Source organism: Synechococcus sp. RSCCF101, from assembly GCF_008807075.1.
Classification (GTDB): Bacteria; Cyanobacteriota; Cyanobacteriia; order PCC-6307; family Cyanobiaceae; genus RSCCF101.
Genome location: NZ_CP035632.1, coordinates 1,731,930 through 1,955,580, shown reverse-complemented (window position 1 = coordinate 1,955,580; position 223,651 = coordinate 1,731,930). Strand labels below are relative to the sequence as shown.

At 68.2% G+C, this 223,651-nt stretch carries 201 protein-coding genes, 3 tRNA genes and 16 pseudogenes (2 of these 220 only partly in view); 102 read left to right on the top strand and 118 right to left on the bottom strand.

The genetic code is table 11. The features are described from left to right. The 4 genes in view from EVJ50_RS09580 to kdsB are tightly spaced (at most 46 nt apart) and all read left to right on the top strand, a layout consistent with a single transcriptional unit that may run on beyond the window. Positions 1-707 carry the 3' portion of a GDP-L-fucose synthase gene (locus EVJ50_RS09580; protein ID WP_150883647.1) on the top strand. It extends 277 nt beyond the left edge of the window, so 707 of the gene's 984 nt are visible here — the last part of the coding sequence; the start codon falls outside the window, past its left edge; its stop codon occupies positions 705-707. Between the two features lie 46 nt (positions 708-753). Next, positions 754-3,177, top strand: coding sequence for a UvrD-helicase domain-containing protein (locus tag EVJ50_RS09575; protein WP_150883646.1), 2,424 nt, complete (start codon positions 754-756; stop codon positions 3,175-3,177). A 23-nt stretch (positions 3,178-3,200) separates the two neighbouring features. After that, positions 3,201-3,944 (top strand): hypothetical protein, encoded by a 744-nt coding sequence (locus EVJ50_RS09570; protein ID WP_150883645.1) that lies wholly within the window; start codon positions 3,201-3,203, stop codon positions 3,942-3,944. Then, complete coding sequence (gene kdsB / locus EVJ50_RS09565) at positions 3,941-4,768, top strand: 3-deoxy-manno-octulosonate cytidylyltransferase (RefSeq protein WP_150884966.1); 828 nt, start codon at positions 3,941-3,943, stop codon at positions 4,766-4,768. The genes EVJ50_RS09570 and kdsB overlap by 4 nt, the downstream gene beginning before the upstream one ends. Positions 4,769-4,797: 29 nt before the next feature. Here the strand turns inward: kdsB and EVJ50_RS09560 are convergent, their stop codons facing one another. Then, entirely contained in the window at positions 4,798-5,391 is a 594-nt protein-coding gene (locus tag EVJ50_RS09560) for an HAD family hydrolase (RefSeq protein ID WP_150883644.1), read from the bottom strand. After that, positions 5,388-6,374, bottom strand: a complete 987-nt coding sequence (locus tag EVJ50_RS09555; protein ID WP_150883643.1) for an SIS domain-containing protein — start codon at positions 6,372-6,374, stop codon at positions 5,388-5,390. Before EVJ50_RS09555 ends, EVJ50_RS09560 begins: the two co-directional genes overlap by 4 nt. A gap of 53 nt (positions 6,375-6,427) precedes the next feature. Here EVJ50_RS09555 and EVJ50_RS09550 point away from each other — a divergent pair, with 53 nt between their 5' ends. Continuing rightward, positions 6,428-7,672, top strand: a complete 1,245-nt coding sequence (locus EVJ50_RS09550; RefSeq protein ID WP_150884965.1) for a CCA tRNA nucleotidyltransferase — start codon at positions 6,428-6,430, stop codon at positions 7,670-7,672. Beyond that, positions 7,659-9,170 (top strand): hypothetical protein, encoded by a 1,512-nt coding sequence (locus EVJ50_RS09545; protein ID WP_150883642.1) that lies wholly within the window; start codon positions 7,659-7,661, stop codon positions 9,168-9,170. The genes EVJ50_RS09550 and EVJ50_RS09545 overlap by 14 nt, the downstream gene beginning before the upstream one ends. Before the next feature lie 4 nt (positions 9,171-9,174). Here EVJ50_RS09545 and selD read toward each other — a convergent pair whose 3' ends face one another. Both selD and galE read right to left on the bottom strand, forming a co-directional pair. After that, entirely contained in the window at positions 9,175-11,493 is a 2,319-nt protein-coding gene (gene selD / locus EVJ50_RS09540) for a selenide, water dikinase SelD (RefSeq protein WP_150883641.1), read from the bottom strand. Next, entirely contained in the window at positions 11,490-12,599 is a 1,110-nt protein-coding gene (galE, locus tag EVJ50_RS09535) for a UDP-glucose 4-epimerase GalE (RefSeq protein ID WP_150883640.1), read from the bottom strand. Before galE ends, selD begins: the two co-directional genes overlap by 4 nt. A gap of 85 nt (positions 12,600-12,684) precedes the next feature. Between galE and EVJ50_RS09530 the strand changes: the two genes are divergently transcribed. Together EVJ50_RS09530 and EVJ50_RS09525 are read left to right on the top strand one after the other, a co-directional pair. After that, a complete protein-coding gene (locus EVJ50_RS09530) occupies positions 12,685-14,385 on the top strand; it encodes an ATP-binding cassette domain-containing protein (RefSeq protein WP_191964739.1) in 1,701 nt (566 codons plus the stop codon). Beyond that, positions 14,382-15,203, top strand: coding sequence for an ABC transporter permease (locus EVJ50_RS09525; RefSeq protein WP_150883638.1), 822 nt, complete (start codon positions 14,382-14,384; stop codon positions 15,201-15,203). Before EVJ50_RS09530 ends, EVJ50_RS09525 begins: the two co-directional genes overlap by 4 nt. A 38-nt stretch (positions 15,204-15,241) precedes the next feature. Here the strand turns inward: EVJ50_RS09525 and EVJ50_RS09520 are convergent, their stop codons facing one another. Both EVJ50_RS09520 and EVJ50_RS09515 read right to left on the bottom strand, forming a co-directional pair. Further along, positions 15,242-16,318 carry a hypothetical protein gene (locus EVJ50_RS09520; protein WP_150883637.1) on the bottom strand — a complete coding sequence of 359 codons (1,077 nt, stop codon included), beginning with the start codon at positions 16,316-16,318 and terminating at the stop codon, positions 15,242-15,244. Between the two features lies 1 nt (position 16,319). After that, positions 16,320-17,012 (bottom strand): hypothetical protein, encoded by a 693-nt coding sequence (locus EVJ50_RS09515; RefSeq protein ID WP_150883636.1) that lies wholly within the window; start codon positions 17,010-17,012, stop codon positions 16,320-16,322. Between the two features lie 180 nt (positions 17,013-17,192). Here EVJ50_RS09515 and rfbA point away from each other — a divergent pair, with 180 nt between their 5' ends. Genes rfbA through rfbB form a run of 4 tightly spaced genes read left to right on the top strand, consistent with a single transcriptional unit; the run spans position 17,193 to position 20,823 of the window. Beyond that, a complete protein-coding gene (gene rfbA / locus EVJ50_RS09510; protein ID WP_150883635.1) occupies positions 17,193-18,140 on the top strand; it encodes a glucose-1-phosphate thymidylyltransferase RfbA in 948 nt (315 codons plus the stop codon). Continuing rightward, on the top strand, positions 18,130-18,759 hold the full coding sequence (rfbC, locus tag EVJ50_RS09505; protein WP_150883634.1) for a dTDP-4-dehydrorhamnose 3,5-epimerase: 630 nt from the start codon (positions 18,130-18,132) through the stop codon (positions 18,757-18,759). The genes rfbA and rfbC overlap by 11 nt, the downstream gene beginning before the upstream one ends. Next, entirely contained in the window at positions 18,756-19,649 is an 894-nt protein-coding gene (gene rfbD / locus EVJ50_RS09500; RefSeq protein ID WP_150883633.1) for a dTDP-4-dehydrorhamnose reductase, read from the top strand. The genes rfbC and rfbD overlap by 4 nt, the downstream gene beginning before the upstream one ends. Positions 19,650-19,692: 43 nt before the next feature. Further along, positions 19,693-20,823: a dTDP-glucose 4,6-dehydratase gene (rfbB, locus tag EVJ50_RS09495; protein WP_150883632.1), complete on the top strand. Its 1,131-nt coding sequence runs from the start codon at positions 19,693-19,695 to the stop codon at positions 20,821-20,823. Here the strand turns inward: rfbB and EVJ50_RS09490 are convergent. The 8 genes from EVJ50_RS09490 to EVJ50_RS14650 all read right to left on the bottom strand — a co-directional run bounded on the left by EVJ50_RS09490 (position 20,790) and on the right by EVJ50_RS14650 (position 31,344). Further along, positions 20,790-21,635 (bottom strand): hypothetical protein, encoded by an 846-nt coding sequence (locus EVJ50_RS09490; RefSeq protein WP_150883631.1) that lies wholly within the window; start codon positions 21,633-21,635, stop codon positions 20,790-20,792. The genes rfbB and EVJ50_RS09490 overlap by 34 nt on opposite strands. A 56-nt stretch (positions 21,636-21,691) precedes the next feature. Next, the gene (locus EVJ50_RS09485) at positions 21,692-22,819 is read right to left on the bottom strand and encodes an HlyD family efflux transporter periplasmic adaptor subunit (RefSeq protein WP_150883630.1); all 1,128 of its coding nucleotides are present in this window, start codon (positions 22,817-22,819) and stop codon (positions 21,692-21,694) included. Beyond that, the gene (locus EVJ50_RS09480; protein ID WP_150883629.1) at positions 22,816-25,827 is read right to left on the bottom strand and encodes a peptidase domain-containing ABC transporter; all 3,012 of its coding nucleotides are present in this window, start codon (positions 25,825-25,827) and stop codon (positions 22,816-22,818) included. The genes EVJ50_RS09485 and EVJ50_RS09480 overlap by 4 nt, the downstream gene beginning before the upstream one ends. After that, positions 25,827-26,474, bottom strand: coding sequence for a hypothetical protein (locus EVJ50_RS09475; RefSeq protein ID WP_150883628.1), 648 nt, complete (start codon positions 26,472-26,474; stop codon positions 25,827-25,829). The genes EVJ50_RS09480 and EVJ50_RS09475 overlap by 1 nt, the downstream gene beginning before the upstream one ends. Before the next feature lie 220 nt (positions 26,475-26,694). Further along, positions 26,695-27,300, bottom strand: coding sequence for a calcium-binding protein (locus EVJ50_RS09470; protein ID WP_150883627.1), 606 nt, complete (start codon positions 27,298-27,300; stop codon positions 26,695-26,697). Between the two features lie 159 nt (positions 27,301-27,459). Continuing rightward, the gene (locus EVJ50_RS09465; RefSeq protein WP_150883626.1) at positions 27,460-28,692 is read right to left on the bottom strand and encodes a lipopolysaccharide assembly protein LapB; all 1,233 of its coding nucleotides are present in this window, start codon (positions 28,690-28,692) and stop codon (positions 27,460-27,462) included. Positions 28,693-28,726: 34 nt separating this feature from the next. Next, the gene (locus EVJ50_RS09460; protein ID WP_150883625.1) at positions 28,727-30,346 is read right to left on the bottom strand and encodes a glycosyltransferase 61 family protein; all 1,620 of its coding nucleotides are present in this window, start codon (positions 30,344-30,346) and stop codon (positions 28,727-28,729) included. Continuing rightward, entirely contained in the window at positions 30,340-31,344 is a 1,005-nt protein-coding gene (locus EVJ50_RS14650; RefSeq protein WP_191964738.1) for a glycosyltransferase family A protein, read from the bottom strand. The genes EVJ50_RS09460 and EVJ50_RS14650 overlap by 7 nt, the downstream gene beginning before the upstream one ends. Before the next feature lie 69 nt (positions 31,345-31,413). Between EVJ50_RS14650 and EVJ50_RS14645 the strand changes: the two genes are divergently transcribed. Then, a complete protein-coding gene (locus tag EVJ50_RS14645) occupies positions 31,414-32,493 on the top strand; it encodes a hypothetical protein (protein WP_191964737.1) in 1,080 nt (359 codons plus the stop codon). Further along, a complete protein-coding gene (locus EVJ50_RS09450; protein ID WP_150883623.1) occupies positions 32,490-33,359 on the top strand; it encodes a tetratricopeptide repeat protein in 870 nt (289 codons plus the stop codon). The genes EVJ50_RS14645 and EVJ50_RS09450 overlap by 4 nt, the downstream gene beginning before the upstream one ends. Here the strand turns inward: EVJ50_RS09450 and EVJ50_RS09445 are convergent. Both EVJ50_RS09445 and EVJ50_RS09440 read right to left on the bottom strand, forming a co-directional pair. Next, on the bottom strand, positions 33,301-34,089 hold the full coding sequence (locus EVJ50_RS09445) for a hypothetical protein (RefSeq protein WP_150883622.1): 789 nt from the start codon (positions 34,087-34,089) through the stop codon (positions 33,301-33,303). The two genes, EVJ50_RS09450 and EVJ50_RS09445, sit on opposite strands and share 59 nt — an antisense overlap. A gap of 10 nt (positions 34,090-34,099) precedes the next feature. Then, entirely contained in the window at positions 34,100-35,629 is a 1,530-nt protein-coding gene (locus EVJ50_RS09440) for an exostosin family protein (protein ID WP_150883621.1), read from the bottom strand. 56 nt (positions 35,630-35,685) lie between these two features. Here EVJ50_RS09440 and EVJ50_RS15275 point away from each other — a divergent pair, with 56 nt between their 5' ends. Then, positions 35,686-38,007, top strand: a complete 2,322-nt coding sequence (locus EVJ50_RS15275; protein ID WP_150883620.1) for a glycosyltransferase — start codon at positions 35,686-35,688, stop codon at positions 38,005-38,007. Here the strand turns inward: EVJ50_RS15275 and EVJ50_RS09430 are convergent. Further along, a complete protein-coding gene (locus EVJ50_RS09430) occupies positions 37,941-38,708 on the bottom strand; it encodes a sulfotransferase family 2 domain-containing protein (protein WP_150883619.1) in 768 nt (255 codons plus the stop codon). The genes EVJ50_RS15275 and EVJ50_RS09430 overlap by 67 nt on opposite strands. Before the next feature lie 238 nt (positions 38,709-38,946). Between EVJ50_RS09430 and EVJ50_RS09425 the strand changes: the two genes are divergently transcribed. Beyond that, positions 38,947-40,077 (top strand): hypothetical protein, encoded by a 1,131-nt coding sequence (locus EVJ50_RS09425; RefSeq protein WP_150883618.1) that lies wholly within the window; start codon positions 38,947-38,949, stop codon positions 40,075-40,077. A 19-nt stretch (positions 40,078-40,096) separates the two neighbouring features. Here EVJ50_RS09425 and EVJ50_RS09420 read toward each other — a convergent pair whose 3' ends face one another. Both EVJ50_RS09420 and EVJ50_RS09415 read right to left on the bottom strand, forming a co-directional pair. Then, the gene (locus EVJ50_RS09420; protein ID WP_191964736.1) at positions 40,097-41,032 is read right to left on the bottom strand and encodes a sulfotransferase; all 936 of its coding nucleotides are present in this window, start codon (positions 41,030-41,032) and stop codon (positions 40,097-40,099) included. Positions 41,033-41,250: 218 nt separating this feature from the next. Beyond that, on the bottom strand, positions 41,251-45,021 hold the full coding sequence (locus tag EVJ50_RS09415) for a glycosyltransferase (RefSeq protein WP_150883616.1): 3,771 nt from the start codon (positions 45,019-45,021) through the stop codon (positions 41,251-41,253). Positions 45,022-45,119: 98 nt separating this feature from the next. On the opposite strand from EVJ50_RS09415, the gene EVJ50_RS09410 reads away from it, so the two are divergent. Beyond that, positions 45,120-46,766, top strand: a complete 1,647-nt coding sequence (locus EVJ50_RS09410) for a hypothetical protein (RefSeq protein ID WP_150883615.1) — start codon at positions 45,120-45,122, stop codon at positions 46,764-46,766. Here the strand turns inward: EVJ50_RS09410 and EVJ50_RS09405 are convergent. Beyond that, a complete protein-coding gene (locus tag EVJ50_RS09405) occupies positions 46,760-47,446 on the bottom strand; it encodes a hypothetical protein (RefSeq protein WP_191964735.1) in 687 nt (228 codons plus the stop codon). The genes EVJ50_RS09410 and EVJ50_RS09405 overlap by 7 nt on opposite strands. On the opposite strand from EVJ50_RS09405, the gene EVJ50_RS09400 reads away from it, so the two are divergent. Continuing rightward, positions 47,418-49,082 carry a rhamnan synthesis F family protein gene (locus tag EVJ50_RS09400; protein WP_191964734.1) on the top strand — a complete coding sequence of 555 codons (1,665 nt, stop codon included), beginning with the start codon at positions 47,418-47,420 and terminating at the stop codon, positions 49,080-49,082. The two genes, EVJ50_RS09405 and EVJ50_RS09400, sit on opposite strands and share 29 nt — an antisense overlap. 373 nt (positions 49,083-49,455) lie before the next feature. On the opposite strand, the pseudogene EVJ50_RS09395 reads toward EVJ50_RS09400, so the two are convergent. Further along, positions 49,456-49,707 (bottom strand): annotated as a pseudogene (locus tag EVJ50_RS09395) (transposase); the annotation flags it as partial. 256 nt (positions 49,708-49,963) lie between these two features. On the opposite strand from EVJ50_RS09395, the gene istA (EVJ50_RS09390) reads away from it, so the two are divergent. Both istA (EVJ50_RS09390) and istB (EVJ50_RS09385) read left to right on the top strand, forming a co-directional pair. Next, the gene (gene istA, locus EVJ50_RS09390) at positions 49,964-51,265 is read left to right on the top strand and encodes an IS21 family transposase (RefSeq protein ID WP_191964729.1); all 1,302 of its coding nucleotides are present in this window, start codon (positions 49,964-49,966) and stop codon (positions 51,263-51,265) included. Next, positions 51,262-52,101 (top strand): IS21-like element helper ATPase IstB, encoded by an 840-nt coding sequence (gene istB / locus EVJ50_RS09385; protein WP_150882038.1) that lies wholly within the window; start codon positions 51,262-51,264, stop codon positions 52,099-52,101. Before istA (EVJ50_RS09390) ends, istB (EVJ50_RS09385) begins: the two co-directional genes overlap by 4 nt. 135 nt (positions 52,102-52,236) lie before the next feature. Here istB (EVJ50_RS09385) and EVJ50_RS09380 read toward each other — a convergent pair. Further along, positions 52,237-53,420 (bottom strand): IS3 family transposase gene (locus tag EVJ50_RS09380; protein ID WP_370455481.1). Its coding sequence is split into 2 segments (ribosomal slippage): positions 52,237-53,159 and positions 53,159-53,420, totalling 1,185 coding nucleotides; the frame shifts between segments, so codons are not numbered across the junction. 114 nt (positions 53,421-53,534) lie between these two features. Here EVJ50_RS09380 and EVJ50_RS15390 point away from each other — a divergent pair. Beyond that, positions 53,535-53,876: an integrase core domain-containing protein gene (locus tag EVJ50_RS15390; protein ID WP_191964732.1), complete on the top strand. Its 342-nt coding sequence runs from the start codon at positions 53,535-53,537 to the stop codon at positions 53,874-53,876. Between the two features lie 178 nt (positions 53,877-54,054). Here the strand turns inward: EVJ50_RS15390 and EVJ50_RS09370 are convergent, their stop codons facing one another. From EVJ50_RS09370 to EVJ50_RS15385, 8 genes and pseudogenes are all read right to left on the bottom strand, one after another. Continuing rightward, entirely contained in the window at positions 54,055-54,849 is a 795-nt protein-coding gene (locus EVJ50_RS09370; protein ID WP_150883608.1) for a transposase, read from the bottom strand. A gap of 120 nt (positions 54,850-54,969) precedes the next feature. Continuing rightward, positions 54,970-56,081, bottom strand: a protein-coding gene (locus EVJ50_RS09365) for an IS3 family transposase (RefSeq protein WP_370455478.1) whose coding sequence is annotated in 2 segments (ribosomal slippage) — positions 54,970-55,820 and positions 55,820-56,081 — 1,113 coding nt in all. Because the reading frame shifts where the segments join, the coding sequence is not laid out codon by codon here. 219 nt (positions 56,082-56,300) lie between these two features. Further along, on the bottom strand, positions 56,301-56,444 hold the full coding sequence (locus tag EVJ50_RS09360; protein ID WP_225322880.1) for a hypothetical protein: 144 nt from the start codon (positions 56,442-56,444) through the stop codon (positions 56,301-56,303). Between the two features lie 64 nt (positions 56,445-56,508). Beyond that, positions 56,509-58,100 (bottom strand): IS3 family transposase gene (locus tag EVJ50_RS09355; protein WP_370455477.1). Its coding sequence is split into 2 segments (ribosomal slippage): positions 56,509-57,627 and positions 57,630-58,100, totalling 1,590 coding nucleotides; the frame shifts between segments, so codons are not numbered across the junction. A gap of 12 nt (positions 58,101-58,112) precedes the next feature. Continuing rightward, the gene (locus EVJ50_RS09345) at positions 58,113-58,502 is read right to left on the bottom strand and encodes a transposase (RefSeq protein ID WP_225322876.1); all 390 of its coding nucleotides are present in this window, start codon (positions 58,500-58,502) and stop codon (positions 58,113-58,115) included. A gap of 78 nt (positions 58,503-58,580) precedes the next feature. Beyond that, positions 58,581-59,045, bottom strand: a pseudogene (locus EVJ50_RS09340) (transposase); the annotation flags it as partial. A 511-nt stretch (positions 59,046-59,556) separates the two neighbouring features. After that, positions 59,557-60,666 (bottom strand): glycosyltransferase family 2 protein, encoded by a 1,110-nt coding sequence (locus tag EVJ50_RS09335; protein ID WP_191964733.1) that lies wholly within the window; start codon positions 60,664-60,666, stop codon positions 59,557-59,559. Positions 60,667-61,194: 528 nt separating this feature from the next. After that, positions 61,195-61,413, bottom strand: a complete 219-nt coding sequence (locus EVJ50_RS15385; protein WP_225323190.1) for a transposase — start codon at positions 61,411-61,413, stop codon at positions 61,195-61,197. 188 nt (positions 61,414-61,601) lie between these two features. On the opposite strand from EVJ50_RS15385, the pseudogene EVJ50_RS09325 reads away from it, so the two are divergent. Next, positions 61,602-61,748 (top strand): annotated as a pseudogene (locus EVJ50_RS09325) (IS5/IS1182 family transposase); the annotation flags it as partial. A gap of 51 nt (positions 61,749-61,799) precedes the next feature. Here the strand turns inward: EVJ50_RS09325 and EVJ50_RS09320 are convergent. After that, positions 61,800-62,911 (bottom strand): IS3 family transposase gene (locus EVJ50_RS09320; protein WP_370455480.1). Its coding sequence is split into 2 segments (ribosomal slippage): positions 61,800-62,650 and positions 62,650-62,911, totalling 1,113 coding nucleotides; the frame shifts between segments, so codons are not numbered across the junction. A gap of 219 nt (positions 62,912-63,130) precedes the next feature. Here EVJ50_RS09320 and EVJ50_RS15080 point away from each other — a divergent pair. From EVJ50_RS15080 to EVJ50_RS09305, 3 genes are all read left to right on the top strand, one after another. Then, positions 63,131-63,415 carry a DDE-type integrase/transposase/recombinase gene (locus tag EVJ50_RS15080; RefSeq protein WP_225322879.1) on the top strand — a complete coding sequence of 95 codons (285 nt, stop codon included), beginning with the start codon at positions 63,131-63,133 and terminating at the stop codon, positions 63,413-63,415. A gap of 459 nt (positions 63,416-63,874) precedes the next feature. Beyond that, positions 63,875-65,308: a hypothetical protein gene (locus tag EVJ50_RS09310; protein ID WP_150883609.1), complete on the top strand. Its 1,434-nt coding sequence runs from the start codon at positions 63,875-63,877 to the stop codon at positions 65,306-65,308. Between the two features lie 335 nt (positions 65,309-65,643). Further along, on the top strand, positions 65,644-66,438 hold the full coding sequence (locus EVJ50_RS09305; RefSeq protein WP_150883608.1) for a transposase: 795 nt from the start codon (positions 65,644-65,646) through the stop codon (positions 66,436-66,438). A gap of 178 nt (positions 66,439-66,616) precedes the next feature. Here the strand turns inward: EVJ50_RS09305 and EVJ50_RS15380 are convergent, their stop codons facing one another. Continuing rightward, complete coding sequence (locus EVJ50_RS15380) at positions 66,617-66,958, bottom strand: integrase core domain-containing protein (RefSeq protein ID WP_191964732.1); 342 nt, start codon at positions 66,956-66,958, stop codon at positions 66,617-66,619. A gap of 114 nt (positions 66,959-67,072) precedes the next feature. On the opposite strand from EVJ50_RS15380, the gene EVJ50_RS09295 reads away from it, so the two are divergent. Next, positions 67,073-68,184 (top strand): IS3 family transposase gene (locus EVJ50_RS09295; protein ID WP_370455479.1). Its coding sequence is split into 2 segments (ribosomal slippage): positions 67,073-67,334 and positions 67,334-68,184, totalling 1,113 coding nucleotides; the frame shifts between segments, so codons are not numbered across the junction. Positions 68,185-68,232: 48 nt separating this feature from the next. Here the strand turns inward: EVJ50_RS09295 and EVJ50_RS15070 are convergent. The 8 genes and pseudogenes from EVJ50_RS15070 to EVJ50_RS09255 form a co-directional block, all read right to left on the bottom strand. Further along, the gene (locus EVJ50_RS15070; RefSeq protein WP_225322878.1) at positions 68,233-68,916 is read right to left on the bottom strand and encodes a DDE-type integrase/transposase/recombinase; all 684 of its coding nucleotides are present in this window, start codon (positions 68,914-68,916) and stop codon (positions 68,233-68,235) included. A gap of 32 nt (positions 68,917-68,948) precedes the next feature. Continuing rightward, a complete protein-coding gene (locus EVJ50_RS15065) occupies positions 68,949-69,455 on the bottom strand; it encodes a transposase (RefSeq protein ID WP_150882165.1) in 507 nt (168 codons plus the stop codon). 71 nt (positions 69,456-69,526) lie between these two features. Continuing rightward, positions 69,527-69,912, bottom strand: a pseudogene (locus EVJ50_RS09280) (transposase); the annotation flags it as partial. Positions 69,913-69,954: 42 nt separating this feature from the next. Further along, entirely contained in the window at positions 69,955-70,578 is a 624-nt protein-coding gene (locus EVJ50_RS09275) for a helix-turn-helix domain-containing protein (RefSeq protein ID WP_191964730.1), read from the bottom strand. 450 nt (positions 70,579-71,028) lie between these two features. After that, positions 71,029-71,382: pseudogene (locus EVJ50_RS09270) on the bottom strand (transposase); the annotation flags it as partial. A gap of 363 nt (positions 71,383-71,745) precedes the next feature. Further along, a complete protein-coding gene (locus tag EVJ50_RS09265; RefSeq protein WP_150883603.1) occupies positions 71,746-72,201 on the bottom strand; it encodes a hypothetical protein in 456 nt (151 codons plus the stop codon). A gap of 571 nt (positions 72,202-72,772) precedes the next feature. After that, complete coding sequence (locus tag EVJ50_RS09260; protein ID WP_150883602.1) at positions 72,773-73,387, bottom strand: hypothetical protein; 615 nt, start codon at positions 73,385-73,387, stop codon at positions 72,773-72,775. Positions 73,388-73,581: 194 nt separating this feature from the next. Then, positions 73,582-75,399 (bottom strand): glycosyltransferase, encoded by a 1,818-nt coding sequence (locus EVJ50_RS09255; protein WP_150883601.1) that lies wholly within the window; start codon positions 75,397-75,399, stop codon positions 73,582-73,584. Positions 75,400-75,818: 419 nt separating this feature from the next. On the opposite strand from EVJ50_RS09255, the gene EVJ50_RS15230 reads away from it, so the two are divergent. The 3 genes from EVJ50_RS15230 (at position 75,819) to EVJ50_RS09240 (ending at position 78,291) form a co-directional block, all read left to right on the top strand. Continuing rightward, complete coding sequence (locus tag EVJ50_RS15230; RefSeq protein ID WP_150883600.1) at positions 75,819-76,436, top strand: ISAs1 family transposase; 618 nt, start codon at positions 75,819-75,821, stop codon at positions 76,434-76,436. Next, entirely contained in the window at positions 76,391-76,960 is a 570-nt protein-coding gene (locus EVJ50_RS15225; RefSeq protein WP_150883599.1) for an ISAs1 family transposase, read from the top strand. The genes EVJ50_RS15230 and EVJ50_RS15225 overlap by 46 nt, the downstream gene beginning before the upstream one ends. A gap of 219 nt (positions 76,961-77,179) precedes the next feature. Beyond that, positions 77,180-78,291 (top strand): IS3 family transposase gene (locus EVJ50_RS09240; RefSeq protein WP_370455478.1). Its coding sequence is split into 2 segments (ribosomal slippage): positions 77,180-77,441 and positions 77,441-78,291, totalling 1,113 coding nucleotides; the frame shifts between segments, so codons are not numbered across the junction. 48 nt (positions 78,292-78,339) lie between these two features. On the opposite strand, the gene EVJ50_RS09235 is transcribed toward EVJ50_RS09240, so the two are convergent. The 6 genes and pseudogenes from EVJ50_RS09235 to EVJ50_RS09205 all read right to left on the bottom strand — a co-directional run. After that, positions 78,340-78,792 (bottom strand): hypothetical protein, encoded by a 453-nt coding sequence (locus tag EVJ50_RS09235; RefSeq protein ID WP_150883597.1) that lies wholly within the window; start codon positions 78,790-78,792, stop codon positions 78,340-78,342. Next, on the bottom strand, positions 78,793-79,257 hold the full coding sequence (locus EVJ50_RS09230; RefSeq protein ID WP_150883596.1) for a DDE-type integrase/transposase/recombinase: 465 nt from the start codon (positions 79,255-79,257) through the stop codon (positions 78,793-78,795). A gap of 96 nt (positions 79,258-79,353) precedes the next feature. Next, positions 79,354-80,945 (bottom strand): IS3 family transposase gene (locus tag EVJ50_RS09225; RefSeq protein WP_370455477.1). Its coding sequence is split into 2 segments (ribosomal slippage): positions 79,354-80,472 and positions 80,475-80,945, totalling 1,590 coding nucleotides; the frame shifts between segments, so codons are not numbered across the junction. A 12-nt stretch (positions 80,946-80,957) separates the two neighbouring features. Further along, positions 80,958-81,347 carry a transposase gene (locus tag EVJ50_RS09215; RefSeq protein WP_225322876.1) on the bottom strand — a complete coding sequence of 130 codons (390 nt, stop codon included), beginning with the start codon at positions 81,345-81,347 and terminating at the stop codon, positions 80,958-80,960. Between the two features lie 12 nt (positions 81,348-81,359). Continuing rightward, the gene (locus EVJ50_RS09210) at positions 81,360-81,692 is read right to left on the bottom strand and encodes a hypothetical protein (RefSeq protein WP_191964931.1); all 333 of its coding nucleotides are present in this window, start codon (positions 81,690-81,692) and stop codon (positions 81,360-81,362) included. Positions 81,693-81,993: 301 nt separating this feature from the next. Next, positions 81,994-82,239, bottom strand: a pseudogene (locus tag EVJ50_RS09205) (leucine zipper domain-containing protein); the annotation flags it as partial. 326 nt (positions 82,240-82,565) lie between these two features. Between EVJ50_RS09205 and EVJ50_RS09200 the strand changes: the two are divergent. Beyond that, complete coding sequence (locus EVJ50_RS09200) at positions 82,566-83,591, top strand: FAD-dependent oxidoreductase (protein ID WP_150883594.1); 1,026 nt, start codon at positions 82,566-82,568, stop codon at positions 83,589-83,591. After that, positions 83,588-84,361: an NAD-dependent epimerase/dehydratase family protein gene (locus EVJ50_RS09195; RefSeq protein WP_150883593.1), complete on the top strand. Its 774-nt coding sequence runs from the start codon at positions 83,588-83,590 to the stop codon at positions 84,359-84,361. Before EVJ50_RS09200 ends, EVJ50_RS09195 begins: the two co-directional genes overlap by 4 nt. Positions 84,362-85,447: 1,086 nt before the next feature. Here the strand turns inward: EVJ50_RS09195 and EVJ50_RS09190 are convergent. After that, positions 85,448-85,735 (bottom strand): annotated as a pseudogene (locus EVJ50_RS09190) (transposase); the annotation flags it as partial. After that, positions 85,716-86,264, bottom strand: a complete 549-nt coding sequence (locus tag EVJ50_RS09185; RefSeq protein WP_255452552.1) for an IS3 family transposase — start codon at positions 86,262-86,264, stop codon at positions 85,716-85,718. The pseudogene EVJ50_RS09190 and the gene EVJ50_RS09185, both read right to left, overlap by 20 nt. A 234-nt stretch (positions 86,265-86,498) precedes the next feature. Here EVJ50_RS09185 and istA (EVJ50_RS09180) point away from each other — a divergent pair, with 234 nt between their 5' ends. Both istA (EVJ50_RS09180) and istB (EVJ50_RS09175) read left to right on the top strand, forming a co-directional pair. Beyond that, positions 86,499-87,800 (top strand): IS21 family transposase, encoded by a 1,302-nt coding sequence (gene istA / locus EVJ50_RS09180; protein WP_191964729.1) that lies wholly within the window; start codon positions 86,499-86,501, stop codon positions 87,798-87,800. Then, entirely contained in the window at positions 87,797-88,636 is an 840-nt protein-coding gene (gene istB, locus EVJ50_RS09175) for an IS21-like element helper ATPase IstB (protein ID WP_150882038.1), read from the top strand. Before istA (EVJ50_RS09180) ends, istB (EVJ50_RS09175) begins: the two co-directional genes overlap by 4 nt. Positions 88,637-88,682: 46 nt before the next feature. Here istB (EVJ50_RS09175) and EVJ50_RS15050 read toward each other — a convergent pair whose 3' ends face one another. The 3 genes and pseudogenes from EVJ50_RS15050 to EVJ50_RS09165 all read right to left on the bottom strand — a co-directional run. After that, the gene (locus EVJ50_RS15050) at positions 88,683-89,012 is read right to left on the bottom strand and encodes an IS3 family transposase (RefSeq protein ID WP_225322875.1); all 330 of its coding nucleotides are present in this window, start codon (positions 89,010-89,012) and stop codon (positions 88,683-88,685) included. Positions 89,013-89,147: 135 nt separating this feature from the next. Then, the gene (locus EVJ50_RS15045; protein WP_225322874.1) at positions 89,148-89,435 is read right to left on the bottom strand and encodes a transposase; all 288 of its coding nucleotides are present in this window, start codon (positions 89,433-89,435) and stop codon (positions 89,148-89,150) included. Positions 89,436-89,515: 80 nt separating this feature from the next. Beyond that, positions 89,516-90,735, bottom strand: a pseudogene (locus tag EVJ50_RS09165) (IS5 family transposase); the annotation flags it as partial. Between the two features lie 153 nt (positions 90,736-90,888). On the opposite strand from EVJ50_RS09165, the gene EVJ50_RS09160 reads away from it, so the two are divergent. Further along, positions 90,889-91,098, top strand: coding sequence for a hypothetical protein (locus EVJ50_RS09160; RefSeq protein ID WP_150883591.1), 210 nt, complete (start codon positions 90,889-90,891; stop codon positions 91,096-91,098). 169 nt (positions 91,099-91,267) lie between these two features. Here EVJ50_RS09160 and EVJ50_RS15375 read toward each other — a convergent pair. The 7 genes and pseudogenes from EVJ50_RS15375 to EVJ50_RS09135 all read right to left on the bottom strand — a co-directional run. Beyond that, a pseudogene (locus EVJ50_RS15375) lies at positions 91,268-91,498 on the bottom strand (transposase); the annotation flags it as partial. Positions 91,499-91,572: 74 nt separating this feature from the next. Further along, positions 91,573-91,710: pseudogene (locus tag EVJ50_RS15370) on the bottom strand (IS5/IS1182 family transposase); the annotation flags it as partial. Between the two features lie 522 nt (positions 91,711-92,232). Further along, positions 92,233-93,344 (bottom strand): IS3 family transposase gene (locus EVJ50_RS09150; RefSeq protein ID WP_370455476.1). Its coding sequence is split into 2 segments (ribosomal slippage): positions 92,233-93,083 and positions 93,083-93,344, totalling 1,113 coding nucleotides; the frame shifts between segments, so codons are not numbered across the junction. A gap of 74 nt (positions 93,345-93,418) precedes the next feature. Beyond that, a pseudogene (locus tag EVJ50_RS09145) lies at positions 93,419-93,673 on the bottom strand (transposase); the annotation flags it as partial. A 161-nt stretch (positions 93,674-93,834) separates the two neighbouring features. Further along, complete coding sequence (locus tag EVJ50_RS09140; protein WP_191964917.1) at positions 93,835-95,076, bottom strand: IS256 family transposase; 1,242 nt, start codon at positions 95,074-95,076, stop codon at positions 93,835-93,837. A gap of 230 nt (positions 95,077-95,306) precedes the next feature. Further along, a complete protein-coding gene (locus tag EVJ50_RS14625) occupies positions 95,307-95,474 on the bottom strand; it encodes a hypothetical protein (RefSeq protein WP_191964728.1) in 168 nt (55 codons plus the stop codon). A 63-nt stretch (positions 95,475-95,537) separates the two neighbouring features. Beyond that, positions 95,538-95,885 carry a nucleotidyltransferase family protein gene (locus EVJ50_RS09135; RefSeq protein WP_150883588.1) on the bottom strand — a complete coding sequence of 116 codons (348 nt, stop codon included), beginning with the start codon at positions 95,883-95,885 and terminating at the stop codon, positions 95,538-95,540. Between the two features lie 38 nt (positions 95,886-95,923). Here EVJ50_RS09135 and EVJ50_RS09130 point away from each other — a divergent pair. The 4 genes and pseudogenes from EVJ50_RS09130 (at position 95,924) to EVJ50_RS09120 (ending at position 97,916) form a co-directional block, all read left to right on the top strand. Further along, positions 95,924-96,340, top strand: a pseudogene (locus tag EVJ50_RS09130) (HEPN domain-containing protein). An 84-nt stretch (positions 96,341-96,424) separates the two neighbouring features. Beyond that, the gene (locus EVJ50_RS15040; protein WP_225322874.1) at positions 96,425-96,712 is read left to right on the top strand and encodes a transposase; all 288 of its coding nucleotides are present in this window, start codon (positions 96,425-96,427) and stop codon (positions 96,710-96,712) included. Between the two features lie 18 nt (positions 96,713-96,730). Further along, positions 96,731-97,594, top strand: coding sequence for an IS3 family transposase (locus EVJ50_RS09125; RefSeq protein ID WP_225323187.1), 864 nt, complete (start codon positions 96,731-96,733; stop codon positions 97,592-97,594). A 19-nt stretch (positions 97,595-97,613) separates the two neighbouring features. After that, the gene (locus tag EVJ50_RS09120) at positions 97,614-97,916 is read left to right on the top strand and encodes a nucleotidyltransferase domain-containing protein (RefSeq protein WP_150883587.1); all 303 of its coding nucleotides are present in this window, start codon (positions 97,614-97,616) and stop codon (positions 97,914-97,916) included. Positions 97,917-97,923: 7 nt separating this feature from the next. Here EVJ50_RS09120 and EVJ50_RS09115 read toward each other — a convergent pair whose 3' ends face one another. Together EVJ50_RS09115 and EVJ50_RS09110 are read right to left on the bottom strand one after the other, a co-directional pair. Then, a complete protein-coding gene (locus EVJ50_RS09115) occupies positions 97,924-98,319 on the bottom strand; it encodes a HEPN domain-containing protein (protein WP_150883586.1) in 396 nt (131 codons plus the stop codon). After that, positions 98,316-98,678, bottom strand: coding sequence for a nucleotidyltransferase domain-containing protein (locus tag EVJ50_RS09110; protein WP_225322873.1), 363 nt, complete (start codon positions 98,676-98,678; stop codon positions 98,316-98,318). Before EVJ50_RS09110 ends, EVJ50_RS09115 begins: the two co-directional genes overlap by 4 nt. A 128-nt stretch (positions 98,679-98,806) precedes the next feature. Here EVJ50_RS09110 and EVJ50_RS09105 point away from each other — a divergent pair, with 128 nt between their 5' ends. The 9 genes from EVJ50_RS09105 to EVJ50_RS09065 all read left to right on the top strand — a co-directional run bounded on the left by EVJ50_RS09105 (position 98,807) and on the right by EVJ50_RS09065 (position 107,044). After that, positions 98,807-99,436, top strand: a complete 630-nt coding sequence (locus EVJ50_RS09105) for a Uma2 family endonuclease (RefSeq protein ID WP_150883585.1) — start codon at positions 98,807-98,809, stop codon at positions 99,434-99,436. Between the two features lie 63 nt (positions 99,437-99,499). After that, the gene (locus EVJ50_RS09100; protein ID WP_150883584.1) at positions 99,500-99,907 is read left to right on the top strand and encodes a HEPN domain-containing protein; all 408 of its coding nucleotides are present in this window, start codon (positions 99,500-99,502) and stop codon (positions 99,905-99,907) included. Continuing rightward, positions 99,888-100,214: a nucleotidyltransferase domain-containing protein gene (locus EVJ50_RS09095; protein ID WP_225322872.1), complete on the top strand. Its 327-nt coding sequence runs from the start codon at positions 99,888-99,890 to the stop codon at positions 100,212-100,214. Before EVJ50_RS09100 ends, EVJ50_RS09095 begins: the two co-directional genes overlap by 20 nt. A 63-nt stretch (positions 100,215-100,277) precedes the next feature. After that, positions 100,278-101,201 (top strand): N-acetylmuramoyl-L-alanine amidase, encoded by a 924-nt coding sequence (locus EVJ50_RS09090; RefSeq protein WP_150883582.1) that lies wholly within the window; start codon positions 100,278-100,280, stop codon positions 101,199-101,201. Positions 101,202-101,284: 83 nt separating this feature from the next. Next, positions 101,285-102,415: a hypothetical protein gene (locus tag EVJ50_RS09085; protein ID WP_150883581.1), complete on the top strand. Its 1,131-nt coding sequence runs from the start codon at positions 101,285-101,287 to the stop codon at positions 102,413-102,415. Positions 102,416-102,502: 87 nt separating this feature from the next. Then, positions 102,503-103,771, top strand: coding sequence for a histidine--tRNA ligase (gene hisS / locus EVJ50_RS09080; protein WP_370455640.1), 1,269 nt, complete (start codon positions 102,503-102,505; stop codon positions 103,769-103,771). 31 nt (positions 103,772-103,802) lie between these two features. Continuing rightward, positions 103,803-105,266: a nucleotide sugar dehydrogenase gene (locus EVJ50_RS09075; RefSeq protein WP_150883579.1), complete on the top strand. Its 1,464-nt coding sequence runs from the start codon at positions 103,803-103,805 to the stop codon at positions 105,264-105,266. A gap of 20 nt (positions 105,267-105,286) precedes the next feature. Then, entirely contained in the window at positions 105,287-106,171 is an 885-nt protein-coding gene (locus EVJ50_RS09070) for a glycosyltransferase (RefSeq protein ID WP_191964727.1), read from the top strand. A gap of 51 nt (positions 106,172-106,222) precedes the next feature. Then, positions 106,223-107,044 carry a glycosyltransferase gene (locus EVJ50_RS09065; protein WP_150883577.1) on the top strand — a complete coding sequence of 274 codons (822 nt, stop codon included), beginning with the start codon at positions 106,223-106,225 and terminating at the stop codon, positions 107,042-107,044. 5 nt (positions 107,045-107,049) lie between these two features. On the opposite strand, the gene EVJ50_RS09060 is transcribed toward EVJ50_RS09065, so the two are convergent. The 6 genes from EVJ50_RS09060 to EVJ50_RS09035 are packed head-to-tail and all read right to left on the bottom strand — an operon-like array spanning position 107,050 to position 115,133. Next, positions 107,050-107,883 (bottom strand): glycosyltransferase, encoded by an 834-nt coding sequence (locus EVJ50_RS09060; protein ID WP_150883576.1) that lies wholly within the window; start codon positions 107,881-107,883, stop codon positions 107,050-107,052. Then, complete coding sequence (locus tag EVJ50_RS09055) at positions 107,880-108,923, bottom strand: glycosyltransferase (protein WP_150883574.1); 1,044 nt, start codon at positions 108,921-108,923, stop codon at positions 107,880-107,882. The genes EVJ50_RS09060 and EVJ50_RS09055 overlap by 4 nt, the downstream gene beginning before the upstream one ends. Continuing rightward, the gene (locus tag EVJ50_RS09050; protein ID WP_150883572.1) at positions 108,901-110,076 is read right to left on the bottom strand and encodes a glycosyltransferase family 1 protein; all 1,176 of its coding nucleotides are present in this window, start codon (positions 110,074-110,076) and stop codon (positions 108,901-108,903) included. The genes EVJ50_RS09055 and EVJ50_RS09050 overlap by 23 nt, the downstream gene beginning before the upstream one ends. Further along, a complete protein-coding gene (locus EVJ50_RS09045) occupies positions 110,076-111,425 on the bottom strand; it encodes a glycosyltransferase (RefSeq protein WP_150883570.1) in 1,350 nt (449 codons plus the stop codon). The genes EVJ50_RS09050 and EVJ50_RS09045 overlap by 1 nt, the downstream gene beginning before the upstream one ends. A 55-nt stretch (positions 111,426-111,480) precedes the next feature. After that, positions 111,481-114,489, bottom strand: coding sequence for a glycosyltransferase (locus EVJ50_RS09040; protein ID WP_150883568.1), 3,009 nt, complete (start codon positions 114,487-114,489; stop codon positions 111,481-111,483). Next, positions 114,489-115,133, bottom strand: a complete 645-nt coding sequence (locus EVJ50_RS09035) for a hypothetical protein (protein ID WP_150883566.1) — start codon at positions 115,131-115,133, stop codon at positions 114,489-114,491. The genes EVJ50_RS09040 and EVJ50_RS09035 overlap by 1 nt, the downstream gene beginning before the upstream one ends. 24 nt (positions 115,134-115,157) lie before the next feature. Between EVJ50_RS09035 and EVJ50_RS09030 the strand changes: the two genes are divergently transcribed. Both EVJ50_RS09030 and EVJ50_RS09025 read left to right on the top strand, forming a co-directional pair. Further along, positions 115,158-115,979, top strand: coding sequence for a sulfotransferase domain-containing protein (locus tag EVJ50_RS09030; protein WP_191964726.1), 822 nt, complete (start codon positions 115,158-115,160; stop codon positions 115,977-115,979). A gap of 67 nt (positions 115,980-116,046) precedes the next feature. Next, positions 116,047-117,033, top strand: a complete 987-nt coding sequence (locus EVJ50_RS09025; RefSeq protein WP_150883564.1) for a hypothetical protein — start codon at positions 116,047-116,049, stop codon at positions 117,031-117,033. Here the strand turns inward: EVJ50_RS09025 and EVJ50_RS09020 are convergent. After that, positions 117,030-118,136: a glycosyltransferase gene (locus tag EVJ50_RS09020; RefSeq protein ID WP_255452550.1), complete on the bottom strand. Its 1,107-nt coding sequence runs from the start codon at positions 118,134-118,136 to the stop codon at positions 117,030-117,032. The genes EVJ50_RS09025 and EVJ50_RS09020 overlap by 4 nt on opposite strands. Positions 118,137-118,171: 35 nt before the next feature. On the opposite strand from EVJ50_RS09020, the gene EVJ50_RS15215 reads away from it, so the two are divergent. Continuing rightward, on the top strand, positions 118,172-118,294 hold the full coding sequence (locus EVJ50_RS15215) for a hypothetical protein (RefSeq protein WP_255452549.1): 123 nt from the start codon (positions 118,172-118,174) through the stop codon (positions 118,292-118,294). Between the two features lie 51 nt (positions 118,295-118,345). Here the strand turns inward: EVJ50_RS15215 and EVJ50_RS09015 are convergent, their stop codons facing one another. The 4 genes from EVJ50_RS09015 to EVJ50_RS09000 all read right to left on the bottom strand — a co-directional run bounded on the left by EVJ50_RS09015 (position 118,346) and on the right by EVJ50_RS09000 (position 124,788). After that, positions 118,346-119,647, bottom strand: a complete 1,302-nt coding sequence (locus tag EVJ50_RS09015; RefSeq protein WP_150883563.1) for a calcium-binding protein — start codon at positions 119,645-119,647, stop codon at positions 118,346-118,348. Between the two features lie 283 nt (positions 119,648-119,930). After that, positions 119,931-121,082 carry an HlyD family secretion protein gene (locus EVJ50_RS09010; protein ID WP_150883562.1) on the bottom strand — a complete coding sequence of 384 codons (1,152 nt, stop codon included), beginning with the start codon at positions 121,080-121,082 and terminating at the stop codon, positions 119,931-119,933. Further along, positions 121,082-124,036 (bottom strand): ABC transporter transmembrane domain-containing protein, encoded by a 2,955-nt coding sequence (locus tag EVJ50_RS09005; protein WP_150883561.1) that lies wholly within the window; start codon positions 124,034-124,036, stop codon positions 121,082-121,084. Before EVJ50_RS09005 ends, EVJ50_RS09010 begins: the two co-directional genes overlap by 1 nt. Beyond that, complete coding sequence (locus EVJ50_RS09000; protein ID WP_150883560.1) at positions 124,033-124,788, bottom strand: peptidylprolyl isomerase; 756 nt, start codon at positions 124,786-124,788, stop codon at positions 124,033-124,035. Before EVJ50_RS09000 ends, EVJ50_RS09005 begins: the two co-directional genes overlap by 4 nt. A 185-nt stretch (positions 124,789-124,973) precedes the next feature. On the opposite strand from EVJ50_RS09000, the gene EVJ50_RS08995 reads away from it, so the two are divergent. Together EVJ50_RS08995 and EVJ50_RS08990 are read left to right on the top strand one after the other, a co-directional pair. After that, positions 124,974-125,045: transfer RNA gene (locus EVJ50_RS08995), tRNA-Gly, on the top strand. 1 nt (position 125,046) lies between these two features. After that, on the top strand, positions 125,047-126,009 hold the full coding sequence (locus tag EVJ50_RS08990) for a hypothetical protein (protein ID WP_150883559.1): 963 nt from the start codon (positions 125,047-125,049) through the stop codon (positions 126,007-126,009). Here EVJ50_RS08990 and EVJ50_RS08985 read toward each other — a convergent pair. After that, positions 125,988-126,530, bottom strand: coding sequence for a GNAT family N-acetyltransferase (locus tag EVJ50_RS08985; RefSeq protein WP_150883558.1), 543 nt, complete (start codon positions 126,528-126,530; stop codon positions 125,988-125,990). The two genes, EVJ50_RS08990 and EVJ50_RS08985, sit on opposite strands and share 22 nt — an antisense overlap. 71 nt (positions 126,531-126,601) lie before the next feature. On the opposite strand from EVJ50_RS08985, the gene secA reads away from it, so the two are divergent. Continuing rightward, positions 126,602-129,457 carry a preprotein translocase subunit SecA gene (gene secA / locus EVJ50_RS08980; protein WP_150883557.1) on the top strand — a complete coding sequence of 952 codons (2,856 nt, stop codon included), beginning with the start codon at positions 126,602-126,604 and terminating at the stop codon, positions 129,455-129,457. Here the strand turns inward: secA and EVJ50_RS14620 are convergent. Genes EVJ50_RS14620 through EVJ50_RS08960 form a run of 4 tightly spaced genes read right to left on the bottom strand, consistent with a single transcriptional unit; the run spans position 129,427 to position 133,496 of the window. Continuing rightward, complete coding sequence (locus EVJ50_RS14620) at positions 129,427-130,929, bottom strand: ABC transporter ATP-binding protein (RefSeq protein ID WP_191964725.1); 1,503 nt, start codon at positions 130,927-130,929, stop codon at positions 129,427-129,429. The genes secA and EVJ50_RS14620 overlap by 31 nt on opposite strands. Further along, positions 130,919-131,722, bottom strand: coding sequence for an ABC transporter permease (locus EVJ50_RS08970; protein ID WP_150883556.1), 804 nt, complete (start codon positions 131,720-131,722; stop codon positions 130,919-130,921). Before EVJ50_RS08970 ends, EVJ50_RS14620 begins: the two co-directional genes overlap by 11 nt. Positions 131,723-131,754: 32 nt before the next feature. Next, positions 131,755-132,495 (bottom strand): serine O-acetyltransferase, encoded by a 741-nt coding sequence (cysE, locus tag EVJ50_RS08965; RefSeq protein ID WP_150883555.1) that lies wholly within the window; start codon positions 132,493-132,495, stop codon positions 131,755-131,757. Continuing rightward, a complete protein-coding gene (locus EVJ50_RS08960) occupies positions 132,495-133,496 on the bottom strand; it encodes a GntR family transcriptional regulator (protein ID WP_150883554.1) in 1,002 nt (333 codons plus the stop codon). The genes cysE and EVJ50_RS08960 overlap by 1 nt, the downstream gene beginning before the upstream one ends. Positions 133,497-133,710: 214 nt before the next feature. Here EVJ50_RS08960 and EVJ50_RS08955 point away from each other — a divergent pair, with 214 nt between their 5' ends. From EVJ50_RS08955 to EVJ50_RS08940, 4 genes are read left to right on the top strand one after another with little or no spacing between them, the layout of a single operon-like run. After that, complete coding sequence (locus EVJ50_RS08955) at positions 133,711-138,069, top strand: multicopper oxidase family protein (protein WP_150883553.1); 4,359 nt, start codon at positions 133,711-133,713, stop codon at positions 138,067-138,069. A gap of 29 nt (positions 138,070-138,098) precedes the next feature. Beyond that, positions 138,099-138,977 (top strand): DUF692 domain-containing protein, encoded by an 879-nt coding sequence (locus EVJ50_RS08950; RefSeq protein ID WP_150883552.1) that lies wholly within the window; start codon positions 138,099-138,101, stop codon positions 138,975-138,977. Positions 138,978-139,015: 38 nt separating this feature from the next. Beyond that, positions 139,016-139,903 carry a putative DNA-binding domain-containing protein gene (locus tag EVJ50_RS08945; RefSeq protein ID WP_150883551.1) on the top strand — a complete coding sequence of 296 codons (888 nt, stop codon included), beginning with the start codon at positions 139,016-139,018 and terminating at the stop codon, positions 139,901-139,903. 32 nt (positions 139,904-139,935) lie between these two features. After that, entirely contained in the window at positions 139,936-141,558 is a 1,623-nt protein-coding gene (locus EVJ50_RS08940; protein ID WP_150883550.1) for an FAD-dependent oxidoreductase, read from the top strand. Here the strand turns inward: EVJ50_RS08940 and EVJ50_RS08935 are convergent. Both EVJ50_RS08935 and EVJ50_RS08930 read right to left on the bottom strand, forming a co-directional pair. Next, positions 141,525-142,745, bottom strand: a complete 1,221-nt coding sequence (locus EVJ50_RS08935) for a VOC family protein (protein ID WP_150883549.1) — start codon at positions 142,743-142,745, stop codon at positions 141,525-141,527. The two genes, EVJ50_RS08940 and EVJ50_RS08935, sit on opposite strands and share 34 nt — an antisense overlap. Next, on the bottom strand, positions 142,742-143,950 hold the full coding sequence (locus tag EVJ50_RS08930) for a hypothetical protein (RefSeq protein ID WP_150883548.1): 1,209 nt from the start codon (positions 143,948-143,950) through the stop codon (positions 142,742-142,744). The genes EVJ50_RS08935 and EVJ50_RS08930 overlap by 4 nt, the downstream gene beginning before the upstream one ends. Before the next feature lie 44 nt (positions 143,951-143,994). Between EVJ50_RS08930 and EVJ50_RS08925 the strand changes: the two genes are divergently transcribed. Further along, positions 143,995-144,630, top strand: a complete 636-nt coding sequence (locus EVJ50_RS08925; protein ID WP_150883547.1) for a Coq4 family protein — start codon at positions 143,995-143,997, stop codon at positions 144,628-144,630. On the opposite strand, the gene EVJ50_RS08920 is transcribed toward EVJ50_RS08925, so the two are convergent. Both EVJ50_RS08920 and mutS read right to left on the bottom strand, forming a co-directional pair. Then, positions 144,608-145,312, bottom strand: a complete 705-nt coding sequence (locus EVJ50_RS08920; protein ID WP_150883546.1) for a fumarylacetoacetate hydrolase family protein — start codon at positions 145,310-145,312, stop codon at positions 144,608-144,610. The two genes, EVJ50_RS08925 and EVJ50_RS08920, sit on opposite strands and share 23 nt — an antisense overlap. Beyond that, positions 145,309-148,103 (bottom strand): annotated as a pseudogene (gene mutS / locus EVJ50_RS08915) (DNA mismatch repair protein MutS). Before mutS ends, EVJ50_RS08920 begins: the two are co-directional and overlap by 4 nt. A 149-nt stretch (positions 148,104-148,252) precedes the next feature. On the opposite strand from mutS, the gene psbZ reads away from it, so the two are divergent. From psbZ to EVJ50_RS08895, 4 genes and pseudogenes are all read left to right on the top strand, one after another. Next, the gene (gene psbZ, locus EVJ50_RS08910; protein WP_150883545.1) at positions 148,253-148,441 is read left to right on the top strand and encodes a photosystem II reaction center protein PsbZ; all 189 of its coding nucleotides are present in this window, start codon (positions 148,253-148,255) and stop codon (positions 148,439-148,441) included. Between the two features lie 7 nt (positions 148,442-148,448). Then, positions 148,449-148,928: a 6,7-dimethyl-8-ribityllumazine synthase gene (gene ribH, locus EVJ50_RS08905; protein WP_150883544.1), complete on the top strand. Its 480-nt coding sequence runs from the start codon at positions 148,449-148,451 to the stop codon at positions 148,926-148,928. Continuing rightward, positions 148,925-149,977: an NAD-dependent epimerase gene (locus tag EVJ50_RS08900; RefSeq protein WP_150883543.1), complete on the top strand. Its 1,053-nt coding sequence runs from the start codon at positions 148,925-148,927 to the stop codon at positions 149,975-149,977. The genes ribH and EVJ50_RS08900 overlap by 4 nt, the downstream gene beginning before the upstream one ends. A gap of 313 nt (positions 149,978-150,290) precedes the next feature. Beyond that, a pseudogene (locus tag EVJ50_RS08895) lies at positions 150,291-152,059 on the top strand (SLC13 family permease). A 123-nt stretch (positions 152,060-152,182) separates the two neighbouring features. Here the strand turns inward: EVJ50_RS08895 and EVJ50_RS08890 are convergent. The 6 genes from EVJ50_RS08890 to EVJ50_RS08865 all read right to left on the bottom strand — a co-directional run bounded on the left by EVJ50_RS08890 (position 152,183) and on the right by EVJ50_RS08865 (position 154,570). Then, the gene (locus EVJ50_RS08890; protein WP_150883542.1) at positions 152,183-152,383 is read right to left on the bottom strand and encodes a photosystem II reaction center protein J; all 201 of its coding nucleotides are present in this window, start codon (positions 152,381-152,383) and stop codon (positions 152,183-152,185) included. Positions 152,384-152,442: 59 nt separating this feature from the next. Further along, the gene (locus EVJ50_RS08885; RefSeq protein WP_150883541.1) at positions 152,443-152,562 is read right to left on the bottom strand and encodes a photosystem II reaction center protein L; all 120 of its coding nucleotides are present in this window, start codon (positions 152,560-152,562) and stop codon (positions 152,443-152,445) included. A gap of 16 nt (positions 152,563-152,578) precedes the next feature. Beyond that, complete coding sequence (psbF, locus tag EVJ50_RS08880) at positions 152,579-152,716, bottom strand: cytochrome b559 subunit beta (RefSeq protein WP_150883540.1); 138 nt, start codon at positions 152,714-152,716, stop codon at positions 152,579-152,581. A 29-nt stretch (positions 152,717-152,745) separates the two neighbouring features. Beyond that, a complete protein-coding gene (psbE, locus tag EVJ50_RS08875; protein WP_150883539.1) occupies positions 152,746-152,994 on the bottom strand; it encodes a cytochrome b559 subunit alpha in 249 nt (82 codons plus the stop codon). Between the two features lie 124 nt (positions 152,995-153,118). Next, on the bottom strand, positions 153,119-154,126 hold the full coding sequence (locus EVJ50_RS08870; RefSeq protein WP_150883538.1) for a photosynthesis system II assembly factor Ycf48: 1,008 nt from the start codon (positions 154,124-154,126) through the stop codon (positions 153,119-153,121). A gap of 3 nt (positions 154,127-154,129) precedes the next feature. Beyond that, a complete protein-coding gene (locus tag EVJ50_RS08865) occupies positions 154,130-154,570 on the bottom strand; it encodes a rubredoxin (RefSeq protein ID WP_370455475.1) in 441 nt (146 codons plus the stop codon). 91 nt (positions 154,571-154,661) lie between these two features. Between EVJ50_RS08865 and EVJ50_RS08860 the strand changes: the two genes are divergently transcribed. The 3 genes from EVJ50_RS08860 (at position 154,662) to EVJ50_RS08850 (ending at position 156,446) form a co-directional block, all read left to right on the top strand. Further along, positions 154,662-155,024, top strand: a complete 363-nt coding sequence (locus tag EVJ50_RS08860) for an NAD(P)H-quinone oxidoreductase subunit 3 (RefSeq protein WP_150883537.1) — start codon at positions 154,662-154,664, stop codon at positions 155,022-155,024. 101 nt (positions 155,025-155,125) lie between these two features. Then, positions 155,126-155,902: an NADH-quinone oxidoreductase subunit NuoB gene (gene nuoB / locus EVJ50_RS08855; RefSeq protein WP_150883536.1), complete on the top strand. Its 777-nt coding sequence runs from the start codon at positions 155,126-155,128 to the stop codon at positions 155,900-155,902. Continuing rightward, positions 155,895-156,446: an NAD(P)H-quinone oxidoreductase subunit J gene (locus EVJ50_RS08850; protein WP_150883535.1), complete on the top strand. Its 552-nt coding sequence runs from the start codon at positions 155,895-155,897 to the stop codon at positions 156,444-156,446. The genes nuoB and EVJ50_RS08850 overlap by 8 nt, the downstream gene beginning before the upstream one ends. Before the next feature lie 59 nt (positions 156,447-156,505). Here EVJ50_RS08850 and yvcK read toward each other — a convergent pair whose 3' ends face one another. Beyond that, entirely contained in the window at positions 156,506-157,921 is a 1,416-nt protein-coding gene (gene yvcK / locus EVJ50_RS08845; RefSeq protein ID WP_225322871.1) for a gluconeogenesis factor YvcK family protein, read from the bottom strand. Positions 157,922-158,109: 188 nt separating this feature from the next. Here yvcK and EVJ50_RS08840 point away from each other — a divergent pair, with 188 nt between their 5' ends. Further along, positions 158,110-158,868 carry an ABC transporter ATP-binding protein gene (locus EVJ50_RS08840; RefSeq protein ID WP_225323184.1) on the top strand — a complete coding sequence of 253 codons (759 nt, stop codon included), beginning with the start codon at positions 158,110-158,112 and terminating at the stop codon, positions 158,866-158,868. Positions 158,869-158,871: 3 nt separating this feature from the next. After that, positions 158,872-159,816 carry an MlaD family protein gene (locus tag EVJ50_RS08835; protein WP_150883533.1) on the top strand — a complete coding sequence of 315 codons (945 nt, stop codon included), beginning with the start codon at positions 158,872-158,874 and terminating at the stop codon, positions 159,814-159,816. Here EVJ50_RS08835 and bchD read toward each other — a convergent pair. Then, positions 159,804-161,912, bottom strand: a complete 2,109-nt coding sequence (bchD, locus tag EVJ50_RS08830) for a magnesium chelatase ATPase subunit D (RefSeq protein ID WP_150883532.1) — start codon at positions 161,910-161,912, stop codon at positions 159,804-159,806. The two genes, EVJ50_RS08835 and bchD, sit on opposite strands and share 13 nt — an antisense overlap. Before the next feature lie 57 nt (positions 161,913-161,969). Here bchD and folK point away from each other — a divergent pair, with 57 nt between their 5' ends. Genes folK through EVJ50_RS08815 form a run of 3 tightly spaced genes read left to right on the top strand, consistent with a single transcriptional unit; the run spans position 161,970 to position 164,634 of the window. Further along, positions 161,970-162,506, top strand: a complete 537-nt coding sequence (gene folK, locus EVJ50_RS08825; protein WP_225322870.1) for a 2-amino-4-hydroxy-6-hydroxymethyldihydropteridine diphosphokinase — start codon at positions 161,970-161,972, stop codon at positions 162,504-162,506. A 56-nt stretch (positions 162,507-162,562) separates the two neighbouring features. Continuing rightward, positions 162,563-163,123 (top strand): NUDIX hydrolase, encoded by a 561-nt coding sequence (locus tag EVJ50_RS08820; RefSeq protein WP_150883530.1) that lies wholly within the window; start codon positions 162,563-162,565, stop codon positions 163,121-163,123. Further along, positions 163,123-164,634, top strand: a complete 1,512-nt coding sequence (locus EVJ50_RS08815; protein WP_150883529.1) for a deoxyribodipyrimidine photo-lyase — start codon at positions 163,123-163,125, stop codon at positions 164,632-164,634. The genes EVJ50_RS08820 and EVJ50_RS08815 overlap by 1 nt, the downstream gene beginning before the upstream one ends. Here EVJ50_RS08815 and EVJ50_RS08810 read toward each other — a convergent pair. Both EVJ50_RS08810 and EVJ50_RS08805 read right to left on the bottom strand, forming a co-directional pair. Then, on the bottom strand, positions 164,631-165,821 hold the full coding sequence (locus tag EVJ50_RS08810) for a DegT/DnrJ/EryC1/StrS aminotransferase family protein (RefSeq protein ID WP_150883528.1): 1,191 nt from the start codon (positions 165,819-165,821) through the stop codon (positions 164,631-164,633). The two genes, EVJ50_RS08815 and EVJ50_RS08810, sit on opposite strands and share 4 nt — an antisense overlap. Positions 165,822-165,860: 39 nt before the next feature. Beyond that, the gene (locus EVJ50_RS08805) at positions 165,861-166,433 is read right to left on the bottom strand and encodes a thioredoxin family protein (protein ID WP_150883527.1); all 573 of its coding nucleotides are present in this window, start codon (positions 166,431-166,433) and stop codon (positions 165,861-165,863) included. A gap of 2 nt (positions 166,434-166,435) precedes the next feature. Between EVJ50_RS08805 and EVJ50_RS08800 the strand changes: the two are divergent. Beyond that, positions 166,436-166,992: pseudogene (locus EVJ50_RS08800) on the top strand (hypothetical protein). Positions 166,993-167,043: 51 nt separating this feature from the next. Here EVJ50_RS08800 and EVJ50_RS15365 read toward each other — a convergent pair. After that, positions 167,044-168,417, bottom strand: a complete 1,374-nt coding sequence (locus tag EVJ50_RS15365; protein ID WP_150883526.1) for an FAD-binding domain-containing protein — start codon at positions 168,415-168,417, stop codon at positions 167,044-167,046. Between EVJ50_RS15365 and fabI the strand changes: the two genes are divergently transcribed. Continuing rightward, positions 168,416-169,198 (top strand): enoyl-ACP reductase FabI, encoded by a 783-nt coding sequence (gene fabI, locus EVJ50_RS08790; RefSeq protein WP_150883525.1) that lies wholly within the window; start codon positions 168,416-168,418, stop codon positions 169,196-169,198. The genes EVJ50_RS15365 and fabI overlap by 2 nt on opposite strands. Here the strand turns inward: fabI and EVJ50_RS14615 are convergent. Next, the gene (locus tag EVJ50_RS14615; protein ID WP_191964724.1) at positions 169,177-169,587 is read right to left on the bottom strand and encodes a 4'-phosphopantetheinyl transferase superfamily protein; all 411 of its coding nucleotides are present in this window, start codon (positions 169,585-169,587) and stop codon (positions 169,177-169,179) included. The two genes, fabI and EVJ50_RS14615, sit on opposite strands and share 22 nt — an antisense overlap. A 435-nt stretch (positions 169,588-170,022) precedes the next feature. Between EVJ50_RS14615 and hisB the strand changes: the two genes are divergently transcribed. Continuing rightward, positions 170,023-170,637 carry an imidazoleglycerol-phosphate dehydratase HisB gene (hisB, locus tag EVJ50_RS08780; RefSeq protein ID WP_150883523.1) on the top strand — a complete coding sequence of 205 codons (615 nt, stop codon included), beginning with the start codon at positions 170,023-170,025 and terminating at the stop codon, positions 170,635-170,637. Positions 170,638-170,696: 59 nt separating this feature from the next. Continuing rightward, positions 170,697-172,199, top strand: coding sequence for a carotenoid oxygenase family protein (locus EVJ50_RS08775; RefSeq protein ID WP_150883522.1), 1,503 nt, complete (start codon positions 170,697-170,699; stop codon positions 172,197-172,199). On the opposite strand, the pseudogene rdgB reads toward EVJ50_RS08775, so the two are convergent. Beyond that, positions 172,120-172,778, bottom strand: a pseudogene (gene rdgB, locus EVJ50_RS08770) (RdgB/HAM1 family non-canonical purine NTP pyrophosphatase). The gene EVJ50_RS08775 and the pseudogene rdgB overlap by 80 nt on opposite strands. Then, on the bottom strand, positions 172,775-174,241 hold the full coding sequence (locus tag EVJ50_RS08765; protein WP_150883521.1) for a phosphoglucomutase/phosphomannomutase family protein: 1,467 nt from the start codon (positions 174,239-174,241) through the stop codon (positions 172,775-172,777). The pseudogene rdgB and the gene EVJ50_RS08765 overlap by 4 nt, the downstream one beginning before the upstream one ends. Positions 174,242-174,373: 132 nt before the next feature. On the opposite strand from EVJ50_RS08765, the gene EVJ50_RS15360 reads away from it, so the two are divergent. Together EVJ50_RS15360 and EVJ50_RS08760 are read left to right on the top strand one after the other, a co-directional pair. Continuing rightward, the gene (locus tag EVJ50_RS15360; RefSeq protein ID WP_370455474.1) at positions 174,374-174,727 is read left to right on the top strand and encodes a hypothetical protein; all 354 of its coding nucleotides are present in this window, start codon (positions 174,374-174,376) and stop codon (positions 174,725-174,727) included. Beyond that, positions 174,700-175,914, top strand: a complete 1,215-nt coding sequence (locus EVJ50_RS08760; RefSeq protein ID WP_370455472.1) for a TM0106 family RecB-like putative nuclease — start codon at positions 174,700-174,702, stop codon at positions 175,912-175,914. Before EVJ50_RS15360 ends, EVJ50_RS08760 begins: the two co-directional genes overlap by 28 nt. On the opposite strand, the gene EVJ50_RS08755 is transcribed toward EVJ50_RS08760, so the two are convergent. Together EVJ50_RS08755 and pyrE are read right to left on the bottom strand one after the other, a co-directional pair. Beyond that, positions 175,818-176,789 carry a folate-binding protein gene (locus tag EVJ50_RS08755; RefSeq protein WP_150883520.1) on the bottom strand — a complete coding sequence of 324 codons (972 nt, stop codon included), beginning with the start codon at positions 176,787-176,789 and terminating at the stop codon, positions 175,818-175,820. The genes EVJ50_RS08760 and EVJ50_RS08755 overlap by 97 nt on opposite strands. 30 nt (positions 176,790-176,819) lie before the next feature. After that, the gene (pyrE, locus tag EVJ50_RS08750; RefSeq protein WP_225322869.1) at positions 176,820-177,392 is read right to left on the bottom strand and encodes an orotate phosphoribosyltransferase; all 573 of its coding nucleotides are present in this window, start codon (positions 177,390-177,392) and stop codon (positions 176,820-176,822) included. A 90-nt stretch (positions 177,393-177,482) separates the two neighbouring features. Here pyrE and EVJ50_RS08745 point away from each other — a divergent pair, with 90 nt between their 5' ends. The 5 genes from EVJ50_RS08745 to EVJ50_RS08725 all read left to right on the top strand — a co-directional run bounded on the left by EVJ50_RS08745 (position 177,483) and on the right by EVJ50_RS08725 (position 183,089). Next, entirely contained in the window at positions 177,483-178,031 is a 549-nt protein-coding gene (locus tag EVJ50_RS08745; RefSeq protein WP_191964723.1) for a hypothetical protein, read from the top strand. Between the two features lie 28 nt (positions 178,032-178,059). Then, a tRNA-Ile gene (locus EVJ50_RS08740) sits at positions 178,060-178,132 on the top strand. A 17-nt stretch (positions 178,133-178,149) separates the two neighbouring features. Next, positions 178,150-180,699, top strand: a complete 2,550-nt coding sequence (locus EVJ50_RS08735; protein WP_150883518.1) for a cyclic nucleotide-binding domain-containing protein — start codon at positions 178,150-178,152, stop codon at positions 180,697-180,699. A gap of 56 nt (positions 180,700-180,755) precedes the next feature. After that, on the top strand, positions 180,756-182,048 hold the full coding sequence (locus tag EVJ50_RS08730) for a hemolysin family protein (protein ID WP_150883517.1): 1,293 nt from the start codon (positions 180,756-180,758) through the stop codon (positions 182,046-182,048). A gap of 36 nt (positions 182,049-182,084) precedes the next feature. Further along, entirely contained in the window at positions 182,085-183,089 is a 1,005-nt protein-coding gene (locus EVJ50_RS08725) for a Gfo/Idh/MocA family protein (RefSeq protein WP_150883516.1), read from the top strand. Position 183,090: 1 nt separating this feature from the next. Here EVJ50_RS08725 and EVJ50_RS08720 read toward each other — a convergent pair whose 3' ends face one another. Continuing rightward, positions 183,091-186,333, bottom strand: coding sequence for a glycoside hydrolase family 15 protein (locus EVJ50_RS08720; RefSeq protein WP_150883515.1), 3,243 nt, complete (start codon positions 186,331-186,333; stop codon positions 183,091-183,093). Between the two features lie 49 nt (positions 186,334-186,382). On the opposite strand from EVJ50_RS08720, the gene EVJ50_RS08715 reads away from it, so the two are divergent. Next, positions 186,383-187,123: a WecB/TagA/CpsF family glycosyltransferase gene (locus EVJ50_RS08715; RefSeq protein WP_150883514.1), complete on the top strand. Its 741-nt coding sequence runs from the start codon at positions 186,383-186,385 to the stop codon at positions 187,121-187,123. A 21-nt stretch (positions 187,124-187,144) separates the two neighbouring features. Here EVJ50_RS08715 and EVJ50_RS08710 read toward each other — a convergent pair whose 3' ends face one another. Together EVJ50_RS08710 and tgt are read right to left on the bottom strand one after the other, a co-directional pair. After that, positions 187,145-187,288 (bottom strand): photosystem II reaction center protein K, encoded by a 144-nt coding sequence (locus tag EVJ50_RS08710; RefSeq protein WP_150883513.1) that lies wholly within the window; start codon positions 187,286-187,288, stop codon positions 187,145-187,147. 31 nt (positions 187,289-187,319) lie between these two features. Further along, positions 187,320-188,477, bottom strand: a complete 1,158-nt coding sequence (tgt, locus tag EVJ50_RS08705) for a tRNA guanosine(34) transglycosylase Tgt (RefSeq protein WP_150883512.1) — start codon at positions 188,475-188,477, stop codon at positions 187,320-187,322. A 38-nt stretch (positions 188,478-188,515) separates the two neighbouring features. On the opposite strand from tgt, the gene EVJ50_RS08700 reads away from it, so the two are divergent. Beyond that, positions 188,516-189,295 carry an adenosylcobinamide-GDP ribazoletransferase gene (locus EVJ50_RS08700; protein ID WP_225322868.1) on the top strand — a complete coding sequence of 260 codons (780 nt, stop codon included), beginning with the start codon at positions 188,516-188,518 and terminating at the stop codon, positions 189,293-189,295. On the opposite strand, the gene EVJ50_RS08695 is transcribed toward EVJ50_RS08700, so the two are convergent. Next, positions 189,223-190,428, bottom strand: a complete 1,206-nt coding sequence (locus EVJ50_RS08695; protein WP_150883510.1) for a sensor histidine kinase KdpD — start codon at positions 190,426-190,428, stop codon at positions 189,223-189,225. The two genes, EVJ50_RS08700 and EVJ50_RS08695, sit on opposite strands and share 73 nt — an antisense overlap. A 348-nt stretch (positions 190,429-190,776) precedes the next feature. On the opposite strand from EVJ50_RS08695, the gene EVJ50_RS08690 reads away from it, so the two are divergent. After that, a complete protein-coding gene (locus EVJ50_RS08690) occupies positions 190,777-191,148 on the top strand; it encodes a DUF3155 domain-containing protein (RefSeq protein ID WP_150883509.1) in 372 nt (123 codons plus the stop codon). A gap of 95 nt (positions 191,149-191,243) precedes the next feature. Here EVJ50_RS08690 and EVJ50_RS08685 read toward each other — a convergent pair whose 3' ends face one another. After that, on the bottom strand, positions 191,244-191,879 hold the full coding sequence (locus EVJ50_RS08685) for an alpha/beta hydrolase (RefSeq protein ID WP_150883508.1): 636 nt from the start codon (positions 191,877-191,879) through the stop codon (positions 191,244-191,246). Between the two features lie 49 nt (positions 191,880-191,928). Here EVJ50_RS08685 and purH point away from each other — a divergent pair, with 49 nt between their 5' ends. Then, complete coding sequence (gene purH, locus EVJ50_RS08680) at positions 191,929-193,503, top strand: bifunctional phosphoribosylaminoimidazolecarboxamide formyltransferase/IMP cyclohydrolase (RefSeq protein WP_150883507.1); 1,575 nt, start codon at positions 191,929-191,931, stop codon at positions 193,501-193,503. An 80-nt stretch (positions 193,504-193,583) separates the two neighbouring features. Then, on the top strand, positions 193,584-194,042 hold the full coding sequence (locus EVJ50_RS08675; RefSeq protein WP_150883506.1) for a DUF4079 domain-containing protein: 459 nt from the start codon (positions 193,584-193,586) through the stop codon (positions 194,040-194,042). A 6-nt stretch (positions 194,043-194,048) separates the two neighbouring features. Here the strand turns inward: EVJ50_RS08675 and EVJ50_RS08670 are convergent, their stop codons facing one another. The 4 genes from EVJ50_RS08670 to sfsA form a co-directional block, all read right to left on the bottom strand. After that, positions 194,049-194,669, bottom strand: a complete 621-nt coding sequence (locus tag EVJ50_RS08670) for a DUF1997 domain-containing protein (protein WP_370455471.1) — start codon at positions 194,667-194,669, stop codon at positions 194,049-194,051. Between the two features lie 86 nt (positions 194,670-194,755). Continuing rightward, entirely contained in the window at positions 194,756-195,964 is a 1,209-nt protein-coding gene (locus tag EVJ50_RS08665; RefSeq protein ID WP_150883505.1) for a 4-hydroxy-3-methylbut-2-enyl diphosphate reductase, read from the bottom strand. Between the two features lie 168 nt (positions 195,965-196,132). Next, complete coding sequence (locus tag EVJ50_RS08660) at positions 196,133-197,578, bottom strand: ammonium transporter (RefSeq protein ID WP_150883504.1); 1,446 nt, start codon at positions 197,576-197,578, stop codon at positions 196,133-196,135. A gap of 106 nt (positions 197,579-197,684) precedes the next feature. Continuing rightward, positions 197,685-198,416 carry a DNA/RNA nuclease SfsA gene (sfsA, locus tag EVJ50_RS08655; protein WP_225323180.1) on the bottom strand — a complete coding sequence of 244 codons (732 nt, stop codon included), beginning with the start codon at positions 198,414-198,416 and terminating at the stop codon, positions 197,685-197,687. 162 nt (positions 198,417-198,578) lie between these two features. Between sfsA and murJ the strand changes: the two genes are divergently transcribed. Further along, positions 198,579-200,192 (top strand): murein biosynthesis integral membrane protein MurJ, encoded by a 1,614-nt coding sequence (murJ, locus tag EVJ50_RS08650; RefSeq protein ID WP_150883502.1) that lies wholly within the window; start codon positions 198,579-198,581, stop codon positions 200,190-200,192. Positions 200,193-200,222: 30 nt separating this feature from the next. On the opposite strand, the gene EVJ50_RS08645 is transcribed toward murJ, so the two are convergent. From EVJ50_RS08645 to EVJ50_RS08635, 3 genes are read right to left on the bottom strand one after another with little or no spacing between them, the layout of a single operon-like run. Continuing rightward, a complete protein-coding gene (locus EVJ50_RS08645) occupies positions 200,223-200,486 on the bottom strand; it encodes a cytochrome-c oxidase (RefSeq protein ID WP_150883501.1) in 264 nt (87 codons plus the stop codon). Between the two features lie 25 nt (positions 200,487-200,511). After that, positions 200,512-200,802 carry a DUF3181 family protein gene (locus EVJ50_RS08640; protein WP_150883500.1) on the bottom strand — a complete coding sequence of 97 codons (291 nt, stop codon included), beginning with the start codon at positions 200,800-200,802 and terminating at the stop codon, positions 200,512-200,514. Next, positions 200,799-201,110 carry a 2TM domain-containing protein gene (locus EVJ50_RS08635; RefSeq protein WP_370455470.1) on the bottom strand — a complete coding sequence of 104 codons (312 nt, stop codon included), beginning with the start codon at positions 201,108-201,110 and terminating at the stop codon, positions 200,799-200,801. The genes EVJ50_RS08640 and EVJ50_RS08635 overlap by 4 nt, the downstream gene beginning before the upstream one ends. An 88-nt stretch (positions 201,111-201,198) precedes the next feature. On the opposite strand from EVJ50_RS08635, the gene EVJ50_RS08630 reads away from it, so the two are divergent. The 7 genes from EVJ50_RS08630 (at position 201,199) to EVJ50_RS08600 (ending at position 208,026) form a co-directional block, all read left to right on the top strand. Further along, positions 201,199-201,272: transfer RNA gene (locus EVJ50_RS08630), tRNA-Arg, on the top strand. An 87-nt stretch (positions 201,273-201,359) separates the two neighbouring features. Then, entirely contained in the window at positions 201,360-202,649 is a 1,290-nt protein-coding gene (gene glyA / locus EVJ50_RS08625; RefSeq protein ID WP_150883499.1) for a serine hydroxymethyltransferase, read from the top strand. A gap of 108 nt (positions 202,650-202,757) precedes the next feature. Further along, a complete protein-coding gene (locus tag EVJ50_RS08620) occupies positions 202,758-203,918 on the top strand; it encodes an MraY family glycosyltransferase (protein ID WP_150883498.1) in 1,161 nt (386 codons plus the stop codon). Then, positions 203,915-205,243, top strand: a complete 1,329-nt coding sequence (locus EVJ50_RS08615; RefSeq protein ID WP_150883497.1) for a competence/damage-inducible protein A — start codon at positions 203,915-203,917, stop codon at positions 205,241-205,243. Before EVJ50_RS08620 ends, EVJ50_RS08615 begins: the two co-directional genes overlap by 4 nt. A 27-nt stretch (positions 205,244-205,270) precedes the next feature. Next, positions 205,271-206,674 carry a 3-isopropylmalate dehydratase large subunit gene (leuC, locus tag EVJ50_RS08610; RefSeq protein WP_150883496.1) on the top strand — a complete coding sequence of 468 codons (1,404 nt, stop codon included), beginning with the start codon at positions 205,271-205,273 and terminating at the stop codon, positions 206,672-206,674. Between the two features lie 130 nt (positions 206,675-206,804). Continuing rightward, complete coding sequence (locus tag EVJ50_RS08605) at positions 206,805-207,374, top strand: 3-isopropylmalate dehydratase small subunit 2 (RefSeq protein WP_150884958.1); 570 nt, start codon at positions 206,805-206,807, stop codon at positions 207,372-207,374. 127 nt (positions 207,375-207,501) lie between these two features. Next, on the top strand, positions 207,502-208,026 hold the full coding sequence (locus tag EVJ50_RS08600; RefSeq protein ID WP_150883495.1) for a pentapeptide repeat-containing protein: 525 nt from the start codon (positions 207,502-207,504) through the stop codon (positions 208,024-208,026). Between the two features lie 30 nt (positions 208,027-208,056). On the opposite strand, the gene EVJ50_RS08595 is transcribed toward EVJ50_RS08600, so the two are convergent. Further along, positions 208,057-211,020, bottom strand: coding sequence for a DUF3769 domain-containing protein (locus EVJ50_RS08595; RefSeq protein ID WP_150883494.1), 2,964 nt, complete (start codon positions 211,018-211,020; stop codon positions 208,057-208,059). Between the two features lie 141 nt (positions 211,021-211,161). Continuing rightward, positions 211,162-211,281: a photosystem II reaction center protein I gene (locus tag EVJ50_RS08590; protein WP_006172424.1), complete on the bottom strand. Its 120-nt coding sequence runs from the start codon at positions 211,279-211,281 to the stop codon at positions 211,162-211,164. Positions 211,282-211,343: 62 nt separating this feature from the next. Between EVJ50_RS08590 and EVJ50_RS08585 the strand changes: the two genes are divergently transcribed. Both EVJ50_RS08585 and EVJ50_RS15025 read left to right on the top strand, forming a co-directional pair. After that, positions 211,344-213,689, top strand: a complete 2,346-nt coding sequence (locus EVJ50_RS08585) for an alpha-mannosidase (protein ID WP_225322866.1) — start codon at positions 211,344-211,346, stop codon at positions 213,687-213,689. After that, on the top strand, positions 213,578-214,417 hold the full coding sequence (locus EVJ50_RS15025; protein WP_225322865.1) for a glycoside hydrolase family 38 C-terminal domain-containing protein: 840 nt from the start codon (positions 213,578-213,580) through the stop codon (positions 214,415-214,417). Before EVJ50_RS08585 ends, EVJ50_RS15025 begins: the two co-directional genes overlap by 112 nt. On the opposite strand, the gene psbN is transcribed toward EVJ50_RS15025, so the two are convergent. Continuing rightward, entirely contained in the window at positions 214,405-214,545 is a 141-nt protein-coding gene (gene psbN / locus EVJ50_RS08580) for a photosystem II reaction center protein PsbN (RefSeq protein WP_150883493.1), read from the bottom strand. The genes EVJ50_RS15025 and psbN overlap by 13 nt on opposite strands. A 95-nt stretch (positions 214,546-214,640) precedes the next feature. On the opposite strand from psbN, the gene psbH reads away from it, so the two are divergent. Genes psbH through EVJ50_RS08560 form a run of 4 tightly spaced genes read left to right on the top strand, consistent with a single transcriptional unit; the run spans position 214,641 to position 216,081 of the window. After that, complete coding sequence (gene psbH / locus EVJ50_RS08575; RefSeq protein ID WP_150883492.1) at positions 214,641-214,841, top strand: photosystem II reaction center phosphoprotein PsbH; 201 nt, start codon at positions 214,641-214,643, stop codon at positions 214,839-214,841. After that, positions 214,838-215,176 carry a TatA/E family twin arginine-targeting protein translocase gene (locus EVJ50_RS08570; RefSeq protein WP_150883491.1) on the top strand — a complete coding sequence of 113 codons (339 nt, stop codon included), beginning with the start codon at positions 214,838-214,840 and terminating at the stop codon, positions 215,174-215,176. Before psbH ends, EVJ50_RS08570 begins: the two co-directional genes overlap by 4 nt. 15 nt (positions 215,177-215,191) lie before the next feature. Then, the gene (gene pth / locus EVJ50_RS08565; protein ID WP_150883490.1) at positions 215,192-215,827 is read left to right on the top strand and encodes an aminoacyl-tRNA hydrolase; all 636 of its coding nucleotides are present in this window, start codon (positions 215,192-215,194) and stop codon (positions 215,825-215,827) included. Continuing rightward, entirely contained in the window at positions 215,824-216,081 is a 258-nt protein-coding gene (locus tag EVJ50_RS08560; RefSeq protein ID WP_150883489.1) for a DUF3146 family protein, read from the top strand. The genes pth and EVJ50_RS08560 overlap by 4 nt, the downstream gene beginning before the upstream one ends. Here the strand turns inward: EVJ50_RS08560 and EVJ50_RS08555 are convergent. Genes EVJ50_RS08555 through rph form a run of 4 tightly spaced genes read right to left on the bottom strand, consistent with a single transcriptional unit; the run spans position 216,059 to position 219,362 of the window. After that, positions 216,059-216,484, bottom strand: a complete 426-nt coding sequence (locus EVJ50_RS08555) for a resolvase (RefSeq protein ID WP_225322864.1) — start codon at positions 216,482-216,484, stop codon at positions 216,059-216,061. The genes EVJ50_RS08560 and EVJ50_RS08555 overlap by 23 nt on opposite strands. Positions 216,485-216,531: 47 nt before the next feature. Beyond that, a complete protein-coding gene (locus EVJ50_RS08550; protein WP_150883488.1) occupies positions 216,532-217,713 on the bottom strand; it encodes a DUF3084 domain-containing protein in 1,182 nt (393 codons plus the stop codon). Between the two features lie 54 nt (positions 217,714-217,767). Beyond that, the gene (gene ntcA, locus EVJ50_RS08545; RefSeq protein ID WP_150883487.1) at positions 217,768-218,505 is read right to left on the bottom strand and encodes a global nitrogen regulator NtcA; all 738 of its coding nucleotides are present in this window, start codon (positions 218,503-218,505) and stop codon (positions 217,768-217,770) included. A gap of 59 nt (positions 218,506-218,564) precedes the next feature. Further along, entirely contained in the window at positions 218,565-219,362 is a 798-nt protein-coding gene (gene rph / locus EVJ50_RS08540; RefSeq protein ID WP_150883486.1) for a ribonuclease PH, read from the bottom strand. Between the two features lie 57 nt (positions 219,363-219,419). Between rph and dcd the strand changes: the two genes are divergently transcribed. Then, positions 219,420-220,019 (top strand): dCTP deaminase, encoded by a 600-nt coding sequence (gene dcd, locus EVJ50_RS08535; RefSeq protein WP_150883485.1) that lies wholly within the window; start codon positions 219,420-219,422, stop codon positions 220,017-220,019. 9 nt (positions 220,020-220,028) lie between these two features. Here the strand turns inward: dcd and thyX are convergent, their stop codons facing one another. Together thyX and EVJ50_RS08525 are read right to left on the bottom strand one after the other, a co-directional pair. Continuing rightward, positions 220,029-220,751 carry an FAD-dependent thymidylate synthase gene (thyX, locus tag EVJ50_RS08530; RefSeq protein ID WP_150883484.1) on the bottom strand — a complete coding sequence of 241 codons (723 nt, stop codon included), beginning with the start codon at positions 220,749-220,751 and terminating at the stop codon, positions 220,029-220,031. A 43-nt stretch (positions 220,752-220,794) separates the two neighbouring features. After that, positions 220,795-221,385: a thioredoxin domain-containing protein gene (locus EVJ50_RS08525; protein ID WP_370455469.1), complete on the bottom strand. Its 591-nt coding sequence runs from the start codon at positions 221,383-221,385 to the stop codon at positions 220,795-220,797. 84 nt (positions 221,386-221,469) lie between these two features. On the opposite strand from EVJ50_RS08525, the gene EVJ50_RS08520 reads away from it, so the two are divergent. Then, on the top strand, positions 221,470-221,949 hold the full coding sequence (locus EVJ50_RS08520; protein WP_150883483.1) for a hypothetical protein: 480 nt from the start codon (positions 221,470-221,472) through the stop codon (positions 221,947-221,949). 2 nt (positions 221,950-221,951) lie between these two features. Here EVJ50_RS08520 and EVJ50_RS08515 read toward each other — a convergent pair whose 3' ends face one another. After that, on the bottom strand, positions 221,952-223,651 hold the 3' portion of the coding sequence (locus EVJ50_RS08515) for a lytic transglycosylase domain-containing protein (RefSeq protein WP_150883482.1). Its footprint extends 364 nt past the window's final position; 1,700 of the gene's 2,064 nt are visible here — the last part of the coding sequence; its start codon lies beyond the right edge, outside the window; it ends in the stop codon at positions 221,952-221,954.

Below are 223,651 nucleotides of genomic sequence, written 5' to 3'. Positions count from 1 at the left end.
GCCTGCAGACCAATGTGATCGAGGCGGCCTGGCGCCACGACTGCCGCCGGCTGCTCTTCCTCGGCAGCAGCTGCATCTACCCCAAGTTCGCTGAGCAGCCCATCCGGGAGGAGGCCCTGCTCACCGGGGCCCTCGAGCCCACGAACGAGTGGTACGCCATCGCCAAGATCGCCGGCCTCAAGCTCTGCCAGGCCCTGCGGCGTCAGCACGGCTTCGATGCGATCAGCCTGATGCCCACCAACCTCTACGGGCCGGGCGACAACTACCACCCCACCGGCTCCCATGTGCTGCCGGCCCTGATCCGCCGCTTCCAGGAGGCCGCCGATGCCGGCAGCAACGAGGTGATGTGCTGGGGCACGGGCTCACCGCTGCGGGAGTTCCTGCATGCCGATGATCTGGGTGAGGCCTGTGTGTTCGCTCTTGAGCACTGGCGGCCGGAGGCCGAGGACCCGATCCATCACCTCAATGTGGGCACCGGGGTGGACCTGACGATCCGCGAGCTGGCCGAGCAGGTGGCCGAGGCCACGGGCTTCCAGGGCCAGATCACCTGGGACAGCAGCAAGCCGGACGGCACACCCAGGAAACAGCTCGATGTGAGCCGGATGCGGGCCCTGGGCTGGACGGCCCGCATCCCCCTGCGGGAGGGCCTGCAGCGCACGGTGCAGGACTTCCGTGCCCAGCGCTCCGTGGGGGCTCTGCGGCTGTAGTCGCCCTGGGGCCACCCCTGCCGGAGCCGGGCCTTAGCCTCGCGCCATGAGTGTTCTGGCCGGCCTCAACGACGCCCAGCGGCGGGCGGTGGAGCACCGGGACGGTCCCCTGCTGGTGGTGGCGGGAGCCGGCAGCGGCAAGACCCGCGCCCTCACCCACCGGATCGCTCACCTGATCGGCCACCACGGCGTGGACCCGGGCCAGCTGCTGGCGGTGACCTTCACCAACAAGGCCGCCCGCGAGATGAAGGAACGGCTGGAGCTGCTGCTGGCCCAGCGCCTGGCCCAGAGCCTCCACGCCCAGCCCTGGAGCACCCTGGCGGCGGTGGACCAGCGCCAGCTGCGCAGCCAGGTGTACCGGGAGGTGAGCCGGGAGCTGTGGATCGGCACCTTCCACGCCCTGTTCGCGCGCCTGTTGCGCTTCGACATCGATAAGTACCAGGACCCGGACCGGCTCAGCTGGACGCGTCAGTTCTCCATCTACGACGAGAGCGATGTGCTCAGCCTGATGAAGGAGATCGTGGTTCAGGAGATGAAGCTGGACCCGAAGCGCTTCGAGCCCAAGAAGGTGCGCTGGGCCATCAGCAACGCCAAGAACCAGGGCTGGCTGCCGGATCAGATGGAGGCCGCCGCCGAGGGGGTGCGCGGCAAGCGCGAGGCCGAGGCCTACCGCCTCTACCGCCGCGCCCTGGCGGCGAACAACGCCCTCGATTTCGATGACCTTCTGCTGCTGCCCGTGCAGCTGCTGCGCCAGAACGACACGGTGCGGTCCTACTGGCACCGTCGCTTCCGCCATGTGCTGGTGGACGAATACCAGGACACCAACCGCACCCAGTACGAGCTGATCAAGCTGCTGGTGGCCGACGGCGCTGACCCGGGCACGATCGGCACGTGGCAGGACCGCTCGGTGTTCGTGGTGGGCGATGCCGACCAGAGCATCTACAGCTTCCGGGCGGCCGACTTCCGCATCCTGATGGGCTTCCAGGACGACTTCGGCGATCGGGCGCCGGACGACAGCACCCGCACGATGGTGAAGCTGGAGGAGAACTACCGCTCCACCGCCACGATCCTGGAGGCGGCCAACGCCCTGATCGCCAACAACAGCGAGCGGATCGACAAGGTGCTGCGCCCCACCCGCGGCGAGGGCGAGCCGATCCTGCTCACCCGCTGCGACGACGAGATCGCCGAGGCGGAGGCCGTGGTGCACCGGCTGCGGCTGCTGGAGGCCGCCCACCCCGAGCTCAGCTGGCGCGACATGGCCGTGCTCTACCGCACCAATGCCCAGTCGCGGGCGCTGGAGGAATCCCTGGTGCGCTGGGGCATCCCCTATGTGGTGGTGGGCGGCCTGCGCTTCTACGACCGGCGCGAGATCAAGGACATCCTGGCCTACCTGCGCCTGCTGGTGAATCCGGCCGACAGCGTCAGCCTGCTGCGGGTGATCAATGTGCCCCGCCGCGGCATCGGCAAAACGACCATCCAGCGCCTCACCGATGCGGCCGACCAGCTCGGCATCCCGCTCTGGGATGTGGTGAGCGACCCCGAGGCGGTGCGCTCCCTGGCGGGCCGCTCGGCCAAGGGGTTGCTGCAGTTCTGCGAGCTGATCCACGACCTCAGGCGCCGCGTGCAGGACGCGCCACCGGCCGAGCTGGTGCAGCGGGTGATGGAGCAGAGCGGCTACGTGCGCGAGCTGATCGCCGATGCCAGCGACGAGGCCGAAGAGCGCCGCCGCAACCTGCAGGAGCTGGTGAATGCGGCGCTGCAGTTCCAGGAGGAGAACGAGGAGGCCGATCTGGAGCGCTTCCTGGCCACCGCCGCCCTGGCCAGCGATGCGGACAACAAGGACACCAGCGCCGATCGCGTCACCCTGATGACGCTGCACAGCAGCAAGGGGCTGGAGTTTCCGGTGGTGTGCCTGGTGGGCCTGGAGCAGGGCCTGTTCCCCAGCTACCGCTCCCTCGATGATCCGGCCTCGCTCGAGGAGGAGCGCCGCCTCTGCTACGTGGGCATCACCCGGGCGAAGGAGCGTCTGTTCCTCTCCCATGCCAGCGAGCGGCGCCTCTGGGGCGGCATGCGTGAACCGGCCGTGCCCTCGGTGTTTCTCTCCGAGCTGCCGCAGGAGCACCTGCAGGGGGATGTGCCGCGCAGCGGCGGCGCCGCCCTGCGCCGCAGCGAGCGGCTCGATCGCCTCACCCGGGTCGACCGGGAGGAGTCGCGCCGGGTGGCCCGGGGTGGCTCGGCCGGTGTTCCGGCCAATGCGATGCGCCGCCGCTCCGCGGCCCCGGCCCCCGGTCGCAGCTGGGCGGTGGGCGATCGGGTGCGCCACAGCAGCTTCGGCGAGGGCTTCATCACCCACCTCTTCGGGAGCGGTGAGCGCATCTCGCTGGCGGTGAAATTCGAGGGCATGGGCCCCAAGATCCTCGATCCGCGCCTGGCCCCAATCGAGCCCCTGCCCGCCGCGCCGGAGGCCTGAGCGGGCCGCCGTAATCTCGATTGATGAGCCCTGCCACCGCGCCGCCGGCCGAGCGGCCGATCCCGATCTTCATCGGCTACGACCCGCGCGAGCGGGCTGCCACCAACGTGTTGATCGACAGCCTCTATCAGCACAGCTCGCTGCCGCTGGCGATCACCCCCCTGGTGACCCCGCAGTTGGAGGTCGGCGGTCTCTTCAACCGCCCGCGCGACCCGAAGCAGAGCACGGCCTTCTCCTTCACCCGCTTTCTGGTGCCCCACCTGATGGGCTTCCAGGGCTGGGCGATCTTCATGGACTGCGACATGCTCTGCCGAGCGGACATCGCGGCGCTCTGGTCCCAGCGCGATCCCCGCTACGCCGTGATGTGCGTGCAGCACGAGCACGTGCCCTCGGAGACGCGCAAGTTCCTGGGTGAGGTGCAGAGCCCCTACCCGAAGAAGAACTGGAGCTCGCTGATGCTGATGCAGTGCGACCGCTGCACCGCCCTCACGCCGGAGTACGTGAACAGCGCCAGCGGCCTGGAGCTGCATCGCTTCCACTGGCTTGAGGGCGATCACGAGATCGGTGCCATCGAGGGCGGCTGGAACCATCTGGTGGCCGTGCAGCCGCCGCCGGAGAGCGGCCACGGTGAGGAGGCCGCCGCCGCCCCGCCGCTGCTGCATTGGACGCTCGGTGGACCCTGGTTCCGCGAGCAACGCGGCATGGGTGGTGTGCTGGCGGCCGAATGGTTCGCCGCCCGCGATGACGCGATGCGGCTGTGGGATTGAACGAGCCGGCCGGCATCGCCCGCAGCGTGGTGGCCGTGCCGGCCCGCCTGGCCTCCTCGCGCCTCCCCAACAAGGTGCTGGCCGAGATCGGCGGCCGGCCGATGCTGCAGCGGGTGCTGGAACGCTGCCGCCAGGCGCAGGGCCCGGCGGCCGTGGTGCTCTGCACCGACAGTGAGGAGCTTGCCGATCTGGGTCGCCAGTGGGGTGTGCCGGCGCTGCTCACCTCGGCCGACTGCAGCTCCGGCAGCGACCGGCTGGCCTCGGTGGCCGACGCCCTGGTGGCCCTGGCCTGGGGGGAGGAGCCGGGGTCCTGTGGTGATCGCCTCTGCCGCACGGCCGTGATCAACGTGCAGGGCGATCAGCCGTTCCTCGATCCCGCTGTGGTGAGCGCGATGCATGCCGAGTTCCTGCGGCGCACACCGGTACCGGCGGTGATCACGCCGGTGTACCCGCTCAAGCCCGACACGATCCACAACCCGGCCGTGGTCAAGACGCTCCTCGCCCACGACGGCCGCGCGCTCTACTTCTCCCGCTCGGCGATCCCGCACGTGCGCGATGTGGATCCGGCCGACTGGCATCACCACACCACCTACTGGGGCCACGTGGGCATGTACGGCTTCCGCGGTGATGTGCTCGCCGGCTGGCGCGCTCTGCCCCCCTCACCCCTGGAGGATCTGGAACGCCTGGAGCAGCTGCGGCTGATCGAAGCAGGCCACACCGTGGCCACCTTCCGGGTGGAGGGCAGCTCGCTGTCGGTGGACACGGCCGAGCAGCTGGAGGAGGCGCGCCGCCTGGCGTCAGCAGAGAGCCCGGCAGGGGCCTGAGCGAGTTCCGGCGTCAGTCGTCGTGGCGTTCAATCGTTGCGGTCGCGCCAGCCGCCGCGCCGCAGGGCCTGCCAGTCGCCGCGGGCCTGCAGGATCCGCTCCGCCAGTTCGCGCACGGCGCCGTGGCCGCCGCGGCGCTGCAGCACCGCATCGGCCTGATGCCGGAGCGGCCGGCAGGCATCCGCCGGGGCCAGCAGCAGGCCCACCACGGGGCGCACCGCCAGGTCGTTCAGATCGTCGCCCACCAGGGCCGTCTGCTCCGGCGGGCACTCCAGGCTGGCCTGGAGTGCCCTGAGGGCGGCGGGTTTGTCGCGGATGCCCACCAGGCAGTGGCGGATGCCCAGGTGCCGGGCCCGCGCCTCGGTGGCGCCCCCCTGGCCGCCGCTGAGCAGGGCCAGCTCCAGGCCCGACCGCTGCAGCAGCTTGAGACCGAGCCCGTCGCGTACATCGAAGCGCTTCTGCAGGGCGCCGGCCGGATCGAGCCAGAGGCCGCCGTCGGTGAGCACGCCGTCCACATCCAGCACCAGCAGCGCGAGCTGGCGCAGGGCGGGCCGCAGACGGCGCCAGCGCCACTCCCGGCTCCAGCGACGCGGGTGGGCCAGGGGCAGGGCCGGGGCGCTCATGCCAGGCCGGCCTGGACCAGATCGTGCAACCGCAGCAGACCCAGCATTTCTCGGGTGGGGCTCACCACCGGCAGCACCGAAATGGGCTTGCGGCGGTTGCGCTCCATCCGCTCCAGTGCCTGCACCGCCAGCTGATCCGGTTCGGCGGTGATCGGATCGCCGGTCATCAGATCGCGGGCCCGCAGCGCGGACCACTCCTCGCTGCTGTGGTCGCGCAGGGCGCGGCGCAGGTCGCCGTCGGTGATCAGGCCATGCAGGCGGCCAGCGCTGTGGGGGTCTTCCACCCAGCCGCTGCCGATGGCGCCGCGGGTGAGCAGGGTGATCACGGCATCGAGCGGGGCATCAGGCGCCACCGGCTCCAGCTGGGCTGCCGGCACCATCAGGTCGGCGGCGGTGAGGGTGAGCTGCTTGCCGAGGGAGCCGGCCGGGTGGTTCAGGGCGAAATCGGCCGGTGAGATGCCGCGCCGCTCCATCCACACCGCCGCCAGGGCATCGCCGATGGCCATGGCCACCGCCGTGCTGGCGGTGGGGGCCAGATTCAGGGGGCACACCTCCCGGTCCACGCTGGCCTCCAGCACCACATCGCTGCCGCGCCCGAGGCTGGAGTCCGCCCGGCCCACCAGGGCGATGCGGGCCGTGCCGCGCCGCTTCAGGTGGGGCAGCACCGCCAGCAGCTCCTCGGTCTCACCGCTGTTGGAGAGCAGCAGGGCCACATCCTCGGGCGCCACCACCCCCAGATCGCCGTGCAGGGCATCGAGGGGGTTGAGATACAGGGCCATCAGCCCCACCGAGGAGAAGGTGGCGGCGATCTTGCGGGCCACGATGCCGCTCTTGCCCACCCCGGTGATCACCAGCTTGGCCCGCTGATCGGCGCAGCGCTCCAGCAGGCCGAGGGCCTTCTCCACCGCGCCGTGCCCGAGGCGCTCGGCCGCCAGGCTGATGGCGCCCGCCTCCTCCCGCAGACAGCGGCTCAGGGCAGACATGGACCTCCCTCCATGATGGTGGCCAGATTCTCATGCATGCCCGCCACGTGCCCATGGAGCTGGCGTTGCCCGGCGTGCCCGACTCCCTGCTCGATCGCCTCCGCCGGGCCGCTGCCCCGGCCCGGGTGGCCCTGGTGGGCGGCGCCGTGCGGGATCTGCTGCTGCACCGGGTGCACCGGGATCCCTGGCGCGGTCTCCTGGATCTGGATCTGGTGGTGGAGGGGAGCCCCGGGGCGGGCTCCTGCGGCGAGCCGGCCGCCCACGCCCTGGCCCACCGGCTGATCCGGGAGCATCCGGAGGCCGTGGGGTCCCACTGCTTCCACGCCGCCTACGGCACGGTGGAGCTGGAGCTGGATGGGGTGTGGCTCGATCTGGCCACGGCCCGGCGCGAGGTCTACAGCGCTCCCGGCCTGAACCCCGAGGTGGCCTTCGCCGATCTGGAGGCGGATCTGGCCCGGCGCGACTTCAGCCTCAACGCCATGGCCCTGGTGCTGGGCGAGGAGGGATCGGGCCGCTGGCAGCTGCTCGATCCCCACGCCGGCCAGTCGGCCCTGGAGCAGCGCCAGCTCGCCTTCCTGCACGACGGCAGCGTGCGCGATGACCCCAGCCGGGTGCTGCGGGCGGCCCGTTACGCGGCCCGGCTGGGCTTCGAGCCCGGCGCGGAGGCCCTCGGCCAGATCCGCCGCACCCTGGCGGACTGGCCCTGGGCCTGGCGGCCAGGGGACCCGGCCGAGGCCGCCCCACCGGCGCTGGCCGTACGGCTGAGGATGGAGCTGGATCTGCTGCTGCAGCGGGAGCCCTGGCCGCAGGCCCTCCGCCATCTGGAGGCCTGGGGCGCGCTGGCCCTGATCGATCCGTCCCTGAGCGGCGATCGCGGCTGGCGCCGCCGGCTGCACTGGGCCCGGCGTCTGGAGCTGCCCCTGCTTCCGGCTCTGCTGGCCGGGGCCGCCGATCCGGCGGCGGCAGGCCGCCGGCTGCAGATCCCCGCCCGCCAGCTCGCCTGGCTCGAGGCGCTGCCGGCGGTGCGGGCCGTGGCCGCACGCGGCCCGGTCAGCCCCTCGGCCTGGTGCGCGGCGCTGGAGGGCCAGGGCTGGGGCGAGGAGGCCGTGCGCCTGGCGCTGGCCTGCGGGCTGACGCCCCGACGGCCGCTGCTGCGCTGGTGCGGCCGCTGGCGGCACGCCACCCCCCCGGTCAGCGCCCGTGAGCTGATCGCGGCCGGCCTGCCGCCCGGTCCGGCTCTGGGCGCCCGTCTGCGCCAGCTGCGGGCCGAGCACCTGGATGCCCATGACCACGTCTGAATCCCCGGCCCCCACCCCCAGGCCGCCATTGGCTGCCGTGCTGGTGGTGCTGGTGTGCGCGGCCTTCGCGATCAAGGGCCTGGTGCTGATCGATCGCACCAGCCTCTGGAACGACGAGCTGCGCACGGTGATCAAGTCGTTCCAGCCCTCCCTGCCGGATCTGTTCCGCCAGCTCAGCCGCGATACCCACCCGCCTCTTTACTACGTGCTGGTCTGGCTGTGGGGGGCGGCGGTGGGCCAGAGCGCCCTCAGCCTGCGGCTGTTCTCCTGGCTGGCCTATGGAATCGGCGGCGGCCTGATGGCCCTGCAGGCCGCGGCGCTGGCCGTCCGGCCCCGCCGCGCCGCCGCTCTGGCGGCCCTGGCGGCCTTCTGCTCTCCCTTCCCGGTGCGCTTCGCGATCGAGGGCAAGGGCTACGCCTTGCTGGCCCTCTGGGTGGTGCTGGCCCTGGTCTGGCGGGCCCGCTGGCTGGCCGGCCGCCGCTGCGCCTGGGCCTACGGCCTGAGCGTGGCCGCCGCGGGGCTCACGCATTACTACGGCCTCTTCCTCTTCGGCAGCACGGTGCTCTGGGATGGCTGGCGGCGGCGCTGGCCGCTGGCCCGCACGGCGGCGCTGGCGCTGCTGCCCTCCCTGCTCTGGATCGGCGTGTCGTTCGAGTACCTGAGCAGCGGCGCCACCGCCGACTGGATCGGCCGGCCCGAGTTCGCCCTGCTGGAGGACACCCTGGCCCGAGCCCTCGGCCCCTGGCCCCTGCCCAAGCTGGGCCTGATCCTGGTTGTGGTCTGGGGCCTGCGCCGTTGGTGCACGCCCGGACGAAGGAACGGTCCGACCTCGGAGGCAGCCGGAGCCAACGGACTGGCGGCGGAACACTCCGGCCTGCCCTGGCCAGAGCTGCTGGATCGCAGCGGCGTCAGCCCGTCGCTGCTGATGGTGCTCCTGGTGGTGCTGGTGTCGTTCGTGCGGCCGCTGGCCTTCTACCGCTACTTCTTCGTGCTGGTGCCGGCGGTGGTTCCCGCGCTGGCGGCGGCCGCTGCCGACTGGCGCCTGAGCCGCCGGGGCGAGCGGCTGGCCCTGATCGCGGTGGCGCTGGCCCTCAGCCTGAGCTGGCGGCAGGCCTTCCTGGCGATCGAGCCGCCCGCGGGGGTGTGGTGGCGCGAGAGCAACGACTTCCGCAGCCTGTCGCTGCGGCTGGCGGGCGAAACCGATCGATACGCCGCCCGCCCGGAACTGATGCGCGCCAGCGACCGGATGCAGGCGGCGGCGGGTCGCCTGGCCCCGCCCCTGGGCGACTGGGACGGCGCCGAGGATCTGCGCCGCGCCCTGGCCGTTCCCGCCGCCGACCGACCATCCCGGCTCTGGCTGGCGGCCACCGGCAAGCCCCGCGCCGCGCAACGGCGCCTGGAGGATCTGGAGGCGATCGCCGAGCAGGCCGGCTACGCCTGCGCGGAGGAGCCGGGGATGCCGATCGGGTCGATGCTGCTGGAGTGTCGCCGGCCGTGAGGGCTCAGAGCACGGTGCCGATGCGACAGGCCTGATCGAAGCCGGCCTCCTGCAGCCGCTGCAGGGCCGTTTCCACCTGGTGCTGCGGCAGCGCCAGCAGCAGGGGGCCGCAGGTCTGGGGGTCCACCAGAAGCTCGTGCAGCACTGTCGTTGGTGACGGACCCCCGAGACCGGCCTCGCCTTGCTCTCTGGCTTCAGTGTCAGCGTTTGGGCCGGACCCCTCCAGCAGCACCCGCGCTGGTGCCCCAGAGCCGGGTTCCAGCCAAGCCCAGGCCTCCCGGTTGGCCGGCGCCAGGCTGCTGGCCCGGCCCTTTGCCAGTTGCTCGATCGCCCCGGGCAGAGCGGGAATGGCCGCGGCCTCCAGCCGCACGCTGCGCTGCGCCGCGCCGGCGCTGAGCATCTCGCCCAGGTGGCCCAGCAGCCCAAAGCCCGTGATGTCGGTGGCGGCGTGCACGGTCAGCCCGTCCATCAGCTCCGGCAGCGCCGCCTGGGAGGTCTCCATCTCCTGCAGGGCCGCGCTCAGAGCGTCGGGCGGCACGGCTCCGGCCATCGCCGCCGCCAGCAGCACGCCGCTGCCGAGGCCGCGGCTGAGGATCAGACCATCGCCCTCCTGCAGACCGCCCTTGGGCCAGGGGCCCTGGGGTCCGGGCACCCCGTTCACCGTGAGGGCGATCTCCAGGCCGAGGGCGGGGCAGGCGGGTGGCTCGGATCGGGATTCCAGGCTGTGGCCGCCGATCAGAGTCGCTCCCATCGGCTCCAGGGCGGCTCGTAGTCCGGCCAGCACCTGGCGCAGCAGCTCCTCCTGCACGGCCGGGGCCACCGCCGGCAGGGTCACCACGGCCTGGGCGCTGTGCACCCGGGCGCCGCAGGCCCAGAGGTCGGAGCAGGCATGCCAGGCGGTGAGGCGGGCATTGCGCCAGGGGTCGGCCAGCAGGGCGGGGAAGCCGTCCACGCTCTGCAGCCAGCCGGGGGAGCCTTCGCCAATGGCGTGGGCGTCCTCGGCCGGCCCGTCCAGACCGGCCCCCTGTAGCGCCCGCCGCAGCGAGGCGGCCGGCAGCTTGGCGGCACAGCCCCGGCAGGCCATGGCGAGCGCTGAGCCGGCCGCCTCGCCGTCTCCGCTCGGAGCTGCCATCGCGCCCGCCCGCTGGAAGCCCTCCATGAAGGAGCGATCGAGCCGCTGCTTCCAGCGCCAGATCAGCGGCTGCGGCCCGATCTGCAGCGGACCCCACAGGGCCAGGGCCTCGCGCCCGCCCGCCGCGAGCCCCCGGCTGGCGCCACCGGCTCCCAGCAGCTGCAGGGCCCGGCTCTGGGGTCTCCAGCACCGAAGCCTGCTGCGTTTGCTGCGGTTCCCACGCCCCGCGCGACTCGCACCAGCACCCTGCAGCGCCGCCAGATTCCAGGCCAGCACGGGCGCCGCCCGCACCGCCCAGACCCCCGAGGGCGGCCGGGGCCGATCGGCCACCACGGCGCAGTCGCCGGCCGCCAGGATCACAGGATGGCCCTGCACCTGCAGGTTGGCGTCGGTGAGCACGCGGCCGTCGGCCTGCACCGGCAGACCCGACTCCGCCAGCCAGGCCGGCGCCCGGCTCCCAGTGCAGGCGATTACGGGGCCTGCGGAATCAGCTGGCCACCGCTCCACCCGCTCCACCCCCGCCCGCGCCAGGCAGCGGCGCAGCGGTCCGGATGGGCGGCCCGGGCGGGCCAGCAGCGCCAGCCGCCGCTCCGGCCAGCGCTGCCGCAGGGCCAGGGCCACCTCCACCCCCGCCAGGCCGCTTCCTACCACTGTCAGCAGCGGCGCGCGGCGACGTTCCGCTGCTGTGGGCAGGCGCGTGTCCTCGGCCATCAGCCAGTCCAGGAAGGGCTCCAGTGGCTTGATCGGCAGGAGAGGGCCCTCGAGCCGCAAACAAACCTCGTCTCCCGTCGCCTCCGGCCGTGATCCAGCGCGGCCCCCGCCGGTCGCCTGAGGAGCCAGGGGCCGACTCACCGCGCCCACATCGAGGCTGATGCGCTCCCAGGCCAGCGCCGGGCGGCCTTGCAGGCTCAACCGCCGCTCGGCCGGATCGAGCCCGGTGATCTCGGCCTCGATGAAGCTCACCTGGGCCTGCTCGCAGAGGCGGCGCAGGTCGATCCGGCAGTCCTCGAGGGCGGCGTCGCCGGCGATCAGGGCCGGCACCAGGCCGGAATAGAGGGCGGTGGGCCGGCGGTTCACCAGGGCGATCCAGCCGGCCGGTCGCTGCCGGGGCCACATGCACCAGTGCTTCAGCAGCAGGGCGTGGCTGTGGCCGCCGCCGGCCAGCAGCAGCGGCCCCGCGCCGGAGCTCACGCCGCGTAGCCGTGGGGGTTGGCGCTCTGCCAGGCCCAGCCGTCGCGGCAGATGGCGTCCAGTCCCAGCTGGGTGCGCCAGCCGAGGCGCCGGGCCGCCAGGGCCGGATCGGCCACCGTGACGGCCGCATCGCCCGGCCGGCGCGCCACCAGCTCCACCGGGATCGGGCGGCCGCTGGCGGCCTCGAAGGCCCGGGCCACCTCGAGCACCGAGATGCCGCGGCCACTGCCCAGGTTCAGCGTCAGCAGCTGGGGCTCCTCCGCCAGCAGGGCCTCCAGGGCCATGCGGTGACCCTCCGCCAGATCCATCACGTGGATGTAGTCGCGCACGCCGGTGCCGTCGGGGGTGGGCCAGTCGGAGCCGAACACCCGCAGGCTCGGACGGCGCCCCACGGCCACCTGGCTCACGAAGGGGAAGAGGTTGTTGGGGATGCCGTCGGGGTCTTCCCCGATCTGGCCGCTGGGGTGGGCACCCACCGGGTTGAAGTAGCGCAGCCGGGCGATGCGCCAGCCGTTGGGGCTCTCCATCTCGGCGGTGGCCCCCGCGCCGCAGCCGGCCACGTCGGCCAGCAGCATCTCCACGGCCGCCTTGGTGTGGCCGTAGGGGTTGATTGGCTGCACCGGCGCGGTCTCGGGGATCGGCACCGTCTCCGGGTAGCCGTAGAGGGTGGCGCTGCTGCTGAACACGAGGCAGCGGCAGCTGTGGCGCTCCATTGCCTCCAGCAGCGTCCGGCTGCCGTGGAGGTTCACGTCCCAGTAGCGCAGGGGTTCGGCCACCGATTCCCCCACCGCCTTGAGCCCGGCGAAGTGGATCACCGCCTCCACCGGTGCGTCCAGGCCGGCCGGGCCGCTGCTCTGGGCCGCCGCGAAGGCGAGGTCGAGGCTGTGGTCGTGGCGGATGTCGCCCTGCACGAGCCGCAGCGCGTCGCCCCAGCTGCCCGGCCCGGTGGGGATCAGGCCGGCCAGCTCGGCCAGCCGCTCCACGGCCCGGGGCGAGCTGTTGCTGAAGTCGTCGAGGATCACCAGCCGGTGGCCCGCCTGCAGCAGCACCAGGCAGGTGTGGCTGCCGATGAAGCCGGCCCCACCGGTGATCAGAACCGTGGCCAAGGCAGCGCAGCATCGCTGTCGACGAGCCTATGGCCGGTCCCCGCCGCCGCTGGCCCTGTCAGGATTGCCCCGTCCAGGAGCCGGAATGGGTCGCTCGGCCTCAGGTGCACCGCAGTCATCGCTGCTCTGGGTTGCCGGCATGCACCGCAGCGGCACCTCCCTGCTGACCCGCTGCCTGCTGCCAGCGGGGGTGCGGCTACCGCCCAATCTGCTGCCCCCCACCGCCGACAACCCGGAGGGATTTCAGGAGTCGGCCGATTTCGTGGCGGTGAACGAATCGATCCTGGCCCTGCAGGAGAGCCCGTGGGATGCCAGCTGGGCGATGGACCCCTGCCGCCGGACCAGCCTGAGCCCCAGCCTCGAGATGGAGGCCGAGGGCCTGATTCGGCGCTGGATGGAGGGCGATGGACCACTCGCCCTGAAGGATCCGCGTCTCTGCCGCACGCTGCCGTTCTGGCACCGGCTTCTGGGGCCGGCACGGATGGCCGCCGGGGTGGCGATCGTGCGCCATCCGCTGGCCGTGGTGCAGTCGATCGGGTACCGCGATGACATGCCTGCGGTGAAGGCGCTCTCGCTCTGGTTGCGGCACAACCTGGAGCTGATCGGCTATCTGCGGCGGGAAGGTCTGGCCTGGCCGATCGTGAGCTTCGAGCGGCTGGTGGTCGATGCCGGCGCTGAGCTGGCGCGGCTGGAGCACCTGGCATGGCACGGCGAGCCCCTGTTCCAGCGGCGGGAGCTGCCGCGCTGCCCGGAGCGGGTGGAGGAGGTGCCGCCGGACCTGCAGGCCCTGGCGCTGCGGTTCCATCGGGGGCTGAGCGAGGCCGATCGCGCCGGAGCGGTGCGAGAGGGGCTGCTGCAGGATGTGGAGGCGTCGGTGAACGGGGATCCCCATCTCCTGCAGCAGTTGCTGGCTCTGGAGAGTCGGCGGCGCCACGCCCTGGGCGATGCCCTGGCCGAGGAGCGGGGGCGGGCCCAGCTGCTGGCCCCGGAGCTCGATGAGGCCGAGCTGGCCGGGCTGGAGGGGCCGCGTCAGCACGCAAGCGCGGAGCAGCTGGCCCAGTGGCGCCGCGACGACGTGCCCTTCCATCACCTGGATGGGGTGCAGCTGCGGCTGCGCGGCCGGGCGGGACGTGAGCGCGGCGGCCGTGAGCCGGGCACCGGCGAACCCCGTGCCGTGCTGAGCGACATCACGCTCACCATCAGCGGCGGTCAGCGGGTGGGGCTGCTGGGGCACAACGGCAGCGGCAAGACCAGCCTGCTGCGGCTGCTGAGCGGCATCTACCAGCCCACCGGCGGGACCCTCAGCCGCCACGGGGAACCGCTGGCCCCGATCATCGACCAGAGCCTGGGCTACAGTCGTGAGCTCACCGGCCTGCAGTGCTGCCGCCACTACCACCTGCTGCACCTGGCCGATCAGGTGGAGTGGCCCGCCTTCCTGGCCCGGGTGCAGGAGTTCACCGAGCTGGGGGAGGCGCTTGCCACGCCCCTGAAGACCTGGTCGCTGGGCATGCAGACGCGGCTGTCCTTCGCCCTCACCACAGGCCGCCGGGTGCAGGGCCTGGCCCTGGACGAGGGGCTGGGCGCCGGGGATCAGTGGTTCCAGCGCAAGGCCCGGCGCCAGCTCGATGCCTTCATCGACCGGGCCGGCACCCTCGTGCTGGCCTCCCACTCCAATGTGCTGCTGCAGCGCTACTGCAGCCGCGGAATCATCCTCGAGCAGGGCCGCATCCGTTTCGAGGGCACGCTGTTCCGGGCTCTGCAGCTCTACAAGGGTATGGCCGCATGAGCGACATCCCATCTCCCCCCGCGCCGGCGGCTCGCCGGCTGGCGCTTCCCGCCGGCCTGAGGCTGTACCTGCGGCTGCTGCCCGCGGTGCTCTACGGAGCCCGGCTGCGGCTGATCGTGCAGTTCTCCCGCACCCGACTCGGCAGCCGCTGGATCGGAATCTCCACGGTGCTCAGTGCCGCGATCCTCGGCACGATCTACGGCAACCTCACCGGCATCCGCGACTGGCCCAGCTACGCCGTGTACGTGGCGGTGGGGCTGATCGCCTGGAACACCCTCTCCACCGCCATCACCGGCAGCTGCACCCTGATGGAGCGCTCGCGCGAGCGGCTGCTCAATCAGCCCTTCCCACCCGGGCTGACGGTGATCGAGGAGTGGCTCACCATCTGCCTGGGAGCCCTGATCAGCCTGGCGGTGGGCCTGGCCCTGCTGGCGCTGATCCAGCCGCTGGTGCTGCTGCACTTCCTCGCCGGTGGCTGGCTGGGCCTGGCCAATCTGCTGCTGGCCTGCCTCTGGATCGCGATGCTGCTGGCGCCCCTCTCGGCCCGGCTGGCGGATCTGCCCCAGATCATGCCGATCCTGCTGCAGATCGCCTTTCTCTCCTCGCCGATCCTGTTCTATTCCCGCAGCCTGGGCCCCCTGCAATGGGTGGCCGGCTTCAATCCTCTCTATGCCATGGTCCAGTTGCTGCGGGCTCCGCTCACCGGTGAGATGGCCTGGGGCGCGCAGCTGGTCGCCCTGGCCGTTCAGATCCCGCTGGCTCTGCTGTTGCTGCTGCGGCTCGACCGCCAGCGGATGCGGATCCTGCGCTGGCTTTAGGCGGCACCGCGCCCGATCGGCTCACTGGTCGGATCGGCTTACTGCTTGAACCCGATCAGGGGCGGGCGCAGGAAGTCCACCAGATCGAGGGGGTCGATCAGCGGCGGTTCCCCGAAGGCGATCAGGGAGGGATCGAGGCAGTCGCAGGGATTGCTCTCGAGCAGATCGCGCTTGATCAGGGGACACCCCTCCAGCAGCAGAGGCAGGACCAGATCATGGGTGGGATTCATGGTGGCGAAGGCATCGCGGGCCTGCTCGAGCACGGCCTCCTGCAGCAGCTGGGCGGCATGGCGCGAGTAGCCGCAGCGCTCCTGCAGCCGGCGCAGGAACTCCTCCTGCCCGCCCACCGTGCGCAGCCGCGACACCGGATGCAGGGCCCGCAGCGGGTGGCCGGCCTGCAGGGCCTGGCGCGAGAGGCCGATCTCGCCATCGCGGATGATGCCGGCGGTGCCGGACCAGCCCGGGAAGCTCCACCAGAAGCCGTGCCACCAGGCGCTGCGGATAACAGTTTCCGGGCAGTTGAGCGCGTAGCTCTGCAGGTGGTAGCCGTTCTGGAAGGAATCGGTGAGGCCCACGATCGCGTCGTCGTCGCCCTCCAGCAGACGGGGCAGGCTGGAGCCGGCCAGGTCGGCCACCGGCAGGCTGCTGTCGTTGAGCAGCAGGATGCGGCTGCAGGCCTCGGCGAGGCCGCGCTGCTGCAGGGTGAGCCAGCCGTCCTGGAAGGCGCCGAAATCACGCCCCTCGTTGCGGCGGATCAGCCAGTGCACGCTCCGCTCGCTGCACCAGCGGCGGGCCGTGTCGTTGAGGGCTGTGGTGAGGATCAGCACCTGCCAGCCCTGATCGCGCAGGTGGGCGATCAGGCGGCGGATCGCCCGCTGCAGATGGCCGCCAGGGGCGTAGTGGGAGAGCAGCACGAGCGGATGCGGCGCCGGCTCGGTTCCCGGATGCCACTGCAGCTCCTCCACCCGCTCCAGGCGGCGGATGGCCTCCAGCCAGCGGCGACGCCGGCGGGCCAGCACCGGTCGCATGAGCCGTTCCCGCAGCTGCGCGGACTCGAGCAGCAGCTGCTTGAGCAGGGATTTGCCCACCTTGCGGCCCCGACTTCTCAGGCCCATGTCAGGGAGTGAGGGGCTCCGGGCTGAAGTACTGGCCCGGCAGGAAGGCCACGGCGGCGTTGATGCTGCGGGCCGCCGCCGCAAAGGCCGGCTCGGCGAAGCGCAGCGGCACGAAGCGGAAATCGATGCTGGCCACCACTGTGTTCTCCTTGTTGATCGGGCAGCCGTGCAGGCGGTCGATATGGTCGAACATCACCAGCTCGCCGGCCTCGAGGTTCATCGGCTCGAAGTCGCGGGAGCCGGCCCGGTTCTCCACGTGCAGGGCGGCGGTGTCGTGCATCGGCGTGAGGCCGCAGACCACGTTGAGCTCGTAGGGGGAGTGGCCGAAATCGGAGTCGCGGTGGAAGCTGCCCACCCAGCGGTTGTCCGGAAAGCCGATGCGATAGGTGGGGATCACCTGCACGTAGGCCGGCTCCCCGATCAGGTCCCGCAGCACCTGGCGGCAGAGGTCCGCAAAGGTGCTGGCCACGTCGGGGTGATGCGCGTAGAAGGCGCGGTGATACGGCGTGTGCTGGTCGCGCCCGGGCTGAAACAGGGGATAGGCGCGGTGGTCGGCGTCGGGCCCGTTCCGGGTGTGCTCCACCACTGCGGCGGCGTGCTGCACCAGGGCACGGCTGTAGGGGTTGGCCGAGAGGCGCCTCAGATGGAGTTCAGCGCGGAAGGCGCGGGCATCGGCTTCCGCTGAGGCGCTCACCGTGCACACACTCCCGGCACTTCGCCGATCTGATGAGACGTGATTATGCGCCATCCCCCTGCCGGCGGGCCGCCCGGCGTGGTCGCTTCCAGGACTCCACCACCGCGGTGGCTGTCAGCACACCAGCCCACGGGGAGGCAAGCATGGAATGCTGTCACACAACCTGAGGCTTTTTCGCGTATGGGTGCCGCCCGCAGGGGCATCGTGCTGGCCGGGGGAAGTGGCACCCGGCTGGCCCCGCTCACCACCGCCGTCAGCAAGCAGCTGATGCCGGTGTTCGACAAGCCGATGATCTACTACCCCCTCACCACGCTGATGCTGGCTGGGATCCGGGAGGTGCTGATCATCACCACCCCGCACGACCGGGACTCCTTCGAGCGGCTGCTGGGGGACGGCAGCGCCTGGGGCATGCGGCTGGAGTACGCCGTGCAGCCCAGCCCGGACGGCCTGGCCCAGGCCTTCCTGATCGGCGCTGGCTTCCTGGATGGCGCCCCGGCGGCTCTGGTGCTGGGCGACAACCTCTTCCACGGCCACGACCTGATCCCCCAGCTCCTGGGGGCCAACGGCCGGGCCGAGGGAGCCACGGTGTTCGCCTACCCCGTGCGTGATCCCGAGCGCTACGGCGTGGTGGAGTTCAACGACAGCGGCCGGGTGCTGAGCATCGAGGAGAAGCCGGCTCGGCCCCGCAGCCGCTACGCCGTGACGGGGCTCTACTTCTACGACGATCGGGTGGTGGAGCGGGCCCGCTCGGTACAGCCCTCGGCCCGTGGTGAGCTGGAGATCACCGACCTCAACGCCCTCTACCTGGAGCAGGGCCAGCTGCAGGTGGAGCTGATGGGCCGCGGCATGGCCTGGCTCGACACCGGCACCTGCGACTCCCTGCACGAAGCCGGCAGCTACATCCGCACCCTGGAGCACCGGCAGGGCCTCAAGGTGGGCTGCCCTGAGGAGGTGGCCTATCGCCTCGGCTGGATCGATGCCGGCCAGCTCGAGCGGCTGGCCCTGCCCCAGACCAAGAGCGGCTACGGCGCCTACCTGCTGGATCTGCTCAAGGAGAGCCCCGGCGATGGGGCGGCCCTGCAGCCGCCGGTGGCCGGCACCGCCCGGGAGGTGAGCCATGCAGGCTGAGCCGCTCCGCAGCCGCTCCGGTGCCGTGGTGGCAGGCCCGGTGCTGCTCACGCCACGGGTGTTCGGCGATGACCGGGGTTTTTTCTACGAGAGCTGGAACGCCCGCAGCTTTCAGGCGGCCCTCACGCAGGCCGGCTGGAGCGACGCGGAGGCCGCGGCGATCGTGTTCCGGCAGGACAACCACTCCCGCTCGACGCGGGGTGTGCTGCGGGGCCTGCACTATCAGCTCGAGCCGGAACCCCAGGGCAAGCTGGTGCGTTGCAGTGTGGGTGCGGTGTTCGATGTGGCGGTGGACCTGCGCCGCAGTTCCCCCACCTTCGGGCAGTGGGTGGGGGCCCATCTGAGCGAGGAGAACCACCAGCAGCTCTGGGTGCCGGTGGGCTTCGGGCACGGCTTCCTCAGCCTGAGCGAGGTGGCGGAGGTGCAGTACAAGGCGAGCGGCTTCTGGAACCGCAGCTGCGAGCGATCCCTGCGCTGGGATGACCCGGACCTGGCCATCGCCTGGCCCCTCGAGGCGCTCGGTTCTGAGCAGGCCCGGGCGGAGCCGATCCTGGCTGAGAAGGATGCCGCCGCTCCCAGCCTGGCCGAGGCCCTGGCCGCCGGGGAGGTGTTCGCGTGAAGGTGTTGCTCACCGGTGCCGGCGGTCAGCTGGGGCAGCAGCTGGTGGCTTCCGTTCCCGAGCGCCTGGCGGGCGAACCGCTGCAGCTGCTGGCCACGGGCCGCTCCGAGCTGGATCTGGCGGATGCCGAGGCCTGCCGGGCGGCCGTGGCGACCCACCGGCCCGACTGGATCCTCAATGCCGGCGCCTACACCGCGGTGGATCGGGCCGAGCAGGAGCCGGATCTGGCCCAACGGGTGAACGGGGCCGCACCGCGGGCCCTGGCGGAGGCCGCTGCCGCCTGCGGGGCGCGGATGCTGCAGGTGAGCACCGATTTCGTGTTCAACGGCCGCCAGGGTCACCCGTACCAGCCCGATCAGCCCGTGGCGCCGCTGGGGGTGTACGGGGCCAGCAAGGCCAGCGGTGAAGCGGGGGTGCTGGAGGCGCTCGGCCCGGAGCGGGCCTGCGTGCTGCGCACCAGCTGGGTGTACGGCCCGGTGGGGCGCAACTTCTGCCTCACGATGCTGCGCCTGCACCGCAGCAAGGCGGAGGCCGGGGAGCCGCTCGGGGTGGTGGCCGATCATGTGGGCTGCCCCACCAGCACCCTCAGCCTGGCCGAGGCCTGCTGGGCGGTGATCGGGCGTGGGGTCGGCGGCATCCAGCAGATCAGCGATGCCGGTGCCGCCAGCTGGTACGACTTCGCGGTGGCCATCGGCGAGCTGGGGGTTGCGGCGGGCCTGCTGGAGCGCTCCGCCCGGGTCCGGCCGATCAGCACGGCCGAGTACCCCACCCCGGCCGAGCGACCGGCCTATTCCCTTCTCGCCAGCGCAGCCAGTTACCGCCGGCTGCAGTTGGAGCCGGTGCACTGGCGTGAGCGCCTGCGCCAGGTGCTGGCTCAGGTGCAGCCCTGAGTGCCCCAGGCCCGATCGAGTTCTTCCCCTTTCGCGTGTTCCGATGACGTCTCTTCCCTTCCCTGCCGGGTCCTGCCTGCCGGAGGGCATCGAGCGGGTGCTGGTGACCGGCGGCGCCGGCTTCATCGGCGGGGCGGTGGTGCGCCGGCTGCTGCGGGAGAGCCGAGCTCAGGTGATCACGCTCGACAAGTGCGGCTACGCCAGCGATCTGACCAGCATTGAGGCGGTGGAGCGGGAGCTGGCCGAGGCGGGCGGTGGGCCTGAGGGGAACCGCCACCGGCTGCTGCGGGTGGATCTGGCCGATGCGGAGGCGGTGGATGCCGCGGTGCGGGAGGCCGATCCCGACCTGGTGATGCACCTGGCGGCCGAGAGCCATGTGGATCGCTCGATCGAAGGGCCCGGCGCCTTCATCAGCAGCAACATCAGCGGCACCTTCCATCTGCTGCAGGCGGTGCGGCAGCACTGGCAGGGTCTGAGCGGGGCGCGGCGGGAGCGCTTCCGCATGCACCACATCAGCACCGATGAGGTGTTCGGCTCGCTCGGGCCGGAGGGGCGCTTCTCGGAAACCACGCCCTACGACCCGCGCAGTCCCTATTCCGCCAGCAAGGCGGCCAGCGATCACCTGGTGCAGGCCTGGCATCACACCTATGGGCTGCCGGTGGTGCTCACCAACTGCAGCAACAACTACGGCCCCTGGCAGTTCCCCGAGAAGCTGATTCCCGTGGTGATCCTCAAGGCGGCGGCCGGTGAGCCGATTCCCCTCTACGGCGATGGCGCCAACGTGCGCGACTGGCTCTATGTGGAGGATCACGTGGATGCGCTGCTGCTGGCGGCCACCCGGGGCCAGCTGGGCCGCAGCTACTGCGTGGGCGGTCACGGTGAGCGCACCAACCGGCAGGTGGTGGAGGCCATCTGCGCCCAGCTCGATGCCCTGCGGCCCGCCGGCGCGACCCACAGCCGCCTGATCACCCGGGTGGATGATCGCCCCGGCCACGACCGGCGCTACGCCATCGATCCGGCTCGCATCACCAGTGAGCTGGGCTGGCAACCGCGCCACAGCTTCGAGGATGGGCTGGCGGCCACGGTGCGCTGGTATCTGGATCAGCTCGACTGGTGCGAGCGGGTGCGTCAGCAGGCCGGCTACAGCGGCGAACGGCTGGGTGTGGCGGGCTGAGGGGCCGGCGACCAGGTCTGCATCACCTCGATGGCGTAGTGCATCTGGCCGGTAGCGGTGAGGTGATCGAGCACCGTGTGGGGGTTGCTGAAGCGATCGGGGATCACGAAGCTTCCCGTCTTGTGATGACCGGACGCATGTCGGTTGGAGGCATCAATGGCCACCCGCCCTGTTGAGGCGGCTGCCGGCGAGGGGGCGATCAGCGATGCGGCGAGATTCTCCACCAGCAGCGGGTTGAAGATCTGGGTGTATTCGAACACCAGGGCCGGCTGCTGACTGATCAGCAGCTGCTCCATCAGATGGGCGTAAAAGCCTGCAATCTTGGCCGCGAAGCGTTCGAATCGATCGGCATCGAAGCTGGGTTTGGCGTCTTGCTCTGTATCCTCAGCCTGACCCTCATCGCTGGCTGATTGTGGGAGATCGGATTTCAGTGTGACCCAGCGATTGCGCAGTAGCGCCTCCTCCATCGAGGCGTGCTGGGCGAGCACATTGGCCCGGTACAGGATCAGTTTGCTGATGCAGCGATCCTGCAGGGACGCCGTGATCACGGCCTCGCATTGATCGGGGAAGATCTTGAACCCCACCACCGGTTTGGCCGCATCGGTGAACAGGCGCTGCATGAAGGCCACGGGATCCTGATCCCGGAGGCCCATCTCCTGCGGCCGGGGCGGCAGGGTGTAGACGTTGTTGGGGCTGTAGACCTCGTAGTGGCACTGGATCAGGGGATGCCTGTTCAGCCACTGAATCAGCTGGTTGGAGCCTGTTCGCGCCGAGGAATAGATGATGAACGGGTTATTCGCGTCGGCGGGCATTTCAGACTGAAGGTGGCTGTTGCTGTTGCATGTTGGGCCAGCCTACGGGAGCGGATTCAGCGCATCGTGCGCACGGCGTCGAGGCCCTGGTTGAAGCGGCTGAAGAAGAGCTGCAGCAGGGTGCGTTTCTGCAGCTTGATCTGGGCGGTGAGGGCCATGCCGGGTTGCAGCTCGAAGGTCTGACCGTTGCGCTCGAGCACCTGCTGCTCCAGCTCCAGCGTGATCGGGAAATGGGGGTACTGGTAAATCTCGTCCGGTGGGAGGGCATCCTGACTCACCAGTGCCACGGTGGCCGGCAGCCGGCCGTAGAGGGAGGAGTCGTAGGCGGACAGGGCGATCTCGGCCTCCTGGCCGGCCCTGATGAAGGCCAGGTCCTGGTTCGGGGCGAAGGCCTGGGCCTGCAGGTCATCGTCCGGCACCAGCTGAAGCAGAGGCTCGGGGCTGGTGGGGAAGGCCACCTGGCCGCTCTGGGCCCGCAGGTCGATCACCACGCCGGAGACCGGGGCCCGCAGGGTCACGAGCTCGAGCGAGGATTCCGCCTGGGCCAGTTCCTGGCGCAGGCGGGCCCGGCTGCGGTCGGACTCAAAGCGCACGCTCTCCAGGGCTTCGCGGGCTTCCTCCAGCTCGCGGCGGGTCCCCTCCAGCACGCGCTCCTGCTGCCGCACCTGCAGATTGGCGGCGGCGCCGGCTCCCGCCAGCTGCTTGAGGGGGGCGAGCACCTCCTCATCGATGACCAGCTGTCGCTCCAGGCCATAGATGCGTTCGCGCAGGCGGTCGGCCTCGCTGTCGAGGCGGGAGGTTTCGGCTTCCAGCTGCAGGCGCAGCTCGGTCACATCGGAGCGTTGCACCTGGGGATCGAGGATCAGCAGGGGCTGGCCGGCCTCCACCCGATCGCCGTTGCGCACCAGCACCTGCTGGATCACGCCGGCACTGGGCGTGCCGAGCTCCTGGGTGCTGCGACGGGTCACCAGCTTGCCGGGAATCGACACGATCTGGTCCACCTGAACGGTGGCCACGGCCACAGCCGCCGTGGCGGCCAGGGCGGAAAGGGATCCCGCAAGTACCCAGCTCAGCACCGGTGACGGGCGGCTCTCCAGGCGAAGGGCCTCTTCCTCGCGCTGCTGCTGGCTGAGGCTGAGCCGACCGCGGCTCCGAGCGCCCCGCTGCACGACGGGCTTGCTCATGCGTCCTCCACAACGACGTTGACGGGCTGGGTGGCCAGGCCGGCGAAGCTGCCGCCCCGCTGCAGCAGATCCTCCCAGGAGCCGTCCTCCAGAACGGCTCCCCCCTCCATGAGCAGGATCCGATCGGCCTCCCTCAGGGTGCTCACCCGGTGGGTGACCACGATCAGGGTGCAGCCGGCGAAGCGACGCCGCAGGCGCTGCAGCACCAGCTGTTCGGTGGTGGTGTCGAGGGCGGAGGTGGCCTCGTCGAGGATCACCAGATTGGGGTTCTGGAGCACCATGCGGGCGATCGCCACGCGCTGCTTCTGGCCGCCGGAGAGGGCGCCGCCCCGCTCGCCCACGCGGGTGTTGTAGCCATCCGGTAGAGCCATGATGAAATCGTGGGCGCAGGCGGTGGTGGCGGCCTCCACCACGGCATCGAACGGTGCGTCGGGCATGTTCAGACGCAGGTTCTCGATGATGGTGCCGTCGAAGAGGATCGATTCCTGGGGCACGAAGCCCACCTGGCGGCGCAGGCTGCCGATCTGGACCTTGTTGATGTCGACGCCGTCGAGGTAGATGCGGCCCTGCAGGGGCTTGTAGAGGCCATCGATCAGCTGGACCACGGTGCTCTTGCCGCTGCCGCTCAGACCCACCAGGCCGACGAAACTGCCGGCAGCGATGGCCAGAGAGAACTGATCGAGCACTGGCTCACTGGACACGCCATAGCCGAAACTCACACGCTCGAAGTCCACCCGACCGTTGACGCGGGGCAAGGGCAGCAGGCCGGCCCGATCGATCGATTCCTCCGGCACCTGACCGAGCACATCGGCCAGGCCATCCATCGAGGCTTTGGCCTCCCGGTACTGATCCGAGAAGGTGGAGAGATTGATCAGCGGAGCAATCAGCTGTCTGCCGAGGATGAAGATCACGACAATCGATCCCACCGACCCGGTGCCCTCCACGGCCATCCAGGCGGCGGTGGCAAACACAGCGACGCGGAAGCCCAGGGCAATGGCTTTGGTGGCCACGGCGTTGCTGACGCGCAGCTTGCCGTAGCGAAAGTCCACCGCGGTGTAGAGGCGATAGCGATCGAGCCACTGCCAGCGGGCCTGGGTGGCGAAGTTCTGGCTCTTCACCGTGCGGATCGCCGTGAGCGTTTCCACCAGGAAGCCCTGAGCTCTGCCCCAGGCCTGGTTGCGTCGGGTGAGCAGGCGCTTGGAGGGAAGACCGGTGACGCGGTTCAGCATCAGCAGCAGGGGCACCTGCAGCAGAATGAGCAGGGCAAGCGGTGGGCTGATCAGAAACAGCACCAGCGCCACGATCGGGATCATCACCAGGTCGAGCACGGTGCTCAGCGCGGTTTCGGTGAGGAACTTGCGCACCTTGGTTAGGTCGCTGAAGCGGCTGCTCAGGTCGCCGACCGTGCGCCGGTCGAAGAACTTCAGCGGCAGGCGGAACAGGTGGCCCACCACCTGGCTGCCGAGGCGGGTGTCGATCCGGTCGGAAAGATCGGCGAGCAGCATGGCCTTGAGCCAGTTGAGGATGCTCAGCACCACCAGCACCACCGCCAGCACCAGCACGATCGGCCGCAGCAGGGCGGGATTGTTGCCGCCCACCACGACATCGAGGATCTGGAAGATCGAGAGCGGAAACACCAGCTCCAGCACCTTGGCCACGAAGCCGGCGAGCAACACCAGCGCCATCTGGGGCCGGTAGGGCGCCAGGGCCTCCCAGAACCAGGCCAGATCGAAGCGACTGGCCCGTTCGTCTTCGGCGGCGGTCTCCGCCGGCCGCACCAGCATCAGCTGGGTGCGATCGGGGAAGAGGCGGCGTAGCTCCCGCAGGGGCAGCAGGCGCACGCCCTGGGCCGGGTCCGAGAGCTGGATGCCGGAGGCTCCGGCTTCCTCGAGCAACACGAAGCGCCCATCCAGCCGCAGCAGGGCGGGGGGTTCGAGCCGGTGGAACTCGCTGCCGCTGCAGCTGAGCGGCCGCACCTCCAGCCCGAGGCTTTCGAGCAACTGGCCCAGGTGCAGCAGGGAGATGCCGCCGAGCCGCTCCTCGCAGTCGAAGAGCACCTGCTGCACCGTGTCGCGCGGGAAGGGGAAGCGGTAGAGGCTGGCCAGCCGCTGCAGGGTCACCATGGCCGAGGCGTAGGGCGAGTCGCCCCGCTCCTGCAGGGGTGGCAGCCGGCGCACCCGCCGGGTGAGGCCGAGATCCTCCGGCGCGATCGGGTCCTCGAGATCCGGCGCCTCGGTGGCGGTGTCCCAGAGGGGCTCGGGCGCGGTGTGGCTCTGCCGGCGCGTGGAGCTGACCCGGCTGCGTTCGAGGGCTTCCTCGATCGGCTGGCGGGGCAGACCCAGGGCCCGGCAGCCCATGCCGATGGGGCCGTGCGGGACCCGCTTTGGCCAGCGTTCGAGCTCGTCGCCGGGGGCCTGATCCTGCCCCGGTGGGTTGCTCCAGAGCCAGAGCAGGTTGGGATCAAGGCGATCGGCGGGGGGACCGAGTTCGGCATCCACCGCGATGCCGCCGGCGTGATTGCCCCAGAGGGTCTCCAGCAGGGCGGTGGGATCCTCCAGACGGAAGGGCTGCCGCTCGAGCCAGGCGAAGAGCACCTCGGCCATCTCGGCCAGGGCGGGGGCCCGGCAGTCCTGCCGCAGGGAGCCGAAGCGCTTGAGCAGATCGAGGAACACCTTGGCCTGGATGGCGCCCACCAGGGTGTGATCCATGGCCAGCACCGTTTCGCAGGGCTGCTCGCGCACCAGGCCGCACCAGCCGATGGCATCACCCGGTCCGAGGCGGGCCAGGGTGAAGGGGCCGGTCTGGGGGGAATCGGCAACGAGCCGGGCCTTGCCATCGGCGATGAACATCACCTGATGGGGCAGTCGGTCGCGCTGCAGCATGGTCTGGCCGGGCCGGTAGCGCACCCACTGCAGGTGGCGCTTGATCGCCTCGCGCAGATCGGCCGAGCCGTGGGCCAGCCAGGACTGCTGCAGGATCGGGGCGGGCAGGCTGGACGAGGACACCATCAGGCCGCCTCCGGACGATCAGGAGTGGGTGGAGCGAGCTGACCGGGCCAGCCGAAGCGCTGCTCCTCACCCGGGAGGGGCCCCTGCCGGAGCAGATCCCGCACCGTTCGGCCGAGCCAGCGGCTCCAGAGCTGCTCCACCACCTCGCCTTCCAGTGCGGCGTCCCATTGTGCCGGAACCTTCTCAAGCAGCTGCAGCACCAGCCAGGCGCCATCCGGAAGCGGCAGGGGCGGCTGGATGCCGCCCGGGTCGCTGCGCAGCAGCAGGGTGTCGAGCGGGGGTTGGAGCTGGCGAATCCGGATCGGCCCGATCAGACCGGCGGTGCGGCGTGAGGGCCCGGTGCTCAAGGGCGCCAGATCACTGGGGCTGGCCTCCCCATCCTTGAGCTGAAAGAACCATTCCTGGGCGAGGCCGGCATCGTCGCTCTGCAGGGCGTGGAAGAGCACCTCAGCGAAGCGGCTGCGCTCAGCCAGAAACAGCTCCTCGGCTTCGGTGGCGAAGGCCTGCCGCTTCAGCTCCGCCAGATGGCCTCGGAGGCCCTGTGTGTCGCTTAGCACATCAGGCGGCAGACCTCGGTCCTCACACCAGGCCGGCCAGTCGGCCGGATTGACGCAGCCCAGTTGGGCCAGCCGAGGGGGATCGGCCATCTCGGCGGGCTCGGAGCTGAGCCCCGGAACGGCCTCCGTGCACAGCGCGTGCTGCAGCTGATGGGTGAGCCAGCCTCGGAGGAGATCGGCGCGAAGCAGATGAGCCAGCAGCTCCGAATCAGGCCAGTGAAGAACGGGCAAAGGGGAACCAAGAGCATGAAAAAAGCCCGCAGGTGACTCCTGCGGGCTGGGGCTGTCTGCAGCCGGAAATCGAACTCAATCAGCCAACGACGATGTCGCCGTCATCATCAATTTCGTAGTCCTGGCCTTCGGGGAGGAGCAGGGTGGAAGTGCGGCCGTCAGCACCGGTCAAGGTGATGACGTTTCCGGAGATGCTGGCCGAGACGTCGCTGTCGAGACTGATCTTGTCATCGGAGCTGAAGTCGGTGACTGTATCGGTGCTGCCGTCCAGCTGGTCGATCGTGTAGTACACGGTGTCGGCACCACCACCGAGGGTGATGGTGTCGCTGCCGGAACCTCCGCGAACCACGTCGTCGCCATCACCGGTGTTGATGATGTCGTCGCCAGCACCGGCACGGATGAAGTCGTTGGCGCCACTGCCGGCGATGGCGTCGTTGCCGGCGCCGGAGTTGAAGTAAACGCCGTCGATCACCGGAGCGCCGGCGGGGGCGTTGGAAGCGATGGTGCCGCCGCCGCTCGTGGCGGCGCCGGTGTCGACGGGGTCACCGGCGGTGACGTTCTGGAAGTCGACAATGCGGGAGGTGGTGTCGCCGTTGCCACCGCTCACTTCAACCTGGCGGCCGTTGTCGCCGGAGAGGTCTTCGTCGGTGGCGGTGACTTCAGTTCCAGTGATGACGGTGGACATCTGAAAGCTTTTGTCTGCCGGCGAAGACTACCCGGAGAAATGCCTAGGAAAATCGGCCGTGGACGGTTGGTCAGCATTCACAGACCGAAACAGTTCAGGGGGCTCAGGAGGCGTCCAGCCGGCACCAGTCGGCCGCGCCGGGCGGCCAGCCGATCACCGTCACCCGCTGCTGCCGGAGTCGTTCCCAGGGCACCGGGCTGGCCTGACCGGCAGCTGGCCGGAGCAGGGAGCGGCGGAGCACCAGGGTCCCCACGGCCTCCAGCAGCGGTCCATCCCAGGCGGGCCAGAGCAGCACCTCCACCGCGGTGCCCTCCAACCAGTCCAGGCAGTTGGCCCGGGCGAGCAGGGGATCGGGGCTGCCCAGCAGCCAGAGCCTGCCCGGGCGGGGTGCGTCCTCCGGCCCCTCTCGCAACGCCCGACACCAGAGCGCGAGGCTGGCACCGTCAGGATCCCCCAGAGAGCCCAGTCGCGGCTGTCTGGGGGGAGCAGCCCGGGCGACACGGGGCGGGGTGGGTTGCGCAGCACGCGCGAGGCCGGGGTCGGGGCTCCAGCGGCCTCCAGGGCCTGCAGCCAGCTCCGGCGCCGGCGCTGCGTGCCCCTGGGCAATGGATACCAGCCCCTGGCGGCCGGGTCGTCCTGGCGCCGCAGCAGCAGCAGCGAGCCCCAGGCCCCCATCGCCCGCAGCGCCCGGCGCAGCAGGGCGGTGGCCCAGGGGTGATTCGGATCGTCCACCAGCACCTGCTGCACGGTCTGGGCGGCCAGGTCGGGCCGGTTCAGCTCGTCGAGCGCGATCTGGGAGAGGTGCAGCCGCACCTGGGGCTGGCGGGGCTGGGCCACCAGGCTGCGCTGGAAGCGCTGCAGGGCCTGCAGCGGCTGGCCCGCCCGCCGGTGGGTGTGGGCCAGCAGGTTGAGGAAGGGCGGGGCCAGGGGGCTGCCCTGGGTGCTGTGGTGGCGCTCTAGGGGTTCCAGCAGCTCCAGGGCCTGGCGGTGGCGCTCCTGCTTGTTCCACTGCTCCGCCAGTGTCATCAGAAGGGCCTCCTGCAGCGGCTCCTGGCTGGCCAGAAGCTCCTCCTGCAGGGTGCGGGCCGGATCGAGCCGGCCCTGGTCCAGCAGCAGGGCCACGGTCTGCCAGGTCTCCCGGCCGGCCAGGCTCCGCTCCGCGGCTGTCGTGTCCCCCGCGTTGCGCCAGAGGTCGGCCAGGGCGGGGCGCAGCGCCTCCGGTTCGGGCGGCATCAGGCTCCAGAGGTGCCAGCGCCCCGCCTCCACCGAGTCGCCGCAGGCAAGCCGCCAGCGGGAGACGCGCTCGAACAGGGCCGGATCGTGGCCCGCCGGGCCCGGATCCTCGCCCAGTGCGGTGAGGGCCTCGGCGAGATCGGTGGGGAGCTGGACCACAGGGTTGGCAGACGGGGTGCAGAGGGGCGGCGGTTCAGCCGACGGTGGAGGGGGCCAGATCGTTGTTCCGCAGCCAGACGGCCGCCGGGCTGTGGTCGCCGCCGAGATCGATCGGTGCGGCCAGGGGGCTCTCATAGAGCAGCTCCTGCAGGGGCAGTGGCGTCTGGGCGGCGGGCAGGGCCAGGTGGCGGCAGCCGCGGCGCTGGAGGGTGGAGTGGAAGTAGGGCGGTGCGTAGGCGGGATTCACGATCTCCACCACCAGGGCGTCGGTGGCGGCGGCCAGCAGGTTGGCCATGCCGGCGCCGTGGGGCGCGATCACCATGCCGGCCCGGCCCACCTGTTGCAGCTGCCGGCGGATCGATTGGCGTGTGGTGCCGCCTGCGTTGCTGCCTGCCGCTCCCTCCAGGCGCGCCACAACGGCCGCCTCCCCCAGCACGGGCCGCCGCGGCCCCAGACCGCGGCGGATCCAGTGGGCGGGCCGTTCGGCCGGCGGTTGGTCCTGCCGCCGGAGGGTGCGCATGCCAGAAGCCTGCGGCGGAGGGACCGTCCAGAACTGCTCCAGCCAGGCCAGGTTGCCGGCGCAGGGGGCGCCGAAGGGTGAGGGCTCGGGCACCAGCAGCCAGTCGGCCTGGAGCGCGGGCAGCCGATCGGCGTTGAGTCGCCGCTCGGGGGGAATGCCGAGCCGGGTGAGCCCTTCGTGCACCCAGGGATGGGCACCGCCGTTGTGCCACAGCCGCAGATCGGGAATCCGGGGGGCCAGGTGGCGCCAGCAGCGGCCGAGGCGGGGCAGGGTCTCCAGCTGCCAATGGAAGTAGTTCTCGGCCGAGAGATCGGCCACCGCCAGCACGCTGCCGGTCAGCCGCCGGAGCTTCGGGTGGCGGGGATCGGCGGTGCGGGCCACCAGCTGGGCGGCCATGTGGCGCTCGAACGCCGGCCGTTGGCGGCAGGGGGCCCAGGGGTGGGGGTAGAGGCGGCAGAGGGGAAGCTGCAGCTCGCCATTGGCATCGAGCACGGCCACGGCACCGGTCTGGCGCCAGGGATCGAGATGGCGGTGCACCCAGATGGCCCCGCCCCTGATGGCCTGCACAGGCCAGCTCTGGCTGGGATCGGCCTGGGGACCGGGGGCCGGACGTTCCCGGGCCTGGAGTCCCACCAGCGTCTGGCAGGTGCCGCAGTCGCTGGCCGGGCAGGGAAGCTCGGGCCAGGGGGAGGCGCCGGGGTGCGGCCTCGGCTCCGCCAGGGCCCAGGCCCCCTCCTCCATGCCCTGCCGGTAGTAGAGGTCGGCCAGTTTCGGGGCGAGGGTCTCGTGGTCGCCGCAGGTCCAGGCGCGCTCATAGGCGTCGAGGGCGCGATCCGGCGCTTCATCGAGAAAGCGATCCCCCCAGCCCCGCAGCACCTCTCCGAGCAGGTTCACCTCGGTCTCCCCCGGGGAGCCGTCCAGCAGGGCCTGCAGCAGTGCGATGGCCCGCTGGCGGAGTCCGGCGAGGGCGTCGGCATCCAGGCTCGCCCGGGCCACCTCAAGGTGCTCCTTCACCCGGCGGGGTTCCAGCAGCAGCAGTTCACGCCAGGCGCGGAGGCAACGCACGGGGTGGCCCATCACCAGATCAAGGAGGGCCTGGTCGTGCAGGCTCTTCTGCTCGAGCCGGGTCAGCATGCCGCCGGCTCCGTGAGCACGGCCACGACGCGCCGGTAGAGGGGAGAGGCCAGGAAGGCCTCACGGTCGAGCGGCATACCGTCGTAGCGGGCCGTGCGGGCCATGGTTTCCAGGAAGTGGGGCATGCGCCGCACCAGGGGCATGGTGCAGAAGCGGCGGGCATGGGCGAGCACGGAGAGCACGTGCTCGCTGCCGTCGTCCTGGGCGCCCTCGCACCAGATCTTCCACACGCACCACAGGGCGGTGAAGTAGGCGTTCTCCAGGCCCCAGCCCCGCCGGTCGGCCGGCAGCAGGGGCAGGGCCCGTTCCATCACATCGAGGATCACATCGATCTGCTCGCGCCAGCGGCGGGTGGCTCCGCCCGGGTGCTGCCGGTAATCCACCAGCAGCTCCTCGATCCAGGCGCCGCCGTGGCGCTGGGCCGCCAGCCGCAGCAGCAGATCCACATCCTCGGCATGGCGCAGCCGTTGATCGAAGCCGCCCACGCTCTCGAACACCGTGCGCCGGATCGTCCAGGCGCTGGGCAGCACCGCCTTGAGGCCGTACACCTGCAGCAGGCTGAAGCCCGCCCCCTCCTGCCAGGGCCGCACGGCATTGATCACCCGGCCGCGCTCGTCGATGCGGCGCCAGCCGCCCAGCACCTGGGCCAGGCCGGATTCCTGCTCGAGCCGAGCCAGGGGCTGGGCCAGCCGCCCCGGCAGCGGCGGGTCGTCGGCATCGAGAAAGGCGATCAGCGGCGAGCGGGCCCGGTTCACTCCCAGGTTGCGGGCCGAGGACACGCCGATGCCGCCGGTGGCGTGGATCTGCACCCGGCCCGGTCCCCAGCTGTGGGTGAGGCGCTGCACCAGCTCGGCGCTGCCATCGCTGCTGCCGTCGTCGATGGCCACCAGCTCGAAGGGTGTGCTCCGTTCACCGGCCAGGGCCACCAGGGTGCGCGGCAGCCAGCGGCGGGCATTCCGGAAGGGCATCACCACCGACATGACCGGTGATGCGAGCATGGCGCGGCTCTCTGCCCCTGCACTGGGAGCAGTCTGCAGCACCCACGCACCGCCCCCGGAACCAGACCCTTGCCCCGTCGCCGCCGCACCCGCCCCACCACCCCGGCCAGCGGGGCTGCCGAGGCCAGCCCCGGCACGCCGGAGAACGGCGGCCTGGCCGACCGCTACTACGCCATGGCCGAGGCGATGAACACGCGGGGGGCGATGGAGCTGGCGGTGCCCTTCTACCGCCAGGCCCTCACCCTGCTGCTGGCGGAACGCGACCAGCTCAAGGCCCAGCTGGGCGGCGCCGCCCCGACCGAAGCCAGCGCCCTCGGCTCCAGCGGCGACCTGCAGGGTCTGCTGGAAGCGGCCCTGGAGGCCGAGCGGCTCAGCGAGCCGGAACGCCAGGGTCCGGGTGGCGCCGACAGCGGTGCCGACTCTGAGCCCGGGGAGGCTTTCAACGAGGACACAGATCCTGCGGAGACCGCATCGGAAGCGGGCCGCCTCAGCGCGGACGAGCTGCTGGAGGAGGTGCAGGAGCTGCGCGAGCGCCTCACGCCGGAGAACGCCGAGACGGTGCTGAGCGTTGTCGAGGAGCTGCGCGGCCAGCTGGAGGCCGATCAGCCCTGGCCGGCCGAGGCCCTGGCCCTGGAGGGCAAGGCCCAGCTGATGCTGGGACGCCTCGTGCCGGCCCTCGAGCTCCTGGAGGGGGCACTGGCGCTCGATCCCGAGCTGCTGGAGGCCGCCGTGAACGCCGGCGCCGCCGAGCTCAGCCTCAAGCGCCCGGGCGCGGCACTGCAGCGCCTGCGGCGGGCCTACGCCGCTCAGTACGAGACGGCTGATGAACGCCTGCGCAGCGCCCTGCTGCGCAACCTCGCCACCGCGGAGGTGCGGGCCGGTGATCCCCGCACCGCCCTCAAGCTGCGTCATCAGCTGCTGCAGCACGATCCCCAGGTCCTGCCGCGCGAGAGCTGGCTGGAATTCGCCCGCAAAGGGGTGGAGCGGGGCCACAACGAGGAGGCGGCCCAGTTGCTCAGCCATCTGGCCGATGAGCACGGCCCCTGCCGCGATCTGCTCACCCTGCTGGCCAGTGCGCACGAGCAGCGGGGCGACTACCAGGGAGCGGCCCAGGCCTACCGGGAAATGCTGCAGATCGGCCTGCCGTGAGCGATCCGCAGGCCGATGTGGCGGAGCTGCGCCAGCGGTTCGAGGCCGGCGAGGCCGAGGCCCTGCTGCCGGAGCTGCGGCAGCGCTTCGCGGCCACGCCCGCACAGCCAGGCTTGCTGGAGCTCTACCGCTCCTGCCTGGAGCAGCTGCAGCGCTGGCCGGAGCTGGTGGCCCTGCTCGACACGGCCCGCACGGTGCACGGCCTCTGGCCGCCGGTGTCCGATCAGGTGATGGGTCTGGCTCTGCTGCGGCTGGGTGAGCCGGCCCGGGGTCTGGAGCATCTGCAGCGGGCCCTGGAGGAGGACCCCGACTCCGGCTGGGTGCACTACGGCCTCGGCCAGGCGCTGTTGCAGCTGGACCGGGCCGAGGAGGCCCTCGCCGCCCTGCGCCGCGCCAGTTCGCTTCTGCCCGGGTTCCCCTGGGCGCGGATCGAGGCGGCCCGGCTGCTGGAGGACCATTTCCAGCAGCCGCTGCAGGCTCTGCTGGAGGCGGAGGATGCCCACCGCCGCGCTCCGGACAATCGCGATGTGACCCAGCTCGTGGAACGCCTTCAGGAGGCGGTGCGCTGGCTGTCGCTGGATCAGGCCCTCGATGCCGGCCATCTCGCGGCGGCGGAGGCGCTGCTGGCCGACGCGCTGCTCGCCGCGCATCCCAGCGATGCGGGGCTGAACCAAAGGGTGCGCCGCACCTGGGATCTGCTGCAGGAGCGGCGGGCCCGGCAGCGCGGCAGCCTCTGGACGATGAGCGATGCCCCGGAGATCGATCTGGATGGCGTGCTGCGGGAGCTGGTGGCCAGTGAGCTGCTGATCAGTGATCTGGAGCGGGCGATGGGCCTGGCTCCTGCACCAGCTCCAGGTGGCGGTTGATCCCGATCCGCTCCACCGGCTGAGGGGAGAGGCTGCTCACCACCATCTCCAGATCGCTGGGCTGGCGGGGCTGCGGGTTGCAGTGCACATAACAGCCGCCGCCGAGCAGGCGGGTGCAGTGGCTCGTGTACTGGCGCACGCCGGAGAGGTGGTTGTGGATCGCCTGGATGCGCAGGGCCGGATTGAGTAACTGCCAGCCGCGGCAGTGGAAGCGGAAGGGGATCACGTTGTCGCAGCGGAACACGCCGAACGGCACGGCGCAGTCGCCCAGATGCTCGGGGCTGAGCTGGGCCAGCTGATCGGCCCGCAGCGCCCAGGCATCCTGTGAGCACTGGGGCGGGCGCTGCAGCGCCAGCGCCCCGCTGGGCAGACGGTTGTGGCGGGTGATGCAGAGCAGCGCCGGCGCGTCCTCCGGCAGCTCCCGCTCCAGGTCGCCGGCGATGGACTCGGAGAAGGCGATGTCGCTGTTGGCGATCAGCACCAGATCCCCCGGCTGGCTGCGGCGGCGGGCCTGGTGGAGGGCATCGGCCAGGGTGGGCCTCCGCGTCAGCGGGATCACCTCCGCCGGCCGTCCCGTCGGGCTGATCGGTGGCGGCTGGCCGTCGTCCACCAGCAGCAGCAGCTGGCGCGGCTCCGGCAGCTGCAGGTTGGCCTGCAGGGTCTCTTCCACCTCCCGCCGCCGCCGCGGATCGGCCGGGGTGAAGTAGGGCACCAGCAGCAGAAGCGCCATGGCTGCGGGGTCAGCGGGGGCCGCTGTGGTGGTTGAGCAGCCGGCGGGCGCGGCGAAGGGCCCGGGCCTGGCGCTCGATCAGCTCGGCCATGGCCGTGCGCTCCTGCTGCAGCCGGCTCAGAGCCTGCTGCAGCCGCTCGCGCTGATCCCTCAGCTCGCTGGCCACCGCATCGAGGGCCTGCTGGCCCCGGCGGGCGCTGAGGTACTGGCGCTGCAGTTCATCCTGGGCGTCGAACAGCTGGCTGAGCAGTGCCTCCGGGTCGCCGGCCTGCTCGAGGGTGGGCGGGGCTTCAGCGATGGCCTCCACCGCAGGGCTGCTGCACCCTACGGCCCAGGGCCGGGCCGGCTGATGGCGCCGCAGGCGCCGGTGCACCAGCTGCATCGGCCGTAGCCAGCGCAGGCGCTGCAGCTCCGGCGGCCGGCCGTCGCGCACCCGGATCAGCAGGGGCGGGGCGTCAGCCCCCTCCGCGTCCAGCCCGTCCAGTGCCTCCAGCAGCGCGGCGGGGCTGCGCACCTCCAGCACCCGGGCCCGGCCGGCGTCCGTTCCGAGCCGCCGCAGCGCCCCCGCCATCAGTGCGCCGTCCGGGTCCTGCAGGAAGGCCTGCACGTCGCTCACGAAGGCCTGGGGTCCATAGCGCCGCCAGAGCTGGCGACCGCTGCGCTGCATCGCCCTGAGCCGTTCCGGCTGCCCGCGCAGGGCGGCCAGTTGATCGGGCAGGGCCTGCACGGCCGCCGGCGTTTCGGGTAGCCGCAGGCTGGCGGCCTGCCAGAGGCGGGGATCGCCGGGGAGCTCCAGCGTGTCGGAGAGGATCACGGGGATCGCGCCGTAGCCCAGGGCCTCCCAGAGGCGGATGGAATTGGGCCCCGAGCCGGAGGGGCAGAGGGCGAAGCAGCTCTGCAGCAGGGTGGTGGCGTAAGCCTCGGCCTCGCGCTGTCGCGCCTGCCGGCGGCCCGGATCGATGCGCTCTCCTCGCAGCTGCTCCTGGTACACCGCCTCCTGGAAGTGCCAGCCCCGGCGCTGCTGCACCCGGGCATCGGGGCGGGGCGGCAGGGCCTGGATCCAGCGACGCACCGGTGTGAGGTAGTGCTCGGGGTCGTAGGCCCCCTGAAAGCTGTAGAGCCAGGTCCGCTCGGATGGATCCGGCAGCTGCGGCGGCGGTGGGTGATCGCCGCAGCGCACCGGATACAGGGGAAAGGGGTGCCAGCGCAGGCCGCCCCAGTGGGTGCGGCCGCGGCGGGCGTGGCTCCAGAAGCAGTCGGTGATGCCCGCCTGACGGAGCCGCTCTGCATGGCGCTCGATCCAGATGTGCTGGGCCACGGTGGCGATCGGGCCGCTTGGCAAGGCACCGGCCCGCGGCGTGCTGCCGCAGGGCTGCTGCAGCTGCTGGGCATCGATCCAGCTGGCCCAGGGGAAGGCGCAGTAGCCCCCGGTCGGCCCCCCGACCTCCGGGAGGAGCCGGTCGGCGGCATGCCCCTCGGTGCGGTTGGGGCTCTGCCAGGGCAGCGCCCCCGCTGCTGTGGTGATCGCCCCTGCCTCCATCGGGCCAGCCTGCTTCAGCCCGCGCGGAAGATGGAGGCCCCCGATGCGGCCTCACCGTGCCCGCCCACGCTCCCGGCGCCTGGCTCCTGACCGGCAACCGCGCCGCCCGCCAGGGGCAGTGGACCGAGGCGATCCGTGCCTATGGCCGTGCCCTGCTGGAGGATCCCGCCCTGGCGCGGGTGCTCAGCGGCAACCTGGAGCGGGCGCGGCGGGCCCACCGCGCCTGCCGCGACGAGGAGCGGCGGCAGCGCGGCCCCGAGGCGTGCTCGGTGGTGGTGTGGGGATCGGAGCTGGCCCACAACGCCGCCGGGCGGGTGATCACGCTGGCGGAGCTGCACCGGGCCAATGGCCATCGGGTGGAGGTGCTGGGCAGCCTGTTCCCGGCCTGGGGGCGGGAGCTGTGGCCGCCGATGCGGGGCTGGAATCTGCCGTTGGCCAGCGTCCTGGTGGAGCAGGAGGAGCTGTTCTTCAAACAGGCCTGGCGGCTGGCCCTGGAGCACCCCGTGGACCTGCTGCACATCAGCAAGCCGCGGCTGCCGGGGATTGTGTTCGGGCTGATCTGCCAGCTGCTCTGGGGCGCCAGCGTGCTGGTGGATGTGGACGACGAGGAGCTGGCCTTCGTGGCGGCGGACGCGCCCCTGAGCGTGGACGAGCAGAAGCGCGAGCAGGGCCGGTTGCCGGAGCCGGATGGGCTGATGGGCCGGCGCTGGACGCGGCTGGCGGTGGGCCTGGCGGGCCGCTTCGACGGGGTCACGGTGTCCGGCGAGGCTCTGCAGGCGCGCTACGGCGGCCGGATCGTTCGGCACGGCCGCGATGGCCGCCGCTTCGCGCCGGTGTCGGCGGCCGGGCGGGCTGAGGCACGGCGGCGCTGGGGGCTGCCGCCGCGTGCCCGCGTGGTGCTGTTCTTCGGCACGCCGCGGCGGCACAAGGGCCTGCTGGAGACTGCCCGCGCCGTGGCGGCTCTGCCGGATCGGCTGGAGCCGCTGTTCCTGGTGGTGGGCCGCTTCGAGGACCCGACGCTGCTGGAGGAGCTGGAGGCCGCCCTGCCACCGGACCGCCTCCGCTGCCTCGGCGACCAGCCCCTGCAGCGCGGGCCGGATCTGCTGGCGCTGGCCGATGTGGTGCTGCTGCTGGGGGAGGGGCCGATCGCAGCCTTCCAGACGCCGGCCAAGCTCGGGGATGCCCTCGGGGCTGCGCTACCTGTGCTGGTGTCGGCCACTCCGCCGCTGGCTCCGTTCCTGGAGCGGGGTGCTGTGCAGCTGGCGGAGTGCAGCGATCTGGCCGGGCAGCTGGAGCGCCTGCTGGCCGACCCCGCCGCTCGGGCCCGGCAGGGCGAGCGTGCCCGGGCCGGCTTCGAGGCCCTGATCAGCCATCCGGTGGTGCGGCCGGAGCTGGGCCGCGCTGTGGAGGGGGCGCTGGCGGCCCCTCAGGACCCCGGCACGGCTGTGCTGGCGCTGCTGGAGAGCCTGGCGCCAAGACTTGCGGCTCCCTTCCTCAGCCGCCGGTTGCTGCAGCTGGCGCGCGGGCTGCCCTGGCGCAGCCTGCTGCAGGAGCCACGCGAGGCGGAGCTGGTGAGCGTGGTGATCCCGGCCTACGGCGATCCCGCCGAACTGGAGGGATGCCTGAGCTGCCTGCGGGGGGTGCCCGCCGGCGCCCGGTGGGAGGCGATCGCGGTGCTGAACGACCGCAGCCCCGAAAGCCGGCATGTGGCGGAGCGGTACCGCCGGGCCGACCAGCGGATCCGGCTGGTGTGGCCGGAGGAGAACCTCCACTTCGCCCTCGGGTGCAACCTGGGCTTTGCAGCGAGCCGGGGTGCGCAGCTGGTGTTTCTCAACAACGACTGCCGGGTGGAGCCGGGCTGGCTGGCCCGCCTGCTGGCGCCGCTGGCGCAGGCCGCCGTGGCGGCGGTGCAGCCGCGGCTGATCGGCCGCGACGGCAGGGTCCAGTGCCTCGGCGTGGGCTTTGCTGCGGGCCACCCGATCGGCCATCCGCTGGGTTCCGGCTGGGACCCCCAGTCGGCTGAGGCCTGCCGCCCCGGGGCCGTTCCCGCCGTGAGCGGGGCCTGCATGGCGGTGCGGGCCCGGGATTTCGCGACTGTGCGGGGCTTCGATGCCACCTACGTGAACGGCCAGGAAGACATCGATCTCTGCCTGCGTCTGCTGGAGCGGCCGCCGCGCAAGCACTGCTGGCTGGCGGCCGACGTGAGCGTGGTGCACGCGGAAGGCCAGGCGCCCGGGCGCTATCGCCATGTGCGCTGGAACCGCCGCTGCTTCGCCGGTCGCTGGGCGCAGGGAAGCGTGATGGCTGCAGTTCAGTCCGCTGCAGCTGAGCCGAGGGTCTGCTTGCTGGCTGCGGGCTCATACCCGAACAGCTCGTAGTCCTTGGCGTAGAAGGTTTCGATCTCGCTTTGGATGGAGCGATCCAGGTTGGCAATCTGTGCGGCTCTTTCCTCCGGAATCGTTTGTCTGTGGCTGTTCAGGGGGCGATTCAGGATCGCTGACACGGCGCCCGCATGCTCGCCGCACAGACCGGGAAGCTCGCGGTTCACGTCCTGAATGCGAATGAGTCTCGGCCTCGGTGTCGAGCCCGACTCGGGGAGGTCGAGTCCGGCGTAGAGATACTGATGTAGAAAGTGACAGGCGTCAAAATGATTGATGCCGCGGAGCTCATGCGGATGGGAGCTGTCGAAGACGCGCGCCATCTTCTCGAGGAAGCGCAGGCAGTAGGTCTCAAAGCTGATGGAGAGTGGATTGATGAAGCGCTTGCAGCCCGCTGTGATCTTGCGCGTGTATTCAGAGACAAAGCGATCCCAGGGGTGACGGACGACAACAAAAGCCTGGTACTCATTTGCCACCCACTGCGGTATGGCATCGAGGATCATGGCGAAGGTCAGGTGATCGAGCTCGTAGTAATTGCCTCTTGTTTTGTGCAGGCCGTACAGATAATGGTATGAGTACTTCTTTGGCGTTAAGGCTGCAGGTGGGATGTTCAGGCAGCTCGCGAACGCCTTGTTGATGGACGTGCCGCCACAGCGGGGATTGTGCGCATGGATCAGCTTGAGCTCGTGAAAAATCGCCATACGCAGTTAGCTCACTGGTTCTGCTCGAATTGCATCCTACCGGCTGATGGCGGAGCCTCTTCTCTGGTCTGGCTCATGGCTCCACGCCTCCGGCCCGATGACGGCTCCTGACGAAAGCCCTGGATGGAGTTGGGCTCGCTTGAATGTGTGGGCGCGGGATCGTTGTTTCAGCCATCTCCAGATTGACCTGTACGATTCATCCTGTTCGTCGTGGTACAGGAAGGCCATGCGGGTTCTGGTGAGCGAGTTCTGGCCTGTGCATGAGGAATGCCTGCCGGCCTGGATTCATTCGCTGAACTGCCTTGGAATCGCGCCGGATCTCCTGCTGAATCGCAAGATGGTTCGTGTGAAGGGATCTCCACTGGATCTCTATAACAACCTCCTGACTGGAGAGACCTATCTCTGGCACCCCGGCGAGAGACATCAGATCGCCGAGCGAATCAACGACGCAGGCTATGACCTGATCCTTGCGAACAGCTTTCAGGGCGTTGGGCCGTCGTTTTACAAGCAGCTCTTCGCACCCATCCTTGGGGTTGTGCATCACTACCCTGAGTTGGAGCGGTCCGATCTTGACGACTTTTCGCGGGACTGGCGCAAGCCTTCCCCGGGCGCGACTCGCCATCCGCTCAAGCCGATGGTGCTCTGGCCGTTTGTGCAACGCCACTGGCAGCGCAATCTCGAGTGGCCCAGCGATGTGCGTGCTGCAGTGGGTTGTCTGTTCCCCACAACACCTCCCCTGATCTCCCGCTGCGCAAAGCCTGTTGGCGACCAGACCCACTCGTCAACAATTGACCTCTGTGTTCCGGGAGGCGTGAATTTCAACAATCGTGATTACGGCTCTCTGGTCCGTCTGCTGACGCCGGAGATTGCGGCAGGGGTGCGTCTGGTGATTCCGGGTGGCGGTAAGCGGCCCGAGCTTGAGCGACTCAAACAGCTGATGGACTCAGCCGGCCTGAGCACCGAGCTGTGTCTCGGCCTTCAGGGTCTTCCAGCGCAGGCCGCGGAGGCCCGCGTGGATTACGGCCAGTACGCGCAAGCCATTGCCAACTCCGATGTCATCCTGCCGCTGTTTCGTGCCCAGTCGCGTTACATGTCGAAAAGCATCAGCTCCAGCGTGTCCACCGCCATCTCCCATGGCGTTCCAATTGCCATGTCATTTCAGGAAAGCGACCTGTACCGGATCGGCTACCACTTTGGTGACGGTGGCAAGCGTTTCGCCACCGAGGCGATCCTCGCGGACTCGCTGTCGCAGCGCGACCGTCTGCACCATCACTTCCTCTCGGCTCGACGCCAGAATCGTGCTGCGGCGGCTCTGCACACGGCACACAACACCCGCGTCCTCACCGAACTGATCGATGCCCTCTGCTGAACGGCCTGCGGCGCAGGGATCAGAGGGCGAGCGGGTGGTCGAAGAGATCCGCGCTCTGCTCGATCAGGGGAGAGAACACCGCATCACAGAGGTCGCGGCATTCGTCGTCGAGCTCAATCTCCACGCCGGTCTCATTCACTTTGGACTGCACCATCGAGGTTGCCAGTTCATGGTCAATCGATAGCCCCGTCAGCTCAGACAGCTGCTGCATCACCGTGTCTGTGCGGCGCACCAGATCGTCGAGAGAGAACACCAGGAAGTTGCTGTCACAGACCTGCCGAAAGGTGGCGATGGCAGCGGCATAGTCGCTGAAGCGCAACTGCGATTGCAGCCACGCATCCCGCTGCTTCAGGGTGCCCTTGAGATCCCGGACCAAGGTCGCGTTATCGGGCTTGGGGGAGCCCGGGGGGCGGAGGTAGGAATAGCGCAGGCGGAAGGCCGAGATGAAGCGTTTCAAGGGGTGCCGTGCCACGAGCACGAAGCAGGCCCTGGAGCCCATGATCTCCTGAGCGCGGCGGAGCTGCTCTGCATCCAGCAGCATGTACTCCGGTGTGATCTCTCCCAGCCAGGGGAAATGCATCACGCAGGGCCGATAGAGATCGGTGTAGGGAATCGCCTCCACCTCATGGGCGGAGAGGAGTTGATTGGTGCGGATCTCGCATTGATCCCGTTTGCTGAGGGTCTCCGTTGTCTCCACGTCCAAACATCCATGCTGCTCGTTCAGCCGGCGGAGCTGAGCTCTGGAGAAGGTGGTGAGGGCCTCGGGTGAGCGAATTCGGTAGAGCGAGTCGAAATAGTGCAGTTCCTTGACAGGGTGCATGAACAGCCCCTGCGCAGCGCGATGGAGGATCTTGTAGAGAAGGGTTGACCCTGCCCGCTGGGAGCCGACTCCGATCAGGAAGTTGGGAGAGGAGGGAGGTGCAGCTGGTGCAGGACCCCAAGTGTTCTCAACCACAGTTGCCTGAGGCGACTTGCAACCAGCAGCACACAGCGTTATGTCTCACGGTGATTTAATTCTAACGTTACCACGCTTCTGATCCATGTTGAACGTCTTTGTGATTTGGCGGTTGATGCAACTGAGTTGCATCGGCTAGTGCATCGATGGGATGTCAGGCGCGCGGGCTCAAGATGTTAGCTAGTGACATCGTGCTCTTCTGCTCCTCTGGCGATTGCTCATAACGGTGGGCTTGTGGTTGCACTCACTGTCAGGCGTTTTAGTATTGATGTGAGCTCCTCCACGCTGCCGGGTCGAAGTCGATCCCCGTTTGTGCCGTGTTCAATCGGCTCGGCCAAGGCGCCGATATCGCTGGCGATCACCCAGAGGCCGGCGGCCAGGGCTTCACGGGTCACCAGCCCGAAGCTCTCAGGCCAGATCGATGGAGCCACCAGCACATCCTGGCCCGCGTAGAAGGCGTCCATCCGATTCATGGCCACAGGCGGGATGAAGCGCACGGGTGTTCCCCCCCAGCTGAGGCCATAGCCCGGGTCATCCTCCTCAAGGCGGTGGTCCACCACGGTGATGGCGGCGGCCTGCCCCAGGGCGGCGCGCTGCACGGCGGCGCGGAACACGGGGTAGCCCTTGTGCACCGACATGCCTCCGATCATGCACAGGCGAACGGGGCCGGATCGGTCGGCTGGTTGCCGTTTGTTCGCACGGGCCGCAACCGGTTCCGGCACGGTGTTCACCCGTACCCCCACATGGGCCACACCGGCGCGGCGGTGCAGCTCGGCGAACCGTTCCGACACGGCCAGGCGCTCCTGGGCACCGGCCAGCAGATCGAAGAGATCACGGCGACGCTGCAGGGCCGCCTGGCGTTCCTCCTCACTGGCGTCGGGGTTGAGGCCGCTGAGGGGATCGGCGGGATCCACCGAGCGTCCATCGGGAGTGGTGAGGAACTGGCGTTCGCTCAGCCACCAGCCGTCGTGCAGCACCACGGTGTAGGGAATGCCCTGCTCGAGAGCCACACGCAGGGGAGCCGCAGTGAGGATCTGAATGGAGTGGGCCTCGATGGCATCGAAACCCTCCCGGTCGAACCAGTCGCGGCAGAAGCGCTCCACCTCGCCGTCGTGGTGCCAGTTCCAGGGTTTGCCAGGCACCCCGAGCCGCACCACCCGGGCCCCGTGCCAGTGGTGCACATCCAGGGGCATGCCCTGCGGCCCCGGTGAGCCCTGCCAGGGGTCGAGGTCCACACAGAGCACCGTCACCTCCGGTGCCTGATCCCCCTGAGCCAGCAGCTGCCGCACCCGGTCCTGAGCCACTCGCGTAGCCCCGCCAACGGACTGAGGTGCGAAGAAGCAGTTGATCAGCAGCAGCTTTCGCCGGGCCGGGGGGGGCTCAGAGCCGGTGGGGCCATCCAGCTCGCGCCAGAAGCGCTGGCCCACCTCCGGTCCGAACAGGGTGAGGGCGTGCGCATGGGCCCGCTGTGCCAGATCGATGCGGGCCTGGGGATCGGCGATCAGGCTCTCGATCGCCGCCACCCACTCCTGCCGCCCCGTCGCGAAACGCACATGCTCACCCTCGCGCAGATCGCCTCGATAGGTGGCCGTGGGGCTCACCACGGAGGCCAGGCCCATGAGGCTGTATTCCATCCACTTGATCGCACTCTTGGCATCGGTCACGATCCCCGGCTCCAGTGGGGCCAGGCCGATGTGGGCGCGGCTGAGGTGGCGGAGATAGGTGGGGTAGTCGCTGAAGGGAACGCTGCGGATCCGGGAGGCGTCCACGCCGTGCAGATGCTCGGGCCATTCCACGCTGCCCACCAGATCCAGCTGCACGTCGCCATGGCGTTGCAGCAGCTCCTCCAGGGCTGGAGCCAGCTCCTCCACCCACACCTGCTTGTGGGCCAGCGTCCCGCTGGAGACGAGCAGGCGCAGGGGAACGGCGGCCTGGCGCTGAGTGATGCGCGGTGCCATTTCCGACGCGTCTCGCCGCAGCACCGGCGGCGCCAGGTTGGGCAGCACATGAATGGGCTGACGCCCATCGGGATGCAGTTGTCGCCAGCGTTCGGCCAGGGTGAGCGTGGACACGATCAGGCCATCGGCCAGCTCCATCGGAGCGGAGAACAGGGGCGCATCCATGGCCAGGCCCCGGTGCAGCTCCGCGGAGATGGTGCCCCCGTAGCTGGCGAGGGGGGGCGGAAAATGTTCCGCGTCAAAGATCAGATCGTCGATGTCGACCAGCACCTCAATACCCAGCCGGCGGGCCATCTCCATCGCCCGCAGCACGGGGTAGGTGCCGGGCTGGCGGCACACCACGAGGCGATCGGCCCAGAGCAGGGCTGAGGCCACGCCCCAGGTGTCGCAAGCGCTCACATCGAGGATCAGCACCTCACGGTCCATGGCTTCCAGCTGTTCGCGCTTTTGCTGCACCCGATAGAGGAAGCACTGGGGCAGGGAGGAGCTCGCCAGAAGCAGCCAGCGCCGGCTGGCGCGGCGGCGCGGCGGGAGCGGGGCCAGGCCCGGGGGATTGAGGCTGGAGCGCGTCAGTTCCGCCAGCAGGGCCAGGCCGTCGCGGCGCAGGCTCTGGGCGGCGCTGATGGGGCCGGAGCGCTGGGCCAGGCGGCCGGTGTCGTCGAGCACGCGCGTGTTGAGTTTCCAGAGCAACTGGTCGAGCTGCTCTCGGGCCCGACTGCTGCGTGGCCTGAGTCTGAACAGTCGCAGCAAGTGGTTTGCGGCGCCCCGGGCCGAGGCCAGATCGTGGGGCAGATGCAGCCCGGCTCGGCCGAGGTCGCAGCGGGCCAGAGCCGCCCGCACGCGATCGGAGCGATTGGGCTCGGGGATGGTGTCCAGGTGATGGCGCGCCACCAGATCCCGTCCCTCGGCCAGGGCCAGCAGGCCGAGGCGTTCCTGCAGCACCTGGTCCTGAGGCGTGTCCAGAACCAGGGAGGCACGGCCCATCTGGAGCAGGGCGTAGGCGCGGTCGGGCCTGGAAAACACATTGGCCAGCACATCGGCCAGCGCCAGCAGCAGGGGCCAGCGGGCGGGTTCCACGGGCTCTGTCTCGCCGGTCGGTGCTGAGCCATTGCCCGGCAGATGATGCACGGCCGCCATGGTGAGGGCGTCGATGCCGCCGGCCCAGAGCCCCTGCTCCGCGCCGGAAAAGGGCAGCCATAGGCTTTCCGAAAGGGCCCCGGCCAGCCCGGCAGGGTTGATCATCCGGGCTTCCCCCGGGGCCAGCAGCACCGCCAGCCCCAACAGGGTCAGGGGCACGCGGGTGCTCAGCGGACTGGGCCGGGCGGCCTGTTCCGCACCCTGCCGGATCGCTCCGGCCAGACGAAGCACATTGCCCCAGTCACCGCAGCAGGCCAGGGTCACGGCCAGCTCCAGCCAACCCGTGAGGGTGGCTTCTCCCACATCACCGGAGGCCTGCAGCCGCACGATGGCCTCCGCCGCCGCCTGGTGGTGGCCGCTGCGGGCCTGGGAGCTCACCTGGAGGGCATCGAGGTGGCGCCGCAGCCAACGGTTGCCGGGAAGCCGCGTGGCGGCTTCGGTGTAGGCGTCGATCGCGCCGGCGGCATCGCCGAGCTGCTCGCGGGCCCGGGCCAGCTCCAGCCAGCCGTAGGCGAACTCTGGCTGCAGCTGGGTGCAGCGCTCCTGGGCCGCCGCTGCAGGAGCCCATGCTTCCCGCGATGCCAGGGCGCGGCCGAGGAGGTGATGGGCGAAGGGAAAGTCCGGCGCCTGGCGGGCCGCCCGGCGCAGCAGAGGCTCGGCCTGGTCGGGCTGCTTCAGCTCAAGGCAGGCCCGACCGCTCCAGTAATCGAGCATGGTTCCCAGGCCTTCCGCTCCGTCGCAGAAGGGGCGCTGGCGCTGGATGAGCAGCTGGAGCTCCTCCCAGGCTTCGCGTCGTTCGAGCTCCGACGCGAGCTGCTGCAGCGGCTCCGCTGCTCCGGGCTGCTGGTCCAGTTGCTGCCGCCATTGATCTGCCGTTCCCGCTTGGGTCGCCATCGATCGCCATCGGCACGGAGCGATCTTCTCACCAGCTCCTGCCTGGTGCGGCAGGGCCTGGCACGCCTCGTAGCCTCAGGCGGATCCAGTTCACAGCCATGTCGGAGACCCTGAGGGCCTACCTGCTGAACACCTGCCGGGGGCTTGGGATGGAACCGGTGCATCTCGCCGGAGATGAGGCCCGGGAGGATCTCCTCACGGCGCTGCTCAAGGAAGCGATCCGTCTGCGGGACGAGCAGCAGACCGAGGCCTCACTTGAGCTGCTGGACGCCGCCGAGGAAGCGGGCATGCAGAGCGGCTGGATTGCCGACAACCGTGCCCGGGCGCTGCTGATGCTGGAGCGGCGGGCGGAGGCGCTGGCGATCTGGGAGACCCTCGCCGCCGATGGGGACGACGAGGGTCTGCGGGCGATGGCCACCCAGATGGCCGCGCAGCATCGCCAGGACACAGCAGACCAGGACAGCAGCGAGCTCACCGGGGAGCTGAAAGCTGCTCTGGATGCCGCCATCGCCCTGCGCGAAAGCGGTCAAGCGGAGGCGTCGCTGGCGATGCTGGAGGGCTGCCTGGAGCAGGGGCAGCGCAGCCCCTGGCTGGACGACAACCGTGCGCGGGCCCTGCTTGCCCTGGGACGCGGTGAGGAGGCTGCCGCGATCTGGGAGAGGTTGGGTGCCTCGAGTGATGGAGCGGCAGCGGAGGCCGCCCGGTCCATGCTGGACCTGCTGGAGCGTGATCGCGTGCAGGTGCTGCGGGAGCAGCTGCAGCAACTGGCCGCGGCGGCAGGGAAGCGGCTGGAGCGTGTTGACGCTGCGGAGGCTTCCCGTTTCGCGGATCTCGAGCGAGCGGTGCTGGAAGAAGCGATCCAGCTGCGCAGCGATGGTGCGGTGGAGTTGTCGCTGCAATTGCTGGAGGCAGCGCAGACGGCGGGGATGCAGAGCCCCTGGCTGGACGACAACCGTGCTCGGGCACTGGTGATCCTGGAACGGCAGGCGGAGGCGCTGGCGATCTGGGAGGGCCTCGCCGCCGATGGGGACGATGAGGTGCTGCGGGCCATGGCCAGCGAGATGGCCGTGCGTCAACGGGCTGCGTTGCTGGAGTCGCTCTGGCGCGATCTGAATCAGGTGCTGGAGAGCGAAGGGCAGCCGGCACAGCACCTTGTGGATCCTGCTCCAGAATCTCTCGCGGACGTTGAATTGCCGCTGCTCAAGGAAGCGATCGGCCTGCGCGAACGGGGAGACACGGCCTTGTCCCTGCGGCTGCTGGAGGCAGCCGTGGCGGGCGGTCTGCAGAGCGGCTGGATCGACGACAACCGCGCCCGCGCGCTGGTTGACCTGGAACGTTTCAGTGACGCTGTGGCCCTGTGGGAACCCCTGCTGGCATCTGAACAGGCCCCACTGCGCGATGCCGCCGCCGCGATGCTGGAGCTGTATGGCGAGCGTGGCCGGGTTCAGGCCGTGTTGGCCGATGTGGAGCAGGCTCTGAGCGATGCGAGCAGCTCCGAAGACGGGTTCGATCGTGCCGCGCAGCTGCTCACCGATGCGCTGGTGGAGCATCCCGGCTGCGAAGTCTTTGTGACACGCCTGCAGGAGTTGGCGACGTCCAAGACGTCCAATCGGAATGAACCGGTTGAGCCGGGAAATGATTTCCCGGAGCTCCGGCCCCACCGGATGGCCCTGGCTGGATTTGATGCCTACCTGAACGCTCTGGAGAGGAGGCGTCTGGCGGCCTCAGCCGCCGAATCTCAATGAACGGCTGAGGCTTCGCGCTCTTTCAGTGCGGCTTTAATTAACTGGCGGACCCGTCGTTGCTGGTGTTCATGGGCTGACAACAGAGCTGTTTGTTCTCTGCCCAGCAAGAAGTAATGCTCCAGCTCCTCCTGGACCTGGTGCAGCTGAAGCAATGTGAGCTCGGCTTCCTCGCGGGCATCCCTGGTTGCCGTCTCTGCGGCCTGCAGCTGCTGCTGCAGTAACTGACGCTCGTTGTTCCAACTGGCCTGATCCTTGATGGAGGCAGCGGCTTTGGTTGCATCAGCTTTCGATGCCTCAAGTTGTGCTGTGAGATCGTCCACCTGCTTCTGCTTGCCCTGATTCGCCAGAAACACCTGCTCCAGTTCTTCCTGGACCTGGTGGAGCTGAAGCAGCGTGAGTTCGGCTTCTTCGCGGGCCTCTTTGGCTTCGGTCTGCGCTGCTTGCGCCACGGTTTGTAAGGATGTGAGCTGGGCTCTGAGCTCATTGCGCTCAAGCTCAACGGCTGCGTGTTCGTCCTGATCGGCCTGCGTCGCGCCAGGATCACCTGCCTCAGGATCGGGCGCCGTGCCGCTAAGGCGTTGCAGCTGCAACGCCAGCCCGCCGCTGATGAGGCTGAGCAGAGCCACGGCGCCGATCAGAGCGAGATCCAGGATGGACAGGCTCTCCAGGCTGATTGGCATTGAGAGTGCGACCGTTGGCGTCATTGTGACAGTGCCGCTTCGGCTGCATCCATTGGTGAGGCCACACCCGACCGTCCGTGCGCGCTGGCTCTGTCGGCTGACCCCGGACGAGCTTGCTGTCTGGCGCACCGGTGCTCTGGATGCTGCTGCCGCAGCTGCAGGCCTGGTTGGCTGGATCGTGCCGGTCGGGGTGAACGGCACCGGCGCGCTCATCGGACCGGCCTCTCCTGGAGAGGGCCCTCTGCCTTCGGCGCCTCTGCTGCAGTTGCAGGCTCCCCTGACGCCAATGGCTGAACGAGAGCTGGTGACTCAACTGCGGGGCTGGTGGCGCCATCGGCGGGCCCTGCACCTGTTCGGCCGGCCCCTGCTGGTGCTGCAGGGCTGCGATCGGCTCAGTCATGCCGTCTTCGGGCTGCAACGGTTGCGCCACGCGGCAGCGAATCTGCTTGTGCTGCGAGGAGAACCGGGGGGTGCTGCCGACGCCCTGGAGCATGGTTTTGATGGCCAGGTGCAATGGCTCTCCCAGCCGGGGCCTGAGAGGCCCTTCCCCTATTTGCAGCATCTGAAGGCGGCCCACCACCGAATGGATACCGGCGGTGGGGTTTGGCTTCCGGCGGTCCAGGCTGTGACTACGCCAATGGAGCCCTGCTTCAAGGGCGCTTCTGCCGAGGCCTACCGGGAGTGGCTGGCCCAGGCCAGCGCCTGGAGCCTGCTCCGGCACGATGGCAGCCCGGACGCACCGGTGTGGATCGAGAGCTGGAGCGGCCATCAACGCTGGAGCCCTGTCGGCCCACCAGATCCAGCTGCTGTGTCGCCCTCGCTCACTCGTGAGGACCCCGAGTTTCGAGGCTGGGGTGAGTGCAGAGCCGAACACCTGGCTGTGCTGGTGCACGGCTTCTATCTGGACCGGTTGGAGGCCCTGCTGGCTGGCCTGCCCGCCGCAGGGAATCAGGAGGGGTTGTCTGAGCTGGATCTGTACCTGAGCACACCATTGGATCAGCTGGATGAAGTCGAGGAGCTGCTGCAGGACCTAGGTTTGCCGCGCGTGCGGCTCTATGGTGTGGCCAACCGCGGGCGCGACATCGCCCCCTTCTTGTTGCAGCTGCTACCGGCTGCACTGGAGCGAGGGCACACCGCTTTCGTGAAGCTGCACACAAAGCATTCCCCTCATCTGGATCACGGGGAGGACTGGGGGCGGCACCTGACGAACGCACTGCTCGCCGTCGACGTGATCGATACCCTCCAAGCAAGGCTTGAGGTGGAACCGGATCTGGGTCTGCTGGCCCCTCCCGGCACGCTGCTACCTACTAGCGTTGAGTTGCATTCCAACTGGCCGCACCTGCTGACCATGCGCCAGCGCAGCGAGTTTTCAGGGCAATGGTTGCTCCAGCAGCGGTTTATCGCTGGTAGCATGTTCGCCGGACGGGTGCAAGCTCTAAGGCCACTGCTGGACCTTGGGTTGCATTTGCAAGATTTTGAGACAGAAACCGGGCAGGTGGATGGTACTCTTGCTCACGCTATTGAGAGATGGATCAGCTTTGTGGTTCTATGGCAGGGTTTCCGGTTAGAGGCCCTGCCGGGCAGTGCTCAGGCGGTGCCTCGATTCGGATATGGCTGGATCAGAGACAATGATTAGTGTCAGAAGTCTCCTCATTTTCCAAGCAGGTTCATGCGAGATTAAGTCCACATTCTTCAGTTAGGAGGCTGCTGAAAAGCCCAGATGCCCGACAGTCCGGTGCTCAGGTCCGACAACCAGAAAACCAGTTCTTTTGGGATTAGCCAGACGAGCCAGGGACCTCCCTGCTTCTCTTGACCCCATCAACATCGGCTTTCCGGCCATGAATCCGAGAGGCCGTGCAGTTGTTCAGCAGCCTCTTAGGGAGACTCTTGGGAAACCAGGGCGATCCAGGTGATAATTGTCCTGTGATCTCACGCTAGGAGTCTGTTGCGCGTAGACCAGCGGACAGTCTCACCACAGGCTCAGGCGAATCCTCCCAGATTCCAGTGGCCGTCCCGGAGATTTGCGAGCAAAGTCTCTGGAGCTTCTCCAGGATTGAATCGGCCGCGGCGGTCCAGTTGAACGGGGCCTTGGTCTTGTTGTAGGCCGCCACGAACTGCTTGATCTTGGCGACCAGCTCCTTGACGCTGGAGAAACTGCCGCGCCTGATGGCCCGCTGGGTGATGATGCCGAACCACCGCTCCACCTGGTTCAGCCAGGAGGCGTAGGTGGGCGTGTAGTGGACGTGGAAGCGGGGCCGCTGTGACGTGACCCCCTTTATTGGTCCAGGCCTTATGAGAGTGGGTGGTCATGGTCATGCGGCAGCTCCCTGTTGTCAGCCGACAGGAGGAAAGTCACCAGATCCGACACGAAAAGGTCCTCACTCGGAACCGGTGACTCCGCCATCCATCCCTGCCCCCAGGCTCACGCCAGCCGAACGGATGCCTGGTTCGGCGGCCCCCATCACTGCTGCTGCCAGGAGCACTACAGCCAGGGCAGACCGCCGAGGCGAGGGCGCGATGGAAACACCCCAGGAGGTGGAGCGGATGCTGCAGCTCCATGCCCGCGGCCTCAGCCAGCGAACGATCGCCCATGAACTGGGCTGCTGTCCGCGGACCGTTCGCCGCTATCTGCGCCAGGGCGGCTGGCAGCCCTACGGCCAGCCCCGGCGCAGCCGGCGCCTCGATGAGCAGATCGCCTGGCTGCGCGAGCAGTTTGAGCAGCATCGCGGCAATGCCGAGGTGCTCCGCCAGGAACTGCTGCGGCAGAAGGGCATTGATGTGTCCCAGCGCACGGTGGAACGGGCCGTGGCGGCCTGGCGCCGCGAGCTGCGGATCCGTCAGCTGGCCACCGTGCGCTACGAGACGCCACCCGGCCGGCAGCTCCAGGCCGACTTTGGCCAGTGCGCCGTGAGCATTGGTGGGGAGCGCCGTCGGGTGCACCTGTGCGTGCTCACGCTCGGCTACTCGCGCCGTCTGGTGGTGCGGCCGTACGGCCATGAGCGGCAGGCGAACTGGCTGCAGGCGATGGAGGAGGCCTTCCGACACTGGGGCGGCATTCCCGAGCAGGTGCTGGTGGACAACGCCCGCGCCCTGGTCCGCCGGCACGATCCCGCCAGCGGTGAGCTGGTGTTTCATCCCACCTTCCTCGCCTTTGCCGAGCACTGGGGGTTCACGCCCCGTGCCTGCCGCCCCTACCGGCCTCGCACCAAGGGCAAGGACGAGCGAGGGGTGCGCTACGTCAAGGGCAGCGGTCTGGCCGGACACACCTTCCGCAGCTGGGGTGCCATGGAGGCCCATCTGGCCTGGTGGATGCGCGAGGTGGCGGATGTCCGTCGTCACGGCACCACCGGAGAACGGCCCCTGGAGCGGTTCCAGCGGGACGAGGCCAGTGCCCTGAGGCCGCTGTGCGGCAAGCCCTCGTTCCTGGCTGAGCGGGAACAGAAGCGAGTGGTGGCCAAGGACTGCTGCATTCAGCTGGAGGGGAACTGGTATTCCGCTCCCCAGCAGCTGATCGGCCAGCGGATCACGGCGCAGGTCCGCCATCAGACGGTGCGATTGCTGCACCGGGGCCGGATCGTGGCGGAGCACCCACTCCAGAGCGCGAACCACCGCTGCCGTCAGGTGATCAGAAGCCACTGGCAGGGCCTGCTGCCGGCCGAGCAGCTGCAGCAGGCACGCGCTTCCCTGCAGCCAGCCATCCCCGACAGGTGTCAGGCGACACCCGCTGTTGGTCCTCCGGCGACACGAGCGGTGCGCACCTCCAGCCTGGCCCGATCCCTGAGCGACTACGCCGCCGTGCTGACGGAGGTGGAGGCATGAACCGCAGCCGCACCACCACCGCACCGCTGGAGAGACCGGCGGAACTGGCCGCCCTGGTGGCTGACCTGGAGGCGATGCTCACCCGCCTGCGGCTCACCGCCATCCGCGACCGCCTCGACAACCTGCGGGAGGCCCTGGCCTGGCTGTGTGGTGCCGAGGTGAGCCGCAAGGACCAGAGCCGGTTCGAGATGGCCATGCGCCTGGCCCGTTTCCCATGCGTCCGGACGCTGGGGGGATTCGAATTCGAGGCCCAGCCCTCGATCGATCCCGCCCAGATCCGGGAGCTGGCCACCTGCCGCTGGATCGCCAACGGCGACAACCTGGTCCTGCTCGGCCCACCCGGGGTGGGGAAGACCCCTCTGGAGGTGGCGCTGGGACGGGAGGCGATCCGTCTGGGCCACAGCGTGCTGTTCTGTTCCGCCGCCGAGCTGATCGGCAGCCTGGCGCGGGCCCAGCAGCAGGGCGAACTGGCGCGGCAGCTCACGTACTACGGCAAGCCGAGGCTGCTGATCATCGACGAGCTGGGCTATCTGCCCCTGGAGCACGACGCCGCTTACCTGTTCTTCCAGCTGATCTCCCGCCGCTATGAGCAGGGCAGCGTGCTGATCAGCTCCAATCGGGCGGTCACGGAGTGGGGAGAGGTGTTCGGTGATCAGGTGGTCGCCACCGCGATCCTCGATCGCTTGCTGCACCACAGCCATGTGCTGACGATCCGGGGCGACAGCTACCGGCTCAGGGAAAAGCGCCGATCGGGCCTGATCCGCTCACCGCAGGCCACCGCCCCCAGCTCCGGAGCCAACAGCAGTGCTTCCCCATCCCCAGAAGAGAAGTCCTGAGGGCGGAACCGTCACCCCACCTGGGGCAACCGACTCTCAGGACCAGTCACCAGTCACCAGCCAACGACCAACACCGATGAGCACAACGAACGACCGCTGCACAGCAGCCATCAGCACCAAGCAGACAACAGACCATCAGCCCACGGAAGGGTCGCTGACCGCCGCATCCAGTGAGGACTTTTTCGTGTCGGCAGTGAGGACTTTCCGCATGTCGGTTGACACCTGTTGAGCTGCCTCCAGGGGCGTACGCCCCTGGAGGGCCGAATGCGGCCTGAGTGAGTTGTACTCCCAGCGCCAGCGGTCGGCCAGGATCTGAGCCTCAGGAGCCGTGGTGAACAGCTCGGTGTTGAGGAACTCATCCCTGAATCTCCCGTTGAACGACTCGGCAAAGCCGTTCTGCCACGGGGAACCTGGCTCGATCGTGGCCGTTGTCGTGCCGCTGGTCCTGCACCAACGCCGTAAGGCGTGGGCGATGAATTCAGGGCCGTTGTCGCACCGGATGAACGCCGGTGCCGGGTAGAGGCTGGTGAGTTCCTCCAGCACGGCCACCACGTCCCTGGCCTTGCAGCGCCTGCCCACCCGGATGGCCAGGCAGAGGCGGCTGTGCTCATCGATCACGTTCAGAAACTTGAGCCGCCGGCCATCGGCCGTGGCATCGAACTGGAAGTCCATGGCCCACACCTGGTGGGGATGCTCGGCCTGATGGCGACGCACTGAGCCGTCCGCTGGCCGTGCCCGCTTCTGCTTTCTGGGGGTGGGCCGCTGCAGACCCTCCTCCCGCCAGATCCGTTGCACCCGTTTGTGATTCACGCTCCAGCCCTCGCGCCGCAGCACGCGGTGGGCCATCCGCCGGCCCCAGCGGATGTGCTCAGCGGCGATCTCCCTCAGCCGGTGCCGCAGCTTGGTCTCCTCGACCCCAGGGGCCCTGCCGCCATGGCGTTGGGTGCTGCGGTTCTGACCCACAACCCGGCAGGTGAACCGCTCCGATGCCCGGTAACGCTGCTGCAGGACGACCACCGCCCTGCGCCGGCGTTCCGGGCTCAGAAGCTTCCCTCGGCAAGATCTTTGAGCATCGCCTTCTCCAGCTCGGCTTCCGCCAGCAGCTTCTTGAGTCGGGCGTTCTCCTTCTCCAACTGGGTCAGCCGTTTGGCCTCCTCGGCCTGCATCCCCCCGAACTGCTGCCGCCAGCGGTGGTAGGTCGGCTGCGTCACCTCGATCACTCGGCAGACCTCGTTGACGGTCTTGCCCTGGGCGATCAGCTGCTCTGCAGTCTTGAGCTTGCGGATGATCTGCTCTGGAGTGTGACGGATTCGTTTCATGGTGAAGTCCCCGGCCCAGTCTGGCCGGTTGAGGACTCTCATTCACCCTGGACCGATGTCTGGGGTCCATGTCACCGGGACCTGGGGATCGACCAGTCGTTCTCGCGCCCAAGGGTGAGCAACGACAACCCCTTCTCGGAAGCCCTGTTCCGCACACTCAAGGTGCATCCCAGCTACCCAGTGCGCTGGTTCCGGAGCCTGGAGGCCGTCATCGCGTGGGTGAGGCAATTCGTTGCCTGGTACAACAACGAACACCGCCACAGCGGGATCAAGTACGTGACGCCCAGTCAGCGGCATCATGGCCTTGCTGATGCGATCTGTGAGGTGCGACGTCGGACTTATGAGAAGGCCTACAGGCTGCATCCAGCACGATGGAGTCGCCACCAGCGCTGCTGGAAGCAACCTGACATCGTGTGGATCAATCATCCACGCCCTGCCGAACATCGTGTCGCCTGATCGAGGCAGAAAACAGGCCCCCGCGGTCGTCCGACTCCGCTCTCATAGAGCGGAATCGGCAACGGGCGCGATCAGGGGCCGTCGCGGCAACCATCAACCAGGATCGACCAATGCTGTGAACAAAATGAAAGCCGCAGCAGCCATGAGGCCATCGCATCAGTAGGCTGCTTGCGGGTGCTCAGCTCAAGCACTCCGAGCGGACAACAACGCTGATAGGCACCGCCTCCGCGTCTGCCATGTCCTGCTCGGCAACCTCGGCCTGCTCCTCTCGTTGGCGGGCTTTGGCAGCTGCAGCCTCGGCTTCCAGCTCCGCCTTGGCCTTGCGGATCCACTCCAACCGATTGGCGCGGCGCTGCAGTTCTTCCGGCAGTTCATCGCCACGTTTGCCCTTGCCGTGCTGACCGTCCTCCTGCGCGTCAAGGAGCTCGGCCTTGCGCAGCAGCGCCCGCATCTCGCCCTCCAGCTGCTTCTCGCTTTTGAGCATCCGCTCGTGGCTCATCGCCTTGTGCCTGCTGGCATTGGCCCGGACCTTGGTGCCATCGAGGGCCACATGACCCAGGCTCACCAGCCCCGCCTTCTGGCAGAGCCGCAGCACCTGAACAAACAGCCCGGCCAGGGCGCCGAGGTGACGGCGGCGGAACTCGCTGATCCGGCTGTGATCGGGCTGCTGGTTGCCGGTGAGCACCCGGAAGGCAGCGTCCTCCCAGCAGGCCTTCTCAATCCTGCGCGAGCTGGGCAGACCGACGCAGTAGGCGTACAGGAGCAGCACCACCATCATCCTGGGGTCGTACGCCTTCTCCCCCCGTAGATCCTTCTGGCGGTAAACGGCGTGAATTGCCTCGAGATCCAGTTCAGCGGCCAGATCCAGCAGGAAGAACACCAGATGGTTCTCCGGCAACCACTCCACCGGAGACGGCGGCAGCAGCAGGGTCTGCTCGGGGTTCCAGGGACGGAAGGACTTGGGCTTGACCATGACCCATTCTCGCCCGCAGAACCATTGCAGTCATTGGGGTCTGGGCAGATTCGCCGGCGCCTGTGGAGATGACGTGACCCCCTTTATCGGTCCAGGCCTTATGAGAGTGGTTGGTCATGGTCATGCAGCAGCTCCTTGTTGAGCTGCCTCCAGGGGCGTACGCCCCTGGAGGGCCGAATGCGGCCTGAGGGAGTTGTACTCCCAGCGCCAGCGGTCGGCCAGGATCTGAGCTTCTGGGGCTGTGGTGAACAGCTCGGTGTTGAGGAACTCATCCCTGAATCTCCCGTTGAACGACTCGGCAAAGCCGTTCTGCCACGGGGAACCTGGCTCGATCGTGGCCGTTGTCGTGCCGCTGGTCCTGCACCAACGCCGTAAGGCGTGGGCGATGAATTCAGGGCCGTTGTCGCACCGGATGAACGCCGGTGCCGGGTAGAGGCTGGTGAGTTCCTCCAGCACGGCCACCACGTCCCTGGCCTTGCAACGCCTGCCCACTCGGATGGCCAGGCAGAGGCGGCTGTGCTCATCGATCACGTTCAGAAACTTGAGCCGCCGGCCATCGGCCGTGGCGTCGAACTGAAAGTCCATGGCCCACACCTGGTGGGGATGCTCGGCCCTGTGGCGCCGCACTGAGCCGTCCGCTGGCCGTGCCCGCTTCTGCTTTCGGGGGGTAGGCCGCTGGAGACCCTCCTCCCGCCAGATCCGTTGCACCCGTTTGTGATTCACGCTCCAGCCCTCGCGTCTGAGCACGCGGTGGGCCATTCGCCGGCCCCAGCGGATGTGGTCGGCAGCGATCTCCCTCAGCCGGCGCCGCAGCTTGGTCTCCTCGGCCCCAGGGACCGTGCCGTGATGGCGTTGGGTGCTGCGGTTCTGACCCACAACCCGGCAGGTGAACCGCTCCGATGCCCGGTAACGCTGCTGCAGGACGAGTACCGCCCTGCGCCGGCGTTCCGGGCTCAAAAGTTTCCCTCGGCGAGATCCTTGAGCATCGCCTTCTCCAGCTCGGCTTCCGCCAGCAGCTTCTTGAGTCGGGCGTTCTCCTTCTCCAACTGGGTCAGCCGTTTGGCCTCCTCGGCCTGCATCCCCCCGAACTGCTGCCGCCAGCGGTGGTAGGTCGGCTGCGTCACCTCGATCACTCGGCAGACCTCGTTGACGGTCTTGCCCTGGGCGATCAGCTGCTCTGCAGTCTTGAGCTTGCGGATGATCTGCTCGGGCGTGTGTCGGATTCGTTTCATGGTGAAGTCCCCGGCCCAGTCTGGCCGGTTGAGGACTCTCATTCACCCTGGACCGGTTTCCGGGGTCCACGTCAAGAGACCTGGCGCCAGCTGTGGCGACAGCTCCTGACGGCCCTGCCGCCGGATGAGGCGGCCAAGGTCATGGTCGATGCGCTCCATGTCGCTGCCCGTACAGACGACCTGATCGGTGTGGAGCGGCACCAGGGCTGATTCAAAGTCTCATGGCATCGCTGCTCCCGGTGGCCTCCTGACCATCGCCAGCAGCGCGGTGATGTCGTGCATCACGGCCTGCAGACCCTCGCGGACGGAGTGAAATCCAGCCAGTCGCAGGAGGTTGAGTGCTGCGGTGCGCAGCGTGGCCATCACGCCTGCGCCATTGCCCCCGTAGCGGTGACTTTCAGGAAAGTTGTCACTCCTGGGCTGCTCTTCAGGCGGCCTGACCCAATGGTATGGCCAGTGCCCTCTGCGGCTCTTCTGGTGGCTTGTTGATCCACACCACCGCTGGCTGACGCCAGCAGCGGGTGGATCGGCTCCATCGACGCGGGTGCTTCTGCCGGGCCTTCTCGTAGACATCGGCACGACGCCGGCAGAGTTCGGCCGCATCCCCGCTGTGGCGCTGGTCCGGCGTCACGAACTTGATGCCGCTGTGGCGGTGCTGGTGGTTGTACCAATCCACGAACGACGCCACCCACTCGCAGGCCTCTGCCTTGCTGGTGAATGGCCTTTTCGGGTAGTCAGGACGGTATTTGACGGTTCGGAACAGGGATTCCGAGTAGGGATTGTCGTTCGACACCCGGGGCCGGGAGAACGAACGCAGCACCCCCAGCTCTTCCAACCGGGCCTCGAGGGTGGCGGCCCGCATGGCGTTGCCGTTGTCGGCGTGGAGAACCAGCGGTTGGCGGCAGCCTCTGCTGATCCGCTCCCGCAGGCAGGCCCGACCCACCAGGTCAGCGGCGATCTGCGCGTCTTCTCGTTCGGCGACATCCCAGGCCACCACCTTGCGGCTCCAGACGTCGATCACCAGATAGAGGTACAGCCACACACCCCGCACCGTGGTGGGCAGATAGGTGATGTCCCACGACCACACAGCATTGGGGCGATCCGCTCGCAGCCGTGGCACAGGCCGTGGCTCCTGTGGTGGTCGTGCACGGCCCCGGCGATGGGCCTGACCATGCGCGTGCAGCACCCGGTACAAGCTGGACTCGGAGCCGATGAACAGGTCCTGATCGGCCAGTGCGGGCACGATCTGTCCCGGCGGCAGCGAGGCGTACTCCGGTTGGTTGCAGGTGAGCAGGATCCGCTGGCGTTCTTCCTCGCTCAGGCGGTGGGCGACATGGCGAGGGCTGCCTCTACGGCGGTCTTCTCCGTCCCCATCACCCAGAAAGGCCTTCCGCCAGCGCTTGAGGGTGCGCAGGGAAATGCCGATCTCCCCGCAGGCAGCGCTGAGGGTGGCTCCGCTGGCCTTGGCCTCACCGATCAACGCGATCGCCTTTTGCCGATGCGCGGCACTCGTCAGCCTTCCGCGTCCTCCGAGCAGAAGGCCTCCCACTTTTTTCGCAGCACCAGCAGTGCTGCTGCCTCCGCCAGGGCCTTCTCCTTGCGCTGCAGCTCCTTCTTGAGGGCCTTGATCTCTCGCTGGTCCCGGGCGCGGAGCCTCTCCAGATCCTTCTGCTCGGCCCTCGTCAGCACTGGCGCGGCGTTGGCATCGGTGGCGGCCTGACGCCAGCGGCTCACCTGCTCAGGGAACAGCCCCCGCTCACGGCAGTAGGCACCGAGCTCGGTGTCGTTGAGGCCAGCGGTCTCCAGCACCACCGTGAACTTGTCGGCAGCGCTCCAGCCTTCTGGCTCCCTCTCGGATGCGGGCACCACCTCTCCCTGCAGACGCCAGGCCTTTCTCCAGTTGTAGAGGGTCACCACGTGGATGCCCAGCTCCTCGGAAATCCGAGCCACGCTCTGTCGCTCGGGCGGGCTCATTCGTCTCTTGACATCAGCCTTGACGGCCTCGCTGTAACGACGCATTGAACTGCTCCATCAAGCCCCCGGGTGTGCGATTGAGAGGGGTGACAACTTTCCTGAAAGCGGGGGCAGCACTGGCGCGGCGTTGGCATCGGTGGCGGCCTGACGCCAGCGGCTCACCTGCTCAGGGAACAGCCCCCGCTCACGGCAGTAGGCACCGAGCTCGGTGTCGTTGAGGCCAGCGGTCTCCAGCACCACCGTGAACTTGTCGGCAGCGCTCCAGCCTTCTGGCTCCCTCTCGGATGCGGGCACCACCTCTCCCTGCAGACGCCAGGCCTTTCTCCAGTTGTAGAGGGTCACCACGTGGATGCCCAGCTCCTCGGAAATCCGAGCCACGCTCTGTCGCTCGGGCGGGCTCATTCGTCTCTTGACATCAGCCTTGACGGCCTCGCTGTAACGACGCATTGAACTGCTCCATCAAGCCCCCGGGTGTGCGATTGAGAGGGGTGACAACTTTCCTGAAAGCGGGGGTTCGCCCCCGCTGACAGACCCACCACCGCGGCCAGGATCCTCGTCATCACTGGAAGCCGCAGCTTGGATGACATTCAATCCATGTCGCACGATCCGCTCGTTGCAGTCGTTCACCACCGACTTCGGTAATCGCTTGCGGAAATGGACCAGCATCGATGGATCGAATGGAGCAGAGTACTGATAGGCCTCCAGACCAAGGAAAAACTGGAGATAAGGATTCTCCTTGACTTGCTCGACCAGCTCTTCATCGGTGAGTCCCATGCGCGCCTTGATGATCAGAGCTCCAAGCGCCATGCGGAAGGGCTTGGCGGGTGCTCCAAAGCCCTTGCAGAACTGGGCGGCATAGTCGTCCTCAAGCTCATCCCAGGGAATCAGCTCAGCGAGCTTGATCCAGCGATTATCTCCAGAGAGCTTGCCGCCGAATGGCAGGAAGAAATCCTCAAACGAGAGCTGATGACGATGCTCACGTCGGTACATGTGGAAAACTCTGGGCAGCTTTTCGGCCGGAATGCGCCGAATTGCCAACATTTTACTGCGACAAGCTCCTCGGACTCGTTGCAGCGCAGCGGATCTGGTCTTTCTCAGGAAGCCCCACTTAATGATTCAAAGCGCCGGACAGTTTTCGCTGTCGCCTGACACTGGATCGTCTTGCGGCAGCTGATCGCCTCCATGGCGACCTTGGCCTTGAACTCAGGGCTGTGGGTTTCGGCGCTTGCTCATTGGTGGGAGACCCTTCTCAAGGGCGGTGCCCCGCCTCAGAGGTTAACGATGGGACCTGTCCAGAAAAACCAGACCACCACAGGTCACGTCACGCGCACCAAAAGCTTCAGCCGAACGAATCCTCAATCGCAGTTCCAATACAGAGATCGGGGCCGAGCCGGCAGGCTTCATGCGACCCATGTTCTCACGTCAGATCCGTAAAGCTTAAGCGAAGAACACGCGGCGGTTATCTCGGCGCACAGAAGACTGGCTGGCGGACAAGCAATGATTATCCGCTGTCAATGCTTGCGCAGGCAATTTGAGCATCAACATTATCGCACATGCCGGCCAGTTGATAGTGCTTGGCACGAATAGCGTCCATCACATCACTCCCCCTCGCGCCCCGGTATTCTAATGACGTAATCCTGTCAAGCTGATCACCATTATAATAATTAACTAAAGCACAGCACAGGAAGGCGGTGCGCGACTCCTTTGTAATGGCCAGGATAAAGTCCCAATCAACAAATCGCCTCAGCGATTCATCAAAGGATGCTCGTTTTAAGCCCACAGAGGCGCGTCTGAACACGAAGCAATTGAGATCTATATAGTTTACTTCAAGACATGACCTCCAGCTGAAGAAATTGCCAAGCCAGACCTTGTCGCCATCACAGTCTCCAGTCAGCAGGGCCGCGCAAAAGCCACAGTCTAGGCTCTGCTTAGAGAGGAACGAGAGCATCAGGCTCAGATATTCAGGAGACCATGTATTGTCGCTATCCAGAAAGGCGACATAACCTGACCTAGAGCGGCTCAAGCCGGCATTGCGGGCGGCACTAACGCCTCGATGGGGCATAGGAAGATAGTGAATCCTTGAATCACGCACATAGCAGGAACATAGATCAGCAGTATTGTCACTACTGCCATCGTCGCAGATGTAGAGATGCCAGCACTGGTGAACCTGCCGAAGCACAGACTCAATCGCAGCCCGCAGCACTCCGGCCCGATTATATGTCGGGAGGATAATATCAATGGAAGTCGACCTAACGGCCTTGCTTGAAAGGTAATAACGCTGGAGAGCAATCTTCATTCTGACATCATTCGAAAGGCTCCTGAATGACTTGTAGCGCTCAAAAGACCCAAGCCGTGAAGCCATTGAGCCGGGAGAGCCATATGTGGTCACAGCTCCCGTCTGCCTCGGCAACAGCAGGCTCCACTCACCAAACAGACATGCATCATGAACTACAAAACGAAGCAAGCGACCTGCTGACAATTTCTGAGAAGAATACAAGAATGCATATCTGCCAGAGTGATCGCCCAATCCCCAGGAAGCGACAACGTCGCTGGCAAGACTACAATCACAAAAGCCATCAAGCTCGCCGTTGATCCAGACCTCAAGCGTCAACCTGCACTGCAGGTCATCGGCGTTAAATGCCCATCCAGCAATCTGGCCCTCGCGCACAAAGCAAACTTCTAAGAACAATGACATCTTTCCCATAAGCCCGCTTGGCAACTTTCTTTCGGTTGATTGTCAGAGCCAATAGTCAACCGTCAGGATTGGCGCGATGCTCGCGATACATATCAACTCCAAAGGGGATGGTTTGATGATGGGGGGCTGACTGTCGTCTCTCACTAGGTTGATTAGCACCCCGCCGAGACGCCACTGAGGCGAACTCCAGCTGAGAGTCAGGACAGATTCAAAGTCTCATGTCTCCTTCCTCCTATTTGCCTCCTTGCGATCGCCATCAGCCCTGTCTGTCATGTCATGTCATGCCTGCATCATGGGCTTCAGCCCCTTGCGGACGGGGCTGAATCCGGCTAAGTGAAGGCGGTTGAGTGCTGGGGTGCTCAGCTTGGCCATCACTCGGCGCCGGACCCGCCGTAGCGATGGTTGTCTTCCTGGAGCTGGCTGACGTGACCCCATTTATTGGTCTCAGGCCTTTTGGGAGTGGTGGTCATGCAGCAGCTCAATAGGGAGCTGCATCCAGAGGCGCGTCCGCCTCGAGGGCCGAGTGCGGCTTGAGGGATTTGTACTCCCAGCGGCAGCGATCTGAGCCTCAGTTCCTGTGGTGAACAGCTCAGCGTTGAGGAATTCATCGCGGAACGGTCCGTTGAACGACTCGGCATAGCCGTTCTGCCACGGGGAGTACAGCTCGATGGTGGCCCTTGACGTGCCGCTGCGAGGTGGGTGCCTTTGCTTGGATAGCTTTGGCCGCTGACTTCATTACCCGGACATGGGGGACATGCCTTGGCTCAGTGTAGCGCTTGATTCAGGGCTGCCTAAGAGGCTGCTGAAAAACCCTGCCAGCCGCGGGAAAATGAGCCAACGGCACCAGGCGAATGCGCGGACAGCAGGAGCGGACCGGCCCTCTGTTCTCCTATGTCTCCACCGAGGATCGGATTCCGGCGTCGCATCCCCTGCGGCAGGTCCGGCGGCTTGCGGATCACGCCCTTGACCGGCTGAATCCCATCTTCTGCAAGCTCTATTGACGTGACCCCCTTTATCGGTCCAGGCCTTATGAGAGTGGTTGGTCATGGTCATGCAGCAGCTCCTTGTTGAGCTGCCTCCAGGGGCGTACGCCCCTGGAGGGCCGAATGCGGCCTGAGGGAGTTGTACTCCCAGCGCCAGCGGTCGGCCAGGATCTGAGCTTCTGGGGCTGTGGTGAACAGCTCGGTGTTGAGGAACTCATCCCTGAATCTCCCGTTGAACGACTCGGCAAAGCCGTTCTGCCACGGGGAACCTGGCTCGATCGTGGCCGTTGTCGTGCCGCTGGTCCTGCACCAACGCCGTAAGGCGTGGGCGATGAATTCAGGGCCGTTGTCGCACCGGATGAACGCCGGTGCCGGGTAGAGGCTGGTGAGTTCCTCCAGCACGGCCACCACGTCCCTGGCCTTGCAACGCCTGCCCACCCGGATGGCCAGGCAGAGGCGGCTGTGCTCATCGATCACGTTCAGGAACTTGAGCCGCCGGCCATCGGCCGTGGCATCGAACTGGAAGTCCATGGCCCACACCTGGTGGGGATGCTCGGCCTGATGGCGACGCACTGAGCCGTCCGCTGGCCGTGCCCGCTTCTGCTTTCTGGGGGTGGGCCGCTGCAGACCCTCCTCCCGCCAGATCCGTTGCACCCGCTTGTGATTCACGCTCCAGCCCTCGCGCCGCAGCACGCGGTGGGCCATCCGCCGGCCCCAGCGGATGTGCTCAGCGGCGATCTCCCTCAGCCGGTGCCGCAGCTTGGTCTCCTCGACCCCAGGGGCCCTGCCGCCATGGCGTTGGGTGCTGCGGTTCTGACCCACAACCCGGCAGGTGAACCGCTCCGATGCCCGGTAACGCTGCTGCAGGACGACCACCGCCCTGCGCCGGCGTTCCGGGCTCAGAAGTTTCCCTCGGCAAGATCTTTGAGCATCGCCTTTTCCAGTTCCGCCTCTGCCAGCAGCTTTTTGAGCCGAGCGTTCTCCTTCTCCAGCTGAGTCAGCCGCTTGGCCTCCTCGGCCTGCATGCCGCCGTACTGCTGACGCCAGCGGTGATAGGTCGGCTGCGTCACCTCGATCACGCGGCAGACATCGGTGACGGTCTTGCCCTGGGCGATCAGCTGCTCGGCGGTTTTGAGCTTGCGGATGATCTGCTCTGGAGTGTGACGGATTCGTTTCATGGTGAAGTCCCCGGCCCAGTCTGGCCGGTTGAGGACTCTCATTCACCCTGGACCGGTTTCCGGGGTCCACGTCAGGAGGGAAACAGCAGGACCAGCTCCTGTCTCGACTGCAATTTCAGCAGCCTCTTAGAGCCCAGGTCACCAGTTCAGCGCTACGAGTGGGAGCGACCGGGCGACCTGATTCACGTCGACATCAAGTCCCTGGCCCGGTTCCGGAAGGTGGGGCACCGGATCACCGGTGATCGTCAGAAAGGCGGGTCCTATGGGGTCGGCTACAACAAGGTTCACATCGCAGTGGACAACGAGCAGAAGCCCACCGTGCTCGGCTTTCAGGCCAAAGCCGTCGCCTGGTTCAACAGGCAAGAGATCGAGCGCCAGCGGGTCATTTCGGACAACGGGCCGGCGACTGTCTCCAGGCAGTTCGCCGTGGCTTGCCTGGCCATAGGGCTCAGGCACATCCGGACCAGGCCGTACACCCCCAGAACCAACGGCAAGGCAGAGTGATTCATCCACGCGCTCTGCCGGGAATGGGCCTACGCCATGGCGTTCCAGAACTCGGAGGAGCGGAACCGCTGGCTCTCTCGCTACCTGTCGATCTATCACCGACTCAGGAAGCACTCGGCCCTCGGCTGGCGTTTACCTCAGCAGCGGCACAGGGAGCTGCTCTGCTGAACAACGTGGTGAGACACAACACGTAGACCCTTTCCTGCTGCCAGGGATGATCGGTTTTCAGAGCTTGGGCTTTGCACTGTCGGGTCTCCATACCAGCCCTCTCGGCTCAAGGTAGCCACTTCACAGGCGACCCAACCGCCAAAGGGTTACAATATCAAGAATAGTAATATTGGATTCTGCGTGGAGATTGATGAACTCTGCCGGTCTGGCGATGCGTCAGCATTGGCTGGATTGCTGGCCACGAGCAGAAGGTACGGGCAGCTGCGATCAAGACTTAGGCGCATTGCAGCCATGACCGATGAGAGCTTTTATCGCCGGCTGATCAGGAGAACCGTAACTGACTATCCGTTGGTAAACGCACTTGTATACAAGGAGCTCCTCAGCGAAAACGCCGATCTACACTATATGAGCGACCCGTTACTATTCCTCACCCCCGACCATGTCGAGCTGTGCACTTCGGACGGTGATTCGCCCAATGTAATTTGTCCGAATAGCCTAATTAAAGCGTTCATTAAAAGCAAGCAGATTCTTGCCAGGCATCCGAAGACTGGGGGCATCTTCTACGCTACTAGAAATATAACATTACATTCGTTGCTTCTGAAGGGCGAGAATGACAGGCACATGATCCTGTCATACTTTGGCCCCAAGGGCTATGTGCATGGCTCGATCCAATTACATGAGTTAGACTCCGATGAGATATTTGTATACGATGCGCTGCGCAAGCCCGACAGGATTGGGCGAGAGCATGTGCTGGCTGGCTTGTCGCATGTCTATAGGAGCCTAAATCTCAACGCTCATTATCTCTCATGTCAGCCAAAGAAGAAGTTGTTTGTGACAAATGAGGTCTTTCCTCACATAGGTCATTATCTCTGGAATAATCTATCGATTTGGGGGGATCTGTATTTGCGAGACCAGGCTAATGCGCACGTCTCAATACGTGGAACGGCATATGGCAATCTTCAAAGTCTTATCAAGGGACAAAGCGAGCAAAGATCAGAGTCAGTCTCTGAACTTGAGTTCGAAACTGGAATTTATCTGGCTCCTCGGGCGTCACGGATAAGCGAATCTGTCGCCACCACAATACTCGACAATGCCTTGACCCACTGTTCTGATATCCATTCACCAATTTACCAGAAGTCTGCTAGAGCGGCTCAAGAAGGACGGTTAATTCTCATTTCTCTGCGTTTTGGCAATCGGGAGTGGATTGAGCAGAGGCAAGGTCTTAAACGACTTATTGAAATGATCATTAGCCTTATGCCGGACGCAAGGTTTCTGATTGACGGCTCGAACTCGCCAGCTTTTGGAAGCGAACAGCTGTCGTCTCACGCGGCCATATCGCTCAATGACGAGATTGAGTATGCATCCTCATTGGAATCTGTCTTTGGCTCCAGCCGTATTATCAATTCGATAGGCTGCGATCTTCTTACAAGCGTTGCTTCCATCTCGCATGTCTTTACAGGCATAAGCCCATGGGGCGCCGGCTTGGCGAAATCAAAGTGGATATGCAACAAAAGGCTGATCGTTCATGCCTCAAAAGAGCTTGTTGAAGCCAAGGACGATATCAATATATATCAGTCAAGCTTCTACAGAGAGAGCGCTGCTGACGACGAGTGGGTACTAGGTGCTGCCTGCACAGAAGGCGACTCGTCCACGTCAGGAAGACAAGACTATAGTCTTTTTTGGCTGGATCTTCTTAGCCGTTTTCGAGTGATGCACCACTTATAGAGGCCATTACTTGTGTGCGCTCTGTCTTTGTTGCACATATAGGCGCGACTTCCGGGAAGAGGGCTCCATCATCCGCCGCTGAGAGGATGATGCAAAAGTCTTGGCCTCTCCGGCTCATGACACGCAAGCCGATATTCATGCAGATCAAGCAAGCATCCAGACCTCTGTGCTCTCTGCAGAGACAAGAAGTGCCAGTCTTTCTGGTTGTCGTTCCCGTGCAGTGCAGTTGGTCTAGGAGTCTGTCGCGCGTAGATCAGCGGACACTCTCTCCACAGGCGCCGGCGAATCTGCCCAGACCCCAATGACTGCAATGGTTCTGCGGGCGAGAATGGGTCATGGTCAAGCCCAAGTCCTTCCGTCCCTGGAACCCCGAGCAGACCCTGCTGCTGCCGCCGTCTCCGGTGGAGTGGTTGCCGGAGAACCATCTGGTGTTCTTCCTGCTGGATCTGGCCGCTGAACTGGATCTCGAGGCAATTCACGCCGTTTACCGCCAGAAGGATCTACGGGGGGAGAAGGCGTACGACCCCAGGATGATGGTGGTGCTGCTCCTGTACGCCTACTGCGTCGGTCTGCCCAGCTCGCGCAGGATTGAGAAGGCCTGCTGGGAGGACGCTGCCTTCCGGGTGCTCACCGGCAACCAGCAGCCCGATCACAGCCGGATCAGCGAGTTCCGCCGCCGTCACCTCGGCGCCCTGGCCGGGCTGTTTGTTCAGGTGCTGCGGCTCTGCCAGAAGGCGGGGCTGGTGAGCCTGGGTCATGTGGCCCTCGATGGCACCAAGGTCCGGGCCAATGCCAGCAGGCACAAGGCGATGAGCCACGAGCGGATGCTCAAAAGCGAGAAGCAGCTGGAGGGCGAGATGCGGGCGCTGCTGCGCAAGGCCGAGCTCCTTGACGCGCAGGAGGACGGTCAGCACGGCAAGGGCAAACGTGGCGATGAACTGCCGGAAGAACTGCAGCGCCGCGCCAATCGGTTGGAGTGGATCCGCAAGGCCAAGGCGGAGCTGGAAGCCGAGGCTGCAGCTGCCAAAGCCCGCCAACGAGAGGAGCAGGCCGAGGTTGCCGAGCAGGACATGGCAGACGCGGAGGCGGTGCCTATCAGCGTTGTTGTCCGCTCGGAGTGCTTGAGCTGAGCACCCGCAAGCAGCCTACTGATGCGATGGCCTCATGGCTGCTGCGGCTTTCATTTTGTTCACAGCATTGGTCGATCCTGGTTGATGGTTGCCGCGACGGCCCCTGATCGCGCCCGTTGCCGATTCCGCTCTATGAGAGCGGAGTCGGACGACCGCGGGGGCCTGTTTTCTGCCTCGATCAGGCGACACGATGTTCGGCAGGGCGTGGATGATTGATCCACACGATGTCAGGTTGCTTCCAGCAGCGCTGGTGGCGACTCCATCGTGCTGGATGCAGCCTGTAGGCCTTCTCATAAGTCCGACGTCGCACCTCACAGATCGCATCAGCAAGGCCATGATGCCGCTGACTGGGCGTCACGTACTTGATCCCGCTGTGGCGGTGTTCGTTGTTGTACCAGGCAACGAATTGCCTCACCCACGCGATGACGGCCTCCAGGCTCCGGAACCAGCGCACTGGGTAGCTGGGATGCACCTTGAGTGTGCGGAACAGGGCTTCCGAGAAGGGGTTGTCGTTGCTCACCCTTGGGCGCGAGAACGACTGGTCGATCCCCAGGTCCCGGTGACATGGACCCCAGACATCGGTCCAGGGTGAATGAGAGTCCTCAACCGGCCAGACTGGGCCGGGGACTTCACCATGAAACGAATCCGTCACACTCCAGAGCAGATCATCCGCAAGCTCAAGACTGCAGAGCAGCTGATCGCCCAGGGCAAGACCGTCAACGAGGTCTGCCGAGTGATCGAGGTGACGCAGCCGACCTACCACCGCTGGCGGCAGCAGTTCGGGGGGATGCAGGCCGAGGAGGCCAAACGGCTGACCCAGTTGGAGAAGGAGAACGCCCGACTCAAGAAGCTGCTGGCGGAAGCCGAGCTGGAGAAGGCGATGCTCAAAGATCTTGCCGAGGGAAGCTTCTGAGCCCGGAACGCCGGCGCAGGGCGGTGGTCGTCCTGCAGCAGCGTTACCGGGCATCGGAGCGGTTCACCTGCCGGGTTGTGGGTCAGAACCGCAGCACCCAACGCCATGGCGGCAGGGCCCCTGGGGTCGAGGAGACCAAGCTGCGGCACCGGCTGAGGGAGATCGCCGCTGAGCACATCCGCTGGGGCCGGCGGATGGCCCACCGCGTGCTGCGGCGCGAGGGCTGGAGCGTGAATCACAAACGGGTGCAACGGATCTGGCGGGAGGAGGGTCTGCAGCGGCCCACCCCCAGAAAGCAGAAGCGGGCACGGCCAGCGGACGGCTCAGTGCGTCGCCATCAGGCCGAGCATCCCCACCAGGTGTGGGCCATGGACTTCCAGTTCGATGCCACGGCCGATGGCCGGCGGCTCAAGTTTCTGAACGTGATCGATGAGCACAGCCGCCTCTGCCTGGCCATCCGGGTGGGCAGGCGCTGCAAGGCCAGGGACGTGGTGGCCGTGCTGGAGGAACTCACCAGCCTCTACCCGGCACCGGCGTTCATCCGGTGCGACAACGGCCCTGAATTCATCGCCCACGCCTTACGGCGTTGGTGCAGGACCAGCGGCACGACAACGGCCACGATCGAGCCAGGTTCCCCGTGGCAGAACGGCTTTGCCGAGTCGTTCAACGGGAGATTCAGGGATGAGTTCCTCAACACCGAGCTGTTCACCACGGCTCCTGAGGCTCAGATCCTGGCCGACCGCTGGCGCTGGGAGTACAACTCACTCAGGCCGCATTCGGCCCTCCAGGGGCGTACGCCCCTGGAGGCAGCTCAACAAGGAGCTGCTGCATGACCATGACCAACCACTCTCATAAGGCCTGGACCGATAAAGGGGGTCACGTCACCGGGAGAACGAACGCAGCACCCCCAGCTCTTCCAACCGGGCCTCGAGGGTGGCGGCCCGCATGGCGTTGCCGTTGTCGGCGTGGAGAACCAGCGGTTGGCGGCAGCCTCTGCTGATCCGCTCCCGCAGGCAGGCCCGACCCACCAGGTCAGCGGCGATCTGCGCGTCTTCTCGTTCGGCGACATCCCAGGCCACCACCTTGCGGCTCCAGACGTCGATCACCAGATAGAGGTACAGCCACACACCCCGCACCGTGGTGGGCAGATAGGTGATGTCCCACGACCACACAGCATTGGGGCGATCCGCTCGCAGCCGTGGCACAGGCCGTGGCTCCTGTGGTGGTCGTGCACGGCCCCGGCGATGGGCCTGACCATGCGCGTGCAGCACCCGGTACAAGCTGGACTCGGAGCCGATGAACAGGTCCTGATCGGCCAGTGCGGGCACGATCTGTCCCGGCGGCAGCGAGGCGTACTCCGGTTGGTTGCAGGTGAGCAGGATCCGCTGGCGTTCTTCCTCGCTCAGGCGGTGGGCGACATGGCGAGGGCTGCCTCTACGGCGGTCTTCTCCGTCCCCATCACCCAGAAAGGCCTTCCGCCAGCGCTTGAGGGTGCGCAGGGAAATGCCGATCTCCCCGCAGGCAGCGCTGAGGGTGGCTCCGCTGGCCTTGGCCTCACCGATCAACGCGATCGCCTTTTGCCGATGCGCGGCACTCGTCAGCCTTCCGCGTCCTCCGAGCAGAAGGCCTCCCACTTTTTTCGCAGCACCAGCAGTGCTGCTGCCTCCGCCAGGGCCTTCTCCTTGCGCTGCAGCTCCTTCTTGAGGGCCTTGATCTCTCGCTGGTCCCGGGCGCGGAGCCTCTCCAGATCCTTCTGCTCGGCCCTCGTCAGCACTGGCGCGGCGTTGGCATCGGTGGCGGCCTGACGCCAGCGGCTCACCTGCTCAGGGAACAGCCCCCGCTCACGGCAGTAGGCACCGAGCTCGGTGTCGTTGAGGCCAGCGGTCTCCAGCACCACCGTGAACTTGTCGGCAGCGCTCCAGCCTTCTGGCTCCCTCTCGGATGCGGGCACCACCTCTCCCTGCAGACGCCAGGCCTTTCTCCAGTTGTAGAGGGTCACCACGTGGATGCCCAGCTCCTCGGAAATCCGAGCCACGCTCTGTCGCTCGGGCGGGCTCATTCGTCTCTTGACATCAGCCTTGACGGCCTCGCTGTAACGACGCATTGAACTGCTCCATCAAGCCCCCGGGTGTGCGATTGAGAGGGGTGACAACTTTCCTGAAAGCGGGGGCCGCCATGGCGTTGGGTGCTGCGGTGCTGGCCCACCACCCGGCAGGCGAACCGCTCCGATGCCCGGTGACGCTGCTGCAGGACAACCACGGCCCTGCGCCTGCGTTCCGGGCTCAGAAGTTTCCCTCGGCAAGGTCTTTCAGCATTGCCTTCTCCAGCTCGGCCTCGGCCAGCAGCTTCTTGAGTCGGGCGTTCTCCTTCTCCAGCTGGGTCAGGCGCTTGGCCTCCTCGGCCTGCATCCCTCCAAACTGCTGCCGCCAGCGGTGGTACGTCGGCTGTGTCACCTCGATCACGCGGCAGACCTCGTTGACGGTCTTGCCCTGGGCGATCAGCTGCTCTGCGGTCTTGAGCTTGCGGATGATCTGCTCGGGTGTGTGGCGGATTCGTTTCATGGTGAAGTCCCCGGCCCAGTCTGGCCGGTTGAGGACTCTCATTCACCCTGGACCGGTTTCCGGGGTCCACGTCAGCACCTCCTGGGGCACACCGCCCCAGTGACGGAAGGCCTCCTCCATCGCCTCCAGCCAGTGGTCCTGCTTCTCGCTGCGGAAGGCACGCACCACCAACCGGCGCGAATACCCGAGCGTCAGCACTGCCAGGTGCACCCGCACCCGCATGCCGCTGATTCCCACGATGCATTGGCCAAAATCGGCCTGGAGCTGCCGGCCCGGTGGGGTTTCAAAGCGGACGGTGGCCAGAGCCGCGTTCCGCAGCTCCTGCCGCCACGGCTCCACGGCGCGCTCCACCGTTCTCAGGTGGACCCGGATCCCCTTCTCGCTGGCCAGCTCCTGCCGCACCACGTCGGCATTGCCGCGGTGAGCCAGAAACCGCTGCTTGAGCCAGCTGCGATGGTCATCGAGAACCGAGCTGCGGCAGGGCTTTCCATAGGGCTGCCAGCCCCCCTGCCGCAGGTATTTGCGCACCGTCTCCGGTGAGCAGCCCAGCTGCCTGGCAATACGCCGGCGCCCCCAGCCCGCTGCCGCCAGCCGCTGCATGGCCTCGACGTCCTGAGGGGTCTGCACCGCCATCTCCGCAGCCATCGGCTCCAGAGATGCCGCCATTCCCGGCCCTCTGTCGCGCTGGCTGCCTCGCTCCACGGGGTGGGCCAGTTTTCGTGTCGCCTCCGGACCAGTTATCGCTGTCGCCTGACACCCTCGCCTCGGCGGTCTGCCCTGGCTGTAGTGCTCCTGGCAGCAGCAGTGATGGGGGCCGCCGAACCAGGCATCCGTTCGGCTGGCGTGAGCCTGGGGGCAGGGATGGATGGCGGAGTCACCGGTTCCGAGTGAGGACCTTTTCGTGTCGGATCTGGTGACTTTCCTCCTGTCGGCTGACATCAATCAGAAGCGTGCCCTGGTTCTGTGATGGCGTGTCTGGCTGGGGCGGCCGTTCGCCCCCGCTGACAGACCCACCACCGCGGCCAGGATCCTCGTCATCACTGGAAGCCGCAGCTTGGATGACATTCAATCCATGTCGCACGATCCGCTCGTTGCAGTCGTTCACCACCGACTCCGGTAATCGCTTGCGGAAATGGACCAGCATCGATGGATCGAATGGAGCAGAGTACTGATAGGCCTCCAGACCAAGGAAAAACTGGAGATAAGGATTCTCCTTGACTTGCTCGACCAGCTCTTCATCGGTGAGTCCCATGCGCGCCTTGATGATCAGAGCTCCAAGCGCCATGCGGAAGGGCTTGGCGGGTGCTCCAAAGCCCTTGCAGAACTGGGCGGCATAGTCGTCCTCAAGCTCATCCCAGGGAATCAGCTCAGCGAGCTTGATCCAGCGATTATCTCCAGAGAGCTCTTGCCGCCGAATGGCAGGAAGAAATCCTCAAACGAGAGCTGATGACGATGCTCACGTCGGTACATGTGGAAAACTCTGGGCAGCTTTTCGGCCGGAATGCGCCGAATTGCCAGCATTTTACTGCGACAAGCTCCTCGGACTCGTTGCAGCGCAGCGGGTCTGGTCTTTCTCAGGAAGCCCTACATGGGGAAAACTCTGAGCAGCTTTTCGGCCGGAATGCGCCGAATGGCCAACATTTTACTGCTACAGGCTCCTCAGACTCGTTGCGGCGCAGCGCGCCTAATCTTACTCAGGAGGCCATAACCGAGGCTAAACTGAGACCGAACCAAGTTCCTCCCGTCCGGGGTTAACATGTCAGTGGACTAGGGTGTCCAACAAAAGACACTCATCTCAGACTGGCCTATCTCAGGAGGCCCTGAGTATCAGCGCTAACTTATTACACATCTATCAAGATATGATACGATCTCAGAATATTCATCGTCTGTTACCCCTGTTAATGACTGGCCTTTCTTGACCTGCTTGGCAAATGAGACTTGACTCTCGCCGGAATGCTGGTTAAACACTGAAGGATGATCCTTGAGTAGGGCTAGATGAGCGTTAAGATCCAGGGTGGACATCCACCACTCGCCTCCCATCCACTGATGTGATTTAAACTTGGTCAGAAAGCCCGGATTCCTTTCGCGAAGGAACTTTTCTGCCTTCGCCATTCTCTCGAGACCGTCTTCTTTTGAGTAGCCTTGGCGATTGAGATAAAGCTTGTATATCAACAAAGCGATATGTTTACTTGTGTTAGCGTGGGGAGTCTTCTTTGATCGCAAAGCATCGTTGTCAATGCCCGTGAAATAGCTCAAGGCGTAGTAACCGATATTCTGCTGCTGAAGCATGGCCTCGTAAGAGCAAAGAACTACTTTGCCGAACCGACCCCATAAGTCAACATTCCTAGCATAATCAAAGAGATACCATGACTTCGAGATAAAGTCTTCGAAAGAGTGGCAATTCGTTGTCTGCAGTATGTTTTCTGAATACATTGAAAGCATAAAGTCAGGCCTAAGCCGGGCTGTTATCGCTAGCGTGGGGTTGTCTATCATTGAGAAGTAGTTGCGAAGACAATTGTACTTGTCTTCAAAGCAGGATCTTGGCTGACCATGGCGACTGAACCCAATCCTCCAAAATGGTTCGGAACTGATAAATACAGAGGTAGCCTCAGCAGCATGTTCATTAATTGCTTTAAACATGCATTTAACTTCTTCCGGGCTAAATCGGCCATTGACGCGCGGATCAATTGATTTGGCTAAGTCTAGATGAGCATAGTGCGAGATACCAGTGGATATCAACTCATCGTAGCGTGGATAGATTATATTGTTTCTTCTAAGAAGATCCCGCGAGCTTGAGAGGTATCTTTGGAACGAGGTTGTGGCTGTTTTGTGGGTTCCAACGTGAAAGATAGATGGCATCTTAAAGGGTAATCAAGTGATAGAGTGTCGTTTGAAACGTCTGAGCTAAATACTTATCAATCTGACGCAGGGCATAGTCATTGCCCCCACGCTTATTGAAGTTGTTAAACAGCGAGACCTTCTCACTGGGAGAACCGATCTCGACAAACTCTTCTGAAAGTGACGAGTTAACGATAGCTGTAGGTACACCCATGAGAAGTGAATGTACCTTTAGCCATAAATCGTCTGCGCGTGGTGCAGCTTGTACGGCTGCGGGAATATTCCACACATTCTCATGGAGATAGGATCTTCGGTACGCTATGCCATCTTTTCCAGTCCCCACATATCTTAGCCGTGGCACATTAGCATCTATTGACTTGTCCCATCTCCTGTATGGGAGAATCATCTTATCATCAATAGAAATAGCTCGTCCTCTCATCGCGACTACGCAATCGAACTCAAGAGTAGTTTCAATGATTCTTGAAATGAAGTTCCGTGGATAAAGCGTATCGTCATCAACAGTAATTAAAATATCGTCGGGTCCGAGATCATTGTAGATATATTTCCTATGGGGGCCAATGTTGTCAACATAGGAGACTTGAAAAGTGAACGGATAATCTCTGGAAGAGCTCTCCAAGAGATGCTGAAGCGACTGTGGGAGGGAGGCAATTCCGTCATCTAAAAGATACCCTCGCTCTGATACATACAAAGTTATCGTGATATCCGAACAATCCAACTGACCAGGAATACTGTTTGCCATAAGACTTTTGATGACATGATGAACTGAGCATATTCGTGAAGAGATCGTGGTCAGCGATATAAAAACTCTCATTAGCAAAAGGCGTGACCGCTACTGATTTCATCGTAAAAGTGGGCAAATGCTTTGCTATGCATAGTCTCAAACCTGCTCGAGACTGACTGGCTTGCTCCTCGCATAAGAAGTAGAATTCTATTGAGCCGTCTTACGGACTCTGATCCGTACTTGAGGATAATTCGCTCTCGAAACTCGACATCACCTCTTGATCTGACTTCAAGAAATGGATTTAGCCTTACAAGATTCACATAAGTACAAAGTGAGGCAATGCCATCGCCTTTAAAGAAGAAGTCTCTAGAGTCGTGCTGAAAAGAGCCTTCCTCGGAAATTCTTACATGTGCTCCGTAGGAAATGAGTCCACCTTGACCTAGACTTTCAATCTGCGAATGAAGTCTCGTAAAGTCGGAAAAGTCGTCGTCATCTTGATTCGCAATGTATGTGGTCGAAGCCATGGCTGCCGCCGTGTTTCTTGCATAGTATTGTCCTCGAATGGTATCGTTGACAAAGACTCTAATTGGTATGCCTCTTAAAGGAGCCAACTGGTCTAGATCCCAAGCATCCAAGAAGCGTTTAGACGAAATCTCATCCTTTAACCACATAGAGTGTGTGTGATTTCCAAAAACGGGATCGATAAAAACAAAGACCTCTTCTGGCATGCTGGATTGTGCCATGACGGATAGCAAAGAGAGAAATAAGAATCGCTCTGCACCCTCCCTGTCGGTAGAAGCTATTACAACTGAGATGTCTCCCTTTTGGGTCTGCTTGATCGATTTGCATGCAAGCCTGCGGGTCATCAGCATTGAGAAATATCTGTATAAACCGTCTTGGCCGCCTGCTAGTGCGAATTGCAAGAGATCAGAAGCCTCCTTAAGTCTGAGATCCGAAATCAGGAGATAGTCAAGTCCAGAGCAAGCTAAAAAAACCAAATGAGCTTCGCTGGATATGGCTGCAAAATGCTGACGAAGCTTCTGATAAGTTGCTAACATTGATTGGCGCCTGCCAACAAACTTCGCATAAAGGCAGATCTTTGCAAAAGCCAGTGCCTGGTCATCCCTCTTCTTAGAAGAAGGCGACAACAGGCATTGCACGCATTCCTCATACTTATCGGTAACAGAGTCGCTCACTAAGTCTCTCGTGGCTGAGCATGGCCTTCTTCTCGCTCTTCTCAAGTCAGCCAGCGTGAGGCGGGCTTTTCTGGCGGAACTCTCTGATAAGATACATCGAATCGCACGTTTCGCATTGTCTGTAGTCGAATTTGACTTGCGTTCTGTCGGCTGCTTTGCTGAAGGCAAGCTGCAGTGTGTCAACTCCAGCAAGGGTTCAGGGAGATTCAGGTAGTCGAATAAGTGTTCGCGTAAACTAGTAGCGTGTCTTGCACTCGTTGAGCGTGTAATTCGGCCTGCGACTTCCAGTAAGACGCATTGGCTTTGCCGATCGCAGCAATGAATGAGTGTGGCAATGCTCTTGCCCAAAACTTGGATTCCAGCAGGTTCGCTTTGTTCAAGAATAGAGGAAACCACATCGCAGAGTGGAGTTATCTCGACGAGGGGTTTCACAACGTAGGGCTTTACATAGAGTATGCGACTTGTAATGCGCCTGATTAACTGACTGCAAATCTCGTGGTTGCTTCTGCTGTACTTGGTTGCGGTCTTGGCAAAGATTGCGCAGCTATCCAGTAGCTCTTCCAATGCAGAAAGCACCGCATTGGCCTCGGCTGGGAAGCGAGCGAGATCATTGATCGATGAAAGCATGATAGACGGGCGAACTATAACCTCTTGATTGTTCTTGGAGATGGCACTCGAGATGGCTGCATCGGATTCCCGCGAAAAGGACATAGCGGAGAGAAGAGCAACGAACGTGTTGAGGTGTTGATCACGCAGCTATGCCGCACCGAAGAAGGAGGATGGTGGCTACACGCCGAAAGCGCTGCAGCCGGTGCGAGCAACAATCAAATACTAGCTCACCCATATAGAGTGGTCGGGATCTCGCATTGGTTGCGGTACTGTTTATGAGAACTCACCGTGCTCGCTCGTTGTGATGTCGGTATCCATTGACCTGTCCACTTTGTAGTGGGTATCTTTTCTGGACAGCCTTGGCCCATCTCATCAGTAACCTTGGAGGAGAGCAATCCGGTTCAGACTAAACCTAAACATTAATGGGACCCCTGCCTCCCAGGACTGATTCAAAGTTCGGCACAGGTTCTCTTGCCATGGCTGCGAGCATGGGCTGAGGTCAGTGGGATCGCTTCGTCTCCGTGCCCCAGATCGCCTCTGCCGCAACTGATCTCGACCTGATCAGCTACCTCCGGGCGATTCCTGATGCCCGGATGCGTCGGGGTGTTCGCATCCCGGCCTGGTACCTGCTGCTGGTGGCAGTTCTGGGAATCCTGAGCCGGTGCGAGAGCCTGCGGGATCTGGAGCGCTTTGCCCGGCGTCACCACAGCGTTCTCACCGAGTCGCTGGGGATCAACCTCCGCCGCCCGCCGTCGGATTCCGCCTTCCGATACTTCTTCCTGCAGGTGGATGTCACGGCCGTCTGCGAGGCCATCCGCGACTGGACGATCGCTCAGATCCCTGATGGTGCAGCCGATCTCGATCAGCTGGTCTGTGACGGCAAGACGTTGCGGGGCTCGATCGAGCCCACCGCTGGCGGTGGTTCGGCCTTCATTGCTCAGGTGACGCTCTACTCCGCGGCCCTGGGCGTGGCAATCGCGCAGACCTGCGCCGCCACAGGCGAGGACCACGAGCGGGCTGTGCTGCGGAGGCTGCTTGGAGAGCTCGATCTCGGTGGTGTGCTGGTTCAAGCGGATGCGCTGCACACGCAGAAATCGTTTTTCGGCAGCTCAAGGAGCAGGGAGCCGACTTCCTCCTGACGGTCAAAGCCAACCAGCGAACGCTGGATCGTCAGATCCGCAGTCAATTCCAGGGAAAGCGCCGGATCCCCTTCACGGCAACGGATCACGAGCTTGGCCACGGCCGTGACATCACCTGGAATTTGCGGGCGAAAGAGGCACCCGCTCACATCAAGGCGGACTGGCCCGGCAGTGCCTGGATCGTGGAAGTGCAGGCCAGCGGCTCCCGCCAGGGCAAGCCGTTTCAGGCCACCCACCGGTTCATCACCAGTCTGCGCACCACTCCAAAAGCCCTGCTGCAACTGGTCCGTGATCGCTGGAGCCTGGAAAGCTGGCACTGGATCCGCGATACCCAGCTCAGAGAAGACAACCACCGCTACGGGGGCAATGGCGCAGGCGTGATGGCCACGCTGCGCACCGCAGCACTCAACCTCCTGCGACTGGCTGGATTTCACTCCGTCCGCGAGGGTCTGCAGGCCGTGATGCACGACATCACCGCGCTGCTGGCGATGGTCAGGAGGCCACCGGGAGCAGCGATGCCATGAGACTTTGAATCAGCCCTGGTGCCGCTCCACACCGATCAGGTCGTCTGTACGGGCAGCGACATGGAGCGCATCGACCATGACCTTGGCCGCCTCATCCGGCGGCAGGGCCGTCAGGAGCTGTCGCCACAGCTGGCGCCAGGTCTCTTGACGTGGACCCCGGAAACCGGTCCAGGGTGAATGAGAGTCCTCAACCGGCCAGACTGGGCCGGGGACTTCACCATGAAACGAATCCGACACACGCCCGAGCAGATCATCCGCAAGCTCAAGACTGCAGAGCAGCTGATCGCCCAGGGCAAGACCGTCAACGAGGTCTGCCGAGTGATCGAGGTGACGCAGCCGACCTACCACCGCTGGCGGCAGCAGTTCGGGGGGATGCAGGCCGAGGAGGCCAAACGGCTGACCCAGTTGGAGAAGGAGAACGCCCGACTCAAGAAGCTGCTGGCGGAAGCCGAGCTGGAGAAGGCGATGCTCAAGGATCTCGCCGAGGGAAACTTTTGAGCCCGGAACGCAGGCGCAGGGCGGTACTCGTCCTGCAGCAGCGTTACCGGGCATCGGAGCGGTTCACCTGCCGGGTTGTGGGTCAGAACCGCAGCACCCAACGCCATCACGGCACGGTCCCTGGGGCCGAGGAGACCAAGCTGCGGCGCCGGCTGAGGGAGATCGCTGCCGACCACATCCGCTGGGGCCGGCGAATGGCCCACCGCGTGCTCAGACGCGAGGGCTGGAGCGTGAATCACAAACGGGTGCAACGGATCTGGCGGGAGGAGGGTCTCCAGCGGCCTACCCCCCGAAAGCAGAAGCGGGCACGGCCAGCGGACGGCTCAGTGCGGCGCCACAGGGCCGAGCATCCCCACCAGGTGTGGGCCATGGACTTTCAGTTCGACGCCACGGCCGATGGCCGGCGGCTCAAGTTTCTGAACGTGATCGATGAGCACAGCCGCCTCTGCCTGGCCATCCGAGTGGGCAGGCGTTGCAAGGCCAGGGACGTGGTGGCCGTGCTGGAGGAACTCACCAGCCTCTACCCGGCACCGGCGTTCATCCGGTGCGACAACGGCCCTGAATTCATCGCCCACGCCTTACGGCGTTGGTGCAGGACCAGCGGCACGACAACGGCCACGATCGAGCCAGGTTCCCCGTGGCAGAACGGCTTTGCCGAGTCGTTCAACGGGAGATTCAGGGATGAGTTCCTCAACACCGAGCTGTTCACCACAGCCCCAGAAGCTCAGATCCTGGCCGACCGCTGGCGCTGGGAGTACAACTCCCTCAGGCCGCATTCGGCCCTCCAGGGGCGTACGCCCCTGGAGGCAGCTCAACAAGGAGCTGCTGCATGACCATGACCAACCACTCTCATAAGGCCTGGACCGATAAAGGGGGTCACGTCACTCTGAGGGCAGGATGTCGGCCTGCAGCTGGACGCGTAGCAGCGCCCGGGGCTTACGCCGCAGGCTCTCGATCACATGGCGGAAGTCGATCCGGCGCCGCGCCTTCTGCCCTTTGTGGGGATGCAGCCGCGGCAGCGTCTCCACGAACTGGCTGCGCAGGAACAGATCCAGCCGGTCGTGGCGCAGATGCACCGTCAGCTGCTGACCGATCAGCCGTGAGGGGACGCTGTAGGTGACCGAACGGACCTCGATCGTGCTGGTGCTCCGCACCTGCGCCACCACAGGGTCGTAGTCGGCAAAGCGCTCCACCGGCAGGGGCCGCAGGTGCAGCCGCTCGATCTCCAGCTTCTGCAGCACGCTCGGCCGGTTGTTGAGGTCGGCGCTGACCTGCAACACCAGCTGGCGATACTCGGCCTCGGTGGCGAAATCCCTGCTGCAGCGCTGGATCAACTACTGCTCCAGTCGGTGTTTCCAGTGCCGATGCGGGCCCTCGATCGCGCCGTTTTCGTGGGCGACCCCACGGTTGTTGCGGGTGCCGATCACACCCGGGTGGGCGCAGAGCTCCCGGTAGCGACTGGTGTAGGCACCCGCATAGCTGCCGTCACGGTTGCGGAAGCAGGCGCTGAGGCTGTCGGTGCGGTGCTCCGCTGGCACCCCGCCGCAGAGAGCCAGGGCGTTCTGCAGCGCCTCGGCCAGAGCGACAAAGCTTTCGCCGCCGTGGATCACCTCCACATGGCACCAGCCGGAGAACGGCAGGCGGAAGTGGAACAGACGGTGCTCCAGAACCTCCCCGGCCACGGTGATCGGCTCCCCCTTGAGCAGGGTGAAATCGGAGATTCCCAGCACACCGGCCCGGTGCTCCTGCAGGAACATCACCTCCTGCGCCGGACCGTGCAGGGCCCGCCACTGCTCCACACGCCGCTGCAGGGTCCGCTTGCGCCGGTACCACTCCTGGCCGGGGAAGGTCCGCTCCGGTGACTTTCAGGAAAGTTGTCACTCCTGGGCTGCTCTTCAGGCGGCCTGACCCAATGGTATGGCCAGTGCCCTCTGCGGCTCTTCTGGTGGCTTGTTGATCCACACCACCGCTGGCTGACGCCAGCAGCGGGTGGATCGGCTCCATCGACGCGGGTGCTTCTGCCGGGCCTTCTCGTAGACATCGGCACGACGCCGGCAGAGTTCGGCCGCATCCCCGCTGTGGCGCTGGTCCGGCGTCACGAACTTGATGCCGCTGTGGCGGTGCTGGTGGTTGTACCAATCCACGAACGACGCCACCCACTCGCAGGCCTCTGCCTTGCTGGTGAATGGCCTTTTCGGGTAGTCAGGACGGTATTTGACGGTTCGGAACAGGGATTCCGAGTAGGGATTGTCGTTCGACACCCGGGGCCGGGAGAACGAACGCAGCACCCCCAGCTCTTCCAACCGGGCCTCGAGGGTGGCGGCCCGCATGGCGTTGCCGTTGTCGGCGTGGAGAACCAGCGGTTGGCGGCAGCCTCTGCTGATCCGCTCCCGCAGGCAGGCCCGACCCACCAGGTCAGCGGCGATCTGCGCGTCTTCTCGTTCGGCGACATCCCAGGCCACCACCTTGCGGCTCCAGACGTCGATCACCAGATAGAGGTACAGCCACACACCCCGCACCGTGGTGGGCAGATAGGTGATGTCCCACGACCACACAGCATTGGGGCGATCCGCTCGCAGCCGTGGCACAGGCCGTGGCTCCTGTGGTGGTCGTGCACGGCCCCGGCGATGGGCCTGACCATGCGCGTGCAGCACCCGGTACAAGCTGGACTCGGAGCCGATGAACAGGTCCTGATCGGCCAGTGCGGGCACGATCTGTCCCGGCGGCAGCGAGGCGTACTCCGGTTGGTTGCAGGTGAGCAGGATCCGCTGGCGTTCTTCCTCGCTCAGGCGGTGGGCGACATGGCGAGGGCTGCCTCTACGGCGGTCTTCTCCGTCCCCATCACCCAGAAAGGCCTTCCGCCAGCGCTTGAGGGTGCGCAGGGAAATGCCGATCTCCCCGCAGGCAGCGCTGAGGGTGGCTCCGCTGGCCTTGGCCTCACCGATCAACGCGATCGCCTTTTGCCGATGCGCGGCACTCGTCAGCCTTCCGCGTCCTCCGAGCAGAAGGCCTCCCACTTTTTTCGCAGCACCAGCAGTGCTGCTGCCTCCGCCAGGGCCTTCTCCTTGCGCTGCAGCTCCTTCTTGAGGGCCTTGATCTCTCGCTGGTCCCGGGCGCGGAGCCTCTCCAGATCCTTCTGCTCGGCCCTCGTCAGCACTGGCGCGGCGTTGGCATCGGTGGCGGCCTGACGCCAGCGGCTCACCTGCTCAGGGAACAGCCCCCGCTCACGGCAGTAGGCACCGAGCTCGGTGTCGTTGAGGCCAGCGGTCTCCAGCACCACCGTGAACTTGTCGGCAGCGCTCCAGCCTTCTGGCTCCCTCTCGGATGCGGGCACCACCTCTCCCTGCAGACGCCAGGCCTTTCTCCAGTTGTAGAGGGTCACCACGTGGATGCCCAGCTCCTCGGAAATCCGAGCCACGCTCTGTCGCTCGGGCGGGCTCATTCGTCTCTTGACATCAGCCTTGACGGCCTCGCTGTAACGACGCATTGAACTGCTCCATCAAGCCCCCGGGTGTGCGATTGAGAGGGGTGACAACTTTCCTGAAAGCGGGGGCAGCACTGGCGCGGCGTTGGCATCGGTGGCGGCCTGACGCCAGCGGCTCACCTGCTCAGGGAACAGCCCCCGCTCACGGCAGTAGGCACCGAGCTCGGTGTCGTTGAGGCCAGCGGTCTCCAGCACCACCGTGAACTTGTCGGCAGCGCTCCAGCCTTCTGGCTCCCTCTCGGATGCGGGCACCACCTCTCCCTGCAGACGCCAGGCCTTTCTCCAGTTGTAGAGGGTCACCACGTGGATGCCCAGCTCCTCGGAAATCCGAGCCACGCTCTGTCGCTCGGGCGGGCTCATTCGTCTCTTGACATCAGCCTTGACGGCCTCGCTGTAACGACGCATTGAACTGCTCCATCAAGCCCCCGGGTGTGCGATTGAGAGGGGTGACAACTTTCCTGAAAGCGGGGGCTCCAGATGCAGCAGCAGTGTGTGGGGTTCCAGCTGCGGTGCCTTCTGGAGCATGGGCACCAGCACGGTCTCCCACACGTCCGCCAGGGGATCGGCCCGGGTACGCCAGTGCCTGGCCCGCCGCTGCCGTTGTCCCTCGGGCTGGAGCTCACCCCGATCGATCCGCTGCGCACTGCGCAGCGAGATGCCCACCGCATCGGCCGCCACCTGCTGGCTCAGCCCATCGGCCCGTTTGGCCATGTACCGCTCCTTGATCCGCAACGACAGAGGGGCGGGCATCGCGGGGCTCCAGACCAGCAGCGGAGCCCTGTTGTCGCGTCCTGAGACCCGCCGATGTAGTTGCGCGGTCCCGCCTATCTAATCGTCGCCGGACAGGCCCACCTTCCGGAAAGCGGGCCAGGGACTTGATATCGACGTGGATCAGGTCACCCGGTCGCTCCCACTCGTAGCGCTGCACCGGCGGCCTGGCCTCCAGGTTGCGGAGTCGCCCCAGGCCGAGCCGGCTGAGGGTTCGGGCAACGGTGGAGAAGGGAGCCGCCAGCAGCCGGGCGATGTGGCGCAGATGCAGCCGCTGGCGGCGGAGAGCCACGGCCTTCTGCAGTTGCTGCGGATCGAGCGTCCGGCGCTGGTGGCGCCGAACACTCCGCCGATCCGCAAGTGCCGCTGGACCGCCTGCGCGGAAGCGCGCCAGCCACTTGTAGGCGCAGCGGAGGCTGATCCCAGCGTCAGGAGCGAGTTCCGGCAGTGACCGGCCCTGGTCGAGGTGCTGGCAGATCAGTCGCAGACGACCCCGCTGAGTCAGGCGGGCATTCGGATGGCTATGCATGGAGGCGTGAGGTCTGGGTTGGTGGGTCGCACCTCAACCCGTAGCGGCCTCACACCTCATTGACCACTGAACAACCTGCTGAGACAGAACAACTAGCTCCTATCTCGGCCGCAATTTCAGCAGCCTCCTATCCGCGAAGAAGTGGCGGCTGACCCAGCTGTAAAAGGAGAACACTCGATTCACAAAGCTACTGGTCGACGGCCAATTCGACTTGGCAGCCACCATAGCCATTTTCGCTCTCTGCAGTTCAGTGGTAGCATCCTGAGCAAAACAGTCAATTTTCCCTAATTCGCCCCCCTGCGCTGGTCAGCCAGCTGATTATCTTCATGAGGTTTGCAGTCATTGGAGCTGGCTTCTACGGCCTGCACATTGCTACCCGCCTGAAAGCCCTTGGGCTGGAGATCAGGGTATTTGAGAAGTCTGACGACATACTCACATTTGCCTCAGGCAACAATCAGTTCCGACTTCACCTTGGCTTCCATTACGCTCGCAACTTCCGCACTAGACAGCAATCGAGAGATGGGTTTTTTCGTTTTCTGGAACGATATCAACAACTCACTGAGCCAATCCCCGAAAACTATTACCTTGTTCCAAAGGGTGATTCGCTGATAGACTTCTCAACGTACAAGCTTATTATGATGTCCTCAGGCTTAGACTTCGTGGAGAAGGAGCATCCAGTCGAGATCAGCTATCCTTGCGGGTCCGTGGTAACCGCAGAGAGAGTGCTGATGATCGATCGCGCTCGGCAGCATTTCTATCAACATCTGCCCGACACCATTGAGCTCGGCGTGGAGGCCACTGTGAGCATGGACGATGACCGCGTGAGAGTAAACGGTGAATCATTTGATTACTGCATCGACTGTACGTGGGGACACCTCATGCCAGACAAGAATTTTTTCTTTGAGAGCACGATACTTCTTTACTACAGAAAAAAAGAGGCTGGCAGCCTGGCTCGTGCTTACACATTCGTTGACGGTCCTCTTTGCTCGTTATACCCCACCGAGAAACCGGGGATCTTCACTCTAAGCAGCGTTCCTTACACCCCCATTGCCCAGCATGGCACCAGCGATGAGGCTTTGCATGCCATTGCCACCCTCAGTAGCCACGACATCAATCTCAAGCGGCTCTTGATGGAAAAACAGATAATGAGATACTATCCTGGTTTTCTTGACGATTACGAATATCTCGATCCCCAACTGTGCGTAAAGACCAAGCCCTTTGGTCATGATGATGACCGTAGCTGTTACGTCAAAAGGTATGGTCGGCTGATCAAGTGCCTCTCTGGCAAAGTTGATAATATATTCTATGCTGCAGCCGAAGTGATGGCTTTGATCGAGGACGAAACCGAATGAAATCTCTCATCATCGGTCACCGCGGCTTTGTGGGCAGTAATCTCGCTCGCCAGTTGCCTCAAGCTACTGGCGTCGGCCGACGGGAGATAGGGGCACTCGCAGGCCAATGCTTCGACGACATCTATTGTGCCGCGCCGCAAGCGAAAAAATGGTGGGCCAATCAGAACCCCGAGCAGGACAGACAGGAGGTGGAGAATCTGATCGAGGCCTGCAGGGACCTTGCCTGTACTGGCTTCTTTGTTCTGTTCAGTACAGTGGATGTTTATGATCCGCCATCAGCGGTGGATGAAAACAGCCCACCGTCCAAAGATAGCCACCCCTACGGTCGGCATAGATCCATGTTGGAGCAAACTGTGATAGATACATTTGGGAACCAGTCACGCATTATCCGCTTGCCGGCATTAGTTGGCCATGGCTTGAAGAAGAATATCATCTACGACCTACTCAACAACAATAACTTAGATCAAATCAATCCAAACTCGGCTTTTCAGTGGTTTAACTTGGACCATCTTGCCGCAGTCCTTGATCAAGCGAAGCTGCTGAGCCATGGTCGGATTCTGAATGTTGTAAGCGAGCCCGTGGCCACCTCCACCATCTTGAGTACGTGGTTTGCCGACATCAATGAGCGTCTGAATTGGCAATTGCCCAAGACAGGTTACAACGTAAAGACGATTCACGGACCTCAAGGAAGCCAATATCTGTACTCGGCTGATGATGCACTGAAGCTTCATCTCAAGCCTTTCATCGAAGCGCAGAGGTCACACCTATGAGCCCATCTACTACAGAGCTGCCTTATAGCTTCTCAATGATAAACCTTGTGAGGCTAATGCCTGAGTGGACATGGGCGGGATTTGATAGGGTGATGGCACAGGCTCGAACCACACGGGTTGAGCTCGTTCCTACTATGGTTCTAGGCAGGGATTGGGATCAACATATAGAGCTACACTCTGGTGCAGTACAGCATTCCTTGAGTCACCTAATGCAGCGCAGTACTGTGGAAACAGTACAGTCTCTCACCTACGGATTAGAGATCAACCTAGCAGATGACCTAATCAATCAACCTTCGCTCCTCACGCGGATGCTAGGACTCAGGGCCTTGGGTAAGACGACAGGGTGCTCAGTTTTTATTCTCGGTAGTCCTGGGCAAAAGAAACGGCTAAATTCAGCCCTTACTGATCTCGAGCTAAAGCAACGTTTCACTGCCAATTGCGGCTGGATGGCAACCATCCTTGGCCCCGAGAATACTCTTTCTCTAGAGCACAACACAAGCGATCAGGGAGCTGAATTTTGTAACACCCTGTCAGATATTTTGGATGTCGTGAAGGCCCTCAGGGCTGATGGCATAGCCAATGTGGGATTGAATCTCGACACAAAATGTCTCATCCACGAATTCGGAGCCAACGTGCAAGTTGGCGATCTCCTGGCTGCCGAGCCTGAGCTGGCGGGACTGACTACATCGATCCAAGTGAGTCTAGACTTTCTGACACGTGACACTCCCCATTGTGGGTCAGATCATTGTCAGATTATTGACTTTGCCCGGTCCCAAGTTGTTCCCCTCAGTCTCGAGGAGTTTGGACTGCAAGAGAGCGAGTTGGCTCCATTCGTTGAGACCTGGCGTTCTCGGCTGTAAGCTTGGCGCCGCCTCGCCCTCGGGGATGTTATTGGCCCCTCTCAATCACACCACCGGGGACTTGTCATATCTTTCCAATGCGTCTTTGTAGGGCTTCCTGAAAAGCCCACACGCCAAGCAAGAGCGCAGTGGACGGTCGCCAGTTCTGCTGCACGGCTGTTCATCAGGCCGGCACCGCGTTGTAATCAGAGGCCGCAGAGTTGCTTCCATCAACGACCTCTGTCCCCAGGAGAACCTGTAGCCAAAGCATGACAAGGGCAAAAAGAAGCTCCAGCAGCTTCTCCAGGTTCATCACCAGCACATTGATCGCAATCGCTGAACCCTGCGTCGCTGCCAGCTTCTCCCGGATCAGTGCGAGGCCAAAGCGGCGTTTGCCCTGGCCGAATTTGCCCTCCACGGCGTTGCGCTGCCGCTGGTCTACGGCGAATTGCTGTCTCTCGGCTGCCACCAGATCAGGATCATTCTTGGGCCTTCCAAGGTGAGGTGGGTGCCTTTTATTGGACAGCCTTAGCCCCTGACATCGTTAACCCCGGACGGGAGGAACTGGGTTCGGTCTCAGTGTAGACCTGATTGGGAGTTCTGCCTCCCATGGCACTGTGGGGTCTCACATTGCAGTACCTCCACAGGAAGCGGGCCAGGCTGACTTCTGCTTCCCAGCCATCGCTGTAAGCATGCAGGTAGACCTCCTCATGCTTGAGCGTCCTCCAGAGTCGCTCGACCAGGATGTTGTCGTAGCAGCGCTTCCTGCCGGACCAGCTGATCCTGATTCCCTCCTTCTGCAGCCTGGCGACGAACTCAGCAGAGGTGAACTGGCAGCCCTGATCGGAATGGAAGATCTCTGGCTTTCGCCCATCGGAGAGGGCCATCTCCAAGGCATCCAGGCAGAACTCCGTGTCAAGGCTGTTGGAGAGCCTCCAGCTGAGGACATGCCTTGAGTGGAGATCCATGATCGCCACCAGATAGAGAAAGCCCTTCTGCAGTGGGATGTAGGTGATATCGGTAGCCCAGACCTGGTCCACGGTGTGGATCTCATCGATGTCCACCAGGCAGGGGAATCGCTCCGATGGCTCGCCTGGAATCGTGGTTCGAGGTGTCAGCCGACAGGAGGAAAGTCACCAGATCCGACACGAAAAGGTCCTCACTCGGAACCGGTGACTCCGCCATCCATCCCTGCCCCCAGGCTCACGCCAGCCGAACGGATGCCTGGTTCGGCGGCCCCCATCACTGCTGCTGCCAGGAGCACTACAGCCAGGGCAGACCGCCGAGGCGAGGGCGCGATGGAAACACCCCAGGAGGTGGAGCGGATGCTGCAGCTCCATGCCCGCGGCCTCAGCCAGCGAACGATCGCCCATGAACTGGGCTGCTGTCCGCGGACCGTTCGCCGCTATCTGCGCCAGGGCGGCTGGCAGCCCTACGGCCAGCCCCGGCGCAGCCGGCGCCTCGATGAGCAGATCGCCTGGCTGCGCGAGCAGTTTGAGCAGCATCGCGGCAATGCCGAGGTGCTCCGCCAGGAACTGCTGCGGCAGAAGGGCATTGATGTGTCCCAGCGCACGGTGGAACGGGCCGTGGCGGCCTGGCGCCGCGAGCTGCGGATCCGTCAGCTGGCCACCGTGCGCTACGAGACGCCACCCGGCCGGCAGCTCCAGGCCGACTTTGGCCAGTGCGCCGTGAGCATTGGTGGGGAGCGCCGTCGGGTGCACCTGTGCGTGCTCACGCTCGGCTACTCGCGCCGTCTGGTGGTGCGGCCGTACGGCCATGAGCGGCAGGCGAACTGGCTGCAGGCGATGGAGGAGGCCTTCCGACACTGGGGCGGCATTCCCGAGCAGGTGCTGGTGGACAACGCCCGCGCCCTGGTCCGCCGGCACGATCCCGCCAGCGGTGAGCTGGTGTTTCATCCCACCTTCCTCGCCTTTGCCGAGCACTGGGGGTTCACGCCCCGTGCCTGCCGCCCCTACCGGCCTCGCACCAAGGGCAAGGACGAGCGAGGGGTGCGCTACGTCAAGGGCAGCGGTCTGGCCGGACACACCTTCCGCAGCTGGGGTGCCATGGAGGCCCATCTGGCCTGGTGGATGCGCGAGGTGGCGGATGTCCGTCGTCACGGCACCACCGGAGAACGGCCCCTGGAGCGGTTCCAGCGGGACGAGGCCAGTGCCCTGAGGCCGCTGTGCGGCAAGCCCTCGTTCCTGGCTGAGCGGGAACAGAAGCGAGTGGTGGCCAAGGACTGCTGCATTCAGCTGGAGGGGAACTGGTATTCCGCTCCCCAGCAGCTGATCGGCCAGCGGATCACGGCGCAGGTCCGCCATCAGACGGTGCGATTGCTGCACCGGGGCCGGATCGTGGCGGAGCACCCACTCCAGAGCGCGAACCACCGCTGCCGTCAGGTGATCAGAAGCCACTGGCAGGGCCTGCTGCCGGCCGAGCAGCTGCAGCAGGCACGCGCTTCCCTGCAGCCAGCCATCCCCGACAGGTGTCAGGCGACACCCGCTGTTGGTCCTCCGGCGACACGAGCGGTGCGCACCTCCAGCCTGGCCCGATCCCTGAGCGACTACGCCGCCGTGCTGACGGAGGTGGAGGCATGAACCGCAGCCGCACCACCACCGCACCGCTGGAGAGACCGGCGGAACTGGCCGCCCTGGTGGCTGACCTGGAGGCGATGCTCACCCGCCTGCGGCTCACCGCCATCCGCGACCGCCTCGACAACCTGCGGGAGGCCCTGGCCTGGCTGTGTGGTGCCGAGGTGAGCCGCAAGGACCAGAGCCGGTTCGAGATGGCCATGCGCCTGGCCCGTTTCCCATGCGTCCGGACGCTGGGGGGATTCGAATTCGAGGCCCAGCCCTCGATCGATCCCGCCCAGATCCGGGAGCTGGCCACCTGCCGCTGGATCGCCAACGGCGACAACCTGGTCCTGCTCGGCCCACCCGGGGTGGGGAAGACCCCTCTGGAGGTGGCGCTGGGACGGGAGGCGATCCGTCTGGGCCACAGCGTGCTGTTCTGTTCCGCCGCCGAGCTGATCGGCAGCCTGGCGCGGGCCCAGCAGCAGGGCGAACTGGCGCGGCAGCTCACGTACTACGGCAAGCCGAGGCTGCTGATCATCGACGAGCTGGGCTATCTGCCCCTGGAGCACGACGCCGCTTACCTGTTCTTCCAGCTGATCTCCCGCCGCTATGAGCAGGGCAGCGTGCTGATCAGCTCCAATCGGGCGGTCACGGAGTGGGGAGAGGTGTTCGGTGATCAGGTGGTCGCCACCGCGATCCTCGATCGCTTGCTGCACCACAGCCATGTGCTGACGATCCGGGGCGACAGCTACCGGCTCAGGGAAAAGCGCCGATCGGGCCTGATCCGCTCACCGCAGGCCACCGCCCCCAGCTCCGGAGCCAACAGCAGTGCTTCCCCATCCCCAGAAGAGAAGTCCTGAGGGCGGAACCGTCACCCCACCTGGGGCAACCGACTCTCAGGACCAGTCACCAGTCACCAGCCAACGACCAACACCGATGAGCACAACGAACGACCGCTGCACAGCAGCCATCAGCACCAAGCAGACAACAGACCATCAGCCCACGGAAGGGTCGCTGACCGCCGCATCCAGTGAGGACTTTTTCGTGTCGGCAGTGAGGACTTTCCGCATGTCGGTTGACACGAGGTCTCTGGTAGATCGCCCGTAAACCCATGCGGCGCATGAGGTTTCGCACGCGGTCACGGCTGATCGGGATCCCTTCCCTGGCCAGGTAGGCCACGATCCGTCGGCTGCCGCTGCAGGGATCCTCCAGGTAGAGGGCATCAATCCTGGCCATGATCCGTAGCGTCGACTGCCGCACCGGTGTTGGTCGGTAGTAGAGCGTGGATCGTGGGAGACCCAGGAGGGCACACTGCCGGCTGATGCTGAGCTGGCTGTGGTCGTGATCGACCAGGCTGCGGAGTTCATGGCCTCACAGGAGCTGAGACTTTTTTTTGAGCCACTCCAGCTCCATCTGAAGGCGGCCGATCTGCTGGAACAGCTCCGCCTCCCTGGCCTGACCGTCCTCCTTGTCCTTGCTCTTCTTGCCCCTGGTAAACAGGTCGCTCGCTCCATCCAGGAGCTGCTTCTTCCACTGGCTCACCTGGATCGGGTGAATCGCGTGGTCGGCGGCGATCTCCTGGATCGTTTTGCGGCCGCTGATCGCCTCCATGGCGACCTTTGCCTTGAACTCAGGGCTGTGGGTTCGGCGCTTGCTCATTGGTGGGAGCCCCTTCTCAGGGGCGGTGCCCCGCCTCAGAGGTTAACGATGGGACCTGTCCAGAAAAACCAGACCACCTCAAGGCGGGGGCCACTCAGTCGAATGTCATGACGCCGGCAGAAGGCACGATTCGCCCTGGTTCGATAGATCTGATCGGCACAGATAACTTCTGGATAATGACCATATCGGCGCCGGTAAGCTCTGGCTTGACCCTTGAGATCTTCTCCTTCGTTGTAGGGGGAATAACTGAGCCGATCCAGGAACGCAAATCCAGTGCCAGTCAGCGAGATTGAGATCTTCGCTCCGAATTCCACATTGCTCCTGGCTTTGCCTCGAACGATTGGTCTGATGTGAGATTGAACCAGGCTGACGATGCGATCGGGGATGCTGCGACTGCCGGAGTGATGGAGAATCTTCTGCTGCCGGACCAGCTCACTGGCCACCAGCAGCTTGCGGTACCTGTGGCGGCCTGCGGCCAGAAGGCACCCGCCGCAGGCGATCAGGGCATCGATGCTGGCCAGATTGCGCTCCAGGTGACCCAGTTGCTGCCCAATGGCCTTGCGGATTGTGCTGATGCGGGGTCGCTTCTTCCGGGCCACCGCCAGGAACTGCTGTCTGGCTTTCTTGCGGTGAGTGCGTGGCTTGCCGCCAAAGCAGTACCTGACCTGCGGGTGCATCGCATCAATCAGCCGCTCGGTGACTTCCCTGGCTTCATTGAGCAGAGACAGATCGGTTGGGTAACGGATGTCGGCCGGGACGCAGGTGGCGTCAATCAGAAGCGTGCCCTGGTTCTGTGATGGCGTGTCTGGCTGGGGCGGCCGTTCGCCCCCGCTGACAGACCCACCACCGCGGCCAGGATCCTCGTCATCACTGGAAGCCGCAGCTTGGATGACATTCAATCCATGTCGCACGATCCGCTCGTTGCAGTCGTTCACCACCGACTCCGGTAATCGCTTGCGGAAATGGACCAGCATCGATGGATCGAATGGAGCAGAGTACTGATAGGCCTCCAGACCAAGGAAAAACTGGAGATAAGGATTCTCCTTGACTTGCTCGACCAGCTCTTCATCGGTGAGTCCCATGCGCGCCTTGATGATCAGAGCTCCAAGCGCCATGCGGAAGGGCTTGGCGGGTGCTCCAAAGCCCTTGCAGAACTGGGCGGCATAGTCGTCCTCAAGCTCATCCCAGGGAATCAGCTCAGCGAGCTTGATCCAGCGATTATCTCCAGAGAGCTCTTGCCGCCGAATGGCAGGAAGAAATCCTCAAACGAGAGCTGATGACGATGCTCACGTCGGTACATGTGGAAAACTCTGGGCAGCTTTTCGGCCGGAATGCGCCGAATTGCCAGCATTTTACTGCGACAAGCTCCTCGGACTCGTTGCAGCGCAGCGGGTCTGGTCTTTCTCCGGAAGCCCTTTGTAGCGAGCCAGTCACTCCAGATGTGAGCAGGCGAATGAGCCCGCCCGCGCGGCAGAGCGTGGTGCGAAACTGTATGCAGCTGTGCATCCACGTGGTGACCCTCTACGACTGGATGAAGGCCTGGCGTTTACAGGTACAGGTGGTGCCCGAATCCGCAAGGGAGCGAGAAGGCTGGGGCGCTGGCGACAAGTTCATCATGGTGATTGAGACCGCTGGCCACAAAGAAACAGAGCTCGCTACCTAGGAGGCTGCTGAAATAGCCTCCAATTCCAGCCTCGCCATTCCGGTTTGTTCTGACCGGACCTTCGGCTGCGCTAATCGGCAGTGTTGTCCTGCAAAGCAGGCGGGGTCTCCTGGCCTCTGCACGGTGGTGCGGGCGCCTGATCTGCCCTTCTCGGTTTGCTGTACCCGTTTCATGTCAGCGCCCCCCTCGGGCTGAGCAGGTTGGCCAGACGGATCAGGTTGTAGGCCGCCACATGCAGCCGGAATACTGCGCCGACCCTGGAGCGGCCTCTGGCCTTGAGCTGCCGCAGCCCCGCAGCCTGTTTGATCCAGCCAAACACCTGCTCGATCCGCTTCCTGGCGTTGATCGATTGGCCGTAGCCCGTATGGCGGACGGTTCGCCCGCGATTGCGGAGCGGCGACGCGGGCCGCTGTTCTGGGCGACATGCGGTGTGACGCCGGCAAAACGGACACCTGCCACAAAATCCCTGGTGTCATAACCCTTGTCCGCGGCGAGAGTCTTCTGGTGAGTACCCGGCAGAGCCTGTGCCATCCGCAGCGCAGCGGTTCGTTCCCCATGGCCATCCGCCCGGGTCACTTCACTGGCGACCACCAGGCCATGGCGGTTCTCCATCAGGCAATGACCCAGATAGCTGAGAAACGCTCCAGTGCCGCTGGATTTGCGGAACAGCCGCGCATCGGCGTCACTGCCGGATCGATGGGTCCGGTTGGAGAGCAGCAGCCCCCTGAAATCACCTCTGGTCCGTTTGCGGCCTTTCGCGGGAGCCCCACCAAATCCATGGCCACCACTGGGCGGTGGTGGACCGTCACCGTCATCCACTCCGTCCAGACGCTCGAGAGAGCTGTGGGATGCCCAGGCCCGCAGCAGGGTGCCATCGACCGAGAAGTGCTCGGAACTCAGCAGCGGCTTGACCTCGGGTGAGGCCAGCAGGAGTTCGAGGAACCGGGCCATGAGGTCCTCATTGAGCAACCGATCCCGGTTCTTGGTGTAGACGAAGTCGGCCGGAGGCCATAGGTGGTCGGATGCCAGACGGGATCGTCTGGATTGAGGCCGACGAACCACCTGAACAGCAGGTTGTAGTCCTGACGTGACCCCCTTTATCGGTCCAAGCCTTATGAGAGTGGGTGGTCATGGTCATGCGGCAGCTCCCTGTTGAACTGCCTCCAGGGGCGTACGCCCCTGGAGAGCCGAATGCGGCCTGAGTGAGTTGTACTCCCAGCGCCAACGATCGGCCAGGATCTGAGCCTCTGGGGCTGTGGTGAATAGCTCAGTGTTGAGGAATTCATCCCTGAACCGTCCGTTGAACGACTCGGCAAAGCCGTTCTGCCACGGAGATCCCGGTTCGATGGTCGAGGTGGTGGTTCCGCTGCCCTGGCACCAGCGCCGCAGCGCGTGGGCGATGAATTCGGGGCCGTTGTCGCACCGGATGAACGCCGGCGCCGGGTAGAGGCTGGTGAGCTCCTCCAGCACGGCCACCACGTCCCTGGCCTTGCAGCGCCTGCCCACCCGGATGGCCAGGCAGAGGCGGCTGTGCTCATCGATCACGTTCAGGAACTTGAGCCGCCGGCCATCGGCCGTGGCATCGAACTGAAAGTCCATCGCCCACACCTGATGGGGATACTCGGCCTGATGGCGGCGCACCGACCCGTCCGCGGGCCGTGCCCGTTTCTGCTTTCGGGGAGTGGGCCGCTGCAGACCTTCCTCCCGCCAGATCCGTTGCACCCGCTTGTGATTCACGCTCCAGCCCTCGCGCCGCAGCACGCGGTGGGCCATCCGCCGGCCCCAGCGGATGTGCTCAGCGGCGATCTCCCTCAGCCGGCGCCTGAGCTTGGCCTCCTCGGCCCCAGGGACCGTCCCGCCATGGCGTTGGGTGCTGCGGTGCTGACCCACAACCCGGCAGGCGAACCGCTCAGATGCCCGGTAACGCTGCTGCAGGACGAGGACCGCCCTGCGCCTGCGTTCCGGGCTCAGAAGTTTCCCTCGGCAAGATCTTTCAGCATCGCCTTCTCCAGCTCCGCTTCCGCCAAGAGCTTCTTGAGTCGGGCGTTCTCCTTCTCCAGCTGGGTCAGGCGTTTGGCTTCCTCGGCCTGCATGCCGCCGAACTGCTGACGCCAGCGGTGGTAGGTCGGCTGCGTCACCTCGATCACGCGGCAGACCTCGGTGACGGTCTTGCCCTGGGCGATCAGCTGCTCGGCCGTTTTGAGCTTGCGGATGATCTGCTCTGGAGTGTGACGGATTCGTTTCATGGTGAAGTCCCCGGCCCAATCTGGCCGGTTGAGGACTCTCATTCACCCTGGACCGATTTCCGGGTTCCACGTCAGTCTAGCTGCTCGATCAACATCCGATCCGAGCGGATGCCATAGATCGCCTGCAACAACAGGGCCAGTAGCAGCTGTTCCGGTGGGATGCAGGGACGACCACCCTCGGGATAGAGCTTGCAGAAGGTGGGATTCAGCCGGTCAAGGGCGTGATCCGCAAGCCGCCGGACCTGCCGCAGGGGATGCGACGCCGGAATCCGATCCTCGGTGGAGACATAGGAGAACAGAGGGCCGGTCCGCTCCTGCTGTCCGCGCATTCGCCTGGTGCCGTTGGCTCATTTTCCCGCGGCTGGCAGGGTTTTTCAGCAGCCTCCTAGGAGTCTGTTGCGCGTTGGGCTCAGGCCAGCTCGCCTTGAATGGTCGCGTCCCTTGGAGTGGTGTAAATCCCGAGGCCTGTGATCTGATCGGAGATCAGTGATCAGGCAGCTGCAGCGAGTGCAGCTGTTGCCCGATCTTGGACCGGTTCGCTGGTGTTGTCCAGCTTGGCCATCGACTGTTCAGAGAACACGCGACGGCCATCGAGCTGCCACTCCTCCTGCTGCTCCAGCAACAGTGCTCCCACCAGTCGGATGATCGCGGCGTCGTTCGGGAAGATGCCGACGACGCGGGTGCGGCGCTTGATCTCCTTGTTCAGCCGCTCGAGCGGATTGGTGCTCCAGATCTTGCGCCAGTGCTCCGGCGGGAAGGCCCGGAACGCGAGGACGTCTTCCTTGGCCTGCTCCATCAGCGCCGCAGCAGCGGGGAATTTCTCGGTGAGCATCGTCGTTACCTGCTCCCACTGCTGCCCTGCGGCCCGGGCCTCGGGCTGAACGAACACCGAGCGCAGGGCGGCAGCCACCATGTCCTGGCTTCCCTTGGGCACCTTGGCCAATAGGTTGCGGGCAAAGTGGACGCGGCAGCGCTGCCAGCTGCAGCCCTGGCAGCACCGGGCGATGGCCTTCTTGAGGCCGGCGTGGGCGTCGCTGATCACCAGTTGCACGCCTGAGAGCCCGCGCTCGCGCAGGCGGCGCAGGAAGGCGGTCCAGAACGTCTCATCCTCGCTGTCGCCCACCTCGATCCCCAGCACCTCGCGCTGGCCGTTGCCGGTGATGCCGACCGCCACGATCACGGCTCTGGAGATCACCTGCCTGCGGGCCGGATCCCGGCCGTGAAGGTAGGTGGCATCGAGGTAGACGTACGGGTAGCGGCTGAACTCCAGAGGGCGCTGCAGGAAGGCCTGCACCTGGGTGTCGAGGCCCTGGCAGATGCGGCTGACCTCCGATTTGGAGACGCCGCTCTCACAGCCCAGCGCCACCACCAGCTCATCGACCTTGCGCGTCGAGACGCCCGAGACGTAGGCCTCCATCACCACGGCCCAGAGGGCCCGATCCACGCGGCGGCGGGGTTCCAGCAGGGAGGGGAAGAAGCTGCCTGTGCGAAAGCGTGGGATGCGCAGCTGGATGTCGCCGGCTGGCGTTGCCAGAAGCCGGTCACGGCTGCCATTGCGATGGCCCCGACGCTCAGCTGTGCGCTGATGGCGATCGGCGCCAAGGGCAGCAGCGGCCTCGGCCTCGATCAGGGCCTGCAGTCCCTGGCGCACCAGTTCAGGGATCAGGTCACCGGCGCTGCCGCTGCCAAGCAGCTGGGCCAGCTCGCTGGCGGCAGAATCAGAAATGGGTATGGTCTGGTCTCAGGACGGTGGTAGTGCTCCGACCAGGGTCACAGACCAGCCCACCCATTCCCCCGCAGGGGATCTGAGGACGAGACCGTCAGCACCGGCTACGCCGGTGCTGCTCCTCAGGATTTACACCACTTGGTGGGACGCCCCCCCGCCACCGACCTCAACGCTGCCCCTGTGTCTCCCGAGCTGCGGATCGAACTGCAGCAGATCTGGACGGTCTGACCTGAGTCTCAGGTCTGCTCTGGGCGCGATGGGGAGCCTTGCGTCTGGGCGATGGCGGGCAGCCAGGTGTCAAACGCGGCGAAATCCTCCTGCACGGCACTCCAGACCGGCGTCAGCTCATGAATCAGGCCACGGATCGGCTCGGGCCGCAGTTCATCGGAGTACAGGTTGCGCACCAGATGCCGGAAGCACGGCCGGGCGGGCGTCGTTCGCGCAGGCCATGCGTTGCAGCAGGAGCTTCAGAGGGGCTGGCTGGTGCGCAGCAGACGGGCACGGAGATCGTCGCTGAGGTCTTCGCCGCGCTTCAGGTCCACAGGCAGATCACCGGCCTGCTCGGCAAGGCTCACCGCGTCCAACAGCGCCTCCGGTGGTAACCCATCCACCAGCAGGTCGAGATCGGAGTGGTCGCGGAACCCATCCCCCAGCACCGACCCGAAGCAGTGCACGGCTCGCACGGTTGGCCATTGCCTCCGCAGGGCCTTGGCCGCTGCCTGAGCCTGCTTCAGGCCGTTCTGGCGGCGTTCCTCCAGCAGCCTCCGGTCCTCCTCGAGGCGTTGCTCCCAGTAGCGCTGCGCGTGAACGGGCATGAGTTCATTGTGCGGTGGCAGTCGCAAGCGGCGGCAGGATGGAACCCATGAACCGGGCTCCTGACTGGATGCACCAGGCCCTCGCCGACCTGGATCAGGCCTCGCTCAGCGCGGGAGCGGGTCATCACGAATGGGCGTGCTTCGCCAGTCACCAGGCTGTGTAGAAGGCCCTCAAGGCCCTGCATCTGCACCACGGTCAGCAGGTCTGGGGCCATGGTCTCGGGCGTTCCTTCCGAGATCTCCCGGATGGTGTCCGTGGCTCCCTGGCTGCTGCGGTGGTCGACCTGGAAGACCGGTTGAAGGTGCTTGACGCGCTGTACATCCCCACGCGCTATCCAGATAGCCTCCCGGACGGTGCGCCAACCGATCATTTCGGTCGTCTGCAAAGCGACGACGCCATGAACCATGCCCGTGCGCTTGTTGACGCAATCGCTGATGCGCTGGCCCGGCCCTGAGCATGAGGTGGTCTGGTTTTTCTGGACAGGTCCCATCGTTAACCTCTGAGGCGGGGCACCGCCCCTGAGAAGGGGCTCCCACCAATGAGCAAGCGCCGAACCCACAGCCCTGAGTTCAAGGCAAAGGTCGCCATGGAGGCGATCAGCGGCCGCAAAACGATCCAGGAGATCGCCGCCGACCACGCGATTCACCCGATCCAGGTGAGCCAGTGGAAGAAGCAGCTCCTGGATGGAGCGAGCGACCTGTTTACCAGGGGCAAGAAGAGCAAGGACAAGGAGGACGGTCAGGCCAGGGAGGCGGAGCTGTTCCAGCAGATCGGCCGCCTTCAGATGGAGCTGGAGTGGCTCAAAAAAAAGTCTCAGCTCCTGTGAGGCCATGAACTCCGCAGCCTGGTCGATCACGACCACAGCCAGCTCAGCATCAGCCGGCAGTGTGCCCTCCTGGGTCTCCCACGATCCACGCTCTACTACCGACCAACACCGGTGCGGCAGTCGACGCTACGGATCATGGCCAGGATTGATGCCCTCTACCTGGAGGATCCCTGCAGCGGCAGCCGACGGATCGTGGCCTACCTGGCCAGGGAAGGGATCCCGATCAGCCGTGACCGCGTGCGAAACCTCATGCGCCGCATGGGTTTACGGGCGATCTACCAGAGACCTCGAACCACGATTCCAGGCGAGCCATCGGAGCGATTCCCCTGCCTGGTGGACATCGATGAGATCCACACCGTGGACCAGGTCTGGGCTACCGATATCACCTACATCCCACTGCAGAAGGGCTTTCTCTATCTGGTGGCGATCATGGATCTCCACTCAAGGCATGTCCTCAGCTGGAGGCTCTCCAACAGCCTTGACACGGAGTTCTGCCTGGATGCCTTGGAGATGGCCCTCTCCGATGGGCGAAAGCCAGAGATCTTCCATTCCGATCAGGGCTGCCAGTTCACCTCTGCTGAGTTCGTCGCCAGGCTGCAGAAGGAGGGAATCAGGATCAGCTGGTCCGGCAGGAAGCGCTGCTACGACAACATCCTGGTCGAGCGACTCTGGAGGACGCTCAAGTATGAGGAGGTCTACCTGCATGCTTACAGCGATGGCTGGGAAGCAGAAGTCAGCCTGGCCCGCTTCCTGTGGAGGTACTGCAATGTGAGACCCCACAGTGCCATGGGAGGCAGAACTCCCAATCAGGTCTACACTGAGACCGAACCCAGTTCCTCCCGTCCGGGGTTAACGATGTCAGGGGCTAAGGCTGTCCAATAAAAGGCACCCACCTCAGCAGGTGCTCGAGGCGGTGCGGCTCTGGTCGGCAGAGCGGAAGCGAGAGGTTGCGTCGCTGCAGAAGGTTGGGGTGTTCGGGAGTTATGGGCGCGGCACGGCCTCAGTGGGCAGTGACCTGGATCTGCTGCTTCTGGATGCAGCGGCAGAGGGCCCCCAGCACCAGCGCCTGCGCCAATGGCCGCTGGAGCGCCTGCCGCTCAGCTGCGACGCGCTTGTGCTCACGCCGGACGAGCTGACCGCCCTGCTGTCCAGCGGCAACCGCATGGCGTCCGAGCTGAAGCGCGATCTGCGCTGGCTGGCTTGAAGCTGGATCAGCTCCCAGCATCCGCGTCGCTGACGATGGTGATCACCGATCGGGCGGTTCCGATGGCTTCGCGGGTCTCGTCCAGATCAAACAGCTCGGAGGGAGGTGTGCTCTCCTGCGGGTAGCGCGAGCTGATCGCCATCCGGCTCAACCGTTGCAGCGGCAGGGCTGCGAAGGGGGTCACGTCCAGCCCGGCGTCCTGGAGGCGATGCACCAGGTCGCCCAGCACATGGGTGTGAGGGGGCTCCAGGCCGAGCTCCAGCAACGCTCCCTTGAGGGCCTTCTCGGCGGCCTGCGAAGCGAAGAAGCAGGCCTGGGCCAGAAAGCCATGCGCTTTCGCCAGTTCGGCCAGAGCCAGGTCGTTCTCCGCTTGCCGCAGCCAGGCCTCAGGTCGGGCGTTCATCCGCTTGCCCCGAGCAGGAGCACGGCGTCCCGGGCGACGGCCTGCCAGATCGCCGATGGGCTGGCCGGCAGCGCCTGCCACCGCTCTCGGGTCATGGCCAGCACGTCCTGCGCCAGACCGGCCTCCAGGATCACATCGGCCCACCACTGCGCTGTGGCCTCGCGTTCGGCCACCACGATCAGATCCGTGTCGGACCATCCATCCCAGTCGCCACGGGCGCGTGATCCGAACAGCCAGATGGCCTCCGGTGGCTCGGAGGCCATGGTTCGGACTTGAACCAGGGCGTGCAGTTGATCCCGAAGATGCCTCAGCCAGAGGGTGTGGCGGCGTTCTCGCAGCGCGGCGAAGCGGCTGGTCACAACGGCTCCGCGGAAGGCCTTCAGAGTCTGAACGCCGGAGGGAGGGGTCGCACCGGCTCGCGTGTCACCGTCTGCGATGGCGTGTCGCAGCAGTCGCTCTACGCTGACAACTCGTGAGCCCACCGGTCATGACGCTTGCACCAGCAGCGTCCGAGGACGTCCTGGCCCCACTTCGGCTGCCGCCGGACCTGCGGCTCAGCGTGGAGCAGTTCGCCGCGGTGTGTCAGGCGAATCCCGATGCGGTACTGGAACTGGGCGCCGATGGCCACCTCATTCACATGACGCCCACCGGTGCTGAAACCGGATCCAGAAACCAGGCGCTGGGCGCACTGCTCTGGCTTGAGGTTCGCAACAAAGGTTTGCCTCTCAAGTTGTTCGACAGCTCCACTGGCTTCCGCCTCCCCGATGGATCGGTGCTGAGCCCTGACGCGGCCCTGGTGCGGCTGGAGCGCTGGCAAGCCCTCACTTCTTTGGAGCGGCGAGGCTTTGCGCCCCTCTGCCCTGATCTGGTGGTGGAGTTGGCCAGCGCCAGCGATGAAGGCCCCCGTGGGCTGACGGCTCTGCGCCGGAAGATGGCCAGATATCAGGCCAATGGTGCTGAGCTCGGCTGGCTGCTCATCCCCGACGAGCAGGCGGTGGAAGTGTGGCCCGCCGCTGGCAGCGGCGAGCCCAGGCGCGTCGATGCCGCCACCGACATCAACGCCGCCCCTGTGTCTCCCGAGCTGCGGATTGAACTGCAGGAGATCTGGACGGTCTGACCTGAGCGTCACACTCCACGGCCCTCCAGGGTGCGCACTAGATGCCGGGGCAGGATGGAACCCATGAACCGGGCTCCGGACTGGATTCACCAGGCCCTCGCCGACCTGGATCAGGCCTCGCTCAGCGCTGGGGCCGGTCATCACGAATGGGCGTGCTTCGCCAGTCACCAGGCTGTGGAGAAGGCCCTCAAGGCCCTGCATCTGCACCACGGTCAGCAGGTGTGGGGCCATGGCCTCGGGCGTTCCTTCCGCGATCTCCCGGATGGTGTCCGTGGCTCCCTGGCTGCTGCGGTGGTCGACCTGGAAGACCGGTTGAGGGTGCTTGACGCGCTGTACATCCCCACGCGCTGTCCGGATAGCCTTCCCGATGGTGCCCCAACCGATCATTTCGGTCGTCTGCAAAGCGACGACGCGATGAATCATGCCCGTGCGCTTGTTGACGCAATCGCTGATGCGATGGCCCGGCCCTGAGCAGGTGCTCGAGGCGGTGCGGCTCTGGGCGGCCGAGCGGAAGCGGGAGGTCGCTTCGCTTCGACAGATTGGCGTGTTCGGGAGTTACGGGCGCGGCACGGCCTCAGTGGGCAGCGACCTGGATCTGCTGCTGGTGGATGCCGCGGCCGAGGGCCCCCAGCACCAGCGCCTGCGCCGATGGCCATTGGAACGCCTGCCGCTCAGCTGCGACGCGCTCGTGCTCACGCCGGACGAGCTGCACAGCCTGCTGGCCAGTGGCAGCCGCATGGCGGCCGAGCTGAAGCGGGATCTGCGCTGGTTGGGTTGACGCTGGATCAGTGCCCGCACCCGCCTGCCGTTGCCAAGCTGCCAATGAGCCCTCCAGAGCGGCATGGCTCCCACGATCTACCTGCACTGGACCGCCACCCCCTACAGCTGGGTGCGCACCGGTCATTACCACTCGATCATCACAGGTGATGGCGTGGTGCACCGACTGCACGCCTACAGCGCCGATCTGCCCGCTCACACCTGGCGGGGCAACAGCAACAGCGTGGCACTGTCGCTGGCCTGCATGGGCGGCCGCCCCGATCCCTGGACCATCCCGCCCACACCCCAGCAGCTGACCGCCCTCTGCCGCGAGGCGGCATCGGTGGCCCGCAGCTGGGACTGGAGCGCCGAGCAGATCACGATCCAGACCGTGATGACCCATGCCGAGGCAGCCTCCAACCGCGATGGGCGCTGGCTGCACGAGAACTACGGCCCCATGGTGTGGGGCGGCACCGGCGAACGCTGGGATCTGCTCCAGCTGGAGAAGGGCGGGCCGCTCGATGGCGGCGACCAGCTGCGGGCGCGCATCCGCAGCCTGCTGGCTGGCAAAAGTGAAGCCTCCGCTGAGGAGGCAACACCCACCAGGGAGGCCCTGGTGTTCCGGCGTGAGGCCACCATGCAGGCCGATGGCCAGCCTCTGGCGGTGTGGATCGATGCCAACGGCACCTCCTGGGGCCTGGCGGCCGATCTGCTGGCCCGCTACGAGATTCCCTCCCTCTGGGATGCCAGCCACCGCCGCATCCTCATCGGCGCCCTCGATGTGGCCCCCGCCTACCGGGACGATGCGATCCAGGACTCCATCGGCTGGCCCCTGTTCGAGATGAGCCTCCAGAGCGCCACCGCGCCGGTGATCCTGCGCGGCATCCTTCGCCCGCAGGCGGCGGGTCAACCGGCCCGGGCCTGGTGCCGGGTGCTCGAGTTCGCTGAGGAGTTCGGCATCAGCGTGCGCTTCGATCCCTTCGCCCTGCTCGCTCGCCGCGGCGGTTAGGACCCGCTGATCGCGCAGGCACCGCACGTTTTGACCCCACTGTGAACCGCTCGTAAGATCCCGGGCCATTCGGAAATGGGTTCATGCCGAGCTGGCTGCGCAACTTCATCAGCACGCCGGCTCCGCAGGCGGAGACCACGTCACAAGGAAGCGCAACCAACCAGTTGGACACCCTCAGCGCTCTCAAGCTCTTCCACGACGCGGAAGCCGGTGTGGACACCGTGGCCCTGTTCGGCCAGCCCTCCACCGCCGACGACGGCTGGGTGATGAACTGCCCGGCGAGCGAGGTGCTCGAGGGTGACCCGCGCCTGCTCCCCTTTGAGCTGCTGCTTCCGGCCACGGATGTGCACGCCCGTGTGCCCTTGCGGCCGCAGTGGCTCGACAAGGTGCCGGAGCTTCGGCCGGAGGAGCTGCCGCAAGACGACACCGATCAGACCGTTGAGGAGAACGCGTCAACGGAGGACGCAGCTGACGCATCCGCCGAAGCGGCGGCTCCTGCCGAGGAGATGTCCCCCCGGGAGCAACTGCAGAACCGAACAGTTCACCTGCACCGCCGCAGCATCGGCCTGGCCATGGCGGAAGCGGATGCCGCCGCTGAAGCGCAGGATCCACTGCGCGAGTTCGCTGCTCTCGAGCAGGCCCTGTCGGTCACCCTGCGCCTGGTGCCCCTGCTCAGCGACAGCAAGGCCAGCACCCAGGCCCTCGCGGCGGCTGGCAACCGCTACAACCGCATCCAGAAGCTTGCCGTGGCCCAGGCCAATGCCGCCCGTGAGGCGAGCGACCAAGCCACCTCCTTTGCCTGGATGGCGCGGATTGCCCCCATCAGCCGCCAGCTGAGCGGCCTGCTGCTGGATCCGGGCCTCACCGCACGCACCCGCCAGGCCGCGGTGAACCAGCACGTGCGCGCCACCAGTTCAGCCATGGCCCTCGCCAATCAGGCCCGCGACGCGGGGCAGGATCCGGAATGCCTCAACTGGCTGGTCAAGGCTGCCTCCCTCAGCCTCTCCCTGCTGGATCTTCTCAAGGAGATCGGCGGCAGCGCTGAGGATCTGACCAAAGCCCGCACTGCGGCCCTGAATCAGCACCGTCGCCTGTTGCAGCAATCGGTGAAGCAGGCGAATGCAGCGGCGAACGAATCCAACGAGCAAGCGGCATCCGCTCTCTTCGCCCAGGCCGCTGCCGCGTCCAAAACGCTGCTCAGCCTGATGGCCTGAAGCGGGCCACCAGAGCCCGCCCGGCTGGCCGGCACACTGGGCCCTCGCCGCAGGGAGCACGTGAGCCGGGTTCGCAGTCTCAGGGGCATGGTGGATCTGCTGCCCGAGCCGCTGGCCCTCTGGCAGCACGTGGAAGCCACCGCCCGTGCCCATTTCCGCCGGGCCATGGTGCAGGAGATCCGCACGCCTCTGCTGGAGGTCACCGAACTCTTCGCGCGCGGCATCGGTGAGGCCACCGATGTGGTGGGTAAGGAGATGTACACCTTCCTCGACCGCGGCGAACGCTCCTGCACCCTGCGGCCGGAGGGCACCGCTTCGGTGGTGCGCGCGGCGCTCGAGCATGGTCTGCTCAGCCAGGGGCCCCAGCGGCTCTGGTACAGCGGGCCGATGTTCCGCTACGAGCGGCCTCAGGCCGGCCGCCAGCGCCAGTTCCATCAGATCGGCCTGGAGCTTCTGGGGCAGGCCTCGCCCCGCAGCGACGCGGAAGCCATCGCCATCGCCTGGGATCTGCTGCAGGACCTCGGTGTGCAGGGCCTGGCTCTCGAGATCAACAGCCTCGGCGCTCCCGAGGATCGCCAGGCCTACCGCCAGGCCCTGGTGGCCTGGCTGCGCCAGCGGGCCGAGGCCCTCGATCCCGACTCCCGCCAGCGCATCGACACCAATCCCCTGCGCGTGCTCGACAGCAAGGTGCCCGCCACCCAGGCCCTGCTCGCCGATGCTCCCACCCTGCTGGAGGCCCTCGGGCTGGAGAGTGCGGCCCGCTTCGGCCAGGTGCAGGCCCTGCTGCAGGAGTTGGCCATCCCCTTCCGCCTCAATCCCCGCCTCGTGCGCGGGCTCGATTACTACAGCCACACCGCCTTCGAGATCACCAGCGATCAGCTCGGCGCCCAGGCGACCGTCTGCGGTGGCGGCCGCTACGACGGCCTGGTGGAGCAGCTGGGTGGCCCGCCCACCCCGGCCATCGGCTGGGCCCTGGGGATGGAGCGCCTGCTGCTGCTGCTCAGCCAGCAGCAGACCCAGCCGGTAGAGGCCTCCGCGCCCCAGGCCTGCGTGCTCAGCCGCGGCGCGGCCGCCGAAGCCCGGGCCCTGCAGCTGGCCCGCCGGGCCCGCTCCGCAGGCCTCCGCGTGGAGCTCGATCTCACCGGCGCCGCTTTCGGCAAGCAGTTCCGCCGGGCCGACCGTTCCGGCGCCCGCTGGGCCCTGGTGATCGGCGAGGAGGAGGCCGCAGCGGGCCGCGTGCGCCTCAAGGATCTGCGCGGCGAGGATCCCGAGCAGCTGCTGGAGGCCGCAGCGGCGATCGCCCGGATTCAGGCCACCCAGCCGCCTGCAGGCGGCGGCACAGCCAAGCTCGCGTAAGGTCCTTCACGCCTCAGGACGGACCGGTTCGATGGATCACGCCCCCAATGCCGTGGCCACCCCGATCCGCAGCATCTGCTGCATCGGTGCCGGCTATGTGGGCGGGCCAACCATGGCGGTGATCGCCGATCGCTGCCCCCACGTGCAGGTCACGGTGGTGGACCTCAACGCCGCCCGCATCGCCGCCTGGAACGACCCGGACCTCTCCCGGCTGCCGGTGTACGAGCCCGGCCTCGATGCGGTGGTGGGCCGGGCCCGCGGCCGCAACCTCAGCTTCAGCACTGCGGTGGATGCGGCCATCGCGGAGGCCGACATGGTGTTCATCTCGGTGAACACCCCCACCAAGACTCGCGGTCTCGGCGCCGGCCAGGCCAGCGACCTGCGCTGGGTGGAGGCCTGCGCCCGCCAGGTGGCCCGCTGCGCCCAGGGCCACACGATCGTGGTGGAGAAGAGCACCCTGCCGGTGCGCACCGCCGAGGCGATCCGGGCGATCCTGGCCGCCGCCGAACGAGAGAGCGAGGGGCCCACCCCCAGCTTCTCGGTGCTCTCCAACCCCGAATTCCTGGCCGAGGGCACGGCCATCAGCGATCTGGAGCAGCCCGATCGGGTGCTGATCGGCGGCGAGGATCCGGCCGCTGTGGAGGCCCTCGCCGGCCTCTATGGCGCCTGGGTGCCGCCCGACCGCATCCTGCGCACCAACGTGTGGAGCAGCGAGCTCTCCAAGCTCACCGCCAACGCCTTCCTGGCCCAGCGCATCAGCTCGATCAACGCCATCGCCGCCTTCTGCGAGAGCAGCGGCGCCGATGTGCAGGAGGTGGCGCGCGCCATCGGCACCGACAGCCGCATCGGCCCCAAGTTCCTCAAGGCCGGCCCCGGTTTCGGGGGCAGCTGCTTCCAGAAGGACATCCTCAACCTCGTCTACCTCTGCCGCCACGAGGGCCTTGATGAGGTGGCCCACTACTGGGAGGCGGTGGTGACCCTCAACACCTGGCAGCAGCACCGCATCGCCCGGCTGGTGGTGAACCGGCTCTTCGGCACGGTGACGGGCAAGCGCCTGGCGATCCTCGGCTTCGCCTTCAAGGCCGACACCAACGACACGCGCGAATCGCCCGCAATCCGCATCGCCGGCGACCTGCTGGAGGAGGGCGCCCAGCTGGCCATCCACGATTTCAAGGTGCCGGCCGAGCGCATGGCGGCCGACCTGGGCCTGGAGCCAACCCCGCCCGACGCGGGCGGCGGTCCCGGTGCGGCGGCCCTCAGCGGCGAAGGGGCCTGGTGGCCGGCCGCCAGCCCGGAGGAGGCGGTGGCGGGCGCCGATGCAGCCCTGATCCTCACCGAGTGGCAGGCCTACAGCGCGCTCGACTGGGCGGCTCTGGCAAGCCGCATGCGCCAGCCGGCCTGGGTGTTCGATGCCCGCGGTGTGGCCGATGCCGCCGCCGTGCAGGCCGCCGGGCTGCGCCTCTGGCGTGTGGGCCAGGGGGAGAGCGCTCCCTGAGGGACGCGCACCACGCCCTGGTGATCGCCTGCTTCGGCGCGCTGCCGCAGGCGTTCGAGCAGCAGCTCCAGGGGTTGCGCCGCGGCGCCGGGCTGGTGCTGCTGGTGGACAACAATCCCCGGCCGGCTCTGGCGGAGCGGCTGGACCCGGCGGCGACGGGCCCGGCCGGGGAGGGGCCGGAGGGGTTCGGTGCGCTGGAGATCCTCTGGAACGGCAACCGGGGCGGCCTGGCCGGCGGCTTCAACCGCGGCGTGGAACGCGCCCGGGAACGGGGGGCCCGCTGGATCACCCTGCTCGATCAGGACAGCACGCTGCCGCCCGGGGGGCTCGCGGCCCTGCGCCGGCCCTGGAGCCTCTGGCCCGAGGGGCGCTGGCTGGTGGGGCCCCAGGTGATCGATGCCCAGCGGCGGCAGCGCCATGGCCGCTGGCAGCCCTACGGGCAGGAGGCCGAGGGTCTCGACTGCACCCGCCATCTGATCAGCTCCGGCACCACCTTTCTCGCCCGCGACTGGCCCCTGCTCGGGCCGCTGCATGAGGGGCTGTTCATCGATTACCTCGATCACGACTGGTGCTTCCGCGCCCAGGCCCGCGGTTTCGTGCTGCTGCAGAGTCGGGCGGTGGCGCTGCAGCAGCAGTTCGGCCGCCCCCATCCCAACCCCCTCTGCCGGGCCTGCGGCATGCAGCTCTACAGCCCCCTGCGCCACTACCACAGCCTGCGCAACCTGCGCTGGCTGCTGCGCCAGCCCCACATCCCGGCGGATCTCAAGGCCAAGGAGCTGCTGAAGATGCTGCTCAAGCCCTGGTGCTGGCTCGCCTTCGAGCCCGATCGGCGCACGCAGGCCCGCCTGCTGCTGCGGGCCCTGCGGGCGCCCCTGCCGGGGCCGGCTCCAGGCGCGGCCGCCTGAGCGAACCGCCATGCCCCCCCGCCGGAGCCCCTGCCCGCCTACAGCGTGCTCATGCCCCTGGCCCCCTGGGAGCCGGAGCCGGTGCTGCGGCTGGCCCTGGAGAGCCTGCGCCGCCAGGTGCCCGCGCCGGCCGAGGTGGTGATCGCCTGCGATGGGGCCCTGCCCGAACCCCTGCTGGCCCTGCTGCAGGCCTCCGGCCTGCCCCTGCGGCGGGTGCCGGGCCCCGGCGGGGAGGGGGTGGGGCCGGTGCTGGCCCGCGGCCTGCGGGCCTGCTCCCACGAGTGGGTGCTGCGGGCCGATGCCGACGACATCAGCCGTCCGCAGCGGGCCCGCCGCCAGCTCAGCCAGCTGCTGGCCCGACCCGAGCTGGCGGCCATGAGCGCGCCGCTGCCGGAGTTCATCCGCAGCCCCGAGGCCCCGATCGCCCAGCGGCCGGTGCCGCTGGGGCCGGCCCTGCTGCGCCGCCGCAGCCGCTGGCGCAACCCGCTCAACCACCCCTCGGTGATCCTGCGGCGCTCCCGCGTGCTCGCCGCCGGCAACTACCGGGCCATGCCCGGCTTCGAGGACTACGACCTCTGGCTGCGACTGCTGCGCCGGGGCCCCTGCCTCGACAACCTGCCCGAGCCCCTGGTGGATGCCCGGGTGGGGGCGGCCCACCTGCGCCGCCGCCATGGCCTGCGCTACGCGGCCCGGGAGCTGTGCTTCCTCGCCACCTGCCTGCGGGAGGGTCTGCTGCCCTGGTGGGCCGTGCTGGCCCAGGTGGGCCTGCGCCTGCCCCTGCGGCTGCTGCCCATCGCCCTGCTGGAGCGGATCATGGCCGGCCCCCTGCGCAGCGGCCCCCTCGGCAGCGGCCCCGCAGGCCCGGTGCCCTGAACGGGTCAGGCCGGCCCCGTCACGACGTCCAGGAACGGCGATGGCAGCGGCCGGCTGGGGCTGGTGGCCCGCGCCGCCACGTTCGCCAGCCGGGTGGCGCTCCAGGCGGTGAGCGCCAGCAGCCGCTGCCGGCGCGAGGGCAGATGAGGCCGGAACAGGCGCTCCACCGCCCGCACGCTGCGCAGCCGCGCGGCGGAGAGGGAATCGGGATGGAGGCGGTAGGCCATCAGCGGTTCGGCCAGGGTGGCCAGCTGCGGCGGCCGGGCCGAGGCGAACAGCCGCAGCCACAGCCCGTAATCCTCATGGCGCTCCGCCCGGAAGCCCTCCGCCAGCAGCTCCCGGGCGGCCATCACGCTGGAGAGGGGCAGCACGTTGCCCCGCAGCAGCGTGCTGAAGCGCACCCCCGCCGGCGGGATGCGGGTCTCGAGGATGCGCAGGTCGCGGGCCCGGAAGCGGTGGTAGCCGGTGATCGAGAGATCGCAGCTCCCCCGCTGATGCAGGGCCAGCTGCCGCTCCAGCTTCTCGGGGTGCCAGAGATCGTCCGCATCGAGGAAGGCGATCCAGGCGGTGCGGCAGGCGGCGATGCCCAGGTTCCTGGCCAGCCAGGGGCCCGGCGCGTGCGGCAGCCGTTCGGCGGGCACATCCAGCAGCACAAAGCGCCGGTCCTGCCGGCAGAACCCGGCGGCCACCGCCCGCGCCACCGGCCGCGAGCCGTCGTTCACGAGCACCGCCCGCCAGCGCCGCTCCGTCTGGGCCAGCAGCGAGCGGCAGGCCTGCGGCAGCAGGGCCTCCTGGTCCCGGAAGGGCACCACCACGCTCACCAGCGCCTCCCCGCTCATGGCGCCCCACCCCCCGCCGGCAGCAGACCCGGCAGCCAGGGAGCCCGGGCGCTGGGCTGATCGAGCACGTGGCGGGCCTGGGCCAGTGCGAGGGCGCGACGACGCGGCTCGTCGGCCGCCAGGCGCTCGCAGGCCGCCAGCAGGGCGGCATCATCCAGCTGCTGCCACTGCAGCGCCTCGAATCCCTCCCACAGGGGCCAGTGCCCCAGGATCGGCACCACGCAGCCCGCGGCGATCGCCTCCAGCTGGGCGATGCCGAAGGATTCGTAGTCCGATGGGATCAGCACCAGCCGGCTGCGGCCCAGTTCCTGGCTGATGCGGCTCCGCTCCGGGGCCAGCAGCACTGCCATGCCGGCCGGCGGCGCCAGCGGCCCGACGGGCCGCGAGGGCAGAATCGCTCCGCAACGCAGCCGGCTCCGCTGCGCCAGGGCGATGAACCGTCCCCAGCCCTTCTGCAGGGTGGGCCGCCCCACGAAGAGCAGATCGATCGAGCGCTCACCGCTTGCGGTCCCTGCCGGCTGCAGGCACTGCTCCAGCCCCCGCCGCACGTCGGCCGGCAGGCCGTGGCTGGAGAGGCGGCAGTGGGCGCCGCGGCCCGCCTGCAGCAGCTGCTGCTCGTGCGGGGTCTGCACGTGCACCGTCACCCCCAGCCGCTGCAGCACCTTCAGAGCCAGCTGGGCCAGCCGGGCCCGGCGGCTGTGGCGCACGGTGGCCGGGTCATGGAAGCTCGGCAGCCAGGCCACAGGGCGCCGCGGATGCCGCAGCCGCTGGCTCAGCACCAGCCTGTAGGCCCAGGCCACGTTGCAGCCGATCACCACCAGCCGGTCGCCTTGCCGCAGCCGATGGGTGGGCCGGCTGCCCGGCAGCGGCGCCCCGCTCTGGCCGCGGGCGATCAGGGTGGCGCTGCCATCGGGGCCGGCCCGCTGCACGATCTCGCAGCCCAGCCGGTGCAGGCCGCCGAGCTCGGGGAACCCGCTCGGCCGGTAGGCCAGCACCAGGCGCGCGCCGCTGGCGGGCTCAGCCGGCGAGGGTGCGGCCATAGACCTCGGCGGTGTCCGCGGCGGTGCGCTGCCAGCTGAAGCGGGCCGCCTGCTCCAGCGCCCGCTGGCCCAGCAGGCGGCGCTGCTCGCTCGAGCCCAGCAGCCGGGCCATGGCCGCGCTCAGCTCGCCGGCACTGCGGGGATCCACCAGCAGCGCCGCCTCCCCCACCACCTCCGGCAACGAGGAGGTGGCGCCCACGATCACGGGAGTGCCGCACTGCATCGCCTCCAGCGGCGGCAGCCCGAAGCCCTCGTAGAGGGATGGGTACACGAACACATCGGCGCACGAGTAGAGCAGCGCCAGATCGGCGTCGGGGATGTGACCGGTGACGGTGATCGCCTCCGACTCGCTGCTGGTGCGGATCCGTTCGGTGAGGGCGGTGGTTTTCCAGCCCATCGAGCCCGCCAGCACCAGGCGGACGCCCTCTGCCGTCCCGCTCTGCCGCAGCGCCTCAAAGGCGTCGATCAGGGTGGTGAGGTTCTTGCGGGGCTCCAGCGTGCAGAGGCTCAGAATCACCTGCTCCCCCTCCCGGATCGCCAGCGCCCGGCGGTGGCTCTCCAGCCGGGCCGGATCGCGCACGGGCCGCAGCTCCGGCGAGGCCGCCAGCGGCGTCACATGCACATGGCTCTCCGGCACCACCCGGTTGAAGCGCAGGAAGTCGCGCCGCGTCGACTCCGAGACGCAGATCACGTGATCGCCCGCTTGGAGCAGGTCGATCATCTCGCTGAAGTGGCGGATCGTCTCCTCGGTGAAGAACTCCGGGTGGATGCGCGGCAGCATGTCGTGCACGGTCACCACCACCGAGCCGATGCCGCTGCGGCGCACCTCCGGCGGCACCGACTGGAACGGCGTGTGAAACACGGTGTTGGCCCGGCTGCAGCGGGCCAGGGTGCTGTCGAAGTTGCGCTGGGCCACGGCCCGCATCCGTCCGGAGCCCAGCAGGCGGCGGTAGAGGGGCTTGAGCACCCGTTTCAGGCGTGTGCCCGGATCCGGCAGCCGCGGCGCCGGCCCGCCGGCGGGCCGCTGGCCCAGGGTCAGGCCGCTCGCCGCCTCCAGGGCCTCCAGTTCCGCCCGCACCGATCCGGCCAGCAGCGGGTCGGGGCAGTAGGGGTGCAGCTGACCGATGTGGCCGCCCTGCACCAGCGCCAGCATCAGCTGGCTGCCGTAGCGGTAGATCCCCCCCGCGAGACGCTGGCCCGGTTGGCCAGCCCCAGGATCAGGCTGTCGAACACCACATGCAGCTGGGCCGGATCGGCCGGCGATCCGGCCTCGGGCCCGCCGGCGGGGGCCATCCGGCTCAGGGGCGGCAATTCGGCCAGGGCCGCCGCATCGCTGTCGCCGGCTGCCCCTCCATCGCCGCTGGCCTCCAGAGGCGCGGCCCGCAGGCTGTCCGCCAGGGAGCGCAGCGGCGCGGTGGCCTTCCAGGTGCGGCTCTGGCGCAGGGCCTCCAGATCCCGCAGCGCCAGGGAGGCTCGCAGCTCGGCGTCGTTCAGCTTCAGCTGCAGGCCGCGGAGCTGATCGCGGTGCCGGGCGGCGGCATCCTCCTGCTGGCGCCCGAGATCGGTGATCGCATCCCGCTTCTGATTCACGAGATCCTCCAGGTCCCGGATCTCACCGCGCAGCCGCTGGATCGTCTCGAAGAACAGACGCCCCTCCTGCACGGCCCAGTGGGCCAGGTTCGTGTCCGCCAGCGCCGCCAGGCCGCCGCTGGCGCTGATCTCCCCGGCCAGCCGCTGCAGGTCGAAGTGGTCCACGGCATCGCCGCGGGTGCTCTTCTCGTCGTGCACCCCCGACACATCCGAGGCGTAGTACACCGGCCGGCCCAGCTGACGCTGGATCTGCAGGCAGAGGTCGATGTCCTCCCCGCAGACCCGGAAGCTCTCCCGGAAGCGGATGCCGAGGAACACCTCCCGCGGCAGCACCATCAGGGCGCCGGTCACGGCCGGGATCGGGCCCGACTCCATCGCATCGAGCCCCTCGGCATCGATCAGGCCGGGCAGCTGATCCGGCCGCAGCCGGTTGTAGGGCAGGCCGCCCGGTGAGAGGAGCAGGCCGGCATGGGTGAGGCGGCCATCCGAGCCCCGCAGCCGGCCTCCCAGCAGGGCGATCTCCGGATGGGTCTCCAGCAGGTGGATCGCCCGGTCGAGGCTGCCGGGGTCGAGCTCCACGTCGTCGTTGATCAGCACCAGCAGCTCGCCGCGGGCCTGCTCCGCCAGCCGGTTCATGTTGCGGGCGAAGTGATATGGCTCCCGCAGGGCCACCCGCAGCGTCGGCGCGCCGGTCTCCGCCTCCTCCCGGCGGCGCAGCAGTTCCTCCAGCTCCTCCTCGCTGCCATTCCACGACAGCAGCACCTCGTCGGCCTCACCCCAGTGCAGCCGGGCCCGGCTCAGGCTGGCGAGCATGCGCTCCAGCAGAGCCGCGGTGCGTGAGATCACCAGGCAGGAGAGGGTCGGCGCGTCCCTCGCCGCAGGCGGCGTGGCGGCCTCGGCAGGGAGGGTCATGGCTCACCACATCGGGCCAGGCAAGGTTGCCACGCACCCAGCAGGGCTCCCAGCTTCAGGACTCCGGCCAGGCGGCCTCCTGCAGGCCGGTCGCCAGGGGCAGCTCCAGCCAGGGGTGCCGCTGCTGCAGCCGGCGGCTCACGGCCCGCAGGCTCCGCTGGGTGCGGGTGGCCAGCATCGAGGCCCCGTGGCAGTGGTAGTGCGCCAGCCGCTGGGGGCAGATCACGCCGCCGTAGCCGGCCTCGATCAGCTTGCACCAGAAGTCGAAGTCCTCCCAGCCCTCGGGGATGTGGCTGTAGCCCCCCACCTCCCGCCAGGCGCTGCGGCGGATCAGGGCCATGGCATCGATCGTGTTGCCCTCCCGGAAGCAGTGCCGCTGCCAGCTGGCCGCCCCCAGCAGGGCGCGCTGCTCCTCGGGCCGGTCCCCTCCGGCCAGCACCTGCAGGATCGGGTGCACCACGGCGATCTCCGCCGGCACCCGCCGGGCCAGCGCCACGCAGCGGGCCAGGGCCTCGGGTTCGAGGCTGTTGTCGGCATCGAGCACGAAGCACCACGGTGCGCGCGCCGCCGCGAAGGCGCTGTTGCGGGCCGAGGCCAGGCCGCCGTTGACGGCATGCCCCAGCAGCTGCGCGCCGGTGAACCGCGGGCCTCGGGCCTCCAGCCAGCGCTGGGTCACCGCCCGGCCGGCATCGCTGGAGGCGTCGTCCACCACGATCAGCTCCACCGCCTCCAGGCTCTGGCCCGCCGCGCTCTCCAGTGCCGTTTCAATCCGATCGGCGTAGTTGTGCAGGCTGATGCAGAGGCTCACCTCGGGTGTGCCCTCGCGGCCGCCCTGCCAGAGCCGCTGCAGCTCCGGCTCGGGCGTGCTCACCTCCGCCATCGGTGGCCCTCCCCGTGCCCGCCAGCGCAGCTCCGCCGCGAGCTCATCGGGATGGAGCGGCGGCCGGAACAGCTGCGGCGGCAGCCAGCCGGACCGGGCTTCCGCCGGCCCCTGCAGGGCCGTCCAGGCCGCCAGGCGGCGCTCCTCCTCCGTGGGGTCCAGCCGCACCAGTGAGAGGCCCTGCCGCGTGGCCCCGTTCAGCCAGCCGGCCAGCAGGCGGGCGTCCTCGCTGCCGTTCAGCTCCAGCTGATCGAAGCGGGGCAGGCCCCACAGCGGCGGTGCGAGGGCCTCCTCCCACTCCCGGCCGGCCGTGCCGAGGATGAGCGGCCCATCGCCGATGAGGGCGGCCTCGGCCGGCGCCAGCCCCAGCCGCCGGCAGGCGGCGTCGGCATCGCCGAGGCGGTTCAGCCAGCCCGATCCCGCCTGCTGACCCGGCGCCAGAGGGTGGGCCGCTACCCCCAGGCGCCGCAGCCGCTGGCGCACGGCTGCGGCCCGCACCAGCACATGGGCCCCCCGGCTCCAGGCCAGCAGGGCATTGCTGTCCACAGCCTCCGGCAGGCGCGGCGGCAGCAGCAGCACCAGGTCCGGCGCCCCGCCGCCGGCCTCCTCCCAGGCCCGGCTGTTCTGCTGGCGCCAGGGCAGGCCCTGTTCGCCGCTCCAGCCGAGGCCGGCCGGCAGCCACTGCAGCCAGGCGTGGACGGGCCAGGCGTTGGGATCGGCGCCCGGTGTGTCGAGCCGCCCCGGAGGCCCCGGTGCGGGGCGTTCCGCCAGCAGCGCGTCCAGCTCCGCGAAGCCGCCCGCCTCGAGGCCACCGATCCGCGCCAGGTCGCCGGCGGGGATGCCGCCATGGATCCAGCGCCGCAGCGTGGCGCTGGCGGCGTGCAGATCGCCCCCCGCCAGCACCGACGCCGCGGCCCCCCAGGGGTGGAGCCCCACCGGGCGCGCCTGCCGCCAGAGCGCCGGCCGTTGTGGATGCCCGTCCAGCCAGGCCGGATCCACCAGGCCCGAGGGCGGGATGGCCCGCTCCAGGCCCGTGAGCAGGAAGTGGCGCAGCGGTGCCCCCTCCACCGCCAGGCCCCGCTCCCGGCAGGCCCGGTCGTAGGCCGCCGGATCGAAGAACGGGTGGGGGGAGAGCCCGTCGCGCCAGCCCCGCCACCAGTAGTGGCAGAGGGGATCGTGATCCGCCGGCAGCTCCGGCAGCTGGGCCCGGTAGTGGGCGGCATCGAACCAGGCGCCGGGCTCGGCCCGGGGCACCAGCCGCGAGCGCTGACGGATCAGCACCGCCCGCAGCGGCGGCCGCCGCGTCCCGTGGCGCCAGGCCGAGAGCGGCAGCGTGAGCGGCTGGGGCCGGCGGCGCAGCTCGTGCAGCAGTGAGCCGCGTTCGCGGCGGCCGTCGGCGACGGCCAGCAGCTGCCGCTCCAGCCAGCGCAGGTTCGGATGGATGGGGATGGCGGTGCGCAGGGTGCGCCGGCTGCGGCGGTGTTCCGGCCGGATCCGGCCCAGGGCCGCCTCCAGCTCGGCCGGCTGCGGCTCGCGCCCGTGCAGGGCGCTGAACAGCCGCCGCAGCTGCGTGGCGGCCGCCTCCGGGCCGGCGGCGGCGAACCAGCGGCTGTAGTGAAGGATGTGGAGCGGCAGCCCCTCGCTGTTGAACAGGGCCTGGCTGTTGTGCCGCCACCAGAGCTGCTGGGCCCGCCAGGGGGTCATGCCGGCGGCCGCCGCGTCGCGGTGCACCAGCGACACCATCACCTCGGCCGGATCCCGCAGGCACAGGATCGGGCGCAGCGGCAGACCGATCGCCGCGGCCTGCTGGCGCCAGAGGGGCAGCAGCATCGTGGTGCGGGGATCCTTGATCGCCCAGGGCCCGCTCTGCCGGGCCGCCTGCTCGAGCAGGATCCGGTGCAGGGCCTCGCCGCAGCGCTGGGTCTCGGGTCGCTCCAGCCAGTCCTCCGGCAGGGGCAGGGCGCCGTTCTGGGAGGGCCACCAGCGATCGAGGGCGATCAGCAGCTCCTCCTGCAGGGCCACCACTTCGCCGTGCTCGAAGTAGCCCTCCGGGTTGTGGCGGTCGGCTTCGATCAGGGGGCCGGGCAGGGGGATGCCCAGGGCGGGCAGCAGCGAGCCCAGCAGGGAGGTGCCCGAGCGGTGCATGCCGATCAGCAGCACCAGGGGAGGGGTGGCCTTTGCCATCAGGTCTCCGCAGCCGTGGCCGGCACGCTGCCGGGCTCGTCGCCGTAGAGGCGCTCCTGCCAGGCGCTCCAGCGCGGGTTCACCGCCGCGATGCGGCGACGGTCCGCCGGGCTGAAGGCCGTAGCGGCGGGATCGCCTGAGCCGCTGCCGGCGCCATCCGCCAGGGTCCGGTTCTCCCGCGGAGGGGTCTGCAGCTCGGGCGTTCCCGCCGGCAGCTCGGGCAGCAGCAGTCGGTTGAAGTCGTGCCGAAGGTGCTCCAGTCGGAGCGCCGTCACCTGCTCGTCCACCCCGAAGTAGGCCAGCCACCAGTCGGCCGCCACCCACACCCCTCCCAGCCGCAGGGAGTAGAAGAGGCCGCTGCGCACCGGCGCGAAGTCCAGACCCGGCAGGCCCATGCGCTGGCGCTTGTGCCGCCAGTCGCTCAGCAGCCAGGCCTCCAGCCGCCGGGCGGTGATGAAGCGGCGCCGCGATCCCGCCCGCCAGCAGCCGCGTTCCTCCCGCAGGGTCACCGAATCGTGCTTGGCCCGGGTGTCGTCCGGATCCACCGCCACACCCGGCACCTGCAGCTCCCGGAAGAGCCGCGTCATCGAGGTGCCGCCCGTCTTGGGCAGATGCAGCCACAGAAACCGGTCGGCGATGATCACGGGTCCGGAGGTGCGGGAGCGGTCATGGCGGCAGGCGGACTCAGGCGCTGGCTGCAGCGGTCCGCCGCTGGGTCAGTCTCCCAGCCCACCGATCGCCGGCCCCTGGTGGATGTGCTCGGTCTGGGCGCCCAGCGCTGCGGCACCACCACCCTCCAGACCCTGCTCTCCCGGCATCCGGGGCTGTTCCTGCCGGCCTTCAAGGAGGTCCATTACTTCTCGCTGCACTACGACAAGGGGCACGACTGGTACGCCGCGCACTACAGCGGCGCCGCCCCCGGCCAGCTGCGGGGCGACATCACGCCCTATTACCTGTTCCATCCCCAGGCCCCGGCCCGCATCGCCGCCACCGTGCCGGGCGCCCGGCTGATCGTGCTGCTGCGCGACCCGGTGGAGCGGGCCCTCTCCCAGTACGGCCACAGCCGCCGGCTCGGGCTGGAGCCGCTGCCGCTTGAGCAGGCCCTGGCAGCGGAGCCCACCCGCCTGGCGGGGGCCGAGGCTCGCCTGGCCGCGCCCGGAGGCCGCGACCGCTCCCATCAGGAGCACAGCTACCTGAGCCGCAGCCGCTACGGTCCCCAGCTGGCCCGCTACGAGGCGCTGTGGCCACAGGAGGCGATGCTGCTGCTGCGCAGCGAGGATCTCTTCGCCGAGCCGGAGCTCAGCTGGCGGCGCATTCAGGCCTTCCTGGCACTGAAGGAGCATCCGTTCCCGGGCCCCCTGCCCCGGGCCAACGCCGCCGGCAACACCCAGCTCGAGCCCAGCGCTGCCCTGCGCGCCTGGATGCGGGAGCAACTGGAGCCCACCTACGCCCTGATGGAGCAGCGCTACGGCCTGCGCTGGCCCAGATGAGCCGCACCGGTCGAGGACGAATGGCGAGAGCTGGAGGATCGGCAGAGCTGTCCGCCGGATTGATGCCATGACCTCAGCCGAGCCTGCTGCCAGCGACGTGACGCCTGCCGCCAGCCGACCCGCGGCCACGCGGCCGGTGCTGCTGCGGGTGGCGATCCCCCACCACTACAGCCGTGGTGCGAAGGCGACCGGCTACGGATCCACCCGCAGCGATCAGGCGGTGCACCGTGTGCTGGCCCTGAGCCGTTGCCTGGGGGGCGTTCTGGGCCTGGCGCGGGGCGAGGTCGAGCAGATGCTGGAGGTGACGAGGCCGCAGCTTCTGAGCACGGGCCGCCCGTCGTACCCCGCCACACGGCTGGCCGGTATCCAGGTGGAGCTGCACGTGTTCGTCTCGGGAGACAACCGGCTCGCGGACGTGCTGGAGGCCTTCCGCGGCCGGCTCACGCTGCATGAGGTGGAGCTGGAGGACAGCCTGCATCTGCCCAGGGCCGCCCGTGATTTTCTGCTGCAGCACGAGCAGCCGGCGGATCTGCACTGCTACCTCGAGGATGATCTCGTCATCCACGACCCCCTGTTCGTCGACAAGGTCAGCTGGTTCCTCAACCGCACCGCGCATCAGCTGGCACTGATGCCGCACCGCTACGAATGCACCGACGACCCCGCGATGCCGCGCCTGTATGTGGACGGGCCCATCGCGCCTGACTTCCTGCGGCGCTTCCAGACCCCACAGCCCCGCGTCGCCACGGGGCGGTTCTGGGATGGCAATGAGGTGAGCTTCGATGTGGCCAGTAATCCCCATTCCGGCCTGTTTCTGCTCAGCGAACCCCAGCGCCAGCGGCTGCGCGGGCGGGGGGTGGCGGATGAAGGATTCGTGGGGCCTCTGGAAACCGTGGCCACCTACACCGTGCTCCAGCACATGCCGGTGGTGAAGCCCAGCTGGGACTGCCGTCAGTTCCTGCTGGTGGAGCATGCGCATCGCTCCTATGTGGCCTGGCGGGATCTGTTGCTGCGTCGAGGCGACGCGGCAGCGCAGGGTGCAGGCGAGAGGACTTAATCCGGCAGGGCCCGATTGGCCACGAGATCCATCAGAGCCAGTTGGCGCGGCAGGCAGGTGCGCAGATCAAAGCGGGCCTGAATCGTCTGCCGGGCCGCACGGCCGAGCTGCTGCGCGAGCGCGCGGTTCTCCAGCAGATCCGACACGGCGCTGGCCAGATCACCCGGCTTGAAGAAATCCACCAGCACGCCATTGTGGCCATCGCGGATCACCTCCTCCACCGGCGCGGTTCGGGATCCCACCACGGCGCAGCCGCAACTCATGGCCTCCAGCAGACTCCAGCTGAGCACGAAGGGATAGGTGAGATACACATGGCAGGCGCTGAGTTGCAGCAGACGCGTGAAGGCGTGATGGGGGATGTTGCCGATGAAATTCACTCGGCTGGGGTCATAGTCGCCTTCGATCTCCTTGAGAAACAGCTCTTTCCATTCCCCCTCCGGACACGGCCGGCCGTAACTCACGCCGCTGGTTTCTCCCACCACCACGATGCGTGCCTCCGGCTGCAGACGCTGCAGCTCGGGCAGGGCGCGGATGAAGGTGTGGCAGCCGCGATAGGGCTCCAGGCGTCGGTTCACAAAGGTGACGAGGCGATCACCGGGCTCGAGTCGAATCGAGTGTCCCAACTCCAATGGAGCCGGGTCCGGATTGGGGCAGGACTGGGAACAATCGATCCCGTCGTGGATCACACTCAGGCGCTGCTGATAGGGCTGGGGAAAGCTGCTGCGCTGGAAGGTGGTGGGCGTGATGTTCCAGTCCGCTTCACCGAACATCAGATGGAGATAGGCATTCTTCATCTGGATGCGGCAACCGGTTTCCCAGTCGCGCTCCGCTGAGGGCCACTCCGGATCGAATCCGACATCAAAGCCCTCCGTGTTGTACCAGAACTCCTGGTAGCAGAGCATGGGCGTATCGGGCCAGACGTGCTTGAGAAACAGCCCTTCTCCCCAGCCGGGGTGCACACAGATCAGATCGGGTCTCAGGCCCTGATCCCGCAGCGTCTGAGCGGCGGCGGCACAGGCCTCGCCGCGGATCACCTTGGTTTCGGTTTCCAGCACCAGGTCGTGAATTCCGGGCGTGTTGCCCCGAGCCGGGGCGTAGCGCACGTGGTGGAAGCTCTCCGGCAGCGCTTCGCGGGGGGATGGATGCCCAGACCGATGCAGCGGTGCCCGCCGGCCTCGCAGAGATTGCGGATGATGTGCCGGTACTGGCCGGGCATCTGCTGATGCACGAAGAGAAGATCCATGGATGCTGCCAGCAATAAAAAAGCCCCCCTTTCGGGGGGCGAGGTTGGTTCAGAGAGACTGTCGTTGTCTCAGGCGACGGTGAAGTCGCCACCAACGATGTTGCCTGCAGCGGCTTCACGGAACAGCAGGTCGCCCTGGTTGAACTCCTTCTGGCTGTCGTTCACCCACATGTAGGTGCCGGCGATGCCGCCGGACGGGGTGAGGTTGGCCACGGTGAATTCGTAGGCCCGGATCTGTGTGGTGGAGGAACCGAGGATGGCGAGAGCATCCAGGGCCGTCTTCAGCTGGCTGAAGTTGTCAGCAGCGAAGGCACCCAGAGCGGCGACGGTCACGGCTGCACCGCCGTAGCTGCCACCGGCCAGGGTGTCGACAACAGCGGTGATGTCGATCTGGCTGGCGCCGAGAGCACCGGAGACGCTGTCGAAGGTGCGGGTGGTGCCGGAGGTGACGGCAGCACTGTCGCTGACTTCGTTGATGAGGTAAACGTCGGAGCCGGCGGACACGGTGAAGGAATCCGCGCCGGCACCACCGGTGATCGTGTCGTTGCCGGCACCACCGTTGAGGATGTCGTCGCCGGCACCACCCACGACGGAGTCATCGTCGCCACCGGCACTGATGGTGTCGTTGCCGGCGTTGCCACGGAGCAGGTCCTTGCCGCCGCCGCTGGTCATGGTGTCGTTGCCGTCACCACCGATCAGGGTGTTGTCGCCGCTGGTGAAGGCGTTGAGGATGTCGTTGCCGAGGTCACCACTCAGGTAGGCCGCGTCGGTGGAGGCAGCACCGTCACCGTTGAAGTTCAGGGTGTCAGAACCCTGACCACCGAACAGCGAGAAGGCGCCGAAGGTGCGGGTGCCACCGCCGGCGGCGCCGACGTTGATCACGTCGTTGCCCTTGTTGCCGTTGACCTTGCTGGATTCGAAGGAGCCAACGAAACCAACAGCCGTGGAGTAGTTGATGGTGTCGTTGTTGTCACCACCTGCCACCGTGGAGTTGGCGGCGCTCACAGGGGTGGGGACGGGAACAGCCAGGCCGTTACCGAAGTTGATGATGTCGGCACCGAGGTTGCCGTTGATCAGAGCGTTGGTGAAGGGGCCATCAGCGTTGATGGTGTCGTTGCCGTCACCGCCGGAAATGGTCGACTCAGAAGCACCCTGAGCGATCGAGATGGTGTCACTGTCCTTATTGCCATTCACGGTGCTGGGACCGGTCAGCAGGTTCGCGATGACGATGGTGTCGTCGCCCTGGCCGCCACGAATGGTTTTGGTGGGAACAACCCCGGTCTGGGGGGAGCTGAAGGTGATCGAATCACCAGCCTGCTGACCGCCGACGTAATCTTCGCCGAACTCGTTGACGGCGTTCAGGACGTCCACTCCATCGGTCCCGATGAAGTCGACACCATTAGCGCCGGTAATGGTTTGAAAAGCCAAGGTTCCTGGATGAAGGGGAGTCGTGGTTATGCTAGGTGTTCGGGCGAACCGCAGTCAACCTTCACACTTTGCAAATGGGTAATCGCTGACGACCTCGACGGAGATCCGCTATACCCATGAAAAGGTAGTCATAGACATGCTTCTGGCCCCTCCTTCGAGGCCAATTCCGCGACCTGCACAGCCATTCCCGCTCTGGCTTGAAGTGGCATGACCGAGGCGTTTTGCTTCAGAGCTGGCGCAGGGAGTCGGCCTTGTCCTTGAAGTTGCTGAGCAGCAACTGCAGGTAGCTCACTTTGCGCAGCTTGATATTCGCGGTGAGACTCATGCCCACCTGAAGCGGCAGCTGCGTGCCGCTCCTGAGCTTGAGTTGCTGGCTGGCCAGTTCGATCGTGGTGGGGAAGCGGGGCTCCTGACGGCCCGTCTGGGGATCGGGCGGCAGGGCATCGGAGCCGATGCGGGTCACGGTGCCCTCCAGCACGCCGAAATCGCTGGCGGGGAAGGAGTCGATGCTGATGTCGGCCGGCATGCCGGTGCGCACGAAGCCGATCTGATTGCTCGGCACCTCCACCCGCGCCTCCAGGGCGCCGAAGGGCACCACCTTCATCACCGTCTCGGTGGTCTGAGCGGCGTAGCCGATTCCGGTCGGCCGCAGGTCGAACACCACGCCGTCCACGGGAGAGCGCAGGGCCTGGTAGCGCAGGGTCACGTTGGTCTCCGCCAGTTGTCCCCGCAGGTCGGTGAGCTCGGTGTTGAGCTGCTTCATGGCCTGGTTGAGGATCGCCGTCTGGCGCAGCCGGTCGACCCGGCTCTGCATCAGGCGGCCCTGGGTCTCCTGCACCTGGTTCTGCTGCTGCAGGTACTGGAGTTCGGCTGACGCGCCCTCACGGGCCAGGGTCTCGAGCCGGCTCAGAATCTCCTGATCGAGGGTGAGATTCTTCTCCAGCATCCGTACCTCCTCCTGGTTGAGCTCCAGATAACGGCGCAGCTCCTCCTGTTTGAGGGCGAGTTCATTGGTCTTGAGGGTGATGTTCCGCTCCAGGGCCTTGCGCCGCTCCTCGCTGGCCTCGTTGTCGAGCTGGATCAGCACCTGGCCCTGGCTCACCTGGTCGCCGTCCCGCACGAGGATCTTCTGGGCCACGCCACCCACCGGCAGGGTGATGTCCTGCACGGTGTCGATCGGCTCCAGCTTGCCCGGGGCCACCACGATTTCCTCGGTTTTGGCCAGGGCGAGCCAGCCCACGCCGAAGGCGGTGGTGGCCACCAGGCTCCAGGTGACCGTGCGCATCCAGAGCCGGCTCTGCTGCAGCAGGCTCTCGTCGTGATGGGTGCTCACACTCGCCTCGGCCGGAGCCTGGGCGGAATCGCTGCGGCGGATCATCACGACACCTCCTGCTGGCGGAACAGGGCGAAATAGCGGCCCTTGCGGGCGATCAGCTCATCGTGGCTGCCGCTTTCCACCACGGCGCCCTGATCGAGCATCACGATCAGATTGGCCCGCCGGATGGTCGACAACCGGTGGGTGATGAAGAACACGGTGCAGTCGTGCAGGCTGTCGAGCAGGTTGTCGCAGACCCGGCGTTCGGTGTCGTAGTCGAGCGCGCTCGTGGCCTCATCCATCACCAGCAGCTTGGGGCGACCCAGCAGGGTGCGGGCGATGGCGATGCGCTGACGCTGGCCCCCGCTGAGATTGGCGCCCCGTTCGCCCACCTGGGTGCTGTAGCCGCTCGGCAGCTCCATGATGAAGTCGTGGGCGCAGGCCGTGCGGGCGGCCGCGATGATCTCCTCGCTGCCGGCCTCCGGATTGGTGAGGGCGATGTTCTCGGACACGGTTCCGGTGAACAGCAGCGGGTCCTGCGGCACGATGCCGATCTGGCGGCGCAGCGAGTAGAGCTCCACCTTGTCGATGTCGTAGCCATCGAGCAGCACCCGGCCCTCACGCGGGTCGTAGAGCCGCGGCAGCAGTTTCATCAGGGTGCTCTTGCCGCTGCCGCTCTGGCCCACCACCCCCACGAAGGTGCCCGGGGCCACATCGAGGGAAACGTGACGCAGCACGTCCGGCTGACCCAGCTGGAAGCTGAAGCTCACGTTCTCGAAGCTCACGTGCCCGCTCACGGGGGGCAGAGGAATCTTGCTCTGGTCGGTTTCGCCGGACTCCTGCGGTGTGTCGATCACATCGGCCAGGCGCTCGAACGAGACCCGCAGCTCCTGGATGCTCTGCCAGATGCCCGAGAGGCGAAGCAGGGGCTGGGTCACGTAGCCGCTGATGATGCGGAAGGCGATGAGCTGACCGAGTGTGAGCTTGCCGTCGAGCACCATGGCGGCACCGACCCAGAGCACCAGGAGCTGGGAGATCTTCTGGAGCACCTGGCTCGTCTGGTTGAGGGCGGTGCCGGTGATCGTTTTCTCGAATGTGCGTGAGATGTAGCGCGCGTAGCGCTCCTGCCACTTCCAGCGGCTCACCATCTCCACGTTCTGGGCCTTCACCGTCTGGATGCCGGTGAGCACCTCCACCAGATGGCTCTGGGTGCGGGCGTTCTCCTCGGCGGCCTGGCGGAACTGGCGGCGGAACAGCGGAGCACCCAGCAGGGTGAGGCCGATCTGAATCGGCAGCACCACCAGGGCCACGATGGTCAGGATCCAGCTGTAGAGCGCCATCACCACGATGTAGATCACCGAGAAGGCGGCATCGAGGATCGTGGTGAGCGCCTGGCCGGTGAGGAAGTTGCGGATCTTCTCCAGCTCCGCCACCCGTGTGCCCAGCTCCCCCACGGGCCGCTTGTCGAAGTAGTTGAGCGGCAGACGCAGCAGGTGATCGATCACCTCGGCTCCCAGCCGCTGGTCGATGCGGTTGGTGGTTTCCGTGAACAGGAAGGTGCGCAGGCTTCCGAGCACGCCTTCGAGAAGGGTCACTGCCACTAGGGCGATGCCCAGCACCTGCAGCGTGTCAAGGCTGCGCTGGCTGATCACCTTGTCGATGATCACCTGGATCAGCAGCGGGTTGGCCAGGGTGAAGAGCTGCACCACGAAACTGGCGGTGAGCACCTGGATCAGCACGCCCCGGTAGCGCTTCAGGGCCGGCCAGAACCATCCCGGCCCGAAGGCCTGGTCCGGCGTGGCATTGGAGCGGTCCACAAGGAGCAGCTCGATGCCGTCGGGGAAGGCCTCCGCCAGCTGAGCGGGCCGGAGGGTCACGAGCCCCTCCCGCGGCGAGGCCAGGGTGAGGCTGTTCTGATGGCTGCTCACCACCAGGGCGAACCCTCCCTTCCAGGGCAGCAGCGACGGCACCTGCAGGCGGGTGCCGAGCTGGGCCGGCACCTTGCCGGTCATCACATGCAGGCCGAGGCCGGCGGTCAACTGGCCGATCGATTGCAGGGTCGGCGTCTGGCCCCGGCGGAGCTGGTCCTGCACCACCTTCTCGATGGCGTCACGCCGGAAGGGCAGCTTCATCAGCTGGGCCAGCATCTGAAGGCAGGCGAGGGTCTCCTGAAGCGGACCCCTGCCGCGGATCACCTTGAGATCCGTGATGGCATTCCGCTCGGGGCTGAAGCGGCTCACCGGCGGCAGCAGCTCGCCGGCCGACTCCTGTACCAGCGGGGCCTCGCCGCTGTCGCCTGGGCCCGTGGGTTCGGGTTCGCCTTCGGGTTCCTCCTCGCCCTCGATCCGCTCCAGCAGGGCCTCGGGCAGGCTGATCAGGCGGGTCGCGAAGGGGCCGGAGCGTTGCGGCAGCCCTGTCGGACTCACGGGCTGACCGGGGTCAAGCCCCTCCCAGCAGGACGCCATCAGCACCCGCCGTCCGTCGGTCCCGGCCGCGCTGACCGCCTCGGCGCTGCAGGGAATGAGTGCCGCGCTGGTGATGGCCTCTCGCACATGCCGCAGCGCCGAGCCATCGCTGCGGGGGGAGCGGCCCACAACGGCCTCCAGCAGCGCTGCCACCTCCTGGGGCCAGAGCTGCTGGTTGCACCACTCCCAGAACGGCGCTTCGGTGCGGTAGAGATCGGCCCAGAGAGCGTCGGGGATGGCGGCCGCCAGCAACGGTGACGCCGCCGTGATGTGCTCGCAGGCCCCGCCCCTCAGCAGGCTGGCCGCCCCGAGCAGGCTTCCCGGACCGAACTTGCCGATGGTGGTGAGTCGCCCCCGGTCTCGGCCCACGAGCCGGGCCTGGCCCTCCAGCACCAGCAGGATGCGCCCGGGGATGCTGCGGCCGTCCACAAGCTGCTGGCCCAGCTGAAAGCGCTGCAGCGAGGCCTCGGCCTCCAGGCGCTGGAGCGGGGCCTCGCCGAGACCGCTGAAGGCGGGATGCTGCCGCAGTGGAATGGTGGGGGACTGGGTCATTCCGATGGGCTGGGTGGGGTGGCCGCCACGAGAGCGCTCAATGTACGGGTGGTTTCCTCATTCACCCACTCCTCGAACAGCTCCTGGCCCATCTGCTGGGCGATCGCGGGGGTGAAGCTGGCCGGGGCGTAGCGCTCCAGTCGCACCACCAGCCACCAGTCCGCCACGGGAAACGGTTCCAGGAGGGTGCCCTGCTCGCAGGTGCGCAGCTTCTCGGCGAGGGTCGGATGCGCCTGGGTCAGGGCCACCGGGCCGACGATGCCGTTCGTGTTGCGCTCACTGCCCTGGGAATGGTGGGCCGCCAGATCAGCGAAGTTGGCCTCTCCGGATTCGATCTGCAGGTAGAGCTCCTGCGCCAGAAAGGGATCCTTGAGGCGCAGCAGGCTGTAGACCACCCGGTCGAGCTGGTTCTTGCGGGCCAGGAAGCGGGCTTCCGCCTTCGCTCCGAAGCGCTCCTGGGCGGCCCGAGCCACCAGGACGGGTCGCAGCAGCAGGGTGGTGGCCTCCTCCTCGCTCAAGCCGCTGCGTTCCAGATGCTGGCGCCACTGCTCCGGCGTGGTCAGTCCGCGACCCTGCAGCAGGCCCTGCCGTGCCTGGGTCTCCTCGTCGTCCGTGAGCTGGATGCCCTCGATCGCTCCCGCGATGACCAGCTGCTGCACCAGCTGACGCAACAGCCCCTGCTGACGCACCAGTCGGAGGCCGTCGCTTCCCAGCACCGTCTGCAGATCGGGGAATGACGGCGCGTTGTTCATGCCGGGGGCGAACCTCGCGGGAGCTTAGGCAGGCAGCTCTGGAGGGCCCAGCTTGCCTGGAGCGAGGCAGGTGATTGACCAGTGGTGGCTCGATAGGGCAATCTCACGAGGTCGGCGCAGTCCTGCGGCCGACACCACCGAATCGGGTCGGTCTGAGTTCCCACAGCCCCTGATCACCGGTTCCCGCGGATGTAGCTCAGTGGTAGAGCATCTCCTTGCCAAGGAGAGGGTCGAGAGTTCGAATCTCTTCATCCGCTTGTGATTCCCCCCCGTCACTGGGTTCTGCACCTGGGACAGGAGAAGACCGGTTCCACTGCTCTTCAGCAGCAGCTGGTGGCCTGCCGGGATGCCCTTCTGGCCACCGGTGTGCTGCTTCCCCGCTCCCTCGGGCGGGCCAACCAGCGCAAGCTGCCGTTTCTGGCGCTCCGCGAGGAGTGCCGGGAGACTCGGGTCATGGCCTGTCTCTACCCCGAGCTGGCGGCCCAGGCGAGCCTCGCGGAGGCCCAGCGGGTCTGTGAACAGGTGGTGGCGGCCGAGCTCGCCGCTGATCAGCAGTCCCAGGCCGTGCTCGTGAGTTCCGAACACCTCTCCAGCCGCCTGGTGGATCGGGCGGCCGTGGCTCGGCTGGCAGCCGTGCTCCAGCGACTGGGGGCCCGATCGGTGCAGCTGGTGATCTACCTGCGCGAGCAGATCGGGCTGGCTCTGGCCCGCCATTCCATGGAGGTGCTGTCGGGCCGGACGGAGGCCTTCAGCCCCGCACCCACTCCCGAGCTGGATGCGCGGCGGTTGCTGGCGCCCTGGGAGGCCGTGTTCGGCTCCGGTGCCTTGCGGGTCCGCACCTATGGAGCCGGCCATCTGATCGACGGTGATGTGATCGCCGATTTCGCCAGCACGGCGGGCTTCCCCGTGCTGGCCACTGCCGCGACACCCGTCCCTGCGCGCGTCAACCGCTCCCTGGATGCGGATGGTCTGGCCCTGGTGCGGCTGATCAACACAGCCATGCCCCTGTTCGTGAACGGTGGGGTGAATGCGACCCGGCAGCAGGCGATCGCTCTGATCGGGCAGCGCTTCTGTGATGGCCCCCCGCTCAGGCCTCCGCCGGGAATGGCCTCCGCCTTCCTGGAGGCGTACCAGGAGAGCAACGCCTGGGTCGACCGCCACCACGGCACCCACCTGGTGGAGGCGCTGGCCGCGGCCGCTCAGCGGGGTTCCAGCCACTGACGCTTGCGCACCAGCAGCTGCTGGCTGTCGGCGCTGCGAAAGCCCAGCTGCCGGTAGAAGCCGCTGCTGTTGGTCGTCATCAGGTACACCCGTTCGCAGCCGCTGAGAGCGGGTGTTTCCAGGAGCGTTTCCACCAGGCGGCGGCCGATCCCCACCCCCTGCAGGTCCGTGGCCACCACCACATCCCAGAGCACGGCCCGGAACACGCCGTCGCTGCTGGCCCGGCCGAACCCCACGAGCCGTTTGCCCTGCCAGGCGCTCACCGCCACCGTGCTCCCCGCCAGCAGCCGCCGCAGCTGGGGTCGGCTGCGTCCGGCGGCCCAGAAGCTGTGTTGATCGAGCAACCGCTGCAGCTTCCACAGGCCCCGTGTGGGTCTGAGATCCGGCCCGAGCCCGAGCCACCGCAGGCCGGGGGCTCCGGGCGCGTGCCTCAGGAGGCGGATGGTCGGCGCCGCGGTGGGTTCCGGCTGTGGGGTCAGCCTCGGATGCACCTGAGTTTCAGGGCCATGAACGGCTCTCATGATCGGATTCCACGGCCGGCGGCCCCGGACACCCTCGGTAGGGTGATCGGAACGATGAACGGCGCCTCTCCATGCTCAAGCTGCTGCTGGGTGATCCCAATGCCCGCAAGCTGAAGCGCTACCAGCCGATCGTTTCCGACATCAACATCCTCGAGGAGGACATCGCACCCCTCTCCGACGACGATCTGCGCCGCCGCACCGCCGGTTTCCGCGAGCAGCTGGAGAAGGCCGGCAGCCTGGAGAAGCAGCGCGATCTGCTCGACGAGCTCCTTCCCGAAGCCTTTGCCGTGGTGCGGGAGGCAGGCCGCCGTGTGCTCGGCATGCGCCACTTCGATGTGCAGCTGCTGGGCGGCATGGTGCTGCACGAAGGCCAGATCGCCGAGATGAAGACCGGCGAGGGCAAGACCCTCGTGGCCACCCTCCCCAGCTACCTCAATGCCCTCACCGGCCGCGGCGTGCACGTGGTGACGGTGAACGACTACTTGGCCCGCCGCGACGCCGAGTGGATGGGGCAGGTGCACCGCTTCCTCGGCCTCTCCGTGGGGCTGATCCAGCAGTCGATGAGCCCGGCCGAGCGGCGCCGCAACTACGGCTGCGACATCACCTACGCCACCAACAGCGAGCTGGGCTTCGACTATCTGCGCGACAACATGGCCACCGACCTGGCCGAGGTGGTGCAGCGTGATCCCTACTTCTGCGTGATCGACGAGGTGGATTCGATCCTGATCGATGAGGCCCGCACCCCCCTGATCATCTCCGGCCAGGTGGAGCGGCCCCAGGAGAAATACCAGCAGGCCGCCGCCATCGCCGCCGCCCTGGAGCGGGCCGCCGAGATGGGCAAGGACGGCGTCGACCCCGAGGGCGATTACGAAGTCGATGAGAAGCAGCGCAATGTGACCCTCACCGATGAGGGTTACGCCCGGGCCGAGCAGATGCTCGGGGTGAGCGATCTGTTCGATCCGGCCGATCCCTGGGCCCACTACATCACCAACGCCCTCAAGGCCAAGGAGCTGTTCCTCAAGGATGTGAACTACATCGTTCGCGGCGGCGAGGCCGTGATCGTGGATGAGTTCACCGGTCGCGTCATGCCCGGCCGTCGCTGGAGCGACGGCCAGCACCAGGCCATCGAGGCCAAGGAGAGCCTGGCGATCCAGCCCGAGACCCAGACCCTGGCCAGCATCACCTATCAGAACTTCTTCCTGCTCTACCCGCGTCTGGCGGGCATGACCGGCACCGCCAAGACGGAAGAGGTGGAGTTCGAGAAGACCTACAAGCTCCAGGTCACCGTGGTGCCCACCAACCGCACCCGCCGCCGTGAGGATCTGGTGGATCAGGTGTACAAGAGTGAAACCGCCAAATGGCGGGCTGTGGCGGCCGAAACGGCCGAGGTGCACCGCGCGGGCCGTCCGGTGCTGGTGGGCACCACCAGCGTGGAGAAATCGGAGCTGCTCAGCTCTCTGCTGGCCGAACAATCCATCCCCCACAACCTGCTCAACGCCAAACCTGAGAACGTGGAGCGGGAGGCCGAGATCGTGGCCCAGGCCGGCCGGGCCGGCGCCGTGACCATCGCCACCAACATGGCCGGCCGCGGCACCGACATCATCCTCGGCGGCAACAGCGACTACATGGCCCGCCTCAAGCTGCGCGAGGTGCTGCTGCCCCGCCTGGTGCGGCCGGAGGACGGCCACCGGCCGCCGGTGCCGCTGCAGCGGAGCAACCAGGGCGGTGGCGGCTTCGCCGCGGGCGGGGCCGGCGGTCAGGGCAAGGGCGGCACCGCCCCGAGCGAGGCGCGTGCCATCGGTGCTCTCTATCCCTGCGCCCTCAGCGACGACACCGATGAGGCACTGGGCGAACTGGCCCGGCAGCTGGTGAGCAGCTGGGGCGACCGCAGCCTCACGGTGCTCGAGCTGGAGGACCGCATCGCCCAGGCGGCCGAGAAGGCCCCCACCGACGATCCGGACATCGCCAGGCTGCGGGAGCAGATCGCCGCGGTTAGGAAGGAATACGACGAGGTGGTGACCCAGGAGGAGGAGCGGGTGCGCGAGGCCGGCGGCCTGCACGTGATCGGCACCGAGCGCCATGAATCGCGCCGGGTCGACAACCAGCTGCGCGGCCGTGCCGGCCGCCAGGGCGACCCGGGCAGCACCCGTTTCTTCCTATCCCTCGAGGACAACCTGCTGCGCATCTTCGGTGGCGAGCGGGTGGCCGGTCTGATGAATGCCTTCCGGGTGGAGGAGGACATGCCGATCGAATCCGGCATGCTCACCCGCTCGCTCGAGGGGGCCCAGAAGAAGGTGGAGACCTACTACTACGACATCCGCAAGCAGGTGTTCGAGTACGACGAGGTGATGAACAACCAGCGCAAGGCCGTGTACGCCGAGCGCCGGCGGGTTCTGGATGGCCGCGAGCTCAAGAAGCAGGTGATCGGCTACGGCGAGCGCACCATGGACGACATCGTGGAGGCCTACGTGAATCCCGATCTGCCGCCCGAGGAGTGGGATCTCACTCAGCTGGTGGGCAAGGTGAAGCAGTTCGTGTCGCTGCTGGCCGATCTCACGCCCGAGCAGGTGCAGGGTCTGAGCATGGAGGAGCTCAAGGCCTTCCTGCAGGAGCAGTTGCGCAATGCCTACGACCTCAAGGAGAGCCAGATCGATCAGATGCGGCCTGGCCTGATGCGGGAGGCGGAGCGCTTCTTCATCCTCCAGCAGATCGATACCCTCTGGCGCGAGCACCTCCAGGCCATGGATGCCCTGCGGGAATCGGTGGGCCTGCGCGGCTACGGCCAGAAGGATCCCCTGATCGAATACAAGAACGAGGGCTACGACATGTTCCTCGACATGATGACCAACATGCGCCGCAACGTGATCTATTCGATGTTCATGTTCCAGCCCCAGATTCAGCCGTCCAGCCAGCCGGTCACCGCCTGAGCCAGGCCGCCGGGGCCGGAGAGGCTGGGCTCAGGGTCTGCCTGATGCCTGTTCCTCATGGTGGGCAGACATTCCCAGACGTCCTCCTCGGGGGGGGATTGCGTGAGATCACAGAGGCCAAAGCTGGTTTTCACCCCGTCGTTCAGCTGCACCCGCATCGCCAGGGCATCGGTGATGCGGTGCACGTAATCACCGGTGCGGCGTGGCCCCTCCCAGATGCTCGCACTGAGGAAATAGAAGCCTGGCTGAAGCGCCCCGGTGAATCGGAATTCCAGCCAGCCCGTCCCGGACCCCTGCCGCACCAGGGCGGCGAAGTCCCGGCTGGACCCGGTCTCGTCTGCTGCTGCGGCCTCGCTCCAGATCTGGCCGGTGAGACGGATGCCACCGGTGTCCGTCAGCCGGCAGGCGAAACGCGGCTCCCGCAGGGGCTTGTCGATCGAATACCGGATCCACACCCGGAATGGCATGCCAAACGGCAGGCTGTCGCAGGGGTTTCCTGCGGCATCACGCACCTCCAGCGCTTCGATCCGGGCCCCCCGGCTCGGATACTCCACTCTCGAGCGGGACACAAGCCCCTCGATGCCACTGGCCGCCGGGCGCCGGCTGTCCAGGCTGCCGGCATCGTCTTCAGGGTTGCCGGCAGCCGTGCCGGCCCCGGCCGGGGTGCCGACTGCGGTCGTGTCGTGCGGCGGCAGCTCCCGGTCCCAGACGTCGTCCGGGCTGCCGCTCAATCGTTGATAGATGTCGGTGACCTCTTTGGGATCGCCCAGCAGCCGTTGCCGGCCCCGGTGCAGCAGCAGGGCCAGATCGCAATGGTTCACGATCTGGGGGCAGCTGTGGGTCACCAGCAGGATCGAGGTGCCGCTGGCCTTGAGCTGTTCCAGCCGTGCATAGCACTTGCGCTGGAACAGCTCGTCGCCCACGGCCAGCGCCTCATCCACCACCAGCACTTCGGGATCGGTGTTGGCCTGCACGGAGAAGGCCAGCCGCACCGCCATGCCGCTGGAGTAGGTCTTCACCGGTTGGTGGATGAAGTCCCCGATGTCGGCGAAGGCGATGATCGCCTCCAGGCGCGCCTCGATCTCCTGACGGCTCATGCCCAGCAGGGTGCCGTTGATGAAGATGTTTTCCAGCCCGGTGAAATCCGGATCAAAGCCGCTACCCAGCTCCAGCAGGGCGCCGATCCGGCCGCTGGTGTGGACCGTGCCGGCGCTCGGTGTGAGGGTGCCGCAGATCAGCTGCAGCAGGGTGCTCTTGCCCGAGCCGTTGCGGCCCACCACGCCCAGGGTGCGACCCCGGCCGAGTCGGAACTGCACGTTGCGCAGAGCCCAGAACTCCCGGTAGCGGCGCCGGCCTCCCGGTAGCAGTCCCTGAAGCAGGCGATCGCGTGGGTGGTTGTAGATGCGATAGCCCTTGCTCAGTGCCTCCACGGCCACCGCATCGGGCGGCGTGGTCTCGGATTCAAAGGACATCGGCAAAGCCGCGTCGGGCCCGCTGGAAGCTTCGGAAACCAAGCTCGCAGAACACCAGCGCCAGCACGCTGCCCCCCAGGAGATAGAGCCCGCTCGGGGCCAGCCCGCTCACCGAGACCCGTCGGGTCTGCTCGATGACCGTCACCAGCGGGTTCAGGGCCAGGAGGGGCTGCCAACGTTCCGGCAGAGCGCTGAGGGGATAGAAGACGGCACTGAGGAAGATCAGCATGCTCGTGAGCACCCCCACCACCTGGCCCACGTCGCGAAGAAACACGCCAAGGGCGCTGAGCAGCCACGACACCCCCAGACAACCGAGAACGAGGGGCAACCAGACGAGAGGCAGCCAGAGCATGGTGACCGGCAGGCTGCGCACCGCCGCCAGGTTGAACAGGGCCAGAACCACCAGGCCCGTGAGGGCGTGGAAGGCTGCGGCGGCCACACTCACCGCGGTGAGGATTTCGAGGGGAAAGATCACCCGCGTCACGTAGTTGGGATTGGAGAGCACCAGCTCCGGTGCCCGGTTCACGCTTTCGGAGAACAGGTTGAAGACGATCAGCCCGGCGAAGAGATTGATCGCAAAGCCCAGGGGGCCTGCCTCGTCGAGATCTCCCCAACGGGCCTGGAACACCTGTGAGAACACGAAGGTGTACACCGCCAGCATCAGCAGCGGCGTGATGAAACTCCAGCCCCAGCCGAGCACCGAGCCCCGGTAGCGGCCCAGCACCTCCCGGTGGGTGAGCCGCCACCACAGCTCCCGGTGCCTCCAGAGTGCAGCGGGAAAGCGCAGACGCATCAAGCCGTGATCGCTGAGGGAGCGTACGTGCTTCAGGAGCCACCGAGGAATTCGATGATCTCCCGATCCTTCAGGTTCTGGGCCTCACCGGTGCAGCAGTCGCTCAGGGGTTCACCCGCCGCCACCAGGTTGAGGCAGCCCTGCAGCCGGTTCACCTCGTTCTCCAGATGATCGATCCGCTCCATCAGGTTGCGGATCACGTTGGCCTCCGCATCGGGCAGGGCCGAGTGGGCTAGCGGATTCACCCGCACGCCCGACTGATGGATCACCCGGCCCGGGATGCCCACCACGGTGCAGTCGGGTTCCACATCGCGCAGCACCACCGAGCCGGCCCCGATGCGGGTGTTGGCCCCAACCCGGATCGCGCCCAGCACCTTGGACCCGGCGCCCACAACCACATTGGTGCCCAGGGTGGGGTGGCGCTTGCCGTGCTCCTTGCCGGTGCCTCCCAGGGTCACGCCCTGGTACAGCAGGCAGCGGTCGCCCACCTCGGCCGTCTCGCCGATCACCACGCCCATGCCGTGATCGATGAACACCCCCTCGCCGATGCGGGCGCCGGGGTGGATCTCGATGCCGGTGAAGGCACGGCCCAGCTGGCTGAGCAACCGCGGTAGCAGTGGCACACCGCGGCGCCAGAGCCGGTGGCTGAGGCGATGCAGCATCAGGGCGTGCAGCCCCGGGTAGCAGAGAAGGATCTCCAGCACCCCCTTGGCGGCGGGATCCCGCTCCCGTACGAGGCGGAGATCGCGCCGGATGCTGCGCAGGGCACCCATCAGGAGGCGGCCACCGGCGAGGGCAGTCCGATCTCCTTGCGAAGCAGGTCGATCGTGGAGGCTCCGAGGTAGCTCTGGGCGCAGTGCACCTGTGGGAGGCGCATCAACTGGGAGCGGTTCGCCCGCAGGCTCTGCTCCACCAGGGGCAGGCTGGGTCGGTCGCAGAGCACGTGGCTGCTGGCGCGCAGCAGGGCCAGCAGCCGGCTGCCCACCTCCGGTGTGGCGGTCATCAGCAGCAGTTCATTCCCGCGCATGCTGTGCAGGATCACCTCGGCCGCCCGCAGCACGCCGGGGCTGATGCTCACCAGGCCCACGCAGCTGCCGGCCCGCAGTTCCTTGAGCAGATCCAGCTCGTGGCGGAAATCGTTCAAATCCACCGCCACGGCCCGCACGCCGTGGCGCCGGGCCAGCTCCTCCACCGGTTGCAGGAAGTAGCGGCTGGTCACCACCGTGCCGTTGCTGGAACTCTCCAGCACCGACTCCAGCTCCTCCAGGGGCACCACCTCCACCGGCACATCCAGCGAGGGTTCGAGGTCTTCAGCGATCAGCAGCGAGGCACCGATGTCTTCCCTCGGGGTGCTCACCAGCACGCGGGCGCCGCAGCGCAGGCGCCAGTCGATCTCACGGGTGAGGAGCTCGCGCGCCTGCTGCAGGGTGCAGCCGGCGCGCAGCAGGCCGTCCACGCACTGGCGCACCTCCCGGTCGATGTCGGTCACCGCCTTCTGCCGCGGCCCCGGCGCCGGCCTCAGATCGCGCTGACTCTGCTGATCGCGCACATAGATGCCCGATCCGGCCATCGCCTCCACCACGCCGTCGTTCTCCAGCTGGCGGTACACCTTGCTGATGGTGTTGCGGTGCAGACCCGTCTGCATCGCCAGCTGGCGCGTGCTCGGCAGGCGGTGGCCGGGAGGGAAATGCCTGGCCGCAATCGCGAAACAGATCTGGTTGTACAGCTGGGTCGAGGCCGGTATGTCGCTTTCCTGCTGGATGTGGAATCGCACGCCGGTGGGCCAGGTGGAATTCCGGCCACCTTAAGGAGCAGGCCCACGCAAGACAATCGCGCTGCTGGCATAGGGGCGTGTGCCGGCTGAATGGGGCGGCCACTGGCCTGGGGGCGCTGGCGACGCTGCCCCCACCGAACCTGGAAAAAACCGTGCACCGTGCGCGAGCTCTGCGGCCCCGGCTGCACGGTGTCCACAGTGGTGTTGCGCCGGCATGTCCTTCAACTATGTGGTGGGTGGGCTCTATCCCATCCGTGAGGACGGCTCCCCCAACATCGTTCTCTCCGGTGGTCTGAGGTTCGATCCCGCCACGCGGGCGGTGTCCGGCGGTACGGGCCTGCAGGACCTGGAGACCGACCTGACCATCACCACCCGGCCCGTGTGGGTGCCCGGCATCGCGGAGTTCGTCGAGCAGTGGCTCGGGGCGGGCCTCAGCGACAAGACCTCGCCCCAGTCGCTCTTCAGCCGGCTCCTCAGCACGATGGTGGGGAATCCGGGCAAACCGCTCTCGGACGGCACCGGCAAGTGGACCACTCAGGCCCGCCAGGAGACCATCAACACCCTGGCCCTGATCGGCTACGTGGGTCCCGGGGCCGGCGAGGGCCAGAACGCCGATGCCTTCTGGACCTCGCCGGGCGAGGTCACGGACCCGCTGCTGGCGGATCTGCGCAACATCGATAACTACCGTCCCGATCTGCTCTGGGGTGCATTCGCGGGCGGCGACACGGTGATTTCCGACTACGACGTCGATGCGCTGCTGGAGAACCTGGCGGCCCTCGATGAGAACCGTGCCACGACGCTGCTCTGGTATCCGGCTCTTCTGTACACCTACGGCACCGATCAGAGCACCAGCTATCCGGGCCCGGTCCTGATGCTGCAGCCCGGGGAGAACCTGGTGCTCAACTTCTCCAACGACATCGCCATCCCCGGCCTGACGCTGGAGCAGGCCCAGCAGGCCACCCTGGTGGCCAACAACCGGCCGGGCAACAGCGCCAGCGAGGGCCTGGCGGCCTCCACCTCCACCAACTTCCACGGCCACGGCACCCACACCACGCCGGGTGGCTTCGGCGACAACGTGGTCAGTCGCTACACGGTCGGCCAGGACTGGACCACGACCCTTGACCTGCCCATCGATCACGGACAGGGGTCCTACTGGTACCACCCCCATTACCACCCGTCGGTCAACCAGCAGGTCTACGGCGGTCAGTCGGGATTCATGCAGATCGGTGATCCCCTGAGCAAGGTGCCCGGCTTCGAGAACGCTCCGCGGAATCTGGCGGTTCTCAAGACGATGGATCTCTCCGTCGAGGGGAGTGAACTGCAGCTCGACGGTTACCAGAGCCTCGGCAAACTCGCCAACGACATGACGGCGGTGACCGTCAACGGCGCCTTCCAGCCCACCTCAAGCGGAGATCAGGGCGGCTGGCAGTCGCTCACGCTCAGCAATCAGAGCAACCAGGCCTTCTACAACGTTCAGCTCTCCCACACCGATCCGGTCTCCGGGGAGCGCAGTGCACTGCCGTTGTGGATCTACGGAGAGGACGGGCATCAGTACCCCCAGATCCGGCGGGCGCAGGGAGCGCTGGGATCGCTGGGAAGTCCGGTGTCCGATTACAGCCAGAAGCAGGATCTGGTGAGCCTGGCACCTGGCAAGCGGGTGGATGTGCTCGTGTATCTGCCCGAGGGTCGGGCCGATCTGGAATCGATCTATTCCTTCAACGCGGATGGTCAGACGTTCTCGATCGCCAACATGGGCGCCTATCCCGATTACAGCGCTGCGTTCGGCGAGACCGGAAAGTCCTTCGGTTCGCTGGCCAGTTTCGATGTCACTGCAGACGTCCCAGGTCTGGATGCTGCGGCCCAGGCCGATGTCATCGCCTCCACCAACAGCAGGATTCCGGTGCAGGAGATCTCCCCCGATACCGTTCCGGAGGATTACGACACCAGCGCCGTCCCGAGCGTGAATCTGTTCGAGGAGGATGCCAGTGGCGATCCCCTCTGGGATCCGGTCCGCGGCCGCTCCTTCAGCTGGGCCAAGAACACCCTTGTCGGAGATCCTGACGAGTGGGATCCCGCCACTCAGCAGCTCCTGGCCGCTGAGAATCCCGACTACCAGCGCTACCGGGGGCTGACGCTGGCGGGCGGGGGCGAGCTCGAGAACTGGCTCGGCTATGAGAACCCCTTCCTGATCAATGATCACGTCTTTCCGTACGCACCGCTGGTGGTGAGCCAGCTGGGCACGATGGAGGAGTGGACGCTGATCAACTACAGCGTGAACGCGCCGGACAAATACATCGGCCACCCGTTCCACATTCACATCAACGACTACCAGACCCGCAACAGCGATACCGAATTGCCCGACAAGCGCAATCTCGAGGATGTGACCATGGTCAACTCCTCCGGTTACGCCTACTTCGATTTCACCACCGGCGAGGTGCTGCGCAAGGACCCGGTTCAGGGGGATCTGATCACCATCGACGAGGCGATCAATCCAGAGTCGCAGGAGGCCTACAGCTCGCTGGCCACCTGGGGGGCCAACACCCAGACGATACGCATGCTGTTCCAGGATTACCTGGGCACCTATGTGTTCCACTGCCACATCCTTCCCCACGAGGACGCGGGGATGATGCAGGCGATCACGGTGATCGACAACACCGACTCGAGCTGGATTCTGCCGGCCGATGCCCTGCCCGCCCGGCGCAGCGGCGATGGCGTCTGGTCCACCGATGTTGTGCTCGCCGATGGCTTTCTGCCCAGAGCCCTCAGCTGGGACGCTGCCGCCGCTGCCGTGCCGCTGCGCGGCCACACCGGTGACGTGTCGGGCGATTTTGTGCAGGAGGTGCTGATCAGCTCCAGCGGTGATGGCTCGGTGCGCATCTTCGATGGTGCGGCCCTGCTGGAGGGTCGGTCCCAGCAGCTGGGCTCCCTCACCCCCTACGGCGGCACCGACCTGGCCCCCTGGGCCTTCATGGATGACGTGACCGGCGACAAGACCCGGGATCTGCTCACCGCCGGCTTCAGCGCCGCCGATGGCGATTCGGTGCAGCTCCAGGACCTCACCCTCAAGGGCTGGACCTCACCGAACAACGGCGCCGACTGGGATCAGATCTTCCAGGTGGACCCGTTCGACTTCATCGGCAGCACCGAGGGAGCCCTGGCTCCGGCAGCCGGGCTGCGGGCCGATCAGGTGAGCGTCACCGCCGGCGACTTCAACCTCGACAACTTCAACGATGTGGTGGTGGCCTATGCCACCACCACGGGCGGTGCCCGGATCACGGTGCTGGACGGCGCCGCCCTCAGCCTCAGCCTCCAGACCGGACAGTTCGAGGGGGGCTACTTCCCCGATCAGGCCCTGCTGGCCGACGCGATCATCGATCACCCCTCCCTTGCGGGTGCCGACCGGCTCAGCCTCACGGCGGGCTTCAACCTCTACGGCCAGATCGCGCTGGAGAACATGCTGCTCACCAGCCAGGACGGTGATACCGCCACCACCCTCACCCTGCAGCTGGAGGCCGGCCACTTCATCGCCACCGCCGAGGATCTGGGCAGCAAGGAGGCAAGCTCCGGCCACGGCGACAGCGGTCACGGCGGCGGTCACAGCCATGGCGGAGCGGTGAGTTTCCCGGGCGATGTGCATGTCGCTGATCTGCAGCCCGGCCAGCTCTTTCCGGTGCATCTGGTCGATCTGAACTCGGTGGAGGCACGCGTTGATGGGGACGGGGCCGCGGACGTGAGCGTGACCCCCGTCTTCGGAGGGGCCGGGGCCAACGGCGGCGTCCTGGTGGAGGGCAGTGAGGGAGGTGCTCGCTTCGTGGTGGCCCAGGGCAATGGGTTCAACGGCAACGACCGCACCAGCCAGGACTGGCTCGCCTCCGCTGATCAGCTCCCCACCAGCCTGGACGGTCTGCCGTTGGTGGACGAGCAGGACCTGCTGGGCATCGGGCAGAAGAATCCCTCCACCCTCGAGGGGCAGTTCAACCTGGTCAACACAGCCCTCGTTGCCTATGGCGGCCTTCTGCCGGACCCCAGTCGGGCAGCCTTCTGGGTGGGTGATGGCCTGCAGACGCGAGGCCTGAGCGACTTCGAACTGGCCTCCGCGCTGCTCGAGAGTCCTGGGGAGCAGGCCCTGGTGGCGGCCCACTTCGGCGGTTCGCTCGACAGCCTCAGCGTTGAGAGCATCCTTCAGACCACTGCGGAGACCCTCTGGGGCCGTCGTGCCACGGAGGAGGAAATCCGCTTCTGGGAGGCGCAGGTGGCCGATGGTCTCTCCCGCCACCGCCTGCCGATGGCGGTGCTCCAGAGCACCGATGGTGAGGATGCCTTCCGGCTGGCCTTCCTCTCCAATGCCGCCCAGTGGAGCAACGCCCAATGGGCGTTTTCCGCCAACATCTCTGGCAGCACGGGCCTCGGCCTCACGGCTGACCCGCAACGCTTCACGCTGATCAGCAGCCAGGTGCTCTCGAACGGCGCTTTCTCCGGGATGGAGGAGGCCCAGTCGGCCTTTGACGAGCAGAGTGAGGCCTGGCTCGCGCTGCTCAACGGCACCGAGATCTCGAACAGCGGCTTTTTCTGATCAGCCTTCCGCTCCCGTGATCCCACCCCATGCTCAGCACCCTCCCCCCTCTGTCCACGCGTCTGCCCCGCGCATCAGCGGGACTGAATCTCTGCCACGAGAACGCCGAAGCCCTCTGGCGTGAGCGTCCGCCCCTCGATTTCCTGCAGGTCCACCCCGAACACCTGATCCAGGAGGAAGGAGGGGCCTACCGCGACCAGCTCGACGATCTCCGCCACGCCTACCCGATCACCCTGCACGGCTTCGGGCTCTCCCTCGGCTCCTGCGCTCCGCTGGATCGCGACTACCTGGCGCTGGTGCGACGCCTGCTGGAGGAGCACCCCGAGGCGGTGTTCTCGGACCACGTGTCCTGGAGCTCCCTCTCCCACCACCACTTCCACGACCTGCTGCCCCTGGTGCTCAGTGAGGAGACGCTCGCCTACATGGCCGAGCGTGTGGAGCAGGTTCAGGAGGCCATCGGCCAGCCGCTGCTGCTGGAAAACATCAGCAGTTATGTGCGCTTCCGCGAGTCGACCATGGGCGAAGCCGACTTCATCAATGCCCTCACCCGTCGCACCGGGGCCTATGTCCTCCTGGATGTGAACAACCTCTGGGCGAACGCGATGAACTTCGGCGAGGACTCCGAGGCCGTGTTGCTGAGCTACCGGCAGGACAGCGTGCGTGGCTACCACCTGGCGGGCTGCACCCGGGAACAGGGCGGTGCCGGCGATGTGTACATCGACTACCACGGCGAGGCGGTGCACGAACCGGTGTGGGAGCTCTACCGCACGGCCCTTCGCCATTTCGGGCCCTGGCCGACCTTGCTGGAGTGGGAGAACAACGTGCCGCCGCTGCAGCGGACCCTGCAGGAGGTGGGACGGATCCGCGCCTGCCTCGACGCCCTCGCCCCCGTGCCCGCAGCGCCCTGACGCTCCTCGTCCCATTTCTTCGCTCCGCTGCTCCGCCGATGAAGTCGCCCCAGCTCCTGCGCCTCCAGCAGCAGTTCCTCAAGAGCCTCCACAGCCGGCCCACCCCCTGGCTGCTCGAGCAGATCCAGCCCGCCCAGGGGTTCGCCGCGCCGGACGAGGTGCTGGGCATCTACCTGCACCGGGCCATGGCCCGCACGGTGGACCCGTTGCACGACGTTTTCCGGAGCTTGCGCTGGTTCCTGGGCACCGACCCGTTCGAGGGGCTGCTGGAGCGCTTCTACGCCTCCTCCCCCGGTGAGCCGCTCAATGCTCAGGTGCTGGCCAGCGAATTCGCCGGTCACCTCGCCGGACTCGATGCAGCAGCCCTGGCCGAGCTGAAGGTGGATCCGGCTCTGCTGCCGGGAGGCCTCAGCCTGCCCCAGGCCCTGGTGGCCGCGGCCCTGCTCGACTGGCGCTGCCTCTGGACCAGCCAGGCCCCGAGCCGCCGCGCGGACACGGCCGCCGAGCTGATCCACCGCCTGCAGCACCATTCCAGCCTCTGGGCCCGCCCGCGGCTCGACCGGGGCAGTCGCCTCTGCGATTCCGGCGTGGATCTGGCCCGGGTATGCGCCCTGGTGGAGGCCGGCGCCCCCCGCCAGGTGCTCCCCCTGGTGGAGCCCGGTTGCGGCGGCGCCGTGGCCACCTTCCTGATCCACGCCGGCCCGGATCATGCGGTGCAGGTGCGCCGTCTGGCCGCCGATGAGGCCCGCCTGCTCAACCACTGCGACGGCACCCACACCATCGCCTCCCTCACCCACGAGGCCTCCTTCCACGGGCAGTCGGCCGAGGCCACCCTGGCTCTGGTGAAGGGGCTGATCGAGGAGGGGGTGATCGTGGAACTGCAGGAACGCCTGGAGGCTCCTCCGGTCGAAGCGAAGTCGTCCTGAGTTCGCCCGTGGTCACCTGAGGTCATCGCCCCATGCGTCCATCCAGCCCTCCCGCTGATCTTGAGCCCACCCTGGCCGGCCTGCTGGCGGGGGTGACCTCCCACCTGGGCGAGGCGCAGGCTCTGGAGCTGCTGCGCCACCTGGGTGGGCATCCCACGGATGTGGATTCCGGCGCCCCGCCGGATCTGCCGGCCCCGGCCGATCCCGAAAGGACGGTGGTGGTGGTGGGTGCGGGCATCGCCGGCCTGGTGCTCGCCCACGAGCTGGCCGAACGGGGTCAGCGGGTGGAGCTCTGGGAGGCGGCGGATCGCCCCGGCGGCCGCAACCTCACCGTGCGCCCCGGCGATGCGATCGAGGAGGTGGGCCACGCTCCCCAGATCTGCGCCCTGCCGGAGGGGGCCTATTTCAATGCCGGGCCCGGCCGCATCTCCCACCACCACCGGGCTGTGCTGCACTACTGCCGCCGCTTCCGGCTCACGCTGCGGCCCTACCTGACCCTCAACCGGGGCGCCCTGCTGCACCGCTGGCTGCCCGAGGTCGATCGGGATGTGGTGGTGCGCAACCGGCAGGTGCAGTTCGACGGCCAGGGCCGCCTGGCCGAGCTGGTGGCCAAGGCCGGCCCCTGGCTGGAGCCGGAGGCCGGCCTCACGCCGGAGCTGGCCGAGGCCTGCCGCGACTGGCTGCGGGAGACCTGCGAGCTCCAGATCGATCCCGGATCGGGCCGGGCCCGCTACCGGGGCTCCGGCCGGCAGGGCTATGCCGTGCCCCGCGGCGGCCCGGACGAGCCCGGCGAGCCCCAGGCCTCCCTCTCGCTCGAGCAGATCCTCGGCCTGCGCCTCTGGCTCGATGATCCGCGCCGCAGTCCGGATGTGATCGACGAGCAGCTCAGCATGTTCGAGCTGGAGGGCGGCAACGACGGCCTCGTGGAGGCCCTGGTGTCTCGCCTGGGCGATCGGCTCCGCCTCGGGCGGCGGCTCACCGCCGTGCGGCGGCTGCCCGATGGCGGTGTGGCCCTGGAGGCCGAAGAGCGGCAGGGTGGTTCGGTGCGGTCGTTGTGCTGCGAGGCGGCCCGGGTGGTGCTGGCCCTGCAGCCCCAGGCGATGGGAGGGCTGGAGCTGGATCTGCCCGATCCGATCCTCGAGGGACTCGCCGATCTGCCGGCCCGCTTCGCGGTGAAGGTGGGCGGCTGGATGCGCCGTCGCTTCTGGGAGGAGGACCTGGCGATCTACGGCGGCATCAGCTTCACCAACCTGCCGATCCAGCAGATCTGGTATCCCAACAACGGCTTCCACGACCCGCACGGCGGCCTGCTGGTGATGGCCTACGCCGCCCTCGCCCACGGGGAAGCCCTGGGGGCCCTGTCGCCGCCGCTGCGCTGCCGGGCGGCGGTGGAGCTGGCCTGCCACGTGCATCCCGAGATCCGCGAAGCCCTCGATCCCGCCAGCCTGCTCACCATCGCCTGGCAGCACGTGCCCCACATCCGCAGCCCCTGGGTCGCCTGGACGCCGGAGCGCTACCAGCGCTGGTTCCGGCGGCTCAGCGCCCCCTGCGGTCCGATCGCCTTCGCCGGCGACTGGTGCAGCCACCTGCCGGCCTGGCAGGAGGGGGCGATCCGTTCGGCCTACGCCCTGCTGCCCTGGGCGCTGTCCGCCTGAGGCCGGCCGGCCAGGGCGGTCACGTTGGTGGGCAGGAAGAAGCCCTTGAACGACCCGAACAGCTGGATGTACTCGGTGGTGAAGCCGGCCTCCTCGCTGCGGGCCGAGAAGATCTGCCGCAGGCCCGTCTCGCCGTTGGAGCCGATCGGGTCCCCCGCGAAGGGGTGCCCGGCGGCGCGGCGGCTCGCCACCAGCCGGTCCAGCTCCCAGGGCGGACCGGCCGCTGCGCCGTCGGCCGGCTCCGGTTCCATCACCCGGTAAGCCACGTGGTGCAGCCCGGCGCCGTGCTCCGCCACGAATCGCTCGAAGCCCATGGCGCTCACCCCGCTCACCCGCTCCAGCAGGGCGGGCACGCTGTTGGCCCCGATCACCAGCGGCGGGAAGTGGTCCTCACCGGCATGGGCCGCCGGCACGCGCAGGATGTTGGAGGTGAAGTTGGCTGTGGGCAGCGGGTAGATCGTCCAGAGGTCGTAGGGGCTCTCCAGCACACGGCTGAGCAGGGTCAGCTCCAGGTCCTGGCTGTGGGTGCGCAGCCCCAGATGGTCGATGCCCCGCAGCGTGGCCACCGCCGCTGCCGGGGCGTCTGCGCTGGCATGCGGCTCCGCGGCGGTCGGGGCTGGGCCTCGCTCCAGCAGCTCGCGCAGGCTGCGCCGGGCGTCCATGAAGCCGAGGCTGGTTCCCGTCGCCCGGCCGGTCGGGCTCCAGAGGGTGGCGTCGGGGTCGAAGTCCGCACGCCAGCCGGCGCCGGAGCAGGCTCCCGCCCCGCCCAGGCCGCTGCGGTAGTCCCGCATCGCCGCCAGATCCTCCAGCCGCAGCAGTTCGCCCAGATAGCGGCCGCCCCCGCCCGCGCCCCCGGCACCTGCACCGTGGCGCGGCTCGCCGTAGAGCATCAGGGGCAGCTCGCCGTCGGTGGCCAGCAGCGGCGAGGCGTTGGCGAAGGCATGCCAGAGGTGCCCGGCCCCCTGCACCGTCCAGCACCAGCGGTAGGGCCCCAGGGCCTCGAGGCTGTGGCGCACGGCGTTGAGCCCCCCCGGCCGGCAGAGGAACACCAGAGCGGCGATGCCGCGGCAGGCCTGCAGGGGGAAGTGGCGGCGCTTGTGCTTGCGCACCTGCTGCAGCTGTCCGGCGAAGGCGGCGGAGCGCACCTCCACACCCTCGACGGGCGGAACCAGGGCGGAGTGGGTCATGGGGCGTCAGGTCGCAGCAGGTCGGGGATCACGGCCCGCCGCCAGAGCCGCTGGAGCAGCAGCAGCAGCGGCAGGCAGAGCAGCAGGAAGGCCGTCGCCATGGCCTGCGGTTCCGGCCAGGCGGGGCCGGAGAGGCCGCCGGCCAGGCCCTCCAGGCTGCTGTAGAGCCAGGGACCCAGGGAGAGGGGCAGGGTCATCAGCAGGATGGTGATCACGTTGGCCCACTGCCGGCTGGCCGCGTCGGGCCACTGGGCGATGAACTGTCCGGGCGCGAACGACAGGGGCAGGCCGATCAGCCCCACCAGGGCCACCAGCAGGATCAGGCCCGACGCTGCTCCCTGGCTCGGCACGGCCATCACCCCCGCCAGCACGAGCAGGGGCAGCCAGAGCAGCAGCAGGCCCGACTGGGTGGCCTCGAGGCGGCGCGGCACCACGCCGGCGGCCAGTCCCGCCAGGGCGAAGGGCACGGTGAACACCAGGCTCAGGCTCAGGGCGCCGCCGTGGCCCGGCTGCCGGGCCGAGATCAGGATCAGGGCCAGGGCGTAGACGCCTCGTCCGATCAGGATCAGGAGGGCATCGGCCAGGGCCGTGAGCCGGGCCGCCGGCGGCAGGCGCGGTGCCCGCGGCGGCAGCCCCTGCAGCCGCGCGTCGGTCGGCACAAGCCCCGGTGCCAGCAGGCAGGCGGTCAGGGCGATCAGGGTCAGGGCCCAGAACAGGACCACTGCGTTGCCGCCCACCAGCAGCAGCAGGCTGCCCAGCAGCGGCAGCAGCACCAACGCCAGACGGATCAGGTTGATGTTGAGGGTGAACAGCCGCACCCGCTCAGCGGGGCTGACGCTGAGGCCCGAGAGCACGAACTGGCCCAGAGGCACCACCAGGCCATAGGCCAGGCCGATCACCCCCCGCAGTGGCAGGGGTGCCCACTCGAGCGCGGTCAGGGCCAGCAGGGCGTTGGCCAGCGCCATCACGCCGAAACCCCAGCGCAGCACCGTGCGCAGCCGTCGTCCCCGCAGCAGCAGCGGACCGGCCACCAGGGTCAGACAGGAGAGCACCACGGTGGTGCTCTGGAAGGCGTTGAAGCCTGCTCCGGCGTGCCGCAGGTGCTCGGTGATCTCCTCACGCGCCACCAGCGGCAGCACCGCGTTGGCGTTGGCCGCCACCGTGATCGTGGCGGCGGCCAGGGCCCTGGAGGTGTGGGAGGGCATGGGCTGGACCGGCGCTCGTAGCGTTGTGCCGCTGCAACGACACCATGGATCTGTCCGGCTTCGTCCGCTACATGGAGTCGCCCGGAGATGCAGCCGACAACGCCTCGATCAGCCGCTTCTTCCAGGAGCGGGGGGTGCAGGCCCAGATGCTGGAGGCCGTGATGGGCGACGACCGGGTCGCCTCCCTGGTGGCCGAGCGCTACGCGCCGGCCCCCCACGAGACCGATGTGCTGCTGGCCATGCCGGAGGGCAGCCTCGGCCGGGCCTACGCCCGCTTCCTGGAGGTGCACCACTTCAACCCGCACTTCTTTCATGGCGTGGAGGGGGAGAGCGATCTGGCCTACGTGCTGAATCGCCTGCGCGCCACCCACGACATCTGGCACGTGCTGCTGGGGTTCGATGCCAGCGAGGCGGGCGAGTGCGGCATGAACGCCTTCACCTTCGCCCAGGCCTGCACGCCCACCACCTGCCTGCTGATGGCGGCCAAGATGATCCGCGCCATTCCCGATGAACCGGCAGAGCGCCGCCGGCTGCTGCAGGCGATCGCCGATGGCATCAACCTCGGCCTGCGGGCCCCCGGCTTCCTCGGCTGGCGCTGGGAGGAGCACTGGAGCGAGCCGCTGGCCGATCTGCGGGATCGCCTCGGGCTGAGAGCCCTCACCCCGGCGATGGCGGACTGAGGGCCTGCACCGGGTTCACCAGCCGCCCGAGTCCCTCGATCTCCGTGATCAGCTCATCGCCGGGCTTCAGAAACCGCTTCGGTTCACGGGTGAAGCCCGAGCCGGGGAAGGTGCCGCAGAAGATCAGATCGCCCGGCTGCAGCCTCAGCACCTGGCTCAGCTGCCACACCACCGCCTCCGGCGGGTGGATGTACTCGCTCAGGCGGCCCTGCTGCACCACCGTGCCGTTGAGCCGGCAGCACAGCTCCCGGTCCAGATCCAGAGGGCCCGGCTCCCTGGCCTTGAGCTGCTTGAGGCTGTAGGGGCCGAATCCGGGGAAGGATTTCCCCTTCACCCACTGACCGCCGCCGCGGCGCTGCCACCAGCGGTCGGACACGTCGTTGCCGACGCCCCAGGCCTCGATCACCGCTCCGGCCGCGGCGATCTTCGGCAGCTGGAAGGCGGGTGTGCCGATTCGCAGCACCAGCTCCGCCTCCCAGTCCACCTGTCGGTTGATCGGGGTGATCGGGATCGGGCTGGTGGCTCCGCTCAGGCTGGAGTCCGCCTTGCCGGCCACCAGCGGCCAACCGTCGGGCTCCTGACCGGGCGGCCAGGAGCCCGACGCAGCCTCCGCGGCGCCGGAGGGCGGGCTGGCCATGATCGGCAGATCGGGGTGGTTGCGCCCGAGACAGAAGATGGTCATGCCCGCCCGGCGTCGGCTTCGATCCTGCCGAGAACCTGGCGGGCCCGCTGCACCACCGATGGCGGCACCCCGGCCAGCCGGGCCGCCTCGATGCCGTAGCTGCGGCTCGCCCCGCCTGGAACCACCCGGTGGGGGAAGAGCAGATCCTCCCCGGTCTCCTCCACCAGCACCTGGAAGTTGGCGGCGTTGCCGAGCTCGCCCGCCAGGGCGTTGAGCTCGTGGTAATGGGTGGCGAAGATCGTGCGGGAGCGCAGGCTGCCGGCCAGGTGCTCGGCCACGGCCCAGGCGATCGAGAGACCGTCGAAGGTGGCGGTGCCGCGCCCGATCTCATCGAGCAGCACCAGCGAGCGATCGCCGGCGTGCTGGAGGATGTTGGCCGTCTCGGCCATCTCCACCATGAAGGTGGACTGGCCGGCCGCCAGGTCATCCACCGCCCCGACCCGGGTGAAGATTCGGTCCGCCAGGCCCAGCCGGGCCCGGCGTGCCGGGATCCAGCTGCCCATCTGGGCCATCAGCTGCAGCAGCCCGGTCTGGCGCAGGTAGCAGCTCTTGCCGCTGGCGTTGGGCCCGGTGAGGATCACTAGGTCGGTGCCCTCCCCCAGAGCCACATCGTTGGCAGTGAAGCGCTCCTCCACCAGCAGCTGCTCCACCACCGGGTGCCGGCCCGCCTCGATGCAGATCTCGCGCCCCTCGCTCAGCTCCGGCCGGCAGTAGTCCCCCGTGGCGGCCACCTCGGCCAGACCGGCCAGGGCATCGAGGGCCGCCACCCGCCGGGCGGCGTCGCGGATGGGCTCGGCCTGCTCGCCCACCCGGGCCCGCAGCGCCAGCACGAGCTCGTATTCCCGCTGGGCCGCCCGGGCCCGCAGCTGCAGGATCGCTCCCTCCCGGGCCTTGAGCTCCGGCGTCACGAAGCGCTCCTCACTGGCCAGCGTCTGGCGGCGGATCCAGTGCTCGGGCACCTCGCGGGCCCGGGCCCGGCTCACCGCCAGGAAGTAGCCGAAGGTGCGGTGGTACTGCAGGCGCAGGTTGGGGTTGCCGCTGGCGCTGCGCTCGGCCCGCTCCTGCTGGCTCAGCCAGGCCTGCTGGTCATCGAGGCGGTTGCGCAGCCCGTCGAGGAGGGGGTCGACCCCGTCGAGGATCAGTCCGCCCTCGCTCAGGCTCAGGGGCGGCTCCGGCATCAGGGTGCCCCGGATCGACGCCGCCAGTGCCGTCAGCTCCGGATCGCTGTGCTGGAGCGCGGCCAGGGGGGCGCTGCTGCAGCCGGCGCTGTGCTCGGCCAGCTGGGGCAGGCGCTCGATGCCATCGGCCAGGGCGATCAGGTCACGGGGGGAGGCGGTGCCGGCCCCGGCCCGGCCGGCCAGGCGCTCCAGATCTCCCATCGCCCGCAGCAGGCGGCGCAGCGCCAGCCGCCGGGACCGGCTCTCCACCAGCTCCCCGATGGCGTTCTGGCGCTGGCGGATCGGCTCCAGCTGCCGCAGCGGCTCCTCCAGCCAGCGGCGCAGGCAGCGCCCCCCCATGGCCGTGAGCGTGCGGTCCAGGGCCCAGAGCAGGGATCCCTGGAACAGGCCGTCGCGCTGGGTGCGGGTCAGCTCCAGGTTGCGGCGGGTCTGGGCATCGAGCACCAGGTGCGCGTCGCTGTGCTGCAGCCGTGGCCGGTCGAGGGGCAGCCGGTCCGGCGCGGGTGCGGCCGCCGCTCCCTCCGCCTCGGGGCGGGCTGGGTGTCGTTGATGTAGGCCAGCAGGCCGCCGGCGGCCCGCTCCGCCAGGGGCACCTCCGTCAGCCCCAGCCCCTCCAGGCTGCGGAGCTGGTAACGCTGCCGCAGCAGGGCCCGGGCCTGGGCCGTCTCGAAGGGGCTGCGGGCCGTGGGAGTGATCTGCAGGGCCTCGGGGCACCAGGCCGGGCGGGTCACCGCGGCGTCGCCGGCAGCGCCCTCGCCGGCTGCGTCGTCGGGCAGCACCAGCTCGGCCGCCTCCAGCTGCAGCAGGGCCTGGTTGAGCGGGCCGCTGCCGCGGCCCTGGCTCACGCGGAACTCGCCGGTGCTCACATCGGCCACCGCCAGGCCCCAGTCGGCCTCCTGCAGCACCACGGCGCAGAGCCAGTTGTTGCGCCGGGCGCTGAGCATCCCCTCCTCGATCACCGTGCCGGGGGTCAGCACGCGGGTGATGCCCCGCCGCAGCAGGCTGCCCCGGCTGGGGGTGGTCTCGAGCTGATCGCACAGGGCCACGCTGTGACCGCGCCGGATCAGCTCGCCGCAGTAGCGGTCGGCGGCGTGATGGGGCAGGCCCGCCATCGGCACCCGGCCGATCTGGCGGCCGCCCTCCTTCCCTGTGAGGGTCAGCTCCAGCACCCGCGACACGGTGATCGCATCCTCGAAGAAGCACTCGAAGAAGTCGCCGAGCCGGTAGAGCAGCAGCCGCTCCGGATGGGCGGCCTTGAGCTCCACGTAGTGCCGCAGCATCGGCGTGAGGGCGCTGCGGTCCGGCAGGGCGTGGTGGTGCCAGCGCGGGCGGTCGTCGTCGCCCGCTTCATTGCCCGCTGTATCGCCCGCCGCGTCGCTCTGTGCCTCGCTCCGGGGCTCGCTCTCCTGCGGGGGCTCCTGGGCTCCGGCGCTGCCGCCGGCCGGGCGACGGGGCCGCACCGCCGCGTCCTCGATCAGGTCCTGATCGTCTCCGGGGGCCGGATCGTCAGCGGCCGGAAGCGGCAGCGCCGTCTGCTGCTCGGCCTCCTCAGGTCCACCGAACAGGCTTCCCTGCAGCGCCTGGGACTGCACCGGCATGGAGGCGGCTTCCATCCACAGGCTGCGGATCGTAGGCCTGGCGGATGCGGGAGCCCGACAACATGTGACGGAACCGGCGGCCGCGGCCGGGGTTCCGGCGAGTCACGTGTGAGAATCCGCGTCGTGGCGATTCCGGACAGTCCCGATCCGGCCGGCAGCAACCCATGCAGATCCTCAACACCCTCACCGTTCTGGCCCTGGTGGTGATGTCGTTCGCGCTGATCGTCGCCGTGCCCGTGCTCTACGCCTCGAGCGAGGACAGCGGCCGCTCCAACCGTCTGATCCTGATCGGCAGTGCCTTCTGGGTGGTGCTGGTGCTGCTCAACTGGGGCATGAGCTTCTTCGTGGTCTGACTTCCCCTTGGCACGTTTCGAAGGTCGCTTCAGCGACGCCTCCGACCTGCGCATCGCCGTGGTGGTGGCCCGCTTCAACGACCTGATCACCGGCAAGCTGCTGAGCGGCTGCCTCGACTGCCTCTCCCGGCACGGCATCGACACCTCCGAGACCAGCAGTCAGCTCGACATCGCCTGGGTGCCGGGTAGTTTCGAGCTGCCGCTGCTTGCCCAGACCCTGGCCGAGAGCGAGCGCTATGAGGTGGTGATCACCCTGGGTGCCGTGATCCGCGGCGACACCCCCCACTTCGATGTGGTCGTGGCCGAGGCCAGCAAGGGCATCGCCACGGCGGCGCGGGAATCGGGCGTTCCCGTGATCTTCGGGGTGCTCACCACCGACACGATGCAGCAGGCCCTGGAACGGGCCGGCATCAAGAGCAATCTCGGCTGGTCCTACGCCATGCAGGCGCTGGAGATGGGCAGCCTGATGCGGGCCCTGCCCGGGTGAGCGCCCGTCCGATCCTGGTCACCGGTGCCGCGGGCTTCATCGGCGCGGCCCTCTGCGCCCGCCTGCTGGAACGGGGCGAGCGGGTGGTCGGCCTCGACAACCTCAACAGCTACTACGACCCGGCCCTGAAGCGGGCCCGCCTGGAGGGCCTGGAGCAGGTGGCCGGCGCCTGCGGCCGCCGCGATGGTGCGCCGGACTCCCCCTGGCGCTTCCTGACCCTGGATCTGGCCGACGGTGACGGCATCGCCGCCTGCTTCGCCTCGCTGCGGCCGGACCGGGTGGTGAACCTGGCGGCCCAGGCAGGCGTGCGCTATTCGCTGGACAACCCGGCCGCCTACGTGCAGAGCAATCTGGTGGGCTTCGGCCACGTGCTCGAGGGCTGCCGCCACCAGGAGGTGGAGCACCTGGTCTATGCCTCCAGCAGCTCGGTCTACGGCGGCAACCGCAACCTCCCCTTCAGCGAGCGGCAGCCGGTCAATCACCCGGTGAGCCTCTATGCGGCCAGCAAGAAGGCCAACGAGCTGATGGCCCACACCTACAGCCACCTCTATGGGCTGCCCGGCACCGGCCTGCGCTTCTTCACGGTCTACGGCCCCTGGGGCCGGCCGGACATGGCGCCCATGCTCTTCGCACGCGCCATCCTGGCCGGCGAGCCGATCCGTGTGTTCAACCATGGGCGGATGCAGCGCGATTTCACCTACATCGACGACATCGTTGAAGGCGTGCTGCGCTGCATCGACAAACCGGCCACGCCGGATCCCGGCTTCGATCCCTTTGATCCCGATCCGGCCACGGCGGCGGCGCCGCACCGGCTGTTCAACATCGGCAACTCCCAGCCCGTTCCCCTGCTGCACTTCATCAGCGTGCTGGAGCAGGCCCTGGGCCGGGACGCCATCCGCGACCTCCAGCCGATGCAGCCGGGTGACGTGGAGGCCACGGCCGCCGACACCCGCGCTCTGGAGGCCTGGGTGGGCTTCCGCCCCTCCACCCCGATCGAGACGGGCGTGCAGCGCTTCGCCGAGTGGTACCGGTCCTGGTCTGGAGTGTGAACGGGATCCTTCTCGGCGAGCGATCAGCGGTCCCCCCGAGACCGGCCTGCCCGGCCGCTCGCGTATCCCACGATCCCTCCGATCGCGGCCCCAGCCGCCAGGCCCTGCAGCTGCCACCACTGGCGACGGAAGCGCCAGCGCGCTGCTCCGAGTTGCATTCCCAGCATCCCGGCAAGCATCAGGGCGATGAGGAGTCCGGCACCACCGCTGCGCCATCCAAGCCGCCGTCGGCCCGTGGCCTGCGATTGATCCCGGTCCGGTCCTTCCACTGGGGAATTGTGGCGTTCCGGGTCGGGACCGCAATCCTTCGCCGATGACCGCTCCAGCCTGGATCACGCTGCTGGTGCTCGTCGCCACTCTGTCCTGCTTCCTGGGCAGCTGGCTCGCACCGGAGGTGGTGGCGCTCGGAGCGATGGGCATGCTCATCGGTCTTGGGGTGCTCGCCCCCGAGGAGGCGCTGGCCGGCTTCGCCAGTCCGCCCTTGATCACCCTGCTCGGGCTGTTCGTTCTCTCCGATGCCCTGTTTCACTCCGGGGCGCTGGATCGGTTGCGGGAGCTGCTCAGTTCCGACAGGATTCGCAGCCCCCGGCGCATGGTGGCCTTTCTGGCTCTGGTGGTGGGACCGGTGTCCGGAGTCGTGCCCAACACCCCTTTGGTGGCGAGTCTGCTCAGGGTGCTGGAGACCTGGTGTCAACGGCGCGGGATCCGACCGTCTCGCGTCCTGATCCCCTTGTCCTATGCCTCGATCCTGGGGGAACCCTCACCCTGATCGGAACGTCCACCTCGCTTCTGGCCAGCGATGTGAGTGCTCGCCTCGGTGTGGGGAGTCTTGGATTCTTCTCTCTCACCGCCGTTGGTCTGCCGGTCTGGTTGCTGGGAAGCGGCTACCTGATCCTGGCCTCCGACCGCCTGCCGGATCGTGGCGAGGACCCGCGCGATACCCTCCGCCGCATGAGCAGGGAGGGCTACCTGACCGAGGTGCGCATCCCTTCCGGCTCCCAGCTGGTGGGTCAGACCCTCCACGGCAGCCGACTGCAGCGACGCTTCGATGTGGACGTGCTCGCCCTGCGCCGCGATGGCGCCGTGCTGGGGGGGCCTCTCTCCGACATCCGGCTGGACATCGGCGATCGCCTGATGCTGCGCTGCTCCCGCCAGGACCTGCTGCGGCTTCAGCAGGACCACACTGTTCAGATCGAGGACGGAGCCGATGGCCCCGCGGTGGCGGACACGCGCCTCACCACCGAGGTGCTGATCCCGGCCCAGTCGATCCTTGTGGGCACCAGCATGCGCGAGATCCGCTTCCGGCAGCGCTTCAACGCCACGGTGCTCGCCGTGAAGCGCGCCGGCCAGCTGCTCAGCGAACGCATGGGGCGGATCGTTCTGCGGGCCGGCGATCTGCTGCTGCTTCAGGCTCCCCTGGATGCGGTGCGGGGTCTGCAGGCCAGCGGTGAGGTGCTGGTGCTCGATGACCTCGAGCCGGATCTGCCCACCACCCCCAAGCGCCGGCTCGCCCTCGGCGTGTTCGCCATCGTGCTTCTGCTGGCGGGAACGGGCGCGGTGCCCCTGGTGGCGGCGGTGCTGCTGGGGGTGGTGGCCGTGGTGGTGAGCGGCTGCATCGATGCCAGCCGGCTCCAGAGGGCGGTGCGCTGGGATCTCTATCTGCTGCTGGCTTCCCTGCTGGCGCTCTCCACCGCGGTGGAGCGCACCGGGCTGGCTGCCGCCGCCGCCGACGGGCTGCAGCAGGCTCTGGGCTCCTGGCCGGCCTATCCCGCCATGGTGGCCCTCTACGGCGCCACCATGCTGGCCACGGAAGTGCTCAGCAACGGCGCCACGGTGGTGCTGCTCCTGCCACTGGCCGTGCAGCTCTCTCAGTCGATGGGACTGGAGGCGATGCCGTTCGTCCTCACCGTGGTCTTCGCCTCGAGCCAGAGTTTCCTGACCCCGATCGGGTACCAGACCAACCTGATGGTGCGGGGCCCGGGCGGGTACCGCTTTCTCGACTATCTGCGCTTCGGTCTGCCGTTGTCGCTGCTGCTGGCGCTGGTGACGCCGTTGCTGATCCTGGCCACATCAGGCGTCTGAGCCTGACCTCCGATGCGCTGCTCTTGCGCTGCCCGCGGGACCACCGCGAGGGTTCACCACAACGAAAAAAGCCCCGGAACCTGATCGGGTCCGGGGCGTGGCGGCTACGGCTGATGGCGAGGCTCAGGCGGAACCGACGCCGGTGTAGGAGCCATAGAAGAACAGACCCACCACGAAGATCACGGCCATGCCTCCGGCTGTGGCCACGATCCAGAGGGGCAGAGTGCCTTCGGTCCAGCGGGAGCGCCAGGCCACGGCCGGCCGGCCGTCGGGCAGGCGATCGGGAATGCGTCCGTCAGGAAGGTTGGAGGCTTTGCTGCTCATGGCGGAGTGGGAGGAAGACGTCGGTCGGGCTCGGACGGCTCAGCCGATGGTGGCTGGCGTCAGTTGAAGAAGTAGCTGGAGAACAGAACGCCGGTCACGAACACCAGCAGCAGGCCCAGATAGAGGCTGGTGCGGTTGAGCTCAACCGGCAGGTTGTTGGGGTTGGGGTTGCGTTCCATGGGAAGGGAGCTCGGATCAGCGACGGACGAACTGCATGGCGGCCAGGGCTCCGAGAAAGAAGACCGTGGGGACGCCGAGTGTGTGCACAGCGAGCCAGCGGACCGTGAAGATCGGGTAAACGCGCGGTGAACCGGTGGTGGGGGCCTGGGTCATGACTGGGGTCGGGACGGGGAATGCGGGGTTTATTTCAGACGCAGATCCAGCTGGCTCTTGCCTTCGTAGCGCTGGCTCACAACGGGAGCCTTGCTCTCCTGGCTCTGGAAGTAGGCATCGGGCCTTGGGGTGCCGAAGGCGTCGTAGGCCAGGCCGGTGGACACGAACAGGAAGCCGGCCAGGAAGATGGCGGGGAGGGTCACCGCGTGGATCACCCAGTAGCGGATGCTCGTGATGATCTCGAAGAAGGGGCGTTCCCCTGTGGAGCCGGCAGCCATCGCATCGGGCAAATCAGCCCGGTGATCCTACGGGGCCCACGTCCGGGCCCGCGGCCCGTCCGGACGCACGGTTACAAACTCCGGCGGGAGCCCTGTTCAGCTCACTCGGCTCAGCCCACGCCGCTCAGGCCACGCGGCGCAGCAGCAGGCCCCGCTCCCCGAGCACGAAGGCCTTGCCGTCGGGCGAAAAGACGAAGCGGGTGAAATTGGTGGCGCTGTCGCGGCCGACCGGATCCCGCTCCCAGCTCTCGCCGCCATCACGGCTGCTCAGGAGGGTGCCGTTGCCGCCGCCGGCCCAGATGGTTCCATCGCCGTCCCAGGCCAGATCGAGATAGCCGTAGCCGTTGGTGATGGGAACGATCGGCTTGCTCCAGCTCTCCTGGTCGGAGGGGTCCTCGTTCAGACGGATCTGGGCGCCGCGGGCGACCATCCACAGATCGCCGCCGGGTTGGAAGCCGAGGCTCTGCAGCCGCTGGCTGCTGGCCCGCTGGTGCACCTGCCACACCGGATCGCCAGGAGCCCAGGTGGCATAGAAGTTGCCCAGGCTGCTCACGCTCACGTAGCGGCCACGCTCGTCGCGGCGCAGATCCCTCACGGCGCCGGCGGCGTCGGTCACGTCCGCTTCCCAGCTGTTGCCGCTGTCATCGGTGTGGTAGATCGCGCCCACATTGGTGGCCAGTTCGGCCCGTCCGCGGCCGAGGGCCGTGATCAGATAGGGCTCACCGGGCAGCTTGGTGTCGAGAAACAGACGCGTCCAGTTGGCGCCGCCGTCGCTGCTGTGCATCAGCAGGCCGGGCTGGCCCGCGATCCAGCCGTCGTCGCCGTCGAAGTCGATGCTGATCAGCCGGAAGTTCTCCTCCTCCGGCAGGGTCAGCTGCTTGGGATCCCAGCTGGCGCCGCCGTCCTGGGTCTCCAGGATCATCCGGTTGCTCCCCACGAGGAAGCCGTGGCGTGCATCGGTGAAGGCCACATCCAGGGGATTGGCGACCACGTCGAGGTCGATCCGCTCCCAGGGGCTCACACTCGCCGTCGGCAGCCCGGTGGCCACACAGCCGCCCAGTCCGAGGCTGAGGGCGATCAGCAGGCTGAGCGCCAGCGCGGGCAGGGAGGGGGCGTTCGGGCGGGAAGCCATGGATCAGCGCAGGGAATAGAGCGAAAGGAAGAAGGCGAAGGCGAGGGCGAAGCCGCCGAAGATCAGCACGTTCTTCTGACCGGGGGTGAGCCGGTTCACGCCGAGGCCGAAATCGAGGTTCTCCTCGAAACCGGAGGGTTTGCTGCGGGGGCCGATGTCGCGGAAAGCGGGCATCCGGCTGCGGCAGACGGGGCAGCGGAAGCTGATGGGATCCAGATCGGTGAACGGGGTTCCCGGTGCGATCGCCAGTTTCTTCAGGCCCTCGGCGGGGTCGTAGACGAACCCGCAGCTGCGGCACTCGAAGCGGTGCTCCGATGTGTCCTCGACGGCCTCCTCAATGGGCTCCGCCGCATCGGTGATCGCCGCTGCGGCGTCATCGGTGGCCGGTGCCGGCTCCGCCATCGGTTCGGAAGGTGCCGTCTGGCCGGGCTGCTCGTCGCTCACCCTGTCCTCGTCGGGTCTCAGGGTCGACTGTATCGGTGCACTCCGCCCGGGCGAGTTCCGATGCCAGACTGCGCCGAGGTTGTCCGTCGTGATGTTCGTTCTTTCCGGCTACGACGCCTTTCTCGGGTTTCTGCTGATCGCCGCCGCCGTTCCGGTGCTGGCGATCGTGGCCAACAAGGTGGTGGCTCCCTCCAGCCGTTCGGGCGAGCGCCAGCTCACCTACGAATCCGGCATGGAGCCGATCGGTGGTGCCTGGATTCAGTTCAATATCCGCTACTACATGTTCGCTCTGGTCTTCGTGATCTTCGACGTGGAGACCGTCTTTCTCTATCCCTGGGCCGTTGCCTTTCACCGGCTCGGGCTGCTGGCCTTCATCGAGGCTCTCGTGTTCATCTCCATTCTCGTGGTTGCCCTCGCCTACGCCTGGCGCAAGGGAGCTCTGGAATGGAGCTGATGGGCTGACGCCTCCCGTCGGCCCGGCCCGCTGCCCTGACGCTCCACCGATCCCGCGGCCCACCCTTCGGCGTGGGTCCCGTCCCTCACCTGCTCTCCCCCGTGAGTCCCTCCGCCGCTTCCCCAGGTTCCTCGCCCGCCGCTACCGAACCGTCCTCGATCGCCGCCCTGCGCGATCTCAGGGCCAGCTCCTGCCAGCCGGTCGGTGCTCCCCAGGTCACCACCGGCCTTTCGGAGAACGTGATCCTCACCAGCCTGGAGGACCTGCACAACTGGGCCCGCCTCAGCAGCCTCTGGCCTCTCCTCTACGGCACCGCCTGCTGCTTCATCGAGTTCGCGGCGCTGATCGGGTCCCGCTTCGACTTCGATCGTTTCGGTCTGGTGCCCCGCAGCTCGCCGCGGCAGGCCGATCTGCTGATCGTCGCCGGCACGGTGACCATGAAGATGGCCCCGGCCCTGGTGCGTCTCTACGAGCAGATGCCCGAACCCAAGTACGTGATCGCCATGGGTGCCTGCACCATCACCGGCGGCATGTTCTCGGCCGACTCCACCACGGCGGTCCGGGGTGTGGACAAGCTGATCCCCGTGGACCTCTACCTGCCGGGCTGCCCGCCCCGGCCGGAGGCGATCTTCGACGCCGTGATCAAGCTGCGCAAGAAGGTGGCCAATGAATCCGTGATGGAGCGGGCTCTGCTCAAGCCCACCCACCGTTACCTCACCGTGGAGCACGCCATGAAGGAGGTGGCCCCGGAGGTCACGGGTGCCTATCTGCGGGCGGAGACCCAGCAGGCCGCCCTCGCGCCCGGAGCCGGGCTGCCCCTGCCCGAGAGCACCGACGCCGTTCCCGCCACCGCCACTCCGCCCAGCTCCGATGCCTGAATCCAAGCCCGCCGCCGCAGCACCCGCCGCCCCGGCTCCTCCCGCTCCCGGCCCCGTCAGCGCCTGGCTGAGCGAACAGGGCTTCGAGCACGCCGTGCTCGCCCCCGATCACAAGGGGGTGGAGATGATCGGCGTCGAGCCGCTGTTCCTGCCGGTGATCGCCGCGGCCCTGAAGGGCCATGGCTTCGACTACCTCCAGTGCCAGGGCGGCTACGACGAAGGTCCGGGCGGACGACTGGTGAGCTTCTATCACCTCGTCGCTCTGGCGGCGTCCGCCAATCCCTCGCCGGCGCCCGACGCCCGGCCGGCCGAGGTGCGGCTGAAGGTGTTCCTCGAGCGGGATGGCGAGCTGTCCATCCCGAGCCTCTACGGCCTGTTCCGCGGTGCCGACTGGCAGGAGCGTGAGACCTTCGACATGTTCGGCATCCGCTTCGAGGGCCATCCCCATCCGAAGCGTCTGCTGATGCCGGAGGACTGGAAGGGCTACCCCCTCCGCAAGGACTACGTCCAGCAGGACTTCTACGAACTCCAGGACGCGTACTGAACCCCGGGCTCACGGCACGGCTGCTATTCGTCGTCTGTCCTCAGCCCAGCCGGCTGTCTTCAGCTCAGCCGGTCGGCCATCTGCTGGCGCAGCGACTGTTCCAGTCCCGAACGATGCCTGCGGTAGAAGCGCATCACGGCGATCGCCAGGCTGCGGGGATCGTGGCGCACGCCATCGGTGCGGTTGCTCAGCAGTGGCGCCTGCATCACCTCATACCCCTGCCGGCGCAGCCGGGCGGTGGGACACGCCACGGGCATGGCGCCGTGCCGGGCGTAGTGCTCCAGCAGGCCGCGATTGCGGATCGGTTCCTGAACGAGCACCGCGGGGAAGAGCAGTTCCTCCACCCCCAGCTGACTCAGCTGGGATTCGATCGCCCGCAGGTGACCCTCCACATCCAGCCCATCGGTCTCGCCGGGCTGGGTCATCAGGTTGCAGACGTACAGCCTGGGCGCCCGGCTCTGCAGCAGAGCCTGCACTAGGTCGGGCACCAGCAGATTCGGCAGCAGCGAGGTGTAGAGGCTGCCGGGACCCAGCACGATCAGATCGGCACCGGCAATGGCCTCCAGGGCTCTGGGCAGGGCAGCCGGCGTTTCGGGCGTGCAGCCCAGACGCCGGATCGGTGCACTGGCCTTCCCGATCGCTGATTCGCCCTCGAGGCGGCGGCCGTCCTCCAGATCGGCCCAGAGCCGCACATCGGCGCTGGTGGCCGGCACCACCTGGCCCTGGACCGCGAGCACGCGGCCGCTGGCGGTGATCGCCGATTCCAGGCTGCCGGTGATGGCGGCGAGGGCCGTGAGAAAGAGGTTGCCGAAACTGTGGCCCGCCAGGCCGCTGCGGTTGGGGAAGCGGTACTGGAACAGGCGGGTGAGCAGGGGCTCCTCGGTGGAGAGGGCGGCCAGGCAGTTGCGGATGTCGCCGGGGGGCTGCACGCCGAGCTCCCTGCGCAGCACGCCGCTGCTGCCGCCGTCATCGGCCACGGTGACGATGGCCGTGATGCGGCTGCTGTAGCGCTTCAGGCCGCTGAGGAGGGTGGAGAGACCGGTTCCCCCGCCGATGGCGACGATGGCCGGTCCCCGGTCGAGGCGGTTCTGGGCCCGCAGGGCGTCCAGCAGCGAGGTGTCCTTCTCCGGCGCCAGAGCCCGCTGGATCGACCCGAAGCTGCGGCTCTGGCCCCAGATCACCAGGCCGACGCCCAGCAGCAGAATCGCCGGACCGGTCACCTGCCTCGGCATGGCGGAGGTGAGGGTCTGGAGCAGCCACTCCACCGTCTCCAGGGTCCAGTAGACGGGCTTGAAGTCCGCCCAGATGGCCGCACCCAGCAGCGCCACCACCAGGCCCAGGCCGGAGGTCACCAGCCAGCGCTTCACCACCAGCCCCGGCTGCAGCCAGCGCACGGCGCGCCAGGAGCGGCTCACCAGCCCCGCGTCGTGGGCCGGCTCACCATGGGGCGGGAGCGTGGGCGGCCTGGCGCGCAAGATCTTCGAGGCCCCCTCAGGATGCTGGGACTGTACGAAGGGCGGACAGCCCCTGCTGCCCCCTGCGTCCCGCTCGTTGATGGCAAGCTGAGGCGACGCCCGACTCCGCGATGGCCCGGCCTTCCGCTGCGCGTCCCTGCGACTCCACGGACGGGGTCGGCAGCGGGGCCTCACCGCCGGTGGTGGCGATGCGCTCCCTGGGCATGCGCTGGGGGTCCCGCCTGGTGCTCGATGACATCGACCTCACCCTCCATCCCGGCGAGCGTCTGGCGGTGGTGGGACCATCCGGCGCCGGCAAGTCCACCATCCTTCGCATCCTCGCGGGCCTCATCCTGCCCAGTAGCGGCGAGCTCGAGCTGTTCGGGGCGCCGCAGCGCTATCTGCGTCTGGACCAGCGCCACCCGCCCGATGTGCGGCTCGTGTTCCAGAGTCCCGCTCTGCTCGCCTCGCTCACGGTGCAGGAGAACGTGGGCTTTCTCCTCTATCGCCAGGGCCGGATTCCGGCGAGCGAGATCCGCGAGCGGGTGGCCCGGGCCCTGGCCGCGGTGGGGCTTTCGGGCATCGAATCGCTGCTTCCCTCCGAGCTGAGCGGTGGCATGCAGAAGCGGGTCAGCTTCGCCCGCGCCCTGATCGACGATCCCGCCCGGCCGGATGGTCAGCAGCCGCTGCTGCTCTTCGATGAACCCACCGCTGGTCTCGACCCCGTCGCCAGCACCCGGATCGAGGATCTGATCGTCACCACCACCCAGGTGGCCTGCGGCTGTTCGGTGGTGGTCAGCCATGTGATCAGCACGATCGAGCGGGCGGCCGAACGGGTGGTGCTGCTCTACGACGGTCGCTTCCGCTGGACCGGCAGCGTGGAGGACTTTCGCTGCAGCGACAACGCCTACGTGCGCCAGTTCCGCAGCGGTAGCCTCGACGGACCGATGCAGCCCGCGGAGCTCTGATCAATGCGCCGCAGCGTCCGGGAAGCGATCGTGGGCTTCTCCCTGGTCGGGGCGGTCGTGGGAGCCGGCCTGTTCTGGCTGTGGCTGCGGGGTGTGAATCTGGCGTCCCGCACCTGGACGCTCGATGCGAGCTTCGCCGATGCCGGTGGTCTGGCGGCCCGCTCACCGGTCACCTTCCGCGGGGTGGTGGTGGGCAGTGTGCGCTCGGTGTCGGTGCGTCCCGACGCCGTTCATGCGCTGCTCGACCTCCACGACGACACCCTGACCCTGCCCCTGCCGGTGACGGCGACGGTGGCCGCGGGATCCCTTCTCGGTGGCGATGCCCAGGTGGCTCTGGTGAGCCAGGGGACGATCCCGCGCGAGCCGGTGCCCGGGCCCCTGGCCGAGGATTGCCCCGCCGAGCTGATCCTCTGCAACGGCGATGCCGTGCCGGGTGTGCGGGCGCCGAGCCTGGAGACGGTGACCGAGACCATGCAGCGGCTGCTGAGCGAGGCCGAGCGACAGAACCTGGTCGATGAGCTGGTGCGCTCCACGCAGCAGTTCACCGAGACGGCGGCGGAGGCCGAGCTGTTCATGGAGCAGGCCGACGCCGTGACCCAGGACGTGGGCCGACTGATCACCGATCTGCGCGCCACGGTGTCGAGGGCGGAGCCCGTGCTCGCCAATCTCCAGACCGCCACCGAACGGGCCGCCAGTGCCGCCGCCCATGTGGACAACATCACGGCAGCGTTTGACTCCCCCGAGACCATCAGCGACCTGCGGCGCACCCTGGTCAATGCCCGGGAACTGACCGCAAAGATCGATGCCGTGGGAGGTCAGGTGGAGCAGCTCACCGCCGATCCGCAGTTCGTCTCCGCCGTGCGCAGCGTCACGATCGGCCTCGGTGCCTTCTTCGAGGAGCTCTACCCGGCCCGGACCGCTCCCGAAGAGCCGGCTCAGACCCCCTGAATCGCATCCAGGGCGATGGCGGCGATCGCCTGATCGCTCGCCTTGGGCAGGGCCACGTAGCGGCCGCCGGCCGCCTGGGCCAGATCCGGCCCCATGCCGCTGCCGATGAAGCGCCGCTCGGTGTCGATCACCAGTAGCCGCAGCCCGAGGGAGCGGTAGCGCGCCGCGACGTCCAGCACCTCCTGCTTGAGGTCCACCGCCGCCTCGCCCTCGAGCTGCGGCTGGCCGAGGGAGGTGCTCAGGGGCACGTTGCCCCGGCCGTCGGTGATCGCCACCACCACCACCTGGCCCAGGTCCCCCGTCGCCATGGCGTTGGCGCCGACGCGTGCGGCCTGGCTGAGGCCATGGGCCAGAGGTGAGCCGCCGCCGCAGGGCATGGTCTCCAGCCGCCGCCGTGCAGCCGTGATCGAGCGGGTGGGAGGCAGCAGCACCTCGGCCCGGTCGCCCCGGAAGGGGATCAGGGCCACTTCGTCGCGGTTTTCATAGGCCTCGCTCAGCAGCCGGATCACGGCCCCCTTGGCGCTCTGCATGCGGTTCAGGGCCATCGAGCCACTGGCATCCACCAGGAAGATCACCAGGGCACCGGTGCGGCGCTGCAGCTGCTTGGCCCTGAGGTCGCTCTCCTCCACGATCACGGGCCGGCCGGGCTGCCGCGCCCGCCGGGACTTCTGGTGCGGGGCGGCGGCGCGCAGGGTGGCATCCACCGCGATGCGCCGGACCGGCCCCCGCGGCAGCACCGGCCGGACGTAGCGCCCGCGGCTGTCGCTCAGCACGACCGAACGGCTGCCGCTGCTGCCGGCCCGCGAGCGGGCCGAGGCGAACAGGAGCAGATCCGGATCCACGGCCACCGCCTCGGGATCCAGCAGAAACTCCTCCGGCACCGAGGGCGGGGCCTGGTCCTGGTCGTCCTCGCTGTCGCTCTCCTGCTCCTCGGACTCGCCGCTGTCCGGCTCGGACTCCGCCTCGCTTCCCTGGGGCGGTTCCGGACTCTCGTCAGCCGGCGGGGGCGGCGGGGGCTCCATCGGCTGCTCGGGGTCCTGCGGTGGTTGCTGACGGGCCCGGGGGGCGATCACCAGCCGCACCGCCACCTCAAGGTCATCGGCCTCCACCCGGTCACGGCCGCTGAGGGCCGCATGGGCGCGGGCCACCCGGGCGGCGAACAGCTCCGCCCGGTGGCCCTCGACGCCGCCCCGCAGGGCCTCGCCCACCAGGTAGCGCAGCTGCTCGGAGCTGATGCGCACATCCGGCAGCCACTGCCGGGCCAGGAGCAGCTGGGTCGCGAGGGCGTCGCTCTCCTCCGCCCAGCGCTGCTGGAAGCCGTCCCAGGCCTCACCGTGATCGAGCACCGACTCGGTCACCTGCACCCGCTGCTCGGCGGTCAGCACCTGGTCGGCCGAGAGGGCGATGGCGAAGCGATCGAGCAGGTGATCCCGCACGGCCCCCTCCTCCGGGTTGAAGGTGGCGATCAGGAGCGGGCGGCAGGGATGGCTCTGGCTGAGGCCCTCCCGTTCCAGCCGGTTCACGCCGCTGCCCGTGGCGGCGAGGATCAGATTCACGATCCCGTCGTCGAGCAGATTGATCTCATCGAGGAAGAGCACGCCCCGGTGCGCTTCCGCCAGCAGTCCCGGCTGGAACACCGCCTCGCCCCGCTCCAGGGAGGCCGCCACGTCCACCGAGCCCACCAGCCGGTCCTCGCTCACTCCGAGCGGCACCTGCACGAACGGCGCCGGCACGACCCGTGTGGGCGGCGCGGTCGTGGTGGTCGCCTCGCCCGCATCCCCCTCCAGCGCGCGGATGCGCTGCCGCACCGTCTCATCCCAGTCCTGGGGGCGCTGGGGATCGATGTGGAAGGCGGCGAAGGCCGGGCCGAGATCGAGTTCATCGATCGGCGGCAGCAGGGCGTGCAGGCCGCGCGCCAGCACACTCTTCCCCGTGCCGCGTCCCCCGGCCAGGATCACTCCGCCCAGGGCGGGATCCACGGCCGCCAGCATCAGGGCCAGCTTCAGGGTGCCGTGGCCGGTGATCGCGGCCAGGGGAAAGGCCCGCGAGGCTTCCGGGCCGCTCCGGCGCATGCCGGGGTCGCCGCTCACCACCATCTCCGCCGCGTCGTCCGAGGGCTCCCAATCTTGCCTCCGCCCCCATGCCCGCCCGCCGTGGCGGCGACCGCCGCCATCGCCCTCGGCGCCAACCTCGGCCGGCCCGCGGACACGCTGGCGGCCGTCCGGCCGCGCCTGGAGGCGCTCATCGCCGCCTGGAGGCCCGAGGCTCTGCTCTGGTCGCCCCAGTTCCGCACCGCGCCGGTGGGAGGGCCCGCCCAGCCGGACTACCTGAACGCGGCGCTGCTGATCCGCTGGCCGGAGCCGCCGGCGGGGCTCGCCCGGGCCCGGGACCTGCTGGCGGGGCTCCAGGCCCTCGAGACGGCCTTCGGCCGGGAGCGCGGGGTGCGCTGGGGCCCGCGCAGCCTCGATCTCGACCTGCTCTGGTTCGGGGCCTGCACCAGCTCGGAACCGGCGCTGCAGTTGCCCCATCCGCGCCTGGCCCGGCGCAGCTTCGTGCTGGCTCCCCTGGCCGCCATCGATCCCGGGCTGAGCCTCCCTGACGGCCGTTCGGCCGCACTCGCCCTGGCGGCCCTTCCCCGGGAACCGTCGCCCCCGCAACGCCTGCCCGGCAGTCGCGGCTGGCCCGAGTGAGCCCGCCGCCGCCGAGGCCGAGAGGCCATGCTGATGGCGTTCGCCCCCCTCGTTGCATGCCACCGCTGCCGGAGCCGGAGCCCTCACGTTTCATCGCCGAGGAGGGAGCCCTCCAGGCGCGCCGGATCCGCTTCGAGATCAACCGGCTCCGCCTGCCCATGGGCCACGAGGGCAGCTACGGGCTGATCCGCCACCCGGGAGCCGCCCTGGCGGTGCCCGTCACCGATGACGGTCGGGTGGTGATCCTGCGCCAGTACCGCTTCGCGGTGGCCCGCAGGCTGCTGGAATTCCCCGCCGGCACGCTGGAGGAGGGGGAGGATCCCCTCGGCTCGATGCAGCGGGAGCTGGGGGAGGAGGCCGGCTACAGCGCCGCCCGCTGGGACGACCTCGGCCTGATGCTGCCCTGCCCCGGCTATTCCGACGAGGTGATCCATCTCTTCCTGGCCCGGCAGCTCACGCCCCTGCAGGAGCGTCCCGCCGGTGATGAGGATGAGGATCTGGAGGTGCTGCACATGCCCGCCGACGAGCTCGACCGGCGTCTGGCCGACGGGTCCGAAGCCCTCGATGGCAAGACCGTCACCGCCTGGTATCGGGCCCGGCAGGTGCTGGGGTGGTGATGCGGGGCACCGAAGGGCCGCCCCGCTGGATCTTCTGGCACCGGCGCGACCTGCGCCTGGCCGACAATCTGGGCCTGCGGGCCGCCGCCGAGGCCACGCCCGCCCTCACCGGGGTGTTCGTGCTCGATCCGGCGATCCTGCAGCCGGCGGATGCCGGCGCCTCGGCACCAGGCCATCCACCGATGGCACCGGCCCGCCTCTGGTTTCTGGCCGAGAGCCTGCGGGAGCTGCAGCGGAGCTGGAGCGCAGCCGGCAGCCGGCTGCTGATCCTGCGGGGTGATCCGGCGCAGCTGCTGCCGGCGCTGGCCGAGCGGCTCAACGCCGAGGCGGTGGTCTGGAACCGGGATGTGGAGCCGGCCGGCCGCGAGCGGGACCGGAGGGTGGCGGCGGCCCTCCAGGCGGGCGGTCGCCGCGTCATGGCGGACTGGGACCAGCTGCTGGTGCCACCCGAGCGGCTGCTCACCGGTTCCGGCGATCCCTACCGGGTCTACGGCCCCTACCGGCGGCGCTGGTTTGCCCAGCTCGAGCGCCCGGACGGTGTCCCGGTCCCCGTTGCCGCCCCCTCCGGACTGGTGGACGCCGGCCCGTCCCTCAGCGGCTCCGAGGCCGGCAAGGCGGATCCGATGCTGCCGCAGGCCAGCGCGGAGCTGGCCGCCATGGCGTCCGGCTTCGCCGGCCATGCCCTCTGCCCGTGCCGCCCGGGGGAAGCGGCGGCGATCGATCAGCTGCAGCGGTTCTGCGGCGCTTCGGGGCCCGCGGCGCCGCTGCTCGACTACGAGCCCGGCCGGAACCTCCCCGGCGCCGCGGGAACCTCCGGCCTCAGCGCGGCCCTGAAGTTCGGCACCCTCAGTCCCCGCCAGGCCTGGCAGGCCTCCGCCGAGGCCCTGACCGAGGTGCGCAGCGAGGAGGGCCGCCAGTCGATCGAGGTCTGGCGGCAGGAGCTGGCCTGGCGCGAGTTCTATCAGCAGGCCCTGTTCCACTTCCCGGAGCTGGCGGAGGGCCCCTACCGGAGCCAGTGGCGGGCCTTCCCCTGGGACAACGACCCCGGACACTTCCAGGCCTGGCGCGACGGGCTCACCGGTGTGCCGATCGTGGATGCCGCCATGCGTCAGCTGCGGGCCAGCGGCTGGATGCACAACCGCTGCCGCATGATCGTGGCCTCATTCCTGGTCAAGGATCTGATCTGCGACTGGCGCTGGGGCGAGCGCACCTTCATGGAGCACCTGGTGGATGGTGATCTGGCCGCCAACAACGGCGGCTGGCAGTGGAGTGCCAGCAGCGGCATGGACCCCAAGCCCCTGCGGATCTTCAACCCGTACACCCAGGCGGCCCGCTTCGATCCCGATGGCGACTACATCCGCACCTGGCTGCCGGAGCTGGCCCATGTGGCCAGCTCCGATCTGGTTCGGGGCACCATCGCGCCGCTGGAACGCCGCGGCTATCCGGAGCCGGTGGTGGACCACGCCGTGCAGCAGCGCCGCTTCAAGGCGCTGCACGCCGGTCTGCGCTAGCTCCGCACCCCGGCCATCGCGTCGCTGAGGATGCGGCGCAGGCTGTCGCACACTGCCTGCTGCTGCTCGGCGGTGAGCTCCGGGAACATCGGAAGGCTCAGCACCTCATCGGTGAGCAGCTCGGTGACCGGCAGGCAGCCGCGTTCAAGACCCAGACCGCTGTAGGCCGGCTGCAGATGGATCGGGATCGGGTAATAGATGATCGTGTTGATGCCGGCGTCCCGCAGCTGCTGCTGCAGCCAGTCGCGGCAGCGGGCGGCGATCGACCCCGCAGCGTCGCCGGCGGAGGGAAGACGGTCGATCAGATCGGGTGTGGCCCGCACCCGCACCACGAACTGATTCCAGGAATGGCCCGAGTCCCCGGGGTCCGGCAGGGTGAGGTTGGGGATGTCCCGCAGCGCATCCAGATAGCGGAGGGCCACGGCCCGTCGCTGTTGCAGCCACTGCCGCAACCGCGGCAGCTTCACGTTGAGCACGGCGGCCTGGACGGTGTCCAGCCGGCTGTTGTAGCCGAGGCGGGTGTGCAGGTAGCGGCGCGGCATGCCGTGCACGGCGAGCTCTCGCACGCTGCGGGCCAGCTCCGGATCGGAGCAGGTGACGGCACCGCCATCACCCGCCGCTCCGAGGTTCTTGGTGGGGAAGAAGCTGAAGCAGCCCACATCACCCCAGGTGCCCACCGCCCGGCCGTCCCAGCGGGCGCCGCTGGCCTGGGCGCAGTCCTCGATCACCCGCAGACCCCGGCGGCGCGCCAGGCTGCAGAGCCGATCCATGGGAACGGCCCGGCCGAACAGATGCACCGGCATCAGTGCCCGGGTGGCTGGCGTGATCGCCGCCTCCACCCGCTCAAGGTCCATCAGGTACGTGGTGGGGTCCACGTCCACGAACACGGGCCTGGCGCCCACCGCGCTGATGGCTTCGGCCGTCGCGAAAAAGCTGAACGAGCTGGTGATCACCTCGTCGCCGGGACCGATGCCCAGCGCACGCAGGCCCAGGATCAGGGCGTCGGTGCCGCTGTTGCAGCCCACGGCGTGGGCCACATCGAGGCTGGCGGCGAAGGCTGATTCGAAGCGTCCGATCGCCGGGCCGCCGATGTACTGACCGCTGCGGACCACCTCGAGAACCGCCGCATCGAGTTCGGAGCCGAGCGTCTCGATCTGGGCGCTCAGGCTGAAGGGCGGGACCTGCATGGCGGAGACCATAGGCGACCCGGCCTGTGCAGCCGAGGCTCAGCCGAACCAGTCGGGTTCCTGGCCGGGATGCCATTTGATGTTGCAGCCCATGGCCGCGATCTGAGGCTCCAGGGGCGGCGACCCCGCCAGCAGGGCCTCCAGGGCGGCGCGCAGATCGCGCCCGTCCAGAGGCACATCGCTGCCCGGGCGACTGCCATCGAGCTGACCCCGGTAGACGAGGCGATGGTCGGCGTCGAACAGGAACGGGTCGGGGGTGCAGGCCGCCCGGAAGGCCCGGGCCGCCGTCTGGTCCGGATCGAGCAGGTAGGGGAAGCGCCAGCCATTGCTGCGTGCCTGCTCCCGCAGCTGGTCAGGACCGTCCTGGGGGTGGGTGATCAGGCTGTTGCTGGCGATGGCCAGCAGCTGCACCCTGGAGCCGTACTCGCGCTCCAGGCGGCTGAGCTCGGGCTCGACGTGGCGCACGTAGGGGCAGTGGGCGCAGAGAAACAGCACCAGCAGCGGCCGCCCGGCCAGATCGCCGCCCCTGAGGCGGCCGCCGTCGATGCGCTCGAGATCCAGCTCCGGCAGCGGCGAGCCGAGGGGCAGCATGGTGGAGTGGGTGAGCACCATGGATGAGAGCGGTTGCGGGTCGAGTGGCCCAGTCTGAGCGCCTGGCACCGCTGCTGGCCCTGCTGCTCCTGCCCGCCCTGATCGGCTGCCAGCGCGGATCGCCCATCAGCTGGGCCATCTACCCCCTGCCGCGCCACAGTCCCCACGACGGACTGGCGGTGGTGAGTCAGCCCGACGGCTATGGCCTCCACATCTGGCTGGAGACCGACACCAGCCGCCCGGGGGTCTGCCGTCCCCGCTGGATTCCCGATGCGGCCCGGTTGTTCAACGGCAACGGCACCGCGCCCTTCAGCTCGGGTCTGGCGAGCCGGCCCGAGTTCTTCGAGGCGGTGGCTCGCGATGACGTGCGCCAGGCCCTCGAGGGCGAGCTGGAGGCCCTCTGCGCGGCCAGGGCGCCCGGCCGGCGCTGGCAGTGGCGCGAACCGCCGCGCTCCGCCGAGGAGGTGGTGATCGAGCCCCTGCCCCCCTGGAGGAGGAGGATCTGCTGACCGACCCCGAGCAGGAGCAGCGGCGCCAGGAGGCCCTGCTGCAGGGTCAGGACCCGTCGCCGCTGCCGTGAACGATTGCGGCTACGCCGTCCTGGCCACTGGCGTTGACGCCTGCCCCCGGATCAGACCTGAAAGCTCTGCCACAGCTTCGGCTCCGCCCGGCGCCAGTAGCGGCTGAAGCGCAGCGGAGCCGGTCCCTCCAGCCCTTCCACGAAGGGTGGAGCCGCCAGCACCTCCAGCGGCAGCTCCCGCGCGATGGCCGCGGCGATCCGCCGGAAGCGGGGATCGTTCGCCTGGCTGGTCACCACCCGCCCGGCGCCGTGGCGCCGGGAGAAGCGCACCACCTCGGCGGCCACCTCGCCTCGGCGGATCTCCAGCGGCAGCTCTAGCAGGCATTCGTAGAGAAAGCCCAGGCGCTTGAGGCTCAGGGCCCGTTCCCGGATCAGGGGCTCATCGAACACGAAGACGGCCGGGCTGCCGGGATGGGCCCGCAGGGCGGGATTGTCCGGGCCGAGCGCCTCGCCGTGAATCCAGAGCACACAGGCTTCCCCACCGGAGGCCGCGGGAGCGGGCCCGGTTCCCATCGGGGCGAGCGGTTGCGGCGCGGGTCGAGCCGCCACCGACCGCCCGGGACTGGCCGAGGTTCCGCCGGACCCGGGCTGCTCCTTGAACAGCCGTTGCTGCAGCGCCTCATAGCGGGCATCGAAGGGGCAGGCCGCAGCGGCCGGGCAACCGCGGCAGTGGCGACCAGCGCTGAAGCGCTCCAGGTTGTCGCGGTTGAAGATGTAGGGCTTGTGGCTGAAGGTGCCCGCCACCCACTGCCAGCTGAGGTTGTTGCTGGCGGGATCGCCGTCGATCAGGTGCTCCAGAAACCAGTGCGCCCCCGCCTGCCAGCGCACCTGCCGCCAGTGCACCACGTAGGCCGCCATCCACATGCGGGCGTGGTTGTGCAGCCAGCCGAGACGCCTCAGATCGGTGCTGAAGGCGTCGATGCAGGCCAGGCCGGTGCGGCCGCTGCGGATGTCCTCCGGCAGCTCCTCGCTGCGGGCGCTGCCGGAGGCGGGGACGGGCCCCGGCTCCATGTCCTGCCAGATGGCATCGCCCCGGTCCCGCCACACCCGCTGGAAGAAGTCGCGCCAGCCCAGTTCGGCGATCAGCTTCTCGCCGCTGCGCCTGGGCTGACCGTGGCGCTTCAGCCAGGCGAACACCGCATCTCGCACTTCGTTCAGGCTCAGCACGCCGTGGCGGAGATAGGGCGACAGCCCCGTGACCGCCCCGTCCAGGTGGTTGCGGCTGCGTCCGTAGCGTCCGGGATGCATGGCCGCCAGAAGGGCTTCGGCCGCGGCGCGGCCGCCCCGGATCGGGCTCAGCTCACCGGTGACCCCGAAGCGCTCCCGCAGCAGGGCGGCCAGCTCGCTGCGACCGGCGATCCGATGCGGCAGCGCGGGATCGGGGGTGCGAGAGGATCCATCACTCACGGGCTCCCTCGTCTCCATGCTCCTCGACCTCAGCGGCAAGACCATCCTGGTGACCGGGATCGCCAACAACCGCTCGATCGCCTGGGGAATCGCCCAGCAGCTCCATGCCGCCGGCGCCGAGCTGGCCATCACCTACCTGCCCGATGAGCGGGGGCGGTTCGAAGCCAAGGTGCGCGAGCTGACCGCCCCCCTCGAGCCCAGCCTGTTCCTGCCGCTGAACGTTCAGGATCCCGCCCAGATGAGCGCCGTGTTCGAGGCGATCTCCGCCAAGTGGGGCCGCCTGGACGGTCTGGTGCACTGCCTGGCCTTCGCCGGTAAGGAGGAGCTGGTGGGCGACTACAGCGCCACCACGGCCGAGGGCTTCGCCCGGGCCCTGGAGATCAGCGCCTATTCCCTGGCCCCCCTCTGCCGCCTGGCCAAGCCGCTCTTCAGTGAGGGGGCGGGTGTGATCACCCTCAGCTACCTCGGCGCCGAGCGGGCGATCCCCAACTACAACGTCATGGGTGTGGCCAAGGCCGCCCTTGAGGCCTCCGTCCGTTATCTGGCCGCTGAACTGGGTCCCGACCGTCAGGTGCGGGTGAACGCCATCAGCGCCGGTCCGATCCGCACCCTGGCCAGCTCCGCCATCGGCGGCATTCTCGACATGATCCGCACCGTGGAGGAGAGGGCTCCCCTGCGCCGCACGGTCACCCAGGCCGAGGTGGGCCAGACGGCCGCCTTCCTCCTCAGCGATCTCGCCTCCGGCATCACCGGCCAGACCCTCTATGTCGACTCCGGCTACGGCATCGTCGGCACCTGAGATGTGGCGACCACGGCCAGGGCACCGGTGGACCCTTCGGGCAGCTCCAGATCCCAGACGCGTTCCCGGATGCCTGCCTCCGGTTCCGACGGCAGGTGCCTCTGGCCGGCCAGCCCCCAGCCGCGGGCCTTGAGCCGCGCCTCCAGCCGGCACCATTCCCGCAGGAAGGCCTGCCTCTGATCCACAACCGGCAGACCGGCCAGGCGCTCCTGAACCGCAGCCGGCAGCACGGTCCCGGCGATCCGTTGCCAGGCCAGCTCCGGGCGCGCCCGCTCCACATCGACGCCCGTCTCCAGGCAGGGGTGCAGCGCCAGCAGCACCAGCCCACCGGAGTGGGAGAGGTTGAACCGGGGTCCTCGCGGCAGGTAGGGCTTGCCCCCCGGCCGCACCGTGATGCCCAGATCCTGCGGGGCCTGGCCTGTGATCGCCGCCAGCAGCAGACGGAGGGCGCCCCTGGCCAGCAGATAGCGCTCCCGATCGTCGGGCCTGAGCAGCCGCTGCAGGCGCCCCCGTTCCTCCGGGTTGAGCAGGGGGGCAGGAACCGCGCCAGGGCGGCACCCTCGTGCTGCCGGCGATCGAGCAGCACCACCAGCGGCGTGGCGTCGCGCCCGACCTGGGCGGCCCAGCGCTGCAGCAGGGGCCCGGGCGACCGGCCGATCCTCCAGGTCAGCGGCCGGACGCTCTGCCCGTCCGGGTCGTTCGGCCCCATCAGCTGCAGGTCTCCCACCGGTGCGGCATCGAACGGGAGGCCCGGTCCGGGAAGGAGGCCCGGTCTGAGCCTGTCGCAGGGGGCATCATGACGGCAGCCCCCTCCCTCCCCGACCATGAGCGCCCGCATCGGCACGATCCATCGCGTCACCGGTGAGACGGAGGTGAGGGTGGAGCTCAACCTCGATGGACGCGGCACCTGTTCGGTGGCCACCGGGGTGCCCTTCCTCGATCACATGCTCCATCAGCTCGCCAGCCATGGCCTTCTCGATCTGACGATCAAGGCCCGGGGCGACACCCACATCGACGACCACCACACCAATGAGGACGTGGGCATCGCCCTCGGTCAGGCGCTGGCCTCCGCCCTGTCCGACCGGAGCGGCATCCACCGCTTCGGTCACTTTCTGGCGCCCCTCGATGAGGCCCTGGTGCAGGTGGCGCTGGACTGTTCCGGCCGGCCGCATCTGAGCTACGACCTGGCGATCCCCGCCCAGCGGATCGGCCGCTACGACACCGAGCTCGTGCGGGAGTTCTTCGTGGCCGTCGTCAACAACAGCGGCCTGACCCTGCACATCCGCCAGCTGGCCGGTGTCAATTCCCATCACATCGTGGAGGCCTGCTTCAAGGCCTTCGCCCGGGCCCTGCGTCAGGCGGTGGAGGTCGACCCCCGGCGCGCCGGCTCGATCCCCAGCAGCAAGGGGGTCCTGGAGGTGGCCGGCTCGCGCGCCTGAGGCGCCACCGCTTCGCCAAGGCCTCCTCGTTACAGTTCTTAAACACCCGGAGATCGGTCATGACGCGCCTCGCCCCGCCCTCCCCCAGGCCGCTGGATTACTCCAGGGCCGACTGGTCCGGCGCCTTCCGCAATGTGCTGCGGGAGCTGGACGGCGAGAGGCTTGAGCCCAGCAGCGGTTCGATCCCCCCGGAGATCGAGGGCTGCCTGTACCGCAACGGCCCGGGTCGGCTGGAGCGCGCCGGCCAGTGGGTGCACCACCCCTTCGATGGCGACGGTATGATCGCCGCGGTGCGCTTCGCGGACGGCAAGGCGCGGTTCAGCAACCGCTTCGTGCGCACCGAGGGCTGGCAGCAGGAGGAGCAGGAGGGGCGCTTCCTCTACCGCGGCGTGTTCGGCACCCAGAAGCCCGGCGGCTGGCTGGCCAATGCGTTCGACCTGCGCATGAAGAACATCGCCAACACCCATGTGGTGCGCCTCGGCGATGACCTCCTCGCCCTCTGGGAGGCCAGCTCGCCCCATGCCCTGGATCCCGGCAGCCTTGAAACCCGCGGCGTCACCCTCCTCGATGGTGTGCTGCAGCCGGGTGAGGCCTTCAGTGCTCATCCCCGCTTCGACCCGGGCCACCACGGTGCGCGCCGGATGGTCACCTTCGGCGTGCAGGCCGGTCCCCGCAGCCGGGTGCGGCTGATGGAATTCGCCGTTGATGGTCCCGATGCCGGCCGCCTCCTGGCCGAGCGCAGCGACAGCTTCCCCGGCTTCGCCTTCCTGCACGACTTCGCGATCACACCCAACTGGGCCGTGTTCATGCAGAACGCGGTGGCCTTCAACCCCCTCCCCTACGCCCTCGGTCTCAAGGGGGCGGCCCAGTGCCTGGCCTCCAAGCCGGGCCAGCCCGGCCAGTTCTGGCTCATCCCCCGGCCCGGCTCACCACTGGCCGATCAGGCCCCCCGTCGCCTGCAGGCCCCCGAGGGCTTCGTCTTCCACCACCTCAACGCGTTCGAGGAGCCTGATGCCGGTGAGGCCGGCACGCTGGTGCTCGATTCGATCGTCTACGCCGATTTCCCCTCCGTGGGCCCCGGCACCGACTTCCGTCAGGTCGACTTCGACAGCCTGCCGGAGGGCCAGCTGCGGCGCTTCCGGCTCGATCTGGCCAGCGGCGAGGTGTGTGCGGAGGATCTGGAACTGCGCTGCTGTGAATTCGCCACCGTGGCTCCCTCCCGCGTCGGGCTCCAGGCCCGCCACGCCTGGATGGCCGTGGCCGAGCGGGAGCGGGGCAACGACCCGCTCCAGGCGATCGAGAAGCTCGATCTGGTCAGTGGCGAGCGCCGTCTCTGGAGTGCCGCACCGCGCGGCTTCGTCAGTGAGCCGGTGATGGTGCCGGCCGCGGATGCGGCCGCTGAGGATGACGGCTGGGTGCTGGTGCTGATCTGGAATGCGGCCCGCAGCGCCAGTGACCTGGTGATCCTCCGGGCGGGTGACCTCAGCGAGCAGGCGGTTCTGCCCCTGCCCCTGGCCATCCCCCATGGCCTTCACGGCAGCTGGGTTCCAGGCAGTCTCTGAGCCCCGGCAGCAACGCGGCCACCGCCCGGCCCCGATGAGAGTGCGAGCGCTTCTGCTCTGCCGTCATCTCGGCGAAGGTGAGGCCCAGTTCCGGCACCAGGAACACCGGGTCGTATCCGAAGCCGCCGTCTCCCCGCGGAGCCGTGGCGATCGAACCGTCGCAGCGCCCCTCCACCTCCACCAGGATGCGACCCTCCGGGTCCGCCACCGCCAGGGCCGCGGTGAAGTGGGCCGCCCGGTTCGCAGGTCCCGGGTCCTGTTCGCCGGCCGCGGCCAGTTCCCGCAGCAGCCGCTCGATCCGGGCCGCATCCGTGTCGGCGTAACGGGCCGAACGCACCCCCGGTGCCCCCCGAGGGCCTCCACACAGAGCCCGGAGTCGTCCGCCAGGGCCCATGTGCTGCAGATCCGGGCCACCGCCCGCGCCTTCAGGCGCGCGTTCTCGCCGAAGCTGCTGCCCGTCTCCTCCACCTCCAGACCTTCGGGCTGGGCCACCACGGTCAGCGGCCAGTCCCGGAGAAGGCGCCGGAACTCCCTGAGCTTGCCGGCGTTGCCGCTGGCGATCACGAGGGTGCGGCTCATACCGAGGCGGCGAAGGAGCGGGCCCAGGCCAGCACCTCGGCGACCCGCTCCGGATCGGGCGCCTCGCAGTAGAGCCGCAGCAGGGGCTCGGTGCCCGAGAAGCGCAGCATGAGCCAGTGGCCCGGTCCCATCCGCAGCTTGACGCCATCGGTGCGGATCACCTCGCCCACGGCCGCTCCCGCCACCTCCTCCGGCGGTGTCTCCGCCAGGAGTCCCTCCAGCCGGCGGCGGGCCTCCATGTCGGGCAGGCGCAGGTCGAGCCGGTCGTAGGCGCCGCCGCCGCCGTGGGCGGCCTGCAGGGCCTCGAGCCGTTCACCCAGGGGGCAGCCTCCGGCCACCACGGCCTCGATGACCAGCAGGGCGGCGAACAGGGCGTCCCGTTCCGGCGTGTGCATGCCGAAGCCCACCCCACCCGATTCCTCGCCGCCCACGAGCACCTCCCCGTTGAGCATGTGGGAAGCGATGTACTTGAAACCCACCGGCGTCTCCAGCACGGTGCGGCCCAGGTCCTCGGCCACCTGGCGCATCAGGTCCGAGCCGCTGACCGTCTTCACCACCGTGCCCGGCAGGCCGCGCACCCGGGCCAGGTGGTCGATCAGCAGGGGCATGAGCAGCTGGGTGCTGCAGAACCGGCCCCGCTCGTCCACGGCGGCGATGCGATCCCCGTCACCATCGAAGACGATCCCCAGAGCCGGTGTGCCCGCGGCCGTGCTGGCGGTCACCTCGCTCCGCAGTGCGTCCAGGTACACCGCCAGAGGCTCGGGTGGGTTGCCGCCGAAGAGGGGATCCCGCTCGGAGCGGATCTCCCGCACCATGCCGTCCGCCTCATCACCTCCCAGGAGGCGGCTGAGGCCACCGGCCGCCGAGCCGTGCATCGGATCCACGATCAGCCGCAGGCCGGTCTGCTTCAGCCCGCGGCGCAGGGCCGCGGTGTCGACACGACCCGCCAGACCGCTCAGGTAGGCGCTCATGGCGGGAAAGCGGACCGGGTCGCCGGGACGGGGCACGCTGATGCCACCGGCCTGCAGGCGCCGCTCCACACGGGTGGTGAAGTCGCCCTCGACGGAGCCCCCGAAATGGCCCTTGATCTTCAGGCCCAGCCACTCGGGCGGGTTGTGGCTGGCGGTGATGACCAGGGCTCCGAGCGCTTCCCGCTCCAGCACGGCCCAGCTGCAGGCCGGTGTGGGCACGGGCGTGTCGCACAGCACCGGCTCCAGGCCGGCCCCCCGCACGGCCGCCGTGATCGCCTCGGCCAGTTCCGGCGCCAGAAAACGGCGGTCGGAGCCCACGATCACCTCACGGCTCTTCCGATCCGAGGGGGCACTGGCCTCGAGCTCCCGCGCAGACGCCGCCGCAACGCTCAGCAGCCGCTCCAGAGTGATGTCGACCCCGAGAATCCCCCGCCAGCCATCCGTGCCGAAACGGATCGGTGCGGCGTCCAGTGGAAGGGGCGCTGAGGCCATGGCGGGAGGTGCGTCCTGGTCATGGTGCCCGTGTGCGGCCACCGCGGACCTGCTTCGTAGCAGGGTGCCGCAGGGCCGTCCGGCCTCCGGGTGACGGACGCTCCTCAGACCACTGCTCCTACGGTGACGGGAATGGCCGGCACCGTGCTGACCGACCGGCTGCTGCGCAGCTGGATCCGCTGCAGGCGTCGTCCCTGGCTGGATCGGCATGGTGCGCCCGACCGGCGCCGCTGGACCGCCCACCGCGGACTGCTGCTGCTGGAGCGGCAGCAGCTCATCGAGAGCCTGCATCCGGCCCCGCCGGCCCGCGGAGCCGCGGCCTGCGCCGCCGGTGCCTCCGCTGTGGTGGGTGTCCGCCTGCGGGGTGAGGGCCCGGCGGGACTCCGCCTGGAGGCGCATCCCCCGCTGCTGCTGCGGGGCGAGGGCACCAGTCGCTGGGGGCCTTCGCCTACCGCCCGGTGCTCGCCCGCCAGGGCCGGCGCCTGACCCGCGAGCATCGCCTGCTGCTGGCGCTCTGGGCCCGTCTGCTGGAACCCTGGCAGGGCGGAGCAGTCCCCTTCGGCGCCGTGCTGGCCCGCGCGGGCCAGCGGCCGGTGGAGGAGCGGGTGCGCCTGGGGAGCGGCTGGCAGCGTCAGCTCGATGGTGCCCTGGAGAACCTGGCGGCCGCTCTGGAGCGGGATCAGCCGGCGGCGATCGTGGATGACCGTCGCAAATGCACGCTCTGCAGCTGGCACGGCCTCTGCGGCGAGGAGGCGGCCAGGGCCGGCCACCTGGGGGACGTGAGCGGCATCGGGGGGAAACGCCGGCAGATGCTGCAGGACCTGGGGATTGACCGGCTCGAGCAGCTTGCCGAGCAGGACCCGGAAGACCTGGCCCGCCAGCTCGGCGAACACGGCGACCAGCATCGCGATGTGGCCCCGATGCTGGTGCAGCAGGCACGGGTGCAGCGCCGGGGGCAGCCCCGACGCCTGGCCGATGGGCCGGCGCTGCCGGAGCTGGAGGACGCGGCGGGCGTGCTGCTCTACGACATCGAATCGGACCCGGACCGGCGGGAGGACTTCCTGCACGGCTTTCTGCGGCTGCCACGCTCCCCGGATGGCCGCTGGTGTCCGGAAGCGGCCTCATATCACCCGCTGCTGCTGCGGGCCGATCTGGGGGAGGACCGTCACTGGCGACGCCTGGAGGGGTTCCTGGATCGCTACGGCACCTGGCCGATCCTTCACTACGGGGAGACCGAGGCCATCGCCCTGCAGCGGCTGGCCCGCCGTCAGGGGGTGCCCCCGGCCGCCGAACAGGCGCTGCGGGCGCGGATGATCGATGTGCATGCGCGCCTGCGGACGCACTGGCTGCTGCCCGTGCCCAGCTATGGGCTCAAGTCCGTGGCCGGATGGCTGGATTTCCGCTGGCGGCAGGCGGGGGTGGAGGGGGCCCGGGCGCTGCTGTGGTGGAGGCTGTGGAACGACGCCCGCGCGCCCGCGGCCGGACGCCGACTGCTGCTGCGGCGGATCCTCACCTACAACCAGGACGACTGCCGGGCCACCTGGGCGGTGGCCGCCTGGCTGCTGCAGGGTGCCGCTCAGCGGGCGCCGGACCCCGCGCCCACCGGTGGTTCCACGAATCCCGCCGTCCTGGAGAGCTGCAGCTCCACCGCAGGGCCGGAGCCCGCCCCCTGAGCTCCCGAGAGGCGGAGCGCGGGCTCGCCCAGGGCGGCACGCCGCACCATGGCCAGTCCGATCAGGACCCCGGCCTCCCCAACCGCTGGCCCGTCGGCGCCCGGCGGCAGGGTCAGGACGGACGTGATCGTGCCGGCCCGATCGCCCGCCGGTGTCTGCAGCACCGTTCCGGCCGTGATGCTGTCGCTTCCCTCATCGGGAACGGGGCACCACCAGCGCCTCAGCTGCTGGCGGACGCCGTCGTAGGTGGCGAGCTTGGCCAGGGTCTCCTGGCCCACGTAGCAACCCTTGCTGAGACTGACGGCGTCGGCCAGGCCCAGTTCGAAGGGGTTGTGGGCGTCGTTGATCTCGGCCGGCCAGGCCGGCTGGCCCCACTGGATTCGCCAGCGCTCCTGCTCCACCGGGTTCAGAGGCCGCAGGCCGGAGTCCGGCAGCGGCTCCTCTGCCGCCATCACCGCCATTGCCCCCGGTTGTCCGTTCTCGGCGAGCTCCAGCCGCTGCCGGGCGGGGCGCACACCGTCCAGGTCGACCCGGTCCGCCGGGAAGAGCACCCGATCGAGCGCGGTGTGGATGGCGTCCGCGTCACCGCTCTCCACCAGCACGGTGGCGCTCTCGCCGGCCTCACCGCTCAGCCGGATCCGGAGCCGGCCCAGCATCCGGCCGGTGGGCGTGATGCTGCAGGCCGGAATCCAGCAACCGGTGCCGGCCGCCATCAGGTCGGCGCTGGACTGGCCGTGCAGAAAGCGGCGGGCGTCCGGGCCGCGCAGATCGATCAGGGAAACGGTCCGCTCGAGGCAGCGGCCCGGGCCGGGCCGCCACTGCCACGGGTCTCGCAGCGATGAAGGGGGCACGGCCGTTGCGTCGCTGCCCCACATCCTGCCGATCCGGAAGGGTGACGGACGGGGTCAGCCTGCAAGCCCGCTCGCCTGCTGCGCGATCTCTTCGAGAAGCACAAGGGCCTGCAGCGCCACCCCCTCGGCGGCCATGGCGTCGCTGCCTCCCTCCTGGCGATCGACGATTGTGACCACCCGGTCCACCGTGAATCCGGCCTGGCGCAGCTGATGAACCGCCTTGAGGGAGGAGCCGCCCGTGGTCACCACATCCTCGAGCACGGTGATGACGCTGCCCGGCTGCGGCAGTGGCCCTTCCAGCCAGGCCCCGGTGCCATGGCCCTTCGCCTGCTTGCGAACGATCAGGGCATCGAGCTCCCGGCCCTCCAGGGCGGCGGCCATGGCCACGCCGCTCACCAGCGGATCGGCCCCGAGGGTCAGGCCGGCCACGGCCCGGCTGTCCGGCTGCACCGCATGCAGCAGCAGGCGGGAACTCAGCAGCAGCCCCCGTCCGCTCAGGGTGACCGGTTTGCAGTTCACGTAGTGGGGGCTGCGGCGGCCGGAGGCGAGCGTGAAGTCGCCGAGGCGGTAGGCCCGCCGTGCGAGCAGGTCCACGAGGGTGTCGCGGTCGCTGGAAGCGGAGGACATGGGCGGGAGACGGTGCGCGCAGCGGCGGCAGGGGGGATGGCCCATGGCCGCGGAACGCCTTAGCTTGAACCTCCACGCCCCCAGCACGCGATGAGGCTTCTCTGCACACGCGGCCCGGGCGCCGGCCCCGCCGTCGTGATCGCCGGGCTGTCCGTGGCTCTTTCGGCCCTCCCACTTCAGGCCGGCCCCGTGGTCTGCACCACCAGCCTGGAGGCTCCTCCCTCGCCGGACCCCGGCATGGCTCCGGTGGAGGTCACCACCTGCGGGCCGGTCGAATCCAGCGCCGAGCTGATGGATCGTCGCTTCTTCACCTGGACCGCCCCCTTCTCCGCCGGGGTGGATGTGCTCCACCAGATCACCGATGTCCTCGGCATCGCACTGGCGGGTCCCCAGGGCAACCGCCTCGTTGGCTTCGGCTTCCCCGACCAGACGATCATCTGGGACGGCTCAGCCATGGTGAACACCTACGAAGCCCTGCTGGAGCAGCAGAGCCCCCTGGTTCCCCGCCGCACCGCCGACATCCCCAACGGATTCGGTGCGAGTGTGGCCACCGAGCAGCCCTTCCCGGCCCAGCCCCAGCCCCAGCCGGCCTTCCTGGAGCCCGAACCCGCCGATCTGCCCGTCCGCGGTCTCTGGTGAGCTCGGCCCAGGGTCGCCCCTCCCGCCAGGGGGTCTAGCAATCTGGTGAATGCAGCGAACTCATAATTCGCCGAAGGCGGGTTCGATCCCCGCGACCCCCATCTCCCTACCCCCGCCGATGCAGGTGTTCAGTCGCTGGCCTGAGCGGCAGGCCCACCTGGTCCGCTGGCTGCTGCTGGCCGGCTGGCTCGTTCTGATCGCGTCACTCTTCACCGGCCTCCCCTTCGCCTCCCCGTTGCCGGCGGTCTGTCCCGGCGAGGTCCCCTGCACGCTCCACGCCCACCCCGGCAACCGGCTCTTCTGGGGCGTGGTGGTCCCGTCCGGGGTGCTGCTGATCGTGGCGGGCAGCCACGAGCTCTGGCGCCGCATCTGCCCGCTCGCCTTCGTCTCCCAGACCTTCCGCGCCCTCGGTCTGCAGCGTCGCCGGCCGGGGCGTGGCGGCCGCATGGATGTGGTGTCGGTGGAGCGCGGCTCCTGGCTGGGTCGCCGCCATGTCCAGCTGCAGTGGAGCCTGCTGATGGCAGGGCTGGTGCTGCGCCTGGTGCTGGTCAACAGCCAGCCCCTGGCCCTCGGCGTGCTGCTGCTGCTCACTCTGTTGGCGGCCCTGGCCGTGGGCTGGGCCTACGGGGGCAAGGCCTGGTGCCAGTACGTCTGCCCGATGGGCCCGGTGCAGCAGATCCTGGTGGGGCCCCGCAGCCTGCTGGGAGGCACGGCCCACGTGGGCACCGACTCCCGCCTCACCCAGTCGATCTGCCGGACGACGGGAGCTGGCGGCGGCGAGAAGCTGGCCTGCGTGGGCTGCCAGGCACCCTGCATCGACATCGACTCGGAGAAGACCTTCTGGCAGGGCCTCTCGGGCAAGGCCGGGCTCGACTGGGCCTGGCTTTCCTATCCGGGGCTGGTGATCGGTTTCTTTCTGCTGATGGGCTATCAGAGCCCCGGCGGGTTCGCCTCGCTCGCCGGCGGCCAATGGGCCTTTGATGTCGGGCTGCCGGAGCGGTCGCTGCAGGCCGGCCGGCTCGGGCTGCCGCGCCTGCTGGAGATCAGCCTGCTGCTGAGCGCGGCCGGCGGGGTGTCTGTCCTGATCCTGCGGCGCCTCGAGCGCGGCATCCGCCGCCGCCTCGAGGCCCACGGCCATCCCGAGGCCGGCAGCGCGGCCCGCGGCCGGGTGCGGTTGCTGGCCACCGCCCTGGCCATCAACGCCTTCTTCTGGTTCGCCGACCCCACCCAGGGCCAGTTCGGCCCGCTGGCCCCCGGGCTGATCCGCACCCTCGTCGCCGTTGTCAGCGGCATGTGGCTGATGCGCAACTGGCGGCGGGATGAGGCCACCTACCGGCGGGAGAGCCAGCTCACCAGCCTGCGCCGCCAGCTGGCCCGCATGGTGGATGCCACCGAGCTGGCGACGGCCACGGGCGGCCGCCGCCTGGAGGACATGGGGCCCGACGAGGTGTTCACCCTGGTGAAGACCCTGCCCGCCCTCGGACAGCGTCAGGCCCGCGCGGCCTACCGGGAGGTGATGCGCGAGCAGCTGAGCAGCGGTCGCCTGCAGCGCGCCGCCGCCCTGCTGCAGCTGGAGGATCTGCGCCGCTCGCTCGGACTGGAGGACGACGATCACCATGAGGTGGTGCGCCAGCTGGCCGAGGAGTCACCCGAGCTGCTCGAGCGCGACGACCGCCAGCGTCAGATCGACGACCTGCGCCTGGAGGCCGCCCGGGAGAACCTGCAGGAGTTCGTGGCCCTGACCGGGCTCGGCAGCCTGGACCCCTCCAGCCTGCAGGGAGCCCAGCGGGAGCGGTTCGAGCGGATCCGCACCGGCAGCGGGCTCGATGATGCGGCCTGGACGGGCCTGCTCGAGGAGTTCGGCCCCGCCGGCGAGCGCCAGCGGCATCTGCTGCTGGCCCGTGCGGACACGGCCCGCCGCGATCTGGCGCTGCGGGCGCTGCTGCTGCGGGAGTGCGGCTCGCTGCCGCTGCTGCGCCCGCTGGCCGTTGTGATGGACCAGCGCTGCCTGGGCACCGCTGAGCTGCTGGGGCCCGAGCTGAGGGCGGCCGGACTGCCGCCCCTGCCCGAGCTGATGCCGGCGGAGGGAACCCTGGATGAGGCGCTCGATCGGCTCTGGCACGATCCCGATCCGGACACCGCCGGCTGGGTGCTGATGGTGGAGCGGCAGCATCGGCCGGAGCGGGTCGCCCAGCGGCTGGTCGATGCACGCATCGGCCTGGGCAGCTCGCCGTTTCTCGAGCTGCAGCGGCGGGGTGAGCCCCACCCCGATGGCCCGGAGTTCCCCGTTCTGGCCCGCTGCGAGTGGATGCGGGACCTCACGCCGGCAGCCCTGCTGCACGTGGCCGAGGAGGGTGAGCTGTGCTCGTGGGAGCCGCACGAGACGGTCCTGCGCCGCGGCGACCCGAGTGAGTCGTTGATCATCACGCTGGAGGGCGAAGCCCTGGTGCAGCGACCGGGTGCGGCTCCCGTGCGTCTCGGGGTTGCCGAGACCGTCGGCGAGATGGGGCTGATCCTGCAGGATCGCCGGTCGCGTGATGTGATCGCCGGTCCGGAGGGACTGCGGGGGTTCGTGATCAGTCGCCGGGCCTTCGAGTCCCTGCTGCTGCAGTCGCGCCGGTTCTCCGACTCGCTGCTGCGCCTGATGGCCCGCCGCCTGAGGGCCTGAGGCGCGCTCTGCCGGCAGCCGGAGCTGACCTAGCCTGAGCTTCGGCATGACCTCGGATGCGGTTCGTCCTTCTGCTGCCCCTGGTGATGCTGGTGGCCTTCTTTGCGGCCAGCGAGTTCGCCCTGATCGCGCTCCGTCCCAGCCGCGTCCTGGTTCTGGAGGAGGAGGGCCGGCCCGGTGCCGGCGCGGTCCGTCGCCTGCAGCGCCGCCTCCGCCGCGGTCTCGTGGCCAGCCAGCTGGGGACCATGCTCGCGGTGCTCGCCTGCGGCTGGATGGGTCCGGGCCTGGCCGCCCGCCTGGACGACGGCCGCGGTCTGCTCCCGGCCTGGGACCTGGCGGTGTTCCTCTTCCTGGTGGTGCTGGTGACCCTGCTCGGGGGACTGCTGCCCAAGGCCTGGGTGCTGCATCGCCCCGAGACGGCGGCCCTGCGTCTGGCCCCGCTGTTGGAGTCCGTCAGCCGCAGCCTGCTGCCGCTGGTGGCCGCCATCGAGAAGCTCGGTGCGGCTCTGCTGCGCCTGGCGGGGCTCCCCTCCCAGTGGGATGCTCTCGTGCCGGCGCTCTCGGCCGGGGAGCTGGAATCCCTGATCGAATCCGGTGGCGTCACGGGCCTGATGCCGGATGAGCGCAACATCCTCGAGGGGGTGTTCTCACTGCGGGATACCGCCGTGCGGGAGGTAATGGTGCCCAGGGCCGGCATGGTGACGCTGCCGGTCGACACCACCTTCGCTTCCCTGATGGAGGCCGTGCACGCCACCCGTCATGCCCGCTTCCCCGTGATCGGCGACTCCCTGGATGATGTGCGCGGCATCCTCGATCTGAGGCATCTGGCCCAGCCGATCGCCCGGGGCCAGCTCCAGCCCGGCACCCCCCTCATCGACTACCTGATGCCGGTCGCGCGCATTCAGGAGACCGCCTCCCTGGCCGAGCTGCTGCCGGTCATCCGCAGCGGCCAGCCCATGCTGGTGGTGGTGGACGAGCACGGCGGCACCGAGGGTCTCGTGACCGTGGCGGATCTGACCAGCGAGATCGTGGGGGAGGAGGAGGAGCCCGAAGCCGGTGAATGGGCTCTGCATTCACCCGAGCCCGACACCTGGCTCGCTCCCGGGGACTACGAAATTGCGGAACTCAACCGCCAGCTGCTGCTCGATCTGCCGGAGGCGGAGGGCCACCACACCCTCGCCGGCTTTCTGCTGGAGCGTCTGCAGCACATCCCCGCCCCCGGGGAAGGCCTTCGCTTCCAGGGTCTGCGGTTCTCGATCGAGGCGATGGACGGCCCCCGCATTGCCCGGGTGCGCATCCTGCGGCTTGCGTCCGCCGGAGGCCCCGTGGCCGCTGACCCGGATCATTGATAATGCGATCTCGTCTGCAGAACGGCTGAGCCGCCCATGACCGACGCGATGGCTCCCGTGAAGGTCGGCGTGATCGGTATCGGCAACATGGGATGGCACCACGCCAGGGTGCTGAGCCTGCTGCGGGATGCCGAGCTGGTGGGTGTGGCCGACCCGGATGCCGAGCGGGGCCGGCTGGCCACCGAGCAGTTCGGCTGCCGCTGGTACGCCGACTACGCCGAACTGCTCGACAACGTGGAGGCGGTGTGCATCGCCGTGCCGACCCTGCTGCACCACAGCGTCGGGCTGACCTGCCTGCAGGCCGGTCTGCACGTGCTGATGGAGAAACCCATCGCCGCCAGCAAGGACGAGGCCTCCGAGCTGATCCGGGCCGCCGAGCAGGCCGGCCGGTTGCTGCAGGTGGGCCACATCGAGCGCTTCAACCCGGCCTTTCGCGAGTTGCTCAAGGTGGTGGCCAGCGAGGAGGTGCTGGTGCTGGAGGCGCGCCGGCACAGCCCCCATGCCGACCGGGCCAACGATGTATCGGTCGTGCTGGATCTGATGATCCATGACATCGACCTGGTGCTGGAGCTGGCCCGGGCCCCCGTCGGCCGCCTCGCCGCCGCCGGCGGCCGTGCCTCGGGCGGCCCGATCGATTACGTCACCGCCACGCTCACCTTCACCAACGGCGTGGTGGCCAGCCTGTCGGCCAGCAAGGTCAGCCATCGCAAGCTGCGCGGTCTGAGTGCCCACTGCCGTTCCAGCCTGGTGGAGACGGATTTCCTCAACCACACCCTGCACGTGCACCGCCGGGCCCATCAGTGGTATTCCGCCGATCACGGTGAACTGCTGTACCGCAACGATGGATTCATCGAGGAGGTCAGCACCACCTCGATCGAGCCCCTCTACGCCGAACTGGAGCACTTTCTCCAGTGTGTGCGCGGGCGTGAAACCCCCGCCGTGGATGGTCTGCAGGCCTCCCGCGCCCTGGTGCTGGCGGATCTGATCGAGCAGGCGGTGGAGGAACCCTCCCTCTGCATGACCCTGAGCGAGCCGGTCTGACTCAGGCCGTCAGCGGCAGCTCGGGCTCCTGTCCGGAGAGCACGCGCAGCGCCTGCACCTGCCAGCGCCGGCACCGGGCCGGTGAGGCGGCGTAGAAGCGATCCCAGGCCTCGGCCTTGCGGGCGGCGTAGGCCTCGGAGCTGCACTCGGGGTGGTCCTCCAGCCAGCCCACGCGCACGGCGTGGCCGATGATCACATCCAGGGCCAGATCGTCGTCGAGCTGAACGTCCGGGTTGGCGGCGACGAAGGCGATCAGCGTCAGCAGCGCTTCGGTGCAGAGCTGCCGGTACTCCGGAGCCTCGATCTTGCTGAGCAGGTGATCCACCTGGGAGGCGAAGTTTCGTTCCCCGGCGGTGGTCTCGAGGATCAGTGGCCGGCTCTCGAGGCGGTTGCGTCGCTCGAGCTTGTCGCCGATCACCAGACCACGGCAGTGGTGAAGCAGCTCCCAGATGCCCGCATAGAAGTGGCGTGGCACCTGCTGCAGGGCGCCGAGACGCTGCCGCTGCTGCAGCCAGCCACCCGGGGCCGCATCGTCCATCGGATCGGGCACCTGCCAGCGCACCCGCCCGCTCACATGCAGCTGCTCCTTGCGCTGCAGCGCGGCTCTGGCGTGCTCGAGATCCATCAGCACCGCACGCAGGCGCCGGCGGATTCGGTGGGGTGGTTCATCGCAGAGCGCCTCGAAGGCGGCGTCCGCACTGAGATCCCGCTCCCCGGCCAGCTCCCCGGTCAGCAGCAGCAGCAGCTGACCCAGCTGCAGGGTCAGCGTTCCGTCGAGAAGATCGGGCTGCTGACGCGCCAGCCCGTCGAGCGCCAGCAGCAGCTCCTGCTGGAGCATGCACTCGCGTCCATCCTCCCCCCCGAAGCGCCGCATCATCGCCGCGATGCTCAGGCTGCCGGATGGCTCGCGCAGGCGTGACTCGGCGGTGTAGTTCCGACCCACCACCACCTGCTTCTGGCGTCCGAGCAGATCGGTGAGGGCATCCTCCAGCTGGGGATGCACCAGCTGCAGCGCACCGCCGCAGCGGCGTACCAGGTTCCAGTCCTCGCTGCGGAGGGCTCGCTGGTACACCTCCTCCAGCAGCTGTCTGAGGCGGATCGGGCTGCCCGGTCCGGGGCCCTGCAGCAGGGCCTCTGGTCCCAGCCGCTGCACCAGCTGTTCCAGCAGCTCGGCCTGTTCCGCCAGGGAGGTGCTCTCCCAGAGCCGTTCCGCCAGGGCGCTGATCGGGATCTCCTCAATCTCCTGCTCCTGGGCGGCGGTGAGGGGTGCTCCGCTGAGGCTGGCCCGCAGCGGTGCACCCGTCCCGCCCTCCGGGGCGCTCGGGGCCGAAGCGGGCCCCGCCGGCGGCAGCTCGATCAGACCGGCCCGCTCCCTGTGCGTGTCGAGCGCAGCGAGGGTCACCGGCACCCCTCCCACCGCGCCGGAGGCCAGGGCGGCGGCCAGATCCAGCACGCTGTCCCGACCGACCTGAAACGTGCCCTCCGCGACGGGGATGACCAGCAGGGGCAGGCCATCCCCGCGCCAGTGGCGCCGCAGCAGGTGGAGTTCGGCCGTCACCACGTCCACCAGCAGTTCCGGATCATCCACCAGATAGAAGGTGCGGTCATCGAGCACCGCCGGCGGGAAGGCCAGGCATCCCTCCTCGCTCCGGTAGAGGCGGCCGGCGGAACTCGTTCCCACCCGGTGACGGGGGTGGCCGCTCAGCCCCAGCGCCGCATTGCTGCCCACCCTCGCCAGTCGCTCGGCCAGCTCGGCCGATGGCCGGACCTGTACGGCCGCGCCGTCGCGTGGGCTGACGGGGCAGCCCGCGTCGCCCAGTGCCGAGGCAATCCGTTCACTCTCGGGCACCAGGGCCACGAGAACGCGATCGGCACCGAGGGGGCGCTCCAGTCGCCGGCCGCAGGGGTCCAGCTGGTCGGCCCTGAGCAGCCCGTGCAGCATCAGCTGCCCCAGCCACCACAGGCTCTGGGCCCAGAGCAGGGGGACGTTCTCATTGGCCTCGCGCGGCTGACTGCCGGGATGGAGGCGCTCCGCGTCGATCGACGCCAGGGGCACCCGGTACAGCTCCGGCAGCAGGGCCATCCCGTCCACCTCCACGCTCACCTGGCTCAGGCGCCGGTGCCAGAGCCAGGCCTCCTGCCAGCGCGATTCGCAGCAGGCCGTGACCAGCTCGAAGGCGAAGAAGAGCGGCCACTGGCATTCGATCGCCTCGAACTGGGCCAGTTCCTCGCGTTCGTAGTGGAGGCGGGTGTGGTCCTCGATCAGGGTCTGGTGGCCATCGCGGCGGAAGCGCCGGTAGCCGTAGCTGCCCCCCAGCTCGCGGCGGATCTTCTGGCGGGTCCGCTCCAGCAGCGGCCGGTCGTCCACGGCCCAGGCCGGGTAGCCGATCACCGACAGGCAGGCGCTGTCGGCCTCCTTGCTGGCCGATTCCCGGGGCAGGAGGTGATGGAGGGCACGCCGCAACCGCACCAGGGCTCCCTGGGGAATCACCAGGCGGCTGCGCCCGTCGCCGTGGGGTCCGTACAGGTCGAGGCCATCGAGGGCCTCCAGCGCCGCCTTGGCCATGCCGATCGAGCTGGCATTGCGTTCGGGCAGGCCATGGTTGCCCTTGTCGCCCCGCTCCCAGATGCCGTAGTCGGCGACCCGGTAGGCCCGGGAGACGTAATAGATCAGGTTCTGGATGAAATCCCGTTCGGCCGGAGCCTGGACCAGCACCAGACCCGAGCGGGTGAACTGGGCCAGCTGCAGCAGGAACAGGGATGTGGCATCGAGCTGCAGGTGGCCCCAGGCGTCATCGGCCACCACGGCCCGTCCGCTCGCCGTGTCGAACTTGGCGTGCACCGCATCGAGCCGGTCGAGGCTGCTCTTGAACCGCTCGACCCTCTCGGCCTGGCCCATCATCGAGCGGAGCAGGCCCCGCATCAGCTGCTCCACCCGTCGTTCCAGCTCCCAGAGGCGAGAGGGATCGCCCCCCAGCTCCCGCCGCGCCAGCAGCAGTCCCCACACGCACTGGATCGTGTAGACGCCATCGCGGACCCAGGCGTCGCAGTAGTCGCCATGCACCGTGCGGGCGGTGCTGGCGGGGATCAGGCCGCTGACGGGGTGCTGCCTGTTCAGCAGGACCCGTTCCATGGCCTGCTCCATGTCGCTCAGGAAGGCGTCTGTGCCCTCGCGGTCCAGCGGCAGGGGTGCGTCACGCGACGCGGGCTCCTCAAGGGCGATGGGCACGGGGTGGAGCGCCATGATCATCTCCCATCTGCGGCATAGAGTCTCGCGCGCAGGCCCGCCCGCGATGGACTTGATCCGCACCGATTGCTCCGACGGCCGGCGCTGCACGGTGCTGGGCGTTCCGGTGCATGCCTGCCGCAATCCGCTGGCGGTGGCGCTGGAGCTGCACGACCGGGGCGGCGGCCAGATCGTCACCCTGAATGCGGAGATGACCATGTCCGCCTGTTCCCAGAGGGCGCTTGGCGCCGTGATCGCCCACGCCGACCTGGTGATTCCCGATGGTGCCGGCGTCGTCTGGGCTCTGGCCCGGCAGGGCGTGCGGGTGCGGCGCACACCCGGCATCGAGCTGGCGGATGCCCTGCTCCGCTATGCCGCCGGTCATCACTGGCGTGTGGCCCTCATCGGGGCCTCGCCGGAGGTGATGGATCGCCTGCGCCAGACCCTGCAGACCTCCATGCCCGGGATGGATCTCGTTCTGGCGGTGCACGGCTACCAGGAGCCGGAGACCTGGTCCGCCCTGCAGCGTCAGCTGCAGGGCATTCGGCCGGATCTGGTGCTGGTGGCCCTGGGCGTGCCCCGACAGGAGCTCTGGATCGCCGAGGCCCGCCGTGGGTGCACCGGCCTCTGGATGGGCGTCGGAGGAAGCTTCGACGTGTGGTCGGGCAGCAAGCGCCGGGCTCCGGCCTGGATGGCTCGGGTCAACCTGGAGTGGCTCTACAGGCTGGTGCAGGAGCCGGCCCGCTGGCGCCGCATGCTGGTGCTGCCGCGGTTCGCCTGGGCGGTGCTTCGCCGTGGAGCCCGCTGAGCCCCGGATGAGTGAGGGTGATCAGCGGAAGCCGACCGAGGCCTGCCAGACGAAGGCGAGCAGGAGGAAGAACAGGGGGATCACGGGCAGGATGTCCACCATCGGCGCGAAGGCGCGGTACGCCTCCGGGAGCTGGGCCAGCAGGCTGAGGGAAGCAACGACCATCCGTGGTCCGTACGTTGGCGGTGGCTGGAAGCTACCACGTGTGGGCCGCCGGGGAGTCGGGCTGCCAGGGAGTGAAATCCTCCGAAAAGCAGCCTTCGCTGATCGCTGTGGCCATCGCCTGGGTGAAGCGGATCAGGTGGGTGAGGTTGTGGAGGCTGAGCAGCGTCAGCCCCAGCAGTTCCTCGCTGCGGATCAGGTGGTGCAGGTAGGCGCGGCTGTGCTGGCGGCAGGCCGGGCAGGGGCAGGTGGGATCGAGCGGGCGGTGGTCATGGCGGAAGCGGGCGTTGCGCAGGTTCCAGCGCTCTCCCGCCACCAGCGCCGTGCCGTGCCGGCCCAGGCGGGTTGGGAGCACGCAGTCGAACAGGTCCACACCCTGGGCCACCGCCACCGCCATCTCCGGCAGGCTGCCGATGCCCATCAGGTAGCGGGGCCGGTCCTCCGGCAGCAGGGGAGCCACCTGGCGCACGATGCGGTGCATCTCCACCACCGGCTCGCCCACGCTCACGCCCCCGATCGCCGTACCGGGGAGCCCCATCGATGCCACCACCCGTGCGGACTCCTCCCGCAGAGCGGGATGGCAGCCCCCCTGAACGATGCCGAACAGGGCCTGATCGCCCCGCGTGTGGGCCGTGATGCAGCGTTCCAGCCAGAGGTGGGTCCGGCGGCAGGCCTCGGCCACGTCGGCTTCGCTCGCCGGGTAGGGAGGGCACTGGTCGAAGGCCATTGCCACGTCCGCCCCGAGGGCCATCTGGATCGCCATGGAACTCTCCGGCGACAGGTCGATGCGGGCTCCGTCGCGCGGCGACCGGAAGCTCACGCCGCTGTCGCTGATGCGGTTGAGGTCGGCCAGGCTGAACACCTGGAACCCACCGGAATCGGTGAGCAGCGGCCCGGACCAGTTCATGAAGCGATGCAGGCCGCCGGCGGCCTCCACCACGGCCTCGCCCGGCTGCAGATGCAGGTGGTAGGTGTTGGCCAGCACCATCTGGGCCCCCGTGGCCTGCAGCTGATCGCTGCTCACCCCCTTCACCGTGGCCAGGGTGCCCACGGGCATGAAGCGGGGCGTCTGCACGATCCCGTGCGGGGTGTGGAAGCGGGCCCGGCGGGCGCGGGTCCGCGGGCAGTGGGCTTCGATCTCGAAGCGGAAGGATGCCGGGGGCTCCGCCGGCCCGGCCCGCAGTGGGGGCATCGCGCGGCCCTGGGATCGGGTTCAGTGCCGACCCTACGGTGACGGTTCACCGGCGGCGTCGGCGGCTCCTTTCCCCGCCCGACTGGTGCTCGGATCTGGCCGGCGCCTGGATCTTTTACACCGTTCTCCCCGCCTGGCCCTGGCCGGCTCCACGATTCAGGAGGATCGCTCGCTTCGCGCCGCTACTGGGCCTCGTCACCGGCGGGGCCCAGGCGCTGCTCTGGTGGGCCCTGACGCCCACCTGGCCGCTGGCCGCCAGGGTGGCTCTGGTGCTGACCCTGGGTCTCTGGATCAGCGGCGGGATCCATGCCGATGGTCTGATGGACACGGCTGATGGCCTGGCCGCCCCGAAGGCGTCGCGGCTGGCGGCGATGGACGACAGCCGGGTGGGAGCGGCCGGCGTCATCGCCATGATTCAGGTTCTGCTGCTGCGGGCTGCCGGGTTGTGGATGCTCGACGCGGCGGCTCCGGCGGCCCTGCTGGCCGCCGCCGTCTGGGGGCGCTGGTCACCGCTGCTGGCGATCGACCGCTTCCCCTACCTGCGGGAGGACGGAACCGCCGGCTTCCACCGGGATCACTGGCGCGGCCTGCGGCGGGAGAGTCGGCCGATGCTGGCCCTGCTGGTCGTCTGTGCCGTGGGGATCGGCGCCCGGGGCTGGCCGTGGTGGCTGCTGGTGGGCGCGCTGCCGGCCAGTGCGGTCCCCCTGATCCTGGGCAGGCGGCTGGAGGGCCACAGCGGCGACAGCTACGGGGCCTGCGTCGAATGGTCGGAGTCGCTGGCGCTGCTGCTGATGGGACTGCTGGCCTGCGGGGTCTGAATCGCAGCCGGCAGCTTGAGGCAGAAGACGTTGCCCTGTTCCGGCAGTCGGGGATCCAGCCGCCGCGGGGGGCAGTGGAGCGTCAGCGTTCCCCCCAGCCCGTGGGCCAGATCCCGGGCGAGGGCGAGGCCGCGGCCGGTGCCGCTCCGGCCGGCTGACCGGGCACCCCGTTCGCCCGGCCGGAAGATCCGTTCCCGTTCGCCGGCAGCGATGGCCTCCCCTCCATCCCACACGCAGAGCCGGAGGCCGTCCTCCGGCTCCCCTTCGATCCAGGCCATTCCAATCGCCCGGTCGCTCGGCGCGTAGTGGAAGGCGTTGTCGATCAGGTTGGCCACGATCTCGGCCACGCTGTCCGCATCGCCCTCCCAGCGGGGCCATCGATCGGGCGCCAGCCAGGATCGCCCCTGCAATGCCGCCCGGGCGGCCGCACGATCGCACAGCCCGGCCAGGCGCCCAGCCAGTCGGTCCCTGCTCCCGTCGCCGCTGTCCGCTGGCGGCGGCAACAGAGGGGAACCGGCCTCCGTCATCCCGCCGTCCCGGCGCTCCGGTCCGGCGGTTGCCCCAAGCACGCCGATGGCATCCACATAGCGCCCGAGCTGTCGCTGCTCCGAGAGCAGGCTCTCCACCAGGGGGCGTTGGCGATCGCCGGCATCCATGCGCCGCAGCAGCAGCTGCGCGAAGGTGCGCAGGGCGGCGAGGGGGTTGCGCAGCTGGTGCACCAGAGCGGCGATCTGGTCCTGCTGGCGGTCCAGGTCCTGCTCGAGCCGGACGCGCTCATGCTCCAGCAGCAGGGCTTCAGTGAGCGTGTCGGCGCAGGCCTGAAGACGGGCCAGCAGCGTCTCACGCCAGGGATGGGCGCGGATCTCGGCTCGCAGCGCGCCCAGGAGCACGGTGTCTCTCCGCAGGGCCCACCAGCGCCGATCGCGGCCGGGCATCGGCAGGTGGCCGTCCTCAACCGCCGGCGGCAGCTGATGGGTGCCGTCCGGCCAGCTGCCGATGGTGGCCAGATGCAGCTTGCCGTCCTCGCCACGGCCCGCGGCATAGACAATCAGGTGGTTGAGCTCGGAACAGTCCGCGAACTGACGCAGCTGGTGCGACACCAGTCGACGAAACTCCGGCGAGGGCTCGCTCATCGCCACGAGCGGCGATGCGGTGGATTTGCCGCGAGCGATTGTGGAAATCGGGAAAACAGCTTTAAGATCCGTTGAACGGCTTGAGCCATGCACCCCGTTTCGGGAGGGCAGGTCATCATTTGAACAGCCGTGGTTGCCCTTTTCCCGGCGCCAAAGCTACAGCAGGGAGGCCTGCCTGTTCGGAGACGCGTTCGCCGCAGCGCATCACCGATCCGGGTGCTCGTCATCCTGCCGTGCACCGATCCGCTGCTGATCCTCCAGAGCACGACAGCGGGTCCTTCGGGGTTGGTTCTGAACCACGACTCCGACCCTGGTTCCCCATTCCGCTCCTGATCCGGAGCTCCGTTCATGTCCAAGAAGCGCAAGCGCATCAGCCGTCGCCGCCTGGCGGGCCAGAGGGTTCTCGCCCATGTCTCCACCCATCACCTGGAAACCGGTGCGTTCAAGCCCGTCACCGCGGCGCGACGCTTCATCGCCGAAGGCGGTCTCGTGCCGCCGGCTCTGCTGAACGTTCGCCGCAACGAACACACCACCGACCGCTTCTTCTGGGGCGAGAAGGGCCTGTTCAGTGCCCAGTACGCCGAGGAAAATTATTTTCTCTTCCCCTCCCTGCGCGCCATCGTCGACCACGTCGGTGAGGAGCGGCTCTTCGAAGGTCTGGAGGCCTTGGCCCACGACGACTGGGAGGAAATGGAGGAGTACGAATACGCCTTCGTCTGACAGTTGCCTGTCGCAGGCGCGACCGTCCGGCGCCTTGATTCCCGCCGGCCTCTGCCCGGACAGGCCGGCGGGTGGGTGATTCCAGGTGGGCCTGATCAGCCTGCGGGCCCGGTTCCACCTCTCGTTCCGATCCCGTGGCTGATCAGGGTCTCCCGCATCGGCTGCAGCAGCGACGGGTCGATGGCGTGGCCCCCGGAAAAGTCCGTCCAGCTCACAGCCCCGCCGCGGCCCCTCAGCTGCTCGGCCAGCGAGCGACCCGCCGCCTCCGGCACGACCGGGTCCTGCCGGCCATGGCTGAACCAGATCGGAGGGATCCGTTCCGGCGGGCTCCACTCGGGATGGGGATAGGCGCTGCAGGCCAGGATCAGGGCCACCGGCAACCGGCAGGCCACGTCCACGGCCATCGCCGCCCCCTGCGAAAAGCCGAGGATCGCGGTGCGGGACAGCGGAATCTCCGCCCCCAGGTCCAGCAGCGTCTGCCTGAGCAGGTCGCGTGAGGCGGTCAGGCCATCCCAAACGGGGCTGCTGAGGTCGTACCAGGCCCGGCCCACCCCGTCCGGATGACGGCCGGGGGCGCGCAGCGCCAGCAGTTCCACGCCGGCCGCTCCGGCGTCGGGAAGCAGCTCTTCCGCCAGGGGCATCAGATTGTCCGCATCGGCTCCCCAGCCGTGCAGCAGCACCAGCCGGGCCTGAGCCGGGCGGGCACCGCGGCGGATGCAGCTGAGCTCCATGGGTGCTGGGTGGGGCACTGTCTAGCTTGATGGAAGCCCCCCGCCCGCCATGGCTCCCACCGCCCTGCTGAGTGTCTCCGACAAGCGGGGCATCGTCGATTTCGCCCGTGCCCTGAGCGAGAGGCATGGCTACACCCTGCTCTCCAGCGGCGGCACCGCATCGGTGCTGGAGGCCGCCGGGCTGGCGGTGCGACGGGTCTCGGAGCACACGGGTGCGCCGGAGATTCTCTCCGGACGGGTGAAGACGCTCCACCCCCGCGTTCACGGCGGCATCCTGGCGCGCCGGTCCGACCCGGCCCACCAGAGCGATCTCGCGGACCAGGCGATCGACCCCATCGACATGGTGGTGGTGAACCTCTATCCCTTCATCGAGACGGTGCGGGATCCGGCCGTCAGCCTGGAGCAGGCGATCGAGACAATCGACATCGGCGGACCCGCCATGGTGCGTGCCGCGGCCAAGAATCACGATGATGTGGTCGTGCTCACCCGTCCCGACCAGTACGCCCCGGTGCTGGAGGCCCTGGATCAGGACCGTTGTGACCTTGCCCTGAGGAGGAGCCTCGCCCTGGCGGCCTTCCAGCACACCGCGGCCTATGACCGGGCCATCAGCGGCTGGCTGGCCGGGCGGATCGGGCAGGCGCCGGATCAGGAGAGCTCCGTTGACGGCCCGGCGCCGGCGCCACTCGTGCTGGAGGTCCCCGTGCGCCAGTCCCTCCGCTACGGCGAGAACCCCCACCAGGCCGCCACCTGGTTCGGTCACCCCGATCAGGGCTGGAGCGGCTCCAGGCAGCTGCAGGGCAAGGCGCTCAGCGCCAACAACCTGCTCGATCTCGATGCCGCGCTGGCCACCGTCTGTGAGTTCGGTTACGGCGGCGATGCCTCTCCTGCCGCCGTTGTGGTCAAGCACACCAACCCCTGCGGCGTGGCTGAGGCCGCCTCCCTTCCACAGGCTCTGGAACGGGCTCTCGACGCGGATCGGACCTCCGCCTTCGGGGGCATCGTGGCCCTCAACCGTGAGGTGGATCCCGCCACGGCCGGGCTGCTCACCGGCCTGTTCCTGGAATGCGTCGTGGCACCGGCCTACAGCAGCGGGGCTCTGGCGGAACTGGCCGGGAAGCCCAACCTGAGGCTGCTGGAGATGTCGACCGGCTGCCTGGAGCGCTCTGAGACCAGCCAGCTGCGCAGCATCCTGGGCGGTGTGCTCCGCCAGGACAGGGACGCGGAGCCGTGCGATCCATCGCAGTGGCAGGTGGTGACCCAACGCCCTCCCAGCGAGGCCGAGCGCCTGGATCTGGCCTTCGCCTGGCGCCTCGTGCGCCACGTGCGCTCGAATGCCATCGTCGTGGCCGCCGGCCAGCAGAGTCTCGGCATCGGCGCCGGTCAGATGAACCGTGTCGGCTCCGCCCGCATCGCTCTCGAGCAGGCCGGCGAACGGGCCCACGGAGCCGCCCTGGCGAGCGATGGGTTCTTCCCCTTCGACGACACGGTCCGGCTGGCGGCCGCAGCAGGCATCACGGCGGTGGTGCAGCCCGGAGGCAGCCGCCGGGACGCCGACTCGATCCGGGCCTGCGATGAACTCGGCCTGACCATGCTCGTGACCGGGCGGCGCCATTTCCTCCATTGATCCGGGGGCCGGCGGCCCGGACGCATCGGTGGGAAGGGCGGCTGTAGCTTTTGAACCGTTCTGTCGCAGCCGACGCTTCGATGCCTGAGTCCCTGGCCTTCGGTCTCAACTTCGTGCATCCGCTGGCCATGTGGAGCCTGCTGGCTCTCAGTGGTTACGCCCTGGTTCTGGGCCTCAAGGCCAAGAAGATCCGCACCGGTACGCCGGAGGAGCGCAAGGAACTGATCAAGGGCCGCTTCCCCCAGCGCCACTACCTCATGGGCAGTGCCGTTCTCGCTCTGATGGTGTTCGGCACGCTCGGCGGGATGGCCGTCACCTATCTGAACAACGGCAAGCTGTTCGTCGGTCCCCATCTGCTGGTGGGACTCGGCATGTCCGGGCTGATCGCCCTGGCCGCGGCCCTCTCGCCGCTGATGCAGCAGGGCAACGTGCTGGCTCGCAAGGCCCATGTCGGCCTGAACATGGGGTTGATGACCCTCTTCCTCTGGCAGGCCGTCACCGGCATGGACATCGTCAACCGGATCTGGTCCAGCCGTTGAGTCGGATCAGAACCGGGCGTTGAGCCGGGGTGGTGTCGGCTGTCCTGTGGTCTGGTGGAAATCCTCCTGAACCTTCCAGGTCAGGGAGCGCGACACCGAGCGGACGATATGCCGCAGCAGGTGATCGCCGCTGCTCTGCACCAGACGATCCGGCAGCAGGTTGAGCACGGCCGGCAACCGGATCCAGACCCGCAGGTCCAGCGTCCAGCGGACGAGGGTCATCCGGGAGGACTCCTCATCCAGGCTCAGACTGGCCTGAAAATCGATGTCGTAGAGCGAGTCACCGTCGTGTTCCGGCTCTGAATCCAGAGTGACGATCCTGTAGGTGCCGGAGTGCTGGGGCAGCAGCTCGAGGGCCAGGGTCGGCTGCACCTCGAACCCAAGGTTGCTGAACCGGGCCAGGGTGAGGCGATAGCCGTTGGCCCCGATCGGCTCGGTGCCCATCGGATGGGCGCAGCGGCGGAACCAGCCCTGATGGCAGTCCAGATAGGCCCCTACCTGTTCAGTGCCTGCAGCCATCTCCATGACATCGGAGAAGCGGCTGGAGTAGAGACGCACGTTGTCAGACTGACCGTCCTGCAGGCGCGGCTGGAGCGCTGGACGGGGCAGGGGCAAGGTGGTGGTCAAGGGGAGTCGGGAGAAGGACGCGATCGCCCGCTGTGAATGAATGTAACGCCCTTGCCCGGACTCTTCCGTTGCCGCTGTGACAGCGCTCAGGCCTCGCTGAGGTCCATCAGCCGCCGGATCACGTCTTCCACGACCCGGTCGGGCGTCGACGCTCCCGACGTGATGCCCACCGTCAGTGGGCCCTCAGGCAGGAAGGGCTCCTCCATGGCCAGATCGGCGCCGAGGGGCTTGTGGGTGATGCGGTTGCCGGGGCCGATCCGTTCCGGAGTGTCGATGTGGAAGGAGCGGATGCCCCGGCTGACGGCGATCTCCTGGAGATGGGTCGTGTTGGAGGAGTTGTAGCCCCCGATGACCACCAGCAGGTCGAGCGGCTCATCCACCAGGGCGAACATCGCGTCCTGCCGCTCCTGGGTGGCATCGCAGATGGTGTTGAAGGCCAGGAAATGGTCGTTGAGCTCCTGGGGGCCGAAACGGCGCAGCATGGTGCGCTCGAACAGCTTGCCGATCTCCTCGGTTTCGCTCTTGAGCATCGTGGTCTGGTTGGCGACGCCCAGTCGCAGCAGATCCCGGTCCGGGTCGAACCCCGGCGAGCAGGCCCTGGCGAAATGCTGCATGAAGCCGGCCCGATCCCCCTGACCGCTGGCACTGGCGAGGATGTAGTCGCACACCATCTGGGCTTCCTTGAGGTCGAGCACCACCAGATAGGTGCCAGCGAAGGAGCTGGTGGCCAGGGTCTCCTCGTGCTTGACCTTGCCGTGAATGATCGAGGTGAAGGCGTGCTTCTTGTGCTTCTCAACGGTGTTCCAGACCTTGGAGACCCATGGGCAGGTGGTGTCGACGATGTGGCAGCCGCGCTCATTCAGCAGCTGCATCTCCTGCACCGTGGCGCCGAAGGCCGGCAGGATCACCACATCACCGCTGCGCACACCGGAGAAATCCTTCACGCCCCCGTCGACGGGGATGAACAACACATCCATGCTGCGGAGATGGTCATTCACCGAGGGGTTGTGGATGATCTCGTTGGTGATCCAGATCCGCTCGCTCGGGTAATGGCGCCGCGTTTCGTAGGCCATCGCCACGGCCCGCTCCACGCCCCAGCAGAAGCCGAAGGCCTCAGCCAGCCTGACGCTGAGCCGGCCCTGGCGCAGTTGATGGCCGTTGTCGCGGATCGAGCCGATCAGTGAGCTCTGATAGGCCTGCTCGAGACTCGTGGCCACTTCACTGGCGCGTCCGAATCCGCGCCTGTTGTAACGCTCCGATTTGTGCAGAGAGCGCTTGAAGGCGTGGGTGTCCATGGGAGATCAGGCAGTGGACGAGGCGGGGAAGGCGTCGGGCCGCTCACCGTCCAGCCGACTCTATGGGGGATGGGTCGCGTGGCGGCGTGACGGCCGAATGAAAAACCCGGGCCGCAGGGCCCGGGCGTGGGGTCGAGGCCAGGCCTCGAGACTGGATGGAGGGGCGGGTCAGCCGGCGGTGGAGGCGAAGTCGGGATAGGCCTCCATGCCGTGCTCGCCGATGTCGAGACCTTCGAGTTCCTCGGTCTCGGTGACACGGATGCCGCCGAAGATGGCGCCGATGATGCTCCAGGCGATCCAGGCGGTCACGGCCGCGAAGATGCCGTAGGCCAGCACTCCGACGATCTGGTAGCCGAGCTGGGCGAAGCCACCGCCGTAGAACAGGCCTGAGTCCATGTTGAACAGGCCGACGGCGAGGGTGCCCCAGATGCCGCAGGTTCCATGGACGGAGAAGGCACCAACCGGATCATCGATCTGGAGGCTGTCCAGAAGGGCGACCGAGAACACGACCAGTCCGCCGCCGATGAAGCCCACAACCCAGGAGCCGGCCATGGAGAGGCCATCGCAGCCTGCGGTGACGCTGACCAGGCCGGCGAGAATGCCGTTGATGGTCATGGTGATGTCGGGCTTGCCGCCGCGGAACTGAGAGATCAGGGTGCCCGAGATGGCACCACCGGAGGCGCCCAGGGTGGTGGTGACGGCGATGTAGGGAACGGCCGAATCCATGGCCAGCTGAGAGCCGGGGTTGAAGCCGTACCAGCCGATCCAGAGGATCAGGCAGCCCAGGGTGGCGATGGCCAGGTTGTGGCCGGGCAGGGCCTGGGGCTTGCCGTCGGCGAACTTGCCGATGCGGGGTCCAAGCAGCATGGCGCCGACCAGGCCGGCCCAGGCACCGAAGGAGTGAACGATCGAGGAGCCGGCGAAATCAAGGAAGCCCAGCTCGCTCAGCCAGCCGCCGTTCCACTGCCAGGACCCGGAGATGGGGTAGAGGATGCCGACGAGGACGAGGGAGAAGATCACGAACTCGCCGAACTTGATGCGCTCGGCCACGAGTCCGGAAACGATCGTGGCTGCCGTTGCAGCGAAGGCGACCTGGAAGAAGAAGTCGACGGTGGGGACCAGTGCTCCTTCGGTCACCATGTCAGGCGTGACTTCGGGGTTGAAGAACAGACCCTTGAAGAACAGCCATCCGGGTACCACGGCATCGCCGTACATGATCGAATAGCCGATGAACCAGTAGGCCGTCGCGGCAAGGCCAAAGACGATCAGGTTCTTGGTGAGGATGTTGACAGCGTTCTTCTGCCGGCACATGCCGGACTCCACCATCGCGAATCCGGCGTTCATGAAGACGACCAGGATCGCGCAGACGAAGATGAACATGTTGTTCGCCAGGAAGGCTGGCGTGAGCTCCGGAAGCTCGGCGGCACGTGCCGACAGGCCGAAGATGCCGAGCCCGAGAAGGGCCAGAGGCACACAGGCGAGCCAGAGGAGCGTGCGGTGGGATGTGAGGCCGCGAATCTTGCGCGCCAGGAGCATCGGCGCCTCAAGGAGGCTCGCTTCCTGCAGTCGACGTGCCGGACGTCGCCGCGGAGGCGAAGGCGTGGCAGAGATCATGAGTGGTTGGGTTGCAGAGGCTGCACGGGAGAGCAGACGATCGAAGGGCAATCGTTGCTTGCCAGGCAAAACTGACCGCCCCTGAACCTTTGGCTCGTCGCAACCGCTACACAATGTCCAACTGACTGAGTCGCACCGGACACACGCCGTGCCAGTGGATGGCGGCCGCCTCGAAGGCGAAGCGGCAGGGAAGCACCCGCACTCCACCCAGCACTGCATCGCGGAACAGGGCCCCGTAGCGCGGATCGGCCGCGTCGCCCGGGGCGAAGCGCGTCACGTCCGGACGGCTGAGGCAGGGCACCAGCAGAGCGGAGCCGGTCTGGGCCACGGTCTTCAGGTCCAGCAGATGCTTCTGACCCCGTTCGGTCACCGTGTCGGGGAACAGGGCCAGATCCCCGTCGCACCAGGTGGTGTTCTTCACCTCCAGATGCACCGCACCGGCTGGCCCCTCCACCAGCAGGTCGATGCGGCTGCGCCGGTTGGGGCCGTAAGGAACCTCCCCGCGGATGCGATCAATCGGCCCCAGCCATGGGGCGAGGGCACCGGCCTCGATGGCGGCCCGCACGAGCCGGTTCGCCAGCGCGGTGTTCACCCCGACCCAGACCGGCTCGCCGGCTGCGCCCATCACCTCGGCCTGCTCCCAGCTCCAGGCCAGCTTGCGGCTGGGGGATGGCGCATGCCGCAGCCGGACCCGGCCACCGGGGTGGAGCACGCCGCTCATCGGGCCGGTGTTGGGGCAATGGGCCGTGACGGTGCTTCCGTCCGCCAGGGCGACATCGGCCAGGAATCGCTTGTAGCGGCGCAGCAGGGTTCCCTCCACCAGGGGCGGGAAGGTCATCAGCTCCGTCCCCAGCGGCAGCCCTCCGGCCTCAGGGGTGCTTGCGGGCTGCTGCCTGAGGCCGCAGGCGGAGGGAACGGTTGGCTCAGGCATGGATGCGGCGGCGGACCGGGGAGAATCCCGCCCAGTGTTCAGGGGCCGGGCCCCGCCCGACACCCCTCCATGGCCAGATCTCTTCGACGCATCGCTCTGATCGTGGCCATCGCCACCGCGATCAGCAAGGTGGCCGGCCTGGTGCGCCAGCAGGTGATCGCGGCCGCCTTCGGGGTGGGCGCCGCCTACGACGCCTACAACTACGCCTATGTGCTCCCCGGCTTCCTGCTGATCCTGCTCGGGGGCATCAACGGCCCCTTTCACAGCGCCATGGTTAGTGTGCTCGCCCGCAGGCCGCGCTCCGACGGAGCCCATGTGCTGGCGGCGATCAACTCGCTGGTGGGTGTGGCGCTGCTGCTGGTCACGCTGCTGCTGCTGCTGGCGGCCGATCCCCTGATCCGGCTGCTCGGGCCGGGCCTCGATCCGGAGCTGCACCGCATCGCCGTGGTGCAGCTGCAGGTGATGGCCCCGATGGCGCTGTTCGCCGGCCTGATCGGTCTGGGGTTCGGTGCGCTCAATGCGGCCGATGAGTTCTGGCTCCCGTCCGTCAGCCCCCTGCTCTCGAGCGCCGCCGTGATCGTGGGCATCGGCTGGCTCTGGTGGAGCCTCGGCGATGCAATCTCCCTTCCCGCCCAGGCTCTCCGCGGCGGTGTGGTGCTGGCGGCCGCCACCCTCGCCGGGGCCGCCCTGCAGTGGCTGGCCCAGCTGCCGGCTCTGATGCGGCAGGGGATGAACAGCTTCCGGCTGGTGTGGGACTGGCGCCATCCCGGGGTGCGCGAGGTGCTGCGCGTGATGACCCCGGCCACGCTCTCCTCGGGAATGCTGCAGATCAATGTCTTCACCGATCTGTTCTTCGCCTCCGGCATCCCGGGCGCGGCCGCGGGTCTCGGCTACGCCAACCTTCTGGTGCAGACGCCGCTCGGCCTGCTCTCCAACATGCTGCTGGTGCCGCTTCTGCCGGCGTTCGCGCGCCTCACGGCTCCGGAGGATCGGGCTGAACTGGTGCAGCGCATCCGTCAGGGACTGATGCTCTCCAGCTCGAGCATGCTGCCGCTCGGCGCGCTGATGGTGGCTCTGGCCGGCCCGATCGTGGCCCTCGTCTACGAGCGAGGCGCCTTCGCCGGCCAGGCCGCCTCCCTGGTGGCCGGCCTCCTGATGGCCTACGGCCTGGGCATGCCGGCCTATCTAGCCCGGGATGTGCTGGTGCGGGTGTTCTACGCCCTCGGTGATGGCACCACGCCCTTCCGGCTCTCGCTGCTGGGCATCGGACTGAACGTGGTCTTCGACTGGCTGTTCGTCGGAGGGCCCACGCCGATGGGACTCCAGCTCCCATGGCTGAACTTCGGTGCCCCCGGCCTGGTGCTGGCCACCGTGGCGGTGAACCTGATCACCTGCGGGGCCCTGCTGGCGGCGCTGCAGCAGCGGCTGCAGGTGCTGCCGCTTCGGGCCTGGGGACGGGACACGCTGGTGCTCGCGGCGGCTGCCGCTCTAGCCGGTCTCACTGGCTGGGGCCTCTCCAGCCTGGTCCTCTGGCCAGCCGGCCTGGCTGGCCTGCTCTGGCAGTGCGCCCTCAGCGGCGCCGTGGCGCTCCTGGTCTATGGCGGCGTCGCCGGGGCGGCGGGGATCCCGGAGGCGCGCCTGATGATGCGGAGCCTGGCCAGCCGCCTGCCCGGGCGCTCCTGAGAGCGCCGACCGGAGCCCTCCGGCCGGGGGTCAGGCCTCCTCGGCCCGCACCTGCCGCTCGTCCCGCACCTGCAGGGGAAGTTCCAGCTGCTGCCGCCCGACCAGTGCCGCGCCGCCCACCGAGAGGATGCGGGCCTCGATGCCGAACTCCCGGAAGGCCGACTCAAGCTCCTGGATCAGGGCCTTCTCCACCTGAGCCTCAGCGTCCATCACCGTGCCGATCAGCCGCTCACCCAGTCGGCCGACCCGCCGGCGCATCACCTCGCGGGCGTTGCTGATCTCGATGACGAGCACGACGCTTCAGGGAGGCAGGGCAACCTTATCGGCCGAGCTCATCCAGGATCTCCTCGAGATCCCGCAGCTGGCCGCTGGGCAGAAGCCGGGCCAGGGGCAGTTTCGAACTGCCCCCGCCCAGAGGCACCTGCACGGCCTCCAGGCTCTGGCGTGCGGCGATGACGCTGCCCTGATCAATCCGCGCGGCGCATTCGATCGCCAGGGTCTTCGCCAGGCCCGCATCGCCCAGATACAGGTGCCAGCTGGCCACCTGCAGGTAGAGGCGGTCGGCGATGGCCAGTTCCAGCTCGCGCAGACTGTCGCTGTTCAGGCTCATGGCGTCTCGGGAGGCAGCGCGTCCCCGCCGGAGCCGGCGGCCCGGGGGGCCGGTCGCATCAGCACCACTGTCACAGCGTGGGCGACCAGACCGGCTCCCCAGCTCAGGGTGAGCCAGTCGAGATGGCTCCAGCCGTGGCGCAGCTCCTGCACGAACCAGAGCCCGCTGTTCACCGCGGCGAAGAGGGTGGCGTGCAGGCAGAGGTTCACCACCCGCTCGAAGTGTCGGTAGGTGGGGTCGGTCCGGTCTCCGGTGCCGTACCAGCGGATCGGCATGCTCTGGGCCGTGTCGATGGGTGCAGGCCCCATTCTTGCCGTGGCCCACGCCTTCCCCGGCGCAACGGGGGCAGGCACCGGTGTTGACGGAGGGGCAGGGCATGGGGTGTGATGAATCCATGCGCCTGTAGCTCAGCGGATTAGAGCATCTGACTACGGATCAGAGGGTCGGGAGTTCGAATCTCTCCAGGCGCGTCCCCAGCCATTTGTCGGGTCCATTCGTGGCCGAAGCCTCCACCGGGCTCTGTCTACGATCGGTTCACACTCCTATGACCGACCGCCATGGTGGATCGCGCCGGCATCGCGCTCAACTCACCGCTGCAGGCGTCTGACCCTGAGCTGGCCGCCCTGATCGGGCTCGAGACCCGCAGGCAGCAGGAGCATCTCGAGCTGATCGCCAGCGAGAACTTCGCCTCACGCGCCGTGATGGAGGCCCAGGGTTCCGTGCTGACCAACAAATACGCGGAGGGCCTGCCGCACAAGCGCTATTACGGCGGTTGCGAACACGTCGATGCCGTCGAGGAGCTCGCCATCTCGCGGGCCAGGGAACTCTTCGGCGCCGCCTGGGCGAATGTCCAGCCCCACAGCGGTGCCCAGGCCAACTTCGCCGTCTTCCTGTCCCTGCTGAATCCGGGAGACACCATCCTCGGGATGGATCTCTCCCATGGCGGCCACCTCACCCATGGCTCGCCCGTGAACGTCTCGGGCAAGTGGTTCAAGGCGGTGCACTACGGCGTGGACCCTGAGACGCAGCAGCTCAACCCCGAGTCCATCCGTGCCCTCGCCCTGCAGCACCGTCCCCGGCTGATCATCTGCGGCTACTCCGCCTACCCCCGCACGATCGACTTCGCCGCCTTCCGCTCGATCGCCGACGAGGTCGGGGCCTATCTGCTGGCGGACATGGCCCACATCGCCGGGCTGGTGGCCGCCGGCGTCCACCCCAGCCCGATCCCCCACTGCGACGTGGTCACCACCACCACCCACAAGACCCTGCGGGGCCCCCGTGGTGGGCTGGTGCTCTGCCGCCATGCCGAGTTCGCCCGCCGCTTCGACAAGGCGGTCTTCCCGGGCACCCAGGGCGGGCCGCTCGAGCACGTGATCGCCGCCAAGGCGGTGGCCTTCGGGGAGGCTCTGCGCCCCGAATTCCGCGAGTACTCCCGTCAGGTGGTGGCCAATGCCAGAGCGCTGGCGGCGCGCCTGCAGGAGCGGGGCATCGATGTGGTCAGCGGCGGCACCGACAACCACATCGTGCTTCTGGATCTGCGCTCGATCGGCATGACCGGCAAGGTCGCCGATGCCCTGGTCAGCGGCGTCAACGTGACGGCCAACAAGAACACCGTTCCCTTCGACCCCGAGTCCCCCTTCGTCACCAGCGGTCTCCGGCTCGGCACCGCCGCCATGACCAGTCGGGGCTTCGATGAGCAGGACTTCCGCGTCGTCGCCGACGTGCTCGCTGATCGGCTGCTCCATTCGGAGGACGCCGCCATCGAGCTCTCGTGCCGTGAGCGCGTGGCCGAGCTCTGCCGCTCCCACCCTCTCTACGAGCCCGAGCGCAGACTGGCCACCGTCTGAAGCTGCCCCCCGCTCACCGGGTTCTCCGGTGGCGCTCCCTAGGATCACATCTCTGTCCTTCGTGAGATCGCGCTCTCACCGGCCGGGCTCCCCTCCCTTGCCTCTTCCGTGACGCCACCGAGCAGCCCCCTGCTGACCGCGGTCGTCGCCTTCGCCAGTGCAGCCGTTCTCACAGCCGCCGTCGTGCCGGTGGTCCGCTCCTTCGGCCTCCGGTTCGGCGTCACCGACCAGCCCGATTCCCGCAAGCAGCACTCCACGCCGATGGTGCGTCTGGGTGGTGTCGGCATCGTGGCCGGGTTCGCTCTGGCCCTCGCCATCACCTGGTCCATCGGTGGGTTCGGGGCTCTGCCGCCGGCCCGCGATCAGCTGATCTGGACCACCCTGGCCGGTGGACTCTGCTTCTTCCTGATCGGTCTGGCGGACGATCTCTTCGCCCTGCCCCCCATGCCCCGTCTCGCCGGGCAGGTGGCCGTGGCCATGGTGGTCTGGAGCCAGGGGGTGCGGATCGGGGCCATCGCCCTTCCCTGGCACGAAGGCAGCACGGCCCTGGCTCTGCCCGACCAGCTCAGCCTGCTGGCCACGGTGCTCTGGCTGGTCGGCATCACCAACGCCATCAACTGGCTCGACGGGCTGGACGGCCTGGCGGCGGGCGTGGCGGGGATCGCCGCCATCGGCCTGCTCTCGGTGAGCTTCAGCCTGCATCAGCCGGCCGCAGGTCTGCTGGCGGCAGCGCTCTCCGGGGCCTGCCTCGGATTCCTCCGCTACAACTTCAACCCGGCCCGCATCTTCATGGGGGACGGAGGGTCCTATTTCCTCGGATTCACTCTGGCGGCGATCAGCATCGTCGGCCCCGCCAAGGGTCTCACCAGCGTCAGCCTGCTGCTGCCGCTTCTGATCCTGTCGCTGCCTCTGGCCGACATGTCCGCGGTGATCATGGGCCGGCTCAGCGAGGGCCACTCCCCCTTTCACCCCGATCGCCGCCACCTGCACCATCGGCTGCTCCGGGCCGGCTTCAGCCACCGCCTCACGGTGCTGCTGATCTACGTGTTCACTCAGTGGCTGGCGGCTCTCGCTCTGGTGGTGGCCAATGCCGAGATGCGCTTTCTCTGGCTTGCCCTGGCCACGGCCATCCTCGTGGGCGTGGTGGTCTACTGCCGTCGTCGGCTGGCCCTGGCGTCGGAGCGCAACGTGGCCGGCGCCTCGCCGATGCCCGATGAGCCCGGAGTGGCCAGGGAGGATGCGGTGCGCGGCCCGGGTTCCGGAGCATGAGCCCCGACCGTTCGCCGTGGCCCGCCCATGCGGCCGAGGTGCTCTGCGTGGGAACCGAGCTGCTGGTCGGCTCGATCCTCAACGGCAACGCCCGCTGGCTCGCTGAGCGACTCTCCGCCCTGGCCCTGCCCCACTACCGCCAGGGTGTGGTGGGCGACAACCCGGAGCGCCTCGCCGCCATGGTGCGTGAGGCGGCCGGTCGCTGCCGCTTCCTGATCACCACCGGCGGACTGGGCCCCACGCCGGACGATCTCACCGCGGCGACGCTGGCGGACACCTTCGGCGAGCCGCTGGAGGAGCGGCCGGCCCTCTGGCAGGAGCTGCAGGACCGGGCTCTCCAGCTGGGCCGTCGGCCCGATCCCGCTCTGCGCCGACAGGCCCTGCTCCCTCCCAGCGCGACGCTGCTGCCCAATCCGGTGGGTTCGGCCCCCGGCATGATCTGGACGCCCGATCCCCGCCGCGTCGACTTCCCGGTGGTGGACGGATTCACCGTGCTCACGTTCCCTGGGGTCCCCGCCGAGATGCGGGCGATGTGGGAGGCCACCGCCGCGGGCTGGCTGGCCAGCCGGGCCGGGGTCGATGGTGTGATCCGGCATCGGACGCTGCGCTTCTCGGGGCTCTCGGAATCCGCCCTGACGGACCGGGTGCGTGATCTGATGGCCCTGGAGAACCCGACCGTGGCGCCCTATGCCGGCCTGGGAGAGGTTGTGCTGCGCCTGTCCGCCCGGGCCCCGGGCAGCGCCGAGGCCGCTGCAGCCCTCGAGCCCCTGGAGATGGAGATCCGCAAACGGACCGGTTCCTGCTGCTACGGGGTGGACGGCGACAGCCTGGCCTCCGTGGTGCTGGAGCTGCTGCGCCGCCGCCGCCAGACCCTTGCCGTGGCGGAATCCTGCAGCGGTGGCGGCCTCGGCGTGGCCCTCACGGCGGTTCCCGGCGCCTCCGATGTCTTCCTCGGAGGTGTGATCGCCTACGCCAATCCCATCAAGCAGCAGCTGCTCGATGTGGATCCGGCCCTGCTCGAGCGTCACGGGGCCGTCTCCGATCCGGTGGCCGCGGCCATGGCGGAGGGCGTGAGGCGTCGCTTCCGCAGCGACTGGGCCCTGGCGCTCAGCGGTGTGGCGGGTCCGGGCGGCGGCACGCTGGACAAGCCCGTCGGCCTTGTTCACCTGGCCCTCGCCGGCCCGGGCGGCACCCACGCGCAGGAGCTCCGCTTCAGCGCGCGGCGCGGCCGTCAGGGCATTCAGCAGCTGAGCGTGGCCGCGGCCCTCGATCGGCTGCGCCTGGCGCTGCTGGAGCCGGGCGATCCGCCTCCCCCCGGGTCCTAGCCTTCACAATCGACGTCTGGAGAACCGGTGAGCGCGGGCACGCTGTACGACAAGGTGTGGGATCTGCATCGCGTCGCCGACCTGCCCGGGGGGGCCACCCAGCTGTTCATCGGCCTCCATCTCATCCATGAGGTGACCAGCCCGCAGGCCTTCGCCAGCCTGCGGGACCTCGGTCTGCCGGTGCGCTGCCCCGATCGCACCGTGGCGACGGTGGACCACATCGTGCCCACCACCGATCAGCGACGCCCCTTCCTCGACCCGCTCGCCGAGGAGATGCTCAGCACCCTGGAGGCCAACTGCCGGGACAACGGCATCACCCTGCACGGGCTCGGCAGCGGACAGCAGGGCATCGTCCATGTGATCGCGCCCGAGCTCGGCCTGACCCAGCCGGGCATGACCGTCGCTTGCGGCGATTCCCACACCTCCACCCATGGAGCCTTCGGCGCCATCGCCTTCGGCATCGGCACCTCCCAGGTTCGCGATGTGCTCGCCAGCCAGAGCCTGGCCATGAGCAAGCTGAAGGTGCGCCGGATCTGGGTCGAGGGTCGGCTCGGCGACGGTGTCTACGCCAAGGATCTGGTCCTGCATGTGATCCGCAGCCTCGGCGTCAAGGCCGGGGTGGGCCACGCCTATGAATTCGCCGGCCCCGCCGTTGCCTCCCTGTCCATGGAGGGCCGCATGACCCTCTGCAACATGGCGATCGAGGCCGGGGCCCGCTGCGGCTACGTGAATCCGGACGCCACCACCTTCGCCTACCTGAAGGGGCGCCCCCATGCGCCCCAGGGCGAGGCCTGGGATCGGGCGGTGGCCTGGTGGTCGGGTCTGGCCAGTGATCCGGAGGCCGTCTACGACGATGAGGTGCGCTTCGATGCCGCCTCGATCGGGCCGACCGTCACCTGGGGCATCACCCCCGGCCAGGGCATCGCCATCGACGACTGCGTGCCCGACCCCATGACCATGCCGCAGGAGGACCGGGCCCTGGCGGAAGAGGCCTGCCGCTACATGGATCTGCGGCCCGGTCAGCCGATCGCCGGTGTGCCGGTGGATGTGTGTTTCATCGGCAGCTGCACCAATGGCCGCCTGAGCGATCTCCAGGAAGCCGCCGCCATCGCCAGGGGTCGCCACGTGGCCAATGGCATCACGGCCTTCGTCGTGCCCGGCTCGGAACAGGTGGCCCGGGCAGCGGAGGCCGAGGGACTCGACCGGGTCTTCCGCGAAGCCGGATTCGAGTGGCGCGAGCCGGGCTGTTCGATGTGCCTGGCGATGAATCCCGACCGTCTGCACGGCCGCCAGCTCAGTGCCAGTTCCAGCAACCGCAACTTCAAGGGCCGTCAGGGATCTGCGAGCGGTCGCACGCTGCTGATGAGCCCGGCCATGGTGGCGGCCGCCGCGGTGGCCGGGCGCGTCACCGACGTCCGCGAGCTGCTCTGACCGTCCGGCCTGCAGCACTCCACTGCCGCCCCGGACCGCGTTCCGTTCCATCCTCTCCTTCATCGTGACCCTCTCCCCGCCTGCTCCCGTCCTGCCCAAGGGCCCGGTTTCCGAGGTCAGCGGGCGCGCCATGGTCCTGCGCGGCAACGACATCGACACCGACCGGATCATTCCGGCCCGGTTCCTCAAATGCGTGAGTTTCCAGGGCCTGGGCGCTCAGGTCTTCGCCGATGACCGTCAGGAGCTCCAGGGCGCTCATCCCTTTGATCGGCCGGTGAACCAGGGCGCCTCGATCCTCGTGGTGAACGGCAATTTCGGCTGCGGTTCCAGCCGTGAACACGCTCCGCAGGCGCTGCTCCGCTGGGGCATCCGCGCGATCGTCGCCGAGAGCTTCGCCGAGATCTTCTTCGGCAACGGCCTGGCCCTGGGCATCCCCTGCCTCTGCGGCACCAGCCAGCGGATTCACGCTCTTCAGGATGCGGTGGAGGCCCATCCCGACTGGGCCTGGCACCTGTCGGTGGCTGATGAGACGCTCTCGGCAGCCACCGGTGAGCTGACCCTGTCGCTCAGTCTTCCCGCCGGTCCCCGGCAGATGCTGCTCTCCGGCCGCTGGGATGGCACGTCCCAGTTGCTGGCCAACGGGTCGAGCCTGGCGGCCACCCAGGCGGCGCTGCCGTACCTGAACGGCTTCCGCTCCTGATCTGCGGCCACGGCCCGTTTGCACTAGACCGTGGGTAGGCGGTTGGAGAAGTGGCATGGATTGGGGTTGCCGGAAGTGGTCCAGAGAGGGACGTCCATGGGTTCCCGGCTGGCTGACCCGCCGGCCCATGGGTGTGCTCCTGGTGGCCGGGCTCGCGCTCGGAGTGCTGGCCACGGAGCCCCGTGTGGCGGCCGGGGAGTCCGGGGCCAGCGCCCCCGCCTCGCCCCCCCGGGTGCTGGCTCTGGAGGTGCTGCCCTACGGCCCACCGCGCGAGCGACTGCTCCGTGATGGCGCCTGCCGGGCGTGCGATCTGCGCGGGGCCGATCTGAGGGGGGCCCATCTGATCGGAGTGGATCTCAGAGAGGCCGATCTGCGTGGAGCGGATCTCAGCGCCGCCAACCTGGAGGGGGCTGATCTCAGTGCGGCCCGGCTGGAAGGCGCCCGGCTCCGGGGAGCGACCCTCACCAACGCCACCCTCGCCGCGACGGATCTGCGACACGCCGATCTCAGCGACGCGGTGGTGATCCACGCCTACGCCCCGGGCGTGCAGGTGGAGGGGCTGCGCATCGCCGGCGCCGATCTCACCGGCAGCCATCTGATCATCGGCGGTGAGGATGTCGATGGCCCGCCACCGCTCCCTCCGCTCCCCTGAGCAGCCTGAGCGGCCCTGCCGTGGGCTGGGCTAGAAGAGGCTTGGCCGGAGGCCCGGATCGAGCTCGGGTGCACCGGGTGTGTAGGGGACGAAGGGAACGCCTGTGCCCTTGAAGGTGAAGTCATTCAGGCGGAAGCGGAATCCGCCGATGCCGCGATAGGGGTTGTAGTAGAAGCCGAAGTCATAGGAGCGACGCTGCCAGCGCACCTCCACCAAGGAATCGGTCACATCGCCGTAGAACTCGGAGTTGGGGTCCACGTTGAGGCCCACACCCGCGTTCAGCAGCAGCGGGCCGGCGATCTGCTGCTTGAGACCGATGCCCACCGTTCCCAGATCGACGGCCCGATCGAAGCTGAAGGGGCTGGCCCCCTGCCGCAACGTGCCGCCGCCGGTGAGGGTCAGCTGGGTGAAGTCCAGCACCGGCTTGCTGAAGGTGCCGAGGGTGAGGGTCGGACCACCGGTGAGGGACAGGGTGTTCTGGGAGCGGCCGTCGCTGAAGGCGGAGACGCGCACGCGCAGGTTGCTGCGCAGATCCAGCCCCGGCACGATCGGCACCGGCGAGTAGCGATAGGCGGCCTGTGGTGTCCGTTCAGCCGGCTTCCCCCGCCAGAGGGGATAGCTGCTGTTGATCGAGCCGATGGCGTTGAAGCGCCAGAGATCGAGCAGGTTGTCGCTGTCGAATCCCTCGCTGTTGACGTTGCTGATGCCTGTCCGCCAGAAGGCGGAATTGGCGAGCTTGCCCCAGCGCCACTCGCGGCGTTGCTCCAGCGAGAAGCCGTAGGCGGAGTACACGTCCTGCTCGCCGAGGGATCCGTTCCAGACGCGGAGGCGGTAGGCACCGAAGAGTCGGGCCGTGGTCGGGCCGAGCAGCGGCAGCCGGACGCTGCGGTCCAGGTCGAGCTGGGCCCGGGTGCCGTTGGGGAGGTTGTCGGGGTTCAGGGTGGTCAGCTCAAGCCGGGCGTCCGTGTTCAATCCCAGAAGTTCGCCCCGCAGACGGGCCTCGAGGCCGAACAGATCGCTGCCGTCGGTGGGCTGGGTCACCTTGCTGCTGCCGATGGCGGACCCCGGTGCGATGTAGCTGTCGGTCTCACCGTCGATGGCCCGCTGCACCATCACCTGGGGTTCCAGCTGCAGCTCCAGGGCCTCGCCGAGTTCGATCGGCTCCATCCGCCGTCCGATGAAGAACCCGTCCCGGTCCTCGTTGTCGATCCCGAAGACCCAGCGGTTCTCGACCTCCTCCTCCTGACGGATGCGCTGCTGCCGGGACACCGGAATCGGCAGCCGGTTCTCGACGATCAGCCGGTTGCGATCCGCCGTGATCAGGGTGTCGCCGTTCTCGTCCTGCACCGCCACCACATTCTCTGAATCCACCCAGGTCTGGGCCGGGGTGTAGGGGTCGTTGCTGAAGGCCATGCGCTCCGCGCGCCACCCCTCCGGCGTGATGCGCACCCGGCTGGCCTGGATGCGCCAGCGGCTGATGGAGCCCTTCACCAGCTCCTCGCGCTCCAGGTTCCGCAGCTGGGTCGGGCGGATGCCTCCGAAGTCGTTGAACTCGGCGGCGTTGCGTGAGTCGTCGTCGGAGAGGCCGATCCGACGCTCCACCTTCAGCCTCTGGCGGAGCTGGATGCTGTCGATGCGTTGGTCGATCGCGGCGATGGCCTGCTCCCGGGCCTCCTCCTGCTGCCGCAGGGTTCGTTCCGGCGCGGGCCTCGGCGCGGGCGGCTCCGGTCGGGTGCTCTCGATCGGATCGGCCCCCATCGCCACCGTCTCCAGGCGCTCCTGGAGGGAGGAGGGGTCCGGCCGGCTGTCCCGGTAGGGATCGGGGCAGCCGAGCGGAGGCGGAACGGGGGCCTGAGCGATCGGAGGTCTCTGTTCCCCCCAGCGGTAGCGCACACCCAGCAGGTAGGCGTTGCTGCCCTCGCGCACGCCGCTGTAGGTGCCGAAGGCGCCGGAGCGGTGGTGGATGCGGCCCACCGCTGACAAGCGCTGATTGACCTTGGCCTCCACTTCGAAGCCGAGGTAGTTGAGCAGCTGAGCGGAGTTCTCCCGGAAGGTGCGTTCGTAGTTGCTGAGCGAGCTGTTCCAGCTCACCCCTTCCACCACGGCCAGGCTCAGCCAGGGCCGCGCCCAGACCCGCAGTCCGAGCCCACCGGTGACTTCCGCGAAGCTCTGGGCGGGGGTGTCCGCGAAGGGGTCGCTCTGGTTGAAGCCGCCCTCCTGGGAGGCGGCGACGTGGCTCATCAGGTTGGTGTCCAGCTCCAGGGCGAACGGGCCCGCCCGCAGCAGCCGTCGCTGCAACCCCACCCCCAGGAGCGTCTCGGGGCGGAGCCGTCCGTTGAAGATGAAGGTGTCACCGAAATTGGAATCGGTCATCTGGCCGCCCCAGACGGTGGCGGCCCAGGGATGGGGATGCCAGTCGGGAACCGGCGGTAGATCGGGTGGACAGGCGACCGGCCCCAGGGGGGGCGGCTCCGGCTCAGGGACCGAGTCGACCTCGGCCGAGGGCTCAGCGGGCCTCCGCGGGCCGTTGACTCCTGGCTGTGCTGCTGCATCGGCAGGTTCAGCGGCCTCAGGTTGGCTGCTGTTCAGCTGCAGGTCGGCCGGAGCCGTCTCCAGATCGAGCACCCCGTAGACATCCCGCAGTTCTCCCTCGTTCTGCAGGGTGTTGAAGCGCAGACTGCTTGCCTGCAGGTACTGATCACCGCGGCGGAAGCGCACGCTGCCTCTCGCCCACAGGGTGCGGGTGGTGAGATCGAACTCGATGCGGTCCGCCTCCAGGCGGCCCCCCGCGATGACCGCGCTGGCGCGTCCGATGGCCAGATAGCGGTTGCGGGCCTGGTCGAGGCGCTGCTGGTCGGCCCTGAGACGAAGCTCGACCGGGGGCTCCTGAAGCGACGGCTCGACAGAGGCGGGAACCGACTCCTGTTCGGGACTCTCGCTGGCCCATGCAGGACAAGGATGCAGAGCGGCCAGCCAACCGCAGGCTGCAAGCAACCTGAGCGCGCGCTGATGACGACGGCGTTCAGGCAACGCTCAACTCAAGAACGCGCCAGATACTGCCACGGCACCGGCTGAGCCGGTGGGAACCGCGGCCGGTTGCCGGCGTGGGCCAGGTGACCCGCCGGCCGCTCGGAGTCAGTCCTCGAGATCCTTGCGGCTCGGCGTGCGGCTGGGGTCACTGGCCAGGAAGCCGAACACGAAAATCCCGATGAAGAAGAAAACGACGGAGTAAACCGAGATTTTGAGGGCGAGCATGGAGGTCCGGGACGGCGCTGGCTGCTGGGGCATCATCCTATGGGTCCCCGCAGGCGGCACCGATGCAGGAGGGCTGTTCCTCGGCAGAACGCTCCTGGATTGACACGTTTCGCCAGCGATCCCAGCTGGATCTGAAGCCCCTCTGGCGGCGAACGGATGATCTGGCGGCCGGTACCAACGCCCTGAGCGATGGCTGGGCCGCCCGGAACCGGCCCGACTGGCAGGCGCGTGGACTCATCGCCTGGCCTCGGGGGCGTCGTTCGATCCGGTTGCTGGCCACCCCGGTCTGCCCGCACCAGTGGCGCGGCAGCCCCGACGCCAGGGTCCGCCTGGATCTCTGCTGGTGGGCCGAGGAGGCTCTCCTCCGTGTCAACGGGAGCCCGGTGCACAGCGGCGACCTCTTCGACAGCCGCTGCCGCTGGCTCGTGCCGGAGGCCTGGCGGCACGGCGCTCCTCTGACCATCGAGCTGGTCCTCACCAGCCCCGCCCATGACGACGGCGCCCTGGTGCGGAGCGCCCTGGTGATCGAACCGACGAGCGGCAGCGGCGACCCTCAGGGGTGGTTGCTGGCCGATCGCCTCGCACTCTGGTCGCTGCCGGCGGAGCGGACACTGCCGGACCCCCTCCTGGCAACGAATCCTTCCTCGGAACCGGCGCTGCATGCCGTCCGCGACCTGCTGACCGCCGCGCCCGCCGGATCGGCCGGGCCGGTCCATCTGCTGGGGCATGCCCACCTGGATCTGGCCTGGCTCTGGCCGGTGGCCGACACCGGCCAGGCCGCCCTGCGGACCTTCCGGTCCGTGCTCGGTCTGATGGAGCGCTTCCCCGAGCTCCATTTCGGACATTCCACCCCGGCCCTTTACGCCTGGCTCGAGCAGCACCACCCGGCCCTGCTCGAGCGGATCCGGGCGGCCTCCCGGTCCGGACGCTGGGAACCGCTCAACGGCCCCTGGGTGGAGACCGATGCCGTGCTGCCGGGGACCGGCTCACTGCTCAGGCAGTGCCAGGACGGCCAGCTGCTGAGCCGGCGTCTGTTCCCTGAATGGACCCATGAGCTGGCCTGGCTGCCGGACAGCTTCGGCTTCTCCGTTGGCCTGCCCTCGCTGCTGTCGGCCACCACCATCCGCTGGTTCTGCACCCACAAGCTGGCCTGGAACGAGACCCATCCCTTCCCCCACCGGCTCTTCCGCTGGCGCGGCCGTTGCGGCAGCGAGTGCCTGGCGCTGATGCTGCCCCCGATCGGCACCGATGCCGATCCCGTTGCCATCGCCCGGGAGCAGCAGGCGTGGCTGCAGGCGACCGATGTGGCCCGGAGCCTGTGGCTGCCCGGCCTGGGCGATCACGGCGGCGGCCCCACCGCCGAGATGCTCGAACAGCTGAGGCTCTGGTCGGAGGTGCCCGGCCTGACCCCACGGCAGCACGGCAGCCTGCGCGATCACCTGGCGACCCTCGAGCCGCTGGCCCCGCGATTGCCGGTCTGGCGCGATGAGCTCTACCTGGAGCTGCACCGGGGCTGCGCCACCACGCGCCCGGATCAGAAACGCCACAACCGCACGCTGGAACGGCTGCTGCGGGAAGCGGAGCTGGCAGCGGCCCTCTCCGGCACCTCCGTCGATGCACTGCAGCCCGCGTGGCGCACCCTGATGCTGCATCAGTTCCACGACATCCTTCCCGGCACATCGATTCCGGAGGTGTTCGACCAGGCGGAGCCGGCCTGGCGGAACGCCCGCCGCGTGGCGCGCCGCCAGCGGGACCGGGCGCTGGCGCGCTGGCTGGAGGCCGGATCGGATCCGCCGGAGGCCCGTGGCAGCGGACCTGAGCGCCCTGCCCCCTCCCAGGTCTGGTGGCTCGTTCCGCTGCTGCCGCAGTCGGCCCGGCTCACGACGGTGCGCCTGCCACCCGGGCTCTGGCGACATACGGGCACACCTCTGCCCCAGCAGGCCTGCAGCTCAGGCGGGCGCTGGGTTCAGGTCCGTCGTCCGCCCGGCGTGCGCCCCCTCCGTCTGGAGCGGCTTCGGCAGGTTGTCGGGGACGGCGCCGCGCCGCCCGGGCCGTTGGAGCCGGTGACGCTGGAGCCGGTTGCCGGCGGCGGCTGGACTCTCGGTAATGGGCGGCTCACCGCCCGGCTGGGGTCCGCTGGCGTGGAGGGCCTGATGGATGCCGGCCGGATCGAGCGGCTCGCCGCACCGGTGCAGCTCTGCCGCTGGACCGATCGCGGTGCGTTCTGGGATGCGTGGGACATCCCCCGCAGGAGCAGCGCACCGACCTGCCGCTCGCCTGGGACAGCCCAGGCGAGGTGGTGGAGGCTGGCCCCCTCTGCACTCAGCTGGTCTGGCGGGGCCGCTGCGGCCTCAGCTCCTGGCGCCTCGACGTGCGGCTGCGGGCGGCCAGCCCCGTGCTCGAGCTGATCCTGTCGGTGGCCTGGCGCCAGCGGCACGAACTCCTGCGGCTGGAGTGCCCACTGGCCCAGCCATCGGTCCGCTGGGTGAGCGATGTGGCGGCCGGGGTCCTCGAGCGACCGTCCAGCCCCAGGTCAGCGCGGGAGCGCAGTCGCTGGGAGGTGACCGCCACCAGCTGGCTGGCGTCCCAGAACGCGAGCGCCTCCGGCGGCGGAGGTCTGGCCCTGCTCCTGGACGGCCCCCAGGGGGTGAGCGGTCAGACCGACCGTCTGGGTGTCTCCCTGCTCCGCGGCCCCACCTGGCCAGATCCGGGTGCGGATGCCGGTGTGCATCGCCTCAGGCTGGGGCTGATGCCCCTGAGCACCGGCTGGCATCACGACGGCGTCGTGGAGGCCGCCCAGGAGTTCCGCAATCCGATCTGGTGTGCACCGGCAAGGCCTGGCATGAACGGGCAAACGCTGACCATGCCGGCCTTGCCGGCGCTGCCCGACGGTGTGGTGCTGGTGGCCCTGCGTCCATGGCCCGATCATGCCGGCCACTGCCTTCTGAGCCTGCAGAACCTCACGCCGGAGCGCCGGCGCATCCGGCTTGGAGCCGGATGGTCAGTGGTCGGACGGGTGGATGGCCTTGGAGCAGCGATGCCCGAGGATGGTTCCACTGCACAGACCGACGATCTGATGCTGACGCCCTGGCAGCTCGGCCATTGGCGCATCGCCGCGAGTCTTCAGTCGTCGTGATCGTCGAAGGGGTCGGCGAGCCGACGGGACGGGGGCCCGAAGGCGGTGTACAGGCCGAAGCCGGTCAGCCCCAGAAGCACGGCCAGCACGGTCATGGCCACCGACAGGGCCGGTGAGGTGGTCTCCATCAGAAGGCAAGCATCACAACTCTCGACGCGCGCAACCCTGCGGCGGCGATCGCTCGTAGACTAACGAGCCGAAACGCGCCCGAGAGCACCCCGCCATGGCTCAACGCACCCGTCTGGGAGATCTGCTGCGTCCACTCAACTCCGAGTACGGCAAGGTGGTTCCCGGCTGGGGCACCACGCCGGTGATGGGCGTGTTCATGCTGCTCTTCTTTGTCTTCCTGCTGATCATTCTTCAGCTGTACAACCGCTCCCTGCTGCTGGAGGGCATCAACGTGGGCTGGAACGGCGTCGGATGAGCGTCTTCGGTGTCGGCGTTCCCGAAATGGCGGTGATCGCGGGCATCGGCCTGCTGGTCTTCGGTCCCCGCAAGCTGCCCGAACTGGGGCGAACCCTCGGGAAAACCCTCAGGGGATTCCAGTCGGCCTCCAGGGAGTTCGAGCAGGAATTCTCCAGGGCGATGGAGGACAACGCCCCCGTGTCGTCTGCGTCCGAGACGACCAGCGCCGATCGTCAGGCCTCGCCTCCTTCGCTTTCCTCCGCTGAACCCCCCGAGCCGGTGCCGGCCTCATCCGAGCCCTCCGGCGGCGGCGGAACCGCTGGAGACTCACCCGGTGACGCATCCCGAATTTGAGGTGGCCAGGCAGGCATGACAGCCACCCCCATCGACCTGGTGGTGGGCCTCGGCAATCCCGGAGAGCGCTACCGGGCCACCCGTCACAACATCGGCTTCATGGTTCTCGACCGTCTCGCTGAGGCCGGCGGAGCCACCTTTCGCAGCCAGAGTCGTCTTCACGGCCTGCTGGCCGATTGCGGAACGGGTTCCTCGCGGCTGCGCCTGCTGAAGCCGGAGACCTTCATGAACAACAGCGGCCAGTCGGTGCGGGCCACCCTCGACTGGTTCGCTCTGCCGATCGGCACCCTGCTTGTCGTCGTGGACGACATGGATCTGCCTCTCGGACGTCTGCGCCTGCGCCGCGAAGGAGGCGCGGGCGGCCACAACGGCCTCAGGAGCCTGATCCAGCATCTCGGCAGCCAGTCCTTCCTGCGCCTGCGCATCGGCATCGGCGCCCCCGGTGCCTGTCCTGAAGAGCGGCGGCAACGCACCGTGGGCCATGTGCTGGGGCGCTTCGCCGCCTCGGAAGCGGAGCTCCTCGAGGACGTGCTGGCGGAGGCGACCCGGGCGCCGGATCTGATCCGCCGGACCGGCATCGAACGTGCCGGCACCCGGCTCAACAGCTTCCGCAGCACCAGGGCTCCGGCCGATCCGGTGACTGCGCCGTGACTCCGCTCCCCTCCACCACCGCCACCGTGCGGGTGCTCCGCCACAGCATGGCCAGCCAGCGGCTCGAGGGTGAGGTGTCCGCCGGCGGCTACGAGTGGCGCTTCTGCTGGTCCTTCGGCCGGGGTGAGCTGGCGGTGCAGCCCTCACTCGGCCGCGCCCTGATCGAGGACGCGCTCCTGCGCTTCCTGCTGCGCGCCGACTACCAGCTCGAGCCCGGCGCGGATTACGCCTTCACGGTCCGGGCCCGCTTCTGATCCGGATCAGGGGGCGTCCGATCTCCCGCTCCAGCAGGAGCTGGGCCACCACGTCATCCCAGTCCCGCGGCGGCTGGCGCAGGCCCTCGGGCAGCAGACGCTGCAGTCCCGCCGCCGGGAACAGCTGCCAATAGCGCCGGCGGGCGGCGAGGGTGCTGCCGGCCTCCTCCATCAGTCGCATCGGCCAGCGGCCTGCGAGCGAGCGCTGCCAGTGCCTCGAGCCGGTGCCGTCGCCGAGCACCAGGCCGGCGATGGGCTCGCGCCGGTGCCAGCGTTCGAGGCTGGGAATCACGGCATCGCAGGGCAGCACAAGCGCTTCCGTCACGGCCGTTCGATCAGCGTTGCTCAGGGCCAGCCCGCACTTGCTGCGGCCGGGATCCATGCCCACCAGTGGACCGGACAACGGCCACCGTGCACCCTCCGGGGATGGCCCCGAACGCCTGGTGGACGTCATCCGGGCAGCTCCGTCAGGCGCAGATCCACGCTGATCGGATCGGCCACGCCGATCTGCCGTCGGGAGACGGCCTCGAGGCGGAGTGCGCCCACCTCCCGCTGCTGCAGGCGTTCCAGCAGGGCATTGGCCTGGCCCACGTCGAACTGCACGCCGCTGGCGATGGACCCGCGCCGCTGGGCGGTGGCCAGGGTGGAGGCCAGCAGCAGGTTCAGCCGGTCCCTGACCTGCTGCAGGGAGCGTTCCTCCGGTCCTACGCTCGTGCTGGCCATCACCTCACCGGACTCGCTGATGATGCGGTTCGGGCGCACATCCGGATAGGCATAGACGGTGGTTTCCCCCCTCAGCACATTGCCGGCCGAGAGAATGCTCACGACCCACGTGCCCGGCTCGCGGATGATGCTTTCGAGTCTGCTGATGTCGGCCCTGGGGACGAGCACGATCTGGCGGCTGGGGTCCTCGCCCGGCCGCACCCGGCGAAACGCCTCCTGGTTGGCTTCCTGAAGCAGGCGGGTGATGGTGTCGCCGCTCTGATCCGGGGTGTCGAGCCGCAGGGTTGCCGTGATCAGGGGCTGACCGCTGCTGATCACCACGTCCCCCCGCCGCAGGGCGATCAGGTTGCTCTCCAGCGCCTCGAGATCCCGCTCGCCGCGCTGGATGCGCCCACGCAGCTGCTCGAGCTCCTTCTCCCGGCGCTGAATGTCGGCATCCCTGGCGGCGATGTCGCGCTCCAGACCGGCGCGCTCCGCCTTCAGGGGGGCCAGCTCGGACCGCAGCGTCCTGGACTGGCTGAGGGCCTCACGCCGATCGCGGCGGGCCTGCTTCAGTTCGCCGCGCTCCTGGCTGAGCTCCTGCCGCGCCAGCTCCAGCGCCTTGCCCGCCTCCGCCTGCTCACGTCGGGCACCCGTCAGCTCCCTGCGGGTGCTGGCCAGGCGTCCCTGTAGCTGATCGAGTTCGAACAGACCGACCCGCAGCCGCTGGCTGACCAGCAGCATCAGCCCCAGGGAGACCGCGCTGATCAGGCTGCCCGTGAGCACGGTGATCACCACCGCCGTGCGCCGCGGCCGGAGGTTGAACAGGCTGAGGCGAGCCTTGCCGATGCGGCTTCCCAGCCGGTCCCCGAGGGTGGCCAGCACGCCGCCGAGCACCAGCAGCGCCAGGATCAGCAACCAGCCGGACACACCACGCAGCGGAGGGGCTCAGTATCGCCGTGTGGGGGGGCGGCCCGGCCGCCCTCAGCTGAAGCGCTTGGCCAGGGCCACGGGGTCAAACACGGTGATCTTCTTGCGGTCGATCTGCAGCAGACCGGCGTTGCGCAGGTCACCGAGCAGCCGGGTGATGGTCACCCGCGTCGAGCCGATCGCCTCGGCGATCGCCTGATGGGAGAGACGCAGATCGATCGTGATGCCCTCCTTGTCCGGCACGCCGAAGTCGCGGCAGAGCACCAGCAGGAAGCTCACCAGCCGCGACGACATGTCGCGGTGGGTGAGGGTCTCGATCATCGTCTCGGTCTGGAGGATGCGGGAGGAGAGCCCCTGCAGCAGCAGCAGCCCCACGCTCGCGTCGGCTTCGATCGCTCGGCGCACCGATGACGCGGGAGCCGTGACCATCTCCACGCGTGTGAAGGCCACCGCGTGATAGAAGCGATCGGATCGCTGCCCGGTCAGCAGGGACAGCACCCCGAAGAGGCTGTTCTCCCGCAGCAGGGCCACGGTGATCTCCTCGCCGGATTCATAGACGCGGGAGAGCCGCACCGCTCCGCGCCGGATCAGGTAGACGCGCTCCGCCGGATCACCCGGGAAGAAGATGGTCTTGCCGCGTTCGATGCTCTCCGGCGTGGCCCCGCTCAGGGTCCGGATCACGTCCAGCAGCGTCCGGCTGGGCTGGCTGCTGTCGTCCAGAAGCATGGGGGTCCCCTGGGCTCCCAGGGAGGAACCGGCTGTACGGCTGAAACCGCGTTGTAAGCCGGGCATCCCCACCCCACAGGTTGGGGGACCCTACGGATCGCACAGGCCCACCCCTGTAGTGATCGCTACGAACGATGTTCACTGCGAACGCCCTCAGGCCGATCCGCCGTCGCCAGGGCGTCCCTTTGGCCCTGCAGCAGCGTTCGGATGCCCCCCTCGGCGAGGCTGAGCAGCGCATCGAGCTCGCGGCGGGGGAAACAGGTCCCCTCCCCGGTGCCCTGCAGCTCCACCAGGTCGAGGTCCTGAGTCATGACCACATTCAGGTCCACATCGGCCCGGCTGTCCTCGCTGTAGTCGAGATCCAGCAGGGCCGCTCCCCCCACCAGTCCGACCGACACCGCGGCGATCTGCCGCAGCCGGGCCGGCCCCGTGAGCAGACCGTCGGCCTCCAGGCGCTGCAGCGCCCGGGCCAGGGCGAGCCAGGCTCCCGTGACGGAGGCGGTGCGGGTTCCGGCATCGGCCTGGATCACATCGCAGTCGATCAGCAGGGTGCGTTCACCGAGCACGGCCAGGTCGATCGCCGCCCTGAGGCTGCGGCCGATCAGGCGCTGGATCTCCTGGGTCCGGCCCGAGAGTTTCAGGGTCTCGCGACGCTGGCGCTGGGGCGTCGAGGCCGGCAGAAGCCGGTACTCAGCGCTGAGCCAGCCCAGCCCGCTGCCCTTGCGCCAGCCGGGCACGCCCTCCTCCATGCAGCAGCTGCAGAGCACCACCGTCCGGCCGCTGTGAATCGTGAGCGAGCTGAGGGCGAAGCCCATCGGATCCCATCGCACCCGCATGGGGCGCAGGGCATCGAACGCTCGGCCATCGGCCCGGGGCCCGCTGCCGGCTGCTGCCTCGGGACGGGACTCGGCGGAGGGGGGCATGGGCGGTCCAGCGGTGCGCCTCTCCTACGATCCCAGCCAGGGCTGCCGGTGCGGGCGATGCTGAAGAACGATCGCTGGATCGTTGCCCGTGCCGCCGAGGGCATGCTCGAGCCGTTTCAGCCGGACCTGGTGCGCCAGCTGCCCTCCGGCGGACCCGATGCCGGCCTGGGCGTGCTGAGTTTCGGCTGCTCCTCCTACGGATACGACCTGCGCCTCTCGCCCCGGGAATTCCTGATCTTCCGCCACGTGCCCGGCACGGTGATGAACCCGAAGCGGTTCAATCCGGCCAACCTCGAGCCCGCTCCCCTGCACCGCGATGAGGACGGCGCCTTCTTCATCCTCCCGGCCCACTCCTATGGCCTGGGGGTGGCGCTGGAACGGCTGCGTGTGCCGCCCACGATCACCGTGATCTGCCTGGGGAAGAGCACGTACGCCCGTCTGGGCATCATCGTGAACACGACGCCGGCGGAGGCCAGCTGGGAGGGACATCTCACCCTGGAATTCAGCAACAGCTCCGGTGCGGACTGCCGCATCTATGCCGGCGAGGGCATCTGCCAGCTGCTCTTCTTCGAGGGTGATCCCTGCGACACCACCTACAGCGACCGGGCCGGCAAGTACCAGGACCAGCCGGAACGGGTGACCATGGCCCGCCTCTGAACGGCCGGATCAGGGCGCCAGCCGGGCCCTGTGCAGTCGCGACTCCTCATACCAGGCCGCGATCTCGGGCACCCAGTCCTGCAGATGGGGCCAGAGCAGGTCGCAGAGGCAGCGGATCTCCAGCTGGGCATCGCGCTTGGCCCGCAGATCCATGAAGTGCAGCAGAGCCCGCAGGGTGAAGCTCACCACGAAGTGCTGGCGGTAGTCGAAGGGCAGCAGGCCTCTGGCGTGCTCCTCGGAGAAGCCCTCCGACAACCGCTGGCTGTAGCGCTCGACGGACCGGCGGCAGAAGGCCAGGTCGCTCTCCCGCTGGCTCTCGCTGTAGCGGTAGCGCTTGCCCTGCCGGTCGTTGTAGTCGCCCACCGGCCGCAGGTAGACCACCTCCTCGAGATCCAGCTCCCCCCGGGCCGCCCTGCAGATGCGCTCGCCGGTGTACCGCATCGACTGGACGTCGAAGCTCACACCCACCCGGTGGGTGCGGGCCTGCTGCATGACCGAATGGGGGAAGTAGCCCACGTTGAAGACGATCTGGGCGTGCTCCAGCGGGCCGTAGTGACCGCGCTCGCCGGCCAGGAGCCGCTTGACACAGATCTCGCCGGCACTGCGCTCGTCGGGCCAGCTCTCCCGGTCCGCGACCACGTAGCTCTCGCTGTAGTCCTGATGCATGGCCGCATAGACGCACTGCTGCGGCTGGGGTGTGGCGGCGATGCGGTCGACCCGGAAGCGGTCCATGGGGAGGCAGCGGTGAAGGATGTGATGAGCTGGTGGGCCGGGCTCAGCCGTGACTGCGCGGACCGGCCGCCCCCCCTGCGGGCTCCGGCCGGTCCGGCGTCGCCAGGGAACTGGAGGGCCCCACGCCCGCCATCCGGGGCAGAGGGCGATCCTCGATCAGCGCCGACACCAGGGCGGTCAGCTCCTGCTCGCTGCGGGCCCCGAGCGAGCGCCCCGCCGGGGTGCCGTCGGCGCCGAACAGCTCCAGCTGGGGAATGCCGTTGACCTCGTAGCGGTCCAGCTCCGGCTGCCAGCGGGGATTGTCGACATTGAGCAGCACCACATCGATTCCACCCCGGACCTGCTCCTCCACCGCCTGCAGCGCCGGGGCCATCGCCTGACAGGCCTCGCACCAGTCCGCATAGAACTCCACCAGGGTGGGCCGGCCGTTCGCCAGGGCCACGGAGAGTTCGGGAGAGCGCCTGGCCAGGCTGTCCATCGGCGCCTCCGGACGGCTGCTCTGCCGGGCGACGGCGATCACCCCGGTGAGAACCAGCGCCAGCGCCACCAGCAGGATCCGCTCCCAGCCACCGGGGATGCTGCGATCGGAGGGGCCTCCGGGCGGGCCGGAGGGCGCAGGGGATGCGGACGCCACGGTCTGGGGTCTGTCGCGAGGCCATCCACTCTCGCTGAAAGCGTTGATGATGGCGGGGTCGCTGCTGCGGGATTCCGGTCCGTGATGGCCCTGCTGCGCCTGGCTTCCATCCCCCTGCGCGCGCCGATGACGCTGGTGCTGATGGGGGTCAGCATCTACTTCGGTCTGCACTGGACCCTGCTGACCCCCAGGGCCATGGCGCTGCGTGGCATCGAGCCCCAGCTCTTCTGGTCGGTGGAGCTGATCCAGACCACCATCGTCGTGGTGGTCTGCTCCCTGCCCCAGCTGCTGCTCCGCCATCTGTCGCTGCTGATGGCCTCCAGCCGCGTGCTCACGCTGGTGGTGACGCTGCTGCTGGTGATCACCGCCGGCCTCTACCTGCTGAATCTGCGGGTGCTCAGTGAAGTGCTGATCCTGGCCTCCGCGGTTCTGCTCTGCCGCCTGGATCTGACGCGGATCCGCGTGGTGCCCTCACCGCTCCTCATGGCCTGCAGCATGCTGCTGCTCGTCGGTGCGGGCATCTCGATCGGCCATCGCCTCGCGGCGGACTGGCCCCTCGCCTGAGGTCAGGGGCAGAGCGGCGCGCCGCCCAGCTGCCCGTAGCTCCAGAGGTTGCCCAGCACCGTCTTCACATACAGCCGCGTCTCCCTGTAAGGGATCCGCTCGACCCAGACCTCCGGTTCCTCCTCCAGCTCGGGGCTGATCCAGCCGGACACGGCGCCCGGGCCGGCGTTGTAGCTGGCCACGACAGGGATGCTCCGCTCCTGCCAGAGCAGCAGAAGCCGGTCGAGGTAGCGGCCTCCCAGCCGGGCGTTGAGCCCCGGCTCCTCCAGCTGGCCTCGGCTCAGCGGGCCCCCGTTCACCTCGGCGGCTGTGGCGGGCATCAGCTGCAGCAGGCCCACCGCCCCGGCGACCGACACCACCGCCGGGCTGAAACGGGATTCCTGCCGGGCCACCGCCAGCAGGAGACGGGGGGAGACCGCCGCCTCCGCCGCTGCTGCCGTGAACTCCGGTCCAAACAGGACCGGATGGGCACTGATCTCCAGCTGGGCCTGATCGCTGCAGCCCGCATCGCGCCAGCGCAGGCGGGCCCGATCCAGCTGGGCCAGCCCTCCCCAGCTGTCGCCCACGCCCAGGCGCAGCCGGCCTTCGGTTCGATGGGCCGCCAGCTGGCCGGCCTCGAGCGGGCCGAGGGCGCCGGCCTCCGGCACCGTTGGCCGGCGCAGCCGCCAGGTCTCCCAGGCCTCCAGGGGCTGGTTGAGGCGCCACAGCGCGTCGATCAGGCCGTCACCACTGTTGAGGGGTGTCCAGGCCACCTCCGGGAGCTCTGCCTCGCGGTCGCGGGGGGACGGCAGCCCGGCCAGGCCCAGGCGCTCGCTGGCCCGCCAGGCGTAGTAGCCCCAGCGATCGCGCTCCAGCAGCTCCCGCCAGGTTTGGCGCGCCTCCCCCCGGCGCGCCTGATTCCAGAGACTCAGCCCCAGCCAGAACCGGGCCCGGGAGCGCTGGGGCGCCGGCAGGGGCAGAGCATTCAGTTCCAGCAGCCAGCGCTCCGTGTCGCTCCACTCGCCCTGAAGAGCCCCGCGGCGGGCCAGCCGCCAGGCCATCTCCCAGCCGGCCGGGTCAGCCGGCCAGCGGGCCAGCACCTCGCTGCCGCCCTCCCCATCCGCGGCCAGGGCGCGATGGGCGGCGACCGGGGCGGAATCCTCCAGGGAGGGCGGCAATTGTCGGAGCAGGTCGCCGGTGTCGGGAACCGCCGCCAGGAGCCGCACCGCTTCCATGGCGGCGGGGTGCGCCGGCTCCTGCCGGGCCAGGCGCAGCAGGGCCGCTTCGCCGCGGCGCTCCTCCTCCGCGCTGCCCCAGAGCAGACGTCTGGCAAGCGAGAGCTGCAGCGCCGCATCCGCTGCCGTGCCGTCGAGGCAGGCCAGAGCCCCCTCGTGCCGCCCCGCCTCGCTCAGCCCTGCGGCCAGCAGCCGCCGCTGGGAGGGCCGGGGAGGGGGCTCGCTCTCCCGGCAGGCCTCGTCGATCACCTCAGCCGCTCCCGGCCAGATCGCACCCCAGCGGGCGAGATGAGTGGCCCCCTGCAACCGGAGCCGGGGCTCGGAGGCCATCTCGACGGCGGCGGCCAGGGCGGCGGGGTGGGCCGGAAAGGACGCCAGCAGGGTCTCCCACTTCAGGGGCTGATTCCGGCTGAGCCAATAGAGCGCATCCGCCCGGGCGGGAGCCTGCGGGAAGCGCCGGTCCAGCTCTCGCCACAGGGACCCTGCGC

What these genes read in the sequence shown, in the direction of transcription:
- EVJ50_RS09575 (WP_150883646.1), top strand. Translation starts at nt 754, where the DNA reads ATGAGTGTTCTGGCCGGCCTCAACGACGCCCAGCGGCGGGCGGTGGAG.
- EVJ50_RS09570 (WP_150883645.1), top strand. Translation starts at nt 3,201, where the DNA reads ATGAGCCCTGCCACCGCGCCGCCGGCCGAGCGGCCGATCCCGATCTTC.
- EVJ50_RS09560 (WP_150883644.1), bottom strand. Translation starts at nt 5,391, where the DNA reads ATGAGCGCCCCGGCCCTGCCCCTGGCCCACCCGCGTCGCTGGAGCCGG.
- EVJ50_RS09555 (WP_150883643.1), bottom strand. Translation starts at nt 6,374, where the DNA reads ATGTCTGCCCTGAGCCGCTGTCTGCGGGAGGAGGCGGGCGCCATCAGC.
- EVJ50_RS09550 (WP_150884965.1), top strand. Translation starts at nt 6,428, where the DNA reads ATGGAGCTGGCGTTGCCCGGCGTGCCCGACTCCCTGCTCGATCGCCTC.
- EVJ50_RS09545 (WP_150883642.1), top strand. Translation starts at nt 7,659, where the DNA reads ATGACCACGTCTGAATCCCCGGCCCCCACCCCCAGGCCGCCATTGGCT.
- EVJ50_RS09530 (WP_191964739.1), top strand. Translation starts at nt 12,685, where the DNA reads ATGGGTCGCTCGGCCTCAGGTGCACCGCAGTCATCGCTGCTCTGGGTT.
- EVJ50_RS09525 (WP_150883638.1), top strand. Translation starts at nt 14,382, where the DNA reads ATGAGCGACATCCCATCTCCCCCCGCGCCGGCGGCTCGCCGGCTGGCG.
- EVJ50_RS09520 (WP_150883637.1), bottom strand. Translation starts at nt 16,318, where the DNA reads ATGGGCCTGAGAAGTCGGGGCCGCAAGGTGGGCAAATCCCTGCTCAAG.
- rfbA (WP_150883635.1), top strand. Translation starts at nt 17,193, where the DNA reads ATGGGTGCCGCCCGCAGGGGCATCGTGCTGGCCGGGGGAAGTGGCACC.
- rfbC (WP_150883634.1), top strand. Translation starts at nt 18,130, where the DNA reads ATGCAGGCTGAGCCGCTCCGCAGCCGCTCCGGTGCCGTGGTGGCAGGC.
- rfbB (WP_150883632.1), top strand. Translation starts at nt 19,693, where the DNA reads ATGACGTCTCTTCCCTTCCCTGCCGGGTCCTGCCTGCCGGAGGGCATC.
- EVJ50_RS09490 (WP_150883631.1), bottom strand. Translation starts at nt 21,635, where the DNA reads ATGCCCGCCGACGCGAATAACCCGTTCATCATCTATTCCTCGGCGCGA.
- EVJ50_RS09485 (WP_150883630.1), bottom strand. Translation starts at nt 22,819, where the DNA reads ATGAGCAAGCCCGTCGTGCAGCGGGGCGCTCGGAGCCGCGGTCGGCTC.
- EVJ50_RS09480 (WP_150883629.1), bottom strand. Translation starts at nt 25,827, where the DNA reads ATGGTGTCCTCGTCCAGCCTGCCCGCCCCGATCCTGCAGCAGTCCTGG.
- EVJ50_RS09475 (WP_150883628.1), bottom strand. Translation starts at nt 26,474, where the DNA reads ATGGCCGATCCCCCTCGGCTGGCCCAACTGGGCTGCGTCAATCCGGCC.
- EVJ50_RS09470 (WP_150883627.1), bottom strand. Translation starts at nt 27,300, where the DNA reads ATGTCCACCGTCATCACTGGAACTGAAGTCACCGCCACCGACGAAGAC.
- EVJ50_RS09460 (WP_150883625.1), bottom strand. Translation starts at nt 30,346, where the DNA reads ATGCTGACCCGGCTCGAGCAGAAGAGCCTGCACGACCAGGCCCTCCTT.
- EVJ50_RS14650 (WP_191964738.1), bottom strand. Translation starts at nt 31,344, where the DNA reads ATGCTCGCATCACCGGTCATGTCGGTGGTGATGCCCTTCCGGAATGCC.
- EVJ50_RS09445 (WP_150883622.1), bottom strand. Translation starts at nt 34,089, where the DNA reads ATGGCGCTTCTGCTGCTGGTGCCCTACTTCACCCCGGCCGATCCGCGG.
- EVJ50_RS09440 (WP_150883621.1), bottom strand. Translation starts at nt 35,629, where the DNA reads ATGGAGGCAGGGGCGATCACCACAGCAGCGGGGGCGCTGCCCTGGCAG.
- EVJ50_RS09430 (WP_150883619.1), bottom strand. Translation starts at nt 38,708, where the DNA reads ATGGCGATTTTTCACGAGCTCAAGCTGATCCATGCGCACAATCCCCGC.
- EVJ50_RS09415 (WP_150883616.1), bottom strand. Translation starts at nt 45,021, where the DNA reads ATGGCGACCCAAGCGGGAACGGCAGATCAATGGCGGCAGCAACTGGAC.
- EVJ50_RS09410 (WP_150883615.1), top strand. Translation starts at nt 45,120, where the DNA reads ATGTCGGAGACCCTGAGGGCCTACCTGCTGAACACCTGCCGGGGGCTT.
- EVJ50_RS09400 (WP_191964734.1), top strand. Translation starts at nt 47,418, where the DNA reads ATGGACAGGCTCTCCAGGCTGATTGGCATTGAGAGTGCGACCGTTGGC.
- EVJ50_RS09405 (WP_191964735.1), bottom strand. Translation starts at nt 47,446, where the DNA reads ATGCCAATCAGCCTGGAGAGCCTGTCCATCCTGGATCTCGCTCTGATC.
- istA (WP_191964729.1), top strand. Translation starts at nt 49,964, where the DNA reads ATGGAAACACCCCAGGAGGTGGAGCGGATGCTGCAGCTCCATGCCCGC.
- istB (WP_150882038.1), top strand. Translation starts at nt 51,262, where the DNA reads ATGAACCGCAGCCGCACCACCACCGCACCGCTGGAGAGACCGGCGGAA.
- EVJ50_RS09370 (WP_150883608.1), bottom strand. Translation starts at nt 54,849, where the DNA reads ATGGTCAAGCCCAAGTCCTTCCGTCCCTGGAACCCCGAGCAGACCCTG.
- EVJ50_RS09360 (WP_225322880.1), bottom strand. Translation starts at nt 56,444, where the DNA reads ATGGCCACGCTGCGCACCGCAGCACTCAACCTCCTGCGACTGGCTGGA.
- EVJ50_RS09345 (WP_225322876.1), bottom strand. Translation starts at nt 58,502, where the DNA reads ATGCGTCGTTACAGCGAGGCCGTCAAGGCTGATGTCAAGAGACGAATG.
- EVJ50_RS09310 (WP_150883609.1), top strand. Translation starts at nt 63,875, where the DNA reads ATGACCGATGAGAGCTTTTATCGCCGGCTGATCAGGAGAACCGTAACT.
- EVJ50_RS09305 (WP_150883608.1), top strand. Translation starts at nt 65,644, where the DNA reads ATGGTCAAGCCCAAGTCCTTCCGTCCCTGGAACCCCGAGCAGACCCTG.
- EVJ50_RS15065 (WP_150882165.1), bottom strand. Translation starts at nt 69,455, where the DNA reads ATGCGTCGTTACAGCGAGGCCGTCAAGGCTGATGTCAAGAGACGAATG.
- EVJ50_RS09275 (WP_191964730.1), bottom strand. Translation starts at nt 70,578, where the DNA reads ATGGCGGCATCTCTGGAGCCGATGGCTGCGGAGATGGCGGTGCAGACC.
- EVJ50_RS09265 (WP_150883603.1), bottom strand. Translation starts at nt 72,201, where the DNA reads ATGCTTCAGCAGCAGAATATCGGTTACTACGCCTTGAGCTATTTCACG.
- EVJ50_RS09255 (WP_150883601.1), bottom strand. Translation starts at nt 75,399, where the DNA reads ATGTCCTTTTCGCGGGAATCCGATGCAGCCATCTCGAGTGCCATCTCC.
- EVJ50_RS09215 (WP_225322876.1), bottom strand. Translation starts at nt 81,347, where the DNA reads ATGCGTCGTTACAGCGAGGCCGTCAAGGCTGATGTCAAGAGACGAATG.
- EVJ50_RS09210 (WP_191964931.1), bottom strand. Translation starts at nt 81,692, where the DNA reads ATGCCCGCCCCTCTGTCGTTGCGGATCAAGGAGCGGTACATGGCCAAA.
- EVJ50_RS09200 (WP_150883594.1), top strand. Translation starts at nt 82,566, where the DNA reads ATGAGGTTTGCAGTCATTGGAGCTGGCTTCTACGGCCTGCACATTGCT.
- EVJ50_RS09195 (WP_150883593.1), top strand. Translation starts at nt 83,588, where the DNA reads ATGAAATCTCTCATCATCGGTCACCGCGGCTTTGTGGGCAGTAATCTC.
- istA (WP_191964729.1), top strand. Translation starts at nt 86,499, where the DNA reads ATGGAAACACCCCAGGAGGTGGAGCGGATGCTGCAGCTCCATGCCCGC.
- istB (WP_150882038.1), top strand. Translation starts at nt 87,797, where the DNA reads ATGAACCGCAGCCGCACCACCACCGCACCGCTGGAGAGACCGGCGGAA.
- EVJ50_RS15050 (WP_225322875.1), bottom strand. Translation starts at nt 89,012, where the DNA reads ATGGCCAGGATTGATGCCCTCTACCTGGAGGATCCCTGCAGCGGCAGC.
- EVJ50_RS15045 (WP_225322874.1), bottom strand. Translation starts at nt 89,435, where the DNA reads ATGAGCAAGCGCCGAACCCACAGCCCTGAGTTCAAGGCAAAGGTCGCC.
- EVJ50_RS09160 (WP_150883591.1), top strand. Translation starts at nt 90,889, where the DNA reads ATGAGCCCGCCCGCGCGGCAGAGCGTGGTGCGAAACTGTATGCAGCTG.
- EVJ50_RS09135 (WP_150883588.1), bottom strand. Translation starts at nt 95,885, where the DNA reads ATGCCCGTTCACGCGCAGCGCTACTGGGAGCAACGCCTCGAGGAGGAC.
- EVJ50_RS15040 (WP_225322874.1), top strand. Translation starts at nt 96,425, where the DNA reads ATGAGCAAGCGCCGAACCCACAGCCCTGAGTTCAAGGCAAAGGTCGCC.
- EVJ50_RS09115 (WP_150883586.1), bottom strand. Translation starts at nt 98,319, where the DNA reads ATGAACGCCCGACCTGAGGCCTGGCTGCGGCAAGCGGAGAACGACCTG.
- EVJ50_RS09105 (WP_150883585.1), top strand. Translation starts at nt 98,807, where the DNA reads ATGACGCTTGCACCAGCAGCGTCCGAGGACGTCCTGGCCCCACTTCGG.
- EVJ50_RS09100 (WP_150883584.1), top strand. Translation starts at nt 99,500, where the DNA reads ATGAACCGGGCTCCGGACTGGATTCACCAGGCCCTCGCCGACCTGGAT.
- EVJ50_RS09095 (WP_225322872.1), top strand. Translation starts at nt 99,888, where the DNA reads ATGCGATGGCCCGGCCCTGAGCAGGTGCTCGAGGCGGTGCGGCTCTGG.
- EVJ50_RS09090 (WP_150883582.1), top strand. Translation starts at nt 100,278, where the DNA reads ATGGCTCCCACGATCTACCTGCACTGGACCGCCACCCCCTACAGCTGG.
- EVJ50_RS09085 (WP_150883581.1), top strand. Translation starts at nt 101,285, where the DNA reads ATGCCGAGCTGGCTGCGCAACTTCATCAGCACGCCGGCTCCGCAGGCG.
- hisS (WP_370455640.1), top strand. Translation starts at nt 102,503, where the DNA reads ATGGTGGATCTGCTGCCCGAGCCGCTGGCCCTCTGGCAGCACGTGGAA.
- EVJ50_RS09075 (WP_150883579.1), top strand. Translation starts at nt 103,803, where the DNA reads ATGGATCACGCCCCCAATGCCGTGGCCACCCCGATCCGCAGCATCTGC.
- EVJ50_RS09065 (WP_150883577.1), top strand. Translation starts at nt 106,223, where the DNA reads ATGCCCCTGGCCCCCTGGGAGCCGGAGCCGGTGCTGCGGCTGGCCCTG.
- EVJ50_RS09060 (WP_150883576.1), bottom strand. Translation starts at nt 107,883, where the DNA reads ATGAGCGGGGAGGCGCTGGTGAGCGTGGTGGTGCCCTTCCGGGACCAG.
- EVJ50_RS09055 (WP_150883574.1), bottom strand. Translation starts at nt 108,923, where the DNA reads ATGGCCGCACCCTCGCCGGCTGAGCCCGCCAGCGGCGCGCGCCTGGTG.
- EVJ50_RS09050 (WP_150883572.1), bottom strand. Translation starts at nt 110,076, where the DNA reads ATGCTGGCGCTGGTGCAGGGCGGCCACATCGGTCAGCTGCACCCCTAC.
- EVJ50_RS09045 (WP_150883570.1), bottom strand. Translation starts at nt 111,425, where the DNA reads ATGACCCTCCCTGCCGAGGCCGCCACGCCGCCTGCGGCGAGGGACGCG.
- EVJ50_RS09040 (WP_150883568.1), bottom strand. Translation starts at nt 114,489, where the DNA reads ATGGCAAAGGCCACCCCTCCCCTGGTGCTGCTGATCGGCATGCACCGC.
- EVJ50_RS09030 (WP_191964726.1), top strand. Translation starts at nt 115,158, where the DNA reads ATGGCGGCAGGCGGACTCAGGCGCTGGCTGCAGCGGTCCGCCGCTGGG.
- EVJ50_RS09025 (WP_150883564.1), top strand. Translation starts at nt 116,047, where the DNA reads ATGACCTCAGCCGAGCCTGCTGCCAGCGACGTGACGCCTGCCGCCAGC.
- EVJ50_RS15215 (WP_255452549.1), top strand. Translation starts at nt 118,172, where the DNA reads ATGGATGCCCAGACCGATGCAGCGGTGCCCGCCGGCCTCGCAGAGATT.
- EVJ50_RS09010 (WP_150883562.1), bottom strand. Translation starts at nt 121,082, where the DNA reads ATGATCCGCCGCAGCGATTCCGCCCAGGCTCCGGCCGAGGCGAGTGTG.
- EVJ50_RS09005 (WP_150883561.1), bottom strand. Translation starts at nt 124,036, where the DNA reads ATGACCCAGTCCCCCACCATTCCACTGCGGCAGCATCCCGCCTTCAGC.
- EVJ50_RS09000 (WP_150883560.1), bottom strand. Translation starts at nt 124,788, where the DNA reads ATGAACAACGCGCCGTCATTCCCCGATCTGCAGACGGTGCTGGGAAGC.
- EVJ50_RS08985 (WP_150883558.1), bottom strand. Translation starts at nt 126,530, where the DNA reads ATGAGAGCCGTTCATGGCCCTGAAACTCAGGTGCATCCGAGGCTGACC.
- secA (WP_150883557.1), top strand. Translation starts at nt 126,602, where the DNA reads ATGCTCAAGCTGCTGCTGGGTGATCCCAATGCCCGCAAGCTGAAGCGC.
- EVJ50_RS14620 (WP_191964725.1), bottom strand. Translation starts at nt 130,929, where the DNA reads ATGTCCTTTGAATCCGAGACCACGCCGCCCGATGCGGTGGCCGTGGAG.
- EVJ50_RS08970 (WP_150883556.1), bottom strand. Translation starts at nt 131,722, where the DNA reads ATGCGTCTGCGCTTTCCCGCTGCACTCTGGAGGCACCGGGAGCTGTGG.
- cysE (WP_150883555.1), bottom strand. Translation starts at nt 132,495, where the DNA reads ATGGGTGCCCTGCGCAGCATCCGGCGCGATCTCCGCCTCGTACGGGAG.
- EVJ50_RS08955 (WP_150883553.1), top strand. Translation starts at nt 133,711, where the DNA reads ATGTCCTTCAACTATGTGGTGGGTGGGCTCTATCCCATCCGTGAGGAC.
- EVJ50_RS08950 (WP_150883552.1), top strand. Translation starts at nt 138,099, where the DNA reads ATGCTCAGCACCCTCCCCCCTCTGTCCACGCGTCTGCCCCGCGCATCA.
- EVJ50_RS08945 (WP_150883551.1), top strand. Translation starts at nt 139,016, where the DNA reads ATGAAGTCGCCCCAGCTCCTGCGCCTCCAGCAGCAGTTCCTCAAGAGC.
- EVJ50_RS08940 (WP_150883550.1), top strand. Translation starts at nt 139,936, where the DNA reads ATGCGTCCATCCAGCCCTCCCGCTGATCTTGAGCCCACCCTGGCCGGC.
- EVJ50_RS08935 (WP_150883549.1), bottom strand. Translation starts at nt 142,745, where the DNA reads ATGACCCACTCCGCCCTGGTTCCGCCCGTCGAGGGTGTGGAGGTGCGC.
- EVJ50_RS08930 (WP_150883548.1), bottom strand. Translation starts at nt 143,950, where the DNA reads ATGCCCTCCCACACCTCCAGGGCCCTGGCCGCCGCCACGATCACGGTG.
- EVJ50_RS08925 (WP_150883547.1), top strand. Translation starts at nt 143,995, where the DNA reads ATGGATCTGTCCGGCTTCGTCCGCTACATGGAGTCGCCCGGAGATGCA.
- EVJ50_RS08920 (WP_150883546.1), bottom strand. Translation starts at nt 145,312, where the DNA reads ATGACCATCTTCTGTCTCGGGCGCAACCACCCCGATCTGCCGATCATG.
- psbZ (WP_150883545.1), top strand. Translation starts at nt 148,253, where the DNA reads ATGCAGATCCTCAACACCCTCACCGTTCTGGCCCTGGTGGTGATGTCG.
- EVJ50_RS08890 (WP_150883542.1), bottom strand. Translation starts at nt 152,383, where the DNA reads ATGAGCAGCAAAGCCTCCAACCTTCCTGACGGACGCATTCCCGATCGC.
- EVJ50_RS08885 (WP_150883541.1), bottom strand. Translation starts at nt 152,562, where the DNA reads ATGGAACGCAACCCCAACCCCAACAACCTGCCGGTTGAGCTCAACCGC.
- psbF (WP_150883540.1), bottom strand. Translation starts at nt 152,716, where the DNA reads ATGACCCAGGCCCCCACCACCGGTTCACCGCGCGTTTACCCGATCTTC.
- psbE (WP_150883539.1), bottom strand. Translation starts at nt 152,994, where the DNA reads ATGGCTGCCGGCTCCACAGGGGAACGCCCCTTCTTCGAGATCATCACG.
- EVJ50_RS08870 (WP_150883538.1), bottom strand. Translation starts at nt 154,126, where the DNA reads ATGGCTTCCCGCCCGAACGCCCCCTCCCTGCCCGCGCTGGCGCTCAGC.
- EVJ50_RS08860 (WP_150883537.1), top strand. Translation starts at nt 154,662, where the DNA reads ATGTTCGTTCTTTCCGGCTACGACGCCTTTCTCGGGTTTCTGCTGATC.
- EVJ50_RS08850 (WP_150883535.1), top strand. Translation starts at nt 155,895, where the DNA reads ATGCCTGAATCCAAGCCCGCCGCCGCAGCACCCGCCGCCCCGGCTCCT.
- EVJ50_RS08840 (WP_225323184.1), top strand. Translation starts at nt 158,110, where the DNA reads ATGCGCTCCCTGGGCATGCGCTGGGGGTCCCGCCTGGTGCTCGATGAC.
- EVJ50_RS08835 (WP_150883533.1), top strand. Translation starts at nt 158,872, where the DNA reads ATGCGCCGCAGCGTCCGGGAAGCGATCGTGGGCTTCTCCCTGGTCGGG.
- bchD (WP_150883532.1), bottom strand. Translation starts at nt 161,912, where the DNA reads ATGGTGGTGAGCGGCGACCCCGGCATGCGCCGGAGCGGCCCGGAAGCC.
- EVJ50_RS08820 (WP_150883530.1), top strand. Translation starts at nt 162,563, where the DNA reads ATGCCACCGCTGCCGGAGCCGGAGCCCTCACGTTTCATCGCCGAGGAG.
- EVJ50_RS08815 (WP_150883529.1), top strand. Translation starts at nt 163,123, where the DNA reads ATGCGGGGCACCGAAGGGCCGCCCCGCTGGATCTTCTGGCACCGGCGC.
- EVJ50_RS08810 (WP_150883528.1), bottom strand. Translation starts at nt 165,821, where the DNA reads ATGCAGGTCCCGCCCTTCAGCCTGAGCGCCCAGATCGAGACGCTCGGC.
- EVJ50_RS08805 (WP_150883527.1), bottom strand. Translation starts at nt 166,433, where the DNA reads ATGGTGCTCACCCACTCCACCATGCTGCCCCTCGGCTCGCCGCTGCCG.
- fabI (WP_150883525.1), top strand. Translation starts at nt 168,416, where the DNA reads ATGCTCCTCGACCTCAGCGGCAAGACCATCCTGGTGACCGGGATCGCC.
- EVJ50_RS15365 (WP_150883526.1), bottom strand. Translation starts at nt 168,417, where the DNA reads ATGGAGACGAGGGAGCCCGTGAGTGATGGATCCTCTCGCACCCCCGAT.
- hisB (WP_150883523.1), top strand. Translation starts at nt 170,023, where the DNA reads ATGAGCGCCCGCATCGGCACGATCCATCGCGTCACCGGTGAGACGGAG.
- EVJ50_RS08775 (WP_150883522.1), top strand. Translation starts at nt 170,697, where the DNA reads ATGACGCGCCTCGCCCCGCCCTCCCCCAGGCCGCTGGATTACTCCAGG.
- EVJ50_RS08765 (WP_150883521.1), bottom strand. Translation starts at nt 174,241, where the DNA reads ATGGCCTCAGCGCCCCTTCCACTGGACGCCGCACCGATCCGTTTCGGC.
- EVJ50_RS15360 (WP_370455474.1), top strand. Translation starts at nt 174,374, where the DNA reads ATGGCCGGCACCGTGCTGACCGACCGGCTGCTGCGCAGCTGGATCCGC.
- EVJ50_RS08755 (WP_150883520.1), bottom strand. Translation starts at nt 176,789, where the DNA reads ATGTGGGGCAGCGACGCAACGGCCGTGCCCCCTTCATCGCTGCGAGAC.
- pyrE (WP_225322869.1), bottom strand. Translation starts at nt 177,392, where the DNA reads ATGTCCTCCGCTTCCAGCGACCGCGACACCCTCGTGGACCTGCTCGCA.
- EVJ50_RS08745 (WP_191964723.1), top strand. Translation starts at nt 177,483, where the DNA reads ATGAGGCTTCTCTGCACACGCGGCCCGGGCGCCGGCCCCGCCGTCGTG.
- EVJ50_RS08735 (WP_150883518.1), top strand. Translation starts at nt 178,150, where the DNA reads ATGCAGGTGTTCAGTCGCTGGCCTGAGCGGCAGGCCCACCTGGTCCGC.
- EVJ50_RS08730 (WP_150883517.1), top strand. Translation starts at nt 180,756, where the DNA reads ATGCGGTTCGTCCTTCTGCTGCCCCTGGTGATGCTGGTGGCCTTCTTT.
- EVJ50_RS08725 (WP_150883516.1), top strand. Translation starts at nt 182,085, where the DNA reads ATGACCGACGCGATGGCTCCCGTGAAGGTCGGCGTGATCGGTATCGGC.
- EVJ50_RS08720 (WP_150883515.1), bottom strand. Translation starts at nt 186,333, where the DNA reads ATGGCGCTCCACCCCGTGCCCATCGCCCTTGAGGAGCCCGCGTCGCGT.
- EVJ50_RS08715 (WP_150883514.1), top strand. Translation starts at nt 186,383, where the DNA reads ATGGACTTGATCCGCACCGATTGCTCCGACGGCCGGCGCTGCACGGTG.
- EVJ50_RS08710 (WP_150883513.1), bottom strand. Translation starts at nt 187,288, where the DNA reads ATGGTCGTTGCTTCCCTCAGCCTGCTGGCCCAGCTCCCGGAGGCGTAC.
- tgt (WP_150883512.1), bottom strand. Translation starts at nt 188,477, where the DNA reads ATGCCCCCACTGCGGGCCGGGCCGGCGGAGCCCCCGGCATCCTTCCGC.
- EVJ50_RS08695 (WP_150883510.1), bottom strand. Translation starts at nt 190,428, where the DNA reads ATGAGCGAGCCCTCGCCGGAGTTTCGTCGACTGGTGTCGCACCAGCTG.
- EVJ50_RS08690 (WP_150883509.1), top strand. Translation starts at nt 190,777, where the DNA reads ATGTCCAAGAAGCGCAAGCGCATCAGCCGTCGCCGCCTGGCGGGCCAG.
- EVJ50_RS08685 (WP_150883508.1), bottom strand. Translation starts at nt 191,879, where the DNA reads ATGGAGCTCAGCTGCATCCGCCGCGGTGCCCGCCCGGCTCAGGCCCGG.
- purH (WP_150883507.1), top strand. Translation starts at nt 191,929, where the DNA reads ATGGCTCCCACCGCCCTGCTGAGTGTCTCCGACAAGCGGGGCATCGTC.
- EVJ50_RS08675 (WP_150883506.1), top strand. Translation starts at nt 193,584, where the DNA reads ATGCCTGAGTCCCTGGCCTTCGGTCTCAACTTCGTGCATCCGCTGGCC.
- EVJ50_RS08665 (WP_150883505.1), bottom strand. Translation starts at nt 195,964, where the DNA reads ATGGACACCCACGCCTTCAAGCGCTCTCTGCACAAATCGGAGCGTTAC.
- EVJ50_RS08660 (WP_150883504.1), bottom strand. Translation starts at nt 197,578, where the DNA reads ATGATCTCTGCCACGCCTTCGCCTCCGCGGCGACGTCCGGCACGTCGA.
- sfsA (WP_225323180.1), bottom strand. Translation starts at nt 198,416, where the DNA reads ATGACCTTCCCGCCCCTGGTGGAGGGAACCCTGCTGCGCCGCTACAAG.
- murJ (WP_150883502.1), top strand. Translation starts at nt 198,579, where the DNA reads ATGGCCAGATCTCTTCGACGCATCGCTCTGATCGTGGCCATCGCCACC.
- EVJ50_RS08640 (WP_150883500.1), bottom strand. Translation starts at nt 200,802, where the DNA reads ATGAGCCTGAACAGCGACAGTCTGCGCGAGCTGGAACTGGCCATCGCC.
- EVJ50_RS08635 (WP_370455470.1), bottom strand. Translation starts at nt 201,110, where the DNA reads ATGGGGCCTGCACCCATCGACACGGCCCAGAGCATGCCGATCCGCTGG.
- glyA (WP_150883499.1), top strand. Translation starts at nt 201,360, where the DNA reads ATGGTGGATCGCGCCGGCATCGCGCTCAACTCACCGCTGCAGGCGTCT.
- EVJ50_RS08615 (WP_150883497.1), top strand. Translation starts at nt 203,915, where the DNA reads ATGAGCCCCGACCGTTCGCCGTGGCCCGCCCATGCGGCCGAGGTGCTC.
- EVJ50_RS08605 (WP_150884958.1), top strand. Translation starts at nt 206,805, where the DNA reads ATGGTCCTGCGCGGCAACGACATCGACACCGACCGGATCATTCCGGCC.
- EVJ50_RS08600 (WP_150883495.1), top strand. Translation starts at nt 207,502, where the DNA reads ATGGGTGTGCTCCTGGTGGCCGGGCTCGCGCTCGGAGTGCTGGCCACG.
- EVJ50_RS08590 (WP_006172424.1), bottom strand. Translation starts at nt 211,281, where the DNA reads ATGCTCGCCCTCAAAATCTCGGTTTACTCCGTCGTTTTCTTCTTCATC.
- EVJ50_RS08585 (WP_225322866.1), top strand. Translation starts at nt 211,344, where the DNA reads ATGCAGGAGGGCTGTTCCTCGGCAGAACGCTCCTGGATTGACACGTTT.
- psbN (WP_150883493.1), bottom strand. Translation starts at nt 214,545, where the DNA reads ATGGAGACCACCTCACCGGCCCTGTCGGTGGCCATGACCGTGCTGGCC.
- psbH (WP_150883492.1), top strand. Translation starts at nt 214,641, where the DNA reads ATGGCTCAACGCACCCGTCTGGGAGATCTGCTGCGTCCACTCAACTCC.
- EVJ50_RS08570 (WP_150883491.1), top strand. Translation starts at nt 214,838, where the DNA reads ATGAGCGTCTTCGGTGTCGGCGTTCCCGAAATGGCGGTGATCGCGGGC.
- pth (WP_150883490.1), top strand. Translation starts at nt 215,192, where the DNA reads ATGACAGCCACCCCCATCGACCTGGTGGTGGGCCTCGGCAATCCCGGA.
- ntcA (WP_150883487.1), bottom strand. Translation starts at nt 218,505, where the DNA reads ATGCCCGGCTTACAACGCGGTTTCAGCCGTACAGCCGGTTCCTCCCTG.
- rph (WP_150883486.1), bottom strand. Translation starts at nt 219,362, where the DNA reads ATGCCCCCCTCCGCCGAGTCCCGTCCCGAGGCAGCAGCCGGCAGCGGG.
- dcd (WP_150883485.1), top strand. Translation starts at nt 219,420, where the DNA reads ATGCTGAAGAACGATCGCTGGATCGTTGCCCGTGCCGCCGAGGGCATG.
- thyX (WP_150883484.1), bottom strand. Translation starts at nt 220,751, where the DNA reads ATGGACCGCTTCCGGGTCGACCGCATCGCCGCCACACCCCAGCCGCAG.
- EVJ50_RS08520 (WP_150883483.1), top strand. Translation starts at nt 221,470, where the DNA reads ATGGCCCTGCTGCGCCTGGCTTCCATCCCCCTGCGCGCGCCGATGACG.